This window comes from Flavisphingomonas formosensis (assembly GCF_009755815.1).
In the GTDB taxonomy this organism is placed as follows: domain Bacteria; phylum Pseudomonadota; class Alphaproteobacteria; order Sphingomonadales; family Sphingomonadaceae; genus Flavisphingomonas; species Flavisphingomonas formosensis.
In genome coordinates this window covers 452,174-682,859 of the sequence record NZ_WRPK01000002.1, presented here as the reverse complement: position 1 = coordinate 682,859, position 230,686 = coordinate 452,174, and the positions used below count along the sequence as shown (strand labels likewise).

189 protein-coding genes, 1 tRNA gene and 1 other RNA gene (1 of these 191 only partly in view) are annotated in these 230,686 nt (G+C 66.1%); 82 read left to right on the top strand and 109 right to left on the bottom strand.

Annotation, left to right across the window (positions count from 1 at the left end; translation table 11 throughout):
• The 9 genes from GQY20_RS09120 to GQY20_RS09080 form a co-directional block, all read right to left on the bottom strand.
• Window positions 1-192, bottom strand: partial view of an ATP12 family chaperone protein gene (locus GQY20_RS09120; protein WP_157216726.1) — the beginning only. The gene continues 495 nt to the left of window position 1, outside the view; only the first 192 of its 687 coding nucleotides appear in the window; its start codon is at window positions 190-192; the stop codon falls past the left edge of the window.
• Entirely contained in the window at window positions 189-422 is a 234-nt protein-coding gene (locus GQY20_RS09115; protein ID WP_157216725.1) for a hypothetical protein, read from the bottom strand. Before GQY20_RS09115 ends, GQY20_RS09120 begins: the two co-directional genes overlap by 4 nt.
• Window positions 419-1,078 (bottom strand): HAD-IA family hydrolase, encoded by a 660-nt coding sequence (locus GQY20_RS09110; protein WP_157216724.1) that lies wholly within the window; start codon window positions 1,076-1,078, stop codon window positions 419-421. Before GQY20_RS09110 ends, GQY20_RS09115 begins: the two co-directional genes overlap by 4 nt.
• A 16-nt stretch (window positions 1,079-1,094) precedes the next feature.
• Window positions 1,095-2,216, bottom strand: coding sequence for an RluA family pseudouridine synthase (locus tag GQY20_RS09105; protein WP_157216723.1), 1,122 nt, complete (start codon window positions 2,214-2,216; stop codon window positions 1,095-1,097).
• Window positions 2,213-2,590: a fluoride efflux transporter CrcB gene (crcB, locus tag GQY20_RS09100; RefSeq protein WP_157216722.1), complete on the bottom strand. Its 378-nt coding sequence runs from the start codon at window positions 2,588-2,590 to the stop codon at window positions 2,213-2,215. The genes GQY20_RS09105 and crcB overlap by 4 nt, the downstream gene beginning before the upstream one ends.
• A 328-nt stretch (window positions 2,591-2,918) precedes the next feature.
• Window positions 2,919-3,653 (bottom strand): hypothetical protein, encoded by a 735-nt coding sequence (locus GQY20_RS09095; protein WP_157216721.1) that lies wholly within the window; start codon window positions 3,651-3,653, stop codon window positions 2,919-2,921.
• Window positions 3,654-3,730: 77 nt separating this feature from the next.
• Window positions 3,731-4,126 carry an MAPEG family protein gene (locus GQY20_RS09090; RefSeq protein WP_157216720.1) on the bottom strand — a complete coding sequence of 132 codons (396 nt, stop codon included), beginning with the start codon at window positions 4,124-4,126 and terminating at the stop codon, window positions 3,731-3,733.
• A 3-nt stretch (window positions 4,127-4,129) separates the two neighbouring features.
• Entirely contained in the window at window positions 4,130-4,333 is a 204-nt protein-coding gene (locus tag GQY20_RS09085; protein ID WP_157216719.1) for a hypothetical protein, read from the bottom strand.
• 82 nt (window positions 4,334-4,415) lie between these two features.
• Window positions 4,416-4,919, bottom strand: a complete 504-nt coding sequence (locus GQY20_RS09080; protein WP_157216718.1) for a hypothetical protein — start codon at window positions 4,917-4,919, stop codon at window positions 4,416-4,418.
• A 96-nt stretch (window positions 4,920-5,015) separates the two neighbouring features.
• Between GQY20_RS09080 and GQY20_RS09075 the strand changes: the two genes are divergently transcribed.
• From GQY20_RS09075 to GQY20_RS09055, 5 genes are all read left to right on the top strand, one after another.
• Complete coding sequence (locus GQY20_RS09075; RefSeq protein WP_157216717.1) at window positions 5,016-5,237, top strand: hypothetical protein; 222 nt, start codon at window positions 5,016-5,018, stop codon at window positions 5,235-5,237.
• Between the two features lie 35 nt (window positions 5,238-5,272).
• The gene (locus GQY20_RS09070) at window positions 5,273-5,923 is read left to right on the top strand and encodes a hypothetical protein (RefSeq protein ID WP_157216716.1); all 651 of its coding nucleotides are present in this window, start codon (window positions 5,273-5,275) and stop codon (window positions 5,921-5,923) included.
• Window positions 5,924-6,081: 158 nt separating this feature from the next.
• Entirely contained in the window at window positions 6,082-6,543 is a 462-nt protein-coding gene (locus GQY20_RS09065; RefSeq protein ID WP_157216715.1) for a cupin domain-containing protein, read from the top strand.
• Entirely contained in the window at window positions 6,540-9,011 is a 2,472-nt protein-coding gene (gene hrpB, locus GQY20_RS09060; protein WP_157216714.1) for an ATP-dependent helicase HrpB, read from the top strand. The genes GQY20_RS09065 and hrpB overlap by 4 nt, the downstream gene beginning before the upstream one ends.
• A gap of 50 nt (window positions 9,012-9,061) precedes the next feature.
• Entirely contained in the window at window positions 9,062-9,343 is a 282-nt protein-coding gene (locus GQY20_RS09055) for an ETC complex I subunit (protein ID WP_157216713.1), read from the top strand.
• A gap of 39 nt (window positions 9,344-9,382) precedes the next feature.
• On the opposite strand, the gene GQY20_RS09050 is transcribed toward GQY20_RS09055, so the two are convergent.
• Genes GQY20_RS09050 through GQY20_RS09035 form a run of 4 tightly spaced genes read right to left on the bottom strand, consistent with a single transcriptional unit; the run spans window position 9,383 to window position 11,994 of the window.
• The gene (locus GQY20_RS09050; protein ID WP_157216835.1) at window positions 9,383-9,889 is read right to left on the bottom strand and encodes an NUDIX hydrolase; all 507 of its coding nucleotides are present in this window, start codon (window positions 9,887-9,889) and stop codon (window positions 9,383-9,385) included.
• A gap of 17 nt (window positions 9,890-9,906) precedes the next feature.
• The gene (locus tag GQY20_RS09045; RefSeq protein ID WP_157216712.1) at window positions 9,907-10,587 is read right to left on the bottom strand and encodes a TPM domain-containing protein; all 681 of its coding nucleotides are present in this window, start codon (window positions 10,585-10,587) and stop codon (window positions 9,907-9,909) included.
• A complete protein-coding gene (locus GQY20_RS09040; protein WP_157216711.1) occupies window positions 10,581-11,399 on the bottom strand; it encodes a TPM domain-containing protein in 819 nt (272 codons plus the stop codon). The genes GQY20_RS09045 and GQY20_RS09040 overlap by 7 nt, the downstream gene beginning before the upstream one ends.
• A gap of 10 nt (window positions 11,400-11,409) precedes the next feature.
• Complete coding sequence (locus GQY20_RS09035) at window positions 11,410-11,994, bottom strand: LemA family protein (protein WP_157216710.1); 585 nt, start codon at window positions 11,992-11,994, stop codon at window positions 11,410-11,412.
• A gap of 120 nt (window positions 11,995-12,114) precedes the next feature.
• Here GQY20_RS09035 and mscL point away from each other — a divergent pair, with 120 nt between their 5' ends.
• The gene (mscL, locus tag GQY20_RS09030; protein WP_157216709.1) at window positions 12,115-12,549 is read left to right on the top strand and encodes a large conductance mechanosensitive channel protein MscL; all 435 of its coding nucleotides are present in this window, start codon (window positions 12,115-12,117) and stop codon (window positions 12,547-12,549) included.
• Between the two features lie 46 nt (window positions 12,550-12,595).
• On the opposite strand, the gene GQY20_RS09025 is transcribed toward mscL, so the two are convergent.
• On the bottom strand, window positions 12,596-13,246 hold the full coding sequence (locus GQY20_RS09025) for a glutathione S-transferase family protein (protein WP_157216708.1): 651 nt from the start codon (window positions 13,244-13,246) through the stop codon (window positions 12,596-12,598).
• A 109-nt stretch (window positions 13,247-13,355) separates the two neighbouring features.
• Between GQY20_RS09025 and ssrA the strand changes: the two genes are divergently transcribed.
• Window positions 13,356-13,695, top strand: a transfer-messenger RNA (tmRNA) gene (gene ssrA, locus GQY20_RS09020).
• A gap of 344 nt (window positions 13,696-14,039) precedes the next feature.
• Window positions 14,040-14,291, top strand: coding sequence for a hypothetical protein (locus GQY20_RS09015; protein ID WP_157216707.1), 252 nt, complete (start codon window positions 14,040-14,042; stop codon window positions 14,289-14,291).
• A gap of 60 nt (window positions 14,292-14,351) precedes the next feature.
• Here the strand turns inward: GQY20_RS09015 and GQY20_RS09010 are convergent, their stop codons facing one another.
• From GQY20_RS09010 to GQY20_RS08910, 21 genes are all read right to left on the bottom strand, one after another.
• On the bottom strand, window positions 14,352-15,323 hold the full coding sequence (locus GQY20_RS09010) for a sensor histidine kinase (RefSeq protein ID WP_232475969.1): 972 nt from the start codon (window positions 15,321-15,323) through the stop codon (window positions 14,352-14,354).
• Between the two features lie 161 nt (window positions 15,324-15,484).
• A complete protein-coding gene (gene pnp / locus GQY20_RS09005; protein WP_157216705.1) occupies window positions 15,485-17,815 on the bottom strand; it encodes a polyribonucleotide nucleotidyltransferase in 2,331 nt (776 codons plus the stop codon).
• Window positions 17,816-17,971: 156 nt separating this feature from the next.
• Window positions 17,972-18,241 (bottom strand): 30S ribosomal protein S15, encoded by a 270-nt coding sequence (gene rpsO, locus GQY20_RS09000; protein WP_157216704.1) that lies wholly within the window; start codon window positions 18,239-18,241, stop codon window positions 17,972-17,974.
• Between the two features lie 17 nt (window positions 18,242-18,258).
• Window positions 18,259-19,152 carry a tRNA pseudouridine(55) synthase TruB gene (gene truB, locus GQY20_RS08995; protein ID WP_157216703.1) on the bottom strand — a complete coding sequence of 298 codons (894 nt, stop codon included), beginning with the start codon at window positions 19,150-19,152 and terminating at the stop codon, window positions 18,259-18,261.
• Between the two features lie 53 nt (window positions 19,153-19,205).
• Entirely contained in the window at window positions 19,206-19,586 is a 381-nt protein-coding gene (locus tag GQY20_RS08990) for a DUF6491 family protein (RefSeq protein ID WP_157216702.1), read from the bottom strand.
• A 47-nt stretch (window positions 19,587-19,633) separates the two neighbouring features.
• Window positions 19,634-20,158 carry a DUF2239 family protein gene (locus GQY20_RS08985; RefSeq protein ID WP_157216701.1) on the bottom strand — a complete coding sequence of 175 codons (525 nt, stop codon included), beginning with the start codon at window positions 20,156-20,158 and terminating at the stop codon, window positions 19,634-19,636.
• Window positions 20,159-20,226: 68 nt separating this feature from the next.
• Window positions 20,227-20,760 carry a GNAT family N-acetyltransferase gene (locus GQY20_RS08980; RefSeq protein ID WP_157216700.1) on the bottom strand — a complete coding sequence of 178 codons (534 nt, stop codon included), beginning with the start codon at window positions 20,758-20,760 and terminating at the stop codon, window positions 20,227-20,229.
• A 4-nt stretch (window positions 20,761-20,764) separates the two neighbouring features.
• Window positions 20,765-21,163 carry a 30S ribosome-binding factor RbfA gene (gene rbfA, locus GQY20_RS08975; RefSeq protein WP_157216699.1) on the bottom strand — a complete coding sequence of 133 codons (399 nt, stop codon included), beginning with the start codon at window positions 21,161-21,163 and terminating at the stop codon, window positions 20,765-20,767.
• 45 nt (window positions 21,164-21,208) lie between these two features.
• The gene (gene infB, locus GQY20_RS08970; protein ID WP_157216698.1) at window positions 21,209-23,863 is read right to left on the bottom strand and encodes a translation initiation factor IF-2; all 2,655 of its coding nucleotides are present in this window, start codon (window positions 23,861-23,863) and stop codon (window positions 21,209-21,211) included.
• Window positions 23,864-24,574 carry a DUF448 domain-containing protein gene (locus GQY20_RS08965; protein ID WP_232475968.1) on the bottom strand — a complete coding sequence of 237 codons (711 nt, stop codon included), beginning with the start codon at window positions 24,572-24,574 and terminating at the stop codon, window positions 23,864-23,866.
• 103 nt (window positions 24,575-24,677) lie between these two features.
• Window positions 24,678-24,908: a tautomerase family protein gene (locus tag GQY20_RS08960; RefSeq protein ID WP_157216696.1), complete on the bottom strand. Its 231-nt coding sequence runs from the start codon at window positions 24,906-24,908 to the stop codon at window positions 24,678-24,680.
• On the bottom strand, window positions 24,908-26,500 hold the full coding sequence (nusA, locus tag GQY20_RS08955) for a transcription termination factor NusA (protein WP_157216695.1): 1,593 nt from the start codon (window positions 26,498-26,500) through the stop codon (window positions 24,908-24,910). Before nusA ends, GQY20_RS08960 begins: the two co-directional genes overlap by 1 nt.
• 10 nt (window positions 26,501-26,510) lie before the next feature.
• A complete protein-coding gene (rimP, locus tag GQY20_RS08950) occupies window positions 26,511-27,035 on the bottom strand; it encodes a ribosome maturation protein RimP (RefSeq protein ID WP_157216694.1) in 525 nt (174 codons plus the stop codon).
• Between the two features lie 140 nt (window positions 27,036-27,175).
• Window positions 27,176-27,961, bottom strand: a complete 786-nt coding sequence (gene fdhD / locus GQY20_RS08945; protein WP_157216693.1) for a formate dehydrogenase accessory sulfurtransferase FdhD — start codon at window positions 27,959-27,961, stop codon at window positions 27,176-27,178.
• A gap of 186 nt (window positions 27,962-28,147) precedes the next feature.
• Window positions 28,148-28,354 carry a formate dehydrogenase subunit delta gene (locus tag GQY20_RS08940; protein WP_232475967.1) on the bottom strand — a complete coding sequence of 69 codons (207 nt, stop codon included), beginning with the start codon at window positions 28,352-28,354 and terminating at the stop codon, window positions 28,148-28,150.
• Window positions 28,351-31,212, bottom strand: coding sequence for a formate dehydrogenase subunit alpha (gene fdhF, locus GQY20_RS08935; RefSeq protein ID WP_157216692.1), 2,862 nt, complete (start codon window positions 31,210-31,212; stop codon window positions 28,351-28,353). The genes GQY20_RS08940 and fdhF overlap by 4 nt, the downstream gene beginning before the upstream one ends.
• Window positions 31,209-32,855: a formate dehydrogenase beta subunit gene (locus tag GQY20_RS08930; RefSeq protein WP_157216691.1), complete on the bottom strand. Its 1,647-nt coding sequence runs from the start codon at window positions 32,853-32,855 to the stop codon at window positions 31,209-31,211. Before GQY20_RS08930 ends, fdhF begins: the two co-directional genes overlap by 4 nt.
• Window positions 32,852-33,286 carry an NAD(P)H-dependent oxidoreductase subunit E gene (locus GQY20_RS08925; RefSeq protein WP_157216690.1) on the bottom strand — a complete coding sequence of 145 codons (435 nt, stop codon included), beginning with the start codon at window positions 33,284-33,286 and terminating at the stop codon, window positions 32,852-32,854. The genes GQY20_RS08930 and GQY20_RS08925 overlap by 4 nt, the downstream gene beginning before the upstream one ends.
• 71 nt (window positions 33,287-33,357) lie before the next feature.
• Window positions 33,358-34,248, bottom strand: a complete 891-nt coding sequence (locus GQY20_RS08920; protein WP_157216689.1) for a LysR family transcriptional regulator — start codon at window positions 34,246-34,248, stop codon at window positions 33,358-33,360.
• A gap of 5 nt (window positions 34,249-34,253) precedes the next feature.
• Window positions 34,254-35,345, bottom strand: coding sequence for a TIGR03032 family protein (locus GQY20_RS08915; RefSeq protein ID WP_157216688.1), 1,092 nt, complete (start codon window positions 35,343-35,345; stop codon window positions 34,254-34,256).
• An 84-nt stretch (window positions 35,346-35,429) separates the two neighbouring features.
• Window positions 35,430-39,704, bottom strand: coding sequence for an autotransporter outer membrane beta-barrel domain-containing protein (locus GQY20_RS08910; RefSeq protein ID WP_157216687.1), 4,275 nt, complete (start codon window positions 39,702-39,704; stop codon window positions 35,430-35,432).
• A gap of 409 nt (window positions 39,705-40,113) precedes the next feature.
• On the opposite strand from GQY20_RS08910, the gene hppD reads away from it, so the two are divergent.
• The 10 genes from hppD (at window position 40,114) to GQY20_RS08860 (ending at window position 51,444) form a co-directional block, all read left to right on the top strand.
• Window positions 40,114-41,187 carry a 4-hydroxyphenylpyruvate dioxygenase gene (hppD, locus tag GQY20_RS08905; protein WP_198350883.1) on the top strand — a complete coding sequence of 358 codons (1,074 nt, stop codon included), beginning with the start codon at window positions 40,114-40,116 and terminating at the stop codon, window positions 41,185-41,187.
• 123 nt (window positions 41,188-41,310) lie between these two features.
• Entirely contained in the window at window positions 41,311-42,324 is a 1,014-nt protein-coding gene (locus tag GQY20_RS08900; protein ID WP_157216686.1) for a fumarylacetoacetate hydrolase family protein, read from the top strand.
• A gap of 31 nt (window positions 42,325-42,355) precedes the next feature.
• A complete protein-coding gene (locus GQY20_RS08895) occupies window positions 42,356-44,593 on the top strand; it encodes a xanthine dehydrogenase family protein molybdopterin-binding subunit (RefSeq protein ID WP_157216685.1) in 2,238 nt (745 codons plus the stop codon).
• On the top strand, window positions 44,590-45,567 hold the full coding sequence (gene hemH, locus GQY20_RS08890) for a ferrochelatase (RefSeq protein WP_157216684.1): 978 nt from the start codon (window positions 44,590-44,592) through the stop codon (window positions 45,565-45,567). Before GQY20_RS08895 ends, hemH begins: the two co-directional genes overlap by 4 nt.
• Window positions 45,568-45,595: 28 nt before the next feature.
• Window positions 45,596-46,318, top strand: coding sequence for an acetoacetyl-CoA reductase (gene phbB, locus GQY20_RS08885; protein ID WP_157216683.1), 723 nt, complete (start codon window positions 45,596-45,598; stop codon window positions 46,316-46,318).
• Entirely contained in the window at window positions 46,260-46,577 is a 318-nt protein-coding gene (locus GQY20_RS08880; RefSeq protein WP_157216682.1) for a ribbon-helix-helix domain-containing protein, read from the top strand. The genes phbB and GQY20_RS08880 overlap by 59 nt, the downstream gene beginning before the upstream one ends.
• A 69-nt stretch (window positions 46,578-46,646) precedes the next feature.
• Entirely contained in the window at window positions 46,647-49,205 is a 2,559-nt protein-coding gene (locus tag GQY20_RS08875; protein WP_157216681.1) for a TonB-dependent receptor, read from the top strand.
• A gap of 2 nt (window positions 49,206-49,207) precedes the next feature.
• Window positions 49,208-49,975, top strand: coding sequence for a tetratricopeptide repeat protein (locus GQY20_RS08870; RefSeq protein ID WP_157216680.1), 768 nt, complete (start codon window positions 49,208-49,210; stop codon window positions 49,973-49,975).
• 57 nt (window positions 49,976-50,032) lie between these two features.
• Window positions 50,033-50,767 carry an energy transducer TonB gene (locus GQY20_RS08865; protein ID WP_157216679.1) on the top strand — a complete coding sequence of 245 codons (735 nt, stop codon included), beginning with the start codon at window positions 50,033-50,035 and terminating at the stop codon, window positions 50,765-50,767.
• The gene (locus tag GQY20_RS08860; protein WP_157216678.1) at window positions 50,764-51,444 is read left to right on the top strand and encodes a Fe2+-dependent dioxygenase; all 681 of its coding nucleotides are present in this window, start codon (window positions 50,764-50,766) and stop codon (window positions 51,442-51,444) included. The genes GQY20_RS08865 and GQY20_RS08860 overlap by 4 nt, the downstream gene beginning before the upstream one ends.
• Before the next feature lie 77 nt (window positions 51,445-51,521).
• Here GQY20_RS08860 and GQY20_RS08855 read toward each other — a convergent pair whose 3' ends face one another.
• Both GQY20_RS08855 and GQY20_RS08850 read right to left on the bottom strand, forming a co-directional pair.
• Window positions 51,522-56,174, bottom strand: a complete 4,653-nt coding sequence (locus tag GQY20_RS08855) for an NAD-glutamate dehydrogenase (protein WP_157216677.1) — start codon at window positions 56,172-56,174, stop codon at window positions 51,522-51,524.
• 247 nt (window positions 56,175-56,421) lie between these two features.
• Window positions 56,422-57,762: a PAS domain-containing protein gene (locus GQY20_RS08850; protein ID WP_157216676.1), complete on the bottom strand. Its 1,341-nt coding sequence runs from the start codon at window positions 57,760-57,762 to the stop codon at window positions 56,422-56,424.
• A gap of 178 nt (window positions 57,763-57,940) precedes the next feature.
• Here GQY20_RS08850 and GQY20_RS08845 point away from each other — a divergent pair.
• Window positions 57,941-58,016 (top strand) — tRNA-Thr (locus GQY20_RS08845).
• Between the two features lie 1,041 nt (window positions 58,017-59,057).
• Here the strand turns inward: GQY20_RS08845 and GQY20_RS08840 are convergent.
• Complete coding sequence (locus GQY20_RS08840) at window positions 59,058-59,537, bottom strand: hypothetical protein (RefSeq protein ID WP_157216675.1); 480 nt, start codon at window positions 59,535-59,537, stop codon at window positions 59,058-59,060.
• A gap of 96 nt (window positions 59,538-59,633) precedes the next feature.
• On the opposite strand from GQY20_RS08840, the gene GQY20_RS08835 reads away from it, so the two are divergent.
• Window positions 59,634-59,933 carry a hypothetical protein gene (locus GQY20_RS08835; RefSeq protein WP_157216674.1) on the top strand — a complete coding sequence of 100 codons (300 nt, stop codon included), beginning with the start codon at window positions 59,634-59,636 and terminating at the stop codon, window positions 59,931-59,933.
• Between the two features lie 489 nt (window positions 59,934-60,422).
• Here the strand turns inward: GQY20_RS08835 and GQY20_RS08830 are convergent, their stop codons facing one another.
• Window positions 60,423-61,382 carry an NAD-dependent epimerase/dehydratase family protein gene (locus GQY20_RS08830; RefSeq protein ID WP_157216673.1) on the bottom strand — a complete coding sequence of 320 codons (960 nt, stop codon included), beginning with the start codon at window positions 61,380-61,382 and terminating at the stop codon, window positions 60,423-60,425.
• Between the two features lie 67 nt (window positions 61,383-61,449).
• Here GQY20_RS08830 and GQY20_RS08825 point away from each other — a divergent pair, with 67 nt between their 5' ends.
• Window positions 61,450-62,379, top strand: coding sequence for a LysR family transcriptional regulator (locus tag GQY20_RS08825; protein WP_232475965.1), 930 nt, complete (start codon window positions 61,450-61,452; stop codon window positions 62,377-62,379).
• A 118-nt stretch (window positions 62,380-62,497) separates the two neighbouring features.
• Here GQY20_RS08825 and zwf read toward each other — a convergent pair whose 3' ends face one another.
• Genes zwf through GQY20_RS08805 form a run of 5 tightly spaced genes read right to left on the bottom strand, consistent with a single transcriptional unit; the run spans window position 62,498 to window position 68,514 of the window.
• Window positions 62,498-63,937 (bottom strand): glucose-6-phosphate dehydrogenase, encoded by a 1,440-nt coding sequence (gene zwf / locus GQY20_RS08820; protein WP_157216671.1) that lies wholly within the window; start codon window positions 63,935-63,937, stop codon window positions 62,498-62,500.
• A 24-nt stretch (window positions 63,938-63,961) separates the two neighbouring features.
• A complete protein-coding gene (locus GQY20_RS08815; RefSeq protein WP_332836084.1) occupies window positions 63,962-64,570 on the bottom strand; it encodes an ROK family protein in 609 nt (202 codons plus the stop codon).
• Window positions 64,483-64,887, bottom strand: coding sequence for a hypothetical protein (locus tag GQY20_RS32915; protein WP_332836083.1), 405 nt, complete (start codon window positions 64,885-64,887; stop codon window positions 64,483-64,485). The genes GQY20_RS08815 and GQY20_RS32915 overlap by 88 nt, the downstream gene beginning before the upstream one ends.
• Window positions 64,884-66,002 carry a glycoside hydrolase family 68 protein gene (locus tag GQY20_RS08810; protein ID WP_232475964.1) on the bottom strand — a complete coding sequence of 373 codons (1,119 nt, stop codon included), beginning with the start codon at window positions 66,000-66,002 and terminating at the stop codon, window positions 64,884-64,886. Before GQY20_RS08810 ends, GQY20_RS32915 begins: the two co-directional genes overlap by 4 nt.
• A 46-nt stretch (window positions 66,003-66,048) precedes the next feature.
• Window positions 66,049-68,514: a TonB-dependent receptor domain-containing protein gene (locus GQY20_RS08805; protein ID WP_157216669.1), complete on the bottom strand. Its 2,466-nt coding sequence runs from the start codon at window positions 68,512-68,514 to the stop codon at window positions 66,049-66,051.
• 211 nt (window positions 68,515-68,725) lie between these two features.
• On the opposite strand from GQY20_RS08805, the gene GQY20_RS08800 reads away from it, so the two are divergent.
• A complete protein-coding gene (locus GQY20_RS08800) occupies window positions 68,726-70,009 on the top strand; it encodes an MFS transporter (protein ID WP_157216832.1) in 1,284 nt (427 codons plus the stop codon).
• A 3-nt stretch (window positions 70,010-70,012) separates the two neighbouring features.
• Here GQY20_RS08800 and GQY20_RS08795 read toward each other — a convergent pair whose 3' ends face one another.
• Window positions 70,013-71,005, bottom strand: a complete 993-nt coding sequence (locus GQY20_RS08795; protein WP_232475963.1) for a LacI family DNA-binding transcriptional regulator — start codon at window positions 71,003-71,005, stop codon at window positions 70,013-70,015.
• A gap of 693 nt (window positions 71,006-71,698) precedes the next feature.
• Here GQY20_RS08795 and GQY20_RS08790 point away from each other — a divergent pair.
• Both GQY20_RS08790 and GQY20_RS08785 read left to right on the top strand, forming a co-directional pair.
• The gene (locus GQY20_RS08790) at window positions 71,699-72,562 is read left to right on the top strand and encodes a nucleoside/nucleotide kinase family protein (protein WP_198350882.1); all 864 of its coding nucleotides are present in this window, start codon (window positions 71,699-71,701) and stop codon (window positions 72,560-72,562) included.
• Window positions 72,563-72,677: 115 nt separating this feature from the next.
• Entirely contained in the window at window positions 72,678-74,507 is a 1,830-nt protein-coding gene (locus tag GQY20_RS08785) for a gamma-glutamyltransferase family protein (RefSeq protein WP_157216667.1), read from the top strand.
• 156 nt (window positions 74,508-74,663) lie between these two features.
• Here GQY20_RS08785 and GQY20_RS08780 read toward each other — a convergent pair whose 3' ends face one another.
• The 8 genes from GQY20_RS08780 to GQY20_RS08745 all read right to left on the bottom strand — a co-directional run bounded on the left by GQY20_RS08780 (window position 74,664) and on the right by GQY20_RS08745 (window position 86,577).
• The gene (locus GQY20_RS08780; protein ID WP_232475962.1) at window positions 74,664-75,353 is read right to left on the bottom strand and encodes a response regulator; all 690 of its coding nucleotides are present in this window, start codon (window positions 75,351-75,353) and stop codon (window positions 74,664-74,666) included.
• On the bottom strand, window positions 75,350-78,025 hold the full coding sequence (locus GQY20_RS08775) for a DUF4118 domain-containing protein (protein ID WP_408641066.1): 2,676 nt from the start codon (window positions 78,023-78,025) through the stop codon (window positions 75,350-75,352). Before GQY20_RS08775 ends, GQY20_RS08780 begins: the two co-directional genes overlap by 4 nt.
• 83 nt (window positions 78,026-78,108) lie before the next feature.
• Complete coding sequence (gyrB, locus tag GQY20_RS08770; RefSeq protein WP_157216829.1) at window positions 78,109-80,580, bottom strand: DNA topoisomerase (ATP-hydrolyzing) subunit B; 2,472 nt, start codon at window positions 80,578-80,580, stop codon at window positions 78,109-78,111.
• 185 nt (window positions 80,581-80,765) lie between these two features.
• A complete protein-coding gene (locus tag GQY20_RS08765) occupies window positions 80,766-81,305 on the bottom strand; it encodes a CHAP domain-containing protein (RefSeq protein WP_157216666.1) in 540 nt (179 codons plus the stop codon).
• Window positions 81,306-81,458: 153 nt separating this feature from the next.
• Complete coding sequence (gene recF / locus GQY20_RS08760; RefSeq protein WP_157216665.1) at window positions 81,459-82,550, bottom strand: DNA replication/repair protein RecF; 1,092 nt, start codon at window positions 82,548-82,550, stop codon at window positions 81,459-81,461.
• A gap of 205 nt (window positions 82,551-82,755) precedes the next feature.
• Window positions 82,756-84,462, bottom strand: coding sequence for a hypothetical protein (locus GQY20_RS08755; protein ID WP_157216664.1), 1,707 nt, complete (start codon window positions 84,460-84,462; stop codon window positions 82,756-82,758).
• Window positions 84,463-84,659: 197 nt separating this feature from the next.
• Entirely contained in the window at window positions 84,660-85,772 is a 1,113-nt protein-coding gene (gene dnaN / locus GQY20_RS08750) for a DNA polymerase III subunit beta (protein ID WP_157216663.1), read from the bottom strand.
• A 226-nt stretch (window positions 85,773-85,998) separates the two neighbouring features.
• On the bottom strand, window positions 85,999-86,577 hold the full coding sequence (locus GQY20_RS08745; protein ID WP_157216662.1) for an outer membrane protein: 579 nt from the start codon (window positions 86,575-86,577) through the stop codon (window positions 85,999-86,001).
• Window positions 86,578-86,722: 145 nt separating this feature from the next.
• On the opposite strand from GQY20_RS08745, the gene GQY20_RS08740 reads away from it, so the two are divergent.
• The 4 genes from GQY20_RS08740 to GQY20_RS08725 all read left to right on the top strand — a co-directional run bounded on the left by GQY20_RS08740 (window position 86,723) and on the right by GQY20_RS08725 (window position 90,524).
• Window positions 86,723-87,211, top strand: a complete 489-nt coding sequence (locus tag GQY20_RS08740; protein ID WP_157216661.1) for a hypothetical protein — start codon at window positions 86,723-86,725, stop codon at window positions 87,209-87,211.
• A gap of 73 nt (window positions 87,212-87,284) precedes the next feature.
• On the top strand, window positions 87,285-88,481 hold the full coding sequence (gene rlmN, locus GQY20_RS08735; RefSeq protein WP_232475961.1) for a 23S rRNA (adenine(2503)-C(2))-methyltransferase RlmN: 1,197 nt from the start codon (window positions 87,285-87,287) through the stop codon (window positions 88,479-88,481).
• A gap of 49 nt (window positions 88,482-88,530) precedes the next feature.
• Window positions 88,531-89,760, top strand: a complete 1,230-nt coding sequence (locus GQY20_RS08730; protein ID WP_157216660.1) for an SAM-dependent methyltransferase — start codon at window positions 88,531-88,533, stop codon at window positions 89,758-89,760.
• Window positions 89,757-90,524 (top strand): lysophospholipid acyltransferase family protein, encoded by a 768-nt coding sequence (locus GQY20_RS08725; RefSeq protein WP_157216659.1) that lies wholly within the window; start codon window positions 89,757-89,759, stop codon window positions 90,522-90,524. The genes GQY20_RS08730 and GQY20_RS08725 overlap by 4 nt, the downstream gene beginning before the upstream one ends.
• 31 nt (window positions 90,525-90,555) lie before the next feature.
• On the opposite strand, the gene GQY20_RS08720 is transcribed toward GQY20_RS08725, so the two are convergent.
• Entirely contained in the window at window positions 90,556-91,110 is a 555-nt protein-coding gene (locus GQY20_RS08720; protein ID WP_157216658.1) for an EF-hand domain-containing protein, read from the bottom strand.
• 133 nt (window positions 91,111-91,243) lie between these two features.
• Here GQY20_RS08720 and GQY20_RS08715 point away from each other — a divergent pair, with 133 nt between their 5' ends.
• Window positions 91,244-92,464: an argininosuccinate synthase gene (locus GQY20_RS08715; RefSeq protein ID WP_157216657.1), complete on the top strand. Its 1,221-nt coding sequence runs from the start codon at window positions 91,244-91,246 to the stop codon at window positions 92,462-92,464.
• A gap of 67 nt (window positions 92,465-92,531) precedes the next feature.
• Here GQY20_RS08715 and GQY20_RS08710 read toward each other — a convergent pair whose 3' ends face one another.
• Entirely contained in the window at window positions 92,532-94,160 is a 1,629-nt protein-coding gene (locus tag GQY20_RS08710; protein WP_232475960.1) for a glycosyltransferase family 39 protein, read from the bottom strand.
• A 187-nt stretch (window positions 94,161-94,347) separates the two neighbouring features.
• Between GQY20_RS08710 and GQY20_RS08705 the strand changes: the two genes are divergently transcribed.
• The 3 genes from GQY20_RS08705 to GQY20_RS08695 are packed head-to-tail and all read left to right on the top strand — an operon-like array spanning window position 94,348 to window position 98,047.
• Window positions 94,348-95,889 (top strand): NAD(P)/FAD-dependent oxidoreductase, encoded by a 1,542-nt coding sequence (locus GQY20_RS08705; protein WP_157216656.1) that lies wholly within the window; start codon window positions 94,348-94,350, stop codon window positions 95,887-95,889.
• Window positions 95,886-96,287, top strand: coding sequence for a GtrA family protein (locus GQY20_RS08700; protein WP_157216655.1), 402 nt, complete (start codon window positions 95,886-95,888; stop codon window positions 96,285-96,287). The genes GQY20_RS08705 and GQY20_RS08700 overlap by 4 nt, the downstream gene beginning before the upstream one ends.
• A 5-nt stretch (window positions 96,288-96,292) precedes the next feature.
• Window positions 96,293-98,047: a hypothetical protein gene (locus GQY20_RS08695; protein WP_157216654.1), complete on the top strand. Its 1,755-nt coding sequence runs from the start codon at window positions 96,293-96,295 to the stop codon at window positions 98,045-98,047.
• Window positions 98,048-98,086: 39 nt separating this feature from the next.
• On the opposite strand, the gene GQY20_RS08690 is transcribed toward GQY20_RS08695, so the two are convergent.
• Window positions 98,087-99,550 carry a hypothetical protein gene (locus tag GQY20_RS08690; RefSeq protein WP_157216653.1) on the bottom strand — a complete coding sequence of 488 codons (1,464 nt, stop codon included), beginning with the start codon at window positions 99,548-99,550 and terminating at the stop codon, window positions 98,087-98,089.
• Between the two features lie 119 nt (window positions 99,551-99,669).
• Here GQY20_RS08690 and GQY20_RS08685 point away from each other — a divergent pair, with 119 nt between their 5' ends.
• Window positions 99,670-101,289 (top strand): hypothetical protein, encoded by a 1,620-nt coding sequence (locus GQY20_RS08685; RefSeq protein WP_157216652.1) that lies wholly within the window; start codon window positions 99,670-99,672, stop codon window positions 101,287-101,289.
• Here GQY20_RS08685 and GQY20_RS08680 read toward each other — a convergent pair.
• Genes GQY20_RS08680 through GQY20_RS08670 form a run of 3 tightly spaced genes read right to left on the bottom strand, consistent with a single transcriptional unit; the run spans window position 101,205 to window position 103,385 of the window.
• The gene (locus tag GQY20_RS08680; protein WP_157216651.1) at window positions 101,205-101,951 is read right to left on the bottom strand and encodes a class I SAM-dependent methyltransferase; all 747 of its coding nucleotides are present in this window, start codon (window positions 101,949-101,951) and stop codon (window positions 101,205-101,207) included. The genes GQY20_RS08685 and GQY20_RS08680 overlap by 85 nt on opposite strands.
• Window positions 101,952-102,914, bottom strand: coding sequence for a glycosyltransferase family 2 protein (locus GQY20_RS08675; RefSeq protein WP_157216650.1), 963 nt, complete (start codon window positions 102,912-102,914; stop codon window positions 101,952-101,954). It lies immediately after the preceding gene.
• Window positions 102,915-102,968: 54 nt separating this feature from the next.
• On the bottom strand, window positions 102,969-103,385 hold the full coding sequence (locus GQY20_RS08670) for a GtrA family protein (RefSeq protein ID WP_157216649.1): 417 nt from the start codon (window positions 103,383-103,385) through the stop codon (window positions 102,969-102,971).
• A 96-nt stretch (window positions 103,386-103,481) separates the two neighbouring features.
• Between GQY20_RS08670 and GQY20_RS08665 the strand changes: the two genes are divergently transcribed.
• Complete coding sequence (locus GQY20_RS08665; RefSeq protein ID WP_232475959.1) at window positions 103,482-105,260, top strand: AcrB/AcrD/AcrF family protein; 1,779 nt, start codon at window positions 103,482-103,484, stop codon at window positions 105,258-105,260.
• A 31-nt stretch (window positions 105,261-105,291) separates the two neighbouring features.
• On the opposite strand, the gene GQY20_RS08660 is transcribed toward GQY20_RS08665, so the two are convergent.
• Entirely contained in the window at window positions 105,292-106,101 is an 810-nt protein-coding gene (locus GQY20_RS08660) for a sterol desaturase family protein (RefSeq protein ID WP_198350880.1), read from the bottom strand.
• 106 nt (window positions 106,102-106,207) lie between these two features.
• On the opposite strand from GQY20_RS08660, the gene GQY20_RS08655 reads away from it, so the two are divergent.
• The 7 genes from GQY20_RS08655 to GQY20_RS08625 all read left to right on the top strand — a co-directional run bounded on the left by GQY20_RS08655 (window position 106,208) and on the right by GQY20_RS08625 (window position 112,756).
• Window positions 106,208-107,188, top strand: a complete 981-nt coding sequence (locus tag GQY20_RS08655) for a LysR family transcriptional regulator (protein WP_198350879.1) — start codon at window positions 106,208-106,210, stop codon at window positions 107,186-107,188.
• 33 nt (window positions 107,189-107,221) lie between these two features.
• The gene (locus GQY20_RS08650) at window positions 107,222-108,406 is read left to right on the top strand and encodes a CaiB/BaiF CoA transferase family protein (RefSeq protein WP_157216646.1); all 1,185 of its coding nucleotides are present in this window, start codon (window positions 107,222-107,224) and stop codon (window positions 108,404-108,406) included.
• An 88-nt stretch (window positions 108,407-108,494) separates the two neighbouring features.
• Window positions 108,495-109,610 (top strand): DNA alkylation repair protein, encoded by a 1,116-nt coding sequence (locus GQY20_RS08645; protein WP_157216645.1) that lies wholly within the window; start codon window positions 108,495-108,497, stop codon window positions 109,608-109,610.
• A gap of 7 nt (window positions 109,611-109,617) precedes the next feature.
• On the top strand, window positions 109,618-109,878 hold the full coding sequence (locus GQY20_RS08640; protein ID WP_157216644.1) for a hypothetical protein: 261 nt from the start codon (window positions 109,618-109,620) through the stop codon (window positions 109,876-109,878).
• 129 nt (window positions 109,879-110,007) lie between these two features.
• Window positions 110,008-110,952, top strand: a complete 945-nt coding sequence (locus GQY20_RS08635) for an SPOR domain-containing protein (protein ID WP_232475958.1) — start codon at window positions 110,008-110,010, stop codon at window positions 110,950-110,952.
• A gap of 472 nt (window positions 110,953-111,424) precedes the next feature.
• Window positions 111,425-111,736: an I78 family peptidase inhibitor gene (locus tag GQY20_RS08630; protein ID WP_232475957.1), complete on the top strand. Its 312-nt coding sequence runs from the start codon at window positions 111,425-111,427 to the stop codon at window positions 111,734-111,736.
• 480 nt (window positions 111,737-112,216) lie between these two features.
• Window positions 112,217-112,756, top strand: a complete 540-nt coding sequence (locus tag GQY20_RS08625; protein ID WP_157216643.1) for a hypothetical protein — start codon at window positions 112,217-112,219, stop codon at window positions 112,754-112,756.
• Between the two features lie 268 nt (window positions 112,757-113,024).
• Here GQY20_RS08625 and GQY20_RS08620 read toward each other — a convergent pair whose 3' ends face one another.
• The 6 genes from GQY20_RS08620 to GQY20_RS08595 all read right to left on the bottom strand — a co-directional run bounded on the left by GQY20_RS08620 (window position 113,025) and on the right by GQY20_RS08595 (window position 123,417).
• On the bottom strand, window positions 113,025-116,189 hold the full coding sequence (locus GQY20_RS08620) for a P-loop NTPase fold protein (RefSeq protein WP_157216642.1): 3,165 nt from the start codon (window positions 116,187-116,189) through the stop codon (window positions 113,025-113,027).
• 1,224 nt (window positions 116,190-117,413) lie between these two features.
• Window positions 117,414-118,547 carry a pentapeptide repeat-containing protein gene (locus tag GQY20_RS08615; protein ID WP_157216641.1) on the bottom strand — a complete coding sequence of 378 codons (1,134 nt, stop codon included), beginning with the start codon at window positions 118,545-118,547 and terminating at the stop codon, window positions 117,414-117,416.
• The gene (locus GQY20_RS08610; RefSeq protein WP_157216640.1) at window positions 118,547-119,470 is read right to left on the bottom strand and encodes a hypothetical protein; all 924 of its coding nucleotides are present in this window, start codon (window positions 119,468-119,470) and stop codon (window positions 118,547-118,549) included. Before GQY20_RS08610 ends, GQY20_RS08615 begins: the two co-directional genes overlap by 1 nt.
• A 347-nt stretch (window positions 119,471-119,817) precedes the next feature.
• The gene (locus GQY20_RS08605; RefSeq protein WP_157216639.1) at window positions 119,818-121,968 is read right to left on the bottom strand and encodes a TonB-dependent siderophore receptor; all 2,151 of its coding nucleotides are present in this window, start codon (window positions 121,966-121,968) and stop codon (window positions 119,818-119,820) included.
• Between the two features lie 264 nt (window positions 121,969-122,232).
• Entirely contained in the window at window positions 122,233-122,838 is a 606-nt protein-coding gene (locus tag GQY20_RS08600; protein WP_232475956.1) for a DUF4142 domain-containing protein, read from the bottom strand.
• 75 nt (window positions 122,839-122,913) lie between these two features.
• Complete coding sequence (locus GQY20_RS08595) at window positions 122,914-123,417, bottom strand: RrF2 family transcriptional regulator (protein ID WP_157216638.1); 504 nt, start codon at window positions 123,415-123,417, stop codon at window positions 122,914-122,916.
• A gap of 210 nt (window positions 123,418-123,627) precedes the next feature.
• Here GQY20_RS08595 and GQY20_RS08590 point away from each other — a divergent pair, with 210 nt between their 5' ends.
• Together GQY20_RS08590 and GQY20_RS08585 are read left to right on the top strand one after the other, a co-directional pair.
• The gene (locus tag GQY20_RS08590) at window positions 123,628-125,508 is read left to right on the top strand and encodes an ABC-F family ATP-binding cassette domain-containing protein (RefSeq protein WP_157216822.1); all 1,881 of its coding nucleotides are present in this window, start codon (window positions 123,628-123,630) and stop codon (window positions 125,506-125,508) included.
• A 339-nt stretch (window positions 125,509-125,847) separates the two neighbouring features.
• Window positions 125,848-126,960 (top strand): MBL fold metallo-hydrolase, encoded by a 1,113-nt coding sequence (locus GQY20_RS08585; protein WP_232475955.1) that lies wholly within the window; start codon window positions 125,848-125,850, stop codon window positions 126,958-126,960.
• A 37-nt stretch (window positions 126,961-126,997) separates the two neighbouring features.
• Here the strand turns inward: GQY20_RS08585 and GQY20_RS08580 are convergent, their stop codons facing one another.
• Together GQY20_RS08580 and GQY20_RS08575 are read right to left on the bottom strand one after the other, a co-directional pair.
• Window positions 126,998-127,942 carry an NAD(P)-dependent oxidoreductase gene (locus GQY20_RS08580; protein ID WP_157216637.1) on the bottom strand — a complete coding sequence of 315 codons (945 nt, stop codon included), beginning with the start codon at window positions 127,940-127,942 and terminating at the stop codon, window positions 126,998-127,000.
• A gap of 117 nt (window positions 127,943-128,059) precedes the next feature.
• On the bottom strand, window positions 128,060-129,262 hold the full coding sequence (locus GQY20_RS08575; protein WP_198350878.1) for an MFS transporter: 1,203 nt from the start codon (window positions 129,260-129,262) through the stop codon (window positions 128,060-128,062).
• 212 nt (window positions 129,263-129,474) lie between these two features.
• Here GQY20_RS08575 and GQY20_RS08570 point away from each other — a divergent pair, with 212 nt between their 5' ends.
• Window positions 129,475-129,738, top strand: coding sequence for a hypothetical protein (locus GQY20_RS08570; protein ID WP_157216635.1), 264 nt, complete (start codon window positions 129,475-129,477; stop codon window positions 129,736-129,738).
• A gap of 15 nt (window positions 129,739-129,753) precedes the next feature.
• On the opposite strand, the gene GQY20_RS08565 is transcribed toward GQY20_RS08570, so the two are convergent.
• Together GQY20_RS08565 and GQY20_RS08560 are read right to left on the bottom strand one after the other, a co-directional pair.
• A complete protein-coding gene (locus GQY20_RS08565) occupies window positions 129,754-130,167 on the bottom strand; it encodes a nuclear transport factor 2 family protein (RefSeq protein WP_157216634.1) in 414 nt (137 codons plus the stop codon).
• Window positions 130,168-130,182: 15 nt separating this feature from the next.
• Window positions 130,183-131,916, bottom strand: a complete 1,734-nt coding sequence (locus GQY20_RS08560) for a UGSC family (seleno)protein (RefSeq protein WP_157216633.1) — start codon at window positions 131,914-131,916, stop codon at window positions 130,183-130,185.
• A gap of 213 nt (window positions 131,917-132,129) precedes the next feature.
• Between GQY20_RS08560 and GQY20_RS08555 the strand changes: the two genes are divergently transcribed.
• The 3 genes from GQY20_RS08555 to GQY20_RS08545 all read left to right on the top strand — a co-directional run bounded on the left by GQY20_RS08555 (window position 132,130) and on the right by GQY20_RS08545 (window position 134,547).
• Window positions 132,130-132,828, top strand: coding sequence for a TonB family protein (locus GQY20_RS08555; protein ID WP_157216632.1), 699 nt, complete (start codon window positions 132,130-132,132; stop codon window positions 132,826-132,828).
• 191 nt (window positions 132,829-133,019) lie between these two features.
• Entirely contained in the window at window positions 133,020-133,637 is a 618-nt protein-coding gene (locus tag GQY20_RS08550) for an outer membrane protein (RefSeq protein WP_157216631.1), read from the top strand.
• A gap of 133 nt (window positions 133,638-133,770) precedes the next feature.
• Window positions 133,771-134,547 carry an SOS response-associated peptidase family protein gene (locus GQY20_RS08545; protein ID WP_157216630.1) on the top strand — a complete coding sequence of 259 codons (777 nt, stop codon included), beginning with the start codon at window positions 133,771-133,773 and terminating at the stop codon, window positions 134,545-134,547.
• A 279-nt stretch (window positions 134,548-134,826) separates the two neighbouring features.
• On the opposite strand, the gene GQY20_RS08540 is transcribed toward GQY20_RS08545, so the two are convergent.
• The 4 genes from GQY20_RS08540 to GQY20_RS08525 form a co-directional block, all read right to left on the bottom strand.
• Entirely contained in the window at window positions 134,827-136,002 is a 1,176-nt protein-coding gene (locus GQY20_RS08540) for a sulfotransferase family protein (protein ID WP_157216629.1), read from the bottom strand.
• Complete coding sequence (locus GQY20_RS08535) at window positions 136,002-136,409, bottom strand: nuclear transport factor 2 family protein (RefSeq protein WP_157216628.1); 408 nt, start codon at window positions 136,407-136,409, stop codon at window positions 136,002-136,004. The genes GQY20_RS08540 and GQY20_RS08535 overlap by 1 nt, the downstream gene beginning before the upstream one ends.
• Before the next feature lie 111 nt (window positions 136,410-136,520).
• Window positions 136,521-137,390, bottom strand: a complete 870-nt coding sequence (locus tag GQY20_RS08530) for an LLM class F420-dependent oxidoreductase (RefSeq protein ID WP_157216627.1) — start codon at window positions 137,388-137,390, stop codon at window positions 136,521-136,523.
• Window positions 137,391-137,563: 173 nt separating this feature from the next.
• Window positions 137,564-137,902: a YnfA family protein gene (locus GQY20_RS08525; protein ID WP_157216626.1), complete on the bottom strand. Its 339-nt coding sequence runs from the start codon at window positions 137,900-137,902 to the stop codon at window positions 137,564-137,566.
• A gap of 107 nt (window positions 137,903-138,009) precedes the next feature.
• Here GQY20_RS08525 and GQY20_RS08520 point away from each other — a divergent pair, with 107 nt between their 5' ends.
• The 3 genes from GQY20_RS08520 (at window position 138,010) to GQY20_RS08510 (ending at window position 138,943) form a co-directional block, all read left to right on the top strand.
• Window positions 138,010-138,201, top strand: a complete 192-nt coding sequence (locus GQY20_RS08520) for a hypothetical protein (RefSeq protein WP_157216625.1) — start codon at window positions 138,010-138,012, stop codon at window positions 138,199-138,201.
• 95 nt (window positions 138,202-138,296) lie between these two features.
• Window positions 138,297-138,764 (top strand): GreA/GreB family elongation factor, encoded by a 468-nt coding sequence (locus GQY20_RS08515; RefSeq protein WP_157216624.1) that lies wholly within the window; start codon window positions 138,297-138,299, stop codon window positions 138,762-138,764.
• Complete coding sequence (locus GQY20_RS08510) at window positions 138,761-138,943, top strand: hypothetical protein (protein ID WP_157216623.1); 183 nt, start codon at window positions 138,761-138,763, stop codon at window positions 138,941-138,943. Before GQY20_RS08515 ends, GQY20_RS08510 begins: the two co-directional genes overlap by 4 nt.
• Window positions 138,944-138,952: 9 nt before the next feature.
• On the opposite strand, the gene dinB is transcribed toward GQY20_RS08510, so the two are convergent.
• The 5 genes from dinB to htpX form a co-directional block, all read right to left on the bottom strand.
• Window positions 138,953-140,041, bottom strand: a complete 1,089-nt coding sequence (gene dinB, locus GQY20_RS08505; protein ID WP_157216622.1) for a DNA polymerase IV — start codon at window positions 140,039-140,041, stop codon at window positions 138,953-138,955.
• A 134-nt stretch (window positions 140,042-140,175) separates the two neighbouring features.
• Entirely contained in the window at window positions 140,176-141,201 is a 1,026-nt protein-coding gene (locus GQY20_RS08500; protein ID WP_157216621.1) for a sulfotransferase, read from the bottom strand.
• A 99-nt stretch (window positions 141,202-141,300) separates the two neighbouring features.
• Entirely contained in the window at window positions 141,301-142,350 is a 1,050-nt protein-coding gene (locus GQY20_RS08495; protein WP_157216620.1) for an aldo/keto reductase, read from the bottom strand.
• A gap of 137 nt (window positions 142,351-142,487) precedes the next feature.
• Window positions 142,488-143,768 carry an RsmB/NOP family class I SAM-dependent RNA methyltransferase gene (locus GQY20_RS08490; RefSeq protein ID WP_157216619.1) on the bottom strand — a complete coding sequence of 427 codons (1,281 nt, stop codon included), beginning with the start codon at window positions 143,766-143,768 and terminating at the stop codon, window positions 142,488-142,490.
• 53 nt (window positions 143,769-143,821) lie between these two features.
• Complete coding sequence (gene htpX, locus GQY20_RS08485; protein ID WP_157216618.1) at window positions 143,822-144,745, bottom strand: zinc metalloprotease HtpX; 924 nt, start codon at window positions 144,743-144,745, stop codon at window positions 143,822-143,824.
• Window positions 144,746-144,816: 71 nt separating this feature from the next.
• Here htpX and GQY20_RS08480 point away from each other — a divergent pair, with 71 nt between their 5' ends.
• Complete coding sequence (locus tag GQY20_RS08480) at window positions 144,817-144,981, top strand: DUF1674 domain-containing protein (RefSeq protein ID WP_157216617.1); 165 nt, start codon at window positions 144,817-144,819, stop codon at window positions 144,979-144,981.
• 626 nt (window positions 144,982-145,607) lie between these two features.
• Here the strand turns inward: GQY20_RS08480 and GQY20_RS08475 are convergent.
• A complete protein-coding gene (locus GQY20_RS08475) occupies window positions 145,608-146,054 on the bottom strand; it encodes a nitroreductase family deazaflavin-dependent oxidoreductase (protein WP_157216616.1) in 447 nt (148 codons plus the stop codon).
• Window positions 146,055-146,129: 75 nt separating this feature from the next.
• Window positions 146,130-147,599: a MocR-like pyridoxine biosynthesis transcription factor PdxR gene (pdxR, locus tag GQY20_RS08470; protein ID WP_157216615.1), complete on the bottom strand. Its 1,470-nt coding sequence runs from the start codon at window positions 147,597-147,599 to the stop codon at window positions 146,130-146,132.
• Between the two features lie 168 nt (window positions 147,600-147,767).
• On the opposite strand from pdxR, the gene GQY20_RS08465 reads away from it, so the two are divergent.
• The 4 genes from GQY20_RS08465 to GQY20_RS08450 all read left to right on the top strand — a co-directional run bounded on the left by GQY20_RS08465 (window position 147,768) and on the right by GQY20_RS08450 (window position 150,826).
• A complete protein-coding gene (locus GQY20_RS08465; protein ID WP_232475954.1) occupies window positions 147,768-148,397 on the top strand; it encodes an FMN-binding negative transcriptional regulator in 630 nt (209 codons plus the stop codon).
• A gap of 124 nt (window positions 148,398-148,521) precedes the next feature.
• Window positions 148,522-149,079 (top strand): GbsR/MarR family transcriptional regulator, encoded by a 558-nt coding sequence (locus GQY20_RS08460; protein WP_198350877.1) that lies wholly within the window; start codon window positions 148,522-148,524, stop codon window positions 149,077-149,079.
• Between the two features lie 68 nt (window positions 149,080-149,147).
• Window positions 149,148-149,828 carry a DUF4166 domain-containing protein gene (locus GQY20_RS08455; RefSeq protein ID WP_157216612.1) on the top strand — a complete coding sequence of 227 codons (681 nt, stop codon included), beginning with the start codon at window positions 149,148-149,150 and terminating at the stop codon, window positions 149,826-149,828.
• A gap of 122 nt (window positions 149,829-149,950) precedes the next feature.
• Entirely contained in the window at window positions 149,951-150,826 is an 876-nt protein-coding gene (locus GQY20_RS08450) for an oxygenase MpaB family protein (RefSeq protein WP_232475953.1), read from the top strand.
• A gap of 6 nt (window positions 150,827-150,832) precedes the next feature.
• On the opposite strand, the gene GQY20_RS32805 is transcribed toward GQY20_RS08450, so the two are convergent.
• Together GQY20_RS32805 and GQY20_RS08440 are read right to left on the bottom strand one after the other, a co-directional pair.
• A complete protein-coding gene (locus GQY20_RS32805) occupies window positions 150,833-153,277 on the bottom strand; it encodes a calcium-binding protein (RefSeq protein ID WP_157216611.1) in 2,445 nt (814 codons plus the stop codon).
• Window positions 153,278-153,597: 320 nt separating this feature from the next.
• Window positions 153,598-153,810 (bottom strand): hypothetical protein, encoded by a 213-nt coding sequence (locus tag GQY20_RS08440; RefSeq protein ID WP_157216610.1) that lies wholly within the window; start codon window positions 153,808-153,810, stop codon window positions 153,598-153,600.
• 58 nt (window positions 153,811-153,868) lie between these two features.
• On the opposite strand from GQY20_RS08440, the gene GQY20_RS08435 reads away from it, so the two are divergent.
• The 4 genes from GQY20_RS08435 (at window position 153,869) to GQY20_RS08420 (ending at window position 157,313) form a co-directional block, all read left to right on the top strand.
• A complete protein-coding gene (locus GQY20_RS08435) occupies window positions 153,869-154,600 on the top strand; it encodes an energy transducer TonB (protein WP_232475952.1) in 732 nt (243 codons plus the stop codon).
• 151 nt (window positions 154,601-154,751) lie between these two features.
• Window positions 154,752-155,735, top strand: coding sequence for a cell wall hydrolase (locus GQY20_RS08430; RefSeq protein WP_232475951.1), 984 nt, complete (start codon window positions 154,752-154,754; stop codon window positions 155,733-155,735).
• Window positions 155,736-155,924: 189 nt separating this feature from the next.
• A complete protein-coding gene (locus tag GQY20_RS08425; protein WP_157216607.1) occupies window positions 155,925-156,626 on the top strand; it encodes a hypothetical protein in 702 nt (233 codons plus the stop codon).
• A gap of 78 nt (window positions 156,627-156,704) precedes the next feature.
• Complete coding sequence (locus GQY20_RS08420) at window positions 156,705-157,313, top strand: alpha-ketoglutarate-dependent dioxygenase AlkB (protein WP_157216606.1); 609 nt, start codon at window positions 156,705-156,707, stop codon at window positions 157,311-157,313.
• A 7-nt stretch (window positions 157,314-157,320) separates the two neighbouring features.
• Here the strand turns inward: GQY20_RS08420 and GQY20_RS08415 are convergent, their stop codons facing one another.
• From GQY20_RS08415 to GQY20_RS32475, 6 genes are all read right to left on the bottom strand, one after another.
• Window positions 157,321-158,778 (bottom strand): CYTH and CHAD domain-containing protein, encoded by a 1,458-nt coding sequence (locus GQY20_RS08415; RefSeq protein WP_157216605.1) that lies wholly within the window; start codon window positions 158,776-158,778, stop codon window positions 157,321-157,323.
• A gap of 134 nt (window positions 158,779-158,912) precedes the next feature.
• On the bottom strand, window positions 158,913-160,475 hold the full coding sequence (locus GQY20_RS08410) for an alkaline phosphatase D family protein (RefSeq protein WP_232475950.1): 1,563 nt from the start codon (window positions 160,473-160,475) through the stop codon (window positions 158,913-158,915).
• A 2-nt stretch (window positions 160,476-160,477) separates the two neighbouring features.
• Window positions 160,478-161,257: a hypothetical protein gene (locus tag GQY20_RS08405; RefSeq protein ID WP_157216603.1), complete on the bottom strand. Its 780-nt coding sequence runs from the start codon at window positions 161,255-161,257 to the stop codon at window positions 160,478-160,480.
• Entirely contained in the window at window positions 161,257-163,821 is a 2,565-nt protein-coding gene (locus GQY20_RS08400) for a TonB-dependent receptor (RefSeq protein WP_232475949.1), read from the bottom strand. The genes GQY20_RS08405 and GQY20_RS08400 overlap by 1 nt, the downstream gene beginning before the upstream one ends.
• Before the next feature lie 175 nt (window positions 163,822-163,996).
• The gene (locus GQY20_RS08395; protein ID WP_157216602.1) at window positions 163,997-168,196 is read right to left on the bottom strand and encodes a beta strand repeat-containing protein; all 4,200 of its coding nucleotides are present in this window, start codon (window positions 168,194-168,196) and stop codon (window positions 163,997-163,999) included.
• Window positions 168,197-168,614: 418 nt separating this feature from the next.
• Window positions 168,615-177,137, bottom strand: a complete 8,523-nt coding sequence (locus GQY20_RS32475) for a beta strand repeat-containing protein (protein ID WP_157216601.1) — start codon at window positions 177,135-177,137, stop codon at window positions 168,615-168,617.
• Between the two features lie 402 nt (window positions 177,138-177,539).
• Here GQY20_RS32475 and GQY20_RS08385 point away from each other — a divergent pair, with 402 nt between their 5' ends.
• The 4 genes from GQY20_RS08385 to GQY20_RS08370 all read left to right on the top strand — a co-directional run bounded on the left by GQY20_RS08385 (window position 177,540) and on the right by GQY20_RS08370 (window position 182,771).
• A complete protein-coding gene (locus GQY20_RS08385) occupies window positions 177,540-178,619 on the top strand; it encodes a helix-turn-helix transcriptional regulator (protein WP_157216600.1) in 1,080 nt (359 codons plus the stop codon).
• A 145-nt stretch (window positions 178,620-178,764) separates the two neighbouring features.
• Window positions 178,765-179,871 carry a 2OG-Fe(II) oxygenase gene (locus GQY20_RS08380; RefSeq protein WP_157216818.1) on the top strand — a complete coding sequence of 369 codons (1,107 nt, stop codon included), beginning with the start codon at window positions 178,765-178,767 and terminating at the stop codon, window positions 179,869-179,871.
• 174 nt (window positions 179,872-180,045) lie between these two features.
• On the top strand, window positions 180,046-181,842 hold the full coding sequence (locus tag GQY20_RS08375) for a flavin-containing monooxygenase (protein ID WP_157216599.1): 1,797 nt from the start codon (window positions 180,046-180,048) through the stop codon (window positions 181,840-181,842).
• A gap of 41 nt (window positions 181,843-181,883) precedes the next feature.
• On the top strand, window positions 181,884-182,771 hold the full coding sequence (locus tag GQY20_RS08370) for an SDR family NAD(P)-dependent oxidoreductase (protein ID WP_198350876.1): 888 nt from the start codon (window positions 181,884-181,886) through the stop codon (window positions 182,769-182,771).
• Window positions 182,772-182,789: 18 nt separating this feature from the next.
• On the opposite strand, the gene GQY20_RS08365 is transcribed toward GQY20_RS08370, so the two are convergent.
• Window positions 182,790-183,638, bottom strand: coding sequence for a hypothetical protein (locus GQY20_RS08365; protein ID WP_198350875.1), 849 nt, complete (start codon window positions 183,636-183,638; stop codon window positions 182,790-182,792).
• A 186-nt stretch (window positions 183,639-183,824) separates the two neighbouring features.
• On the opposite strand from GQY20_RS08365, the gene GQY20_RS08360 reads away from it, so the two are divergent.
• Window positions 183,825-185,249, top strand: a complete 1,425-nt coding sequence (locus GQY20_RS08360) for an MFS transporter (protein ID WP_157216597.1) — start codon at window positions 183,825-183,827, stop codon at window positions 185,247-185,249.
• Complete coding sequence (locus GQY20_RS08355) at window positions 185,246-185,713, top strand: NUDIX domain-containing protein (RefSeq protein ID WP_157216596.1); 468 nt, start codon at window positions 185,246-185,248, stop codon at window positions 185,711-185,713. The genes GQY20_RS08360 and GQY20_RS08355 overlap by 4 nt, the downstream gene beginning before the upstream one ends.
• Here GQY20_RS08355 and GQY20_RS08350 read toward each other — a convergent pair.
• A complete protein-coding gene (locus GQY20_RS08350; RefSeq protein ID WP_157216595.1) occupies window positions 185,680-186,273 on the bottom strand; it encodes a 3'-5' exonuclease family protein in 594 nt (197 codons plus the stop codon). The genes GQY20_RS08355 and GQY20_RS08350 overlap by 34 nt on opposite strands.
• A gap of 236 nt (window positions 186,274-186,509) precedes the next feature.
• Between GQY20_RS08350 and GQY20_RS08345 the strand changes: the two genes are divergently transcribed.
• The 4 genes from GQY20_RS08345 to prfH all read left to right on the top strand — a co-directional run bounded on the left by GQY20_RS08345 (window position 186,510) and on the right by prfH (window position 190,714).
• Window positions 186,510-188,060, top strand: a complete 1,551-nt coding sequence (locus GQY20_RS08345) for a vWA domain-containing protein (protein WP_157216594.1) — start codon at window positions 186,510-186,512, stop codon at window positions 188,058-188,060.
• A 442-nt stretch (window positions 188,061-188,502) separates the two neighbouring features.
• A complete protein-coding gene (locus tag GQY20_RS08340) occupies window positions 188,503-189,006 on the top strand; it encodes a hypothetical protein (RefSeq protein ID WP_232475948.1) in 504 nt (167 codons plus the stop codon).
• Window positions 189,003-190,100 carry an RNA ligase RtcB family protein gene (locus GQY20_RS08335; protein WP_157216592.1) on the top strand — a complete coding sequence of 366 codons (1,098 nt, stop codon included), beginning with the start codon at window positions 189,003-189,005 and terminating at the stop codon, window positions 190,098-190,100. The genes GQY20_RS08340 and GQY20_RS08335 overlap by 4 nt, the downstream gene beginning before the upstream one ends.
• On the top strand, window positions 190,097-190,714 hold the full coding sequence (gene prfH, locus GQY20_RS08330) for a peptide chain release factor H (protein ID WP_157216591.1): 618 nt from the start codon (window positions 190,097-190,099) through the stop codon (window positions 190,712-190,714). Before GQY20_RS08335 ends, prfH begins: the two co-directional genes overlap by 4 nt.
• A gap of 679 nt (window positions 190,715-191,393) precedes the next feature.
• On the opposite strand, the gene GQY20_RS08325 is transcribed toward prfH, so the two are convergent.
• Window positions 191,394-192,752 carry an AlbA family DNA-binding domain-containing protein gene (locus tag GQY20_RS08325; RefSeq protein WP_157216590.1) on the bottom strand — a complete coding sequence of 453 codons (1,359 nt, stop codon included), beginning with the start codon at window positions 192,750-192,752 and terminating at the stop codon, window positions 191,394-191,396.
• A 480-nt stretch (window positions 192,753-193,232) separates the two neighbouring features.
• On the opposite strand from GQY20_RS08325, the gene GQY20_RS08320 reads away from it, so the two are divergent.
• Window positions 193,233-196,757, top strand: coding sequence for an NACHT domain-containing protein (locus GQY20_RS08320; RefSeq protein ID WP_198350874.1), 3,525 nt, complete (start codon window positions 193,233-193,235; stop codon window positions 196,755-196,757).
• Between the two features lie 469 nt (window positions 196,758-197,226).
• Here the strand turns inward: GQY20_RS08320 and GQY20_RS08315 are convergent, their stop codons facing one another.
• From GQY20_RS08315 to GQY20_RS08300, 4 genes are all read right to left on the bottom strand, one after another.
• A complete protein-coding gene (locus tag GQY20_RS08315; RefSeq protein ID WP_232475947.1) occupies window positions 197,227-199,536 on the bottom strand; it encodes a TonB-dependent receptor in 2,310 nt (769 codons plus the stop codon).
• Between the two features lie 202 nt (window positions 199,537-199,738).
• Window positions 199,739-201,166: an efflux transporter outer membrane subunit gene (locus GQY20_RS08310; protein WP_157216588.1), complete on the bottom strand. Its 1,428-nt coding sequence runs from the start codon at window positions 201,164-201,166 to the stop codon at window positions 199,739-199,741.
• Complete coding sequence (locus tag GQY20_RS08305) at window positions 201,163-204,348, bottom strand: efflux RND transporter permease subunit (RefSeq protein ID WP_157216587.1); 3,186 nt, start codon at window positions 204,346-204,348, stop codon at window positions 201,163-201,165. Before GQY20_RS08305 ends, GQY20_RS08310 begins: the two co-directional genes overlap by 4 nt.
• Entirely contained in the window at window positions 204,345-205,607 is a 1,263-nt protein-coding gene (locus GQY20_RS08300; RefSeq protein ID WP_157216586.1) for an efflux RND transporter periplasmic adaptor subunit, read from the bottom strand. The genes GQY20_RS08305 and GQY20_RS08300 overlap by 4 nt, the downstream gene beginning before the upstream one ends.
• A gap of 294 nt (window positions 205,608-205,901) precedes the next feature.
• Between GQY20_RS08300 and GQY20_RS08295 the strand changes: the two genes are divergently transcribed.
• The 3 genes from GQY20_RS08295 (at window position 205,902) to GQY20_RS08285 (ending at window position 208,466) form a co-directional block, all read left to right on the top strand.
• On the top strand, window positions 205,902-207,062 hold the full coding sequence (locus GQY20_RS08295) for an LLM class flavin-dependent oxidoreductase (RefSeq protein ID WP_157216585.1): 1,161 nt from the start codon (window positions 205,902-205,904) through the stop codon (window positions 207,060-207,062).
• Window positions 207,063-207,099: 37 nt separating this feature from the next.
• The gene (locus GQY20_RS08290; protein WP_157216584.1) at window positions 207,100-207,885 is read left to right on the top strand and encodes an SDR family oxidoreductase; all 786 of its coding nucleotides are present in this window, start codon (window positions 207,100-207,102) and stop codon (window positions 207,883-207,885) included.
• A 140-nt stretch (window positions 207,886-208,025) separates the two neighbouring features.
• Complete coding sequence (locus GQY20_RS08285) at window positions 208,026-208,466, top strand: nuclear transport factor 2 family protein (RefSeq protein ID WP_157216583.1); 441 nt, start codon at window positions 208,026-208,028, stop codon at window positions 208,464-208,466.
• Between the two features lie 47 nt (window positions 208,467-208,513).
• On the opposite strand, the gene GQY20_RS08280 is transcribed toward GQY20_RS08285, so the two are convergent.
• The 4 genes from GQY20_RS08280 to GQY20_RS08265 are packed head-to-tail and all read right to left on the bottom strand — an operon-like array spanning window position 208,514 to window position 210,750.
• Window positions 208,514-208,990 (bottom strand): YbaK/EbsC family protein, encoded by a 477-nt coding sequence (locus GQY20_RS08280; protein WP_157216582.1) that lies wholly within the window; start codon window positions 208,988-208,990, stop codon window positions 208,514-208,516.
• Window positions 208,990-209,310: an HU family DNA-binding protein gene (locus tag GQY20_RS08275; protein ID WP_269769727.1), complete on the bottom strand. Its 321-nt coding sequence runs from the start codon at window positions 209,308-209,310 to the stop codon at window positions 208,990-208,992. The genes GQY20_RS08280 and GQY20_RS08275 overlap by 1 nt, the downstream gene beginning before the upstream one ends.
• Window positions 209,300-210,439 (bottom strand): LLM class flavin-dependent oxidoreductase, encoded by a 1,140-nt coding sequence (locus GQY20_RS08270; protein ID WP_157216580.1) that lies wholly within the window; start codon window positions 210,437-210,439, stop codon window positions 209,300-209,302. Before GQY20_RS08270 ends, GQY20_RS08275 begins: the two co-directional genes overlap by 11 nt.
• Entirely contained in the window at window positions 210,436-210,750 is a 315-nt protein-coding gene (locus GQY20_RS08265; protein ID WP_198350873.1) for a ribosomal protein L7/L12, read from the bottom strand. The genes GQY20_RS08270 and GQY20_RS08265 overlap by 4 nt, the downstream gene beginning before the upstream one ends.
• A gap of 181 nt (window positions 210,751-210,931) precedes the next feature.
• Here GQY20_RS08265 and GQY20_RS08260 point away from each other — a divergent pair, with 181 nt between their 5' ends.
• Genes GQY20_RS08260 through GQY20_RS08250 form a run of 3 tightly spaced genes read left to right on the top strand, consistent with a single transcriptional unit; the run spans window position 210,932 to window position 213,607 of the window.
• Window positions 210,932-211,957, top strand: a complete 1,026-nt coding sequence (locus tag GQY20_RS08260; protein ID WP_157216579.1) for an NAD(P)H-dependent amine dehydrogenase family protein — start codon at window positions 210,932-210,934, stop codon at window positions 211,955-211,957.
• Between the two features lie 58 nt (window positions 211,958-212,015).
• A complete protein-coding gene (locus GQY20_RS08255) occupies window positions 212,016-212,696 on the top strand; it encodes a class I SAM-dependent methyltransferase (protein ID WP_198350872.1) in 681 nt (226 codons plus the stop codon).
• Window positions 212,696-213,607, top strand: a complete 912-nt coding sequence (locus GQY20_RS08250) for a hypothetical protein (protein WP_157216577.1) — start codon at window positions 212,696-212,698, stop codon at window positions 213,605-213,607. Before GQY20_RS08255 ends, GQY20_RS08250 begins: the two co-directional genes overlap by 1 nt.
• A 22-nt stretch (window positions 213,608-213,629) precedes the next feature.
• Here the strand turns inward: GQY20_RS08250 and GQY20_RS08245 are convergent, their stop codons facing one another.
• The 3 genes from GQY20_RS08245 to GQY20_RS08235 form a co-directional block, all read right to left on the bottom strand.
• Window positions 213,630-214,346 carry a TetR/AcrR family transcriptional regulator gene (locus GQY20_RS08245; protein ID WP_157216576.1) on the bottom strand — a complete coding sequence of 239 codons (717 nt, stop codon included), beginning with the start codon at window positions 214,344-214,346 and terminating at the stop codon, window positions 213,630-213,632.
• Window positions 214,347-214,503: 157 nt separating this feature from the next.
• Window positions 214,504-216,258: an N-acyl-D-amino-acid deacylase family protein gene (locus GQY20_RS08240; RefSeq protein ID WP_157216575.1), complete on the bottom strand. Its 1,755-nt coding sequence runs from the start codon at window positions 216,256-216,258 to the stop codon at window positions 214,504-214,506.
• Window positions 216,259-216,402: 144 nt separating this feature from the next.
• Complete coding sequence (locus GQY20_RS08235) at window positions 216,403-218,325, bottom strand: hypothetical protein (RefSeq protein WP_157216574.1); 1,923 nt, start codon at window positions 218,323-218,325, stop codon at window positions 216,403-216,405.
• Between the two features lie 101 nt (window positions 218,326-218,426).
• Between GQY20_RS08235 and GQY20_RS08230 the strand changes: the two genes are divergently transcribed.
• Both GQY20_RS08230 and GQY20_RS08225 read left to right on the top strand, forming a co-directional pair.
• Window positions 218,427-219,437 (top strand): glycosyltransferase family 2 protein, encoded by a 1,011-nt coding sequence (locus tag GQY20_RS08230; RefSeq protein WP_332836082.1) that lies wholly within the window; start codon window positions 218,427-218,429, stop codon window positions 219,435-219,437.
• 177 nt (window positions 219,438-219,614) lie between these two features.
• Window positions 219,615-220,178 carry a DUF3617 domain-containing protein gene (locus GQY20_RS08225; protein ID WP_198350870.1) on the top strand — a complete coding sequence of 188 codons (564 nt, stop codon included), beginning with the start codon at window positions 219,615-219,617 and terminating at the stop codon, window positions 220,176-220,178.
• Between the two features lie 57 nt (window positions 220,179-220,235).
• Here the strand turns inward: GQY20_RS08225 and GQY20_RS08220 are convergent, their stop codons facing one another.
• Window positions 220,236-221,810 (bottom strand): FAD-binding protein, encoded by a 1,575-nt coding sequence (locus tag GQY20_RS08220; protein ID WP_232475946.1) that lies wholly within the window; start codon window positions 221,808-221,810, stop codon window positions 220,236-220,238.
• A 255-nt stretch (window positions 221,811-222,065) separates the two neighbouring features.
• On the opposite strand from GQY20_RS08220, the gene GQY20_RS08215 reads away from it, so the two are divergent.
• The 3 genes from GQY20_RS08215 (at window position 222,066) to GQY20_RS08205 (ending at window position 225,207) form a co-directional block, all read left to right on the top strand.
• Complete coding sequence (locus tag GQY20_RS08215) at window positions 222,066-224,357, top strand: TonB-dependent receptor (protein WP_198350869.1); 2,292 nt, start codon at window positions 222,066-222,068, stop codon at window positions 224,355-224,357.
• A 121-nt stretch (window positions 224,358-224,478) separates the two neighbouring features.
• Window positions 224,479-225,036, top strand: coding sequence for an OmpA family protein (locus tag GQY20_RS08210; RefSeq protein ID WP_157216570.1), 558 nt, complete (start codon window positions 224,479-224,481; stop codon window positions 225,034-225,036).
• A gap of 9 nt (window positions 225,037-225,045) precedes the next feature.
• Window positions 225,046-225,207: a hypothetical protein gene (locus GQY20_RS08205; protein ID WP_157216569.1), complete on the top strand. Its 162-nt coding sequence runs from the start codon at window positions 225,046-225,048 to the stop codon at window positions 225,205-225,207.
• A gap of 108 nt (window positions 225,208-225,315) precedes the next feature.
• Here the strand turns inward: GQY20_RS08205 and GQY20_RS08200 are convergent, their stop codons facing one another.
• The 5 genes from GQY20_RS08200 to GQY20_RS08180 form a co-directional block, all read right to left on the bottom strand.
• Window positions 225,316-225,771 carry a macro domain-containing protein gene (locus GQY20_RS08200; protein WP_157216568.1) on the bottom strand — a complete coding sequence of 152 codons (456 nt, stop codon included), beginning with the start codon at window positions 225,769-225,771 and terminating at the stop codon, window positions 225,316-225,318.
• A gap of 31 nt (window positions 225,772-225,802) precedes the next feature.
• Window positions 225,803-227,107, bottom strand: a complete 1,305-nt coding sequence (gene pncB / locus GQY20_RS08195) for a nicotinate phosphoribosyltransferase (RefSeq protein ID WP_157216567.1) — start codon at window positions 227,105-227,107, stop codon at window positions 225,803-225,805.
• Window positions 227,108-227,174: 67 nt separating this feature from the next.
• Window positions 227,175-228,071: an NAD(+)/NADH kinase gene (locus GQY20_RS08190; protein WP_157216566.1), complete on the bottom strand. Its 897-nt coding sequence runs from the start codon at window positions 228,069-228,071 to the stop codon at window positions 227,175-227,177.
• A 178-nt stretch (window positions 228,072-228,249) separates the two neighbouring features.
• Window positions 228,250-229,233: an SPFH domain-containing protein gene (locus tag GQY20_RS08185; RefSeq protein ID WP_157216565.1), complete on the bottom strand. Its 984-nt coding sequence runs from the start codon at window positions 229,231-229,233 to the stop codon at window positions 228,250-228,252.
• 17 nt (window positions 229,234-229,250) lie between these two features.
• Window positions 229,251-229,970: an NUDIX hydrolase gene (locus GQY20_RS08180; protein WP_157216564.1), complete on the bottom strand. Its 720-nt coding sequence runs from the start codon at window positions 229,968-229,970 to the stop codon at window positions 229,251-229,253.
• Between the two features lie 86 nt (window positions 229,971-230,056).
• Here GQY20_RS08180 and GQY20_RS08175 point away from each other — a divergent pair, with 86 nt between their 5' ends.
• Complete coding sequence (locus GQY20_RS08175; RefSeq protein WP_157216563.1) at window positions 230,057-230,650, top strand: cysteine hydrolase family protein; 594 nt, start codon at window positions 230,057-230,059, stop codon at window positions 230,648-230,650.
• The last annotated feature ends 36 nt before the right edge of the window (window positions 230,651-230,686 follow it).

Sequence of the window (230,686 nt, the reverse complement as noted above, 5' to 3'; positions counted from 1 at the left end):
GGCGAGGCCGGTGAGTGGCATCGTGCGCGGATCGATCGTCTCGCCTTGCGCACGCCATTCCTCCGCGACGGCCTCGGCCAGCGCCGCGCCGGGCAGCATCAGCGGCTGGCGGGCTGGGGTCTTAACGCTCCGCCCGTCGAGCAGGATGGACCGGTCATCGCCGATCGCGACTGTCTTGTAGAAACGTTTCATGGCGCAGGCGGGCTTCTCCAGCGGCGGGCCAGCAGGCGAGGCAGGCCGAATGTCGCGACGATGCCGGCGAGGAACAGAGCGATGCCGAGCTCCGGCCAGCCGCCGACTTGCAGCAGATCGCCGTACCAGACCACCAGCCCGAACAAGGCGAGGGCGGTGCCGGCTAGATGGCAGGCAACGATCAGCCGATAGCGCAGCCGGGCCGCGTGGCTCTCGTCCGATGGCGTCATCGCAGCGACTCCAGCAGGGGCGGCAGCTCGCGCGGGTCGCTCACCACATGGTCGGCGCCCTCGGCGAACAGCTCGGCAGGCTCGTGATAGCCCCAGGCGACGCCGATCGCGGTGACGCCGGCCTGCTTGGCCATGCCGATGTCGAAGGCGGTGTCGCCGATCATCACCGTCGTCGCCGGCTCTGCGCCGGCCTCCGCCATAGCCGCCTCCAGCATGGAGGGATGGGGTTTGGAAGGATGGCGGTCGGCCGTCTGCAGCGTCACGAAATGATGCGCGATTCGGTTGTGATCGAGGCAGAAGCCGAGGCCGCGATCGGACTTGCCGGTGGCGACGCCGAGCAGCCAGCCTGCGGTTTCGATCCGTGCGATCGCCTCGGCGATCCCGTCGAACAGCGGCTCGGCGACCAGCCCGCGGCTGCGCAGATCGTGGAAGGCCTGCTTATAATCCTCCGCCATTCCGACGTGACGATCGTGCGGGGCATCGGGGTGCAGCGTGCGGACCGCCTCGACCAGGCTGAGCCCTACGACCCGGCGGGTGAGGCGGCGCGGCGGCAGAGGCAGCTCCGCCTTCGCGAAGCAGGCTTCCATCGCCAGGCAGATGTTGGCTGCCGAATCGACCAGCGTGCCGTCGCAATCGAACACGGCGAGGCGATTCATTGCCCGGTCTCGTGCATCAGCCGCGTCCCCGCCCGCGCCGTTCGCCGCGGCGTTCCTTGCGGCGTGCCTTGGCGGCGGCGGTGACGGCGCGCCGCTTGCCTTCCGCGGTTTCGGAGAATTTCACCTCATCCAGCGGCAATGCATCGCCAAGCGCGACGTCGAAGCCGAGATGGCCGAGGCTTTCGGCGATATGGCCGGGCAGGTCGGCCGTCACGTCGATCGTGCCGCCATCGGGATGGTCGACGCGGATGCGCCGCGCATGCAGATGCATCTTGCGGCTTATCCCGCCGCTCAGAAACGCGTCCGGCCCGCCATATTTTCCGTCGCCGACGATCGGATGCCCGATTGCCGCCAGATGCACGCGCAGCTGATGGGTGCGGCCGGTATAGGGTTGCAGCTCAACCCAGGCTGCGCGATTGCCCGCGCGCTCGATCACGCGATAGCGGGTGCGCGCAGGCAGGCCCTCCTTTTCGTCGACATGCATCTTCTCGCCGCCGGTGCCCGGCTGCTTGGCAATCGGCAATTCGATCATGCCATCCTCGATCGAGGGTACGCCGGTGATCAGCGCCCAATAGACCTTGCGGGCCGTGCGGCTGGAGAATGCCTTGGCGAAATGGCCGGCGGCGCGGGCATTGCGCGCCAGCAGCAGCGCGCCCGACGTATCCTTGTCGAGTCGATGGACCAGCTTGGGCCGCCCTTCCGCTTCGAACTGCAAGGCGTCCAGCAGGCCGTCGAGATGCTTTTCGGTCTTGGTGCCGCCCTGGGTCGCAAGGCCAGGCGGCTTGTTGACCACCAGCGCCGCCTTGTCGCGATGGATGACCATGCTCTGTGCGAAATCGATCTCGTCGGCGCTGAGTGGCGGGCGTTCGCGCTTCGGCCGCGCGGTGGCAGGCGCGGGGGCCTCGGCCGGAGGCACGCGGATCTGCTGGCCGGCTTCGATCCGGTCGCCCGGGGTGGCGCGTTTGCCGTCCACGCGGAGCTGGCCGGTGCGCGCCCAGCGGGACACGACGTTGAAGCTGGTATCCGGCATGTGCCGCTTGAACCAGCGGTCCAGCCGGATGCCGTCGTCGTCCGCGCCGACGGTGAACTGGCGGACGTCGCCGGCGGGGGCGGAGGATTTGGCGGAAGTTTCGCTCATGCCAGGGCCCTTACCATATAGACGCCCCCGATCAGCATCAGCACCGATCCGGTGACCGAGGAGACCGCATAGGCGACGGCCATCACGGGCTCGCCGCGCTGGAGCATGTTGAACGTCTCCAGGCTGAAGGCGGAGAAGGTGGTGAAGCCGCCGAGCACGCCGACGCCGAGGAACAGGCGAAGCTGCTCGCCGCCTTCGCTGGAACGGGCCAGCACCCCGGCAAGCACGCCCATCAGGAAGCCGCCGAGCAGGTTGATGATCCACGTGCCCCAGGGAAAGCCCGGGCCCATGAAGCGCAGCGCCATGGTGCTGACATGATAGCGGAAGCCGGCGCCGATGGCGCCGCCCAGCATGACGAGGAGAAGTGGTGGCATATGCCGCCCTTAAAGGGCTTTGGTCGCCCACGGAACCGCCTCGATGCTTTTTGCGGCTCGGTATGGCAGAATGCGGGCGCCCGGGCGGTGGCGGCGGCGCGCCCGGCGCGTGGTCAGTGGCGCATCGCCCAGGCGATGAGGCGCAGCAGGCGTGGCATCGAGGCGCGGCGGTGGAAGGCAGGGGCCGGGATCATGGGCTTCCCTTGGCAGTCCCCGGTCACAACTCCGTGACGGCGCGGTTACAGCAATGTGACGCAGTGCCTGCCGGCTCCGAGCGGGAGCGGACGGATTTTCGCCCCAAATCGGCGGCGAGGGCCCCGCCCAGGGGTCAGTCGCCGATATTGGTGATCAGGTCGACGTCGCTGCCGCCATTCGCCCGGGGCGTGACGATCAGATAATAGGCGCTGCCGTCCAGGTCGCGCGTGCCCTCCAGGATATGGTCCTCCTGCTTCATCAGATGGCGTGCATCGAAGCCCGAGCGGACGGCCTTGGTGTAATAGAAATCAATCACCGTCTTGAGCGGCGCGCTCGTCGAGAAGCTGACGATGCGGACGCGGCAGCCGGGCGCGTCGTCGCCCGCCGCCTCGCTGACCACGGCATTGGGGAAGAGCGGTACGTCCAGCGGCAGGCGCTGTGCCCAGGCCTGGCTATATTCGAGATCCGGCGCACAGCCGCGTGTCGCGCCCTTCGGCGATTTCGACTGTTCCTCGGCCAGCGCGCCGAGCGTCATCGTCCCGCGGCCTCCGTCCGGGGCGAGTCGCGTGGGCGCGGGCGCCTGCAGCTTCTTGCCGCCGGCCGTGGGTTCGGGTGGGACGACGAGCGACGCGCTCGGCGGAATGGGCGCCTGCACCGGCCCGCCAGTCGATCGCGCGCTATGATCGTTGGATTGCTGCGTCAGTGACGGATCGACCATGATCTGGTCCTCCAGCGCGCTGGTCAGCGCGGGATCCGTCTGGTTGTCGCCCGCATTGCCGATCAGCTCATTGTCGAGCTGATCGGTATTGGCGCCTCCCTTGCCGTGGCAGGCGGCAAGCGCCAGCGCGCAGGCGCCGAGCGCGGCCAAGCCTAGTCGTGTTCGATTGTGCCCCATCCCGCTCACCCTATAAGGCCAAGTGGTTGAAGAAGCGTTAGGCCTGATGATCAGCCCGCCAACATCGCCCACACGATCAGCAGGAGGCCCGCGAGGCCGATCATGAAGATCAGCGAACGAAGCACCGGAATGCCGAACGCGTAGACGGGAAGATAGACGAGGCGTGACCAGAAATAGAGATGCGCGCCCAAGGCCGTCTTCCAGCCGAGATGCCCGGTTGCAGCCGCGCCGAGCAGCGCCCCGATGAACAGCGGCAAGGTTTCGTAGAAATTCGCCTGCGCGCGGGCGAGGCGCCCGGCGACGGGATCGAGCGGCGGCAGGCTCTCGTCGCGAGGGCCCATATTCCATCGGGTGCCATATTGGCGGGTCTTGGCGCCTGCCGCCGCGAATATGTGGACGAGCGCGAGCAGAAGCGTGGCGCCGAGCAGGATGAATTCGATCCGCACCGTTCAGCCCTCCGTTCCGGCGCAGGGCGTGACCTGCGTGGTGGCTCCGCCGCGATTGACGGCGAGATGGAAGCGGACGTTGTTCGTCACGCGCACCGTCATAAGCGTTTCGCCTCTCGTTTGCCAGACGACCAAGCTGCTCTTGCGATGTTCGCCGGTCGCAAGGGCAGCCAGCCCGGCCTTCAGCATAAGGTGCGATGCGTTCATCCCCATCCTCCCGTTGCGCGGCGACGCCGCCAGCGAACAGATGTAACCGCATCGGTGCGGCGCAGAACAGCGCCGGCGCGCATCATTCGCCGGTGAAGACGATCGTTCCCGACGATCCCGCGCCCTCCGGCTGCAGCGCGACGCGCACATCCTTGTGAGGCGGCTTGGCGGCCGCGAGTGCCATGTCGCCGCTGGACGCCACTGCGACGCTGTAGCCACGATCCGAGAAGGCCTTGCGATAATAGTCAAGCAGCCTTGCCGGCGCGTCCCCGCTGGAAAAGACGATGGTGACCTTGCCCCGGTCCTTCCTGTCGGGTTGTCTGTCATCGGCCAGCACGTTCATCCCGCTTACTCTCGTGCCCGGATAGAGCTTTACGCCGTCTACATCCATGTGGGCGGCGTCCATATCCATCTTCGGCATCTGGATGTTGGCCTTGAGATCCTTGGTGTCGAGCGAGAATTGGCCGTCCGTCGTGTTGATCGAGACGCTGCTCGTCCCATTGTCCTCATCGTTCGCGCTGATCTTCGCGTTGCAGCCGGACAGCAACAGGGCGGCGAGCGCCGCCGACAGGGGAAGGCTCCGCATTCTACTCTCCTTTTCCGACAGCTTAGCCATGCTGTATTATGGTGGCAACACAGTTTGAGCTTGCGAAGCTGGGGAGGGCGCCCCCATATTGGCGTCATGTTCAACCTCATCTCCCTCTTCATCGGCGCGGTGAGCCTGGTGCTCGCGCTGGTCGCGTTCATCCCGCTGCTCGGCTGGGCGAACTGGTTCATCATTCCGCTGGCCGTGATCGGCCTCGTCATTGGCCTGTTCTCGAGCCACACCAGCGGTCGCAACCTCAACATCGTCGTCGTCGCGATCGGCGTGCTGCGGCTGATGCTGGGCGGCGGGATATTATAGGGCGGCCGGACGTTGCCGCCGGCATGACCCATCGGATGATTCTTACCCCCATCGCGCTTGCGCTCGCTCTCGCCGCCTGCGGCAAGCCGGCCAGCAAGGATGAGAGCGGGCCGCCGCCGGTCGCGACGGTCGTCAATGCCGGTGACAGTCCGGCCAACGAGGCATCCGCGCTGTCCGGCAGACCCGATTCGGCCGTGCCGGACGCGACCCCGAGCGCGGCAGACACGGCGGCGGCAGCCGACGCGGCATCCGCGGTCGCCGCGCCCGATACGGCGGCTGCGTCGCTGCCCGAGATGCCGGCGAAACCCGATTCCGCTCAGGCGGCAGCTACCGTCGTCGAGACCTATTATGCGTTGCTCGAGCAGGGCAAATATCGGGAAGCCTGGGCGCTATGGGGGGACGGCGGCAAACGCAGCGGCAAGACGCAGATGCAGTTCGCTGCCGGTTTCGCCTCGACTGCAGAGACCCATGCCGAGGTCGGCGCGCCCGGTGATCCGGAGGGCGCGGCAGGATCGATCTTCGTGGAAGTGCCGGTGACGGTGAGGGCGACGCTCAAGGACGGCACCGCGCAGCGCTTCACCGGAAGCTACACGCTGCGTCGGGTGAACGACGTGCCGGGGTCGACCGCCGAGCAGCGCCGCTGGCATATCGATGCCGCCAAGCTGAAACCGGTGCCCGCAGCATAGGTGCGATCATTTCAGCCGTGAAATCGGCCCGCAACATGGCGGAGCCAAATGGTCGTCAGCCGCCCATCAGCCCCCTCTGGCGGCCCCAAATGCAGGGCGCGCATCTCCCTTGATGCGCGCCCTGTTTGTTTGTGCCGGCGCGCGATAGGATCGGCGGCATGCAAGACGATGCGCAGGCGATCATCGCGCGGCTTGGCCTCGCGCCTCATCCAGAAGGCGGATGGTATCGCGAGACGTGGCGCGCCGATGCGCCGGCTGGCGTGCGCGCCAGCGCGACGGCGATCCTCTTCCTGCTCGAATCCGGCCAAAAATCGCACTGGCACCGCGTCGATGCGGCGGAACTTTGGCTTTGGCATGCGGGCAGCCCGCTGCTCCTGAAGACGTGGGACGAAGCGGCTCCCCCGCATATGGTGCGGCTGGGCGGCGACGTACTGGCTGGCGAGACGCCGCAGCATCTCATCCATCCCGGCGAATGGCAGGCGGCGGTGGCGGATCGGGATTGGACGCTGGTATCCTGCATCGTCAGCCCAGGTTTCGAATTCGCTGGTTTCAGCCTGGCGCCGGAGGGGTGGCAGCCAGCTCGCGCAATAGGGGCAGACGTCGCTAAGGGAGGGCGGTGAGCGACCTTCCGATCCATGCCGTCCTTCCCGATCTGCTTGCCGCCCTGCGTGGCGGGAGCAATGCCGTTCTCGTGGCGCCTCCCGGCGCCGGCAAGACGACGGCGGTGGCGCCGGCCTTACTGGCCGAACCCTGGTGCGATGGGCAGATCCTGCTCCTGTCGCCGCGCCGGCTCGCAGCGCGGGCGGCGGCCGAGCGGATGGCAGCGCTGGCCGGCGAGCCGGTGGGCGGCCGGATCGGCTATGCCACGCGGCTCGACAGCCGCCAGTCGCGGGAGACCCGCATATTGGTGCTGACCGAGGGCATCTTCCGCAACCGGATCCAGGCCGATCCCGAGCTGCCGGGCGTTTCGGCCGTGCTGTTCGACGAGGTGCACGAGCGCAGTCTGGACAGCGATTTCGGTCTCGCCCTCGCGCTCGACGCAAAGGCCGCGCTACGTCCGGAGCTCCGCCTCGTCGCCATGTCCGCGACGCTCGACGGCGTACGTTTCGGCGCGCTGATGGGCGGCGCGCCGACGATCGAGAGCGAAGGACGCAGCCATCCGATCGACATCCGCTATCTCGGCCGATCGGCCGAGCAGCGCATCGAGGATGCAATGGCGGCGTCGATACGGCGGGCACTGGCCGAAGCCGATGGGGGGCTGCTCGCTTTCCTGCCCGGCGTCGCGGAGATCGAGCGAACGGCCGAGCGGCTGGCCGGATTGCCGGCCGACATCGCGCTTCACCGCCTGCACGGCACGCTGGATCCCGCCGAGCAGCGCGCCGCGATTGCGCCTGCCGCGGCGGGCATGCGCAAGATCGTGCTGGCGACGAGCATCGCCGAGACCAGTCTGACGCTCGACGGGGTGCGCATCGTCGTCGATTCGGGGCTCGCCCGCCGTCCGCGCTATGATCGTGCGGCGGGGATGACCCGGCTGGTCACGGAGCGGGTGAGCCAAGCTGCCGCCACGCAACGTGCCGGCCGTGCCGGCCGCCAGGCGCCCGGGACCGTGTACCGGTTGTGGGAGGAGGCCGCGACGGCAGGCTTGCCGCGCTTCGATCCGCCGGAGATCATGGAGGCGGATCTGTCCGCCCTGCTGCTCGACTGTGCGATCTGGGGCGTCGGCGATCCCGCGACGCTCGCCTGGCTCGATCCGCCGCCGCCGGCTGCGCTGGCCGAGGCACGGGCGCGCCTCGCGGCGCTCGGCGCGCTCGATGCAGATGGGCGGCCGACGGCGCATGGCCGCGCGATCGCCGGGTTGCCGCTGCCGCCCCGGCTGGGCCACATGATGCTCGCCGCAAGGGAGCGGGGCTGGCTGCGCGGCGCGGCGGAGGTCGCGGTGCTGCTGTCGGAGCGCGGGCTTGGCGGCAACGACGCGGACATCGAGCTTCGGCTGCGGCGCTGGCGGGGCGAACGCGGCAAGCGGGCGGAGGCTGCGCGCGGGCTCGCGCGGCGCTGGGAGCGCATGGCCGCCGGCCCGGTGGGCGAGCGGCCGCGGAACGAGGATGCAGCGATCGGTGCCTGCGTGGCGCTGGCTTTCCCCGATCGCATCTCGCGCCGCCGCGGCGCCTCGGGCGAGGACTGGCTGTCGGTCGGCGGGCGCGGTTTCCGGCTGGATCCGCTTTCGCCGCTTGCACGCGAGGACTGGCTGGCCGTTGCGGAGATCCAGGGCGCGGCATCCGGAGCCCGCATCCTTTCCGCCGCACCGATCGACCAGGCGGCGATCGAGCAGCTTTTCGCCGATCGCATCGAGACGCTGCGCAGCATCCGCTTCGATGCGGCAACCGGCGGCGTCGAGGCGCGGCGCGAACGGCGGCTCGGCTCTGTTCGGCTCGGCGGAGGGCCGGACGATCGGCCCGACCCGGCGGCGATCGCGGAGGCCCTGCTGGAGGGGGTGCGCAAACATGGCCTCGGGCTGCTGCCCTGGCCGGACTCGGCTGCGGCGCTACGCGCCCGCATGGCCTTTGCGGCGAGCCACGGCTTTGCCGGAGATTTTGGCGACGAGGCGCTGCTGGGCGATCTCGACGAGTGGCTGCCGCCGTTGCTGGAGGGCAAGCGACGGCTCGGCGACATCGCGCCGGGCGCGTTGATCGGTGCGCTGGATGCGCGGCTGGGCTGGGATGGCCGCCACACGCTCGATCGTATCGCGCCGGCCGAGTTCGCCTCGCCCTATGGCAGCCGCCATGCGATCGACTATGCGGCGGAGGGCGGCCCGGCGGTGGAACTGCGCGTGCAGGCGCTGTTCGGCCTCACCCGCCATCCGACGATCGCGGACGGGCGCGTGCCGCTCGTGCTGCGGCTGACTTCGCCCGCCGGCCGGCCGATCCAGACGACGCGCGATCTGCCCGGCTTCTGGGCTGGAAGCTGGGCGGCCGTGGCGAAGGAGATGCGCGGCCGCTATCCGCGTCACCCCTGGCCCGACGATCCCGCCGCCGCCGATCCGACGCTCCGCACCAAGAAAGCGGATGCCCGCATGGCCGGCAAGGCTTGACGAATCCCGAGCCGGCGCGCAATTCCGCACCTGCTAACAGCGAGGGTTTCATGACGGCGGCGCGCATCTACCAGCGGGTCAAGAACAGCATGCAGTCGGGCCGTGCCCGCACCGGCCAGTGGCTGCTCGAATATGAGCCCGCCGAGCCGAAGCAGCCCGATCCGCTGACCGGCTGGGCCGGCTCGGGCGACACGCTGGGCCAGGTCCGGCTGAGCTTTCCGACGCTGGATGCCGCCAGGGCCTATGCCACGCGCGAAGGCCTGGAGGCGACGGTGATCCCTGCGCCGCAGCGCACGCTGAAGCTCCAGGCTTACGCGGACAACTTCAAATAAGGCGGGCCTATCCTCCCCCGCAGGAGAGGATTTGGAAGGTCACGCCAGCAGCAGCGGACCGAGCAGCGTCAGCAATTTCACGTCCATCACCACGCCTTCGGTGCGCTTGGCGGCTATGAAATCGGCAATGCCGGAGACGGGCACGCGGTGGACGACGATATTCTCGCCATCGACGCCGCCGCCCTCGCTCACTTTCTCCAATTGGGTGGCCTTCATCAGCGTGAAGGTCTCGGATACCATGCCCGGTGACGAGGCGAAGGCGCCGATCACCTCGATCCGGCCGGCGCGATAGCCGGTTTCCTCCTCCAGCTCGCGTGCCGCGGCGAGCTCGGTATCCTCATTGTCGGTCTCGTCGCCGACGAGGCCCGCCGGCAGTTCCAGCGTGTGCGTCTTCAACGGCACCCGAAACTGCTCGACGAGGAGGACGTGCCGTCCGTCCGGCGCATCGTCGATCGCCAGCAGCACCGCCGCCTTTATGCCGCGCGCGCGCCCGACATATTCCCATTTGCCTTCCCGATAGGCCGCGATGAAGCGACCTTCCCACATCGTCTCGATCGTTTCGCTCACAGCACTATCAGCCTGTCTGGAAGTTCGTTGGTGTCGTCTGCCGATCTCGGCAGATGTTCGGCCAATACACGGCCTACGCGTTCGACTGCGGCTGCCATACCCTCACCCGGGCGACCGGCACGGATGCCCTCGATCAGCGCGGCCATCGCCTCGCCCCAGCTTTCCGGCGTGACCTTGCCGTGCAGCGCCGCGTCGGCGATGATCTCGGCCCGGTGCTCGGCAAGCGAGAGATAGAGGAGCACGCCCGTCCGGCCCACCGTGCGCCGTTCGGTGCCCACCTTGAAGCAGGCGACGGCGCGCTGGCGCACGCGATGCGCCTTCACCGCGCCGGGCGTCAGCGCGATGCGCAGCGGCATCCAGCCGAGGATCAGCCGGGCGACGAGGAATTTCAGCGCCAGCACGGCGAACAGCATCGCCAGCAGCTCGCGCGGCGTCCACACCGGATGCCAGCCTGGCCAGAGCCGGTCGACCAGGCCAAGATAGAAATCCGGCCAGCCTGCGATCACCGCCAGCGCCAGGAACATCACCAGCGTCGCCCAGAGCAGCGCGACGTCGCGATAGGCGTCCGATGAGGCGGTGATGATGGTGACGATCTCGCCGTCGGTATCGGCTTCCGCGCGCGTGACGGCTTCCGTCACGCGCTGGATCTCGCCTTCCGTGAACCGCACGCTCACCATCCGCCCGATGCGCCCCCGCCGCCGAAAGAGCCGCCACCGCCGGAGAAGCCACCGCCGTCGCCACCGCCCCAACCGCCGCCGCCGCCACTCCAGCCGCTGCCACCTCCCCAGCCGCCGCCGGAGCCCGGGCCCCAGAGGATGATCGGGCCGCCGCCATAGCGTTGGCCTCCCGCCCTGCGGCGCAGCATCGACAGGACGATCACTGCCAGCACGATGCCCCAGAAGATCAACGAAAAGGGGATATCGCCGCCGCGCTCCTGCTGTGCCTTGTCGACCATCGCCTTGGCGCGCGCTTGCGCCTGGTCGGGCGGCAGCTTGATAAGGCCGCTCAGCGCGTCGACCGCGGCGTTGATGCCGCCGGCCATGTCGCCGGCTTTGAACGCGGGCACGATCTGGCTGTTGATGATCACGCTGGAGAGGGCGTCGGTGACGACCGGTTCCAGCCCATAACCCACCTCGATCCGCACGCGCCGGTCCTTGGGCGCGACGATCAGGATCAGGCCGTCGTTGAGTCCCTTCTGGCCGATCGCCCAGCTGCGGCCGAGCCGATAGCCATAATCCTCGATCGGATAGCCCTGGAGATCAGCGATGGTCGCGACGACGAGCTGGTGTCCGCTCTGCTTCTCCTGCGCCTGCAGCCTGGCATCCAGCGCCGCGCGCTGCTCGGGCGTCAGGATATTGGCCTGGTCGACGACATGTCCGGTCAGCGGGGGGAAAGTCTGCGCCTGCGCCGGCAGCACGGCACAAAAGCAGAGGAGGAGCAGCAGCGGCCAGAAGAGGCCGGTGCGTGCATGCAGGCTGCCGAGCGGCATGGCCCTGGCCTCAGAAGCTCACCGTCGGCGCGGTCTGTGCGGCCGTCGAGGCCTGGAAGGTCGCCATCGGTTTTGCGCCGTAGAAGACCTTGGCGCCGATCGCATCGGGGAAGGTGCGGATGCGCGTGTTATAGGCCTGCACCGCCTCGTTATAGTCCTTGATCGAAATGTTGATCCGGTTCTCCGTTCCCTCGAGCTGGGACTGCAGCGCCAGGAAATTGGCGTTGGATTTCAGCTCCGGATAATTTTCCTGGACGACAAGCAGCCGGCCGAGCGCCTGGCTGAGCTCGCCCTGCGCGGCTCCGAATTGCTGCAGCTTGGACGGATCCTTGAGATCGTCGGCGGACACGTTGATCGAGGTCGCCTTTGCACGCGCCTCGGTCACACCGGTCAGCACCGATTTCTCCTGCGCGGCATACCCCTTCACGGTTGCCACCAAATTCGGGATCAGGTCGGCCCGGCGCTGATAGTCGGCCTGCACGTTTGCCCACTTCGCCTTGGCGGTTTCCTCCGCGGTCGGAACGCTGTTGAGGCCGCAGGCGCTGAGCGACAGCGCGGCGAGGGGGGCGAGGAGGAACGCGCGGCGGGCAGACATGAAGTCACTCCGAGTGGCTGTTGGTCGCGCAGAGATAGGCGAGGGCACAGCCTATCGCAATCGCCCCCCGAAATGGTTAAGCATGGATTTGCGGGGAGTGACGGCAGCGGAGAAACGCTTATGTTCAAGGAATTCAAGGCTTTCATCAATCGAGGCAACGTCCTCGATCTCGCCGTCGCGGTGATCATCGGCGCTGCTTTCGGCAAGATCGTGAGTTCCCTGACCGACGACATCATCATGCCGATCATCGGCAAGATCTTCGGCGGTCTCGATTTTTCCAGCTATTTCGTCGCGATGGGGCCCATTCCCGCCAATCTCGCAGGATCGACCGACTATGCGGCGCTCAAGAAGGCGGGCGTGCCGCTGTTCGGCTATGGCGAGTTCATCACCCAAGCCGTGAATTTCCTGATCATCGCCTTCATCATCTTCCTGCTCGTCCGCGCGGTGAATCGCGCGATACCCAAGGAAGAGCCGAAGCCTGCCCAGCCGGCGCCCGAGCCCGCCGATGTCGTGCTGCTGCGCGAGATTCGCGACGAGCTCAAGAAGCGGGGATAATTATGTCCCTCATCCCGGCCTCGTCGGGATGAGGGACGATTGAGGCTCACTCCGCCTTCGCCAGGCCGGGGCGAAGGCTGTCGAGATCGTGCGAACCGCCCTTCTCCAGCGCGCGTCGATAGGCGGGCCGCTGCTGCATCAGCGAAAGATAGCGCAGCAGCGCCGGCCGATCGCCGAGCAACCCCTGCAGCGAAGCGGATTCGACGATGAAGGTCGCCTGTATGTCCGCGCCGGTGAGGTCGTCTCCCACGACGAAGTCGCGTCCCGCCATCTCGCTTTCCATGAAGCCGAAATGCTTGTCGATCTCGCCGTGCACGCGGGGATGCAGCGGCTTCCCCGCTTCGCCCAGCATGCCGACATAGATGCCGAGGATGAAAGGCAGCGTCACCGATCCTTCGATCATGTGCATCCATTGCAGATAGCGGACCCAATCGTCGCTGCCGACCGGCGGGCGGAGCCTCCCGCTGCCATGCACCTCGATCACATATTCGATGATTGCGCCGGATTCTGCGATTACCCGGTCGCCGTCGGTGATGGTCGGCGATTTGCCCAGTCCGTGCAGCCGCTGATAGTCCGGTGGCGCGAACAGCCGCTCATGCCGCTCATAATGTTTCACTGCATAAGGCAGGCCCAGTTCCTCCATGAGCCAGAGGATGCGGTGCGAGCGCGAATTGTGCAGGTGGTGGATGGTGATCATGGCCGGGACCCCTCACATGGCTTGCCGAACGATAGGGAAGGGCAGGACCTATTGTCAGCGACGCGATGGTGCCAAGTTGACGGTTGGGGCCGCAAGCGGCGGCGCAGCGGCCCTTTCCATTCGCGCGACAGCCCCTATATTGGCCGGTGCCGGATTCGTCCGGCTATGGCGATAAATGATGCCGCGTTTCGACGCAGCGGACCCGGGGGCGGTACCCGGCGGCTCCACCAGAAACCCCCTTTCAGGGGGCTCCTGACGGGGCCGAACTAGGATCGACGTGTGGACGGGATCGGTATTTTTGCCCGGGCTGAGTAACCCGTTAAAGGCTCAAAACCACAAGTGCCAACGATAACGAGGCGCTCGCGATTGCCGCGTAACTGAGTCCTAACGGACGACGTTACTAGGCTTAAGCGCGGTTCGGGCCGCACCGGGCAACAGAAGCGGATTCCGGCGGTACGGGGAGCACCGAGCAACAGAAGCTCCCCACTTAGAGCGGTTCGCTATGCGATCTCATGGGATCGGCTGCTCTGCCCCCGTTCGATATCGCGCTAGTCGAGCCAGCGGTGATCCCGGCCGCTGTGAAATCGCTTTGCCATCGATTGGCGGAGCATGCCGTTATCCGGCTTCGGTCTCGCCGCGCCGCCGGATGCGCCATGCTGCGCACAAAAGCTGAGTTCGGTTCATCGCAAATTCTGGAACCTCAGCGGATTCGGGGGGTTACACGCTCCGGCTCTGCCCTGTTCCGGGGCCGAGGCGCTTTATCGCAATCAGGGGTTAGGTGATGAAAACATTGATGAAAGTTGCGGCAGTCGCCGGCTTCATTGCGCTCGCGGCTTGCGGCAAGAGCGATCAGACGCCCGGCGAGAATGTCGCTGATCAGTATAGCAACGTCGCTGATTCCTATGATGCGGCTGCGAGCAACACGACCAACGACAATGCGTCCGATGCGCTGTCGAACACGGCGGACGCGATCCGTTCGCAGGGTGAGAATGCCGGCGACGCGATCGACAACGGCTCGGTGCCGGCGCCCGCCAACTCCATGTAATCGCCTGAATCCCTTCGGGTCGAGTTGAAGGCCGCGCGCTTTTGGAAGCGCGCGGCCTTGTCATGCGGGCAGCAGGATGCGGGCTACCGTGCGTTGTTCGGCACGGCCGATCTCGAAGCTGCCGCCCAGCTGCCGGGCGAAGGTGGAGGCGATGCGCAGGCCCAGGCTGTTCGAGCTCGCAAGATCGAATCCCTCGGGCAGGCCGCGCCCGTCATCCTCCACGCAGAGCTCCACGTCGCCCTGAGCCGGCCGTCGCGCGAGGCGAATGTCGATCCGTCCATTCGCGCGGTCCGAAAGGCCATGCTCCAGCGCGTTGGCAACCGCCTCTGCAACGATGAGCGCCACCGGAATCGCCGCATCGGGATCGAGGGTGATATCCTCCTCCACCGCGACATGGCAGCGTATGCCCGGCTTTCCACCGACATCGATCAGATCCGCGCCGAGCTGGCTCAGGAAGGCTGCCATGCCGAGCCGTCCGCCATTGGGATCATGAAGCTGGCGATGCAGCTTGCCGATCAGTGTCAGTCGCCGCGCGGCCTCGTCCAGCGCGCCACGGGCGCGGTCATCGGTGACGTCGCGCTTCTGCAGCGCGAGCAATGCCGCCACGACCTGGAGATTGTTGGACACGCGATGCTGCAGCTCGCGGAACAGCAGCTCGCGCTGGTCGATCAGCTGACGGCTGCGTTCGCGTTCGTCGACCAGCCAGCGATTCGATCGCTGCATCCAATGGATGAGGGCGATGTCGATCGCGACCACGAAGGCGTAGAAGCAGAGCGACAGCAAAGTGCCGGGAGAGAGCGAAAAGCTGTAGAAGGGGGGAATGAACACGTACCAGGCGAGCAGTCCGCATAGCAGCCCCGCCAGGATGCCGGCGTGGCGACCGAACAGGAAAGTCGTGAAGATCACCGCGGGGAAGAAGCCGACATAGGGATAACCCTGCGGCAGCGAATGATCGACGACGAGTCTCAGCGCGAAGGCGATGACGGAAAATAGTACCGCAGCGACATAGCCGACCCAAGGCCGGTTCTGCATGAGCGGGAGCTTCTCGAAGAATCGCTGACTGCGCAGGTCCATGTCTCAAGCGTAACAAAGCTGATCGACAATGCGAGGCGCGGCATTGATCGAACGAGAAACGATAAAAGAAAAAGGGGCCGATTGGGCCCCTTTTCCGGTAAAGCGATTGATCCGACCGATCAGTCGTCGTCGCGCGTCAGGAAAGCCGGCGCGAAATCGGGCTCGGGGCCTTCATCCTTGCCCGCGTCCCGATTGCCTTCGCCCCGTTCACGGCGGGGGCCGCGGTCGCCGCGATCCCGGCGCGGACCTCGATCGCCATCGCGGCGGGGGCCGCGATCGCCACGGTCACCACGATCGCCGCGCGGGCCACGATCACCGCCCTCGCGCGGTTCGCGCGGTGGACGGGTGTCGGGCAGCTCCTCGCCGGTCTCCTGGTCGACGACGCGCATCGACAGGCGGACTTTGCCGCGATTGTCGATCTCGAGGACCTTGACCTTCACTTCCTGCCCTTCGGACACGACGTCCTTCGGGCTGGCGACGCGCTCATTCTTCATCTCGGAGACGTGGACGAGGCCGTCCTTGCCGCCCATGAAGTTCACGAAGGCGCCGAAATCGACGATGTTGACCACCTTGCCGGTGTAGATCTTGCCCACCTCGGCCTCGGCGACGATGCCGATGATCCAGTTCTTCGCGGCCTCGATCTTGTCGAGGTCGGACGAGCTGATCTTCACCGTGCCGTCGTCGTCGATATCGACCTTGGCGCCGGTGGTGGCGACGATCTCGCGGATCACCTTGCCGCCGGTGCCGATCACGTCGCGGATCTTCTCCTTGGGCACGCTCATCGTCTCGATGCGCGGCGCGTGCGCCGACAGCTCGGTACGGGTGTGATCCAGCGCCTTCGCCATCTCGCCGAGGATATGGGCACGGCCCTCATGCGCCTGGGTCAGCGCCACGCGCATGATCTCCTCGGTGATGCCGGCGATCTTGATGTCCATCTGAAGGCTGGTGATGCCCTCGCTGGTGCCGGCCACCTTGAAGTCCATGTCGCCGAGATGGTCCTCGTCGCCGAGGATGTCGGAGATCACGGCGAAATCCTTGCCTTCGAGGATCAGGCCCATCGCGATGCCCGACACCGGCCGCTTGATCGGCACGCCGGCGTCCATGAGGGCAAGGCTGCCGCCGCACACCGTGGCCATCGACGAGGAGCCGTTGGACTCGGTGATGTCGCTGGTCAGGCGGATCGTGTAGGGGAACTCTTCCTTGGTCGGCAGCACGCCATGCAGCGCACGCCACGCCAGCTTGCCATGACCCACCTCGCGGCGGCCCGGCGCGCCGAAGCGGCCCACTTCACCGACCGAATAGGGCGGGAAGTTGTAGTGCAGCATGAAATGCTCATAGTGGAGGCCGGTCAATCCGTCGATCATCTGCTCGGCGTCCTTGGTGCCGAGCGTGCAGGTCGCGATCGTCTGGGTCTCGCCGCGGGTGAACAGCGCCGAGCCATGGGCACGCGGCAGGAAGTGCGCCTCCGCCACGATCGGGCGTACGGTCTTCGTGTCGCGGCCGTCGATACGGCGGCCTTCCTTGAGGATCGCGGTGCGGACGATCTCGGCCTCGAGCTTCTTGACGAGCTTGATGGCGACCATCTGCTCCTGCGGGCTCTTCTCGGCCATCGCGGCCTTGGCCTTGGCCCGCGCTTCGTTGAGCGCGTTGGCGCGGTCCGACTTGTTGGTGAGCTTGTAGGCGGCGGCGATATCCTTGCCGACGAGCTTCTTCAGCTCGGCCTTCACCGCGCTGGTGTCCTCGCCCTGCTTCAGCTCCCACGGATCCTTGGCAGCCTTTTCGGCGAGCTTGATGATCGCGCCGATCACCTCCTGGCTCGCCTTGTGGGCAAACATGACGGCGCCGAGCATGACCTCTTCCGACAGCTCCTTGGCTTCGGATTCGACCATCATCACCGCGTCCTGGGTGGCGGCGACGACGAGATCGAGCTCGCCAGCATCCACTTCGGCGTCGGTCGGGTTGAGCTGATACTCGCCGTCCTTGTAGCCGACGCGGGCGGCGCCGATCGGGCCCATGAAAGGCACGCCGGAGATGGTGAGCGCGGCGGAGGCGGCGACCATCGCGAGGATGTCCGGCTCATTCTCGCCGTCATAGCTCAGCACCTGGGCGATGACGTTGATCTCGTTGTAGAAGCCCTCCGGGAAGAGCGGGCGGATCGGGCGGTCGATGAGGCGGGAGACCAGCGTCTCCTTCTCGGTCGCGCCGCGCTCGCGCTTGAAGAAGCCGCCCGGGATGCGGCCGGCGGCCGAATATTTCTCCTGATAGTGCACGGTCAGCGGGAAGAAGTCCTGGCCTTCCTTCACCGAGCGCGCGGCGGTCACCGCGCAGAGCACCACCGTCTCGCCGAGCGTCGCGAGCACCGCGCCGTCGGCCTGCCGGGCAACGCGGCCCGTTTCCAGCGTGAGCGTCTTGCCGCCCCACTGGATTTCCACTTTCTTCATGTCGAACATATCATTTCCTTTACCGGACGCCCTATGCGTCCGGGGCCTGTGTGAGGCGGCTCCCCGTGGAGCCGCCGGTGACGGGACCATCCGCCCGTCGTCCCGCCACGCGCCGGATTGCGCCTGGCCGGAAAAAGGAAACGGCCCCGCGCGGGGGCCGTCCCATTACTTGCGAAGCCCGAGCTTCGCGATGAGATCGCTGTAACGCGTCCCATCCTTCCGCTTGAGATAGTCGAGAAGGCTGCGACGCTTGTTGACCAGCATCAGGAGGCCGCGGCGCGAATGATTGTCCTTCGCATGGCTCTTGAAATGCTCGGTCAGGTTGTTGATGCGCTCGGTAAGCAGCGCGACCTGGACCTCGGGCGAACCCGTGTCGCCTTCGGCGCGGGCATGTTCCTTGATCAGCGCTTCCTTGCGCTCCAGCGTAATCGACATCGCGTCATTCCTTTCATCTACAGGTTGAAGCCGCGCACCACCCGGACTTCCGGTCCGGAGACCTCCACCAATGCGACGGGGACGGTGCCCTCGGTCGCTAGATGCAGGCCCTGATGCTTGGCGATCCCGATCAGCTTCCGCCCCTCGCGGAGCGCCCTTGCCTGATCGGGGGAGACGGTGAGAGCCGGGATGTCGTCCAGCCCCGCCGTCAGCGGCAAGAGTATGTCTTCAAGAGCGCGGCCCTTAGCGGCTTCGCCCAATTTGTCCAGCGAAATCGCGGATGCGACGGTGAAAGGGCCAGCCTTGGTGCGGCGGAGCATGGTCACATGGCCCACCGTACCGAGAGCCCGCGCGATGTCCCGCGCCAGGCTGCGGATATAGGTACCCTTCGAGACATGGGCGGTGAGGGTGATTTCCGAGAGACGCCCTTCATCCTCCCCGGATGAAATGGAGAGCGCATGGATCACCACGCTCCGCGTCTTGATCTCGAACGTCTCGCCTGCCCTTGCGCGGTCATAGGCGCGTTCGCCGTCGACCTTGATCGCCGAATAGGCCGGCGGGACCTGCTCGATCGGGCCGGTGAAGCGGGGTAGCACCGCCAGCACGTCCGCTTGCCTCGGCAGCACCTCCGACGTGGCGATCGCTTTGCCTTCCAGGTCGAGCGTATCCGTTTCGGTGCCGAAGCGGATGGTGAAATCATAAATCTTGTCGCTGTCGAGCATGTGACCGGCCAGCTTGGTCGCCTCGCCGATCGCGACCGGCAACACGCCGGTGGCGAGCGGATCGAGCGTGCCGCCATGACCGACCTTATAGCGCGCTTCCCCCGCTGTGCGCAGCGCGCGCTTCACCGCGGAGACGGCCTGGGTCGAACCGAGGCCGTGGGGTTTGTCGATTATGATCCAGCCGTGCATCGGCGCGCGCCTTTAGCGGCGTCGCGCCTATGATGCCACCCGTCGGCGCGCGTTTATTTGCCCTTGTGCGGCTTCTGGGGCGGGCCCGCGCTGGCGACCAGATCGGTCACCGGGCAGCGCTGGCCGCGCACGACCACGCTCGAAAATTTGTCGAACGTATCGATGCCGCGGGTCTCGAAGCCGATGCCTTCGGCATAGGGCAGATCCGTGCAGGGCGACATCAGCGAGGCATAATACCAGCGGTTGTGGACGTCCTGCACGTAAAGCCCATGGTCGCCGTCGGCCCGCCAGTCGCGGATGCCGCCATGGTTGACGAAGGGGATGCTGATGTCGGCGGGCGCCGCAGCGCGCGCCGGTGGGATCGAGACACCGATGACACCGCAAGCCAATGCGGCGGCGCCGATGATCGATGCGATGAGAGTCTTCTGGGTCATGAGGAGACCTTATATCGTCGGCCCTGAACCCAGGCTGAGCGACGCGGTCAGCCGGCGGCAATCTGGCCCCAGCCGAGCCCGATCGCATGGGCGCGGACCGCCGCGGGCCACGCCGCGCTCTCGGCCTCGAATCGGGCCCGGTCGTCCGCATAGAGAGCGCGGATCGCCTCCTCATAGCCGGGCCGGTCGCCGGCCATGACGGTGAGGAAACGATAGGCAGCGTCGCGGCCGGCGGCGGTGCCGTCATCGGCCTTGCGCGCCGCCTCGACCAGCCGGCGCAGTGCCGCGGAGGCGCCGCCCGGCTGCGCCGCGAGCCAATCCCAATGGCGGGGCAGCAGCGTCACCTCGCGCGCGGTAACGCCGAGGCTCGGGCGGCCGCGGGTGCGCGGCTGCTCCGCGGGCGGTTGGGGCGCGGCGCGCGGCAGATCGACCTGGCAGCCGTCGCCGTCGTCGAAGACGAGAAGATCGCTGGCGCGCGGCAGGGGCGGCAATGTGCTGAGCGCGGCGAGCACCTCCTCTTCCGAACCGGTGGCAAGCCACATGTCGTTGGCGAAGGCGGTATAGGTCGTCATGGCGTCACTCCGTGGAATGTGGCCATTTATACCCGGATATTATCTGAGTCAATAAGACCCGGGTGAAATTATCCCGGTTGCCATTCGTCGCGGAGCAGGCCGAAGATCACCGTGTCGCGCACATGGCCGGTCCAGGTGATCCGTTCCTGCCTGAGCACTCCTTCGCGCACTGCGCCGAGCTTGGCGACGGCGGCCTGGGATCGGGCGTTGCGCTGGTCCACCTTGAATTCGATGCGGCGAAAGCCTTCGGCGAAGGCATGATCGATCATCAGTCGCTTGATCCGCCGGTTGAGGCCGGTGCCGCGGGCACGTGGAACGATATAGCTGTTGCCGATCTCCAGCACGCCGCGCGGGGCATCGACGCCGAGATAGGCGGTCATGCCGATCACCTGACCGCCGAGCCGGATGGCGAAGGGCAGGCGTGCCGCGTTGGCAAGCAGCGCATCGAAGGTCGCGTCGAATCGGTCAGGGGCATAGGAGGTCGGGTAGATCTCCCAGATCGCATCGTCTTCGCGGCAGGCGGCGCGCAGCCCTTCGCGATGGGCCTCGGTCAGCGGAACGAGGTCGAGTTCGCCGTCGGCGAGCCCTTCGTGCAGCGCCATGCGCTCAATCCCCGGACGGATCGAGGTCGCGCGCTACCTTGGGATCGCGCAGCAGCATATCGATGCGGCTGCCCTCGTCGAAACTCTCGTCGGCCAGGAATTTGAGCTTCGCGGCATATTTGAGGTTCACCCGCCGCGCGACCTCGCGCTGCAGATAGGCGGTGTTGGTGCGCAGCGCCTTCACCACGGCTTCCTCCTCGTCGCCGAGCAGCGGCTTCACGAAGACGGTGGCATGGCGCAGGTCCGGCGACATGCGCACTTCGGTGATCGACACCATGTGGCGGGCGAGCACATCGTCATGCACCTCGCCGCGGGAGAGGATGTCGGAAAGCGCATGGCGCACCTGCTCGCCGACGCGCAGCGTGCGGATGGACTGGGTTTCGGGAGATTCGGTACGGGGCATGATCATTGTCCTGCTTCCCTCTCCCCGTGGGGAGAGGGAAAGGGATCACAGCGTGCGAGCGCGTTCCTCGACCTCGAACGTCTCGAGGAAGTCGCCCGGCTTGATGTCGGTCGAGCCCTCGAGGGTGACGCCGCACTCCAGGCCGGCGCGCACTTCCGGCACGTCGTCCTTGAAGCGGCGCAGCGACGCGATCGCACCATTGTAGATGATCACGTCGTCGCGCGTCAGGCGAGCCCGCAGCGCCTTGCGGATATAGCCCTCGGTGACGAGCAGGCCGGCGGCCTTGCCATGCTTGCCCGCCGAGAAGACCTCGCGGACTTCGGCGCGGCCGACCACGGTCTCGAAATATTCCGGACCGAGCTGGCCGGCCATGGCGGCGCGGATCTCGTCGAGCAGATCGTAGATCACGTCATAATATTTGAGCGCGACCTGATCGCGCGTCGCGATCTCGCGGGCCTTGGCATTGGCGCGCACGTTGAAGCCGATGATCGGCGCCTTCGAAGCGGCTGCCAGCGTGACGTCGCTCTCGGTGATGCCGCCGACGCCCGCGTGCAGGATGCGCACCTGGATATCGTCGGTCGAAATCTTGTTGAGCGAGCCGACGATGGCTTCCACCGAACCTTGCGTGTCGGCCTTCACCACCACCGGATATTGCTGGGCCTGCTTCTCGCGCAGCGCGGAGAACATCGATTCCAGCGAGGCCGGAGCCGCGGTCGTCCGCTTCTGGTGGATGACGCCGGCACGATAGGCCGCGACCTCACGGGCGCGCGCCTCGCTTTCGACCACCGACAGCGGATCGCCCGCGCCCGGCACGCCGGACAGGCCGAGCACCTCGACGGGTGTCGAAGGCAGAGCCTCCTTCACCTGCTGACCCTTGTCGTTGATCAGCGCGCGAACCTTGCCGCTTTCCGCACCGACGACGAAGATGTCGCCGACGCGCAGCGTGCCGCGGCCGACCAGGATCGTCGCGACCGCGCCGCGGCCCTTGTCGAGCTGCGCTTCCACGACGGTGCCTTCGGCGGCGCGATCGGGGTTGGCCTTGAGCTCCATCAGCTCGGCCTGCAGCTCGATCTTGTCGATCAGCTCGTCGAGGCCGGTTCTCTTGAGCGCCGAGACCTCGACCTCCTGCACGTCGCCGCCCATGCTTTCCACCTGGACGTCATATTGCAGCAGGGCCTCGCGCACGCGCTGCGGATTGCCGCCCGGCTTGTCGACCTTGTTGATCGCCACGATCATCGGCACGCCGGCCGCCTTGGTGTGGTTGATCGCCTCGATCGTCTGCGGGCGGATGCCGTCGTCGGCGGCCACCACGATCACCACGATATCGGTGATGTTGGCGCCGCGGGCGCGCATCTCGCTGAACGCCTCATGGCCCGGCGTGTCCAGGAAGGTGATCTTCTGGCCGGACTTCACCGTCACCTGATAGGCGCCGATATGCTGGGTGATGCCGCCGGCCTCGCCCGCCGCGACGTCGGTGCCGCGCAGCGCGTCGAGCAGGCTGGTCTTGCCGTGATCGACATGGCCCATGATCGTGACCACCGGCGGACGCGGCTTCAGCGTCTCGTCGGCATCCACGTCATGCTCGGTGACGAGATCCACGTCGCTGTCCGACACGCGGCGCATATTGTGGCCGAATTCGGTGACGAGCAGCTCGGCCGTGTCCTGGTCGATCGAGGCGTTGATCGTGACGGGCATGCCCATCTTGAACAGCGCCTTCACCAGGTCCGCGCCGCGCTCGGCCATGCGGTTGGCGAGCTCGCCGACCGTGATCGTCTCGGGCACGTTGACGTCGCGCACCTGCTTCGCCTGCATGGCGGAGCCCATGTGTGCGCGCTTGTCCTTCTCGCGGGCGCGTTTGAGCGCAGCAAGGCTGCGCGCACGCGCGCCGCCATCACCATCGTCGAGCGCCTTGGTGACCGTGAGCTTGCCGGACTGCCGCCGGTCGTCGCCCTTGCGGTCGCGAGTCGGTTTGGGCGGCGAGGGCCGGGGCGGCGGCGTGACCGGGGTGAAACGGCGGGGCGGCGGCGCGGCAGATGTGGTGCTGGCCGGGGCGGCGCCGGCAGGACGGCGCTCGCCAGCCTGCGCGGTGGCGGGAGCGGCAGAGGCCGCAGGCGCGGCCGGTGCCGTCTGGGACGTGGCAGCGGATGCCGTTTCGGACGTCGCAGGAGCCTCGGAAGCCTTGCGCGCCTCCTCTTCCGCGGCGACGCGAGCGTCCTCCTCGGCCTTGCGGGCCTCTTCCTCCGCACGGCGATTGTCTTCCGCGCGGCGCTTTTCTTCTTCGGTCGCTTCCTGGCGGGCGCGCTCCTCGCGTCGACGCGTCTCCTCGAGCGCGTTCATGCGCGCTTCCTCGGCCTCGCGGAGCAGCTTCGCCTGCAGTTCCTGACGGGAAAGCAGGTCGTTGGAGCTTGCCGGACGGATCGGCGGCGGCGTCTGCGGCGTCACCGGGCGCGGCGCAGGGGCCGCCGGCGCGGCCTGCGCCGGCTTCTGCTGGACCGGCGGCGGGGCGACGGGCTCGGGTGCCGATTCGGCCTGCGGCTCCGCTTCGCCGGGTTTGCCCAGGAAGCGACGGCGCTTCACCTCGACGACGACGGTGTTGGACCGGCCATGGCTGAAGCTCTGCTTCACCTTGCCCGTCTCCACCGTGCGCTTGAGGCCCAGCGGCGCGCGCATACCCAGTTTCGGCTTATCGTTATCGCTCATCTAGAAATCCGAACCCTTCACTTCTTCATGCGCCGATGGGCCTTGCGAGGTTGTTTCGCAAGGCTCACGCTCATCACCCAGGCCAATAAAGCTACGCCACCGCCCCAGCGCGTGCGACACACGCGCGGCAGCGGCGGGAGCTATCAACGCGATATGTACCACATTTTCGCGGCCTACCGCCATTGACAATATGGCGCGGCTGACCGGGATTACTACTCCCTCTTCGCCGCTGCCTTCGATTCCGAGACCCACGCGCAGCGCCTGATCCAGCTTGCGCGAACCGTCGACCGCCGCATCCTTCGCGTGGATCAGCATTTCGACTGTTCCCTTGCGGGCAGCGTCGCCGATCCGCTCCGCACCGGTCAGCAAAGTGCCGGCCCGTGCCTCGAGGCCGAGTCGGTCGAGCGCGGCGCGCTGCAGCGCGGCTTCGATCTGCTGCGGCAGATCATCGGGAATCACGATCTTCGCGGTTTTGAACGCGCGGGCCAGGGCGCCCTTCAGCTTGCCCTTGGCGATCGCTGCTTCCAGCGCGACGCGATCGACGCCGATCCAGGCACCGCGGCCCGGCGCCTTGGCGCGCACGTCGGGGGCGACGGTTCCGTCCGGGCCGAGCGCCAGCCGGATGAGATCCTGGCGCGGCGCCTTCTCGCCGGACAGCACGCATTTGCGCTCGGGTTCGTGTGGATCCTCCGCCCGGGATCCGGCGGGCACGACGTTTCCATCGGGCGCAAGGCCGCGTTTCGCGCCGCCGGCACGATGACGCGGGCTCCGGGGCGCGGAGCCGGCGGGGGTGGCGTCTAGGCCGTTGCGGTGTTCATCGTGTGCCATCCGCCGAAGCGACCTCCTGCTTGGGCGGAGCGGCAGGGTCGGCGATCAGGAGACCGCCGGATCCGTAATTCTCCGTGGAAAGCTCGGTAATGTTGACCTGCACGGCGCTCGCCGGCTTGCCGAGATGCTCGCCGAGCGCGCGCGTGACATCCGCGACGATCGCGGCCTTCTGCTCGCGGGTCGCGGAGCCGGCGATGCGGATGTCGACGAAGGGCATCAGGCGGCGCCCTCCCCGGTCACTTCAGGCTCGTCCGCGAACCAGTGCGCCCGCGCGGCCATGATGATCTCGTTGCCCTGCTCCTCGGAAAGGCCATATTCGGCGAGCACGCCGCCCTTCTCGCCCTCGCCGCCGCTGTTGCGGCGGCGCGGTTCGACCCGCTTCTTCTGGATCAGCTCGTCGGTGGCGAGGTCGGCGAGATCGTCGAGCGTCTTGATGCCCGCCTTGCCGAGCGTGACCAGCATCGCCTCGGTGAGATAGGGCAGCTCGGCCAGCGCATCCTCGACGCCCAGCGCGCGGCGCTCCTCGCGCGACGCGGCCTCGCGGCGCTCCAGCGCTTCCTGCGCGCGGCTCTGCAGCTCGCTGGCCAACTCCTCGTCGAAGCCCTCGATCGAGGCGAGCTCGTCGGTCTCGACATAGGCCACTTCCTCGAGCGCGCCGAAGCCTTCGGCGACCAGCAACTGGGCCAGCGTCTCGTCCACGTCCAGTTCGTTCTGGAACATCTCGGAGCGTTCGACGAATTCGCGCTGGCGCTTCTCGCTCGCGTCCGCCTCGGTGAGGATGTCGATGGCCGAACCGGTCAGCTGGCTCGCGAGCCGCACATTCTGGCCGCGCCGGCCGATGGCGAGGCTGAGCTGGTCGTCGGGCACGACCACCTCGATGCGCGATTCCTCCTCGTCGATCACGACCCGGCTGACATGCGCGGGCTGCAGCGCGTTGACGACGAAGGTCGCGGTGTCGGGCGACCAGGGGATGATGTCGATCTTCTCGCCCTGCATCTCCTGCACGACGGCCTGCACGCGGCTGCCCTTCATGCCGACGCAGGCGCCGACCGGATCGATCGAGCTGTCATGGCTGATCACGCCGATCTTGGCGCGGCTGCCTGGATCGCGCGCGGCGGCCTTGATCTCGATCACGCCGTCGTAGATCTCGGGCACTTCCTGCGCGAACAGCTTCTTCATGAAGTCGGGATGCGCGCGGCTCAGGAAGATCTGGGGCCCGCGATTCTCGCGCACCACGCGCAGGATCAGGCTGCGGATGCGGTCGCCGACGCGCACCACCTCGCGCGGGATCTGCGCGTCGCGGCGGATCACGCCCTCGGCGCGGCCCAGGTCGACGACGACATGGCCGAACTCGACGCGCTTGACGACGCCGGTGATGATCTCGCCCGCGCGGTCCTTGAACTCGTCATATTGGCGCTCGCGCTCCGCATCGCGGACCTTCTGGAAGATCACCTGCTTGGCGGCCTGCGCGGCGATGCGGCCGAACTCGATCGGCGGCAGCGGATCGACGATATAGTCGCCGACGACCGCGCCCTTCTGCAGCTTCTGCGCGTCCTTGACCGAGACCTGCTTGAAATAGTCGTCGACCTGCTCGACCACCTCGACGACGCGCCACAGCCGCATGTCGCCCGATTTCGGGTCGATCTTGGCGCGGATGTCGTTCTCGGCGCCGTAGCGGGCACGGGCCGCGCGCTGGATCGCATCCTCCATCGATTCGATCACGATCGCGCGATCGATCAGCTTCTCGCGCGCGACCGCGTCGGCGATGGCGAGCAGCTCGGCCTTGTTGGCGGAAATGGCGGTGGCCATGGCGAAAACCCTATCCTTCCGTTGAAATCCTGTCCGCGCCCTCGGTGGAGAGGGGCGCGGTGGCCTTGATGAGAGCGTCGGTCAGGATCAGCTTTGCGCTGGCGATAGCCTCCAGCGGCACGGCGATCTCACCGAGCTTGCTTACATGGAATCGCACATCGGCGCCATCGCGTCCTATGAGCTTTCCGTCGAATTGCTTGCGTCCCTCGATCGTCCGGGCGAGCTTCACCCGGGCGTCGAAGCCGGCCCAGTCGGCGAAGTCCTGCGGCCGGGTGAGCGGCCGGTCGATCCCGGGCGAGCTCACTTCCAGCCGATAGGCTTCCTCGATCGGATCGGCTTCGTCCAGCCGCTCCGAGATACGGCGACTCAGCGCCTCGCAATCGCTGAGGTCGAGCTGGCGCGTGTCCGGCCGCTCGGCCATCACCTGGAGCGTGGGATCGGACTTGCCGCCGAACATCGCGACGCGCACGAGCGACAGGCCGAGCGCTTGCGCTTCCGGCTCGATCAGCTTCGTCAATGCGGCGATGTCCGCCATACCACTCCTGTCAAAACGATATGCCTCTTCGGCGCCGGTCCCTTTCGGAGCCGGCCTCGGCAAAGTTACCAATGTCGAGAGAACGATGGCGATATAGGCGAAGTCGCACCGCGCAGCAAGGGGCCGGGATGACGAGGTTGTCAGGAGTGTGCCTCCATCATCAGCGCCGCATCGGGCCGCGCCAGCACCACCAAGGCCAATCCCGCAGCAACTGCCCGTTCGACCGCCAGTGATGTCGGTGCGGATATGGTCACCAGCGTCGAAGCGCCGGCCAGCACGGCCTTCTCGACGATCTCGTAGCTGCAGCGCGACGTGGTGAGCAGGAAGCCGTCCGCCGGATTACGGCCGGCCCGCGCCAGCGCGCCGATCAGCTTGTCGAGCGCATTGTGCCGGCCGACATCCTCCCGCACCAGCGCGACCCTGCCGTCGGCCTCGCAATAGGCGGCGGCGTGGACGGCGCCGGTCGCGGCGTTGAGCGGCTGGTGCTGCGAAAGCGCGCCGAGCGCGGCGAAGATCGCGCGTTGCTCGATCGCCGGCCGCGTGGGCAGATGCGGCAGCGGCCGCGCCACCTGCTCCAGATTGTCGAGCCCGCACAGGCCGCAGCTGCTTTCGGAGACGCGCGTGCGCACCCGCTCGATCACCGCCTCCATGCGATCGGCTGGGAGGGTGACGCGCACGATCCAGCCGGCGGGATGGGCGTGGACGTCGATCGCCTCGATCTGCGCGTGCGAATCGACCAGTCGCTCGGCGAGCGCGAAGCCGGTGACGAAATCCTCGAGGTCGCTCGGCGTCGCCATCATCACCGCATAGCCGATGCCGTTGAACTCGATCGACACCGGCGCCTCGACCGGCACCGCGCGGGTTGCGGCGTCGCGTGTGCCGTCTGGGCGCAGGACGGTGACGGCGTGGTCGGAATGTTCGGTCATGCTCTTCTCCTTATCCTCCCCATCGCAGATGGGGAGGGGGACCACCCGCAGGGTGGTGGAGGGGAAATCGACGCTCGATCGGAAAGCGGCGGTCCTGCCGCGAGGAGGGAGTTTCCCCTCCACCGCGCTACGCGCGGTCCCCCTCCCCAGCAAGGCTGGGGAGGATGAGGCTGGGGCGGCGGAGGCTCACTGCACCGTCCGCAGCCGCTCGACCGCCGCGCGCGCCACCGGCGTCAGCCCTTCGGGGGCCGCCAGAATCATCGCCTTCATCCTGGGATCCCAAAACGCCTTGATATGATCGGCGACGGCCACGATCGCCTGCGGCTCGGGCTGGGTCGCGACGTTGCGCGCGATCTGGTTGGCCATGTAGACCAGCCGTTCCTGGCTGTTCATTCGGCCGCCTCTGCCGTCTCGATCCGGCGCGCGCGTTCGGACAGCGCCTCATAATCCTCCTGCCAGTGGCTGGGGCCATTGGAGGGCGAGACCTGCACCGCCGTGACCTTGTACTCGGGGCAGTTGGTGGCCCAGTCCGAATAGTCGGTGGTCACCACATTGGCCTGGGTCTGGGGATGGTGGAAGGTGGTGTAGACCACGCCCGGCGCCACCCGGTCGGTGACCAGCGCGCGCAAGCTGGTCTCGCCGGCGCGCGAGGCGAGGCGCACCCAGTCGCCGTCCTTGAGGCCGCGATCCTCGGCATCGACCGGATGGATCTCCAGCCGGTCCTCGGGATGCCAGGCGGTGTTGGCGGTGCGCCGCGTCTGCGCTCCGACATTATAATGGCTGAGGATGCGGCCGGTGGTGAGCAGCAGCGGATAGCGCGGGCCGGTCTTCTCGTCGGTCGGCACATAGTCGGTGACGACGAACTTGCCCTTGCCGCGCACGAAGCCGTCGATGTGCATCACCGGCGTGCCGTCGGGCGCCTTGTCGTTGGCGGGCCACTGGATCGATCCCAGTTCGTCGAGCCGCGCGAAGCTCACGCCGGCGAAGCTGGGGGTGAGCCGGGCGATCTCGTCCATCACCTCGCTCGGATGACGGTAATTCCAGTCGAGCCCCAGCGCGCGGGCCAGCAATTGCGTCACCTCCCAGTCGGCATGGCCATTCAGCGGCTCCATCACCTTGCGCACCGGCTGGATGCGCCGCTCGGCATTGGTGAAGGTGCCGTCCTTCTCGAGGAAGGTCGAGCCGGGCAGGAAGATGTGCGCGTAATTCGCCGTCTCGTTCAGGAAGAGGTCCTGCACGATCACGCATTCCATCGCGGCGAGGCCGGCGGCGACGTGGCTCGTGTTGGGGTCGGACTGGAGGATGTCCTCGCCCTGCACGTAGAGCGCCTTGAACGCGCCGTCGACGGCGGCATCGAGCATGTTGGGGATGCGCAGGCCCGGCTCGGGATCGATCGCGACGCCCCAGTCCGCCTCGAACAGCGCGCGGGCGTCGGGATCGGAGACGTGGCGGTAGCCCGACAATTCGTGCGGGAAGCTGCCCATGTCGCAGGCGCCCTGGACATTGTTCTGGCCGCGCAGCGGATTCACGCCGACGCCCGGCCGGCCGATATTGCCCGTCGCCATGGCGAGGTTGGCGATCGCCATCACCGTCGAGCTACCCTGGCTGTGCTCGGTGACGCCGAGGCCATAATAGATCGCGGCATTGCCGCCGGTCGCGTAGAGCCGCGCCGCGCCGCGCAGCTCGGCGGGATCGACCAGGGTGACGGCCGCCAGCGTCTCCGGGCTGTTCTCCGGCCGGGAGACGAACTCGGCCCACTCCTGATACTCGTCCCAGTCGCAGCGTTCGCGGACGAAGGCTTCGTCGGCAAGGCCCTCGGTGACGATGGTGTGCGCCATGGCGGTAAGCACCGCGACATTGGTGCCGGGCCTGAGCGGCAGATGATGCGCCGCCTCGATATGGGGCGAGCGGACCAGATCGGTCCGGCGCGGATCGACGACGATCAGCCTGGCGCCGGGTTGTCCGTTTTTTGGGCGAAGACGCCGCTTCATCCGGCTGGCGAACACGGGATGGCCGTCGGTCGGATTGGCGCCGATCACCAGGATCACGTCGGCCTGCATCACGCTGTCGAAATCCTGCGTGCCGGCCGACGTGCCGAAGGTGGTCTTGAGCCCGTAGCCGGTCGGCGAGTGGCAGACGCGCGCGCAGGTATCGACATTATTGTTGCCGAAGCCCGCGCGGATCAGCTTCTGGACGAGGAAGGTCTCCTCATTGGTGCAGCGCGAGGAGGTGATGCCGCCCACCGAGCGGCGGCCATATTTCGCCTGGATGCGCTTCAGCTCCGATGCGGCATGTGCAAAGGCCTCGTCCCACGAGACCTCGCGCCACGGCTGGTCGATCGACGCGCGGATCATCGGCCGGGTGATGCGTTCCTTGTGTGTCGCATAGCCCCAGGCGAAGCGGCCCTTGACGCAGCTGTGGCCGCGATTGGCCTTGCCGTCCTTCCACGGCACCATGCGCACCAGCTGCTCGCCCCGCATCTCGGCGCGGAAGGTGCAGCCGACGCCGCAATAGGCGCAGGTGGTGACGACCGCGCGTTCCGGCGTACCGATCTCGATCAGCGATTTCTCGGAGAGCGTCGCGGTCGGGCAGGCCTGCACGCAGGCGCCGCAGGACACGCATTCGGAGCCGAGGAAATCGTCGCTGGCAAGGCCGGCCGAGACCTTCGATCCGAAGCCGCGGCCCTCGATGGTGAGCGCCAGCGTGCCCTGTACTTCGTCACATGCGCGCACGCAGCGCGAGCAGACGATGCACTTGGACGGATCGAAATCGAAATAGGGGTTGGACTGGTCCTTCGCCTGGCCGAGATGGGTCGCGCCCTCCTTGCCGTAGCGCACGTCGCGCAGGCCGACCGCGCCCGCCTGATCCTGCAGCTCGCAATCCCCGTTCGCGGCGCAGGTCAGGCAATCGAGCGGGTGGTCGGAGATATAGAGCTCCATCACGCCCTTGCGCAGCTTCTGCAGCCGCGGCGTCTGGGTATGCACCACCATGCCCTCGGCGACGGGCGTCGTGCAGGACGCGGGCGTGCCGCGCGCGCCATCGATCTCGACGAGGCACAGCCGGCAGGAGCCGAACTGCTTGAGGCTGTCGGTGGCGCAGAGTTTGGGGATCGCCGTCCCGATCTCGGCCGCAGCGCGCATCACGGTGGTTCCGGCGGGCACCGTCACCGGGCGGCCGTCGACGGTGAGCGTGACCGCCTTGTCCGAATGCGCTTCGGGCGTGCCGAAATCGGCCTGTCTGGAATAGGTCATGCCTCGCTCCCGGCGGGTGCGGTCTCGGCGGCGCCGCCGAAATCCTCGGGGAAATGGTGAAGCGCGCTCAGCACCGGATAGGGGGTGAAACCGCCGAGCGCGCAGAGCGATCCGAATTTCATCGTCTCGCACAGGTCTTCGATTAGGGTGAGGGCGGCGGTCAGCTCCGCTTGCCCCTTCTCCGTTTGCACTGAGCTTGTCGAAGTGCTCCCTTTCTTTTCGGCCGTCGAAAGAGAAGGGAGGGGTTGACCTGCGGTCGACTGCGTCCCGACAAGCTCAGCCCGAACGGGAGTAGGGGCGGCGGCTCTGGCAGCAATGATCCGATCGATCGTCTCCACCCCGCGCGTCGAGCCGAGCCGGCAGGGCGTGCACTTGCCGCAGCTTTCCGCCGCGCAGAACGCCATCGCGAAGCGCGCCTGCCGCGCCATGTCGACACTGTCGTCGAACACGGTGATGCCGCCATGGCCGATCAGCCCGTCGCGTGCCGCGAAGGCCTCGTAATCGAACGGCGTGTCGAACAGCGAAGGCGGGAAATAGGCGCCGAGCGGCCCGCCGACCTGCACCGCACGCACTGATCGGCCGCTCGCGGTGCCGCCGCCGATGTCGATCACCAGCTCGCCGAGCGTCGCGCCGAACGCGGTCTCGAACAGACCGCCCTGGCGGATGTTGCCGGCGAGCTGGATCGGCATCGTCCCGCGCGACCGGCCCATGCCGAACTCGGCATAGGCCTCCGGTCCCTCGGCGAGGATGAAGGGGATCGCCGCGAGGGTGAGGACGTTGTTGATCACCGTCGGCCGCCCGAACAGCCCTTCATGCGCGGGCAGCGGCGGCTTGGCGCGGACCTCGCCGCGCCTGCCCTCGATCGAGTTGAGCAGCGAGGTCTCCTCGCCGCAGACATAGGCGCCCGCGCCCTCGCGTATCTCGATCGCGAAGGGCGCGACGATCCCGGCAGACGCCTCGACAGCCGCGCGCATCTTGGCGATGGCGTGTGGATATTCGGAGCGGATGTAGACGAAGGCCTTGTTCGCGCCGGTGGCGAACCCGGCGATCGCCATGCCTTCGATCAGGCAATAGGGATCGCCCTCCATCAGCATGCGATCGGCGAAGGTGCCGCTGTCGCCCTCGTCCGCGTTGCAGACGATATATTTGACCGGGCCGGCCGCCTCGGCGACGGTCTTCCACTTGATCCCGGCGGGAAAGCCCGCGCCGCCGCGGCCGCGCAGGCCCGAGCGGGTGACGGCATCGAGCACCGCGGCGGGGCCGATTTCCCGCGCGCGCTCGAGACCCCGCCAGCCGCCGGTCGCGCGATAGTCGCCGAGATCGAGCGGGCGGGTGCGGCCTGCGCGGGCGAAGGTGAGGCGGGTCTGGGCGGCGATGAAGGGGTGCCCGTCGACCGGGCCGAGCGCGAGATGCTCGGCCTCGCCGGCGAGTATGGCGGGCACGTCGGCGGCGGTGACCGGGCCGTAGCCGGTCCGCACGCCACCCCGCTCCACCTCCAGCAGCGGCTCCAGCCAGTGCATGCCCCAGCTACTGGTGCGGCGGATCTCCGCGTCGGGCGCATGGGCGCGCAGCGCCGCGGCGACCCGCTCGGCGCCGCAGGCCAGCGCGAGGGCGTCGTCCGAGAGGAAGAAGACCAGGCTCATAGCGCTGCCACCAGCGCATCGATCGCCCCGGCGTCGAGCCGGGCGTGGAGATGATCGCGGCCGGTCAGCGCATTGGGGCCGACCGAGCAGAGGCCGAGGCAATAGACCGTCTCGATCGCGATGCGATCGCCGGCGACGGCCTCGGCGTGGACGGCCAGCGCATCGGCGCCGCGCGCCTGGCAGGATTCGGCGCGACAGAGCTTCAGCACCGGGCGCGGCTCGGGCGCGTCGCGGAAATCATGGTAGAAGCTCACCACGCCATGCACCTCGGCCCGGCTGAGGTTCAGCACATGGGCGACGAGGCGGACCGCCTCCTCCGGGATCCAGCCGAACTCGGCCTGGAGATCGTGGAGGATCGGCAGTAACGGCCCTTCGCGCGCCGCATGGCGCGCGATCAGCGCACGCGCGATATGTTCGTCGAAATCGACCATGATCCAGCCTTGTGCGCCGGGTGGCCCGCTCGATCCAATTGGCTGGTTTTATGAGCGATAGACGATGTCTATCAACTGCCGAACGCTCCGAGCCGCTGCACTGCTTCGAAAACGGCCGTTGCGAGCGGGGGGGCCGGCTGGCGATCGAGGATGATCAGCCCCACATTATTGGTAGGGGCGGGATCGACGAACTCTATCAGGCGCAAGGTTTCGTTACCGGCGACGAGGCCGCGGTGGCTGTCGGTGACGATGCTGCACAGGTCGCCCGCGATCACCATCGAGAGGAGCGCGACATAGCTGTCCGCGGTTGCCACCGGCGTGACGGCGAGGCCGAGCATGGCGAGATGTGCGTCGAGTATGCGGCGATTCTGCATACCCGCGTGCAGCAGGCAGAGCGGCGCGGCGGCAGCGTCACGCCAGGAGATTTCTGGCCGGTCATAGGCTGAGCCGGCGGCAGCGGCGAAGACGTAGCGCTCGGCGAAGAGCGGCGTCGCGCGTACCTGCGCGGGCGGCTCGTTGTCGAGGTAGGTGAGGCCGGCATCCAATTCATAATCGATGAGGCCGCGCTCGATCTCGCGCGAGGTCATCGAATGCAGGCGGACGGTGACGGCCGGATGCTCGGCATGGAGCGCACGCAATACCGCGCCGGTCAGCGGCATGGCTGCCGGTATGGCGCCGAGCCGCACCTCGCCGCGCATCGGGCCGCTGCGCACGCCGATTGCCTGGCGCAGCCCGTCCTGCTCCGCGAGGATGCGGCGGGCATGGTCCAATATGGCATGGCCCTCCGGCGTCAGATCCACGAAGCGATGGCTGCGCACCACCAGCCGCTTGCCGAGCAGCGATTCGAGCGCGGCGATACCCGCTGAGAGAGTCGGCTGGCTGACATGGCAGGCCTCGGCGGCGCGTGCGAAATGCTTTTCCCGGGCGAGGGCGACGAAATATTCGAGGAAGCGCGTCTGCACCGCCCTTATGCCTCTCCTGCGGGGTGCGATGAAAGGGGACGTACGTCCGAATCGAAGCTGATCGTGTTCTGGATTTCCAGCGTTCCCGGCCCCAGCGACATGGGGCAGGCGATGCCCGGCATTGCCGCCACGTCGAACAGTTCGCCGATATGTCCCTCCAGCCGGATCCATTCGACGATGTCGCCGGTGGAGAGATTGACGATCAGAACGCCGCACCAGGGATCGGCATCGCGCGCCTTAAGCGTGCCGTCGAGCGCGAGACCGCTGAAGGTGCCGTCACGCGGCTTGGAGACGGTGACGATTGCGTGGCCATTGTGCAGCGCCATGCCACGCAGGAATCCGGGGCAGAAGGCGATGTCCGCGCGCGCGCCGGTCTGCGGATCGATCCGGATGAGTTGGCCGCGTCCGCTGTCCAGCGCATAGACCTGGCCCCCATCGACACGCGGCGAATGCGGCATGGAAAGCTGGTCGGTGACGATGCGGCCGCTCTCCACCTCGATCAGCACGCCGCCCTCGTGGCGCCGCTCGCGCCAGCCGTTCAGCACGTCCGAGCGGCTGACCGCAGTGACGTATCGGGGCGCGCCGTCCGCCATCGCCATGCCGTTCAGATGGCAGCGATCCTCGGCGGCAAGCTTCGAGATGAAGGGCGGCTTCCAGATCGGGCGGAAGCTGTGGGTGAGATCCAGCGTGCAGAGGCAGGAATAGCGGGTGTTGACGAAAATGACCCGGCCGGCCCGGTCGACACCGACCTCATGGATATCGACGTCGCCGGTGGTTTGCGCATTGCGCGGCACCATCACCGCATCGAAGGCCTTGTTGCCGAGCTCGCCCGGCCGCAGCATGTTTTCGAGCCGCCAGAGCTGGAAGAGCGAACCGAGATAGAGCCGCCCCGGCTGCCAGCAGACGCCCATCGCGCGCGAGAAATTCTGCTGATTGAACGAGACGCTGCCACTGGGCAGCACGCCGACGAGGAAGAGCTGCCCGGTCTGGTAGGAGGTGAAAGCCAGGCTCACGGCGTTGGAGCGCAGCCAGCCCGCCATGCCGCGCGAAACCGAGATGTTGGTCTTTCCCTCGTCGGCGGCACCGGTTTCGGACATCGATTTCTCTCGTTCAGGAAAAGGCGAAGCCCCCTGCTGGTTTGCAGGGGGCCGAGGGTAGGTCAAGCGGCGTTGGGCGGGTTGTCAGAATTTGAGACTGAGGCCGACGCGGCCGCCACCGCCTTTATAATGTTTGGACGCATCGCCATTGGCTTCGATGAAGCCCGAGACGCCGCTGGGCATCGTCACAGTGACGCCGAGCGTTCCCTGAACATAGCCCTGGATGCGGCGATTGTCGAAATGCGGGGCATAGGCGCCGCTCAGGAAGGTTATGCCGTCCTTGCCTTCGAACTCACGGACATAGCTGGCGCCTGCGTAGAAGACGCCCTTGCTGGCGCCGATGGCGGCGCTGCCGCCGGCGCGCAGGCCGAGCTTGCCGCGCAGCCCGTCCATCTTGTCGAAATCGACCACGGCATTAGCGCCGGCCAGGTCGTCGAGATCGGTGCGTACGAAGGCCAGGCTGGCCACTGGTTCAGCGAAGAAGCGGTCCGATCCAAAGCGATATCCGATCTCGCCCTGCACGCCATATCCCTTGCCGTGCAGCTTGTCGAAATAGCCCGCTTCGGCTCCGGTAGAGCGGATCCGGTAGAAATCATATTTGGCAAGGCCGTTCAGGAACAGGCCGCCGGAGACATAGCTGGCGGTGAGGCCGAGGTTGAACGCCTCGTAGCTGGCGCGGTCGGGCGAGCCGGTGAAATTGAGCTTCGAGGAGATATAGCCTCCGGTCGCGCCGAAGACGAGGCCGCCCTTGTCGCCCAGCGTGCCGAAGTCGGCGCCAATCTGGCCGCCGAAATAATCCTGCCGATAGGAGACGTCGTAGCCGCCGAGCGCATCCTTGCGCGTGTCGACCGAGCCGAAGGCCTGGATCCACAGGCCGCGTGCGGTAGGCGTGCCGCCGCTCCAGATCGCATCGCGCAGGCCCGTGGCGTGGGCGGAGACCGCATCGGCCGATTTGTACCAGAGGCTCTGCGCACCCTCCAGGATCTTGATCGTGCGAAACACCGGCGCGCCGGCCTCGCCGATCAGATCATAGTCGGTGCCCCCGCCGGCTTTGGCGACAGGCACGATCTCATAATGGATGAATCCCTGATTCTGGGTCGCGGGCGCTGCGGTGAATGCGCCGGCGGAAGAGCCTGCGCCTGCCGTCGCCAGCGTCACCTTGTCTCCCGCGGCGAGCAGGACCGGTGCGGCCGTGCCGGCATTGTGCAGCAGGATGCCCGTGCTGCCGGTCGCGGCGCCGCCGATGACGAGCTGGTCATAGGCCGGGTGGCTGCTGCCGAGGGCGACGTCCAGCGCCAATGTGCCGCCCGCGCCGACGAAGTCGCCCGGCAGGATGAAGCGGTCGCCGAGCCGATTATTGGCCAGTGTGACGGCACCGCTGTTGCGGAAGGTCTCGAGGCCGAGGAAGGTCACGTCGGTGCCGGTGACCGTGAGCGTGCCGGCATTGACGAAGCTGTCGTCGCCGGCTCCGAAATCGCTGTCCTTGCTGGCGTTGAAGCGGCCGGTGGCGGTGTTGACGACGCTGTCGTCATTCTCGGTCAGCCGCAACGCGCCGTTGATCGTGCCGGAGTTGGTGACGGTGACGGGTGCCCCGACGGCATAGACCGCATAGCCGGTGCCGCCGGTGACGGTGCCGGCGTTGACGACGATCGACTGGCCGGAGACGGGCACGGCCAGCGCCGTCACCCGATCTTCCTCTCCGCCTCCGCCGCCCGACAGCGAAGGTGTCGAGATGACGATCGCATTGATGCCGCCCTTGACCGATCCCGCGGCCGTGACCTCGACCGCAGTGCCGGTATAGCCGTAGGCGACGACGGCATTGCCATGGGTCGACTCCGTCGCGCCGGTGACGGTCACCGAGACGCTGCCGTTATAGGCGCCGGCCAGGATCGCCGGCGCATCGACCGCCTTGGCGGCACCGGTGACCGAGACCGCGCCGAAATAGGATTCGGCATAGATGCCGCGGCTGCCCGAGCCGCTGACGTTCACCTGCCCGGCGCTCACCGTCACATCGCCCGCATGGCTATATGCCTCGATGCCGTCGCTTCCTGCACCAGACGTCGCGACGGAGCCCGCCGTTATCGATACGTCGCCGTCATTGCTGTACAGGGCATTGTGGGATGCCTTGATGCCGACGGATTGATCGCCGCTGGTCTTGACGCTGCCGACGTCGATGGTGACGGGGCCCGAGCGGCTCAACCCGACCACGCCATCCGATTGGAAGCCTGTCGTCTCGACGGAGCCCGCCGCAATGGACACCGGTCCATAAGGGCTGCGGCCGCCGATGCCGATAGAATAGTCGCCGGTTGTGCGGACGGAACCGTCGCCGCTGATCGAGACGCCTGCGGGTCCGAACGCATAGACGCCGATGCTGTCCTCGCCGGCAGTCCGGATCGAGCCGTTATTGACGACGGACGCCGTGCCCGTGTCGGATGTGACGACCACGCCTGCCGCGAAATCGCCCGCCGTCGTGACCGTGCCGTTGACCGTGGCGAGCGCATCTCCCGGTGCAAGCGCGAGCGTCTCTGCGCCGCCATAGGAAGATCCGCCGGATACATGGACGAATACCGCGGTGCTGTCATCGCCGAGAGTGGCGACGTCGTTCACGGTCGCCGAGGCGGAGCCTGTGTACCCGACCGCGAGCACACCATAGGAACGCTCCCCGGCGGTCGATATCGCGCCGCTGACCGTCACGCTGGTATCGATGCCGTTGGCATAGATGGCGTGGGCCTGATCGCCCTTGGTGGCGACCGTATTGGCGTTCACGGTGACGCTGCCCGTGTAGGAATAGGCGTAGATGCCGGTCGCGTTCGCGCCGGTGCCGGCCGGATTGGCCGCGGTCGGCGCGGTGCCGGTGGAGACGGTGCCGGTCGCCGTCACAGTGACGTTGCCGTCCTTCGAGACAGCGACGATCGCCGGGCTGTCGTCGCCCAATGTCGTGACGCTGCCTGCGGTGACGGTGACGTCACCATGGTTGCTGACCGCCTGGATGCCGGCGGAATTGGTGCCGGCGGTGCTGACCGTACCGACGGTGACGCTGACCGGCGCGGGCGTGCCGCCGAGGCCGAGAGCGAGTGCGTCGATGCCATCCGAGTCGTCGCCGCTGGTCGCGACGCTTCCCTGCGTGACCGAGACGCCGCCATAATAGCTCAGCGCTTCGATGCCGGTGGAGCTGCTGCCGCTTGTCGAGACCGAGCCGCTTCCGCTGACCGTGACGTCGCCATAGGAGGCCGCATAAATGCCTCTCGAATGGTCGCCCTGGGTGACGATCTCGCCTTTATTGACCACCGTCGCCGATGCGAGACCTACGGCATAGATGCCGTCAGAAGCATAGCCCTGGGTCGTCACGCCATTATTCACCGTAACGCTGGCGTCGCCGACGGCAACCGTGGTGATGCCGGTCGAATAGTCGCCCGCGACGGCCACTTCGCCAACCGTCACGGTGGCAGTGCCGCCATAGCTGTGGACGAACAGGCCGTCCGAATAGAAATCGCCCGAGGTGGAGACGTGGCCGGCGGTGATCTCGACCGACCCGCTGGTGTTCGTGGCCGAAATGCCGCGCGTATAATAGGCGCCGGTTGCCGTCACCGAATCCACGGTGATGCTCGTGTCGCCGGAATAATTGTCGGCGTTTATCCCATCGGAATAGGAGCCGGCGGTGCGGATATCGCCTGCCGTAATGCTGATCGTGCCGGAGCTGCTGTTCGCGGTGATGCCACGGGAGGCGTCGCCCGAAACGGTGAGAGTGCCCGCATGGATGGTGAGATCGCCGGTCGTGGTCGTTGCCAGGATGGCATCCGATCCGCGGCCGCTGGTGGTGACGGACGCGCCGTCGGCAACGTCGATCGAAACGTCCCCGCCGCCGAAATTGAAGCCGACGATGCCGGCCGCGCCCGCGCCCGAGGTGGAGACCGAGGCTCCGCCGGCAACTGTGGCCGAGACGGTGCCTTCGCCGAAACCGATCGCATCGATGCCGTCTGACGTGTCGCCCGAAGTCGTGATCGATCCGGTTGGCGAGACCGAGACCGACACGGCGCCGTCATTGGAAAAGGCGTAGACGCCAGGAGCGAAAGTGCCGGCGGTGTTCACCGCTCCATTGACGACGACGCCGGCGGCGGTCGTGCCGGAATTGACGCGGATGCCGGCGGTCGTGTCCGACGTGGTTTCCACCGTTGCGCCCTGCTGGAGCGTCACGGTGAGATCCTGCACCGGGGCGTAGGAAATGCCGTCCGGATAATTGCCCGGCTGGGGAGCGCAGGAGACTGTGCCGTTCACCGGCGCGCCGCATGCTTCGTTGGCCGCATGGGCCGGGCGGGGAGCCAGGGCGAGCAGGGCGGCGCCCGTCAGCGCCGTGCCCAAGCGTAGTGCAGTCCTGACGGTCGCGTGGCGACGGGCCGAACCAGCAGGAAAACTGCACGGAATCCGGGCGTCATTATAGTCAATCACCGGCTGTCGCTCCCCTTTTTGCCCGTACCCCGAAAGGGTGGGCGCAGCCGGACGCTATCGCTTCGTTCATCACGGAGCAAGGTGAAAAGATGAGTGTGAACAAGAACTTCCTCTACTCTGGCGGCATTCTGCCTGTTCTTCATCCAGTCTCGAAAGAATAGCGAAATGCTTTTGCGATTGCTCCGGAACCTTGTCCTGCAGAGCGCGTTGTCTCCCGCTTTGCCAGCCGCCTGCCAGGCCGCTCGGCCCGCACGATCGGTGAGGCCGATGTTGCGGAAACAAGTTTCATCTGTTACTAAATCGGCAAGGAGATGCTTCATCCATGACCGATCCGCACGATAATCCGCTGGGCCTCGACGGTTTCGAGTTCGTCGAGTTCACCGGACCCGACCCGCAGGCGCTCGCCGGCCTGTTCGAGGCCATGGGCTTCACCCATCTCGCCGATCATCGGTCGAAGAATGTCCGCCGCTATGCGCAGGGCGACATCAACTTCATCCTGAACATGGACGCCGCCGGCCAGGCCGCCGATTTCCGCAAGGCGCACGGGCCGTCGGCCAACGCCATGGCGTTTCGCGTCCATGATGCCGCCCAGGCCTTCGAGGAGGCGGTGCGTCGCGGCGCCAAGCCGGTGATCGGCCCGGTCGGCCCGATGGAGCTCAACATTCCGGCGATCGAGGGCATTGGCGGATCGAATCTCTACCTGGTCGATCGCTATGGCGCACAGGAAATCTACGACGTCGATTTCAAGCCGGTGCCGGGGGCGCTGCGCGATTCCCGTTCCGTGGGGCTGCATACGCTCGATCATCTGACCCACAATGTGAATCGCGGGCGGATGAATCACTGGGCGGAGTTTTATGAGCGCATCTTCAATTTCCGCGAGATCCGCTATTTCGACATAGAGGGCCAGTCCACCGGCCTGTTCAGCCGCGCGATGACCGCGCCCGACGACAAGATCCGCATCCCGCTCAACGAGAGCCAGGACGAGCACAGCCAGATCGAGGAGTTCCTGCGCGAATATAAGGGCGAGGGCATCCAGCATCTCGCGCTCGCGACCAGCGACATCTTCGCGACCGTGGATGCGCTGCGCGCCAACGGCATCCGCTTCCAGGATTCGCCCGAAACCTATTATGATCTCATCGACAAGCGGCTGCCGGGCCATGGCCACGACATTCAGGAAATGCGCTCACGCCGCATCCTGATCGACGGCGCGCCGGAAACCGGCGGCGGCCTGCTCCTGCAGATCTTCACCGAGAATATGGTCGGCCCGATCTTCTTCGAGATCATCCAGCGTAAAGGCAATGACGGCTTCGGCGAGGGCAATTTCAAGGCGCTGTTCGAATCGATCGAGCTCGACCAGATCCGTCGCGGCGTCGTTCCGGCCAAGACGGAGGCTTAGAGGAGGCGCGCGGTTCCTAAGCCTTCTCCCGCGAGTGAGAGAAGGCCTGATGACGTCCGTGCTTGCGCCGTCGCGAGAATCGCGGATGCTCGATCTCGACAATCACTGGACAAGGAGAGGCGCGTGAAGCTTGCATCGCTGAAGGGCGGCCGGGACGGCCGGCTCGTGGTCGTCAGCCGGGATCTCGCCTGGTGCGCGGATGCGGGGCACATCGCGCCGACCCTGCAATCGGCGCTCGACAATTGGGATCATTGCGCGCCGCTGCTCGAGGCGCTGGCGACCGACCTTGCCCATGAGGTGATCCCGATGATGCGCTTCCACGAGCGGCAGGCGGCCGCGCCGCTGCCGCGCGCCTATCAATGGGCGGACGGATCGGCCTATGTGAACCATGTCGCGCTGGTGAGGCAGGCGCGCGGCGCCGAGATGCCCGAGAGCTTCTGGACCGACCCGCTGATCTATCAGGGCGGCTCCGATGGCTTCCTGGCTCCGCGCGATCCGATCCCGCTCGCCGATCCCGCCTGGGGCTGCGATTTCGAGGCGGAAGTGGCGGTGGTCACCGGCGACGTGCCGCAGGGCGCTTCGCGCGAGGAGGGACTGGCGGCGATCCGCCTCGTCGGCCTCGTCAACGACGTGTCGCTGCGTGGCCTCATCCCGGCCGAGCTCGGCAAGGGCTTCGGCTTCTTCCAGTCCAAGCCCGCCTCGGCGCTGTCGCCGGTCTTCGTGACGCCGGATGAACTGGGCGAGGCGTGGCGCGAAGGCATGCTCCACCGCATAGTGTCGGTGGATCTCAATGGCCGGCCTTTCGGCCGCGCCAATGCAGGCGTCGACATGACCTTCGATTTCGGCACGCTGATCGCGCATGTCGCGAAGACCCGATCGATCGGTGCGGGCAGCCTGATCGGGTCGGGCACCGTGTCCAACCGGGGCGCGGACGGTGGACCGGGCCGCGCGATCGCCGACGGCGGCGTCGGCTATAGCTGTCTTGCCGAGATCCGCACGGTGGAGACGATCATCGGCGGCAAGCCGGTCACCGAATTCCTGAAGCATGGCGACATAGTGCGCATCTGGATGGACGACGATCGCGGCCACTCGATCTTCGGTGCGATCGAGCAGGAGGTGGCCGCAAGTACAGCATGACAGCGAGTCCCGGGCCGATTATCACCGGGCCATGGCCGGTTTGGGTGAGCGGGGCGTCAGCCGCAGGACATTGCTGATCGGCGGCGGTGCGGGCGTGGGCCTGCTCGTCGCCTGGGGCCTCTGGCCGCGCAGCTACGCACCGAATGTCGCAGCGGCGCCGGGCGAGAATCTCTTCAACGCCTTCCTCAAGATCGGCACGGATGGACATGTCTCCGTCGTCGTGCCACAGGCGGAAATGGGCCAGGGTGTCTGGACGTCGCTGCCGCAGATACTGGCGGAGGAACTGGGTGCGGACTGGCGCACCATCGCCGTCGAGCCGGCGCCGATCAGCCCGCTCTACGCCAATGATTTCCTGATCGCCGAAAGCGCCCGCCAGGCATTGCCCTCGCTGCTGCAGGATGCCGGTGCTTGGGTGGCGCGGCAGGTGGCGATTCGCTCCGCGCTGATGATCACCGGCGGCTCCAGCTCGATCCGCGGTTTCGAACAGCGTTTCCGGGAAGCGGGCGCGGCGGGCCGGGCTTTGCTCTGCATGGCGGCTGCCAAGCGGCTGGATGTCGACTGGCAGGCCTGCGATACGGAGGCCGGTTTCGTGGTGCGCGGCAATGATCGTCTGCGCTTCGGCGAGCTGGCCGCCGAGGCAGCGGGCTTCACGCCGCCGGCGATGCTGCCGCTGCGGGCGATCGGCACCGCCCAAATTTCCGGGCAGAGCGTGCCGCGGCTCGATCTGCCCGCCAAGGTGGACGGTTCGGCGCGATTCACCGCCGACGTGCGGCTTCCCGGCATGGTCTATGCCTCCGCGATGATGGGGCCGGCCGGGGATGCGACGCTGGACGCGATCGATGAGACGGCAGCCAGACGGCGTCCCGGCTTCGTCGGCGTGGTGCGCGAGCCGCGCTGGGTGGCGGCGGTCGGCCAGACCTGGTGGGCGGCGGATCAGGCGCTGAAGGCGCTGAAACCGCGCTTCACCATCCATGGCCCGGTGACGGACAGCGCTTCGATCGACAAGGCGCTTAAGACCGCGCTCGATGCGGGCGAGGCGACCACCATGGCGGCGCGCGGGGATCTTGCGGCTGCCTTCGGTGGGCAGGGCGTGCTCGGCGCGGACTATGCCGTGCCGCTGGCCGTGCATGCACCGATGGAGCCGCTGACCGCGACAGCGCGGCTGACGGGCGATCGGCTGGAGATCTGGGCGCCGACCCAGGCACCGGGGCTGGCGCGTGCCGCCGCCGCGAAGGCGATCGGCATCGCCGAGGCGCAGGTGACGGTCTATCCGATGCTCATCGGCGGCGGCTTCGGCCGCAAGGTGGAGGTCGAGGCGATCGGCCAGGCGGCGGTGATCGCGAAGCGGATCGGCCGGCCGGTGCAACTCCTCTGGTCGCGGGCGGAGGAGACGATGCAGGATCGGTTCCGTCCGCCCGCGATCGGCCGGATGCAAGCGAAGCTTGGCCCGGGCGGCCGCCTGCTCGGCTGGCGCGCGCGGATCGCGGCGCCCGTGACGATGGGCGGGATGATGCGGCGGATCGCGCCCGGCATTCCGTCACCGGGCCATGGCGCGGAGCCGTCGGCGGTGGAAGGCGCGGTGCCGCCCTATGACATTGGCGCGCTGGCGGTGGAGCATGTGCCGGTCGACATCGGCATCGGCACGGGCATCTGGCGATCGGTGGCGAACAGCTACACCGCCTTTTTCACCGAATGCTTCGTTGACGAGCTTGCGCATCGCGCGGGCATCGAGCCGCTGTCATTCCGCATGCAGATGCTGAACGGCAATGTGCGGCTCGCGCGGTGTCTGACGACGGTGACGGCGCTCGGCGGCTGGAACGGAGGCGAGCTGGGCGGCGGGCAGGGGCTGGCGGCGCATAGCTGCTTCGGCTCCCACGTCGCGATGATGGCGGAGGTGCATGTGGACGAGGGCCGGCAGCTCGTGGTCGATGCGATCACCGCGGTCGTCGATTGCGGTCGGATGATCAATCCCGAGATCGTGCGCCAGCAGGTGGAGGGGGGCATCCTCTGGGGGCTGGCGGCGACGTTGGGCGGCACCTCCGGCATCACCCGCGGTCGCCCCGATGCGCGCAATTTCGACGCACTCGACCTCCCCATTCTGGCCAACACGCCGGAAATCGCGATCGAGATCGTGCACAGCCGCGAGCATCCCGGCGGCGTCGGCGAGATCGCGGTGCCGCCGGTGGCGCCGGCCATCGCCAATGCGCTTTTCTCCGCGACCGGGCAGCGCGTGCGGCAGCTGCCGCTCAGGATCGGAGCGGCGGCATGAGCGGGCCGGTCGGCGTGCTGCTGATCAACCTCGGGACGCCCGACGCGCCGGATGCGGGTGCGGTGCGGCGCTACCTCGCCGAATTCCTGTCCGACCGGCGCGTCGTCGAGATTCCGCCCCTGGTGTGGCAGCCAATCCTGCGCGGACTGATCCTGCCGACCCGACCGGCCAAATCCGCCCATGCCTATTCCCAGGTGTGGGGACCAGACGGCTCGCCTCTCGCCGCGATCACGCGCGCCCAGGCCGAGGCGCTCGATGCGCGGCTGGGCGAGGGCGTGATCGTGGATCATGCGATGCGCTACGGCCGCCCGGCGATCGCCGATCGCATCGCGGCGCTGAAGGCGAAGGGCTGCGAACGCATTCTGCTGGCGCCGCTCTATCCGCAATATTGTGCCGCTACCACCGCGACCGCCAATGATCGCGCCTTCGCCGTGCTTGCCGGCATGCGCTGGCAGCCGGCGATCCGTACCCTCCCGCCTTATTATGCCGAGCCTGCCTATATTCGTGCGCTGAAGGTCTCGATCGAGGAGGGTCTGGCGGCGCTGGATTGGCAGCCCGAGCTGCTGCTCGCCAGCTTCCACGGCATGCCCGAGCGCACTCGCCAGCTCGGAGATCCTTATCATGACCAGTGCGTCGAAACGGCGCGGCTGCTCGCCGAGGCGCTGGGACGGGACGTCGCCGTCGCCTTTCAGTCCCGTTTCGGCCGGGCGAAATGGCTGGAACCGGCGACCGACACGGTCCTGGCCGGCCTCCCGGCAAAGGGCGTGCGTCGCTTGGCCGTGGTGGCGCCCGGCTTCTCTGCCGATTGCGTCGAAACGCTCGAGGAAATCGCGATCCGGGGCCGGGAAAGCTTTCTTGCCGCTGGCGGAGCCGAATTCGTCTATTTGCCTTGTCTCAATGTTAGCGAGGCGGGGATGGAGCTTTTGGCCGATTTGACGGCCAGGGAACTTGAAGGCTGGTGGGTGGCCTCCTAGCTGGCGGCCGAAGTTAAGGAGACTGGGTATGGCAAAAGTTGCGATCGTCACCGGCGGAACGCGCGGCATCGGCGAGGCGATCAGTGTCGCCTTGAAAGAGCATGGCATGACCGTTGCCGCCAATTATTGCGGCAATGACGATCGCGCGCGGGACTTCACCGAACGTACCGGAATTCCGGCCTATAAGTGGGACGTGGCCGATTTCGACGGCTGCCAGGAGGGTGCCGCGAAGGTCGCCGCCGATCTCGGCCCGGTCGACGTGCTCGTGAACAATGCCGGCATCACCCGCGATGGCGTGCTCATGAAGATGGACTACAAGGCCTGGAAAGAGGTGATCGACACCAATCTCGGCGGGTGCTTCAACATGGCCAAGGCCGTGTTCCCGGGCATGCGTGATCGCGGCTGGGGCCGGATCATCAACATCGGCTCGGTCAATGGCCAGGCGGGACAATATGGTCAGGTCAACTATGCCGCCGCCAAGTCGGGCATCCACGGCTTCACCAAGGCGCTGGCGCAGGAAGGCGCCAAGTTCGGCGTCACCGTGAACGCGATCGCGCCCGGCTACATCGATACCGACATGGTCGCCGCCGTGCCGGCTGACGTGCTGGCGAAGATCGTGGCGCGGGTGCCGGTCGGCCGGCTCGGCCAGGCGCACGAGATTGCCCGCGGCGTCGCGTTCCTCTGCTCGGAAGATGGCAGCTTCATCACCGGTTCCACGCTGTCGATCAACGGCGGCCAGCACATGTATTGAGGTTGGCGAGGTGGCGGGACCCGTGAAGCGATCCGTGTCGATCGCCGGTCACGCCACCTCGATCAGCCTCGAGCCGATTTTTTGGGATGCGCTGGCCGAGGCCGCGCGCGCCGAGACCCTGCCTCTCAATGCCCTGGTCGCGCGGATCGACGCTGCGCGCGTCGAGCAGCAGGAGCCGCCGAATCTGGCGAGTGCGATCCGCATCTGGCTGTTTCAGCGCCTGAAAGCTGAAAACGAGAATCGATCGCAAAATATTTGACACTGCGAACGACTCTCAATATCCGCCTCAGAGCAGTCGCGCCGCCGATTGCCGACAATAGGGGTGTCCATGTCCAATTCTGACCGCGACGACGCGCGCAGCGTCGCGCCCGCCTTTCTCGCGCTATCTTGCGTAGGCCTGCTCTCTTCGCCCGCCCTTGCCCAGGATGCGCCGACATCCGATCCACAGCAGGGGCCGCGTCTCGGCGGCGCCACGGTGACGGCGACGGCGATTGACGAGGAAGGCTATAAGGCCGAGCGGGTCGAGAGCCCAAAGGCGGTCGCCCCGCTGCTCGATACGCCGCGCTCGATCTTGGTGATCGACAAGCAGCTCATCCAGGATACCGGCGCCGCCACCCTGGCGGACGCGCTGCGCACCGTGCCGGGCATCACCTTCGGCGCGGCCGAGGGCGGCAACCCGATCGGCGACCGTCCGTTCATCCGCGGCTTCGATACGCAGGGCTCGACCTTTCTCGACGGCGTGCGCGACATCGGCGCGCAGACCCGCGAGGTGTTCGCGGTGGAGCAGGTGCAGGTGGTGCGCGGATCGGATTCGACGCTCGGCGGGCGCGGCTCGGCCGGCGGCTCGATCAACGTCATCTCCAAGCTGCCGCAGGCCGACACCTTCGCGCGGCTTGACGGCAGCTTCGGCAATGCCGACTATAAGCGCATCACCGGCGACGTGAACTATCGCCTGTCCGAGCAGGTGGCGGTGCGGCTCGCCGCGATGTGGCACGACCAGGACGTCGCCGAGCGCGACGCGATCTGGCAGAAGCGCTGGGGCGTCGCGCCGTCGATCACCATCGGCATGGGCGGCCCGACCCGGCTGACCGCTGCCTATTATCATCTCGACACGGACGAGCTGCCGGACAGCGGCATCCCGTTCCTCTACACCATCGCCAATGCGCCGGCGGGCAACACCGTCACCACCCCGGCGATGGGCGAGGTGACCACCGCCGGCGGCCAGACCGGCCGCGTCAAGCGCACTAACTTCTACGGCCTCAAGGATCGCGACTTTCGCGACAGCCACACCGACCAGTTCACCTTGCGCGCCCAGCACGACTTCGGCGGCGTCACCCTGCGCAACACCACGCGCTACAGCCACACCTGGCAGGCCTACAGCTTCCTGCTGCCCGACGACAGCCAGGGCAATGTCTTCGGCACCGCTTCCACCAATCCGACGACCGGCGCCGCTGCGGCGCGCGGCGACATATTGACCGGCGGCTATGTCTGGCGGCGCGCCAACACGCGCTACGGTTACACCAACTCGATCGTGAACCAGACCGATCTCTACGGCACGTTCGAGACCGGCTCGATCAAGCACAGCTTCGCGATCGGCGCCGAGATCTCGTGGGAGAAGGCGCGCCGCGGCGCCTTCGTGCTCGCCACCGGATCGACGATCAGCCCGCGCTGCAACACCGCGACGGTTGCACGCTATTATTGCACCAGCCTGTTCGATCCCAATCCGAACGATCCCTGGGTGAATTATGCGAGCGACACGTCGAACGTGCAGGTGCCGATCAGCAAGAACCTGCCGATCACCGAGACCCAGCAGGACGCCAATACGAAGGCGGTCTACGCATTCGACTCGATCACGATCACCGACCAGCTGATCCTGAACCTCGGCATTCGCTACGATCATTTCCAGTCGAAGGTGCAGCCCGGCCTCGCGGCCACCGCGCTGCCCACCGCGCGCTACACCGTGAGGCGCAGCGACGGCATCGTCGACTATCAGGCCGGCCTGATCTTCAAGCCCACCAAGGAGACGAGCCTCTACGTCTCCTATGCGACCGCCTCGACCCCGCCGAACAGCCTGATCGGCGAAGGCCGCGAGGATAATGCGCTGGGGAGTGTCGGCACGACGATCCCCAACTCGGCCGCCGCGCAGGCCTTCTCCGACGCCCTCAAGGTGCAGCGGACCAAGAGTTTTGAGGCCGGTGCCAAGGCCAATCTGTTCGGTGATGCATTGGCGCTGACCGGCGCGGTGTTCCAGACCGAAACCACTAACGCCCGCGTCACCAGCGACGCGAACACGGTGGAGTTCATCGGCAAGACCCGCATCCGCGGCTTCGAGGCGACCGCGAGCGGCAACATCACGGACAAGTGGAGCGTCTTCGGCGGCTATACCTATCTCGATGCCAAGGTACGCGACGGCGGTTACACCTCGCTGGCGGTAGCGGCGATAACGGACCCCGTGACGAAGGAGATCATCCAGCCGGCGACGTCCAAGGCCGTCGTCTCGGTCAACACCGGCAAGCAGCTGCCGCAGGTGGCCAAGCACAGCTTCACCATGTGGACCGAATATAAGGTGACGCCGGCCTTCACGCTGGGCGGGGGCGCCTTCTACACCAGCCGTATCTATGGCGGCTATGCGGACAATCGCAGCGCCTCGCAGGATGCGGCCGGCGTGATCACGGTGAAGCCGGCGACCAAGACGCTGGCGCGCGCCGTGCCCGGCTGGTGGCGGTTCGACGCCCGCGCGTCCTACACGATCAACGACCATTTCCAGCTCGCGGTCAACGCGCAGAACCTGTTCAACAAGCTCTATTACAACCAGGTTTATACCAGCCACTATGCGTCGATCGCGCCCGGCAGGACGGTGTTCGGCACGCTGACCGTGAAATATTGACCATGAGCGCGGCGTTCACGCTCGACGAGCTGAGCGCCATGCCGGCGGCCGAGCTCCAGGCGCGGCTTTCCGGCTCGCCGGAGGAGCGCGCGGTGCTCGTCGGCGCGGCCGCCGAGGCAGGTGTGGCCGAGGCGCAGGCCGTCTACGGGCAGATGTTGCTCGACGGCCATGGCGTTCCCAGCGACGCGCGAGCCGCGGTCGGCTGGTTTTCCAAGGCGGCGCAGCAGGGGCATGTCATGGCGATCAACATGATCGGCCGCTGCTACGATCTCGGCTGGGGCGTCGCGGTGGACAAGGCGCGCGCCGCCCAGTGGTATCGCGCGGCGGCCGACCGCGGCCTCGACTGGGGCATGTATAATCTCGCCACGCTGATGGCGCTCGGCCATGGCGTCGCCGAGGACAAGCCCGCCGCGCTGGCGCTGTTCCGCAAGGCGGCGGCGATGGGCAACGCCAAAGCGATCAACTTCGTCGGCAGCTTCTACGAAGATGGGTGGGTGGTCGAGAAGGATCTCGCCGAAGCCGCCCGCTGCTATGCGCGTGCTGCCGAGGGAGGCGATTTCCGCGGCCAGTTCAACCACGCCCGGATGCTGGCCGACGCCGGCCGGATCGACGAGGCGCTGGCCTGGCTGGCGCGCGTGCCCGAGACCGCCACCGTCGCGTTTCGCGAGAAGGCCGCGGCCTATCTCGCCGCCTCGCCGCTGCCCGAACTGCGCGCCGCCGCAGCCGCGATGCGGCCGGCGGATGCTCAGAATGAAATTGATTCGCATTAGGGGTTGCGCTACGCCGCCTGGGCGGCCGACGCCGCGCGCGAAAAAACGGGGCCCGAGGTGAACGCAGCTTTTCAGGCGCTGAGGATCGAAGAAGGGGCTGAGATCGTCGCGGATCGCGATATCGCCGCCGCGCTCGCCGCGCCGGTCGCACCTGTCCGCTATGGTGAGGGCCGGGGTCCGAACTGGGCCACGATCGGCGCCATCGTCGCCGGCCACGTCCTGCTCCTGTTCCTGCTCATCAAGTTCGATGTGGTGTCGATCCACAAACCAAAGAATCCGCCGCTCGTCGTCGAGCTGCTGCAGGACAAGCCACCGCCACCACCTTCTGCAGCGAAGCCGGAACCCGCCAAGCCGACGCCGGTCGCGATCGTAGTGCCCCAGCCGATCGTCCCGGTGGTCGCGCCCGCACCCCCGCCGGTTACGGTGACGGACACGCCGCCCCCGCCTAGGGCGGTGATCGTCGCTCCCGCCGCGCCGCCGCAGCCCGCGGTGCCGGCCGGACCGGTCGATGCGGGCGATCTCGCCTCCAAGATGATCGCCGGCGATCCGCCCCGCTATCCGATCGAATCGCGCCGCAAGCATGAGCAGGGCACGGTCTGGCTCACCGTGCTGGTCGGTCTCGACGGCCGCGTCTCCGACATCAGCGTCGCGCGCAGCAGCGGCTCCTCGCGCCTCGACGAAGCCGCGCTCGCTGCAGTGAAGCGCTGGCGCTGGTCGCCGACCATGCGCAATGGTGCTCCCGTGATGGTTCGTGGTACGGTCGATATTCCCTTCGTTCTGCAAAGCGCATGATTTCTATACCAGATGTGCTCGACGCGGCTTCTGTCGCGCGGCTTCGTTCGATCATTGATGCCGCTGAATGGATCGACGGCAATGTGACGTCGGGCCACCAGTCGGCGCTTGCCAAGCGCAACGAGCAGCTTCCCGAGGATTCGCAGGCGGCGCGCGAGGCCGGCAATCTCGTGCTCGATGCGCTCGGCCGCTCACCCACTTTCATTGCCGCCGCGCTGCCGCTGCGTGTCTTCCCGCCGCTGTTCAACCGCTATGGCGGCGGACAGGAATTCGGCACCCATGTCGACAACGCCATCCGCATCCGCCGCGGCAGCGATTTCCGTATCCGCAGCGATCTTTCGGCCACGCTCTTCCTCGCCGATCCGGACAGCTATGATGGCGGCGAACTGACTATCGACGGGCATTTCGGCAAGCAGACGGTGAAGCTGCCGGCGGGCCATCTGATCCTCTATCCGTCGACCAGCCTGCACTACGTCACGCCGGTCACACGCGGGCTGCGTGTCGCCAGCTTCTTCTGGATCCAGAGCATGGTCCGGGGCGCGGACCAGAGGAGCATCCTGTTCGATCTCGATCTTGCCATCCAGCGCATCGCCGCTGAACGCGGACAGGGCGATGCCGAGATCATCCGCCTGACCGGCGTCTACCACAATCTGCTGCGGCTCTGGTCCGAGACATAACTCTCGACCCTCATCGAGGGGGGGGGAGCCACGGCTTCGTGGTGGGCCGCCGCTCACCATGCTTGGAGCACGATACTCTAACGTGCCAGCAACAGCCGCGCCTGTGTGCCGATCTGAGCGAGCATCGCCGCCCCGACGGGAGCTGTGCGAGCGCGGGCGATGAGGCGGACGAACTGGTCGACCCGCGGAGCCTGCTCTTCCAGCCAGGCGTTCACGGCAGCGAGCGGATCGCCGTCGCCGATACGGGCAAGGAAATCGAGCCGCAACTGCTCGAAATCGCGTGCGAGACCTGCCGTCAGCAGCCGTTCCCACGGATCGCTCGACACGAAGCGCAGCGCCGACGCCTTGGCCCAATCCAGGCCCAGCGCCTCGCCGAGCCGGACATAGGCCTGCGTCACCTCGACTTCACCTACGCCGAGCTTGAGCGCGAGCAGCGCGGTACCGATCGCACCGTCCAGCTCCTTGAGGCGCACGATACGATCGATCAGTGTCTGGTCCGCTCCGCTCTCCGCGATCACCCCTCGTACGCCGCTCGCTTCCATCCTGGCCTCGTCGCGCAGCAACTCCTCGGCGGCCGCATCGAGCCGGCGGACCCCCGGACCGATCTGCGCGGCGAGCGCGCCGGGAAGAGCGTCGGGCGCGCCGGCGCGCAGCAGATCGGCGATGTGGAGGCGAGCCGCCTTGGCAGCCTCTATGAAGAGGGCAAAGCGGGCATTTTCGGAAACCGGGGCGCTCTCGATACGCTGCCACAGATCGTCGAGATCGAAGATCATCGCGACGGTGAGGAAGGCCGAGGCGACCTGCGCCATGCTGACGCCTTCCTCCTCTGCGAGTTCGAACGGAGCGACGAGGCCGAGCCGGTTGACCACCTTGTTCGCGACCTTGGTGGCGATGATCTCGCCGCGCAGGCGATGCGCGTCGATCGCATCGCGATGCCGGGCCAGCATCTCCGGCGGGAAGGCCGCGTGCAATATCGCCGCCAGCGCCGGATCGGCCGGCAGCGACGAGGCTTCGATCGCCGCCTGCAGCGCCAGCTTGGCGTGGCTCAGCAGCACCGCCAGCTCCGGCCGGGTCAGCCCCTGGCCGTCCTGCGCGCGGCGTAGCAGCGTTTCGTCGGGGGCGAGGCCGTCGACGGTGCGATCGATCCGCCCGGCCGCCTCCAGCGCTTCGATCACCCGCACCTGGCTCGGCAGTGCGGTCGCGCCGCCATATTCGGCGAGCGAGAGCGCAAGCGTCTGCAGCCGGTTGTCCTCCAGTACCAGCGCCGCGACGTCGTCGGTCATCGCGGTAAGCAGGGCGTTGCGATCCTCGAAGCTCAGCCGCTGCTCGCGCATCTCGCGGTTGAGCGGAATCTTGATGTTGACCTCATTGTCCGAGCAGTCGACGCCCGCCGAATTGTCGATGAAGTCTGTGTTGATCCGCCCGCCGCGCAGGGCGAACGCGATGCGGCCGGCCTGGGTGACGCCGAGATTGGCGCCTTCGCCGACCACGCGGGCGCGGAGCTGCTCGGCATTCACGCGATGCGGATCGTTGGTGGTGTCGCCCACCTCGACATGGCTCTCCGCCGCGGCCTTGATGTAGGTGCCGATGCCGCCGAACCAGATGAGGTCGACCGGGCTTTTCAGGATCGCGGAGATGAGGCTGGACGGGTCGAGCTCCGCGGCGTCGATGCCGAGCAGGGTGCGCACCTCGGGCGAGATCGGGATCGCCTTCTGGCTGCGCGGGAAGACGCCGCCCCCGGCCGAGATCAGCGTCGCGTCGTAATCGGCCCAGGACGAGCGCGGCAGATCGAACAGCCGCTTGCGCTCCGCCCAGCTCGCCGCCGGATCCGGATCGGGATCGAGGAAGATGTGGCGATGATCGAAAGCGGCCACGACCTTCAGCGATCGGGACAGCAGCATGCCGTTGCCGAACACGTCGCCCGACATGTCGCCGCAGCCGACGACACGCACCGGCTCCGATTGCACGTCGATACCCATTTCGGCGAAGTGGCGCTGCACCGAGATCCAGGCGCCGCGTGCGGTGATGCCCATCGCCTTGTGATCATAACCCTGCGACCCGCCCGACGCGAAGGCGTCGCCCAGCCAGAAGCCGCGATCCAGCGCGATCGCGTTGGCGACGTCGGAGAAACTCGCCGTGCCCTTGTCGGCGGCCACGACGAAATAGGGATCCTCGCCATCGTGGATCACCATCTTCACCGGATGAACCACCTTGTCCTCGACGATATTGTCGGTGAGGGACAGCAGCGCGCGGATGAAGATGCGATAGGCTTCGGTGCCTTCCTTCATCCAGGCGTCGCGATCGCCGGGCGGAGGCAGCTGCTTGGGATAGAAGCCGCCCTTCGCGCCGGTTGGCACGATCACCGCATTCTTCACCACCTGCGCCTTCATCAGGCCGAGGATCTCGGTGCGGAAATCGTCGCGCCGATCGGACCAGCGCAGGCCGCCGCGGGCGATCGGGCCGCCGCGCAGGTGGATGCCTTCGACGCGCGGGCTGTACACCCAGATTTCGCGCCATGGCACGGGGCGGGGCAGGTCGGGCACCGCTGCGCTGTCCAGCTTGAACGCCAGCGCCTCCTCGGCCCCCGGCGAGAAGGCGTTGGTACGCAGCGTTGCTGAGACCAGCGCGCGCAGCCGGCGCAGGATACGGTCGTCGTCGATCGCCGTGACCGCGATCAGCGCCTCGTCGATCGTGCGGGTCGGGCCTTCGATATCGCCCTTGCCCTTCTGCGCGGGATCGAGCCTCGCGCGGAACAGGGCGAGGATGCCGTGCGCCGCGTCGGGCGCCTTGCGCAGCGCCTGGACGACGGTGCCCAGCCCATAGGGCAGGCCGGTCTGGCGCAGGTAGCGGAACCAGGCGCGGAACAGCACCACCTCGTCCGGGGCGAGGCCGGTCTCGATCAGCAGCTGGTTGAATGCATCATTTTCTGCACGGCCTTCCAGCACTGCGGCGATCGTCGCTTCGGCCGTTTCGGCGCGCGCGATGATTCCAGCGGCATCGGCATCCGCCTCCACCAGGAAATCATGGATATAGCCGAGCCGGCCGCCGTCCAGCGCGGCCGGGATTTCCTCCAGCACGCGGAAACCGAAATTCTCCAGCACCGGCACGGCATCGGAAAGCGGAATGAGGTGATCGGTGCGATAGATTTTGAGGCGGAGCTGCCCGGCCGCATCGCCCTCATGCCGATACAGGCGCGCACCGCGCGCGTCCGGCCCGTCGAGCTGGTTGAGCCTGGCAATGTCGAGCGCGGCTTCCTCGGCGCTGTAGCGCGCGCGATAGCCGAGCGGAAAGGCGCCGGCGTGAGACAAAGCGAGACGGGTGGCCCGGCTGCCGCCGACCAGCGGCGCGAGCGCTTCCTCGACCGCAGGCGCCCAGCCGCGCACCATCGCGACGATCTGCCGGTCCAGCGCCTCGGCATCCGGCAGGCGGGGATTGCGCGGCAGGTCCAGCGTGTAGCGGATCAGCGCCAGATCGCCGTCGCCCAGCTCCATCGCCCAGCTCGACAGTTCGGCACCGGCCGCCTTCGCCAGCAGGTCGCCGATCATCACGCGGCGGCTGGTGTTCATCTCGTCTCGCGGCAGCCACACGAAGGCGAACAGATGGCGCTGCAGCGGGCTCGGCACCAGCAGCAGCTTGGGCCGTGGCCGATCGGCAAGCGACATGGCGGTGAGCGCCACCGTCTCGAGATCGGCGGGCGAGAAGGCGATCAGCAAGTCATGCGGCAGCGCGGACAGCGCGTGGCGCAGCGCCTTGCCGGCATGGCTGGCCGGATCGAATCCATTTTTTTCCTCCAGGGCGGCGAGCCGTGCGCGCAGCACCGGCACCTGGCTGGACGGCGCGCGCAGCGCCGCGCTGGTCCAGAGCCCGGCGTGGACGGACAGGCCGGCGATGTGGCCATTCTCGCGCACGGGCACGATCACCAGATCCAGCGGCGCGCGCCGGTGCACCGTGGCGACCCGGCTCGACTTGACGAGCAGGGGAGCGTCCTTGCCATTTTCGAACCAGGCCAGCGCCGCCTGGCGCGACGGTTCGGCGAGCGCTGGGGCATCGCCGCGCAGCACGCCCAGCCCCTCCTTCCGCGTACCGTCGCGATCGAGGCGCTGATGGCCGAGCAGGGTGAAATGACGATCGACGAACCAGCGGATCAGCGCCGCGCCCTCGCCGTCGGGCAGCGCGTCGGCGGCGGCGCGCATCGCGTCCTGCAACCGGCCCCAGTCGGATACGGCGGCGCGGACGTCCGCGAGCACCGCCTCCAGTTCCTCGGCGATCTCGCGGCGGATCTTCGCATCGGCGCGTTCCAGCTCGAGATAGATCATGGATTCCCGCCGCTCGCCGCTGGCGCCATTGGGCAGGATTTGGGAAAGCACGCCGTCCGCATCGCGACGGACGGCCAGGATCGGGTGCAGCACGCGGTGGATGTCGATGCCGCGCGCGGCCAGCGCGGCGCAGATCGAATCGACCAGGAAGGGCATGTCGTCATTGATCACGGCCAGCCGCATCAGCCTGTGCGCGCCGCTGCCGCCGCCGGATTCGAGCCGCACATTGGCCTTGCCGGCCGTCCGGCGCGCTGCCGCCGCGGCGACGAAGGTCGCGGCGGCAGCGCGGTCCTCGTCGTCGAAGCCGTCGGTTTCGCCGGGCAGGGCACCCTGCACCAGCGCCGCATCGATCGCCTGCCTGATCTGATCCCCTTCGTCTGTCCGGATTTCAGGGCGTTCTTCGGTAGCCTGCATAAGAATTCCGCTCCTCGCGTGGTCCGCTCTCTGCAGCCGCCACGTCTTCCGATGGGCCGCGATATGCGCCCGCGGGGTGGCGGGGACAAGCTTTGCCCCGATTGGGTGACGCTTTTGATATTATGCTGCGATCGTCCGAGGCTGCTGTGCGACGCGGCACATCGGCATTGCCCGAGCCGCGCAATTTTCGGTCGCAGGGCGGAGGCAGGTGCCCCACATGCGTTGATAGCGCACTGCCCGAGATCGCTCAGGACGTGATTCGGCGGACCGCACGATCCAGAAGCTGCGCATCCTCGGGGACCGGGGCGATCACCGCCAGGCTGCCGTCCGCCTCGCGCCGCGCGACGAGCAGCACGAACTCGCCCTCGCCCGCCGCCATGCGGATCACCGCCTGGGCATCCGCCTTGCGGAGCGCGGCACGGGCGATCTCGCTGCGGTCGCGCTGGGTGACCGGCCGTCGCGCCTTGCGCTCTTCCAGCACCACGCCCTTGAGCCCGCCCGGATGGCGCTCGATCATCGTCGCGAAGCCGCCCGGCTCGACGCCAAGCCGGCGGGCATAGGCGAGGGCGGCCGAGAAATCGGTGACCCGCACGCGATCGCAGCCTGTGCCGAAGATCAGCTTGACGAGCGCCGCCATCGGTGCACGCGGCAGCAGGCGGATGCCGGCATCTTCCAGCAGGTCGAGATATTCCTTCTCGCGATATTCGGTGGCCAGCGAGAAATCATAAGCGAGGCCGAGCGCGCGATAGAGGAAGTTGCGGTTGCGCCCTTCGGCGCTGTGCACCAGCTCCGCCGTCTCGCGCGCGGCGGCAAGCTGGTCGGCAAGGCCGTCGTCGAAGGCGAGCGCTTCTTCATTCAGCGCCGCGCCCTCATCATCGCCATTATCCCCGTCATCCTCCCCGTCCGGCTCGTCCTGGGCGCCGTAACCGCTGGGCACCGGACGGCTGAGGCCGCGCATCGCCGGTCCGGCATTGGGTCCGTCCGCCCACACCGGCCCGGCTGGCATCGGCCGTGGCGGGGTACTCTGCGGGGATGGCAGCGATGGCGGCGGGTCGTAAGCCGGCGCCGCCACATGTCCGGCTGGCGCCATCTGCTTCCAGTTGATCACGCCATAGATGAAATCGATGGTCGTCCCGTCGGAGGTGAAGGGCAGCAGGATGCCGCGATAGAGGGTGAGGATGCCATCGCCGTTGGTGAATTCGGCCTCGAATCCGATCGGCGCGCGGTTCGCGATGATCTGGAGGCGGTGGTCGGTGAGGCGGGAAAGCAGCGATCCGCGCGGAACGTCCGCGATCGTGCGGATCTCGCCGTCCGTGCCGCATTGCGCCCGCAGGTCCGCGCCCAGCCAGCCGACGCGCGGATCGTCCGGATCCTCGACGAAATCCAGCAGCACGCTGTGTGGCCCGAAATCGCCGGCTGCCGCGGGATCGAGATCGGCGATCGACGGCAACGGCCGTCCGCGCAGCAGGGAGACCCAGGCATTATAGGCGCGCACATGCATGCGCCGCTCGTCGGTGCTGATCGCGGTCATTGCCTCGGGCTGGGCGTCGCGATCGCTCCCTTCGTCAATGCCTTGAAGACTGTCCATAGCCGTTCCGCCCTGCCCGGGCGCCCCCGCGCCCGGCACGCTTGTGCGCTCCGCGTGGTTGCCGAAGCGTAAAGAGATATGGCGCGCAGTCCGTGCTTGTGTTGCCCCGGCGGCGCTGGTAAGGGGCGCGCCTCTGCCGACGGCCCCGCCCGGGGCCGGCGAAAGAGATCCGGGTTCAGCCGCTTTAGCTCAGCCGGTAGAGCATCGCATTCGTAATGCGAGGGTCGCGTGTTCGAGTCACGCAAGCGGCACCACCTTTTCTGAGGCCTTCTCGCTAGGGAAGAGGGCGCCCATCCGGCGGAAGGGGCTCAAAGCTGGGTGACCCTGCGGGTCCTGCTTGGGTCGCTTTTGGGTGGGACATTGGAGCGAGCGGGCTGAGGCACCGCTCAGAAGCTCAGCGGCGGCGGCCCTTCGCGAATCACCTTCTACGGCTTATCTTGATGGCCGATCGGACGATCACGCGACAAGCCAGTTTAACTTCACCGGACTTGGATTGGGGACCTTCATTCAGGTGGCCGCCGGACCCGCAAATCTCAGTTCCGGCGGAGTGATCCTGTTAATGTCCGACATTCGAGGTCCCGGTGCCTGCTCCGCTGTCAACACCCGACGTCGAATGACCTGCTCTTTCTCAACGGCGATTGCGTCACTTGCCGACGTCCCGGCCACCGATTCGTTGTCGCGCTCTTAGAAGAAGCGCACCGCAGGATCCAGACCGTCGAGCAACTTCACGAGACAGGATCTCGCGCTCAACATAGGTCTAGACGCTGCCGATGCGCCCGCGAAAATACCGAAGCTTGACAGATCTAGGTGGAACTGTCGTTCCGAAAATCGATACAAATCGGAACGACAGTTCTGCTGCCCGTGCGATATCCGAACCGCAACAAAGCGGGAAATCGACGATTGAACCGCTAGATTCACGGGTGGCTCCTGCTTCATCAGGCAGGTCGGCTTCAAGGAATGAGCGGCATGACTGACGGCATTGTCTTTATACTAGCGTGGGCTCTGGTGCAGGCGTTGCGCGCCGTTCCTGGGATCGTCTGGTCGATCCGCTGCCCGCCAGGTAGTAGTCGCTATTCCTATCCCTGCGATTCGTCCCGGCGACGAACAGCAGTAATTCCCAAGCGGCGTCACGAGTGAAGAGAACGACTGCGCGGACCCATTCGCGGACATTCATCCGACGTATGGGATTTTCCAAAGTGGATGTTCCTTCATGTTCCGGAATTTTGGCTTAAGTGCGCTGCCTGTACGAGGAGGTGTCGAGAATAATCTGGACCGTTGTCAACAGCCGCACCCGATCATGGCAGTAAATTCCTACCATCTTGAACGAGTTCTGCAATCGCATTGTCTAACAATCTGTACTGCCTATTGTAATCGTTATATTGGTCACCCGTGTACAGATTCTCGCGACCCTGTTCGAGTTTGTTCAAAATCTCGCTGGTGTCCGCCGGCAGCAGAAGCTGCACTAGCGGCATTGCTTCCTCAAGCTTCCGTGCCGCGGCACGATATCGATCTCGATGCTCGCGATCCGCTTCCTCACTGGCACTGCGATGAGTCTCAAGTTCATCGATCCAACGACCGTAGACCCGGCGCATTTCGGCCAGGGCCACGAGGATATCCACTTGGGCTGAGAGGCGGCGCTCCCAAAGCTTTTCCTGTTTAAAGCGACTCAATGCCCAGCGGACCGCAAGGCGTGCGACCATCAGGGCTGTTATCGCTTGCGCCGCCAACTTGATGGATTCCCATGCGAACATTTCCCAAGGCATTTTCTGCTCCATCTTGGCTCTGTCTTCGTTCACAGGATTTGACAGCAGTCAGAACTCGTCAAGAAATAGAATAATGCGAAAAGCCATGATGAAGGAGAAGTGGCGCAGATGACAATCCGAGATATGCAAAGCGGCGAAATCGTGAGTGGCGTTCTTGCCTCCGGAGAGCGCGGCCGAACCTACCAGCTGCTATGCTCGCGCCTCTCGCCCGTCGAACTGGACGATATTCGTAACGCTCTGGATGGGCGAATTAAGGGCAGTCGAATTGAGACCTCGAGCTGGATACCTGGTGCGGACTGGCAGGGCACGCCATACCAGGCGATCTACGAGAAGGGTGCACGTATGAACCCAGAACTCGCCGCGCTTATGTTCGGTTTGATCGTGTGGGAGGCGTTCGAGCGCCACTAGGAAAATTGGTATACCGAGCGTTTTAGTATGGGTGGTGAAGTGGATCGATTTCGGGTCTACTTTAAGCCCGACGGCTGAATCGAGCGGCCCAAGATGCGACGTTCAGGGCCGGACGCCCGTCTCTCGAGAGCGGACATCCGTTCGGACCGCACTGTGAGCCGAAGCGGTGACGATGTACGGAACTTGCTACGCGGGAGGGCGCGCGCGGCGATCGATAAGGAGCGGTGCGGGTCAATGCCATGGCGGATGCGAGCAGACGCTGACCGACGGCCGCGATAGAGGCAGCGCGCGAACCCGCCGCGCGGAAGAGCGTGCGGGGCAAGGTGAGGTGAAAGGGGTGAGCGTCGCCCTCGCATCGATCGCTGCGGGCGGCGGGCCGACGGATCGATCGCGGCTCAATAATCGACCCGTTCTTGAACGCTCGGCGCCCGCTTGCCGCATCCCGAGCCAGGGCTCTCCAGAGCATATCCGGGTCCCCCCCCGGGTTGGTCACGAGCGCCCCAGACCTTGCAGCGTTGTCCGCAAAGCTTCGTCCAGCGATGTGGCCGGCACCTGGCCTAGAAAACGCCGCAGCTTGCCGTCCAGCAGCCGCAGCGGCCGGCGCCAAAGATAGATCATCTCGCGCATCTCGCGCGCCGTTTCGTTGAACGGAGCAATGGCATGCACGATCGGCCATGGGAACGGGTAGATCGGCGCCGCCGGGCATCCCGCCGCCTGGCGTACCGCCTCGGCAAAGGCGCGATTGTCGTCCACCCAGGTGCCGCCGAATTGAAAGCAGTCGAAGTCCGTCAACTCGTCACGCCGTTCGAGCAAGCGCACCATCGTCTCTGCGAGATCGGGCAGATAGGCCCAGCCATGGCCCACGCCGGCGCGAGCGGGATTGAAGACCCTCTTCACGGGGCCGGCCGTCGGCACCATCCCCTGCGCCAGCCAGCTGTTGCCGCTGCGTGGGCCATAGAAATCGCCCGCGCGAACGATGAGCGCTTTCACGCCTTCATGGCTCGCCTTCTGCAACCGGCGTTCCATCTCGGCACGGATGGCGCCCTTCCGCGTGACGGGATTCTGCGGCGCGGTCTCGTCGACTGCTTCGCCCGCGTCGGGGCCATAATTATATACCGTGCCGGGAAGCAGCACATGCGCGCCGTTTGCCGCGGCGGCGGCGATCATGTTGTCGAGCATCGGCAGGACCAGACCGGCCCAGTTACGATAGCCGGGCGGGTTTGCACCGTGGACGATCACCGGAATGCCTTCGGCAGCGCGGGCGACCGATGTCCGGTCCATCGCGTCGCCTTTGATCCACTCCAGATCGGGGTTGCTCGCCCGGGCGCGTTCAGGGTCGCGGTGGAGCGCGCGCACCGCCCACCCTCGTGCGCGCAACACGCGTGCGACTTCGCCGCCAATGCCGCCGGTTGCGCCGATCACCAACGCCTTCTTTGCCTCATCCGCCATGGTTCATCTCCTTGCCACGGGACAGAGATGGACCGGGCGCGGCTAGACGAAAATTGCGGAGAGATGCATGGCTGCTATACATCGATGCATGGATATCGACCCTGGCTGGGATTTGTGGCGGACCTTCGACGCAGTGATGCGCAAGGGCAGCCTGTCGAGCGCAGCCCGTGCGCTCGGTCTCACGCAGCCGACTGCGGGCCGCCACATCGCGGAGTTGGAAGCGGCCCTGGGCACGGACGCCCTCTTCACGCGCTCGGCACGCGGGCTTCAGCCGACCGAGACCGCCCTGGCGCTGGCGCCTCATGCCGAGGCGATGGCCGCCGCGGCCGCGGCGTTGATCCGCAGCGCCTCGGCCCCGGCGGATGCGGCTGGCGGAGTCGTCCGGATCAGCGCAAGCGAGGTGATCGGCGCCGAGGTTCTGCCGCAAATCCTGGCTCCGCTGCATGCGGCTCATCCCAGGCTGACCTTGGAGCTGCTGCTCACCGACGCGCCATCCGACCTGCTGCGGCGCGATGCCGATCTGGCGATCCGAATGACAGAGCCGAAGCAGAAGGCCCTGCTCGTAAAGTCTGTCGGACGGATATGCCTTGGCCTCTACGCACATCGCGACTATCTGGCGCGGACGGCACCGATCGCGAGCGCGACCGACCTTCATCGCCATGCGATCATCGGTTTCGACCGCGACGCGGCCTCGCTCCGATCGATCAACGCGGTCTGGCCCGACATGCCGCAGTTCGCGCTGCGCACCGACAACCAACTCGCCCAGATTGCGATGGTGCGTGCCGGCATCGGCATCGGCGTGATGCAGGACCCGATCGCCCGCCGTGACCCCGCGCTGGTTCCGGTCCTGTCCGACACCTTCAGCGCCCATCTTCCCGTCTGGATCGCGATACATGAAGACCTGCGCTCGACCAGGCGCATGCGGATCGTCTTCGACGCGCTGGTACAGGGCATGACGGAGCATGTCAGGGCAGGTGCGGCAAGGGCGGGGTCGTAATCCGCGAGCCGATCCTATCCTTCGCAGGCCTGCGACAGATGCTCCCCGCGGCGCGCGTGACCGCAATCTGGGAGCGGACGCCGAAGTCTACCGCAAAAATCCTGCGTCGGTCGCTCGCTCATTCATGCCAACTCACCCCATCTCGCTCCGCCAACGCGATCGCCGCGGATGGCCCCCAGGTCCCTGCCGCATAGGGGCGCGGCGTCGTGACGCTCGTTGTCCAGCCCGCTCGGATCGCGTCGATCCAGGTCCATTGGGCCTCCACCTCATCCCGGCGCACGAACAGGGTAGGATCCCCTTCGATGAGATCCAGCAGAAGGCGCTCATAGGCGATACGGCGACGGGCGTCGGCAAAAGCGTCTGTCACTCCAAGGTCGAGCGGCACCTGGCGCAGGCGGATGCCGGACCGGTCCAGCCCGGGCTGCTTCGCCATCATTAGCAGGCGGATATTCTCGTCGGGCTGGAGCTCGATCACGAGCCTGTTCGCCTGGATCGGTGCATCCCCGAAGATTGAGTGGGGAATCTGCTTGAACTGGATCACGATCTCGGAGCGCCTGACGGGCAGTCGTTTGCCGGTCCGCAGATAGAAAGGCACACCCTTCCATCGCCAATTGTCGACATGCGCCTTGATGGCGACGAAGGTCTCCGTGTCTGAAGATTTGCCAAGTTCTTCGGCATAGCCAGCAACTGCCGCGCCTCCGATCGCGCCTGCGACATATTGCCCGGTCACGCTGTCGCGCGGCCCGACCTTGCGCAAGGCGCGCAGCACCTTGACCTTCTCATCGCGGACCGCCGTCGGTTCGAACCGCCCAGGCGGTTCCATCGCGACAAGCGCCAGCAGTTGAAGCATATGGTTCTGCACCATGTCGCGCAGCGATCCCATGCCGTCGAAATAGCCGGCCCGCCCCTCGAGCCCGACCGTCTCGGACACCGTGATCTGGACATGCTCGATCCCACGTGCATTCCAGAGCGGCTCGAAAAGGGCATTGGCGAAGCGCAGTGCGATCAGGTTCTGCACCGTCTCCTTCCCGAGATAATGATCGAGTCGAAATGTCCGCGCCTCGGAGAAAGCGTTGGCGACGACGTCGTTGATCGCGCAACTGGAGGCGAAATCGCTGCCGAGCGGCTTCTCGAGCGCAAGACGGCTGGACTCGCCCGCAAGACCGGCGTCGGCAAGGCCCATGATGGTCTGGCTGAACAGCGAGGGCGCGGTAGACAGGAAGATCGCGATCGGCTCATCCGTGCGACCCACCGATTCGGCGAGGGTCTCGAACTGTCGAGGGTCGCGCACGTCGAGTTGGACATAAGAGAGGCGCGAAAGAAAGCGCGCCATATCGTCGGAGCTGCTTCGCCCGATCTCCCCATGCTGCTCGAGCGCGTCCGTGACGGATCGACGAAAGCCTGCATCGTCGAGGGTCGTGTGCGCGGTGCCGATGATCCTCATTCGCTCGGGCAGGAGACCATCGCGATCGAGGCCGAACAGCGATGGCAACAGCATCCGCCGGGCTAGGTCGCCGGTCGCACCGAAGAGCAGCAAGCTCGATGATCGCGTTCGCATCAGGCGATCGGCCCTCGCCGGAAGTCAGGCCGCTGGCACGGCACGGACGCCGTGGCCGTCGAGAGCCGCAAGCGCGAGCGCGGCACCGCCCAGGGGCCCGGCGTCCGCTCCCAGTCCCGCAAAGCGGATGCGCTTCTGCAAGTCCGCCGCGCCGCACCCGTACAGATAGTCGTTCAGGCGCTGCGCTGTCGCGGCGTGGATCCGGGGCAGCAGCATGGGCCGCCCCAGCACAACGCCGCCCCCTATCAGGATGCGCTCAGCCGCCGTGGTCAGGAGCAGCATCGCCATCAGTTCGGCCAGGTCATGCGCGACATGATCCCAAAGCACCGCGTTCGCCGGCAGATCATGCGCCGGCCCGCTCGCGCGCTCGGCAAGCGCCGGCCCGCTGATCAGGCCTTCCAGGCAATCGCCGTGGAAAGGGCAGATGCCGTTGAAGTCGTCACCGGGAGAACGGCGAAGCCGAACATGTCCGGCTTCCGGGTGGAGCGAGCCATGGTGGATGCTGCCATCGATGACCAAACCCAGCCCGACGCCCGTCCCCACGGTCAGATAAGCGTGGGTGCCGCAACCGATCGAGGCGCCCCAAAGCCCTTCCGCCAGCGCCGCAGCGCCGACATCGGTATCGAACCCCAAAGGCAGGTCGAACCGCGCACGAACCGCGCCCAGGATGTCGGCCTGCGACAGCCGGGCTTGGGCGTCTTCAGGATCCGCCCGAAATCGGCGCGGTCCGGGTGCAGGCCGAGCGGACCGAAGCTCGCTATCCCGATCGCCGCGAACGGCGTGTCGGCATGCCAGCGGCCAAGGATATCGAGCAGCGCAGACAGCGTCCGTTCGGGTTGATCTCCGGTTGCGACCCGTTCCGTTCGGCGGATGTGCCGTCCCGACGCCAGCGAAGCGATACATTTCGTGCCGCCCAATTCGAGCGACGCGACGAGAGGCGGGGATTTCACGCGACGATCCGACTGACGTCGCCCTCGATCGCAAGCTGGATCACGGGCGCCGGCGTTCCGGCAAAAGCACGGCGAGCCTCGGCAAGATCGCGCGGAGCTTCGGCCAATCCCACGAGATCGGCGAAGCTCCAGACGGTGAGATCGTCGAGCACGAGCCAGCTATAGGCCTGAAACGGCGCCTCCATCGGATTGGCGAGCACGAGCCCCGTGGCGTTGAGCGGCCGCCAGGGTCCGAGGAGGTGATCGGAGACGAGGCCGTAAAGGCCGTTTGGTCCCTTGGGTGTCCCTTCGGCGAAGACCTTGGCCTGGGTCGACCAGAAGAGATAGAAGCGGCCGGCGTGACGAACGATGTGCGGACGCTCCAACTCATTGTTGACACCATCGGCATCGACCAGCGGAGGAAGGAGCGTGCATTTCCCTTCCGCGAGCCGGGCAACTCCGATCAGCCCGTTCCACTTGGAAGACGAGCCCGGTTTCGACGCTGCGAACAGGACATATTCCGTCCCGCTATCCCCATCGACGACGGGAAAGGGGTCGCGGAATGCCTTGATGGTGCCGACTATCCCGCCGCCTGCCATGTCCGCTTGGTAAAATTCGTCATCGGGCGTGGCGAGATCGATCGGCATGCTCCAGTCCTCGACCCGCGCACCGTCATCATCGATCGTCAGCGTGCCGCGCGTCAGCAGGAGCCGTTGCAGGAAGCTCGGCTCGCTCTCCCCGCGGACACCGGCCGAGGTGTAGTATAGCGACAATGTCCTGCCATCGGCCTCCAGCACGGCAGTTCCCGCCCATTCGCGGCTGCCGGGATCGAAGCCGTCGGGCAAGAGGTGCCCGAAGTCGCGCCAGCCATGCTCACCCTTCTGCATGAGTCTCAGCCGGGCGACGGCATGGCGCGCGTCGGGGTCGGGCAGAACCGGCGCCGAGAGCGCGATGACGAGCGGGCCACCGTCGAATTGCACCGTCCGCCCGTCCCGATCGATCACGGGCCAATGATCCCAGAGGTCGATGCCGGGCAGAACCGGATCGCAGGCCGCGATCGGCGGCACCCTTGCCCCGGCGGCATCGCCGATCGCGGCGACATGCGCCGGGGTCCAGCAAAAAGTCTCGATCTTCACGTTCGCTGGTCTCTCCACTGTCGCTGCCGCCGCGATGCTCATGTCTCTAGAAGCTCAGCCGTACCGCAGCCGACACGGTGCGGCCGTTGATCGAGCGGGCCCGCACGATGCCATTTGCCGGGATCGAGGCATCCTCCGCCTCGGTGAAGCCCTTCACGTTGAAGAGATTATTGGCATTGAGCGAGAGCTGGACACGCTCGATCGGCCTATATTGCAGGAAGGCGTTGACCGTCGTGTAGCCCGGCAGCTTCAGCTGGTTCGTATCCTGCGTGTAGCTGGAGGTGGTGCCGATGAAATTGACGCCGATCGTCGCCGGCCCGAAATCATATTGCGGCGTCGCCTGAAACACGAACTCGGCCTGACGGCGCGGCCGGTTGCCGACGACCGCAGGGTTGAGAACGTCGCTCACGATCTTCGCCTTCGTCCAGGTGCCGCCGGCGGTCAGGCTGAACCCGCCCATGCGATAGCTGCCCTCCAGCTCCAGGCCATAAGCCCGATATTTGCGGTTGAAGAAGGTCTGGGTGGTGGCCTCGAAATTCTGTTCCTCGGTGCGCGCCCAGAAGCCGGTGGCATAAAGCGCCAGTCCGCCCGAACGATATTTGATGCCGCCCTCGGCCTGGTCGACCATGTCGACCGCGGCATCGCTGCTCACGAGATGGCCATCGACCGTGCTGACCGCGGGACCGAACAGCAGCCGATCCGCATTGGCGCGCCCGCCGCGGCTGTATCGTGCGAAGATCGCCAAATACTCGGCGAGGCGGTAGTTCGCCCCGAATGAATAGGACCAGTAGTTGAAACTATATTTGACCGGTGCGGGGTTCGTCAGCGGAATGACGCCGACACGCGTCTCGGCATCCGAAATGACGCCATCTCCGTTAATGTCGTAGGAGATCGTGCCAACCCGGCCGCCGCCGAGATCGGACCCGGCAATCGTTCCCTGCGCATTGCCGAAATCGTAGCGCAGGCTGCCGTCGAGGGTCAGCCTGCCGGTTTCGTAACTCAGCGATGCGAAAGGCGCATTGGTGTTGTAATCGACATTGTAGCTGCGCCGACAGCAGCCGCCGAAATAGCTCGCCGCATAAGCATAGGCGCCGTCCTGGGTCACGAGCTGCCCCGCGGCGTTGCGGACATTGACCAGCGCCGCATTGCCGCCGCCGACCACGTCGGAGAGGAGCGAGGTCCACAACCAGTCGGTGTCGATCGTCTGGCGCGACTTGTAGAAGCCGGCGGTGAAACTGAGCTTGCCGCCGCCTATGGCGAAGTCGCGCGTAATTCGAATATCGTTGGTGATGTTGTCCAGGCTGTTGAGCTTGGTATCGAACACGACGATCTGGGCGAGCAGGCCGTTGCCGTTGAGGGTCGAGGGGTTGCTGATGATCTGGCCGGCTTTTGGCCCGTTGGCATAGCTCAGCGTCGCTCCGGCTCCCCCAAGCGCGGTTGCGATCGTCGAGGCGGAATCCACATTGCTCGGGAAGTTCGAGATGAACCGGCCGGAAATGTCCGAATAGCGGAAGCGTTCGGTGACCTGCCAGCCGCCGCCGAGCCCGAACTGGCTTTCCAGCCCGAAGGACTTCACGATCGGATGCTGGCCGTCGCGAATATCGTCGACAACGGGATTATTATTCCCATCGAGTGTGACATTGCGTGTGATGTAGCGCGAATGCAGCGTATCCTGGTTTATGCTGAAGCCTGGGATATTCTCGTAATGCGGGTTGCTGTTGGTGCCCGTTACCCGGACGGGATTGGGCAGATAGCCGATCGCGCGATCGTCGAGATACTTCCCGTACAGTCGGATATAACCGCCGGTGAACTCCTTGGTGATGTTGAACTTGAGCTGTCCGCCCTTGTTGCCGTCATAGCCGGCCTGACGCGGCCCTGTCCCTTGGCGATAGAAGCCGCCGATATGAAAGCGCAGGCTGTCGGTCAGATGCCCACCATAATCGAGGTCGAGCCGGTAATCGCTGTAGTCGAGTCCGGTCGAAGCTTGGATTGCGCCGCCCTCCTGCTCGCCCGTCTTCGAGATGAGATTGATCACGCCACCCGGCGAATTGGATGCAAAGGTCGACGCCGAGCCGCCGCGTATTGCCTCGACACGCGCCACGTTGAAGTCGGCGCGCAGGAAGATGTCGGCATTTCCGAAAGTGATGTCGCCATATTCGAGGACGGGCAGCCCATCCTCTTGCAACTGTAGAAACTTGGCGCCGCCCGATGCGACCGGCAGGCCGCGTACGGCGATGTTGGCATTGCCCTCGCCGCCCGAGGATTCGGACCGTATGCCGGGAATATTGCGAAAGACTTCGGCCACGGAGCGGGGGGCGGATGTCTGCAACTGCTCTGCGCTGAGCGAGCTCACGGAGATCGAACTGTCGAGTTTGTTCTGCCCGCGCGCGACGGCTGTTACGATGATGTCGCTCGTGTCGGTATTGGCGCTTGCCGCGTCCGTAGCTTGTGCATGCGCCGAAACAGGCAACGCGATCGCACTGGTCGCCAGAAGAATTGTCACGCCCTTCATCTCGTCCACTCCCTTAAAGGTCGGCTCCACCGACTCGATTGCTGATAGGCTTAGGGCGAAGACAAACGTTTGCCAAGAAGATTTGGCAAACGTTTGTCTAATGCGATATAGCTGGTCCTCAGACCGGGGAATCGAACAATCCGGCTAGGCCGGGAGGGGAACAGACGTGCCGACCATCAAGCCACGCCTCAGCGCGCGCCGCATTGCCGAGATGAACCTCGGCTTTTTCGGGCTCCAGTTCTCGTTCGGCCTGCAGCAGGCCAATATGGGGCCGATCTTCAGCTTTCTCGGTGCGAACGAAGCGACCATGCCGCTGTTGTGGCTGGCAGGGCCGGTAACCGGCCTGATCGTCCAACCGATCGTCGGGGCGCTCAGCGATCGCACCACCAGCCGCCTCGGCCGCCGCACACCCTATTTCCTCATCGGCGCGGTCCTCTGCAGTCTCGGCTTGCTGGCGATGCCCTACAGTCCGGCGCTCTGGGTCGCGGCTTCTTTGCTCTGGATCCTCGATGCTGCCAACAACATCACGATGGAGCCCTATCGGGCCTATGTCAGCGATCGTCTCGACGAAAGCCAGCGAACGGCCGGCTTCCTCACCCAGTCGGCATTTACGGGGCTGGCGCAGACCCTGTCCTATCTCGCGCCCTCGCTACTGGTCTGGGGCGGCATCAGCGTCGATCTCATCGACGCCAACGGCATACCGGAGATCACGCGGATCGCGTTCCTGACGGGCGCCATCCTGTCCATCTCCACCATATTCTGGTCGGTGCTACGGGTGCGGGAGCTTCCGCCCGATCCCGCCGAGCGGGCGCTGATGCGTGGCGAGAAACTCTCGGTCCGCGCCGCCTGGGCGGACTTCATCGATGCGGTTCGCGATATGCCGCAGGCGATGCGCCAGCTTGCGGTCGCCATGTTGTTCCAATGGTTCGCGATGTTCGCCTATTGGCAATATATCGTCTTCGCACTCGGACGGTCGCTATTCGATACCGCGGACCCCGCATCCTCTGCATTTCGTCAGGCGGCGCTCGTCACGGGTCAAGCCGGCGCGGCGTATAATTTCGTCGCCTTCCTCGCCGCTTTCACCATGGTTCCCATCGCGCGGCGATACGGGGCAAGGCCCGTCCACGCCGCGGCAATGCTGCTCGCCGGCGCAGCCATGGTGGCGCTGCCGTCGATCCAGCACCCCACGGGGCTCATCTTGCCGATGATCGGCATCGGCATCGGCTGGGCGAGCCTCATGGGCAATCCCTATGTCATGCTGGCAGGTGCGATCCCGCCCGAACGCACAGGTGTCTATATGGGCATCTTCAACATGTTCATCGTCGTGCCGATGATGATCGAGACGCTGGTGATGCCGCTCGTCTATGGGCCGCTTCTCGGCGGCGACCCCCGTCATGTGCTCATTCTATCCGGCCTGTTGCTGATCTGCGCCGCGGTCGCGACGCTGCGCGTGGTCGAAAACAGGTCCGGGAGGGCGGCCGCTGCAGCAGCGTAGCGCTCAGGCGGACCCCCGCAGGATCAGTTCTGGTGCCATTGCGATCGAGTCTGCCTCCTCTCCGGCGAGACGGCGCATCAACAGCTCGACCAGCAATTCGGCACCGCGGCGCATGTCCTGCCGGATCGTGGTGAGGGGCGGCGTCATGTGCGCCGCGACGCTGATATCGTCATAACCGACGACCGAGACATCTTGCGGTATGCGCAGTCCCTGGTCCGTGATCGCACGCATCGCGCTCATCGCGATCACGTCGGATGCGGCGAAAATGCCGTCGGGCGCGGGATGGGCTTCAAGGAAATGCGCCATATCCTCATAAGCATTCTGGTCGGTCAGATGCAGCGGAAGCACGATCTCTTCGATACCCTCGGCGACGATCGCGCGGTGGAAGCCTTCATAGCGGTCGGCGAACTCCGGCACGGCCGGATCTCCCAGAAAGGCAAGCCGCCGCCGTCCGATCGAGATCAGATGGCGTGCCGCGAGCGTGCCGCCGGCGATATTGTCGGTTCCCACCGTGATCTGTGCCAGGCCCGGCCTGCGGGCGCCCCAGACGACGAGCGGAGCGAATTGTCGTGCTACCCGTTCGATCACCTCGGTCTGATCCGATTGGCCGACCAGCACGATCCCGTCTGTGCGACCCGCGGCGATCACATCCTCGAGCCACCTTTCGTCCTGAGGAATGACCCGCGAGAGCAGCAGGTCGAAACCGTTGCGCGCCAGCGCATCGGCGAGCGGACCGAGCAGCCCCATGAAAAACGGATCGGAAAGCGTCTGGTCGATTTCGTGGCCGAGAGGGATGACGACGCCTATGGCTCCGGCGCGCCGTTTCCGAAGCGCACTCGCCGTCATGTTGAGGCGAAAGCCATTCTCAGCTGCAAGCGCCTTGATCCGGGCCTTGGTTGCCGCCGAGACACGGGGGCTGTCGTCGAGCGCGCGCGACACCGTCGATACCGCGACCCCCGCAATTTTGGCGAGCTCGACGAGGCCTATCGACTTCAACGATGCCTGCTCCTCTTGCTGCCAAGCACAGAACGGCCATAGCCCAATGTCCGAAACGAATGGAAGTGGCGGCCGAGCACCCTCAGGCGCGCCGGTGTTGGACGTGAGGCCGGGCGAAGTCGTCCATGCTGGCGCGTTCGACCTGAAGCGTGACAACCTCGCGCCGGTGCTGGATCTGCAGGTGGTCGGGGCCTGGATGCCGGTACGCGCGCGGCGTAGCGCGTGCGCCCGGTCGCCTATTTCAACGCTGAGCGCGGCGCCTGTGTCGGAACCAGGTCCGACTCTGTCCATGCCCAGGCAGGCATGCGGGCGCACCAATGCATCGTTGGATGCGCAGCGATCGTCAATCGAACGGTGCGCATGGGATCTACGGCGCCGATCGGGATTTCGACATGCTGATCGCCTCCGGCCATCCGCCCAAAGTCGTGGAATTCCGAAGAGGGCCGCGCCCGATCTTGCGCGCATCGTTCAGCGACTTGCAAGCCGAGGGGAGACAATTGCTCCGTTGCCGATCGTTGATTGTCTGCAACGCCGGTAGGAAATCGTGCCTCGGGTGCAGATGGCAGTCGGTTGCAGGTGGTTTCGGATTGATTGCGATTTCATTGCTATTACATGACAATCTGTCACGTCGAAGCGGGGTCAGCCATGTCGAAAGCCCTTATCGGGCCGATCGGGAAGCGGAAGGAGCGCACCATGCGGCGCTATGCGCTGCCGCTCGCGCTGGTGTTGGCCGGCATGGCCTGGCTGCTGGCGACCCATGGCTTCGCGCATGGCAGGAGTGAAGGCGGCCTCCTCGGCCTGATCGCGCTCGGCATCGCCGCGGCTGGCATCCTTCGGCCCGAAACGGCGATGGAGGTGGAAGCGCTTGCGCCGCTGATCGCCATCGTAGGCTGCGATGGTTCGGGCAAATCCACTCTCTCGGCGGACATGCTCGCCCGGCTCGGTGACAAGGGCCGCGTGGCGAGCTGCTATCTCGGCCTCGGCTCCGGCGATCTCGGGGAGCGGATCAAACGCTGGCCGCTGGTCGGCCGTGCGGTGGAGGCGCGGCTTGCGCGCAAGGCCGCGCAGGCGCGCAGTGCAGAGGCGCGTATCCCTGGCCTGCCGACCGCGCTCGTCATCTTCGGCTTCTCGCTGCTGCGCCGCCGCCGCTTCAAGAAGATGCTGGCGTTGCGGCGGCAGGGTGTGGCGGTGATCACCGATCGCTATCCGCAGATCGAGGTGCCGGGTTTCTACGACGGGCCGGGCCTTTCCGCGGCGAAGCCCGGCAATGCGTTCATCGCCTGGCTCGCCCGGCGCGAGCGGCGCATGTACGAATGGATGGCGAGCTTCCGTCCCGACGTGGTGATCCGCCTCAACATCGATCTGGAGACGGCGCATCTGCGCAAGCCCGATCACAAGCTCGCCTCGCTCGCCGCGAAGGTGGAGGTGACGCCGAAGCTCCGCTTCAACGGTGCGCCCATCGTCGATCTCGATTCGCGTCGCCCCTATGCCGAAATGCGCGATGCGGCCATGCGCGTCGCCAGCAGCGCGGCACCGCAAATGTCGGCCGCTGCCTGACGGGACAATCGCCGAGTCAGGTGATCGACGCGGCGGACATTCACGCCGGCGCGCGATAGGATAGGCCGATCATCACGGCCGCCACCCATGGACGCGCGGCCCGGGGGAGAAACCGATGCGCCGTCGCACCTTCCTGGCCAGCCTGCCCGCCACGGCCCTTGCCGTTCCGCTTGTTGCAGACCGCGCCGGCGCAGCACCCGCCGAGATGCCGGAGATGCCCGGCCTATGGGCGAGCGGGGCGGATCGCTTTCTGCGTGCCGACGTGCATGCCGGCGATCGTCCGGTCGGCGCGAGCTTCGCTTCCCGCACCGCCGCCTATGGTTTTTCGGGTGCGGCGGGGACCGCACATCCGATCGCGACACTGACCGGCATCGAGATATTGAAGCGCGGCGGATCCGCGGCGGACGCGGCGATCGCGATCAACGCCTGCCTCGGTTTCCTGGAGCCGACCTCCAGCGGCATCGGCGGCGATTGCTTCGTTTTGCTGTGGGATCCGAAGGCGGGCAAGGTGATGGGCCTCGCCGGCTCGGGCGCTTCGCCGCGCGCATTGAGCCTCGAAACGGTGCGCGCCCGCGCCAAAGGCGGCGCGCTGCCGCCGTTCGGGGCGGTCAGCGTCTCGGTGCCGGGCGCGGTCGATGCCTGGTGGATGCTGCATCGGCGCTATGGCCGGCTTCCCTGGGCGGACGTGCTGGCCCCGGCGATCGCTCTCGCCGAGCAAGGGGCGCCCGTCCCCGATCTCATCGCCGCGAGCATCCGGCGCAATCTCGCCGCCTTTCGCCGTGCCGGCGCCGCCATCGAGGAAAGTGCCAATGCGATGCACACCTACGCGCCATCCGGCGAGGCGCCGGCTGCCGGCGCCCCGTTCCGCAATCCCGACCTCGCCCGCACCTATCGCGCCATCGCCGCGGGCGGACGCGACGCTTTCTACAAGGGCGACATCGCCCGCACGATCGACGCCTATTTTCGGCGGATCGGCGGCTGGCTGCGCCAGGAGGATCTCGCCGCGCATCAAGGCGAGTGGGTCGAGCCGCACAGCACCGATTATCGCGGCATCGGCGTGCACGCGCTCGGCGCGAACACGCAGGGCATCGCGACATTGCAGATGCTCAACATCCTCGAGCATTTCGATCTCGCCGGCGCCGGCTTCCAGTCGGCCCGGTCGATCCATCTGCAGGTGGAGGCGAAGCGCCTCGCCTATGAGGACCGCGCGCGCTTCTATGCCGATCCGCATTTTTCGAAAGTGCCGGTGGAGTGGCTGATCTCGAAGGACTATGCGGCCGAGCGCGCGAAGCTGATCCGGCCGGACCGGATCCTGACGCCCGTCCATCCCGGTCAGGCGCCGAGCCATGGCGACACCACCTATTTCACCGCGGCGGATCGCGACGGGATGATGGTCTCGATGATCCAGTCCAATTTCCGCGGCATGGGATCGGGGCTGGTGGCGGACGGGCTCGGCTTCATGTTCCAGGATCGCGGCCAGCTGTTCAGCCTGACGGACGGCCATCCCAATCTCTTCGCGCCGGGCAAGCGCCCGTTCCAGACGATCATCCCGGGCTTCGCGACGCGGGGCGGCAGGCCGTGGATGAGCTTCGGCGTGATGGGCGGCGACATGCAGCCGCAGGGCCAGACGCAGATCATCGTCAACCGCCGCGATTATGGCCTCGAGATCCAGTCCGCCGGCGATTCCCCCCGCTGGCATCATGAGGGCTCGTCCCAGTCGATGGGCGAGGATGCTGCGGGGCTGCCGGCGAACGGGCTGCTCCGGCTGGAGAGCGGCGTGCCGGAGAAGACGCGCGCCGCGCTGGCGGCGATCGGCTGGACGATCGGCGAATCCGATGGCGGTTTCGGGCGGTACGAGTGCATCGAGAACCGGGACGACGGCGGGACGCGGGTCTATGCGGCGGCGAGCGAGATGCGCGCTGACGGCTGCGCTCTGGCATATTGAGCCGCTTTTCTCATCCTCCCCCAAAGGGGGAGGGGGACCGCGCGTAGCGCGGTGGAGGGGCGGTAGCTCAATTCAGGCGACGCGTTCGTAGTGAGCGCCAGCCCCTCCACCGCCTTGCAGGCGGTCCCCCTCCCCGTTCCGGGGAGGATGAAGCGGTCACACCTCGCCCATCAGCCGATATCCCACGCCCAGCTCGTTGACGATCAGCGTCGGCCGCGCCGGATCCTCCTCCAGTTTTTGGCGGATGTTGCGGACGACGACGCGGAGATATTCGATGTGCCGGTCATAATCATTGGGCCAGACGGCGTTGAGCAATTGCTGGTGGGTGATCGCGCGGCCGGGGAAGCGGGCGAGCTCGGCGACCACCGCGAACTCCTTCGGCGTCAGCCGCACCTCCTCGCCGCTGCGGGTGATGCGGTGGTTGACGAGATCGATGTGCACCGGCCCGGCGGTGACGCTGGCGCGCCCGCCGTCGGCGGTGAGGCTGGTGCGCAGCGCGGCGCGGATGCGGGCGAGCAGTTCTTCGGTATCGAACGGCTTGGTGACATAGTCGACCGCGCCGAGATCGAGCGCGGCAACCTTCTCCTCGGTCGTCTCGCGCGCCGAGATGACGACGATCGCTGCGCGGGAGCGCTTGCGGATCACCGGCACCAGCTCCAGTCCGTCGCGATCGGGCAGGCCGAGATCGAGCAGCACCACCTCCGGTTGCTCGTCCAGCGCGGCGAGCGCGTCGCGCGCGGTGCCCGCTTCCATGACGCGATAGCCCGCCCGCGTCAGCGCCCCGTTGAGCAGACGGCGGATATGGGGCTCGTCATCGACGATCAGGGTGGTGACGGCCGTGCTCACGCGGGCAATGCTCCTTCGCCGGTGCGCACCAGCAGCGTTTCTGGAAAGCGCAGGTTGAAGGCCGCGCCGCGCGGGTCGCTGCGCGAGGCGGCGTCGACGCCGGCGCCCATTGCCTCCGCAAATCCTTTTACGATGGCGAGGCCGAGGCCGGTGCCCGATTTCGAGCGGTCCGATCCCTCGATGCGGCGGAAGCTGTCGAAGATGCTCTGCTCGCTCCCCGCCGGCAGGCCCGGTCCTTCGTCGATCACGGACAGGATCAGCGCATCTGCCGGTCGCGTCGCGCGGATGGTGATCGGCGTGCCGGCGTCGGCATAGCGGCCCGCATTGTCGAGCAGGTTGATGAGGATGTGATGGAACAGGCGCGGATCGAGCCGCACCAGCGGCAGGTCCGGCGGCACTTCGAGCTGGATGGCATGGCCTTCCAGCATCGCGCGCGTGTCGTGCACGGCGGCGGCGACCGCGTCGGTCAGGTCGATCGGCTCGATCGAGAGGTTGATCGCGCCGGCCTCGACCCGCGCCATGTCGAGCAGGTTGGAGACGAAGCGGTTGAGCCGTCCTGCCTCGGACTGAATGGAGGAGATGAGCTCCGGCGTCGCCCCGTGCGAAAGCTGCTCGGAGGCGGCGAGCACCGTGGTGAGCGGCGTGCGCAGATCATGGCTGACCGAGGTCAGCAGCGCCGCGCGCAGCCGGTCGCGTTCCTTGAGCTGGGCGACGTCGCGCATCTCGGCTTCGAGCTGGACCCGCTCCAGCACCAGTGCCGCCTGGTCGAGCAGGCTCATCAGCAGGGGAATCTGGTCCGATCGCACCGGATCGCGGCCATCGTCGCGCGCGATGCCGAGCGCGCCGAGCGTGCGCGAGGCGGTGGAGAGCGGATAGAAGAGCCAGTCCGATGCGGTCAGCGTGTCCGATCCGCGGCCGGCCGGCTGATTCTTGTCGAGCGCCCAGTCCACCGCGGCACGCTCGATCGCATCGAGCCGGTCTTCCGGCGGCACTGCTGCGCGCAGCGCCGGACCGTCGGGCGAGCGGGTGAGCAGCACGGTGCGTACGTCGAGCAGGCGGGAGATCTCCGCGCAGATCGCCTGCATCAGCTCCTCCTCGTTCGCGGTGAGGTTGAGCTGGCGCAGGAAGCCGGCGAGCGCGGCATTCTGGCGGGCGCTGGAGGCAGCGAGATCCGCCTGGTTGCGCACCCGCGCGGCGAACTGGCTGGTGACGATGGCGACGCCGAGCAGCACCACGATCGTCACGACATTCTCGGGATTGCTGACGGTCAGCGTGCCGGTGGGCGGCAGGAAGAAGAAATTATAGGCGAGCGAGGAGGCGATGCCGGCGAACAGGCCGGCGCGGAGCGAGAAGAGGCTGGCCGCCGCCATCACCGGCAGCAAATAGAGCAGGGCGACGTTGCCGAGATTGAGGATGTGGAACAGGCCGGTGCCGATCGCCGTCACCGCAGCGACCATCAGCAAGGTCCAGCCATAATGGCTCGTCTGCCCCCATTCCTGGGGGCGACCGATGCTGCGCCGCGTAGGCGCGGCGCCGTTCAGCGGCAACACATGCACAGCGACGGCAGGCGTCGCGCGCACCAGCCGGTCGACCACCGATCCGTGGCGCAGTTCGAACAAGCGCGAACGGCTCGATTTGCCGACCACGATCTGGGTGGCGCGCGCGTCGGCCGCGGCGGAGATGATGCCGTCCAGCACCGATTCGGCGGGCACCGAGACCACCGCCGCGCCGAGCTGGCTCGCGAGATTGAGCGCGGCTGCAAGGCGCTTGCGATCCTCGTCGTCGAACAGCTTGTCGCGCGGCGTCTCGACATGCAGCGCCGTCCAGGGCGCGCGCAGCGCATCCGCCATGCGCTTGGCGGCGCGCACCAGCCCGTCTGCTCCCGGCTGCTCGCTCACGGCCACTATCACCCGCTCGCCGCCCGCCCAGGTGCCGGCAAGGGCGTGCTGGCGGACATAGTCCAGCATCTGCACGTCGATCGCCTGCGCCGCGCGGCGCAGCGCCAGTTCGCGCAGGGCGGAGAGGTTGGATTTGGAGAAGAAGTGGTTGAGCGCGCGGCTGGCCTCGTCGGGAATATAGACCTTGCCGTCCTTCAGCCGCTCGATCAGCTCGTCGGGCGGGATGTCGACCACCTCGATCTCGGCATCCTCGAGCACCCGGTCGGGCACCGTCTCGCGCACGCGCACGCGGGTGAAGGAAGCGACGACGTCGTTCAGGCTCTCGAGATGCTGGATGTTGACGGTGGAATAGACGTCGATGCCTGCGTCGAGCAGCTCCTGCACGTCCTGATAGCGTTTGGGATGGCGGCAGCCCGGTGCGTTGGTGTGCGCAAGCTCGTCGACCAGCACCAGCTGCGGGCGGCGTGCCAGGATCGCGTCGACATCCATCTCGCTGAGCGTGCGGCCCTGATAATCGACGTCGCGGCGGGGCACCACCTCATAGCCGCGGGTCAGCGCCTCGGTTTCGGCGCGGCCATGCGTCTCGACGATGCCGATGACGACATCGACGCCCGCCTTGCGGCGCGCCATGCCCTCGTTCAGCATCTCATAGGTCTTGCCGACGCCGGGCGCGGCGCCGAGGAACACCTTCAGCTTGCCGCGTCCCTCCTGCGCCGCGGCACGCAGGAAAGCCTCGGGCTGGGGGCGGTCCGGCACTGCATTCACGTCCCGCACGGGGTCACCTATGGCTCGACGGTTTCGCCCGCGATCCTATCGGCTCGCGGCGCGTGCGTCGATCAGGGGCGACGAGGCAGAAATCAAACGTCCAGATTGGCGACGCTCAGCGCATTCTCCTGGATGAACTCGCGCCGCGGCTCGACGACGTCGCCCATCAGGCGGGTGAAGATCTCGTCCGCGACGTCGGCCTGGTCGACCGTCACCTGCAGCAGCGAGCGGTTGGCCGGGTCCAGCGTCGTCTCCCAGAGCTGCTCGGCGTTCATCTCGCCGAGGCCCTTGTAGCGGGAGATGGAGAGGCCCTTGCGGCCGGCGGCGAGGATCGCGTCGAGCAGGTCGCTGGGCCGGGTGATCGCGGTGCCGCGCGTGTCCGCCGCCGGCGCCTCGCCCTCCTCTTCCTCGGCCGCGCGCTCGGCGGCCTTTACCGTCACGAGGCGGGAGGCGACGGCATAGGTCTCCGCCTGCTCGGCGGCGAGGGCGTGCAGCTTGCGCGCCTCGGCTGAGACCGCGAAGGCGCCATCGATGATATAATGGTCCGAGACGCCGCGCCACAGCCGGATCAGGTGGTAGCCGCCCTCCTCGGTCGCGGTGCCGGACCAGCTGGCCTCGGGATCGCCGCGGCCCTGCCATTCCGCGACGAACTGCGCCACCGCGCCGCGCTGCTCGGGCCGGAGCTCCGGATCGAGCGCGCCGAGCAGCGCCAGCGCCTCGACCAGGCGCGGCTCGTAGCGGCGCGGCACATAGCCCATCAGCGTGCGCACCCGGCGGGCATGATCGATCAGCCCGCGCAGATCCTCGCCCGAACGGGCGCCGGCCGGCGTCTCCAGCACCATCGAGCCGACGCCGGCATCGACCAGATAGTCGTCGAGCGCGGCATCGTTCTTGAGATAGACTTCGGAGCGGCCCTTCGCGACCTTGTAGAGCGGCGGCTGGGCGATGAAGAGATGTCCGTTCGCCACGATCTCCGGCATCTGCCGGTAGAAGAAGGTCAACAGCAGCGTGCGGATATGCGCGCCGTCCACGTCGGCGTCCGTCATGATGACGACCTTGTGGTAGCGCAGCTTCTCCAGGTTGAAGTCGTCGCGGCCGATGCCGGTGCCCATCGCCTGGATCAGCGTGCCGACCTCCTTGGAGGAGAGCATCCGATCGAAGCGCGCGCGCTCGACATTCAGGATCTTGCCCTTCAGCGGCAGGATCGCCTGATAATGGCGGTCGCGGCCCTGCTTGGCCGAGCCGCCGGCGGAGTCGCCTTCCACCAGGAACAGCTCGGACTTGGCGGGATCGCGCTCCTGGCAGTCGGCGAGCTTGCCGGGCAGCGAGGCGATGTCCATCACGCCCTTGCGCCGGGTGAGCTCGCGCGCCTTGCGGGCGGCCTCGCGCGCCGCGGCGGCGTCGATGATCTTCTGAACGATCGCGCGGCCGTGCGCCGGATTTTCCTCCAGCCATTCGGCCAGCTTGTCCGCCATCAGGCTTTCGAGCGGCTGGCGCACCTCGGAGGAGACCAGCTTGTCCTTGGTCTGCGACGAGAATTTCGGATCGGGCAGCTTCACCGAGACGATCGCGGTCAGCCCTTCGCGCATGTCGTCGCCGGTAAGGCTCACCTTCTCCTTCTTCAGCGCGCCCGACTTTTCCGCATAATTGTTGAGCGTGCGGGTCAGCGCCGCGCGGAAGGCCGCAAGGTGCGTGCCGCCGTCGCGCTGCGGGATGTTGTTGGTGAAGCAGAGGACCTGCTCATAATAGCTGTCGTTCCACTCCAGCGCGACGTCGATGCCGACATCGTCGCGCTGGCCGTTGATCGCGACCGGCTCGGGCATCAGCGGCGTCTTGGTGCGGTCGAGATATTTGACGAAGGCCGCGATGCCGCCCTCGTAGAACAGCTCGACCTCCTTCTTCTCGGCATGGCGCGCATCGATCAGGAACAGCCGCACGCCCGAATTGAGGAAGGCGAGCTCGCGGTAGCGGTGCTCCAGCTTCTCGAAATCGAACTCGGTGATCTTGAACGTCTCGGCGGACGGCATGAAGGTCACCCGCGTGCCCTTCTTGCCGCCGGACGGGCCGACCACCTTGAGCGGGGCGACCGCATCGCCGCGCTGGAAGCGCATATAATGCTCTTCGCCGTCCCGCCAGATGGTGAGATCGAGGAAGTCGCTGAGCGCGTTGACCACCGACACGCCCACGCCGTGCAGGCCGCCGGAGACCTTGTAGGCATTGCTGTCGTTGGTGTTGTCGAACTTTCCGCCCGCGTGCAGCTGGGTCATGATCACTTCGGCGGCGGACACGCCCTCCTCCGGGTGGATGCCGGTCGGGATGCCGCGGCCATTGTCCTCGACCGAAACCGAGCCGTCGGGATTGAGCGTGATGACGATGCGGTCGCAATGGCCGGCCAGGGCCTCGTCGATCGCATTGTCCGAAACCTCGAACACCATGTGGTGCAGGCCCGATCCGTCATCGGTGTCGCCGATATACATGCCGGGCCGTTTGCGTACCGCATCCAGGCCCTTCAGGACCTTGATCGAATCCGCGCCATATTCGTTCTGCTGGGGTGTCTCTGCCATACCCAGCATATAGGGACTCGCGCGGGCAAACTAAAGCAAAAGAGGAGGGTGGGAGCGCCCGTTTTAACAGGTCGGCGCAACTCCGAAGACGCGGCTTTGGTCAGGCTGAACTCGTTCCAGCGCGACAAGAAAGAACGAAGCTGCGGCAGGCTATGCGAATGCGAGCCTAAGTATCGGCGCGGCGCTCAGTTGGCGGTGATGACCCCTTTGGCAGCAGCCGGCGCGTCGCTGTCGCCGGCCGAGGCCTTGGCCTTGCCGCCGTAGATGAAGCCGTAGACCGGATAGGCGGTCTGGCCGATGTCCTTCAGCGAGGCGTACCAGACCTTCACGCGGCTCCAGTCGTTGTTCGGCGAGGCGTCGACCACCGTCACGTCCCGCTCGATCTGGCCGCGGTGGCCGTGGATGATCGACCAGTTGGCATGGGTGACCTTGATGATCCGCTCGCTGATCACCTGGCTGACGGTGGCGACATGGCCGGAGCGCATCGAACCGATCGCCTTGAAGACCAGCACCGCGCCGGGCTTCGGGGTCGCGCCCTGGGCATATTTGCCGATCGCCTGGTTCCACCAGCTCGCGGCGGCGCCGAACAGCTGGATGCCGGAGAACATGCGGGCGAAGGGCGCGCACTGCCAATATTGGGTGGACTGGGCGTTGGCCGCGGTCGCGCCGAGCGAAAGGCTGACGAGCATCATCGAGCACGTCAGTGCCCGGATCCAGTTCCGCATGCCGTAAAAGTCCCCGACCCGCTTTTCGTTGCCCGCACGCTAGGCAGGGGAGAGGGCTGAGGGAAAGGGGCGCGCGACGGAATCCGTTCGCAGTTGCGGTAAAATGAGCCGATAAAGCGTTGGAGCGTCCCGCGGCCTTGGAACGTTCCGCGATCAGCTCCGTTCCACCCGTCCATCCGTCACCGAAAACCAGCTCGTCGTCGAGTCGAGTCCCTCGAACAGGGCGGCTTCGGTTCCCGTCATCCAAACCTGACCGCCGCCGGTCGCCAGCCGTTCGAACAGCGCCGCGCGCCGCACCGGATCGAGATGCGCCGCGACCTCGTCGAGCAGCAATATCGGGCGCATGCCCACCCGCTCGGCGACGAGATCGGCATGGGCGAGGACGATGCCGAGCAGCAGTGCCTTCTGCTCGCCGGTCGAGCAGCGCTGCGCGGGCTGGCACTTGGCGATATGGGTGACGGACAGGTCGCTGCGATGCGGGCCGGCCAGGGTGCGCCCGGCCGCCGCCTCGCGCCCGCGCCCGGCGCGCAGTTCCGCCGCCAGCGCCTCGCGCGCATTGCCGGCGGCGGGCTGCCAGCCCTCGAGGGTCAGCCCGGCGCGGGCGAACGGGCCTTCCGGCGTCTCGACGATGCGGGCGCTGAGCGCCTCGATCGTCCGGGCGCGCGCTTCCGCGATCGCGGCGCCATGTTCGGCCAGTCCGCTTTCGAGCGCGCCGAGCCAGGCGGGGTCCGCCGTCTCCGGCTCGGCCAGCAGGCGATTGCGCGCGCGCATCGCGGCATCGTAGCGGGAGGCATGCATGGCATGGCCCGGCTCCAGGGCGAGGGTCAGCCGGTCCAGGAAGCGCCGCCGCCCGCTGGCGCTGTCGGTGAACAGCCGATCCATCGCGGGCGTCAGCCAGAGGATGGCGAGCCGTTCCGACAGGGCGTTGGCGGAGGCGCTTGCCCCGTTGATCCGCACCTGCCGCCGTTCCGGCGCGGCTGCGCTCGTGCCGGTGCCGATTTCCGCGCCGGCAGGGCCATCGCTGTGCGCGGCGACCGCGAAGCCGCCGGGTCCGTCGCTGCGCGCCATTTCCGAGAGCGTCGCCTGCCGCAGCCCGCGCCCGGGCGCGAGCAGCGACACGCCTTCCAATATGTTGGTCTTGCCCGCGCCATTCTCTCCGGTCAGCACGACGAAACCGGTCCCCGGCGCGAGCAGCGCATCCGAATAGCAGCGAAAGTCGGTGAGCGAGAGGCGGGTGATGGCCATCGCTCCCGCCCCTAGAGCCTGATCCTCGCCAGTGGAAGCGCCGCGCGGCAACAAAGCGCCGGGCGCCAAAATCGATGAGCCTGCCGGCCGTCCGCTAGCCCGCGCGGCTGGCGACCGCGGACGAGCCTGTGGCGGAAAGGAAGGTGCATCCTCTCCGCCACCGGAATAAGAGGCGTCCAGACGCTAGGCTGAACTGCCCCTCCGTTCATTCATTGCCGCGGCGTTGGTCCGGCGGCCCACGGCGGGCTTCCTGCTGGCGCTGCTGCGCTTGGGCGCGGGCCTCCTGCTGGCGCTGCTGCGCCTGGGCGCGCGCCTCCTGCTGGCGTTGCTGTGCCTGGGCACGGGCCTCCTGCTGACGCTGCTGGGCTTGGGCGCGGGCCTGATCCTGGCGGTCGCGGGCGGCAGCCTGCTGGCGTTCGCGCATGGCGTCGGCGCGTGCCTGGGATTGCTCGCGCTGGCGATCGGCCTGCTGGCGTGCCGCCTCCTGCCGGCGCTGATCGGCAACGGCGCGTGCGCGGTCGGCGGCCTGCTGGCGCGCAGCGTCCTGCCGCTGGCGGACGGCATCCGCCCTCGCATCGCGCTGGCGCTGCTCGGCCTGCTGCTGCTGCTGATCGCGGCGTGCCTGTTCCGCCCGCTGGCGGCGCTGGTCCGCGGCACGCTGTTGCTGCTCGCGCACCGCCTGCTGCCGCTGTTGCTGGGCATCGATACGATCCTGGCGCTGGCTGTTGGCCCTGGCATCGGCTGCTGCCTTGGCGCGGTCGATCTGCTGCTGACGGGCCGCCTGCTGGCGATCGCGCAGCGCCTGGTCGCGTTGACGTTGCTGGTCGGCCTGAGCCTGCCGGCGGGCCGCATCGGCGCGGTCGCGCTGTTGCTCGGCGAGCATCTGGTTGCGGGCGTCACGCTGCTGGTTGAGCGCGTCGCGCTGGCGGTTCGCCTCGTCCGCGCGCCGTTGACGGTCCGCATCGGCGATCGCGGCCTGGCGCTGCTGTTGCATGCGGATTGCCTCGGCGCGCCGGCGCTGCGCTTCGGCATCGCTGCGCACCGGATCCGGGCCGCGGAAGCCCTCCCGCTGCCAGCCGGCGAAGCGCTGCGCCTCGTCGTTGCGGCGATCGCGTTCGGCGCGCCAATAGTCCGCCTGCCGTTGATCGTGGACCCGGCTATAGTCGCGCCAGCCGGCCTCGCGCTGTCGCTGATCCTGCCAGCGCTGGCGCGCCTGCTCGATCGCCGCGCGCCGCGCCGCCCAATTCTCGGCATTGATCCGCCGCCGTCGTTCGCTGAACGCCGCCTGGCGCAGCTGTCGCGCGCGGGCAAGATAGCGGCCGGCATAATCGGCCCGGCGATAGGCGTCGCGCTGATCCAGCACGCGGCCATAATCATCGTAGACCACGGCAAGGCGCCCGCCGGAATAGCCGTAGGAGTAGCTCGGATCACGGATCAGATAGGGATAGTCCGCGCCCGGCTCATAATAATAATAGCGATAGCCGCCGTCGATCGGTTCGGCGAATTGCAGCGAATCGTCCGCCGCCTGCCACGCCCAGGGGCTCACCCCGTCATAGTCGAACGCATAGTCCGGCGGCGCGTCGCCATAGGCTTCGGTCTGTCCGTAAGCCCGGTCGAGATAGGCGTAATCCTGCCCCGGGTCGGCCACGCGCGCGATCGGTGCAGGCCGGGCGGCGGGCAGCGCCGCGGCGCTCGGCGCCAGCTTCGGCGCGGTCGCGGGGCCGCTTTCCAGCGGAAGCGCCTCGGGCAGCGCCGGCAGAGCGTCCGCGCTGTTGCCCAGCGCAGCATTGCCCATCAGCGGGTCAGCACTATTCTGTTCGGCCGGCTTGTTGCAGCCGGCCAGCGTCGTAAGCCCCAAAATCGCGGCCAGGGTGATCGCGGCCGAAGGGGCGCGTCGAACGAAAGGGTTCATGTCGCCAGTCCTTGTCCGATGTTCAGTGTCGGCAAGATGCGCCGATTCGCCTGAACATCCGACGATCAGAACAGACAGCAGCGATTAAGTATCCTGCCGTCGGCGGGTCCGTTCCCGCCGGCTGAACGGAAGCCGTGATTGCGATTTCGTCGCGCCGATTCGTGTCGGCGCGACGCACCGTCGCGATCGGCGCGGGGTCAGACCCGCATCGGCATCAGCACGTAGAGCGCCGGTGCCGTGTCATTTTCGCGAATCAGCGTAGGTGCCGCCGCATCGGCGAGATGCACTTCCACCGTATCGCCCTCGATCTGGCCGAGTATGTCGAGCAGGTAGCGGGCGTTGAAACCGATCTCGAAACCGTCCGAATCATAATCCCCCGGCACTTCCTCGGCCGCGGTGCCATTCTCCGGGCTGGTGACGGACAGTGTGATCTTGTCGCGTTCCAGCGCCATTTTCACGGCACGAGTCTTCTCGCTCGCGATGGTCGCGACGCGGTCGACGCCTTCCATGAAGCTCTTCGGATCGATCTTGAGCAGCTTGTCGTTCGCGATCGGGATGACGCGCGAATAATCCGGAAAGGTCCCGTCGATCAGCTTGGAGGTCAGGATCGCCGAACCCAGGCCGAAGCGCACCTTGGTCGCCGACAGCGACACCTCGACCGAACCGTCCACCTCGTCGAGCAGCTTGCGCAGCTCGCCCACGCATTTGCGGGGTACGATCACGTCCGGCATCCCGGCGGCGCCGTCCGGCCGCGGCACGGTGACGCGGGCGAGGCGGTGGCCGTCGGTCGCAGCTGCCTTCAGCACCGGCTGCGCCTCGTCCGAAACGTGCAGGAAGATGCCGTTGAGATAATAGCGCGTCTCCTCGGTGGAGATGGCGAAGCGCGTCTTGTCGATGATCTGCCGCAGGATGGCGGCGGACAGCTCGAACTTGGTCGGCAGCTCGCCCTCGGCGATCACCGGAAAATCGTCGCGCGGCAGCGTCTGCAGGTTGAACCGGGCGCGCCCGGCGATCACCTGCATCTTGCCTTCGGCCGCGCTCAGCGAGACCTGGCTGCCCTCGGGCAACTTGCGGGCAATGTCGAACAGCGTGTGGGCAGACACGGTGGTGGCGCCCGCCGTCTCGACCTGCGCCTCGACGGTCTCGACGATCTGCAGGTCCAGGTCGGTCGCCATCAGCTTCAGCGTGCCGTCCGCGGCCGCCTCGATCAGCACATTGGACAGAATCGGGATGGTATTGCGCCGTTCGACCACGGATTGCACGTGGCTCAGGCTCTTCAGCAGCGTTGCCCGTTCGATCGTCGCCTTCATTGCTACCCCTGGCTATCCCCCGGACTTGGGTGGGTCGGACCTTATACCGTGCGTTTCGAAGGCCGCTAGAGCCATTTCGGCGACAAGCGCCTCTCTCGCCCGGTTCATGTGGATGAAACGAAAAATGGCCGGGGGTACCCCCGGCCACAGGATCGGCCTTGCCCGGCCGGAGGGTGCGGACCGCGCAAACGTGTGCGCGGCCCGCCTTCGCCACCCTTGCGGGATATCAGAAGCGGAAGCCGAAGCCGCCGACCACTTGGTTGCGGCTCACGCCGGATTCATAGTTCGAATAGCGATACTCGGCTTTCACATAGCTGTTCGGGCCGACCGCATATTCGGTGCCGATGCCGACGCGCACGCCGTCCAGGTCGCGGCGGGCGAGCGTGTAGCGGTCGGAACCGTCATCCTCGGTGAACTTCGCGCGGGCGTTCGTATAGCCGGCCTTCGCGTAGAGCAGGGTGCGCGGCGTCACGAGCGTACCGACGCGGGCACCGACATAGATGTCTCGGCCAGTGCGAAGGCAGTCGCGCGGATCGAGCGCCGTGGCGCTGCCATAGCACTGCTTGGTGCTGGAATCGCTGAGCTCGACCTCGCCGCCGACGATCATGTTGCGGCCGGCCGCGAAATCATATCCCGCGGCAACACCATAATCCACGCCGTCCTTATGCCCGCCGTCGGCCTGAATGCGGTCCCAGCCGATCTGGCCCTCGACACGCGCGCCGGTGAACGGGTTGGGCCCGTCCTGCGCGAGGGCCGGGGTCGCGGCGGTCGCCACCAGCAGGGCGGCAAAAGCAATGCTACGCATATAATCACTCCGTAATCATGGACCCCTGTCAGGGCCGAGGCGTCCATTGCACAGGAGGGCAGAGGGTTGCATGAACCTCACATAAACAAGACTTTCTGTTGCATTTTCGCCACAAATTGCGCAACGCCATGCCATGCAAAGGGGGATGTTACCGTTCGGATGTGCGGCGTTGCTGGCGTTTTCGCCCGCCCCGGCACCCGCGCGCGACACGCTCGGCGTGTTTGAAGGCTGGGGGGCGTTCCGCGATGCCGTGCCGGCGCGCTGCTATGCCATAGCCGAGCCGGCGGCGCGGTCGCGCGGATCGGCCTGGCGGGCGTTCGCTGCCGTTTCCACCTGGCCCGGCAGGCGCGTTCGCGGTCAGCTCCATATCCGGCTCAGCCGCGCTCAGGCGCCCGGCCAGCCGATCATGCTGAGCCTCGGCGATCGCAGCTTTCCACTTATCGCCGGGGGCGCCGATGCCTGGGCGCCGGATCGTCGGGCGGATGCCGCGATCGTGGCGGCAATGCGCAGCGCCTCCAGCATGAGCGTTGAGGGGCATGGGCTCGGCGGAGCGCCGTTCGTCGATGCCTATCGCTTGCGCGGCGCGGCGACGGCCATCGATGCCGCGGCGCTGGGATGCGCTCGGATCGGCTGAGTCCGGCGCCGCGCTGCGGTCACTTTCCCACGCACTGGCAATCAGGCGCGATTTCGCCTACATGGCGCGCATCATGAACGCTCTGATGTCGATCCCCGGCGCCGTCGATCCGGTGCCCGTCCCCCGCGCCGTTGCCGTGCGCGCCGATGGCCGCATCGATCTGATCGGCCTCACCCGCGATCAGCTGCGCGAGGCGCTGGCCGATGCGGGGATGGAGCCTAAGCAGGCCAAGCTGCGCGCCAAGCAGCTCTGGCACTGGATGTACAATCGCGGCGTCACCGATTTCACGCTGATGACGGATATCGCCAAGGCGATGCATCCGTGGCTGGCCGAGCGGTTCGTCGTCGGGCGGCCGGACGTCGTCACCGCCCAGGTCTCGACCGACGGCACCCGCAAATGGCTGCTGCGTGCGCATGACGGCGAAGAATATGAGATGGTGTTCATCCCGGACGCGGACCGCGGCACGCTGTGCGTCTCCAGCCAGGTCGGCTGCACGCTCAACTGCCGTTTCTGCCATACCGGCACGATGCGCCTCGTGCGCAATCTCGGCCCCGCCGAGATCGTCGGGCAGGTGATGCTGGCGCGCGACGCGCTCGGCGAATGGCCGAGCCAGCCCGAGGGCCGCATGCTCACCAACATCGTGATGATGGGCATGGGCGAGCCGCTCTATAATTTCGAGAATGTGCGCGACGCCTTGAAGCTCGTCATGGACGGCGACGGCCTCGGCCTCTCTCGCCGCCGTATCACCCTCTCCACCTCGGGCGTGGTGCCGATGATGGCGCGCGCGGGCGAGGAGATCGGCGTCAACCTCGCCGTCTCGCTGCACGCGGTCACCAAGGAGATCCGCGACGAGATCGTGCCGCTCAACCGCAAATATGGCATCGAGGAACTGCTCGCCGCCTGCGCCGCCTATCCCGGCGCGAACAATGCCCGGCGCATCACATTCGAATATGTCATGCTGAAGGACAAGAATGACAGCGACGAGGACGCTCACGAGCTCGTCCGCCTGATCCGCAAATACCGGCTGCCGGCCAAGGTGAACCTGATCCCGTTCAATCCCTGGCCGGGTGTCGCCTATGAATGCTCGGACCCGGAGCGGATCCGCCGCTTCTCCGACATCGTGTTCAAGGCGGGTATCTCCGCGCCGGTCCGCACGCCGCGCGGCCGGGACATCATGGCGGCCTGCGGCCAGCTCAAGTCGGCCAGCGAGAAGAAGAGCCGCGCCGAGCTCGATCGCCTGGCGGAGGAGAAGCAGGCCGCGCTCGGCTGAAGCCCGGCGGCGGTTGAGCCGCCGGGACGGCCACGCTAAAGGCTCGTTCATGTGGCTTCTCGATCGCATGCTGCGGCGCATCATCCGCCGTGGCATTCTCACCGTCATCGATGCGCGTGGCACCACGCGAACCTATGGCAAGGCGGAACCCGGCTGGCGCGAGATCACGATCCGCTTCACCGATCGGAGCGCGCCGGGCTATATCGCGCGCCATCCCCGGCTCGGCGTCGCCGAAGCGTTCATGGACGGCCGGGTGGTAATCGATCAGGGCGACATATTCGGCCTGATCGATCTGGTCCGTGCCAATGCCCCCTGGGAAAAGGGCGGCAGCGGGATCGAGGCGAAGGGCGGCACCGGCCTCAAGCAGAAGCTGTCGGCCCGGCTCGACGGTTATAATTGGAAGCGCCGCTCCAAGCGCAACGTCGCGCATCATTACGATCTCGACGACCGGCTCTACGATCTCTTCCTCGATGCGGACCGGCAATATAGCTGCGCCTATTTCACCGACACCGCGAACAGCCTGGAGCAGGCTCAGCTCGACAAGAAGGCGCACATCGCCGCGAAGCTGGACCTGAAGCCGGGGCAGAAGGTGCTGGACATCGGCTGCGGCTGGGGTGGCATGGCCCTGTATCTGAACCGCGTCGCCGATGTCGACGTGCTCGGCGTCACCCTGTCCGAGGAACAGCTCAAGGTCGCGCGGCGTCGGGCGCAGGAGGCCGGTGTCGCCGATCGCGTCCGCTTCGAGCTGATCGACTATCGCGACGTCCAGGGGCCGTTCGACCGGATCGTCTCGGTCGGCATGTTCGAGCATGTCGGCCCGCCGCAATATGACGTCTTCTTCGCCAAGTGCCGCTCGCTGCTGGCCGAGGACGGCGTGATGCTGCTCCACACCATCGGGCGGATGGGCAAGCCAGGCTCCACCGATGCGTTCACGCAGAAATATATCTTCCCCGGCGGCTATATACCGGCGCTGTCCGAGGTGATCGCCGCCAGCGAGCGCGCCAAGATGATCGCGTCCGACGTGGAGACACTGCGGCTGCATTATTATTACACGCTGGAAGAATGGTATCGCCGCACCGTGGCGGTGAAGGAGCAGATCGTCGCGCTCTATGACGAGCGCTTCTACCGGCTCTGGACCTTCTACCTGGCGGGAGCGGCCGCCGCCTTCAAGAGCGGCGGGCTGTGCAACCACCAGATCCAGTATATCCGCCGCCGCGACGCTCTCCCGCTTACCCGGGACTATATGGCCGAAGCCGAGGCGGGATACCGCGCCCGGTGAGGCGGTTCGGCCGCGTCCGGGCGGCGGCCGGGCTGCTTTCGGGCCTGTCGCTCGCGCCCGCGTGGCTCTTGATGCGCCCGCGCTCGCCGCGTGCCCGGCTCCGCGAACGGCGTTTCTTCGCGCGCATTCTCAAGGGCTTCGGCGTCTCCGTCCGCCTCGGCGGCGCCGCGCCGGCCGGGCCGGGCACGCTCTACATCGCCAATCATATGAGCTGGCTCGACATCCCGGTGCTCGGCATCGCACTGGACGGCGATTTCGTGTCGCGCGCCGACCTGCATGACTGGCCGGTCCTCGGCCGGCTGGCACGGCATCGCGGCACCTTGTTCGTAGCGCGCGAGCAGCGTCACGGGGTGCGCGATCAAGCCGATTCACTGGAGGCGCGGCTGGCGGCCGGCGGCAGCGTGATCCTCTTCCCGGAGGGCACCACCTCAAACGGCCATGCCGTTCTGCCGTTCCGTACCAGCCTGTTCGTCGTGGCGCAGGCGGCGCGCGCGGTGCAGCCGCTGGCGATCGTCTATCGCGATGCGAAGGGGCGGCCGCTGGATCCCGCGTTGCTCGATCGCATCGCCTGGCACGGCGAACAGCCGCTGCCAGACAATGCCGCGCTGCTCGCCGCGCATGGCCTGCAGGTGAGCGTGACCCTGCTTCCGTCCCTGCCGCCGAGCGGCAGCCGCAAGCAGATCGCAGAATATTGCCGCAACGCGATCGTCGCCGAATATGCGAGGCAGCGGAACGCCGCGCCCGTTTCGGGGACGGCGGCCTGACGCGAGGGCGCACGCCAGGCCGTTCGTCGGCTTATTCGCCGCGCTTGCCCTTCCACTTTTCGCGCATCGCTTCCCAGGCCGCCTTGCGCTCCTCGGGCGTCACCGTGCCGTCATGGTTGGTGTCGGCGCGGTCGAACATCTCGAGCGGTTTCGCCTCGAACTCGGCGAGCGTCACCTTGCCGTCATGATCGGCGTCGAGCCGGTCGAACATCTCGCCGCCCATGGCCATTTCCATGCCGTGATGATGGTGCCCGCCGCCTGCGTCCGCACCTGGCGGCGGGCCGCGGTCCGGACGCGGGCCATCCCATTCGCTGCGGGAGATGGATCCATCCTTGTTGGCATCGATCCGGTCGAATGCCTTGTCCTTGCGCTCGGCGCGCTTGGCGGCACGGGCCGCGTCCCATTCCGCGCGGGTGATCACGCCGTCCTTGTCGGTATCGGCCTCGGCGAATTTCGCGTCGAGCTTCGCCTTCAGCTCGGTGCGCGTCACCGGTCCGGCGTCCGGGCCTCCCGGGCCCATGTGCGCGGATGCGGGCAAGGCGAGCAACGCGGCAACGCCGACGCCCGCCAGACACAGCAATTTCATGGAGCACTCCTGGTCAGATGCTCCCCCTCCGGTCGCGCCGGTGCCACGAAGAAGCTGTATCGCGCTTGAACGGTGGCACGCTCGGTGGCATGGCGCAGCCGCCCGGCGGACGGGCTTTCATCGGAGGATCGGAATGACGCAGGATATCAAGCGGGTTGTGCTGGCCTTCTCGGGCGGGCTCGACACCAGCGTGATCCTGAAGTGGCTGCAGCAGACCTATAATTGCGAGGTCGTCACTTTCACGGCCGATCTCGGTCAGGGCGAGGAGCTCGAGCCCGCCCGCGCCAAGGCCGAATTGATGGGCGTGAAGCCCGAGCACATCTTCATCGACGACCTCAAGGAAGAGTTCGTCCGCGACTATGTGTTCCCGATGATGCGCGCCAATGCCCTCTACGAGGGGCTCTATCTGCTCGGCACTTCGATCGCGCGCCCGCTGATCGCCAAGCGCCAGATCGAGATCGCCCGCCAGCTCGGCGCCGATGCGGTCAGCCATGGCGCCACCGGCAAGGGTAATGACCAGGTCCGTTTCGAGCTCGGCTATTATGGCCTGGCGCCGGACATCAAGGTGATCGCACCCTGGCGCGAATGGGATCTCACCAGCCGCACCAAGCTGATCGAATTCGCCGAGGCCCACCAGATCCCGGTGTCGAAGGACAAGCGCGGCGAGGCACCCTTCTCGACCGACGCAAACCTCCTGCATACCTCGTCCGAGGGCAAGGTGCTCGAGGATCCGTGGACCGAGGTGCCCGACTATGTCTTCTCGCGCACCGTCAGCCCCGAGCAGGCGCCGGATACGCCGCAATATATCACCGTCGATTTCGAGAAGGGCGATGCCGTCGCCGTCGATGGCGAGCCGCTCTCGCCTGCCAAGCTGCTGGCGAAGCTCAACGAACTGGGCCGCACCCACGGCATCGGCCGCCTCGACCTGGTCGAGAACCGCTTCGTCGGCATGAAGTCGCGCGGCATGTACGAAACGCCGGGCGGCACCATCCTGCACGTCGCCCACCGCGCGATCGAACAGCTGACGCTCGATCGCGGCGCCGCGCATCTCAAGGATGAGCTCGGTCCGCGCTATGCCGAGCTGGTCTATAACGGCTTCTGGTTCTCGCCCGAGCGCGAGATGCTGCAGGCCGCGATCGATCATTCGCAGACGCGGGTGAACGGCACCGTCCGCCTGAAGCTCTACAAGGGCACGCCCTGGGTGGTCGGCCGCAAGTCGCCCGACAGCCTCTATTCGGAGAAGGTCGTCACCTTCGAGGACGATGCCGGCGCCTACGATCAGCGCGACGCGGAAGGCTTCATCAAGCTCAACGCGCTGCGCCTGCGCCTGCTCGGCCGCCGCGACGGCCGCTGACGAAGAGCCGCTCCGGAACGGGTGTCAAAAAGGGCACCCGGCTCGTGGTCGAGGGTGATCCCAGCTTTCACGGGGATGACGCGTCGGAGGGTTTGGGATTCTTCGGCACGGCCGGCGGCACCGTCGGCAACGTCACGTCGCGGCGCCTGAGCCCGATGATGTCGATCGGCCCGCTTGTCCAGCGCGACACCATCTGGCGTCGGGCGAGCAGCTCGTTGAGCAGCACGTCGCCCGGGTCATAGGTCCCGGCACCGAGGCGCAGCAGCCAGATCGTCGGCACCGCCTCCGCCTGTGGCGTGGTGGCGATGGCGTGCAGCTTCGCCCGCGGCAGGGAGACGACGCCGCGGCTGCCGGTCGGATGCCAGGCGCCCTCGATCGGGACCAGCGTCGGCACTACTGTCGGCACCGATCGTGGTACGACCTTGAAGCCGAGATCGCGCGCGGCATAGCCGAAGGGCAAGGCGCCCTCGTTCGGATAGGCCCAGAGCTCGTCGCCCGCGTGCCATTGCGGCTGCAGCCAGCGAATCGTGCCGTACCAATTCTGGTCGGGCGGGCGGCGAAGCTGATCGACGTCGTAGATGAGCTGCTGCATCGCCATCGCCGCGACGAGCGCCGCTGCCGTCCAGAACCAGCGCCGGATCGCGAAACCGGCCGCGAAGATCAGGATCGCCGGAACGGCGGCCGGCGTCATCGTGCGCACGATGAAGACCGGCGAGACGGTGAGGGTGATCGCCAGCGAAAGGATGGTCGGCAGCAGCGCCGCGATCAGCAATCCGGCCGCAAGCCGCACGCCGGAAGGCGCCCTGGCGAGCGCGACGCAGCCCCCCAGGCCGAGGCCGATGGCGAACAGCGCCCCGATCGGGCTGCCGGCATGGTAGAGATAGCAGATCTGCCATGGCAGCGCCGAGGGTTCGAGCCGCAGCCACGTCGAATGGATCCAGGTCGGTGCCTGGTCGACCAGGATCAGGAAGCCCGGCAGGTAGACGAGCCCGGTGACGATCTGCGCCGCGATCGTGCGGAGCCAGTCCCGGCGGCCGATCGGCTGGCCGAGCAGCTGGACGAGCAGCGCGAGGCTGAGGCTGAAGCCGTAGAGCGGCCCCAGATTGTGCAGCCAGAGCATCAGTGCCTCGCCGCCGAAGAAGAGCGTGAGCGAGGATGTCCTGAGCGGCCCGCCGTCGCGCGCCTCGCGTGCGAGCCGGATCAGGCCCCAGATCGATATGGCATAGACCAGGATCATCACCGGATAGGGCCGCACCTCGCGCGACATCGCGATCAGCGGCGGCGAGAGCGCCGCGATCAGCAGGGCGACGGTGACGATCCGCCAACCCCGCTGGCGATCGACGTTGAGATAGCGGACCAGCTCCCGGGCGGCGCAGGCCAGCGCCGGCAGCGTCATGAGCCCGCAAAAGGCGCTCATCGCGCGCGACGCGAGCAGCGAATTGCCCCAGACGAGGTTCCAGGCGTGCAGCAGCGAATAATAGAAGGGCGGGTGCGTCTCGTAGCGCGGCACGACCGACCACAGAAAGGCCCAGCCATGGTCCGCCGCATAGGCGCTATAGGCTTCGTCGAGCCAATAGGGCTTGTGCAGCGTGCCGAGGAGCCGGAACAGGCCGGCAGCGAGGAACAGGAGCGCGATCGCCCCGGGAAGGGCGCGGCGCTCGCGGATGCGCGACTCGGTGATAGGTCGGTACTCCACGGCGATGCCCGGCGCCGGAGGGTCGGGCGTTTGGCGCGGCGTTATCTAATGCACGCTGCGAATTCACCCCCTTTTCGCGCAGAGCGCCCTGCGCCCGCGCCCGGATCATGTGTTACCAACACAGTTAACCACTCTTTAGCCGCTCTCACCGCATTGCGGCGCCATGGATGCCGAAAGGAACGAAGCTATGGCGCGTGGCGGCAATGCGGTCGACGTTGCGATCATCGGTGCCGGTCCGGCGGGGCTCACCGCCGCCTATCAGCTCACCAAAAAGGGTTATAGCGTCACGGTGATCGAGAAGGATCCCGTCTATGTCGGCGGGATCAGCCGGACGGTCGAATATGGGGGGTTCCGCTTCGACATCGGCGGCCACCGTTTTTTCTCCAAATCCCAGGAGGTCGTGGATCTCTGGGACGAGATCCTGCCGGACGATTTCATCCAGCGCCCGCGGATGAGCCGCATCTATTATGAGGGGAAGTTCTACAGCTATCCGCTGCGCGCGTTCGAGGCGCTGTGGAATCTCGGCCTGATGCGCTCCGCCCATTGCATGGCCTCCTATTTCCGCTGGAAGCTCTTCCCCCACAAGGACCCGCGCAGCTTCGAGCAGTGGGTGGTCAACCAGTTCGGCCACAAGCTCTTCTCGATCTTCTTCAAGACCTATACCGAAAAGGTGTGGGGCATGCCGTGCGACGAGATGTCGGCCGACTGGGCGGCACAGCGCATCAAGGGGCTCAGCCTCGGCGCCGCCGTGCTCGATGGGCTCAAGCGCTCCTTCGGGCTCAACAAGAAGCCCAATGACGGGATGCAGACCAAGACCCTGCTCGAAACCTTCCGCTATCCGCGCAAGGGCCCGGGCATGATGTGGGAAGCCGCGCGCGACCGGGTCGTGGAAGGCGGCAACCGCGTGCTGATGGGCCATGCGCTGCAGCAGCTTTCGCACGACGAAGCGCTCGGCCGCTGGCGCGTCGCCGCGACCGGCCCGGCAGGCGAGACGGTGACGATCAGCGCGCGCCATGTGATTTCCTCCGCCCCGATGCGCGAGCTGGCGGGCCGTATCCATCCGCTGCCGGCGACGATGCCGGAAGCGATCGACCTCAAATATCGCGATTTCCTGACCGTCGCGCTGATGGTGCGTTCGGAGGACCTGTTTCCGGACAATTGGATCTACATCCATGATCCGCGCGTGAAGGTCGGCCGCGTGCAGAATTTCCGCAGCTGGTCGCCCGAGATGGTGCCGGATCCGGATCTGGCCTGCGTCGGGCTCGAATATTTCTGCTTCGAAGGCGATGGTCTCTGGTCCTCCTCGGACGAGGATCTCGTCGCGCTGGCGACGCGCGAGCTGGCGACGCTCGGCCTGTGCGATCCGGCGACCGTGGTCGGTGGCCGCGTCGTGCGGCAGGAAAAGGCCTATCCGGTCTATGACGACCGGTATCGCAGCAATGTCGCGATGATGCGCGCCGAGTTGGAGGACCGTTACCCGACGCTCCACTTGGTCGGCCGCAACGGCATGCATCGCTACAACAACCAGGATCATGCGATGATGACGGCGATGCTCACCGTCCGCAACATCGAGGCCGGCCATCGCAAATATGATGTGTGGCAGGTCAATGAGGACGCCGAATATCACGAAGCCGGTGAGGAAGGGCAGGATCACGGCACGGTGAGCGCGGATGCGCGCGCGGCGCTCGGTTCGGAACGTGCCGTTCCGCTGCGGCTCGACGCCGCATGATCGCTCGGCTGCGGGGCGTGCGCGCGCCGCGCTACATGCGCTACGTGCTGGCGAGCGGAGGCGCGCTCGCACTTGATTTCGTGCTGCTCAGCGGTTTGATCGCGCTCGGCGTCGGCGCAGTCCCGGCGTCGGCCATCGGTTATGCCGCCGGTATCCTGGCGCATTGGGCGCTTTCGAGCCGGACGGTCTTCGCAGATGCCGTTGCCCGGCACGGCCCCGCACGCCGGCGGCAGCAGGCGATGTTTGTGCTTTCGGCCCTCGTCGGGCTGCTCATTACCACTGCGATCGTCGGGTCGGGTGCGGCCTTCGGGCTTGATCCGCGCGTCGCCAAGATCGTGGCGATCGCGATCAGCTTCCAGGCGACCTGGCTCATTCGCCGCCACATCGTCTTCGTGTGACGGGGATGCGCGCCCGCCGCTTCGTTACGGCCCTGCTGGCCGCGTGGCTTCTGGCCTGTGCGATCATGCTGGTCGTCGGTTGGCAGTCGATCCAGCATGCGGTCTATCCGGATCCGGACGATGTGCTGCGCCTGCAGGAAGTACGCGATTTCGTCGGCGGGCAGAGTTGGTTCGACGTCACCCAATATCGCATGAACCCGCCGGGCGGCGCGCCGATGCACTGGTCGCGTCTCGTGGATCTGCCGATCGCGGCGGTGATCCTGCTGGCAAGGCCGCTGCTCGGCGCGGCGCAGGCGGAGATGGTTGCCGCGGTGATCGTGCCGCTCCTCACGCTCGGCGTGGTGATGCTGCTCGTCGCGCTCATCGTGCGGCGTTTGATCGGCGCGGAAGCGGGGTTGCTGGCCGCGTTGCTGGTGCCGACCGCGCCCACGGTGCTGATGCAGATCCGTCCGCTGCGCGTCGATCATCATGGCTGGCAGATCGCTCTGGCGCTTGCCGCCGTGCTGGCGACTTTCGATGACCGGCCCCGCCGTTCGGGCCTGGCGGGCGGACTGCTGCTCGCGCTGTGGCTGCAGATATCGCTCGAAGGATTGCCGTTCTCGGTCGCCGTCGCAGGCCTCTTTGCGGCGCGCTGGCTTTTCGACCCGGCTGCCGAAACCGAGCGGTTCCGGTGCTTCATCCTCGCCTTCGCCGGCGCCAGTCTGCTGCTGTTCGCCGCCACCCACGAGCTGCCGGCATGGCAGGCGGTGCATTGCGATGCAATTTCTCCGGCGCAGCTTGCCGTCTTCGCCGTGGCGGCGATCGGCTGCGTGCTCGCCACCTTGCCTCTCGCCGCGCGCCGCTTCGCTTCGCGGATCGCCGCGCTTGGCCTCGCGGCGATCGCCGCTGCCGCGGTCTATCGTCTGGCCGCGCCGCGATGCGGGCTCGACGCCTTCGGCGAACTCGATCCCCTGGTCCGCACGCTCTGGTACGATCATGTGCTCGAAGGTTTGCCGCTCTGGCGTCAGGCACCGGATCTCATCGTATCCGGTATCGGCTTTCCGCTGATTGCGATGGCAGGAAGCTGGTTCGGCTGGCGAAACGCGACGCCCGAGACGCGTCCGCTCTGGATCAACTATGGCGCGCTGCTGGTCGCGGCAGCGATCGTCACCCTGCTCGTCCAGCGTGCCGGGGCGGTCGCCAATGCCCTCTCCGTCGTCGGCGCGACGGCGCTGCTGATGCCGCTGCTCGTGCGGGCACAGTCGGCCAGCTCCGCGCTGGTGCGCGTTTTCGGATCGGTGCTGGCCCTTCTGGCGCTCGCGCCGCCGACATTGGCACTCGCCTATGTCGGCGTGTTCGGCGCCGTCGCAAGGCCTCAGGATAAGGCGCCGCGAGGGGAGGGCTGCTCGACGATGGAGCATATCCGCCTGCTGAACTCTCTGCCGCCGTCGGCGCTGCTCACCGATATCGACATTGCTCCCGGGGTATTGCACGAGACGCCCCACAGCGTCGTCGCCAGCGGCCACCATCGCAACCAGGCCGGCATCAGGGACGTCCTTCAGACCTTCACCGGCGGCGACGAGGAGGCGCACGCCATCCTGTTGCGCCACCGCATCGACTATATCGTCGTGTGTCCGGATCTCGCGGAGATGGATGTCTACGCGCGCTATGCGCCCGACGGCCTCTGGTCGCACCTGCGGGCCGGCCGCACGCCGGCGTGGCTGGAGCCGGTGCGAATTGCCGGCGATTCGAAATTCGCGATCTGGAAGCTGCGGCGTTGAACGATGCGCCCGTAAAGGCGTCGAGCAAAGCTGCGCGCTTCACATGTCGCCCAGCTTGCTCTCCCGTTCGTATAACTGCCAGTTCACGCCCGACAGGCCGATGGAATGGCCGCTCGCGAGCCGCCGGTAGGGAGTGCCGCAGCGGATCGGGCGTGGCGGGAAGGGGACGACGTCGTCCATTTCCTTGAACAGGAAGCGCGGGCGCGCGCATTCCCGCTGCGACACGGCAAGGGGGTAGCGCAGCCGCGCGGCCGCGGCGGCGAGCACGGCTTCGTCGCGCGAATCGTCGATCAGCACGCTGCCGCCCTGGGGCGCCCGCGCGGCCATCGCCGCGATCGCGCGGTCGGGATCGCCGCGGCGGCCGGCGATGATCCGCGCGTCCAGGGCGATGCTGGTCAGCGTGAAGCCCGCCAGCGCCGCGGCCGCGATCGTGCGGCGCCAGCCGCCGGCGCGCCATGCGGCGGCGAGCAGCTCGCCGGCCAGCAGCAGCAGCGCCACGGAAACGATGAGATAATAGCGCGGGATACCGCTGTTGCCGAGCCTTAGGAACAGGGCCGCCAGCGGCAGCGCATAGATGGCGAGGATCAGGAAGGGCGCGCGATCGCGTATCGCCGGCACACGCCACAGGGCCAGCGGCAACGCGATCGCCGCTGCGACGAGCAGCAGCGTGTCCGGCACGAAGCCGAGGCCGAAGCTGAAGGCGATCATCTGCTCCAGCCCGTCCAGCAGCTTGGGCAGGTAGAAGGGCTGGTAGCTGCCGATCCGATAGCCGGCCGGGCTCGCGCGGGCCGCTAGGATCATGACCGCCAGCAGGCCGATCGCCGCGGCCAGGGCGCCCTGCATCAGCCGCAGCGCCCCTGCGATCGCCGCCGGCAGCGGCAGGCGTTGGTTCAGCCGGGCAACCAGCGCCCAGGCGGTCAGCGCGAGCAGCCCGGGAAGCATGGCGAGATGGGCGAGCATGCCGAAGAGGCCGGCATAACCCAGCATGCGCCCGGCGCCGGGCAGTGGGCGGCCGGAGACGTCCCGGTCGACCACGCCGATCGCGATCAGCAGCGCCAGCAGCATCGGGCCATAACCGCGCGCTTCCGCGCCGTAGGTGAGCATGATCGGGCTGATCGCGAACAGCAGCGCGAGGATGATCGCCTGATGCGGGCTGCGCCGCGCGCCGATCCATGCGGCGGCCGCGACGCTTGCCGTGCCGCAGGCGATCGCGAGCGCGCGGGCCAGCAGCGGCGGGCTGTCCCAGCCGACCAGCTGGAGCCATAGCGTGTTGAGATAATGGTTGTTGTCGTGGTTGATCGAGAAGAACACGGCGGCCGGCGTGCGCGCATCATGCGCGAAACGGGCTGACCAGGCTTCGTCCAGCCACAGCCCGCCGCGGGCCGCCGCGATCCGCAGCGCCAACGCCACCAGCAGGAGCGTGCCGACGATGATCCTCGCCGAGGGTTGCCACGCGTCATCGGCCGTCGCTTCGCGACGTCTCGCCAGACTGCCTTGCGTCATTGCCCCCCGATCTCCTTTGCGGCGAGGATAGGAATAATCGCCGCCGCTGTGAACCGGCATCGCCTTCCCCGCATCGCATGCCCCTTGCCGGAGGCCGCTTCCCCGGAATAAGGGGCGCGATGCTTCGCAAGGCCCCGTTTCCGCAGACTGCGCCATCCGGATGGTGGACCACGCGGGGGTTCGCGATCGGCCTCGTGCTGCTGTCGCTGGTGCCGCTGCTGCTGCCCACCATGCCGCCGCTGATCGATCTGCCGGGTCATATCGGCCGCTATCGCGTCCAGCTCGATCTCGGCACGTCCGACCATCTCTGGCACTATTTCGATTTCCGCTGGGCGGTGATGGGCAATCTCGGCGTCGACCTGCTGGTCGAGGCGCTGGCCCCGCTGCTCGGGCTGGAACCGGCGGTGAAGCTGGTGGTGCTCTCGATCCCGGCCACCACCGTCTTCGGCCTGCTGCTGATCGCGCGCGAAGTGCATGGCCGCGTGCCGCCCACCGCGATCTTCGCGCTGCCGCTGGCTTATTGCTTCCCGGTCCAGTTCGGCTTCGTCAACTTCGCCTTGTCCATGGCGTGGGCGCTCGCCGCTTTCGGCCTATGGCTGCGGCTGGCCCGGCTCGGCCGGCTGCGGCTGCGCGCGATGCTGTTCGTGCCGCTCGGCGGCGCGATCTGGCTGGCGCATGGCTTCGGCTGGGGCGTGCTCGGCCTGCTCGCCTTTTCGGCAGAGATCGTGCGCGCCCGCGCGGCTGGCCGCAAGATCGTCCCCGCGGTCTTCCACGCCGGCATCCAGTGCCTGCCGCTGGCGCCGCCGGTGCTGCTGATGGTCGTCTGGCGCAGCGACGGATCGGGGGGCACCGGAGACTGGATGAACTGGCAGGCCAAGCTGCTCTGGCTCGGCAGCATCCTGCGCGAACGCTGGATGGCCTATGACCTGATCAGCGCCTCTATTCTGTTCCTCCTGATCATCGCGGCCGCGGCGGGCTATCGCATCGGCATCAACATGACACTGGGCGTCGCCTCGCTGATCCTGTTCGCCGCCTATTGGGCGCTGCCGCGGGTGCTGTTCGGATCGGCCTATGCCGACATGCGTCTCGCACCCTATGTCGTCGCGATCGCGCTCGTCGCGCTGACCCCGGGAGAATTGAAGCGACGCGGGCTCAACCTGCTGGCCGCGGCCGGGACCACCTTCTTCCTGCTGCGTATCCTCACCGGCACGATCAGCGCCCATGACTATGGCCGCGATGTCGATCGCCAGCTCGAGGCGCTCGATCATATTCCGCGCGGTTCGCGGGTGCTGGCGCTGATCGAGAAGACCTGCGGCATGCCTTGGGCCCTCTCGCGCATGGATCATCTCGGCGGCTATGCGCTCGCCCGGCGCGAAGCGTTCGTGAACGATCAGTGGGAGATGCCGGGCGCCCAGCTGCTGCGCGTGATCTATCGCGAAGGCGGCCGCAATTTCACCAGCGATCCGACCGAGCTGGTCCGCGCGCCCGGTTGCCGCTTCCGCGGGCGACTGTCGCTGGACGAGGCGCTGAACGAGTTTCCCCGCAACGCCTTCGATTATGTCTGGATGATGGACCTGCCCTATTGGCGCTGGCCGGACGATCCCGCCGACATGGTGAAGGTGTGGGACGGCGGCCCCACCGGCAACGGCGCGCTCTACCGGGTCGTGCCCGGCAAGCCCGGTTCCGCCACCACGGCCAGCGACACGCCGAACGGCAGCGATCCCCGCCCGACCCAGTGACGCTCGGCGCCGAACAGGCCGGATAGGATCGCATTTACGGGGCGTGGCGGCATGGCATCGTCGCCGCCCTCGCGCCCGGTGAGCCTGCCCACCGCGCGCGCCGCCGCGATCAGCGGGAACAGCACGGTGTTGAAGTGGCTGCGGTAGCGGATGCGGAAGCCCGCCTGCTCGAACACCGCCTTGAGCCCGGCGAAGGTGTAGCGGCGCTGATGGTGATGCGCGGCATCGTGCGCGCTCCACAGCCAGGGCATGGCCGGCACGGTGACGAGCAGTCGCCCGCCCGGCGCCAGCTTGGCGCGCAGAGCGGCCAGCGCCTCGCGGTCGCCGGGAATATGCTCCAGCACGTCCAGCAGCACGATCAGGTCGTAGGCGCCGTCCTCCAACTCCACGCCGTCGGGCAGCAGCCCGCCCTTCACCGCGACGCCGGTGCGCCGCGACGCCAGCGCGCGCGCCGCATCGTCCGGTTCGATCGCGTCGACCCGGCCGAAACGCTGCAGCAGCGCGATGTTCGATCCGGTGCCCGCACCCACTTCGAGGATGCGCGCGCCCGGCTTCAGCGGTGCCTGCCGCTGGATAAGATTGGCGATGATCTCCCGCCGCGCGGTGAACCACCAATGCTCACCGTCGATCTCCGCCATCCGGTCATAGACCGCCCGATCCATCTATTCTTCCACTCCGATCCGTTCGCGCACGACATAGATGGGCCTGTGCTTCACCTCGACGAGGATGCGCCCGACATATTCGCCGAGCACGCCGAGCGAGAGCAGCTGCAGGCCGCCGAAAAACAGGATGGCGACCATCATCGAAGCATAGCCCGCGACCTCGATGCCGTAGAAGATGGTACGCAGCGCGATGAACGCCGCATAAGCGAGGCCGAGCAGTGCGATGCAGCCACCGATATAGCTCCACACCCGCAAGGGAACGGTGGAGGCCGAGGTGATGCCGTCGATCGCCAGCGTCCACAGCTTCCAATAGTTGAACTTGGTCTCGCCCACCTCGCGCTCGACCCGGTCATATTCCACCGCCGCCTGGCGGAAGCCGGACCAGGCGAACAGCCCCTTCATGAAGCGGTTGCGCTCCGGCATCAGCTTGATGACGTCGACCACCTTGCGGTCGAGCAGGCGGAAGTCGCCGGCATGCTCCGGGATCTTGTCTGCCGAAAGCCAATTGTGCGCGCGGTAATAGAGGTCCGCCGTCATCCGCTTGGGAAGGCTGTCCGACATGCGGTTGCGGCGCACGCCGTAGACGACGTCATAGCCCTCGCGCCACTGGTCCAGCATTTCACCGATCACCTCGGGCGGATCCTGCAGATCGACGTCGATCGGTACCACCGCCTGTCCGGCGGCATGATCGATTCCGGCCGAAAGCGCCGCCTCCTTGCCGAAGTTGCGCGAGAGGGAGAGGGCGCGAATGCGCGGATCTGCGCGATGCGCGGCATGGATCGCCGCCAGCGTCGAATCCTGGCTGCCGTCGTCGATGAAGAGGATCTCCCAGGCCGCGCGGGACCGTCCGTCGCGCAGCTCGTCCAGCACCTTCGTCACGCGCGCGACGAAAGGGGCGATGGCGGCTTCCTCGTCCTTGACGGGAACGATCACCGACAGCAGTGGACGGTTTTTATCCGGCATATCTCTCTTTCCGGGATAGCCTATCGCGCTGCATGATTAACATCCTGCTCACGCTCAGTCGAAAACCCATTGGCGATTCAGCCAGAAAACCGCGAGCGGCGTGACGCCGAGCACCAGCGGATAGGGCGACCAGGTCGGCCAGTGCATCGCCTTGACGAGCAGCCAGACCCACAGGCTGTTGAGCGCGAAGCTCACCAGCGAGACGACGAAGAAGCGCCCGCCGGTGCGCACCAGATTGCCGCGCCGGCCATGGCCGCGAAAGCTCCAGTGGCTGTGCACGACATAGCCGACCAGCACCGCCCCGAGAAATCCCAGCGTCCAGGCCAGGTTGGGATCCAGCCGATAATGGCTCGCGCCGACCTGATAGACCGCGATGTTGACGATCGTCGCCAGCCCGCCGGTCAATCCGTAGCGGACGAGTTGCCCGAAGAGTGCGCGCCGCGCCGCCCAGGCCTCGGTCATCTCCGCCATATGATCCTTTGTCTGTCCCGGTGTTTCACTTGCCCTTTACCGCGGGCGCAGTAATGCCCGGCGGACGATAAGGGAATAGTGCGTGGGCGGTAACCGTTGAACGAACCAGCTGAGGGGAAGCCCGCGCACGATTCGTGGAAGCTCTGGATGCTGGCGCTGTGGCTGCTCGGCTGCGCCTTCCTGGTCTATTACAAGTGGAACGGCATCGTCTGGTTCGCGCTCGGCGACACGGACGACAATATCCGCTTCGCCCAGGTGCAGGCCTGGCTGAACGGCCAGGGCTGGTATGATTTGCGCCAGTATCGGCTGGATCCGCCGTTGGGCGCGAGCATCCACTGGTCGCGCCTCGTCGATCTGCCGATCGCCGGGCTGATCCTGCTGCTGAAGCCGTTCGTGGGCACGTTCGCGGCGGACAAGGCCGCCGTCGCGATCGCCCCGCTGCTCTCGCTCGGCGGTGCGATGTTCGGGCTTGCGGTGGCGGTCCGCCGGCTCGTCGATCGCGAATCCTATGTCCTCGCCATGGCGATCCTCGCCTGCGCGCAGGCGGCGCTGCTGATGTGGATGCCGCTCCGGATCGATCATCATGGCTGGCAGCTCGCGACGCTGATCTTCACTCTTGCGGGCCTTGCCGATGAGAAGCCGGTCCGCGGCGCGCTGACGGTGGCGCTGGCGACTAGCTTTTCGCTCGTCATCGGGCTCGAATTCCTCCCTTATGCCGCTCTGGCCGCCGGCGTGCTGGCGCTGCGCTGGGTGTGGAACGCCGGGGACGAGGCGGTGCGGCTGCGCGTCTACGGCGCCAGCCTCGCCATCGGCTGCGCTGTCGGCTTCGCGCTATTCGCCAGCTACGACAATCGCGCGCCGCGTTGCGATGCGCTGACGCCGGTCTGGCTTTCGGTCGCGCTGGGCGGCGGCGGCCTGCTCGTGCTGCTCTCCTCGCTGACGATCGCCGATCGGCGGCTGCGCTTTGCGGCCGCCTTCGCCGCCGGCGCGCTGTTGTCCGCCGGTTTTGCGCTCGCCTGGCCGGATTGCCTCGGCCGGCCCGAGCATATGTCGCCCGAGCTCCAAAAGCTCTGGTTCTCCAATATCCGCGAGGCCAAGCCGCTGTATCTGCACGGCTGGCGAACGGCGCTGCCGATCATCGCGCTGCCCGCGGTGGGCGTGGCGGGCAGCCTGCTCGCGCTCTGGCGCGCGAGGAATACGGAGCGGTTCGCCGCCTGGGCGGCGGCCGCGCTCTTCTCGATCTTCTCCTGCGGCATGCTGCTCTGGCAGACCCGCGCCGGGCCGAGCGCGCAGCTCCTTGCCGTGCCCGGTGCCACCGCGCTCGGCTGGATGCTGCTGCCCCGGCTGCTCGATCACCGGCTGATGATCGTCCGGCTGTTCGGAACTGTGGCGGCCTTCCTGCTGGTCTCCGGCCTGTTCATGTTCTTCACCCTGAAACTCGTCCCGCAACCACCGGTCAGCGAGGGGCGACGCGTGGTGAACCGGGCGAACGGACGCTGTCCGACGCTCGCCGCGCTTCGGCCGATCGCCGCGCTGCCCCCGGCGACCATCTTCACCTTCGTCGATTTCGGCCCGCGGCTGATCGCGACGACTCACCACAGCGCGATTGCCGGCCCCTATCACCGCAACGGCGATGCGATCCTCGACGTGCAGCACGCTTTTCGCGGCGATGCCGAGACGGCACATCGCATCATGCTGAAGCACCATGCGACGCTGCTGCTGCTCTGCCCCGGCATGTCCGAATCCACCATCTACGCCGCGCAGGCGAAGAACGGCTTCTATGTGCAGCTGATGCGGGACGAGGTGCCGGCCTGGCTGCAGCCTATGCCCCTGCCGCCCAACTCGCCCTTCAGGCTCTGGCGGATCACGGGCTGAGCGATCTTCCGGATCCGCCTTAAACAGCCTCTCAGCGCCGGCTGCTGCGCACCAGCGGGTAGAAGATCTCCTCGGTCCAGGGCGCATTCGGCCCTGGCAGGCCGTAGCGGGCCGGGCGGCCATCGGGGATGTGCAGCGTCCCGAACAGCGTGTCGAACGCCGAGAACATCACGGCATAGTTGCGATAGCTGGCGCCGTCCCGGCCATAGCCGTGATGCGTGTGATGGAGGCCGGGGGACACCAGCACATGCTCGGCCAGGCGGAACAGCCTGCCGACGCGTGGATGGCGGCGGATCGCATCGTCCCAGCGGAAATTGCCGTGGGTCAGCACGTTCCACGCCAGCAGCACGCCGGCGGTCAGCCCGGCGGCGGCGCCGAGTCCCAGATGGATGGCAAGGCCGTAGATCCATGCCTGCGGCTGAATGAAGGTCCACGCCAGGTTGTGACGGAAATTGGTCATCACCGTCAGATGCTTGCCCGAATGATGGGTGCGGTGGAGCTTCCACAGCCAGCCGAGCCGGGGATATTTCCCCGCGCCCTCGTGCGACAGCCGGTGCACCCAGTAAAAGGCGAATTCCGACGTCAGCGCGATCAGCAGAAAGGCCGGGATCAGCGGCATGCCTGCCCACGCGCCGCGCCAGTGCGGCATCGCGGCAGCGAACAGCGTCGCGACCAGCACGCCCGCCAGCGGTCGCGTCACGCCCATCGTAAGGATGAGCGAGGAAAGCATCACCTTCCATTCGTGGGGCGTATAGATGCCGCGATGCCGGCCCGCGACCAGCTCGGCCGCCAGCATGAAGGCCCAGAATATCAGCGCGAACACAAACATCTGGTGCAGCATCGATCTCTCTCCCGTCGGTCGTCCTCGCCTGCTCCAGGGGGTACCGCACGCAAATCATGGGGTAAAATGCATTGACGTGCTTCGATCCATAACTTTCAATCATGTGATGGATCTGCGGGCCCTTCGTCATTTCGCCACGCTCGCCCGGCGGCAGAGCTTCGTCGCGGCTGCGGAGGAGCTCAACCTCACCCAGCCGGCGCTGAGCCGCAGCATCCGCACGCTCGAGGAAGAACTCGGGCTGCGCCTGGTCGAGCGGCATCGCAGCGGCTGCAGCCTGACGGCGGCCGGCGCGCTGCTGATGCGGGATGCCACGGCGATTCTCGCCCAGGCCGCTGCCTTGCGGCACAATATGCAGGCCCATGCGCGCGGCGATCTCGGCCATATCCGTTTCGGCGCGGCCCCGCTTCCGGCCGCGTTGCTGTTGCCCGATCTGCTCGCGGCTGCGGCGCGCGAACTGCCGGGGCTGACGCTTGCCGCGATGGTACGCGGCGCCGTCGATCTCGCCGCCCAGCTTCGGCGCGACGCCATCGAATTCTTCTTCTGCGCCGAAGTGCAAGCGCCACGGGATCCGATGCTGGAACGCGACGCATTGGGCGAGGCCCCGCTCGCCTGGCTGGTGCGGGCCGATCATCCGCTCGCCGGTCGCGGCCCTGTCGCGCTTGACGATCTGCGCGCCTTTCCGCTCGCCAGCGTCGGCGCGGATTTCGGTGTGGCGCAGGAAGGCGCACCCGACATGCTGCTCGGCATGCCAGTCACCATCCGGTGCGACGATTATGCCGTGCTGATCGCCACCATCGCGCGCTGCGACGCGGTGTGCCTCTCGTCGCCCGCGCTGATCGGGCCGGGCGATAGGGTTCGATCTCTGCAGGTGTTCGACGATGGCCTGCCGGCAACCACGCCGTTCGTCCTCGTCCGCCGCGTCGGCCGCTCCCTCTCGCGGCCCGCCCAAAGCCTGCTCGACCATGCCCGCACGATTTCGGCTGCGATGGGCGCGCGCCTGAATGTCGCGGGCGATACGACCGGACGAGAGACGCCAAGCCACCACTCCGCACAATCACGCCCGATACGAAACGCCCATCCCCTCTGATATCCGGTTGAAGGCAGAGGGGAGAGGCGGCGCTTGGATCAGGTTCTCGGTGGAATCAGGGTGCTCGATTTCGGGCGGTTCATCGCGGCGCCCTGGTGCAGCGCGATCCTCGGCGACATGGGCGCCGACGTCATCCGCGTCGAGAAGCGCGAGGGCGGAGAGGATCGCTGGGTGCAGCCGGTCGCCGCCAGCGGGGAGGGCGCGACCTTCCTCCAGTGCAACCGCAACAAGAAGTCGGTGACGCTCGATTCGACCACGCCCGAGGGTCTCGACGTGATGCGCCGGCTGGTCGCCACCGCCGATGTGGTGATCGCCAACATGCCGGATGCGGCGATGAAGGCGAACGGGCTCGACTATGAGGATCTGAGGGCGATCAAGCCCGACATCATCCTCGCCCGCGCCACCGCCTTCGGCAGCGGCGGGCCGTACAGCGATCGGGTGGGGTTCGACGGCATCGGTCAGGTGATGTCGGGCGGCGTCTATCGTTCCGGCCTGCCGGGGCAGCCGATGCGATCGGTGGTGCCCTATGTCGATTTCGCGACCGCGATGAACCTCGCCATCGGCACGATGATGGCGCTCTATCACAAGCGTGACACGGGGCGCGGCCAGCTCGTCGAATCCGGCCTGCTGCCCAATGCGCTGGTGATGACCAATGCGATGATCATCGATCAGGCGCTGCTCAACTCGAACCGCACCGCGGTCGGCAATCGCGGCTCGGCGGCCGGCCCCTGCGATCTCTATCGCGTCGAGGATGGCTGGCTGCTGATGCAGGTCGCTGGGCAGCCGATGTTCAAGCGCTGGTGCCGGATGGTGGGCGAGGAGGGCTGGTTCGCCGATCCGCGCTTCGCCAATGACGATCTGCGCGCCGCCAATGGCGATGTCCTCAACGATCGCATGCAGGCCTGGTGCGACGGCAGGACGCTGGCCGAGGTGATGGCCGCGCTCGACGCCGCCCGCGTGCCGGCCGCGCCGCTCTATTCGCCCCAGGACGTGCTGGAGGATCCGCACGTCCAGGCGATGGGTTTCTTGAAGCCGATGGATTTTCCCGGCACCGCGCGGCCCGCGCCGGTGATCGAGACGCCGTTCCGCCTCTCCGAGACACCGGGCACGATCCGCACGCGCGCGCCGCTGCTCGGCGAGCATACCGACCAGATATTGGGCGAGCTCGGCTATGATCCCGCCGCCATCGCCGGCCTGCGCCAACGGCAAATCGTGTGATCGGCGCCGATCGCTGCGGCGGCATTGCCCGGCGGTCCCCGCTGTCGTAACCGCGTTTGGGCAGGCCGATCGCGAGGGACCGTAGCGTATGACCGATCAAGCAAGCCAGCCTGCCCTGCTCAAGGACATATTGGGTTCGCAGGCGTTGACCACCATCGCCGATGCCGGGATCCACGCTTCGCCCCGCTTCGATCGCATCGCCTTCGTCAATGCGGCGTCGGATGGCCTGGATGCGCTGTCGATCATGGAGCGGGTCCGCCACATCGCCGACGCGCTCCATCTGGCCCTTCCCGCCGATTATGGCTATGCGCTCGATATCCTGCGCGCCATGGCGCCGCGGCTCACCCATGGTTTCCAGGCGGTCGCGCTCACCGAATATGTCGCCCGGCACGGGCTCGGCGATTTCGATCGGTCGATGGCGGCGCTGGCCGATCTCACCCGCTTCGGCTCGGCCGAATTCGCGATCCGCCCTTTCCTCGCGGCGGACTGCGAGCGCACGCTCGCCGTCATGGCGGGCTGGACGGGCAGCGCGGACGAGCATGTCCGCCGCCTCGCCAGCGAGGGCAGCCGGCCGCGCCTGCCCTGGGCGGCGCGGGTGCCGGCGATCAAGGCGGATCCCACCCTGGCCGCGCCGATCCTGGAGGCGCTGAACCGCGATCCGAGCGCCTATGTGCGCAAGTCGGTCGCCAATCACCTCAACGACATCGCCAAGGATCGGCCGGATTGGCTGCTGGACCGGCTGGCCGCCTGGCCGCAGGACGATGCCGGCACGCGCTGGATCGTCCGTCACGCGCTGCGCACCCTCATCAAGCAGGGCGAGCCCCGCGCGCTGGCGCTGATCGGCGTGGGCGAGGGGGCGGCGGTCGATCTGCTCGGCTTCTCGGTCGCGCCGCGCGCGGTGCGGCTCGGCGAGACGATCGCGCTGGCCGCCGAACTGCGCTCGACCGCGCCGGAAACGCAGCGCCTCGTCGTCGATTATCGCATCCACTATGCCCGCGCGGGCGGCAAGACGGCGGGCAAGGTGTTCAAGCTGCGCACCTTCGATCTCGCCGCCGGCGCGGCCGCCTCGCTCGCCATCCGCCAGACGATCCGCGATTTCACCACGCGCCGCCATCATCCGGGCCGCCACGCGGTGGAGCTGATCGTCAACGGCCGGACGATCGCGCGCGATGCCTTCGATCTGCTGGACGAAGCCGCTGGCTGAGCCCGCCATGGCGAAGAAGAAATATTTCCTCACCGCGACGCTGCCCGATGGCTATGTGAAGACGATCGGCCCCACCGCCACCGCCTTCACCCATTACTGGCGCATCGTCGCCCTGCTCGCCAACGGCAGGACCGAGGTCTTCTGGGGCCATGTCAAGTCGCTCGCCGAGGCGAAGAAGAAGCGCGCCGCCGCGGAGGACGCGGCCCGCACCCGCGGCTGGAAGAGCTACGCCTTCGAGATCGTGGAGCTGGAGCGGAGCGGCGGCTAGCCGCGCTGCCCGCCCCGCCGTGCCGTGAGCCGCCCCGTTTCTCCGGCGGGCCGGGAACCGGATGCCCGCCGGGCGATTCCCCCTTGCACGAAAGGGCTTTAACCAGAGCGAGCAAGAGGGGGGACGTGTATGCGTAAGGAAACGGTGTCGGGCATCGCCCGCTGGGCGGCGATCGCGCTGCTGGCGCTGGCCGCGGGCTGCCACAAGCGGCCGAAGCCGCACGAGCCCGCCCCGCCGCCCGCGCCCCCGCCCGCCGCGCAGGAGCCGGTGCCGCCCTATGGCGCCGCGCGCGGCCTGCCGATTCCGCAGCCTGGCGCCGACGGCAGCTTCACGACGATCAACAGCGGCATCTCCGCGCAGGAGGAGGTCTGGCATATCCGCGCCGCGCTCAACGTCGCCGCGCTCAGCTGCCGCGACGACGGCGCGCTCACCCGTGACTACAATCGCTTCCTCAAGGATCACAAGCCCCTGCTGGGCGCCGCCTATGCGGCCGAGACCGCCCATTTCAAGGCGGCCGGCCTGCCCGCGCTCGATCGCCACATGACGCAGCTCTACAATTTCTTCGCCCAGCCGCCGGCCCAGCCCGGCTTTTGCGAGGCGGCGAAGGCCGAGATGCCGCGCGCCGTTTCCACCTCCGCGGCCGACTATCCGGCCTATGCCCCCCAGGCGCTCGATCGGCTGGAGGCGCCGATCCTCGCCTTCTACGCCGGCTATGATCGCTATCGCCACGATCTCGCCGCCTGGCAGGCCAATCCGCACCGCACCGAGACGCTACGCGTCGCGGCCAGGGCGGCGCCGGAGCCCGCGGCGGACGATCGCGCGATCGGCGGCAACTGGCGGATCCAGATCGGCGCCTTCACCGGCGAGAAGGCCGCCCACGCCGCCTGGGACCAGGCCCGCGCCCGCATCCCCAGCCTCGCCGACTATACGCCCCATTATGAGCCCGTGCCCGGCCGCCCCGGCCTGATCCGCGTCCAGCTCGGCTCCGCCACCGATCGCGCCGGCGCCATCCGCCTCTGCGCCACCGCGGCGGTCGGCGGCTTCGACTGCCTCCCCGTCGTGCCGAAGAAATAGCCTCCCCCTTCATCCTCCCCCGCAGGGGGAGGGGGACCAGCCGAAGGCTGGTGGAGGGGCCCCGCTCACCTCAAAGGCGCCGCGCACCATTGCACGCAAACCCCTCCACCCCCTTCGGCTGTCCCACCTCACGCCCTTTCGCTTCCCACATCGCGTCGGTCGCGTTCTCCCGCGTCATGCCAGCGAAAGCTGGCATCGCCCTCAACTGGCAGCCGGTATGACTGCGGAGCGCGACCCCAGCGTGCGCTGGGGTGACGAAGAAGAAGTGCTCCAAACACATCGCGTTGGTCGCGCTTGTCCGCGTCATGCCAGCGAAAGCTGGCATCTCTCTCAACTGGCAGCTGAGTGACGGTGAAGAGCGACCCCAGCATCCGCCGGGACAACGAAGAAGAAACGCTCCAAATCGACGATGTCTGAATGCCCTTGGCCTCCCGCCCCGCCCGAATTCTGCTATCAAACGCCACGCCCAACCATGCGGAGCCCGCTCATGCGCCCGATCCTGACCGCAGCCCTGCTCCTCCCGCTCGCGGCCTGCGCCCACGCGCCCGGCCAGCCCCCGGCCCCGCCGCCCGCGGCCGAGGGCGCCTGCAGCAATGACGGCCTCGAACGCTTCATTGGCCAGCAGGCGAGCAGCGAGACCGGCGCCGCGCTCCTCCAGGCATCGCACGCCCGCACCCTGCGCTGGGGCCCGCCGGACAGCGCGATGACCATGGATTTCCGCCCCGATCGCCTGACCGTCAGCTACGATCGCACGATGACGATCACCTCCGCCCGCTGCGGCTGAGCGGTGCCTTGGCGATGCGCCCGTCCGCGCATTTCCAGGCGCCCTCTCGCCCCTATCCTGGCCCTGTAGGCTGCGACGGGATCGCCCAGATCCGCGCAGAAGAATATCGCCAACAGGATCGCCCCGCTCCCCCCTCCGTCCTGCCGAACGTCATGCCAGCGAAAGCTGGCATCACTCTCCACCGGCAACCGGATGATCGTTGAGAGCCACCCCAGCTTCCGCTCCACTATATCCACGCATCGCTTCGGCCGCCCCGGCGAAATCCAGCCCCACCGCCTCCGCGTGCCCCTCGATCGCTCGACGGCCATGTCGCGCAACCCCCGCCATGCCGATGTTGACCGACGATCCGATGTCACGGATCCGGCCTCATTCTTCCTCCGTCCCTGCCCGCCGCGCGCGGCTCGCCCTATAAGGCCGGGGCGCGATGAGGCGGGCTCATCGGGCCGGGAGATCAGCCCGCGCGATGGAGAGATGAGGCCGATGGACTGCGAAACGGATGTGCGCGTCTTCTGGAATGCGCCGGAGGATATGATCTCCTTCTTCCACGGCGGCGCCGTGAGCATGAGCATGGTCCCGCCGGGCATCCAGTCGCTCGCCGGCACGCCGATCGCCAATCAGCTCGTCATGGTGGTCAAGGTCCGCGACGCGGATGGCCAGGTGATCGGCCTTCTCACCGAAATGGAGATATTCTCCGATGGCGACGCATTCGAAGTCTATTCGATGCTCGTCCTGTCCGGCCGCGGCACCATCGTCACCCGCCAGACCAAGAATCGCCGCACGCTGATGAAGCCGTTCGAACGCGTCTTCGAGAGCGGCGAGGATTGGTCGGGCGAGATGGATGTGGAGATGAGCTGCGGCCCCCTGCCCGAAGGCTGGGGCGAGATCATCGCCGCCACCGACGAATTCGCCGGCATCACCGGCCGCCACCGCCAGACCATGCGCTTCCGAAAGATCACCGCCTCCGGCTCGGAAGGCACGGCGGAGGAGCTGTTCCGGCTGTCGGGTGGCGGTGCGGATTGAGCGGTGTGCGAGTCTTGCTGTTTGGTGGTTTTCGTCTTCGTTGTCCGGCGTAGCGTTCGAGCGATTCCCAAGCAGGTGGAATTAACCGCGGACTCGTAAATCGTACTTGGAAAACAGGGCGGTTGATCCGATGCGATCCGATGAACCGCTCTGATCGCCGCCATACCGCGCAAATGGGCCGCCCTGACAGCCGGGTTTGGGGCTTATCCGCCGTCCCTGACGACGGCGGCGAACGACAGCTTCCAGCGGGAGCGGACCCGACGGAGGATCAGCCGGATTGTGGGTTTGCCGACTGTTCCGCGGACAGCAGCCGGAACGAATATTGTCGAACGTCCGCAAAAGCGCGGATGAACTGCCACTGGCTCGGAAGCGTCCGTGCCTGAGCCTTGATGGCCCGGAGCGACGTCTCGAAGATGTCGAGGAGACCCTCGACATCGAGTCGCTGCAGCAGAGGATTTTGACGCCCCAACGTGAGGGCAACATCGTTGCGGAGGACCGCCTCGATCATGGCTTCCCAATGCGCGCCTTCCATGGACTGCGTCGCGTCGGCCACAAAATCCGCGAGCCGGCGCGGAAGCCCGACCTCACAGGCAAGCGCAAAGAGAATGGTCGCAAAATTCGCGCCGCGGGTCGAGCGTTCGGGTGACAGAAACTCAGCAAGGTTAGACAGCGGAATTCGCACCCGGATGAGACGGTACAGATTGACCATCCGTTTGACCGACCGCGGCGATTTCGCCGCGAGAGGCGCGAGTGCGGCCATGAGGTCGATTTCGATTGGTTCCAGACGCAAAGCTCTTCGAGACTCGATGAACGTCACATCGGCCGACCGCGGTTCCAAAGCCGAAAATCCGGGATTGCCGTGGTTGTGGACAATCTCGCCAACGACGTCGGAATTCGCGTCGTCGTCGGCATCATCAGCTAGCTCGACAGCGTCATGTTCGTCTTCCGCAGGCCGTCCGAGCAGGCGCCTGATATAGAGTTGCAGGCGCTCCCACCCGGCTGAGTCGCCTGGAGTTGCCCGGATCGGTCTGATCCAGAATGGTATCTGGAATATCTTCTCCAGATAATCGGACGCATTGGGACCGGAGGCATTGCCGGACAGATTATGCTGCCCCTCGAGCGATCGGGCGAGCCATTGGGCGTCGACGGCGACGACGACCACGAAGCTGGGATAGGCCAGCAGCAGGTGAACGGCCTCCAGAACCTCCACAACCTGCTTTTCGCTGCACCGGTCGAGATCGTCTATGTAGATGACAATCCGCTCGATCGCGTCCTCGTCCCCGGCTTCCCGCATGGACTGAACCACAGCGTTCAACTGGTCGAAGCATTTGCGTACCACGCTAAGAATGCCGAGCTTCGAACGGATGGTGGCGACGTCGGCAGACTCCTGGAGCAGATACTCAAGCATCAGTACGGGCGCTGCCGCGGCCCCCTCGCGAACGGCGCCGTATCGCTGGATGAAGGCTTCACTGCTTGCCTGCGTCTCCCTGGCCTTGTCCCGCGCAGATTCGGACTGGCGAAGGCGTTCTTCGGCGTCCCCCAGCTTTTTGCGCGCCGCTTCCTTACGGGTGCGCACATTCGCCCGGAAACTTGCGATCACTCGCCAGGACGGCAGGAGAACGCTAACTGCGCTGACGATCCAGCTCGTCACGATCGGTAGTAGGATGACGAGCCGGGTGGGAATGCCCGGAATGTACCAGGAAACTTTGCCACTCAGGGCAAAAATGCCGGCGATTGTCGCGATTATTGAGAGACCGACAAAAAGCTTCACCCAGATGGATGCACCTCCACGCATGTAATCCCATGCGGCATAGGCCAGCTGGACCATTGTAGACCCACTTCCGGCATACACGCGAAGCCTTGCCTCGGCATCCGTCCCATCGCCGGCGTAGATAGCCTTTCGGATAACATCCTGGGCTGACTTTGTATCGTGGCTCGCCGCCTTGCCGCTCTCTTCATCTTTCTTCTTCTCGGGGCCGAGCAGATCGAGAGCGGTTTGCGCCGCCGCTTGTGCGCCGGACATGGCCTGGTCTCGCTTTGCCGCGTCGATATCCTCGCTTGCGTCCCTGATAGCGCGCTCATGGCTGAGCAACTCTCCGCTTGCCGCCCTGATCAGCTCGGTCTCCTTCGCGGTCCTAGCAGCGACTTCGCTGACCAGCTTCGCGCCTGGAGCAAAGGCAAGGCGGTCATGTCCACCCGACGCAATCTGATCGAACAGCTCCGAGGTCATCGACGCCCAGAGGTTTTCGCTGTCAGCGAATGTCCACGCATTGAACTCGAGTTGCATGACATTGCTGACGCGTGCGACGTCGTCACCGGCCGCGAGCGACGTTCCATTTGCCTTCTCCTCGTGCGCCTGCCTCCCAATCTCCGCCTTGAGCTCCGCCAGCAAGGTGCTCTTCCCTGAACCCCACGGCCCAAAGATACCGATCGCAAGCGGAGGCTCCGCTGACCGCAGGAGCACGATATCAGCGAGTGCCCGGGCGTCGGTGACGGCCCCGAACGCGTCTCGGCCTGCCAGGACCGTATCGGTGGAATATCCCGCCCGCGGGCGTATCGGGACCGAGGGCGGTGCGAACCGCTGCAACTCGACGGCGGCCTCGGCCCACGCATGAGGATTTGAGTTCGCCGGCGTTGCAGGATCGTTGAAGATGCCGATAGTCAGCGATTGCAGGAATTCGAAGGCGGAGCGACCATCGGGGATCGGGTCGAGGTGCGCTAGGGCGGCAGGCGTCCGGACCAAACCCCAGAGAAAGTGATTGATCTGCAGTTCGGATGGACGGCGCTTGATACGATTTCGTAGGACTGCGCCAACCGCAAGCGCCTGCACGACGTCCCAGTGCAGCAGTCCCCAAGATATTCCTGCGAGTTCGGTATCGTCAGCCGACGGGGGCAGCTCGACTGCAGGCGAAATCTCGGCCGCGACTAGTCCCGCGCTCCGAAAGTGTCGCCGGATGATCTGCAGCGGCCGCTTCGGCTTCGAACCGGTATAGGCGCTGATCGCATCAAGCATCGTTTGGGCATTGATAATGGGCGTGCCATCGGCCGTGGATGCCCGTGCGACCGCAGGCGCTTGGCGCAGCACCGATCGGAAATCGCGTGCCAGGTAGCGGATCTTGGTGTTTGGCCACATCCAGTCGTACAGTTCTCGCGCGGCGACCGAATGCCCGATGACCGGGAGAATGGGATCGTTAGGATCGGCGCCGGTGTCCGCCGCGAGCGCCCTGGATCTCAGGCCAAGGCGATGGGCCTGCCCGATTACCGCGTTACGGCTGACCCCACCGATCTGGTTGGAGATCTGTGTCGCTGTAAGTCCATCGTTCCAGAGACTGGTGAGTTGCTGGGATCGCTCGGACGTCCAAGGTGGCGGCGGCAAGGCATCTGCTGCTGCCAGTTCGTCCGGCCCTGCGGCATCGACATTCCGGTGGTCCAACTTACCCTCCCAACATTTGTCAACGACCAACGGATCGAAATCCTGCTTACAGATTTGGCGAGCTTGGCCCAAGTATCTGATACGGAATTAGTCCAAACAAGTAATGGGGTCAGGCTCGCGGACCGCTGGGAGGAACTCAATTCGCTTCCATCGCCGGATCGAACGCGCGACGGGTTTTCCAGATGATGACCAAACCCGACATTATGGCAGTCGTGACCTAAACCTCCGAAGACCTTGGGACGTCAATTACCAAGGGTGATGGCTCGGATTTGCAGCGAGGGTGAGATTTGAACTGACTTGGGCATCAAGCGCGCTGCCGCCAGGGCGCCAAGCGGCAGGCGAATGGCGGATCCTGTCCGGAGCGGACGTTTGTGCCGCTGCTCCCAAATGACCGACATTGGTCGCGTGCGGCCGGAAGCGGAACGCCGCGTCATGGGACATTCCTACTCTGCCGCTTTTGTGACGGGGCGCGGTATAGTTGCCGGTCCTAATCCGGCCAGCCAACTCGCCCCCCAATTGTGGCCGCTCAACAGGGCTTTGAAGCGCCTTGAGACCAGACGATCCGATCATGGCGTGCCGAAGGGGAGCGCGATAAGAAGGGTGAATGCTCGAAAAGCCCACATTTGTTCAGCGGTCAAAATGCTTACGCCTTATATTCAAGCGCGGCGACCGCTGACCGGCCCTACGATTCAAATGGGCCACCGGCTCCAATCGCAGCGGTGAGCGTTTGAAGACGTTGACCGACAAGATGAGGCAGATGCACCCCTTGTCCATGTCTTTCACCCCCCCGCCATCGCAGCAAGACACTCGGTTGTTGCCGTTTCGATGCGGGTCAATGCGTCGAGGCAGCGCCCCCTCCATTCGTTGACCCGAGCCGTGCCTTCCGAGAAAGCCTGAAGAGGAAGGCCGGAGTTGGGAGATATAGCCGTCTGCATCGACGCAGTATAACGCGCACGGGTTGATGATCTATTCCCAAGGCCGGCGGCAAAAGAGACCGTTTCCGTACCATCGCTGTGCGAGGGCGGAGCTAAGCAGTGACTGTTTGACGAGGCTGTTGAGACGAGCCATGAGCCTTGGGTTTAGCTGTGCAGGCAGCGCCAAGCTGACGGGACTACAATTCCGATCGATCGCCTGCTCAGACGATAGCCCACCACATCTCTGATATTCGATAATCACAATCAGGGCCGTATCACTACGCGCAATGTTGCGATTATATCGCTCTTCTCAAGGCTTCCAGAAATAAGTAAGGTCGCTCAAAGCTTCTTCAGCAACCTTGTTAATGCTCCGACCGTTCCAGAATTCGGCCATTAACTTCGACGCTATATCACGAAATAGGTTCCGGAAGGCCGGGAGATCAGCATGGATGGAAGCCAAATAAAATACCCAGACAGCATCGCCTCCAGCATTACGTTTCTTGTATTGAGGAAGGGCTGATATTACGGACTTGACGATGCTCAGTACATCTATGGAAGGATCGGCAAAGGCGTTTACGGCTGCGCCGAGCATGCGAAACTGAGCCCATCTCCATTCTAAGTTCCGGCCTGCGCATGACGTCAAATTGGCATCAATGCGCTCGTTCGCTTCTTCGTGACGCCCAGAGACAATGAGGGAGTCGATGGCGAACCGCTCGATATGAAGCTTCTCCCTCCAGAAGAAAGGTGGTAGATAGAGATGCCTGTCATCGATTTCCTCTTTTGTGTAGACCTGCGCAACGCTTAGTTTGTTTTCGAGAACCCATATCATTCCTTCCTTGATGTTTGACGGTAAGTGATCTGATTTTTTTATTCTGTCTAAAAATTCTTTATCAGGTGTCTCATCCCATTTAACTGGTTTATTTAACACGTACTCTGCTAATAAATATAAGCTTGGATCCATGTCCTCAGCCACGGTGTCGAGCAACACCGCTAAATTATAAATATATTCATCAGAATCGACATATCCTTCATAATCATCCTGAGATTCATTGGATAGGTTGTAAGCGTTTCTGATATTCCTTGATGTTTTCTGATTGACTGCAAATCTTTTGTCGCCCGAAAGTTGCGCAATAAATTCCACAGGTAGTATCGCAGAATCGACGAAGAGGGCATTCCCGGCCAAGTCTGCTAAAGATAATTTAGCGAATTCGAGATCTGTTAGAAAAATAGAAGAATTTTTGAGCAGGGCACCTTCGAGGTTTGCTCTCGAAAAATCAAATCCATCGAGTGATCGATTGGTTAAATCTACGTGTGAAAGATTTGACCTAAATAGCGAGTATGAAGGATCTATACCGCCTACTTCACAAATCTCAAAAATATCTTCTGACTCGATATTAAATATATCAAGCAATCTCTGCGAATCTTGGTTTGAGCGTTTACTCATCAGTCTAACACTGCTGGCTCGGCCGCAGCGACAACGAAAAGCAGGTCGCCATCCAAATGCTCTGGAGACTCTCGCGATATTCGTTTCGCAATAATATTACGCAGTGCCGCTCGCGCCACTTCGCGCTTCTCTCTAAATCCAAGTCGCTCTAGCTTTTCTTGCCACCATGGATTATCCTGGTCGTCTAAGATGTCGATGTTAACATCCCTGATCTTAGCTGATATTCCGAGCAGAATACACCAATCCTGAGAACCAGTCTCGTTAGAAGATAATTCTTTATATTTAAACAGTGAGCCTCGCCCAAAATCAATGACCGGGCCGGAAATCATCTTTTGGCGAGACGATTCACCGTTCCTAAACGATTCCGCTATGTCAAACTGTGGCAGGATATGCCAAACTGGACCGCGATCGTCAAACCCTGCCTCAATCTGCTCAAACGCGTTTGATGACTCCATATGCGTCTTTATGGCATTTTTCTCGTTAGTCTCAAGCCCAAGTCCTGCAATAATCTGTATAATATCTAAAGGGTTCTTAACCCCCTGCGTGGCAGCTTTTATTCTAGAGACGCTGTCTTGAGATACCGTGTTGGTTTGATCTAGGCTAGAGACAATTTTCACAGCATCCGGTCTATTTCTTGCTCCCATCACAGATAGATCATTTATTTTAAGCCCCTCAATGGCTATAGTTCTTAGTTTCGCCTTTGATATGCTTAAATTAAATGAAAACTGCTTTTGCCCCAAATGCGCTGTAAGAGTCTGAGTGCCAAAGCGAAGATGGGCTAGAACTTCCTTAGATAATCCATTTTCACTTGGCTGCGTTACAATTTTAAGGCTGACGCAATCAGGAAAAGGGGTGGCTGGATTATTATTTCCGAACGATTCGGGGATAGCAGCGAGCACTCCAGTGTCGATCACATAGTCCATCCCGGACCTCCGCCCTTGTTGCGTTGAGCATACCTCGATCCCTCCCGTCTACAAGGGCCTAGTGGCCTTACGGAGACGGTTCTGACTGCATATGAACAGGACGTTCTTCATTGGCGGGGTCGTTTAACTTCAACGGCGAGTATCGTACGCTCAATGACCGCTCTCGGGAACCGTCGATCCGCGTCTGAATGGCCGACAGTGCTCCGGAAACAGCCGTTTATCGCGTCGTCAAGCGAGCGTCCGCTTCCGGCCTTCTGCCTCCAAAGCAGCCAAGCAGCTTACGGTCAATGGAGGGCGTTGAAGGATAGGTCCCTGCGACACAACCGGCGACCCGTCATCCCTTATCCCTAATAACTAAACGTCACCGATCCCAGCACCGTCCTCGGCTCCGCATAAAAGGCCTGCCCCCAGGCGAGGCTGTTCAGATATTTCCTGTTGGTCACGTTGCGCAGGTTGATCGTCGCGCGCACCCGGTCGATCAGCTTCACGCCCGCCATCAGGTCCAGCACGGCATAATGGCGCTGGCGGATCACCGCGTCGTTGCCGGCGGCGTCCTGCACATTGCTGTCGGTCGTATAGGTCGAATCCTGCCAGCGCAGATTGGCGCCGATCTTCAGGTCGTTCAGCGCCGGGAAGGCATAGGTGGTGGAAAGCTTCAGTGTCCGGTTGGGGATGTAGGGGAAGGCGCGGTCGCCCGCCGGCGTCTTCAGCGAGAAGCCGGTATAGCCGCCGCTGATCGTCCAGTCGGGCGTGATCCTGCCCGCCACCTCGATCTCGAAGCCCTTGGAAAGGGTGGTCTGCCCCACATAGTAAGTGCCGCCCACCGGCCCGGCGTCGCCCGGCTCGAACGAACCGGCGGCCTCCGCCAGATTCTTCTGCCTGGCGCGGAACAGCGAGGCGGTGGCGTAGAGCCTGCCGCCCAGCCACTGGCCCTTCACCCCCGCCTCGATGCTGTTCCCGGTCGCCGGGGCGAGGCGGGAATTGGCGCTGTTCACCTGGCTCTGTGGATTGAAGATGCCGGTATAGCTGGCATAGAGCTTGATGGCCGGCGTGATGTCGTACAGCGCGCCGAGATAGGGCGTCACCTTGCTATTCTTGCGATCCGCGCCCACGCCATAGCTGTAGCCGGTCGATTTCAGCGAGGTCGCGGCAAAGCCGGTGATCGCGGTCAGCCGGTCGGTCAGGCGCCAGTGCACGGCGCCATAGGCGCGCGTCAGCCGGTCGATCAGCCGGGTCTGCAGCACCGGATCGGGATAATGCGCCGGGGGCAGGTCCACCGTGCCGAGCTGCGAGACCGCGGGATAGGCATAGTCCGCGTCCGACCAGCCTTCATATTCCCGCCCGCTCGATCGGCCGGTGGATACGCCGAACGCCACGTCATGCGTCCGCCCGAACAGCGTCACGGGCCCGGATGCATAGGCATCGAATATGTCCTGCTTATAGTCGGTCGGGTAGAGGCCGGTCGATCCGGCGATGCCCAGCCCGGTCTCCGGATCCGGATAGCCATAGGCGTAGAGCAGCTTCGCTTCATATTGGATGCGGTTGAACGTATAGACGCCCTTCACCGACCAGCCATGGCCGATCTGATAGTGCAGCTCGGCAAAGGCGCTCTGGCTGCGGGTGTTCCAATAGGTCCAGGGCGCCGCGGTGGAGGCGGATCGGCGATAGCGGATCTGGCTGCCGTCGGCATAGGTAAGCGGCAGCGCACCCCACAGCACGCCGTCCGCATCGTTCTGCTGCCGGCTGTAGCCCGCCGTCGCCCTCAGCCTCGGCGTCACGTCCCAGGAGACGATCGCGCCGATCACGGTGCGGTTCACATGATAATAATCGAGATAGGAATCGCTGTCCTCATGCGCGCCCACCAGCCGCGCCTGCACCGTGCCGGCGGCGTTCAGCGGCCCCGACACGTCGCCCTCGATCCGCCGGTCGGAATAGGAGCCGAGGGAAGCGGAGAGGCTGGCCTGGAAGGTCGCGGTCGGCCGCTTGCGCACATAGTTGATCGTGGCGGAGGGATTGCCGACGCCGGTCATCATCCCGTTGGCGCCGCGCACCGCCTCCACGCGATCCCACAGGATCGTGTCGAGGCTGCCGAACTGGATGCCGTCGGAAAGCAGCGGCAGGCCGATGCCGTCCACCTGGAAATTGGTGATGCCGAAGCCGCGCGAATCATATTCCGTGCGGTCGGTCTCCGCGCGCTCCACATTCACGCCCACCACCTGGTCCAGCAGGTCGTTGACGTTGGTCAGCGCGAAATCGCGGATCTGCTGCTGGTCGACGATGGTGATCGCCTGCGGCGTATCGATCAGCTTCAGCGGCAGGCCGGTGGCCGACACGCTCTCCTGCGCCGCGGCGCCGGTGACGACGATATCCTCGCTGCCCCGCGCCGGCGCGGCCGCATCCGCCGCATCCGCGCCGCTTCCCGCATCGGCCGCCTGCGCCGGCACGCAGAGCGCACCCATCGCGACGCCCGTTCCCAGCGCGAGCAAAACCCCCTTCATCGCAACACTCCCTCACCATCACTGCCCCGCGGGCGGCACGGGAGGGGTCTGCTCTATGAAACTGTTGTTGCGAGTCAATATCAAAATATTGCGGGATGTTGCGTGCGCGGTATTTCTTCTCTTCGTCATCCCGGACTTGATCCGGGATCCATCAGCCGCAGCGGCGCCGACAAGACGATACGCTGCGGCCGAATGGATCCCGACTTCCGCTGGAATGACCAGCCGACGTGCCTCCACGCGCACGCGGAGGCCTGCATCCGCCGTTTACTTGTCCAGCGTCTTCACCATGTCGAGATGCTTCTGCACCACCGGCGCGATCTCGCCCGCGGCGGTCTTCAGCGAGGGGACGTCGCCATTCTTGGCATAGTCCTGCATCAGCGACAGCGCATCCTCATGCGCGTCCTTCTGCTCGTCGACATATTCCTTGTCGAAGTCCGCGCCCTTCAGCTTGCCGAGCGAGTCGAGCTTGTCCTGCTGGTCGCTGGTCAGGGTCGCATCCGGCGTGATCGCGGGGCTCGCCTCGCTGGCGGCCTTCTTGATCTTGGCGGTGGATTCGGTGTGCGCCTTCAGCATCGTCGCGGCGAATTCCTTGACGCCCGCCGCGGCGGCATTCGTCGCCGCCAGCTTGGCGGCCGCGATCTCGAACGCGTCGCTCTTCGCCGCCTTGTCCGCGAATTCCTGGCCGCTGGGGGTCGGGGTCAGCGCGTCCTTGGTGGCGTCGACCGCGTTGGAGGCCATGTTGCCCGCGGCTTCGAGCGTGTTGCTTGCGCCATTGGCGGCGGAATCGGCGGTCTGCTCGGCCTTCGGGCCGCACGCGGCGAGGGCCAGCGCCAGCGACGTGACCGTCGCGATGCTTATTGTCTTGTTCAAGGCTTCCTCCTCTTTCGGTGGCGCTACAACGCCGCATGCCCTGCGACGTTCCTGCCGGCCGCGTGGAGGAGGGGGTCAGGCCAGGGTTTCGGCGGCGTCCTTTGCATCCGCCGCGTCCGCTCCATCCGCTCCATCCCCGGCGTGCGGCGCGCGTTCGCCCGCGCCGACGCGGATCGCGTCGGCCAGCGAGGTCTGGTCCAATATGCCGCTCACCGTGTCGCGCACCCCGGCCATCACATGGCGGATCGCGCAGGTCGCCTCGTCCACGCAATCGTCGCAGCGCCGGTAGAAGAGCTTGCTGACGCACGGGACGAGCGCCAGCGGGCCGTCCGTCGCGCGGATGATGTCGCCGAACATGATCTCCTCGGCCGGGCGCGCCAGGCGATAGCCGCCGGCTTGGCCGCGCACGCTCTCCACCAGCCGGGCGCGCTTGAGGTCGACCAGTATCGCCTCCAGGAACTTGCGCGGGATCTGCTCCTCGGCCGCGATCGCGCCGATCTGGCGCGGCCGCTCGCTCCCTTCGGTCTGGGCCAGGTAGATCAGCGCCTTCAGCGCATAGCGTCCGCGTTGGGTCAGCAAATTCTGTCGGCTCCGGAAAAGGAGTGGGGATCGATCCCCTTAGCGCGGAAAAGCCTTTATTGCGACAGGCCAAGCCGAACGGGGATTGACGAATTCTATTCTAGTAAATCCGTAGACTTAATTGCCTCATCAGCGCGCGGCCCTCCCCGGGGTGAAGCGAAATTGCGTCCCGGGATGACGGCCGCGGCGACCCATGCTATCGGCCCGCCCATGCTCAACCTGAACGGCATCACGGTGCGCCTCGGCGGGCGCGTCATCATCGATCGCGCGACGGCCGCCCTGCCGCCGCGCTCGCGCGTCGGCCTGATCGGCCGCAACGGCGCGGGCAAGTCCACGCTGATGCGCGTGATGATCGGCCAGCTCGATCCCGACGAAGGCGGCGTCGACATGCCGCGCGGCACCCGCGTCGGCTATATCGCGCAGGAGGCCCCGGCAGGCAGCGCGACCCCGTTCGAAACGGTGCTCGCCGCCGACACCGAGCGCGCGGCGCTGCTCGATGAGAGCGAGACCTGCCACGATCCCGACCGGCTCGGCGAGATCCACGAGCGGCTGAACGCGATCGACGCCTATACCGCGCCGGCCCGCGCCGCCCGCATCCTCGTCGGCCTGGGCTTCGACGAGGAGATGCAGGGCCGCCCGCTCGACAGCTATTCGGGCGGCTGGAAGATGCGCGTCGCCCTCGCCGCGCTGCTCTTCTCCGAGCCCGACCTGCTGCTGCTCGACGAGCCGTCGAACCACCTCGATCTCGAAGCGACCCTGTGGCTCGAGAATTTCCTGAAGAACTACCGCGCGACGATCGTGGTGATCAGCCACGAGCGCGACCTGCTCAACAATGTCGTCGACCATATCCTGCACCTCGAGCGCGGGCAGGTGATGCTCTATCCGGGCGGCTATGACGCGTTCGAGCGGCAGCGGGCCGAGCGGCTGGCGCAGCAGAGCGCCGCGCGCGAGAAGCAGCTCGCCCAGCGCGAGAAGCTGCAGGCCTTCGTGGATCGCTGGCGCGCCAAGGCGACCAAGGCCAAGCAGGCGCAGAGCCGGCTGAAGGCGCTGCAGAAGATGACGCCGATCGCGGCGGTGATGGAGGATCCCAGCCTATCCTTCGCCTTCCCCGATCCGCCCGAAATGCGCCCGCCGCTGATCACGCTCGACATGGCGTCGGTCGGCTATGGCGACACGCCGATCCTGCAGCGGCTGAACCTGCGGATCGATCCGGACGATCGCATCGCGCTGCTCGGCCGCAACGGCAACGGCAAGACGACGCTCGCCCGCCTGCTCGCGGCGCAGCTCAAGCCGATGGACGGCGCGATGACCGCGTCGGCCAAGATGACGGTCGGCTATTTCACCCAATATCAGGTGGAGGAGCTGGACGTGGACGACACGCCGCTCGACCATATGACCCGCCAGATGAAGGGCAGCACGCCGGCCGCGGTGCGCGCGCAGCTCGGCCGCTTCGGCTTTTCGGGAGACAAGGCGACGCAGAAGGTGGGCAGCCTGTCGGGCGGCGAGCGGGCACGCCTCGCGCTCGCGCTGATCACCCGCAACGCGCCGAACCTGCTGATCCTCGACGAGCCGACCAACCATCTCGACGTCGATTCGCGCGAGGCGCTGGTGCAGGCGCTGAACGATTATTCGGGCGCGGTGGTGGTGGTCAGCCACGATCGCCACATGATCGAGCTGGTTGCCGACCGGCTGGTGCTGGTCGCCGACGGCGCGGCGCGCGAATATGGCGGCACGCTGCAGGACTATACCGACATGGTGCTCGGCAAGACCGACGGCGCGTCCCCGGCCGGCGGCAATGGCGATGCGGGCAAGGGCGACCGCAAGGCCGCCCGCCGCGCCTCGGCCCAGGCGCGCGAGCAGAACAAGGCGCTGCGCGACACGATCGCCGCCGCCGAGCGCGAGATGGCCGCGCTGACCGCGCACCGCACCCGCATCGACCGCGCCATGTTCGACCCCGCTTCCGCCGGGCCGGAAGAAAAGGGCGCGACGATGACCGAGCTGATGAAGCGCCGCGCCGACGTCGAGGCGAAGCTGGAAGCGGCCGAGCTGCGCTGGCTCGAAGCCTCGCAGGCGATGGAGCAAGCGGCCTGACGCAGCGGCGCAGGCGCTCGTGGTTAACGACGTCGCGCTGCCCGTTACCGTATTCGGATCGGGGCGCGGCCGGTTGGCCGATCGGGTAAACTCCGAGTCACCGGCCCATATTTGCCCCCCGCCAGGGGTAATCGCCGGCACCTGGGCCCAGCGCGTTGCTGGGCCCTTTGTTTGTCGGTGCGCACGGCACGCTCCCCTTAGTCCCTAGGATGGGTTGTGCATGCGTTTGGCAAGAAACGGGTAATCGAACATGGCGGCCGTTCACGGGGCGACCATGCCGACCGCTTGAAATATCGGCGCAAGGCTTGCCCTTCCGCGGGGATCGCGCTTCATGGAGCGATGAACCGCGCCGCGATGCTCGCCCCTTCCCGTTTCTCTTCTTTCTTCCGAGCCGCATTCGCCGCTTCCGGCGCGCTGCTGGCGGCGGCCTGCGGCCGTGAGGCGCCGGTCTATTATACCGGGCCGGCGTCGGGGCATTTCGACGGCAAGCGCTTCTTCAATCCCGACGGAGAATCCGGCACGGGCGGTGCACAGCGCGATGGCGCGATCGCGTTCATCGAAATCGGGCTCGGCCGTGCGGGCCATCATGGCTGGCCGTCATCGGTGCCGATTCGTCCCAGCGTGCCGCCACGCCGTGTCGACGGGCAGGATATGCGCGTCACCTGGATCGGCCACGCTACCACGCTGGTGCAGACGGAAGGGCTCAACATCCTGATCGATCCAGTCTGGGCGACGCGGGACTCCCCCGTGCAGTTTGCCGGGCCCAAGCGGGTGCGCGCGCCGGGCGTCGCGCTTTCCGATCTGCCGCCGATCGACATCATCCTGATCAGCCACAATCACTACGACCATCTCGATATTCCGACGCTGCAGTTCCTGGCGCAGCGCGACAAGCCGGCGATCCTCGCCGGCCTCGGCAACGATACGCTGCTCGCCGATTACGGCCTCACAGCGATCGCGCGGGACTGGGGCCAGACGGTCATGCTGCGCGGTATACCCATTCGGCTCACCCGAGCCCATCATTGGAGCGCGCACTGGCTGAACGATCGCGATCGAGCGCTCTGGACCGGCTTTCGCCTGACCTTGCCCGGCGGCGACCTCTTCTATGCCGGCGACACGGGGGCGGGTGACATGCATTGGCCGGTCGAGGCGCGGGGACAGGCGCCGATCCGTTTCGCCATTTTGCCGATCGCGCCCTACAAGCTGCTCGGCCCGCCGACTGGAAACCATATCGATCCCGAGCAGGCGGTGGCGGCTTTCTCGATGCTCGGCGCCGCCTATGCGCTCGGCGTGCATTGGGGGACGTTCCAACTCGGTCCCGAGCCGATCGACGGGCCGCCCAATCGGCTGCGCGCCAGCCTGGCCGCCCACCACATCGATGCGGTGCGTTTCCGGACGATGGAAGCGGGCGAAAGCTGGATGATCCCGCGCCTGCCGGTGGCGGCGAAGGAATGACGATCCCGTCCGGATCCAGAGCCCTGTCGCGGGTCGCCTACGCCGCCTGACCGATCGTCACGGCCTTTGCCGCCTCCACCGCGCGGCGGCAGAGCGCCAGGAAGGATTCGCGCGTGTCGCCGGCGCTGTGCGGCGTCAGGATGGTGTTGGGCACGTCCCGCCAGCGGCTGCCGTCCTCCGGCTCATGCGCGAAGACGTCCAGCGCGGCCTGGCCGAGGCGGCCGTCCTTCAGTGCGGCGATCATCGCCTCCTCGTCGATGACGAAACCGCGTGCGACGTTGACGAGGCATCCGTCCGGCCCCAGCGCCTCGATGACCGCGCGCGAGATGAGGCCGCGCGTGCTGTCATGGGCGTAGATGGCGACGGCCAGCACCTCGCTTTCGGCCGCCAGTTGCTCGAGCGATTCAACGCGCGGCCATGGCACGCCGGGCTTGTCGCCGCGTCCCCACCAGCGCGTATCGCAACCGAAGGCGTCGAGCCGCTCGGCGATGGCGCGGCCGATATTGCCGAGGCCCACGATGCCGACGCGGGCGCCCTTCATCGATCGGCTGGGGGCGATGCGGCTCTCCATCCAGCGCCCTTCGCGCACCCAGCGATCGCCCTCCAGCAAGCGGCGGCGCGCGGCGAGGATCAGGCCGACGGCATGATCGGCGACATCGCCCGCATGCGTGGCCCCCGCCGCGTTGATGCGGATGCCGCGCGCTGTGGCATGGGCGGTATCGACGCCCTCATGGCCGGCCCCGAACACGATGATCTCCTCGAGGTCGGGCAGGCGATCGAGCAGCGTGCGGTCGAACGGATCGGCGCCGGCGGTGATCGCCGCGCGAATGCCGCGGCCGTTGCCCGCGTCCAGCCAGGCATCCCAGCCCTGGTCCGCCATCCAGGGGCCGACGATCACGAAAGCGCCGTCAGCCATGGCGGCAAGCGGCTTCGAGAGCCCTTCGTGGAGCATGATCACGCGAGGGGCGGGCGAAGCGGTCATCGGACACATCCTTTCCGGTCGGGTCATAGCCCCGATCGTGCCTTTAGCATCGCCTGCACCGTGCCTGTCCAAGGCCAGGCTTGCTTTTTCCGGACCAAAAGGGCGGGCGCCAGGTGTTCAAGCAGCGGCGATGCGGTCCGGCCTGGCGACTAGGAGCAGCGCCGCGATGATCAGTCCGAAGGAGCCGAGCGCGATCAGCGCGCCGCCCGCCTGCATCAGCCGGGCTACCGGCTCGAGCCCGAGCTGCGCGATGAAGGGCGCCCCGTAGAAAGCGGATTTCGCATAGCCGGTGTTGCGGGCGCGGTCTTCCGGCCGACCGGTGATGGCGACCAGCGCGTAGAGGCAGGGGGAGAGCAGGCCGATGCCGAAGCCTGCCACGATCTGCGCCGCCATCACGCCGGCGAGGCTGGCTGCCATGCCGATGCCGATCACGCCCGCTCCGGCGAGGGCGAAGGCGGCGCAATAGAGGCTCCGGTTCGATGCATGCTCGCGCAGCATGCCGAATGCAAAGGCGGTCACGGCGCCAGCCAGCGTGCCGATCAGCAGACCGAGGCTGATCTTGTTGGTGTCGGTGACGCCGATGTCCGCCAGATGGAAGGAAACGAAGGAGGAGTGGCCCCCGGCGACGATGCCGGTGACGAGTGCGATCAGCACCAGCATCGCGGGAAAGCCGGCGCCGGCCGCTGCGCGTCGGTTCGCGGCGCGGTCGGTCGGGCGCGTGGCGCGCGGTGAATCCGGCACTCCGGCGAGGATCAGCAGCAGCTGTGGAACCGCGATCAGGTGCATCGCAAAAGGCAGGCGCCAGTCGATCGAGCCGAGCGCGCCGGCGATGGGAAAGGTCGCCACCGCGCAGAGCGTGCCGACCATCGAGAAGATGCCGATCCAGCGGTTCCGGCGGCTTTCGTCGAAAGCGGTGAGCAGCAGCGTGATGTGCAGCGTGGAATTGATGGCGGTGACGAGGCCGAGCACCAGCCGCGTGCCGATCAGGATCCAGATATTGTCGACCAGCGCGCCCGCCATGCCGGCGATGCCGTAGAGGATCGCGGCCCCGATCAGCACGCGCCGGCGCCCATATCGCTCGGTCAGGAGCGTGGCGAGCGGTGCGCCGAAGATCATCGCGAGGCTGACCGCATTGAACAGGAAGCGCACCAGTGCCGGCGCATCGGGCACGTCGGCGAAATGCGCGGCGATCTTGGGTAGAACCACGGCGAGGCCGACGATCGCATAGACGGAGAGCAGCGACGAAAAGAGCAGCGAGGCCTTTCCCATCGCGCCGAGCGGGGCCGTCTCGCCCGTCCCGGCACTCTGGCCGTCGTCCATGCCGAGCCTCCTCATCCCATCGTTCGTTCTCGCCCATCACGATAGCGCCCGCATTTCGGCACAAGCGCTGCTATCTTTTGTCCCAGAGCTGCTTTGGCGAGTGCCGCTGCGACGCGCGGTCGCTTGTGGCGCAAGGTCATGCTGTCGAATCCGGGCCGCAATCGAGACGCCATATCCTACGCGCCTTGGTCCTGGCGGCCCGGCCGCGTTAAATGGCACGTATGCAAGACAGTCTCACCGTCGCCCAATCCCTCGTCTCCCGCTTCGAGCGTATGGTCCGCCGGGACGGCAGCCGGATCCGCCTGATCGGCGTCGACGAGAGCCTCGTGCGCATCGGCTATGTGCCGGGTGTCGATCCGGATTGCGCCGATGGCGTGTGCGTGCTGCCGGAGGTGGAGCTGCAGGCGATGATGGCCGAGGTGCTCGCTGCCCAGGCTCCCGCGCTCAGCGTCAAGGTCGAGCGCGAAGCGGCCTGAGCCGGTCCGCATAGTTTAAGGCCGTACCCGCTCCCAGAGATCGTCGAGCGCTTTGCCGTCGAAGAAAGCGGTAACCCGTATCAGCCGTCCGTTCCGCATCGCCATGATCCAGGCATAGCTGTTGCGATAGGTCCAGCCGTCGTTGGTGATGCCCGCGCCGTCGAACCAGGCGACGACGCTGTCACCGTCGGCATAGATGCCGTGAATGGTGCGCGGGCGGAAGCGATCCGGCGATCGCGCGAAACGCCCGCCAAACGGGCCGAGTATCTGCGCGAGGATGCGGGGCTTGCTCTCCACCGTGCCGGCCAGCACCGAGCTGCCCGCGATCGTCCAGCGCGCGTCGTCGGCGAGCAGCGCGGGCAGGGCGTCGAAATCACCGCCCTGCCATGCCGTCAGCATCGCCTCGATCGCCATGCGGTTCGCGTTCACCGCGCGTTTTCCCGATCAGCCGGCCGCCTTCACCGGCTTGGTCACCGAATGGGTGCCGCCGAAGCAATATTGGCTGCGGCCGGCCGATGCGCCCACCACGAAGAATTCCCAGCTGTCGACGCCGGGCATCACGTTGACCAGCGTCTCGGGCGCATCCTCCAGCCAGGCAAGCTCGGGGTGGGATGTGCGGAAGCTGTCATATTCCTGGTTGAGCATCAGGTCGGCGAAGCTGAGCTTGGTGCGGCGGTGGATCGCCTCCGCTATGTCCTGCGGCCCCCAACCGCCGCGCGCGAACACGTCGGCATGGTCGGGCGCCAGCAGCATCAGGTTCGAGACCTTGCCGTGGAAGGGATAGCCGGCGGAGAGCGGCGCATCCTTCTTGATCAGCCACTCGCCCATCGAGGGCGATCCGCAGGTGTTGGCGGTCAGCGTCGCCAGCGTATCGACCAAGCCTTCGCAGGTCGTGTTCTTGAAATCGAAGAATTCGGTCATGCCATAGGGCACGTTCACCGTGACGGTGCTCTCGTCCTTGGAAAAGCCCATCTGCTCGCGCCACGAGGCCCAGGGCGTGCGATCCTCATTCTCGGCCACGCAGGCGGAGAATTTCATCGAGGAGCCGATCGTGTCCATGTCCGATATGCCGGGGTAGGAGAGACCGACATTCATCACGATCAGCCGGAGCGCACGGCCGATCACGACGTTCACCTCGCTGATCGAGCCCGGCCCGAGCGCACAGATGCCGCGATTCATGCCGATCTCGTCGGCGATCGGGCCGGAGACGCAGATCAGCGGCGCTTGCGGCCCGGTCGACATCGCCCAGGTGCGCAGGCCGAGCGACGGATCGAGCACGCAATCGACCGTGGCCATGATCACCGGCATCATCTCCGGCCGGCATCCCGCCATCACCGCATTGGCCGCGATCTTGCGTACCGTGCCGACGCCGAAGCCGGGCGCGAACAGGCCGACCACCTCGGATCCGTCGCGGCCCGATGCGGCGATCATCGCCTCCACCTTGGCATGGGTCGGCGGCATCAGCGGCAGCCCGTCCGACCAGCCGTTGCGCACGAAGCGGCGCTGCATCGTCTCGAACGCGTCCATCAGGTCCTCGCCGTGGAAGACCAGCTCGGGCGCATTGTCGAGGACGAGGCTGTCGAACTGCGGCGGCGCCTCCATGATCGTGCGATCGACGGTCAGCGCGTCGACCAGCCGGTCGAACACGCCGTCCACCATCTCGCCGATCTCAGCGGTGGACTTGTTCGAGAAGCAGTGCGGCACGATCAGCGGCACCGCCTCAGGCACGCCGAAGGTCTTGCAGGAGAAGCGCGAATCCTCGTCGAAGATCACCGCGGTGAAGCCGACCGCGGGCACGCCGCGTTTTTCCAGCTCGCAGAGGTCGCGCATCAGCCAGCTCGTACAGCTGCCGCAATCCGCGGTGGTGCAGACGGCGGCATCGGCTTCGGCGGCGACATGGTCGAGCTGCTCGGGCGACATGTAGCGCAGCACCCCGCCCATTTCGCCGGTCAGCTCGATGAAGCGCACGTCCCTGAACCGCTCGGACAGGCGAAGCTTGGCCTGGGCCAGCGCGTCGAGCCCGTTCTGCTTGCCGTTCCAGTAGAGCGCCACCGTCTTGCCGTCGAGCGTGGCGGGCCGCGGCGCGGGCTTGAAGCGGGTCGTCGGATCGACGTCGGTCTGCGCCTCCGCGACGGGATTGACGATGGTAAGGCTGGCCTGCGTCACCGTGCCGTGCATTGGGTCATCCTCTCGCTATGCTTTGCCGGTTCATATCGGCGCTTCTCGTTCCGAACATATCATGGCGCTCGTGGGCGCGTCGCCACGAAGCGCCGTTTCCGCAGGGCGTCGATAGTGAAATGAGGCCAGAAGATCGGGCCGTGCCGACGATGACGGTCGCGCATCGCCTCGCTATGCTGCGCCTTCGATGACCCTGGTCGGAGATGGTGCGTGATGGTGCCGGGCCTCCTGATGTTCGTCTTGGCTGCCGCTGCGCCGGATACTGCCACGGGCGCCGTTGCCGAGACGGCGGCCATGGCGGCTGCGCGGGCGAACCGCGCGGCGATGAAGGCACCGCCCGTCTTCAAGTCCGGCCCGGAAGCGGAATTCCCGGAGGGTGCGCGGGAGGCGGGCGAGTTCGGCAAGGCGATCGTTTCCGGCATCGTCGGCGCGGACGGGCGCATGACGGAGGCCAGCATAGCGCTGAGCACCCGCTCCGCGCGGCTCGACGCCGCCGCGCTCGCCGCCGCGCAGGCGAGCCTGTTCGATCCGGCGCGGGATGCGGCGGGGACCGCGATCGCGGTACCGGTTCGCATGCCGTTCGAATTCAGCAATGCCAAGGGGCCGGGCAAGGGCGGCGGTGTGCTGCGTTATCGCTGCGATCAGGTGGTGCGCGACTATGACTGGTGGTACGCCACCTGGCCCGCCGATGCGCATGACGATTTCTATCTGATGACGCTCGGTTTCTCGATGATCGCCAAGAGCCGCACGGCAAAGGGCGAACTGGATCCCTCCGCGATGGGCAAGGTCAATCGCGATTTCGACGAGCGCTGGCGCGCCGCGGTAGAGACATGTCGCAAGACGCCGGAGAGGCTGTTCATCGACGTGCTGAAACCCGAAGGGGAGCTGCTCCGGCACCTTGGCGGCGGATAGGTGCGGTTTTCCGCAAAACGCCGAAAAATGGGGCTGCTGAGCGGGTAAGCTATTGTGCGAAAGCCCTTTCGTATCCGTTATGGCATATTACCGGGTTGCAATGATGCGCCGCGGCATCTAAGGGCCCCGCTCGGGGCGCGCAGGTCAATAATGGCCGCTAATATATTGTGATTCAGGGGAAGTTTTTCGACATGATGAAATTTGCTATTGCGTCTGCCGCGGCGCTGTTCGTGGCTGCGCCGGCTTTTGCCGACACCTTCGACGGCTTCCGCGTCGAGGTCAACGGTGGCTGGGATCGCATTGGTGCGAAGATCAGCGACGGCTATGACTCGTTGAAGGGTCATAAGACGGGCTTCAACTACGGTGTCGAAGCAGGCTGGGACTATCAGAGCGGCGGCTTCGTATTCGGGCCTTACGCCGGCGTCGATTTCTCGACGGCCAAGGAATGCACCGAAGTCTATGGCGACGACCGGGCTTGCCTCAAGGCTGGCCGCAATTTCGAGGCCGGCGTGCGCGCTGGTGCGGTCGTCAGCAAGGTTGCGCTGGTCTACGCAAAGGTCGCTTATGCGAATGGCCGCGCGAAGCTGACCTATAAGGACTATCTGTATCCGTCCAACAACTTCTCCGAGGGTGCGAACCGCGGCGGCATCCGGGTTGGTGTCGGCACGCAATATGCGCTCAGCAGCAATGTCTATCTGAAGGCGGAATATCGCTATACGCATTACAAGACGGTTCGCGACGACTACACGGATCTCAGTCTGCATCTGAACCGTAATCAGGTTGTCGGCGGCATCGGCTACCGCTTCTGATTACGTACCGGGAGCGCTCATAGGGCGCTCCCGCCTCCACGGCCGCGTCAATCGGCGGCCTTGCGATACGGCCCGAAGGCTTGCGCAGCCCCGCGCAGTTGACACGCCGCCGCCGCAGCCATGACATCGCGTCATGTGCAATCTCTATCGTCTGCCGACAAAGGGCTGGGAACTGCCCGACTATTACAAGGCGGAGGACGTCTGGCGGCAGCATCTCGCCCTCGACAAGGTCTATGCCTCACCAGGCAAGCCTGCGCCGGTGCTCGTCCGCGAGGACGGACGGCTGGTGCTGAAGCGCATGGTCTGGGGCTTTCCGGAAGGAAAAAGGCCGCGCAAGACCAAGGCGAAGGAAGGCCAGTCTCCCTGGGTCTGGGACAAATATTACACCAATGCGCGTAATCTCACCCTCGGCCTTTGGAAACCGTGGGTTTCCGATCCCGCCCATCATTGCCTGGTGCCCTTCACTACCTTCGCCGAGCCGAAGGCAGCCGCCGCGCGCGGAGGGACCGATGATCTGAACTGGTGGTTTCTCCAGCCCGGTCGGGCCGTCGCCTGTTTCGCGGGCATCTGGAAGCCCGATGCCGATCATGGCCCGGTCTATTCCTTCCTCACCTGCGATCCCAATCCGCTGGTCGCGCCGCTCCATCCCAAGGCGATGCCCGTAATCCTGCAGCCGGAGGATTATGACCGCTGGCTCTCCGCAGGTTTCGACGGGGCGATCACACTGCAGGCGCCCTTTCCCTCCCAGCTGATGGCGCTCGGCCCCAATCCCGATCATGCCGATCTGGAAGCGCGCTTTCCCGATATGACGGACGAGGATCTGCGCGGCGCCTATCGCGCGGCCAAGCCGGGTTCGATTGCGCGCGAGCGCATCCTGGCCGAGGCGCGACGGCGCGGGCTCGGGCAATGATCGCAGCCACGCGGATCAGCTCTCCGCCATGACCTGCCGAATGCCGGCGCCGGTGGGCGTTGTCTCCTAATGGCTGAAACATCGTGAGCCGCAGCACTTTCCGCTGGGACGATGCCGTCCGCCGCAGCGCCAGGGGCCGGATCCTATGTTCTCACTCGCCGGGCATCCGCCACACCCATAATGGCTATGGCCGGGATGACGCCAGCTACCATGATTATGCGGTCGTGGAGCGAGGCGGTCTTCTTCCGGTCGTGCGGCGTTCCACCCGCCGAGCCTGCCTCATTTCTCCGGCCACATGCGTTTCCGGTAGAAGCCGAAGGTCTCCTTCAATCCGTCTTCGGTCAGGCCGAACTGTTCCAGCGCATATTCGTGCGCCGGCCGGTTGTCCCGGGCATTGCCGTTCATCCACGCGACCATCGTGGCTTCGTCCTCCGCGGTCATCGTCTTGCCGATGCGCGCATAGACCTTGGCGATCTGCTCCATCGGCGCTTTGACGATGTCGTCATAGCGCAGGTCGAGGAAGCGGGCGTCGACGGCCGGATCGGCGTCGCGCAGCGCGAAGAGCTGGCGCAGCGCCGAGGACCAGCGATGCTGCCAGTGCCGGCCGATCGCCTGCAGGTCGACATGGTCCGAACTCATCCGGTAGAGCGAGGAGACCATGCTGCAATAGGACGGGATGGCGCGCACCGGATCGCGGTGCGTCATGATGAAGGTCGCGTCCGGGAACGCCTTCAGCGCGGCCGCCGTCGCCGCGATATGGTTGGGCGTCTTCAGCATCCACACCGCGCCCTCGCGCGCCGGATCCTGCCATTGCAGATAGCGCAGCCACAGCACCAGCTCGTCATAGGCGGGCTGATGATCGGCGGTTTCCAGCCATTTGGCGTAGGTCGGGATCCACAGGAAGCTTTCAGGCGTGGTGCTCATGAAGCTCTGGTCGAGCACCGTGATCTCCTCGTCGACATAGTCCACCGACATCGGGTGGATCGACATGAGGTCCGGGATCGTCGCCAGCATATGATCGAACAGCGCCTGGGCCTGGGCGCGCCTGCCGGTCGGCTGGCCCTGCACCTCGTCCTCAAGCGTAGCCGGATGGTGCGTTTCCCACCATTTCATCGCGGTGATGCTCGGCACGCTGTTGAGCAGCCGGTGCATCATCGTCGTGCCCGAGCGCGAGAGGCCGAGCAGCACGCCGGCGACCTTGATCGGCTGGGTCGCGATCTCGGGATGCCTGCGGATCGCCTCGAACAGCCGGAGGCGATTGGCGAGCGCGCCGACCAGCCGGCTGCGCTGCACCACCGCGCCGGATTCATTGAGCCGCGCCTCGGCGTTGATCGAATCCACCTCGATGCCGAGCGGGGTCAGGAACCAGTCGCTCGGGCCGAAATCGGAAAGGCCGGTCAGATTGGAAGCCTCGGCCATCAGCTCGGCCGGGGCGGGAATCGGATGGTCGGTCATCAGCCTGCCTGAAAGGGTTCGATGAGGGTGCGGAAGGAATAGAGGGTGTCGGTCTGCTCGAGCACATGGGTGATGCGCCCGTCCTTGATGGTGAAGATGAAGACGTAGAAATTATTGTAGGTCGTGCCGTTCTTGATCTTGCCGTGGCTCTCGATCTGGACGGCGACGCGGTCGCCCTCGGCGATCATGTCGTGGAAGGTGAAGCTCAGCGGGCCGTCGAACGGCAGCTCGCCGGTCAGCATCGCCTCGACCTGCGCCTTCGTCTGTGTGCCGGCAAGCTCGGACTTGCCGGGAACCGACCAGGTCGCGTCCTCGGTCAGCAGCGCGAGCGCCGCCTTCGGATCGCCGCCCGCATAGAGGTCGAAATAGCGGCGGGCGAGCGCCTTGTTGGCTTCGAGATCGGCCATGTTTTCCTCTCCTTGTCTATCGTCATCCCAGCGCGAGCTGGGATCATTCTCCACCGCGAGCCGTTCGCCTGCTTCGAGCGATCCCAGCTTGCGCTGGGATGACGTTGCTTTTCAGCTCAGCTTCGCGATCACGTCGTCCGCATAGCGCTTGATGTCGTCGACCATCACGCCCACGTCCTGCGTGCCGGGATGATAGACCATCCAGGGCTGCATCAGAATGTGGGTCACGCCCTCATCCTCGAGCCGCCGGTAGCCGTCGACATCGAACACGTCCATCGGCGAGGCGAGCACCTCGAGCGGCGCGTCCTCTCGGCCATAATCCTTGCGCAGCTCCCGGATCCGCTTGATCGAGGCGACGATGTCGGCGGCCGGCTGCAGGTCCGACAGCCAACCCTCGGTCACCCGCGCGACGCGCTTCAGCGCCGCTTCGGAGATGCCGCCCGACCAGATCGGGATATGACCCGCGGGCTTGGGGTTCATCTCCACCGGCGGGAAATCGTAGTGCTTGCCATGATATTCGACATAATCGCCGGTCCACAGCAGGCGCATGATCTCGATCATCTCGTCGGTGCGCTTGCCGCGCGTCGAGAAATCCTCGCCGAGAATCTCGAACTCGTCGCGCGACCAGCCGACGCCGACGGTCAGCACGGCGCGGTTGTTCGACAGCACCGAGACGGTCGAGAGCGCCTTGGCGACCAGATAGGGGCTGCGCATCGGCAGCACGAAGGCGTTGGTGGTGAACTGGATCTGCTTGGTGATGGTGGCGAGCGCGCCCATCGTCACCAGCTGGTCCGGCCAGTCGGTCTTCTCGGGCCAGCGGCGCGACCCGTCGGCCGTGTAGGGATAGGGGGTCTTCAGCTCCTTGGGATTCACGACGTGGTCGGACGTCGTGATCATCGCCCAGCCGGCCTCGTCGGCGGCAATGGCGATGCGCGGCAGCGCGGTGACGGCCGTGAACGCTGCCGAAAGCGTGAACTTCATGGTCTCTCCTCTGCTTGCCCAATCCCATCCCCGGGCTGGCCGCGACTATCATTCTTTTCCCGCAACCGAGCATGCCGGGAGGCCGCCGTCCACCGATTCCGGCCGCGTGCGCAAATCGTGGCCGTTTTCATGATCTCCTCAGCTTTCACGCAGGAAAGAGGCGGAGAGGCGCCCTAACTCCGGTGCGGCGCGAGGAGGATGACGGCAGCGCCCATCAGGCACAGTGCGGCGCCTGCCAGATCCCAGCGATCCGGCCGGACGCCTTCCGCAACCCATAACCAGAGCAGCGCGGAGCAGATGTAGATGCCTCCATAGGCGGCATAGGCGCGGCCTGCCTGGTCGCTGTCGACCAGGGTGAGCAGCCAGGCGAAGAGCGCCAGCGAGGCGCCGCCGGGGATCAGCCACAGGGCCGATTTGCCGAGCCGCAGCCACGCCCAGAAAGCGAAGCAGCCGGCGATCTCGGCCAGGGCGGCGCTGACATAGATGGTCGCGGAGTGGAGCAGCATGGGCATCGGGCAGCGCTAGCAGCGCACCACCGGCCTGTCGTGGCCCGCCGGCAGGCCTCCCGCGAACTTTCCGCTCCGTCCGGGCGTTGATGCGGCCGAAGGGAGAGAATGCGATGCCAAGCGAGACGGCCAAGCCCCATCATCCGCTGCCCAAGGACAGGAGGGCGCGTCACGATCGCCTCCCCGAGAGCATCGAGGACGTTCGCGACCTGGGCGATGACGATCCCGAGGCGGAGGCGGCCAGCGCAGACACTCCGCCGGCGGAGATTTATCGCGATCCCGACGGCCGGCCTTATCCGTCCTGATCGTCAGGGCGGCTTGCCGCCGCCTCCACTCCACGCCAGTAGGGACGTTTCGGCGGGCTCCCGGCCCGTGCAGCAGCGGATGAAGAAGACCGAGGATGAGCGTAGCCTTCCGTCGCGAGAGCGACGACGAACATAAGGAACCGAAGTTCGAAATCCCCATTCCGCCAGGACCCAACCTCGTCACCGAGCGCGGCCTGACCCTGCTGCAGCAGCGGGTGGCGGCGCTGGAGAGCGAGATCGCCGCCGAAACGAAGGATGAGGCGCGCGACTCCCTGAAACGGGACCTGCGCTATTGGATCACCCGGCTTGCGACGGCGCAGATCGCACCGGCGCCGGCCGAGGGGGAGGTGGGCATCGGTTCGCACGTGCGCATCCGGCTCGGCGGCGCGGTGCGCGAGGTGTCGATCGTCGGCGGAGACGAAGCCGATCCCGCCACCAGCCGCATTGCCTTCTCGGCGCCGCTCGCCCGCGCGCTGATGGGTGCGGCTGAGGGCGATCGAGTCGATTTCAACGGCACCAGCGAAGCGATCGAGGTTCTGAACGTGGAGAATGAACTGCTATGAGTGGCGATCGTTTCGAACGCCACCGCCAGCCCTGGCGGCCGGATGAGATCCAGAAGCTCCACACGCTGGCCAAGAAGGGCATGGCGCTGAAGGCTATCGCCAAGGCGCTTACCCGCAGCGAGGAATCGGTGAAGGAGCGCGCGAAGCTGGATGGGTTGTCCATAGCGAAATTGCGTTAGAGCCGGCCGCTATAAGGGAAGCGTCGGTTGCAGCATGTCCGCTTCGCGCTCGTCCGCGATGCCGGAAAGGGTGAGGCCGAGCAGCCTGATCCCGTGGGTCAATGGGAAGAGCGCTTTCAGCAGATCCCGCCCCGCGCCGAGAAAGGCCGCATAGTCCGCATAGCCGCCCGCGGTGGATCGCGCGCGGGTGATCGTCCGGAAATCGGAGAAGCGGACCTTGAGCGTCGCGGTGCGCCCGCGGGCGTCATAGCGCTGGATCCGCGTCCACGCCGCCTCGGCGACGCGATCGAGCGCGGCGAACAGCGCCTCAGGCTCGATCAGATCGGTGTCGAAGGTCCGTTCGGCGCCGACCGACTTGAGCGGACGATCGGGCCGCACGGGCCGGTCATCCTCGCCGCGCGCCGCACCATGGAGATAGGCGGCATGGCTGCCGAAATGCTCCTGAAGGAAGGCGAGCGAGCGATCACGCAGGTCCGCTCCGGTGACTATGCCGAGCTTCTCCATGCGTGCCGCCGTCACCGGGCCCACGCCATGAAAACGCCGCACCGGCAGTGCCGCGACGAAATCGGGGCCGCGCGATGGCGGAATGACACAGAGGCCGTCGGGTTTGTTCTGGTCCGACGCCAGCTTGGCGATGAACTTGTTGTAGGACACGCCTGCCGAAGCGGTCAGGCCCGTGTCGGCGCGGATGCGCGCGCGTATCTCTACGGCGATCGCGCGCGCCGAGCCGAGCCCGCGTACATCCTCGGTCACGTCGAGATAGGCCTCGTCGAGCGAAAGCGGTTCGATCAGCGGGGTATAATCGGCGAAGATGCGATGGATTTCACCCGATACCGCGCGATAGACGTCGAAGCGCGGCGGCACGAAGACGAGATCGGGGCAACGCCTCAGCGCCGTCGTCGATGGCATCGCCGATCGCACCCCGAAGGCGCGCGCCTCATAGCTTGCCGCTGCCACCACGCCTCGTGCCTGGCCGTAGCCGACGGCCAGCGGCCGCCCACGCAGCGCCGGATCGTCGCGCTGCTCGACCGACGCGTAAAAGGCATCCATGTCGATATGGATGATCTTGCGGAGCGGCGGGGCGGGTTCTTCGGGCATGCTGCGGGCGGCTTGTCGCCCGATCCTAGAGCATCGTGCGGCCAAGTGGGAACCGGTTTTCCACGCAAAGGCTTAGAGCAAGCCCGGCTTTACACGGGTTCTTGCCGCGGCCGTGCGGCTTGGCACCGTCGCCTTCAGTTGCGCATCGCGCGCAGCATCGCCGGCCGCGCAGGCCGGGCTGCCGGTTCGGCATCCAGCGCATAGCCGAGATCGACGAGATCGAGGCCCATCCGATCGGCCAGCCAGCGGTTCATCGGTGCGAAGCGGCCGCGAATCCAGGCCGTGGTCTGTGGCCCGAGCAGAGCTTCGGCTTCCGGCCGGGCGCCCATCAGCGGCAGCGCGTCGAGCCCTCGCAGCAGCCTTTTGCGAAGCCCGTACCAATAGGGAATGTGGAGCAGCACTCGCTTGTCGGCCACCGACCGCTCGGTGAACAGGTTCAGCACCCGCGCCAGGGCCAGCGTGCCCCGGCGATGGGATGCGTTCACCGCATAGTCACCGTCGGACGCGGGCTCCGCCTCCATGCCCAGCCGCTCGCAATAATCAGCCAGGAAGCCGGCCGGATCGCGGGCGAATGCCTCATAGGCGAAGACGTGCACCCGATCCCGCCCGAACAGCGAGTCGTAGCGCTGGATGAGCCCGGCATAGTCCATCTGCGCGAAATCGAAGCGCGGCGTCTTGAATGGCCGTACCTTGGCGAGATGGCGATGCTGGTCGGGGAAGAGATAGCGACTGATCGATGCGGTGCCGCCCTCGCGAACATATTGATGGTAGCAGGCGGCTGCCATCGCCGTCTGTTCGCGCACGAACAGCACGATCGCGGCTTCGGGGATGACGGCGTACAGCCGGTCGGCGAGCGCGCTTGCGAGGAAAGTGGTCAGCAGGCCGCCATTGTGGAGCACGCCCGACAGATCTTCGTCGCACAGGATCGCCGGACCGGCATCTATGTCGAGACGCGCGCGCGCTTCGGCCGGATCGAAATGATAGGCGTCGCCCGCCAGCATCGCGCCGCGCACGGCCACCCGGTCGATCAGCCTATGGGTGCTGACGCGGGGATAGAAGATGCGCTGGAACCAACTCGTCGCGGTCTTGTGGAAGCCGACATGCGCGATCACGGGCGCACGCGCGCACCGCCGGGCGATCGCTGCGGAACGGCTCGTCATCAAAAATCCTGCCGGCGCTGTTCTGTTCGTTCGGGCAACGCACTCGGCGGCGTTTCGTTTCCGGCACGACAGCAGATTTCAAATTGCGCGGTCGCGATGCTACTGCCGTCCCAGCCGGCGCGCGCGATGATTGTCGAGCTTTTGCCGATTGCCCGTGCCGAAAGCGAGATCGATCATGAAGGGATGATCGATGGTGGTGTAGGGGAAGCCCATCTCCACCGGGGTCTTCCCGTCGATGGCCTTGAGCTGGTCGGCATCCAGACGGAATTCGATACAGCCGAGATTGTCCTTGAGCTGTGCCGCGGTGCGCCCGCCGATAATGGGTATCACGCCCGCCTCGGGCCGCAGCTGCATCAGGGCTGCCAGCGCGACCTGAGAGGGGCTGCGGCCGATCTGCCGTCCGATGTCGGCCACCAGCTCCGCGACTTCCAGGCTATGCTGCGGAATGTCGGCCCGGGTCCGCCGGGCCGGCCCCGTCTCACTGCTTCCCAGATATTTACCGGAAAGTATGCCCCCGGCCAGCGGCGACCAGGCGGTCACCCCCATGTCCAGCTCCTCGGCCATCGGAATCAGCTCGCGCTCCGCGGTTCGCTGCAAGAGGCTATATTCGATCTGCATGCCGATGAACGGCGCCCAGCCGCGCAGATCGGCCAGCATGTTGGCGCGTGAAATCTGCCAGGCCGCCACGTCGGAGACGGCGATATAGGTCACCTTGCCGGCGGAGACGAGATCATCCAGCCCGCGCATGATCTCCTCGATCGGCGTCGTGCCGTCCCAATAGTGCAGCAGATACAAGTCGATATGATCCGTGCCGAGGCGGGTGAGCGATTCCTCGACGCAGCGGCGCATCACCTTGCGGCTGTTGCCGGATTTTGAGATGTCGGGCCCCGCATCGGGCGTATATTTCGTCGCCACGACGAAATGTTCGCGATCGGCCCGGATGAAATCCCCAACCAGCCTTTCGCTCTCGCCGTTCATATACATGTGGGCGGTGTCGATGAAGGTGCCGCCCGCTTCCGCAAAGACATCGAACATCGCCCGGCTTTCGGCCGCGTCTGCGCTCCAGCTCGCACCCTCGCCGAACGTCATGGTGCCGAGGCACAGCTCCGATACGCGCAGCCCCGATCGCCCGTGCAGCCTGTAGCGCATTTCTCTCTCCCTCGTCTTCGCGCGCCGCGCAAGGCCGACGCCAGGGCTCGATAAGTCGATCCCATCGGGAGCTGGCATGACGCCCCCAGCGCGAATCCGCCAGCGTCGAGGACTGTGAAGTTCGGCCTCGGGCGCGCTCAGCCCTTGCGCCGGAAGCGGGCGACGAAAAAGCCGTCGGCGCCCCCTTGATCGGCCAACATGCCCGGCAGCACGCGCACCCGGCCCGACCGGTCGGGCGTGAGGCCGTCCGGCAGTTCCGCATTCTCGACCGGCAGCAGCGCATAGTCGGGCCGCGCCTCGATCAGCGCATCGGCAACGGCCTCGCCTTCGCGCGGCTCCAGCGAGCACACCGCATAGACCAGCGTGCCGCCGGGCTTCACCCAATCGGCCGCACGCAGCAGCATGGCGCGTTGCTGCTCGGCAAGCTCGCCGATCGCCCGCTCGCGGACGCGGTGAAGCACGTCGGGATGGCGGCGGAAGATGCCGGTGGCGGAGCAGGGCGCATCGAGCAGCACCGCGTCGGCCGCCTCTTCCGGCGCCCAAAGGGTGAGGTCGGCCGCGATCGTTTCGGCGGAAAGCCCGGTGCGCGCCAGATTCTCCTGCAAACGGACAAGCCGTGGTTCGGACAGATCGAGCGCCGTCACCCGCCAGCCGGCCGCGGCTAGGCGCAGTGTCTTGCCGCCGGGTGCGGCGCACAGATCGAGCAGGTGCCGCCCCTCACCCTCGCCGAGCAGCCGGGCCGGCAGCGAGGCGGCGATATCCTGCACCCACCAGTCGCCTTCGGCAAAGCCGGGCAGCGTGCTGATCCCGGCCGATCGGGCGATCCGCACATGGCCGGGGGCAAGGCTGATGCCGCCCAGCCGTTCGGCCCATTCGGCAGTGGCCTCGACCTTTTTGAGCGCGAGATCGATCGGCGGAGGCGCGGCGATGAGCGCGCGCGCCGCTTCGGCCGTGGCGAGGCCCCAATTGCCGCGCCAGCGCGCGGCGACCGGCTTGGGGAGAGTGGGCAGGGCAGGCAGGGTCGCCTGCTTGCGCATCAGCGCGCCGAACACGCCGTGCACGAGCTTGCGCGGGCCGCCGTCGACCAGCGGCAGCACCGTGGCGATCGCGGCATGGGCGGGCGTCTCGAGTGCCAGTGCCTGGCTCAGCGCGATGCGGAGCGCGAAGCGTGCCTTGGCATCATATGGCAGCGGTTTCTGCGTGGCGGAATCGATCAACGCATCGAGATCGGGCAGGCGGCGCAGCGTCTCGGCGGCGATGGCATGCGCAAAGGCGCGGTCGTCCGCCCGGTCGAGCTCGCGTGTCGCGCCGTCCAGCGCCGCTTCCAGCGGCAGTCCCTTGCGCAATACCGCATCGAGCAGGCGCAGCGCGGCGCGGCGGCTGGCCGTGCCGTGCGGTTCGGTTTTATCCTTGGTCACGCCGGAGCGCTTGGACCGGAACGGCCCGACGGTTCAAGCCGCGAAATGCGCGCTCAGCCGCGGCCAAGCGGATCGAGCGCGCTGCGCCGCTTGCGCGAAACTGGCACGGAGGCGCTGCCGGGCATGGCCGGCTGGCCGCCCATCCGCACGGCCATCTCCTCCAGCGCGGCGATGCGGTTGCCGGTATCGGGATGGGTCGAGAACAGGCTGTCGCCGCCCCGCCCGCTCAGCGCGGGCACGATGTAGAGCGCCGCCGCAGCGGGATTGGCCTCGGCCACCGGATTGGGCACGCGTTCGGCTCCTTGCGCCAGCTTGGCCAGCGCGGAAGCGAGCGCGCGCGGCTTGCCCGAAATCTCCGCACCGGCACGGTCGGCGCCATATTCGCGCGTACGGCTGATCGCGAGCTGCACGATCATCGCGGCGAAGGGCGCGATCAGCATGGCCGCGATCGTCGCCAGCATGTTGCCGCCGCGTTCGCGGTCATGGCCGAAGAACATACCGAAGTTGGCGAGCATCGAGATGGCGCCCGCGATCGTCGCCGTCATCGTCATCACCAGCGTGTCGCGGTTGCGCACATGGCCAAGCTCGTGCGCCATCACGCCTGCGATCTCGTCCCGGTTCAGCATGGCGAGCAGGCCGGTGGTCGCCGCGACGGCCGCGTTCTGCGGATTGCGACCTGTCGCGAAGGCGTTGGGATGGGGGCTGTCGATGATGTAGACCCGCGGCATGGGCAGGCCGGCACGCATCGCGAGCTGGCGGACGAGGCCGACGAAATCCGGCGCGCTCTGCTCATCCACCTCGCGGGCGCCGTGCATCGACAGCACGATCTTGTCCGCATTCCAGTAGGTGAACAGGTTCATGCCGGCCGCGACGACCAACGCGATCATCGCGCCGCCCGATCCGCCCAGCGTATAGCCCAGCCCCATGAACAGCGCCGTCAGCGCCGCCAGCAGCATGGTAGTCCGAAAACCGCTCATCTTGCCTTTGCTCCTTGCAGCGACAATGTGGAGATACGCCCTTTCATCTTCAATCCGAATGAGACGATCCGATGGCCAAGCGTCCTGCCCATGTGAAGCCGCCCGCCCACCTCTCCAAGAGCCCTCCGGTACCGGAGCCGCGGGAGGCCGAGCATAATCCGAACGGCGATCCGAACGGCCTCGATCCCACCCGCTACGGCGATTGGGAGCTCAAGGGAATCGCCGTGGATTTCTGATATTCTTGGTGAGTTTGAAAAATGACCCCGCCGGAGCAAGCTCAACGGCGGGGCCGAGGTTCAGGGGTCGGCCCAAGGGGGGAAGGGCCGATGAGCAGCGCATTAGGCGTGGCTGGCTGAACGCCAAATTGACGAAGTCGCTACGGTGTCGTCCGCCGCGTTTTCATCAAATTTTACAAGCCAGCCACATATTGAGAGACGCGGGCGGATTGTTGCCGCGATGTGCCGGGCGGTCGGGTTCGGGCAGGCTGCCGCAGCTCTTTTCGCAGTGCGTGGGCATAGCCCAGGCCCATGATCGCCCCGCTGCGGCGATCTCGAGATACGACCGGCGGCGCGGCAGCGGCGTCAGTGACTTCGTCCCTACGACATGGTCGCGGTTCCCGTCGGGCTACCCTCTGCGCGGTGCTGTAAGTGCCTGGAAAAAAGGCCCCGTCGGAGCAAGCTCAACGACGGGGCCGAGGTTCAGGGGGTCGGCCAAAGGGGGGGAAGGCCGACGGCGAGCCGAATAGCCCCGGCAATCTGAACGGCAAATTGACGGGATCGGAAAAATCCGAGGCGCGGCTTTGCGACCTGCGATTTCATGCCGATGCCGCTTTCCGAAACGGGGCCTTCGGCCCGGCAGCGGGTCAGGCGTTTGCCGGTTCCAATATGACCACCGGTATCTCGCGATGCCCGGCGGCGAGCTTCGCATAATCGTCATAGGGCGGGAAAATGTCGGCCATCAGCGCCCAGAGCCGCTTGCGCTCCTCGCCTTCGGCGTCGCGCGCGTGGACGGCGTGGTGCGCCGTCGCCACCTGGATCTCGGCATCCGGATGCGCCCGCAAATTCTTGTACCAGCCGGGGTGATCCGGCGCGCCGCCCATCGAGGCGACGATGATGAAGCGATTGCCATCCTTGCCGTAGATCAGCGGCAGATCATGCTTCTCGCCCGATTTGCGGCCGGTCGTCGTCAGCAGCAGCGAGGGCTTGGGATCGCCCTGGCCCGCGGGAGCAAAGTCGTGTGCCTTGATCGGATCGCGCTTGTAGAGTTCGATATGCTCGCGGATCCAGGGTGCTTTGTCCAAGATGCTCATGTTCGGTTCCTTGCTTGCGCGCTGAATATGCGGCTCGGTCTATGGTCGTGCAAGATCGGCAGGCCGGTGCGAAGGTCAGCCCGCCGCCTGCGCCAGCAAGCGCAGTGCGCCACGCGCCTCCGCCTCGCGCAGGCTGGCGAAGCCGATGCGCAGGCCGCGCGGCGCTGTGGGTCTGGTGGCGAACGAGCGTGAATCGGCGATGCTCAGCCCCAGTTCCGGTGCCCGCGTCTCGATCCGGTCCAGCCGGCCGGCATCCGGGAATGTCAGCCAGAAGGCCAGGCCGCCCTCCGGCATGCGATGATCGACGATGCCGCGCAGTTCCTCGTCGAGCGCCGCCGCGAAGGCGAGTCGCCGGGTGGCATAGACTTGGTTGGCCTTGCGCGCGTGCCGGCGCAGTTCGCCATTCTCGATCAGCTCGGCAGCGGCATCCTCGGTCAGCGTGTTGCCCATGCCATCGGTAAGCGAGACGCCGTGCGCCACCGCGTCGATGAAAGCGGGCGGGGCGGCGATATAGCCGATGCGTAGCGCTGGCAGCAGCAGCTTGGAAAGCGAGCCGACATAGATCACGCGCGACGGCGCGTAGCTCGCCATCGGCAGCAGCGGCTGTGAATGGAAATGGAATTCATGGTCGTAATCGTCCTCGATGATCGCGAAACCGAATTGGCGCGCGAGCTCGAGCAGGCGGAGCCGCCGCTCGGGGCGCAGCGCGACGGTGGTCGGAAACTGATGATGCGGCGTCAGGAAGATCGCCTTCACCCGGTGCGCCCGGCATTGCTGCTCGACATGGTCGACGTCCGCGCCCTGCTCGTCGAGTCCCACCGGTACGGGCTTTGCGCCGCAGGCGTTGATCGCGGCGACGGCGGGTTCGTAGGTCAGCTCCTCCATCAGCACCGTGTCGCCCGGCGAGAGGAGCGCACGCGCGGCGAGAAAGATGCCGTGCTGGCTGCCGCGGGTGATGCAGATATTCTCCGCGGTCACCGGCAGGCCGCGCTCCGATTTCAGCATTTCCGCAATCTTCTCTCGCAGCAGCGGCGATCCGCGCGGATCGCGGTAGAGCAGGCGGTTGGCCCGCGAGGCCCGGTTGATCGCGGTACGATAGGCGCGCGTCAGCATCTCGGCGGGGAACAGCCGTCCGTCGGGCGAGCCTTCGTCCAGCTTCAGCCATTTGCCGGCAGGCAGCGCCAGCGGTCGCGCGGGCGGCGCGTGGAAGCGATAGTCGGGCATGGCGGCCGCATCCGGCGCCCGGCCGGGATCGCCGGACGGCGTTCGCCGGGGATCGGGCAGCGACTGGGAGACCATCGTGCCGCGGGTGCCGGACGACATGAGCCAGCCCTGTGCGATCAGATCCTCATAGGCGAGGACCACCGTCTTGCGATTGACGCCCAGCGCAGCAGCGAGATCGCGGCTGCTCGGCAGGAAATCGCCTGAGCCGAGACGACCGCGCTCGATCTCGTGGATCAGCGCATGGGCGATCTGTAGATAGAGCGGGGTCGAACGCGACGGATCGATGCGTTCGCCGAGCACCACTTTCCAGGGCCGCAGCATTGGCCCCTCTCCCCTGGCTAAAAATCGAAAAACGAGGGCCCAGCCTAGCCATGCCGCGCCCGGAGGCAAGGTTGCATCTTGGTCCCCCGCATTTATCCCGCTTGGCGCTTGTCGGGGGCCGGCGGTGCGCCGATGGTCGATGGGTTCCTGAAGGTGGCGAGGGCTAGGGTGACCGAGACGCGTGCAGCCGGCGATGCTCCATCGCCCTTCGATCGGTTCGCGGCGAGTGACGTCGTCGATCTGATCGGCGAATATCCGATGGCCTGGATCACCCCGCGCATTGCCGATGCGGGGCTGCCCTCGCTTCTCCCGCTGCTTGCCGAAACCGATGGCGAGGGCCGGCTGGTCGCGTTGGTCGGCCATATGGCGCGGCGCAATCCGCTTCATGCCGCGCTCGCCGCCGATCCGCGCGCGCTGATCCTGTTCACCGGCCCCCATGGCTATGTCTCGCCCGCGCGCGTGTCCGATCCCGATTGGGGGCCGACCTGGAACTATGCGCAGCTTCGCATCGAAGCCGATGTACGCTTCGTCGAGAACGGCGGTGATGCCGCGCTCGCCCAGCTTCTCGCTGCCATGGAGAGGAGCGAACCGACCGGCTGGACGACGGAGTCGCTCGGCGCCCGCTATCGCCCGATGGAGCGCGCGATCATCGCTTTCCGCGCCGAAGCGATGCGGATCGAGGGCCGCTTCAAGCTCGGCCAGGACGAACGGCCGGAAATGCTGCGGGACATCCTCGATCGCCATCCCGATGCGGCGCTGACCCGTTGGATGCGCCGTTTCAACGCGGACCGCGTCTAGGACGTCGGGCATAGGATCGGATCCATCGTGCAAGCTTGCGCTCGGATGGCGCAGGCAGCTTGACCCCGTTTCGTGATTGTCATATATTTCTGTCATGACAGAAATAACAGTAGATAAGCAGCGCATGGCACCCGCGGTCGAGCAGTTCGTCCTCCGGTGGGGCGATCTGGGCGGGCAGTGGGGCGTGAACCGTTCCGTCGCGCAGATCCATGCGCTGCTCTATCTCGCCGAGCGGCCGATTACCGCGGAGGATATTGCCGATGCGCTCGGCATGGCGCGGTCCAACGTGTCGAACAGCATTCGCGAGCTTCTGGGCTGGAAGCTGATCCGGCGCGTGCCCGTGCTCGGCGACCGGCGGGATCATTATGAGGCGGAAACCGATCTGTGGCAGATGGCCACGCGCATCGCGCAGGGCCGCAAGCAGCGCGAGATCGATCCCGCCGTCGCTGCGCTCCGCCACGTCGTCGATGCGGCGGAGGACGATCCCCGCGTCAGCCGGGTGGCGCGCGATCGGCTGCGCGCCATGCAAGGCTTCGTCGCCACGCTCGACGATTGGTACGATCAGATGCTGGCGGTGCCGCCGAACAAGATCATGGCGCTCATCAAGCTCGGTTCGCGCGTCGTCAACCTGCTCAGCTTCGGCCGCGGCAAGAAGGGCGCGGACAAAGACGGAAAAGACTGACGCTTTTTGTGCAGTGATTTCTCTTTCTGCAGAAATAACTGGATATACCAAAGACAGGGGACAGGCACATGGCACAGCCAATCGAAAGCATCGCTGCCGGGGAAGGCCGGGCCGGCGAGGCCGCGCTCGTCGATCTGCGCTTCCGCACACTGCTCGGCGCCGGGGCATGGGCCGTATTGCCGGCAGCAGTGCGTGCCCGTTTCAGCAAGCGGCTGGCTGGCGGCGCGGCCGTGACCTATGTCGGAGAAGTGGCGGAATGCCGCATGAGCCGGCTCGGGTGGCTGCTCGCCCAGTTCGGCCGGCTGATCGGAGCGCCGCTGCCGCTCGGTTGCGACATCGGCGTGCCGGCGGTGGTGAGCGTCACCGAGGATGCGGCGCGCGGCGGCCAGTTCTGGACGCGGCTCTACGGGCGCATCCGCGGTTTCCCGCAGGTGATCCACAGCAGCAAGCGCTTCGCCGGGTGCACCGGCCTCGAGGAATATCTCGGTTTCGGCTGCGGCATCGCTTTGCGGGTGAGCGCGGACGAAAGCGCGCTGCATTTCCATAGCGATCATTATTTCGTAGGCGCGGGGAGGCTGCGTCTGCGCATCCCCGCCTGGCTCGGCCCAGGCAGGCTGACGATCAGTCATGAGGATCGCGGCGACGGCCGCTTCGCCTTCCGGCTGCTGCTCTGCCATCCGCTGTTCGGCGAACTCATCCGCCAGACCTGCCTGTTCCGCGACCAGCCTCTTCAACCTGGCGGGAGATGAAGCCATGACGGACATTCCCGAAATCTCGGTCGCAGGCGGGCATCCGGATGGTGCAGTCGCAACGGTGCCCCTTGGAACGCAGCCACGGCAAGGGCGTAGGTAGGACCATGAGCGAGACGAGCATGACCGAACGCCTGGGACGCATGATGCCGTCGCTGCCGCAATTGGGCGTCGCCCGGGCCATCAAGCATCGGCTGGTCGAGGAGGTGCGCGACACGTTCAACGATCGCGCGCGGGGAGAAAGGCCGGTCGTCCGGCGCGAGGACGGCCTGTTCGGGTCGTCTTCGGTGATCTGGCGCGTGCATGGCGACGTCGCGACCATGATGATCGGCGGCGTCGCGGCCCTGCTCCTGCAGATGCTGCATCCCGCGGTGCTGGCCGGTGTCTGGGATCATAGCCGGTTCCGGCACGACATGCTCGGCCGGCTGCGCCGCACCGCCCGTTTCATCGCGCTCACCACCTATGGCGGGCGCGAGGAGGCGGAGGCGGCAATCGCGCAGGTGCGGGCGATCCATGAGCATGTGCGCGGCACGCTGCCGGACGGGCGAGCCTATGCGGCAAACGATCCGCGCCTGCTTGCCTGGGTGCACGTCACCGAAGCGGTGAGCTTCCTCGATGGCTGGATCCGCTATGGCGAACCGGCCATGCCGGCCGCCGACCAGGATCGCTATTTCGCGGAGATTGCGGTGATCGCCCACGCGCTCGGCGCCGATCCGGTGCCGCGGAGCCGCGCCGAGGCGGAAGCCTTGATGACATCGATGCGGGGCGAACTGGTCAGCGACGCGCGCACGCAGGAGGTGGTTCAGCTTCTGCTCGGCACGCCGGCACGCAAGCTTTCCGCCGAGCCGGCGCAGCGCATCCTCTTTCGGGCTGCCGTGGATCTGCTGCCACGCTGGGCGCGGGAGATGCATGGCCTGCCCGATCTGACGCTCGGCCGCCCGATCGTGCGCAGCGCAGCGTCGGGGCTCGCCCGAACGCTGCGCTGGGCCTTCAGCTGATCCCGGTCAGAGCACCCAGCTTCCCGTCAACGCGGTCACGTTGCCGGTGAAGAGGATGGCCATGTCCGCATTGGCGTCGCCGTTGGTATCGAACAGCGCCGTCGTGGTGTTCGTGCCGGCATCGTAGCTGACCGTGAATTCGCCGGCGGCATGGGTGAAGGCCGAAGCCTGCACGAAGGCCTGGTTGCCGCCGATCTTGGTGTTGGCATCGATCGCGCCGAGGTCGAGAATGTCGCCCGCGGCGAAATCGGTGATCCGGTCGGCCGTGGCAGGCGCGCTGTCGCCCACCGCGAGGTAGACGAAGGTGTCGGCCTGGGTTCCTCCGGTCAGCGTATCCGCGCCGGCACCGCCCGTGATGGTGTCGCTGCCGACGCCGCCGATCAGGACGTCGTCACCGCCCGCGCCCTTGATCACGTCATTGCCATAGCCGCCGTCGACCGTATCGTTGGAGGAGCCGGCATCGATGATGTCGTTGCCGTTGCCGCCATAGATGCTGTTCGCCTGGGCGGATCCGGTCAGCACGTCGCCATAGGCCGATCCGGTCACATTCTCGATCGAGATCAGCGTGTCGTTGCCGCCACCGCCGGTCGCCTGCGCGCCGGCGAGCGACAGGTTCACGGTTACAGCCGTTGCCGCCGACGCGTAGCTCGCCATGTCGAGGCCCGCGCCGCCGTTCAGCGTATCGTCGCCGAGCCCGCCGACGAGCGTGTCGTTGCCGGCGTTGCCGGTGAGGACGTTGTTGTTGGCATCGCCGGTCAGCTGGTCGTCATAGGCGCCGCCGGTCAGATTCTCGATGCCGTGCAGCGTGTCCGTGCCCGCGGAGATCGTGGATTGGGCGGTCGCAATCGCCAGGCTGACCCGAACAGCGCCCGTCGCCGTCGCATAGCTGGCCGTGTCGATGCCCAGCCCGCCGTCGAGCGTGTCGTTGCCCAGGCCGCCGTTGAGAATGTCGTTGCCGTCGCCGCCATAGAGGGCGTTGGCGAACTCGTTGCCGGTCAGCGTGTCGTCATAGGCGGAGCCGATCACATTCTCGATGCTGACGAGTTGGTCGTTGCCGGCGCCCACCGTATTCTGCACCGAATGGTTGAGCAGGTTCACCGTGACGGCCGATGCCGTGGCCGAATAATCGGCGGTGTCGACCCCGGTACCGCCATCCAGCTTGTCATTGCCCGCGCCGCCGACCAGCGTATCGTTCCCGTTGCCGCCGGTCAGCGTGTTGTCATTGCCGTCGCCGGTCAGCACGTCATTATAGTTGGATCCCGTGACGTTCTGGAAAAGCCAGAGATAGTCGTTTCCGGAGCCGCCCGTATTCTGCGTCGTGCCGAGCTGGTTGAGATCGACCGTCACGGCGCTGGTCGCGGAGCCATAGCTGACCGTGTTGATACCATTGCCGCCATAGAGGACGTCGTCGCCGAGGCCGCCGTCGATCAGGTCATTGCCATCCCGGCCGTCGATGAGATTGTTCCCGCCGTCGCCATTCAGCGTGTCGTTGAAGGCAGAGCCGGTGAGATTTTCGAAGCCGGACAAAGTATCCGTGCCCGCGCCCCCGGTATTCTGCGCGGTGTTGACCCCCAGGTTGACGCTGACCTTCGCGGCCGCATAGGCATAGCTCGCGGTGTCGGTACCGGCATTGCCCTGCATCAGATCGTTGCCCGCGCCGCCTTCGACGATGTCGTTGCCGTCGCCGCCATAGAGGGTATCGTCGCCCGATCCGCCATTCAGCGTATCGTTGCCGAGGTCGCCGGAGACATAGTCGTTGCCCGCCACGCCGAACAGGCTGTCGTCACCGTCGCCGCCATAGATGGTGTCGGCGCCGACCGGCGCGGCGCTAAAGGTCGAATGATTGGTCACCGACGTGTTGAGAACGAAGGTCTCTCCGCCCGCGAAGGTCGAGCCGCCAAAGGGGCGGACGTTGATGTAATAGGTCCCGGACGTCGGCGCGACGAAGGTCAGGTAGGAATCCAGGCCGGAAGCGGATCCCGCCCCGCCGAGATCGACCGAGCTGTCGTCGCTCGAAGCGAGTATCGTGCCGGAGCCGTCCCGGATCTCGACGATCGTATCGACATTGGTGCCGATCGCGGATCCGGAGCCGAAATCGATATCTACCGTCAGCGTCTGGCCGGCGCCCACCGCGACCGAGAAATATTCGCTTTCGCCGGCCGTCGCTTCGACCATCGCTGTCGCATGCGGGATGCTGGAGTTCGCAACCAGGGGATTCTCGTCCGTAGACCAGATGCTCGCTATCTCCAGGCTGATCGCCGTGGCGATCGAGGCGTTCGAGGTCGACGAAGTCAGTTCGTAATGAAAGCCGATATCGCCCATGACCAGATCGTCGCCGCCATAGGCATAGATGCTGTTCGGCCCGCCATTATACTGACCGATATCGGCGAGTACGTCGTCATTTGCCGAGCCTGTCAGGGGGCTGCCTGAGAAGAAGTAGTTGATAGCCATCACATATCTCCCATCGGAAATGTTCGGATACGGTGATTGATTATCTTTTCTGGCGACCGAACTTGGTCATGCTGGCCGGTTGATCCGCACCCCTTCTGTGGGTTCCCCCGGATTCCGTCGGATGGTCCGAATATGGTGCGTTGTAGTGCGAAATATTGTTCATATTTTGGCATGAATTGTTCAGAATATCTTCTAAGTGATCGGCTGAGGCCAAGCCGAAAACCGGGGATTGGATCGGTTGCGTATCGAATGCCGATCGAAAATGCGTCTCCGGCTTTTGAATAAGCCATTCCATGAGCTTCGATGACAGGCCATTCGATCTATGCCGATCTTTCCGGATTCGGAACTTGACCGAGAATATAGTCGCACGCGAGCCCGGCCAATGTGAGCGCCATCACAGTCTTGCCTGCAGTGGTAGCGCCGTTGGCGACGAACAGCGCGGTGGTGGTGCTGCCTGCATCATGAGCGAGGGTGAACTCGCCCGCCCTCGCATCGGGCCGATGCACCCATATCTGGCGGGCAAGCGTTCGCATGCCTATCTCGGCCCTGAGGCATGTGGTCATGGCATTGGATCGGACGACAGGCGAAAAGATGACGGGTGCGGTGGGCGCGGCCCTGCTGCAGGGGCTGCTCGGCTATGCGCTGCTCGTCGGGCTGACGGTCGGCATGCCGGTCAAGCATGAGGATGCGTTGAAGCTGTTCGACATCCTGCCGGATCGGCCACCGCCGCCGCCGCCACCTACGGTCCCGCGCAAGACCGAAAGCCACAAGCCCAGGGGCGCCGCCGCGCCGCCCAATCGAAAATCCCGTGCCACGGAGATCGTCGCAAAGCCACCGGTCGTGCCGCTGCCTGCGCCGCCGCCGGTGATTGCCGCCCCGGTCGCAGGCCGCGGCAGTGACCCCTCTGCCGGTGCCGCGCTCCGCCCGGGCCCCGGCACCGGGGCGGGCGGGCAGGGGACGGGCACTGGCGCCGGCGGTTCGGGAGATGGCGAGGGCGGGGACGATACCCCGCCGCGTCAGATCAAAGGCCGGATCAAGGATTCGGATTATCCCCGCGGCGCGGCGCTTGCCGGTGCCGGTGGCACGGTGATGGTGCGCTTCAGCGTGGAGACGGACGGTCGCGTCGGCGAATGCGTCGTCACCGGTTCCAGTGGAAATGCCGATCTCGATCAGACCACCTGCCGCCTGATCCGCGAGCGTTTCCGCTACCGCCCGAGCCTGGATGCCTCGGGCCGCCCGGTGCGATCCTACGTGATCGAGGACCATAGCTGGGCGGTCGAGAGGGGGTTCGCACCGTCCTCCGATTCCTCGCGGGATCCTTAGGGCATCGTGCGGATGAGGAGTGGTTGCCTGCATAACGACGCGATCACAAAGGCTTGTTCCAGTAACTCGCTTGGGATTTTTCCAAATCGAACCGGGGCGTAGTTAAGCCCTTCATAACCTCTCGCGGTTAATTCCCGCTGCCATGGGGCGGATGGGTATCCTGAAGAGGCGACATGGGCTGGGCGTTGCGGCGCTGCTGCTGACCGCATCGTGCGTGGCGCCGGATCGCGCCGCGCTGACCAAAGGCGCGGATCCCGTCTTGCAGGCCGCACCGTTGCTCAAGAAGCTTGAGCTCGACGTGCCGAAGGATGTGGCCGCCGCAGTTGCCGCGGCCGAGGAGCCGGAAAGCAAGCTCGCCGCGCTGACCGGCGCCGCGCCGCCCTTCGTCAACAATGCGCAGACCAGCGACGACGCCGATCGCGCGCTCCATTGCCTGGCAGAGGCGGTCTATTACGAAGCCCGTTCGGAGCCGATCGAAGGGCAGCGCGCCGTCGCCCAGGTGGTGCTCAACCGGGTGCGCGATCGTGCCTTCCCCCACAGCGTTTGCGGCGTGGTCTATCAAGGGTCGCAGCGCGCGACCGGATGCCAGTTCAGCTTCACCTGCGATGGATCGCGCACTTATGCGCCTATCGGCATCGCCTGGCGCCGTGCCCTGGCCGTCGCACAAGCCGCGCTCGACGGCAGCGTCTATGAGCCGGTCGGTTCGGCGACCTTCTATCACACGACTGCGGTCTCACCCTGGTGGGCGCCCAGCCTGACACGCATCGTCACGGTCGGCGCGCATATCTTCTATCGCTGGAGCGGCAGGCTGGAGCGCGCGCTCGCCTTCCGTCAGGATTATTCCGGCAGCGAGCCGGGCAAGGATCCGGCCCTGGCGTCCGTCGGCGCGGATGCGTCCGGTGCGACGAGCATGTCGATCGAAAACGGCGTTCGGGTGTTCCGCGATGGCGCGGACTCCGCCAGGCATATCAGCATTGCCGACGCGACCGACCCCGCGGCTGTTCCCGCACCGGATGGGCCGCCTGCGCCGAAGCGGACGATGGTCTCGGCCAGCGTGCGCATCCACTATGGCGCCACCGCCGATCCGGCTCCGGAGGCGGGCGTCGCAACGCACATCGCCGCCGATCCGAGCTGAGCAGCCCTGCCGGCTGTGCCGCCGGGACAGGGCATCTCCCTTGTACCGCCGCCGCGAGGCGGTGCGCCAAGTGCCTCGAATAGCTTCAATTTGGATCATTCGGTTTGCCGCAACATCGCTTGCGTCGATCCCGGAAATAGGCTTGGAGCTATGCTGTCGCTTTCAGCGACATCTTACAGGGGGTCTTTCATGAAAATTTGCAAGGCAGCGGCGCTCGGCGCCGCGCTGATGAGCACTGCCGTGCTCCAAGCACAGCCGGTTCAACCCGTTGATGCGCCCGTGGCCGTGGCGCCATCGACCGTCGCGCCCGTAGTGGCGGTGCCGCGCCCGTCGATCGAAAACAGCGTCGGCCTTCCGGCCAACACGGAAGTCTGGCTGAGCCCCAACGCCGAGGTGAATTCCAAGCGCGTCAAACAGGGCGAGAAGTTTGAGATGACCGTCGCGCGCGACGTGATGCTCGGGGATTATATCGTGATCCCGCGCGGCACCAAAGGCTATGGCCAGATCAGCTATCGCACCGGCAAGGGCGCGTTCGGCAAGTCGGCGAAGATGGAGTTCGACGTCGTCGGCATCGAGCTCAACGGCCGCACCATCCCCGTGACCGGCCATTACCGCATCGAGGGGCAGGGCAATACCGGTGCGACGGTGGGAGCCGTGGTCGCGGTAGGGGTCTTCGGCGCGTTCGTTACCGGCCGCAGTGCGGTGGTCGCACAGGGCACCGAATATAAGGCGTTCACCACCAACATGCTGCCGGTGGCGCTCGGTTCCGCCCCGGCGGTGCCTGGCGCCCCCGCGGCTGCCGCTCCTGCGGTGCTGACGGCCCCGGTCGCGCCCGCGGCTCCCGCGCCGGCCGTCATCAAGACGAGCAGCGAGCAAACGCCCAAGACCTGACAGCGACGCTTCCTCCTTGCGCTTGTGCGGAAGGAGGGGCGCCTGGCGCTCGGGCGGCATGGTTCCCATATGGCGGCCATGTCGCTCGCGTCCCCCGATCCCACTCTTTTTCCATTCGATTTCCTCGCTCCACCGCCAGCCGTCCCCGGCCTCGTACAACGGGATGCGCTCATCGCGCCGGAAGAGGAGAACGCCCTGATCGCCGCGATCGACGCGGCCGGCCTTGCGCCTTTCCGTTTCCAGGGTTGGCTCGGCAAGCGGCTCACCGCCTCCTTCGGCTGGTCCTATGACTTCGATCGCGGCCGGTTCGAGGCTGCCGAGCCGATTCCCGACTGGCTGGAGCCGATCCGGCTGCGCGCCGCGGCTTTTGCGGGGCTGGCGCCCGATGCGCTCGTTCAGGCCCTGCTGATCCGCTACGATCCGGGCGCGGGCATCGGCTGGCATCGCGACCGGCCGGTTTTCGACCGCGTCGTCGGCATCTCGCTCGGTCATCCGGCGACGCTGCGGTTGAGGCGGCGGACGGCAGCCGGGTTCGATCGTGCCGCGGCGCTTCTCGTGCCGCGCGCCGCCTATCTGCTTTCCGGCGAAGTGCGTCGCGATTGGGAGCACAGCATCGCCCCCCTCGCCGAGCCGCGCTGGTCGATCACCTTCCGCAGCCTGGCCGATCATGGCTTGGCCAGGCGATAGGAGTTGATCAGCGCCAGAAGCGCTTGCAATCCAGCAGCGCGTCATGCGCGTCCGCCGCGGTGTCGAGCAGCTTGCGCTTGTGCCTGGTGCCGATCAGCGGCGCCGCGCCCGGCGCGTCGGCGAGGCCGAGCCGATCGAGCAGTTCGGGGGCTGTCGCCATGTCGTTCAGCGCGCCGAGCCGGTCCTGCAGCTCCTCCAGCGTGGAGATGAACCGCTTGTAGCGTCGCTTCGCACGCTTGCCGTCGAACAGCGCATGGAAGAATTCCGATGCGTAGCGCAGCTTCTTCGCGGCCTTGCGCAATTCGTGGCGGGCTTCGTCGTCCAGCCCCGCCAGGTCCTTGCCCGATTTCTTCACCTTGCCGCGGAAGCGGTCGAGCGCGGCCGCCGCGAAGAGGGGGGCCGGCTGCTCGCGCATTTCCTTGAACAGGGGCTGCCGCAGCCAGTCCCCGAGCGCGATCCACTCGACCAGATCGAGCATCAGCGTGCGGGCGCGTTCCGAATGCAGCGCGGTCTCGGCGGCATGATAAGCCTGATCGCGTGCGGCGAGCAGGCGGGTGCTCAGCTCCGGATCCTCATTCTGTTCGATGAGCACGTCGATGCTGCGTGCGTCGGCCAGCGCGAGTGCCAGCCAGCGCGTCTCCTCGCGCAACCGGCCAAAGCGGAGGTCGCCGAGCATTTCCTTGTGGATGGTGAAGGCCGAGCGTAGCCGGCGCAGCGCCACCCGTGCCTGGTGCAGCGCGTTCGGATCGTGCTGTTCGAACAGCAGCGCTTCGTTCAGGCGAAATTGGCGGAGACAGGATTGCGCGATGTGCTGGAAGGCGTGCGCTGCATCCAGGTCGGGCTTCAACGCGACCGGGCCGGTCTTCACCGCTGCCTTGGCCGACTTCAGCAGGCGAAAGCCGCGTTCCGATTTGGTGAGCACGCCGAGATGCACCGGCAGGTGCGCATCGATATGGCGGGCGAGCGCGAACAGGGCGTCGGGCTTGCCATGTTTCTGCTCCAGCTCGAGCTCGCAGATGGGCGAACTGCGCTCCCCGGCGTTCGCTTCGCCGCGGTCGAGCACCAGCTCGATCTTCGCGCCCTCGCGTTCGACGATCCAGGTCCGCCGTTCCACAGACACTTCGAACAGCGGCACGATCGTGTCCGCCGCCGCGCCGAACAGCGCGCGGATCGGCGTCCGCTCGTCCAGGACGGGCGTATCGCTTTTGACGCCGAACTCCCACTCCGGCCGGGCAAAGAGGCCCGCCGCGCTGCCGCCTTCCGCTTTCACCGTCTGGACGCGCTTGCGCCCGACATGGCGGATGCGCAGCGTCATGCCTTCTTCCGACAGCGCATGATCGGGCGTATCGAAATAGACCGACCTTTGCCGAACGATCTGCGGCATGCCCGGCAGCAGGCCGGACCGTTCGAGCGCGTCCGCCGCTGCCGGCGTCAGCTCCAGCTTCAGTTCCACTTCCTGCGCCACGCTTTTCCGCTTCCTCCCTTTGTCGGCATAGGACTAGGGTCGTTCACGCTTGAAACCACCGGCTGTTCATAACGGAGCGGAGTCTCCTGCGCCACGTGGGTCATGCTGTCCGCAGGATCATTGCAATAGCGTTATCAAGCCGCAACCATGCCGGGCCGGCCGGCTTCCACGACGAAGGAAGCGATCGTCGAGATGGCGGAGTTCACGTCGCGGGCATCGGCGAGCCCGCGGAATGCCACATCGCAGCGGCCGGGCGTCAGGTCGATGCGGCCATAGCCCTTTATCTCATTCTCCGCGAAACGGAATCCGGGGTTCAGCAAGGTGCTGCGCTTGAACGTCGCGTCATGGAACAGGGAGGTGATCGATCCCCCGACGAATTCGGAGGCGAGGATGCGCTTGTCGTCGTCGGGATCGGCCATGTCGGAGGCGGCGAAGGCGTGGATGTCGCCGCTCAGCACCAGCGGGTTGGGCGTGTGCGCATCGCGCCAGCGGCGCAGGATGCGTTCGCGCGCAGCCGGATAGCCGCCCCATGTGTCCGCCGAATAGAGCCTGGCGCCCTCGTCCGGATGATCCGCATCCAGCCGCGCATAGGACGTCATCAGCGTCTGCTGGGACAGCAGATTCCACTGCGCCCGGCTGCTGCCCAGCGCCCGGTGCAGCCAGTCTTCCTGGGTACTGCCGAGGATGGTGCGGCGGGGATCGTGGCGTTCGGCGCAGTCGGGCACCAGCGGCAGATATTTCTTGTGGGCGGGCAGCAGGTCGGCAGGCTGGCAGGGATGGCCGGAGCGGAATTGTCGATCGTCGATGATCTGGAACTGCGCGAGCCTGCCCCAGTCGAGCGTGCGATAAAGCTGCATCGCCGCGCCATGGGGACGCGACCGGCGCCGCAGCGGCATATGCTCCCAATAGGCCTGGTAGGCGGCGGCGCGGCGCAGCAGGAAAGGCGCGCGCTCGCCATTATTCTCGTCGAGGTCGTTGGCGTAATCGTTGGCGACCTCATGATCGTCCCACGTCACGGCCCAGGGGGCCGTGGCGTGCGCGGCCTGCAACAAGGCATCGAGCTTGTAGGTCGCGTAGCGGACGCGGTAGCCCGCCAGATCCATCGGCTCGGGGTTGAGATGCATGCGCACGCCGCCGGGGGAGGGGGCGCCTTCGTAGATATAGTCGCCGAGGAACAGGATCAGGTCCGGATCCTCCTCCACCGCGTGGCGCCAGGCGGCATAATAGCCGACCTCATATTTCTGGCAGGATCCGTAGCAGATGCGCAGGCGGTCGACGGCTGCGCCCGGCGCCGGCGCGGTGCGCGTGCGGCCGACCGGGCTGGCGATGCCCTGCGCGATGAATCGGTAATAATAAGGACGGCCGGGCGCGAGACCGGTCACTTCGACATGCACTGAATGGCCCCAACGCGCCTCGGCTCGCGCGTCGCCGAAGCGCACCAGCCGGGCGAAGCGCTCGTCCTCTGCCACTTCCCAGCGCACCGGCACCTCGTGCGGCGGCATGCCGCCATCGCCTTCCAGCGGCCTGGGCGCGAGCCGCGTCCACAACACGATCCCGTCCGGCTCGGGATCGCCCGAGGCGACGCCGAGCGTGAAGGGGCCTTCCGCCGATGCCGAACCCGCCCTCGCGCCGATGCTGAGCAGGGTCGGCGCGGCGATCGCGCCGGCAAGCCACTGGCGTCGGCTGAAGAGCGGCATCGTCATCGTCCTTCGATTGGGGGAATGCGGCTGGCGACCAGCTCCCTGGTCTTGCGCTCGATCGACCAGAGCAGTCGCGCGTCGCGCGCGTCCCAGGCGATCGCCTGGCCCTCGGTCGGAATGGCGACGATCGCGACCAGCTCCAGCGTGCCGCCGCCGGGCGGCGCGCGCAGCACATAAAGCTCGGGTCGGTCATGTCCGGTCACGTAGAGGAGGCCGTCCTCGCCCCAGACGCCGCCGGAGGCGCTCTTCGGCGCCATGCGATCCAGCACGGTGTCGGGAAAACGCCACTGTGCCTGCTCGCGCCAATCCTCGTCGTAGCGGACGAGGGTGGTGAAGCGGTGATCGCGTCCCGGCTCTCCGCCGCGATTGTCGTAATTGGCAAAGCAGGCCCACCAGCTTCCGTCATGGCGCATCGCCCAGGTGAGGGATCCATGGCCATGGCCGAGATGCTGGGTGGAAAGATGGGTGAGCCGCCGCGCGTCGAACCGTTCGATGCGGCTCTGCATCGGCACGTCGGGATAGTTGGACGCGGCGCAGATCAGCGTGCCCGCCTCGGCGGTGCAGCTGTTCATATGCTTGAAATGCGCCGCATCGCCCTCCCAGCGCGCGACCTGCCTGCCGCTTTTGGCATCGAGCTTGGCGATCACGCGATTGGAGACGGCATAGAGATAGCGCCCGTCGGATGCGACACCCTGCTCTGCATCCGGTGCCGGCAGCCGGCGCACCTCGCTCGCCTGGAGCGAGAGGATGGCGGCTGCGGCGGTGAGGAGCGCGATCATCAGAACTTTGCCGAGACGCCGCCGTAGAAGGTACGGCCATAGCGTTCGGTCTGGATGATCCAGTTGGTGTTGCCGCCCTGATATTGGCGGGTCGGCTCGTCGGTCAGGTTCTGCGCCTCGAAGAACACGCGCATATCCTTCCACACCGCCACGCTGGCCTTGGCGTCGAGCCGGCGCAGGTCGTTGTTGTACTGGTCGTTATACCAGACGTCGCCCACTGCGAGCAGTGCCTTGCCGGTATTGTGATAGGCGATCGAGGCTTCGAACGGGCCCTTCTGGTAGAAGAGCTCGGCGCCGTAGAGATATTTGGACTGGCTGGGGAAGGTCGAGGTCCGTCCGTCCGTCAGCTTCAGGGTCGAATTGGTCAGCGTGCCGGTCAGCGAGATGCCGAAGCCGGAAAGCAGGCCGGGCAGGAAGGTGAACTGCTGCTGATATTGGGCCTCGATGCCGACGATGTCGCCCTTCTTCGCGTTGAATGGCTGGGTCACTTCCAGCGTGTCGAAATGCTCGCCATTATAATTCGTGTCGGTCAGGATCGTCGTCCGGCTGAAGATCGGGTTCTTGATGAACTTGGCGAACACGCCGACGCTCAGCAGGCCGCCCTTCGCGAAATACCATTCGGCTGTCGCGTCGAGATTGTCCGAGATATAGGGCTTGAGCCCAGGATTGCCGAGCGACAGCGTGTCGTCGGCGGTGCTCAGCGATCCGCCCGGCGAAAGGTCGCTATATTCGGGCCGGCCGAGGCTGCGCGTATAGGCGAGCCGGAAGATGGTGTCGTCGGAGGGCGCGATCTTGACGATCAGGCTCGGGAGCACATTGCCATAATGGGTGCGGCTGCGCACGGGCACGATCATGGTGCCGTCCTGCAGCTGGAAGCCCTGTACGTTGAGCCGGGTATATTCGTAGCGCAGGCCCGCCGTCAGCGAAACCGCGCCGAAATCCAGGTTCGCCTCGCCATAGGCGGCGCTCACCTTCTCGTGCAGGTCGAAGTCGCTGAGCGTGTCGTTGGCGAGGCTGGTCGCGACATTCTTCTTGAAATAGGCGCTGTTCAGATATTGCTGCGTGAAGGCCTGGATCGCCGCGGGATCGATCGTCGGGCCGTTGAGATAGCGGCTGCCGTCGCTCGGGGAGACGATATAATCCTTCCCTTGCAGGCCGAACTGATCCAGCGTCAGCGCGCTCGATCCCGCGCCCCACACGTCATTGTCCTGATCGAAGCGGCGGCCACTGTCGCGATATTTCGCGCCGAAGCGCAGCACGCTGTCGGTGCCGATACCATTGAGCTTCCAGGTCGCGTCGATCCGGCCCTGCCAGATATTCTCCGTGCCGCGCTGGTTGAAATAGCTGTACTGGTTGAACTTCACCTTGCTCGCCGTACAGGGCGTCCGGGGCGTCGCGGTGTAGAGCGTATTGCTAAAGTCGAAGTCGACGGTTCCCGGATTGCAGCGGAACTGCCATAGCGGATATTCGTCGGTCACGCGGTTGTGCACGCGCGCGGCGCCATAATCCAGCGTCAGATCGCCGAAGCGGCTCTTGCCGCCCGCCATCGCCATCAGCGTCGATTTGCTCTTGTCGTCCAGGCGCAGGTCGAAACGATTCTGCGTGCCGGTCGACGTGCCGGTCAGCCCGTCATTGTTGAGCGTGAGATTGCCCGCGTTGACGATAGCGTCGGTCGCGAAGTCGAGCCGGTAGCGCGGCCGGATCTCATGCTCTGTGAACTTGCTGTAGATGCCGCGCACATAGAATTGGTGCCGGTCGTTCGGCCGCCAGTCGAACGATCCCGAGGCGCCGATGCGTTCGCGCTCGAGCGTGTAGTTGGTATATTTGATGTTTGTCGGCGCGCCGCCGCGGGCGAAGCCGGGCAGCGGGCGCCAATCGTCGGGATAGAAGCCGTAGCTCGTATAGGTGCGGTCCGAATAGCTGCCGCCGAGCACGATGCCGAACTGCTCGTCCGCACCGAAGCGCTTGGCGATCGAGACGTCGCCGCGGATCGGCACCTTGTTCTGCTTGAGGTCCTGATAGCCGGCCTGTGCGTTGACGGTGAGCGCGAAGGGCTGCTTGAAGTCGAAGGCGGTCTGGGTGACGAGGTTGATCGTCCCGCCGATGCCTTGCCCATCCTGGTCCGCGGTCTTCACCTTGGCGACCTCGACGCGGTTGAGCAGCTGGCCGGAGATGATGTCGAGCGGCACCGAGCGGGTCTGCCCGTCCGGCGCGCCCAGCTCGAAGCCGTTGATGGTGTAGCCGTTGAGCGTGGAGGGCACGCCGCGGATCGCGACATAGCGGCCCTCGCCCTGATCGTAGGTCACGCCGACGCCGGGCAGGCGCTCTACCACTTCGGCGACGTTGCGATCGGGCAGGCGGCCGATCTCGTCGGCGGCAGAGACGTCGAGCACGCCGATCGCGACGCGCTTGGCCTCGATCGAACGCTCCTGTTGCGCGCGCTGTCCGGTGACGACGATGGTGTCGTCGCCCGCCGCCGCGTCTTCGGCGAAGGCAGGCGCTGCCGCCATGCCGCCGCCGAGCACGAGCAGCATGGCAAGCGTCGGATAAGACGAAATATTCATGAAATTTCCCCTGAAGTCGCCGCGGGATAGGAGCCCGCGATGACATCAGGGTGACGCCGGCGTTTCGCTTCTCTGGCAGTTTCACGACAATCGGGAAACACATGGAGGCAGGCGGGAAGCGGCATGCCGGCCGCTTCTCGCCCTCATTGGCGTCTCACCCAAAAGGCATCTGCGATCAGAGAAGCCAGGTGCTCGTCAGCGCAGTAACGTTGCCGGTGAACAGGATCGCCATGTCGGCATTGGAGTCGCCATTGGTGTCGAACAGGGCGGTGGTGGTGTTGGTGCCTGCGTCATAGGCGAGCGTATATTCGCCCCCGCTGTTGGAGAAGGCGCCGACGAGGTGGAAGGCCTGGTCGCCAGCCACCTTCGTGTTGGCATCGATTGCGGAGACATTCAGGATATCGCCTTTGGCGAAATCGGTGATCCGATCGCTCGCAGCGAGGGTGCTGTCGCCGGCCGCGAGATAGACGAACATGTCGTTCTGTGTGCCGCCGGTCAGGCTGTCGGCGCCCGCCCCTCCATAGAGCGTGTCGGTGCCGACATTACCGATGAGGATGTCGTCGCCAGCCGCGCCCTTGAGGATATCGTTGCCATAGCCGCCGTCCACCGTGTCGTTGGAGGAGCCGGCGTCGATCGTGTCGTTGCCGTTGCCGCCATAGAGCACGTTGGTCTGCGCCGATCCGGTGATGACATCGTCATAGGCCGATCCGGTGACATTCTCGATCGACACGAATGTATCGAAACCCGCGCCGTGGGTGTCCTGCGCACCGGAGAGAAGCAGGCTGATCGTTACGCCCGCCCCGGCGCTGGCGTAGCTTGCCGTATCCGTTCCGGCGCCCCCATAGAGCCCGTCGTCGCCCGCGCCGCCGACCAGCGTGTCGTTGCCGGCGTTGCCGGTGAGGATGTTGTTGCCGCCGTCACCGGTAAGCTGGTCGTCATAAGCGCCGCCGGTGAGGTTCTCGATACCGGAGAGCGTGTCGCTGCCTGCCGAGATGGTCGACTGCGCCGTCGCAATCGCCAGGCTGACCCGCACCGCGCCGGTAGCGGCGGCATAGCTTGCCGTGTCGATGCCGTCGCCGCCATAGAGAAAGTCGTTGCCGAGGCCGCCGTTGAGCATGTCGTCGCCAGTGCCGCCGTACAAGCTGTTGGCAAAATCATTGCCAGCCAGACTATCGTTGTAGGCGGAGCCGATCACATTCTCGACGTTGCGGATCGAGTCGCTGCCGGCGCCCCCGCTATTCTGGTAGCTCGTGCTGATGAGGCTCAGCGTAATTCCGCCGCTCGCGTCGGCGTAGCTCACCGTATCGACGCCGCCGCCTCCGTCGAGGATGTCGTTGCCGTCCCCACCGACAAGCAGATCGTTGCCGAGACCGCCATAAAGAGTATTTGCGCCGCCGTCGCCGGTCAGCGTGTCCGAATAGGCCGAGCCGATGACCGTTTCGACATTCGCGAGGGTGTCATTGCCATAGCCGATAGCCGTGCCGTCTGCGAGGTTGACCGTAACGGCCCCGGTAGCGGCAGCGTAGGTCACGGTATCGATGCCCGCCCCGCCATCGAACATATCATCGCCGGCGCTGCCGACGAGGCTGTCATTGCCGTCCCCGCCGTCGAACATGTCGTTGCCCGTGCCCCCGAACAGGCTGTCATTGCCGCTGCCGCCGTAGAGGATGTCGTCGCTCAGGCCGCCGTAGAGCGTGTCGTTTCCGTTTTCGCCGGAAAGCGCGTCGCGTTCGGTGCCGCCGGTGACTATGTCGTTGCCGTCGCCGGCGTTGACATAAAGAATGCTGCTCGTGGCGAGCGATGCCGCGGTGAGCGCGGAAAAGTTTATGGTGTCGCCGGCCGCAGAACCTTTGAGAACGTTGTTCGCACTGTCGATCAGCTCGAAGCCGGTGAAGACTGCATTCGTTGCGGTCGCATTATAGAAGGCAAGCGTGTCGCCGGTGCCGTCGCCGCCCTTGATCGTGCCGCTGACGATCGCGTTAGAGTCGAAGAGGACATAATCGTCACCGGCCCCACCATCGATTAGGTCACTCACGCCATTGCTGTAGATCTGGTCGTTGCCGTCGCCGCCGTAGAGGGTGTTGGTGCCGATCCCGCCATAGAGACTGTCGTCGCTGAGACCTCCATAAAGTGTGTCGCTGCCGTTCTCGCCGTAGAGAATGTCGACCTCGGTGCCACCGGTGACTTTATCATTCCCATCGCCGGTATAGACATAGAGCGCATTGCTGGTGGCGAGCGAGGCGTCGATCATGCCGGAAAGATCGAGGCTGTTATTGCCCGCTGTCCCGTCGATCACATTGTCCCCAGCGTCGATTGCTTCGAAGCCGCCGATCGACGCCGTGCCGAAGCCGGCATGGTAGATATGCAGCGTGTCGGTGCCGTCGCCGCCCTGGATGGAGGTGGCGAGCGTGGCCGCATCGTTCAGATAGACGGTGTCGTCGCCAGCCCCGCCGTCGATCGTGTCGCCGGCTCCGTCACTGGAGATGATATCATCGCTGGCGCCGCCGTAGAGCGCGTTGGTGCCAGTTCCGCCATAGAGGGTATCAACCTCGCTGCCGCCCTTGATCATATCGTTGCCTGCGCCGCCATAGACGTAGAGCACGCCGCTGGAAGCGAGCGATGTGGCGGTGAGTGCGGACAGATCGATGCTGTTGGCTGCTGCGGTTCCGTTCAGCACATTGTTCGTGGCGTCGATCAGTTCGAAGCCGGTGAAGACGGCATTGGTCGCGGTCGCGTTATAGAAGGCAAGCGTGTCGCCGGTGCCATCGCCGCCCTTGATCGTGCCGCTGACGATCGCATTATAGTCGAAGAGGACATAGTCGTCGCCGGCTCCTCCATCTACGATGTCGTTTGTGCCGTTACTGAAGATCTGGTCGTCGCCGTCGCCGCCATAGAGGCTGTTGGTCCCGACGCCGCCATAGAGACTGTCGCCGCTGAGGCCCCCATAAAGCGTATCGTTGCCGGTCTCGCCGTAGAGCATGTCGATCTCGGTGCCACCGGTGACCGTATCGTTTCCGTCGCCGGTATAGACATAGAGCGCATTGCTGGTGGCGAGCGAGGCGGCGACCATGCCGGAAAGGTCGAGGCTATTATTGCCCGCTGTCCCGTCGATCACATTGTCCCCAGCATCGATTGCTTCGAAGCCGCCGATCGACGCGGTGCCGAAGCCGGCATGGTAGATATGCAGAGTATCAGTGCCGTCACCGCCCTGGATGGAGGTGGCGAGCGTGGCCGCATCGTTCAGATAGACGGTGTCATCGCCAGCCCCGCCGTCGATCGTGTCGCCGCTTCCGTCGCTGGAGATGATATCATCGCTGGCGCCGCCGTAGAGCGTATTGGTGCCGGTTCCGCCATAGAGGAAGTCGGACTCTGTACCGCCCTTGAGAATATCGTTGCCGCCGGCGCCGTAAACAAAGAGTGCTCCGCTCGTGCTAAGTGAAGGCGCAGTGAGCGCGGAGAAGTCGAGACTGTTGGCGGCGGCGGTTCCGTTCAGCACATTATACCCGCCATCGATCAGTTCGAAGCCGGTAAAGACGGCGTTGGTCGCGGTCGCGTTAGAGAAGGCGAGCATGTCGCCGGTGCCGTCGCCGCCCTTGATCGTGCCGCTGACGATCGCGCCATAGTCGAAATAGACATAATCGTCGCCGGCTCCGGCATCGATTACATCGCTCACGCCATTGCTATAGATCTGGTCATCGCCGTCTCCGCCATAGAGACCGTTGGTACCGGTACCACCACGGAGCAGATCATTGCTTAGGCCGCCATAGAGCGTATCATTGCCGGTCTCACCTTCGAGAACATCCATTTCGGTCCCGCCGGTGACGCTGTCATCGCCGTCGCCGGTATAGACATAGAGCGCATTGCTGGTGGCGAGCGAGGTGGCGATCATGCCGGAGAGGTCGAGGCTGTTATTGCCCGCCGTCCCGTCGATCACATTTTCCACAGAGTCGATTGCCTCGAAGCCGCCGATCGAAGCGGTGCCGAAGCCGGCATGATAGATATGCAGCGTATCAGTGCCGTCACCGCCCTGGATTGTGGCGCCGATCTGCGCTCCATAGTTCAGGGAGACGGTGTCGTCGCCAGCCCCGCCGTCGATCGTGTCGCCGCTTCCGTCGCTGGAGATGGAATCGTTTCCGGCCCCGCCGTAGAGCGTGTTGGTGCCTATGCCGCCATAGAGGGTGTCGTTGTTTGCTTCGCCGTAGAGCGTGTCGTTTCCATCGGCCCCGTAGAGCACGTCATTTCCATCGCCGCCGTGCAGAATGTCGTTTCCGGCGACCCCGTTGAGCGTGTCATCGCCGCCCAGGCCGTTGATCGTGTCTCCGGCGGCGCTGCCGTCCAGCGTCTCGCCCGCTTCTGTTCCGTTGATTGGCGCCATCGCATACACTCCCAGACAGACAGTCGCGCTGCGACGACAGGCGAACTATCGCTACCTATTTCGACTGATTCGAAAGAAGTATATAAAGAAATATTTTGTATGTCTGGGTTAGAATCAATAAAATTACACTAAAATGGCAGTTTTGAGTTTTCCATAACATGTACAGATACTTATGTATATTCCGGCAAAACGTTGGGACTTTAGCAAAAAAAGCTTCGGAATTACCGGCGTTCCATATTCATAAAAACTTATGACTGCGAGGGGCGAGGTTTATCGTCGCTCCACTCCTCTTTGACTGCCTCTCGGCGAGTTGAAGGGCGAAGCGACGATCATGGTTCGATCTGACGTCGCACGGCTATGCCTGCTTCTACGGCCATGATTTCCGCGCCAACAGCTGGGCCCTGCTCAGAAGCCGCACCTAGAGAAGCCAGGTGCTCGTCAGCGCAGTAACGTTGCCGGTGAACAGGATCGCCATGTCGGCATTGGCATCGCCATTGGTGTCGAACAGGGCGGTGGTGGTGTTGGTGCCCGCGTCATAGGCGAGCGTATATTCGCCCCCGCTGTTGGAGAAGGCGCCGACGAGGTGGAAGGCCTGGTCGCCGGCCACCTTCGTGTTGGCATCGATTGCGGAGACATCGAGAATGTCGCCGCTGGCGAAGTCGGTGATGCGATCGGTGGCGGCCAGCGTGCTGTCGCCGACGGCGCTGTAGACGAATTTGTCCGCCTGCGTGCCGCCGGTCAGCGTGTCGGCACCGGCACCGCCGGTCAGCGTGTCCGTGCCCGCGCCGCCGGTGAGAATGTCGTCGCCGGCCGCGCCCTTGAGGATGTCGTTGCCATTGCCGCCGTCGACAGTGTCGTTGGACGAGCCGGCATCGATCGTATCATTGCCGTTGCCGCCGGAGATCACGTTCACCTGCGCCGTGCCGGTGATGACGTCGTCATAGGCCGAGCCGGTGACATTCTCGATCGACACGAAGGTGTCGAGGCCTGCGCCATGCGTATCCTGCGCCGTCGTCAGCGCCAGGTTGATCGTCACCGCAGAGCTGGCGGTCGCATAGCTTGCCGTGTCGATGCCGGCGCCGCCGTTCAACGTGTCGTTGCCGAGGCCGCCGACGAGCGTGTCGTTGCCGGCATTGCCGGTGAGGACATTGTTGCCCGCATCGCCGGTGAGCTGGTCGTCATAGGCGCCGCCGGTCAGATTCTCGATGCCCGCCAGCGTGTCCGAACCGGCGGAGAGGGTGGACTGCGCCGTCGCGATCGCCAGGCTGACCCGCACCGCGCCGGTAGCGGTGGCGTAGCTCGCCGTATCGATACCGTCGCCGCCATAGAGGAAGTCGTTGCCGAGCCCGCCATTGAGCGTGTCGTCGCCCAACGATCCGGTCAGCGTGTTGGAGAAGTCATTGCCGGTGAAGATATCGTTATAGTCTGAGCCATAGAGGTTCTCGACATTCTGGATGATATCGGTGCCGGCTCCGCCCGTATTCTGGGAGGAGGTGCTGGCGAGGTTTACCGTCACGCCGGCCAGCGCATGGTTGAAATAGACGGTGTCGCTCCCGGCGCCGCCGTCGATGAAGTCGTTGCCGCCGAAACCGTCGATCACGTCGTTGCCGGCCCCGCCATAAAGGCTGTTGTTGCCGCCATCGCCGCCGAGATAATCCGCGAAGTCGGTGCCGATCAGCCCCTCGATGCTGGTCATGGTGACGTTGCCGGCCCCGCCCGTCGCATGGACCACGCCGGTTCCCGCCTCCACGGTGACGCTCACTGCGGCGAGCAGGCCAGCGAAGGAAGCGATGTCGGTGCCTGCACCGCCGTCCAGCGTCGCGCCGCCGGTGGAGATCGTGTTCAGCGTATCGTCGCCCGCGCCGCCGTAGAGCGTGTCCGCTCCCGCGCCGCCTTTGATGAGGTCGTTGCCCGCGCCGCCGGTGATGATGTTGGCGTTGCCGTCGCCGGTGAGCGTGTCGGCAAAGCCGGATCCGATCAGGTTCTCGAAGCCGGAGATGGTGTCGTTGCCCGCGCCGCCCGTGGCCTGCGAGGTCGTCACCGCCAGGCTGACGATCACCTTGGCGGTGGTGTTGGCATAGCTCAGCGTATCGATGCCGTTGCCGCCGGAGAGCGTGTCCGCGCCCGATCCGGTGCCGCCGTCGACCAGATCATTGCCATCGCCGCCGGAGATGACGTTGTTGCCGACGCTTCCCGTCAGCACGTCGTCATAGGCGGAGCCGGTGAGGTTCTCGATGCCGGTCAGCGTATCGGTGCCCGCGCCGATCGTGTTCTGCGCGGTGGTCAGCGCCAGGCTGACCGTCACGCCCGCGCCCGCGCTGGCATAGCTCGCCGTATCGACGCCGTCGCCGCCGGCGAGCGTGTCGTTGCCGGCATTGCCGTCGAGCGTGTCGTTGCCGCTGCCGCCGGTGAGGACGTTGTCGCCGGCATCGCCGGTCAATATGTCGTTGTAATTGGTGCCGATCAGCTTCTCGATCCCGATCAGCGTGTCGGTGCCGCCGCCGCCCGTCGCCGTGCCGGTGAGCAGGCTCGCCGTCACCGCCGAGGTGATCGCCGCATAGCTGGCCGTGTCGCTGCCCGCTCCGCCGTCGAGCACATCGTCGCCGAGGCCGCCGATCAGCAGGTCGTCGCCCGCCCCGCCGCTGAGCGTGTTGGCGCCGGTCGTGCCGGTCAGCGTGTCATTATAGGCCGAGCCGATGAGGTTCTCGAAATTGGCGAGGGTATCCGTGCCCGCGCCGCCGGTCGCCTGCGCCGTCGCCAAAGCGAGGCTCACCGTCACGCCGGCCGCCGCCGAGGCATAGGAGGCGGTATCGATGCCGGCACCGCCGTTCATCACGTCGTTGCCCGCCCCGCCGTCGATCACATTGGCGTTGCCATCGCCGGTCAGCACGTCGTTGTAGGAGGAGCCGGCGAGATTCTCGATCCCGCTCAGCGTGTCCGATCCGGCGCCGCCGGTGGCCGTGCCGGCCAGCAGGCTCGCCGTCACCGCCGCCGTGGCACCCGCAAAGGATGCCGTGTCGATCCCGTTGCCGCCGTAGAGCGTGTCGTTGCCCGCACCGCCATTCAGCACGTCGTCGCCGTCGCCGCCGGTCAGCACATTGGCGTTGCCATCGCCCGTCAGCGCGTCCGCGAAGGCGCTGCCGATCAGATTCTCGATGCCGGTGAGGGTGTCCGTGTCGCCGCCGCTGCTTGCGGTGCCGGCCGCCAGGCTGGCGATCACCCCCGCGCCGCCCAGCGCATAGGTCAGCGTATCGGTGCCCGCGCCGCCGTCGATCGTGTCGCTGCCCGCGCCCCCGTCCAGCGTATCGTCGCCCGCGCCGCCCGAGAGGCTGTCCGTGCCCGTGCCGCCGCTCAGCACGTCGTTGCCGTCGCCGCCGGCAAGCGTGTCGTTTCCGTCTGCCCCCGCAATGGTGTCGGCGCCGGTGCCGCCGGTGACGATATCGCTGCCCGCGCCGCCATTCACGGTCACGCCATTGGCGACACCGGTCAGCGTCAGCGTATTGCCGCCGGCATTGAGCGTAAACACCGTGCCGGCCGCCACCGTGGCGCCGGTCAGGTCTGCGGCACCGGCCGTTGCCAGGCTGATCGTCCCGCCGGCGGAGATGTCGCTCAGCGTGTCGAGCTGCGCGGCGTTGATCACCACCGCACCGAGCGCGGCAAGCCGCTCCACATCGGCGTCGATCGTGGCACCGGTCAGGTTCAGGATCGCGTTGGTCTGGCCCTGCAGCGTATCGGTGCCCGCGCCGCCGGTGAAGCGATCACCCGTGTCCACCGTCCCGTCGACGTAGAAAATATCGTCGCCGGCTTCGCCGTTCATCGTGTCCGCGCCGGCCCCGCCATAGATCAGGTCGTTGCCGTCTCCCGCATTGATCACGTCGTTACCGGCGCCGCCATAAAGGGTGTCGGTTCCCGCGCCGCCGTTCAGCGTGTCGTTGGCGCCTTCGCCGCTGAGTATATCGTTGCCGTCGCCGCCGTTGGCGACGTCCGCGCCGTCACCGGCAGTGATCGTGTCGTTGCCTGCACCACCCTGGAGCACGTTGTTGCTGGCATTGCCGGTCAGCGTGTCGTCGAACGCCGAACCGATCAGATTCTCCATGTTGGTCAGCGTATCGAGCCCGGCCCCGAGCGTGTTCTGCTGGGCCGTGATCGCAAGGCTCACCGTCACCGCGCTCGCCGCGCCGGCATAGCTCGCCGTATCGCTGCCCGCCTGGCCGTTGATCGTGTCGTTGCCCGCGCCGCCTTCGATGACATTGTCGTTGGCGTCGCCGCTCAGCGTGTCGTTGCCGCTGCCGCCGATGATATTCTCGATGCCGGACAGGGTGTCGCCGCCCTGATTGCCGCTCGCCGTGCCCGCGGTCAGATTAACGACCACCGCTCCTGCTGCCGAAGCGTAGCTGGCGGTGTCGCTGCCGGCGTCGCCATAGAGAGTGTCGTTGCCGAGGCCGCCCTGCAGCACGTCGTCGCCGTCGCCGCCATAGAGTGTATCGGTGCCGGCCGCGCCGTTGAGCACGTCATTGCCGCCGCCGCCGTACAGCGCGTCGCTGCCGCTTGAGCCGGTGATGACGTCGTTGCCGGCCGCGCCGTTGACCGTGTAGCCACTCTGGCCGAGCACGCCGGTCAGATCGAAGGTGTTACCGGCGGCGGCAAGGTTGAAGCCGCTGCTGGCCGCGACGGTGACGCCGCTCATCGCGACGGAGCCGCCGGTCGTCAGCGTGAAGGAGGAGCCATAGAGATAGGTGAGCGAGTCGAGCTGCGCCGCCGTCAGCGCCACGTCGTAATAATAATAATTCTGCTGGAGGCCTTCGATGCCGGTCAGGCTGGTCGCCGACAGATCGCTGTTCGCCTGGAAGTTCAGGTAGAGCGTGTCATTGCCGGTGCCGCCATCATATTGCTCGCCCGCGACGATGTCGGCCGCGCTATCCACCGTGATGGCGTCATCGCCCGCGCCGCCTTTCAATATGTCTGCGCCGGCGCCGCCATAGATGGTGTCATTGTCGGCGCCGCCGTCGATCGTGTCGATGCCGTCGCCGCCATAGAGCAGGTCGCCGCCACTGCCCCCGTACAGCGTATCGCTATTGCCACCGCCATAGAGGGTATCGCCGCCGGTCGAGCCGGTGATGATGTCGATGCCGGCCGCGCCGTTGACCGTGTAACCGCTCTGGCCGAGCACGCCGGTCAGATCGAACGTATTGCCTGCGGCGGCAAGGTTGAAGCCGCTGCTGGCTGCGACGGTGACGCCGCTCATCGAAACGGAACCGGCGGTGGTCAGCGTGAAGGAAGCGCCGTAGAGATAGGTGAGCGCGTCCAGCTGCGCGGCGGTCAGCGCCACGTCGTAATAATAATAATTCTGCTGGAGGCCTTCAATACCGGTCAGGCTGGTTGCCGACAGATCGCTGTTCGCCTGGAAGTTCAGATAGAGTGTGTCGGTGCCGGTGCCGCCATCATATTGCTCGCCCGCGACGATGTCGGCCGCGCTATCCACCGTAATGGTGTCATCGCCCGCGCCGCCTTTCAATATGTCCGCGCCGGCTCCGCCATAGATGGTGTCATTGTCGGCGCCGCCGTCGATCGTGTCGATGCCGTCGCCGCCATAGAGGACGTCGCCGCCATCGCCGCCGTTCAGCGTGTCGCCATTGCCGCCGCCATAGAGTGTGTCGCCGCCGGTCGAACCGGTGATGATGTCGACGCCGGCCGCGCCGTTGACCGTGTAGCCGCTCTGGCCGAGCACGCCGGTCAGATCGAACGTGTTGCCGGCGGCGGCGAGGGTGAAGCTGCCATTGGACGCGACAGTGACGCCGCTCATCGAAACGGAACCGGCGGTGGTCAGCGTGAAGGAGAAGCCCTGGAGATAGGTGAGCGCATCGAGCTGTGCGGCGGTCATCGCCACGTCGTAATAATAATAATTCTGCTGCACGCCTTCGATGCCGGTCAGGCTGGTCGCCGACAGATCGCTGTTCGCCTGGAAGTTCAGGTAGAGCGTATCGTTGCCGGTGCCGCCGTCATATTGCTCGCCCGACACGATATCGGCGGCATTGTCGACGGTGATGGCATCGTCGCCCGCGCCGCCTTTCAATATGTCTGCGCCGGCCCCGCCATAGATGGTGTCGTTGCCGCCGCCGCCGTCGATCGTGTCGATGCCGGCATTGCCATAGATGACGTCGCTGTTCTCGCCGCCCGTGATCGTGTCCGCCGCGGCTCCGCCGTTGATGGTGTAGCTGTTGGTCGTCACGCCGGTCATGATCAGTGTGTTGCCGGCTGCATTCAGATTGATCGTGCTGGCATAGACTGCGGCGCCGGTCAGATCGGCCGTGCCGCTCGTCGTGAGATTGATCGCGGCATAGCCGATCGAGACGGTGGAAAAGTTGCCGAGCTGCGTGGAGGTCAGGCTGAGATCATAGCCATAGGTATCGATCTCCTCGACCGACGCGTCGATCGTCAGCGCGCTGATGTTGCTTGCCGCATTGAATTCCAGCGACAGCCGGTCATAGTCGGCGCCGCCGCTCACGCTTTCGCCGGCGGCCAGCGGATTGGAGGCGTCATAATGGATGACGTCGTCGCCGGCGCCGCCGTCATAGCTGTCGACGCCCGCGCCGCCGTAGAGATTGTCGTTGCCGGCCCCGCCGCTCAGCGTGTCGTTGTCGTTGCCGCCATAGACATAGTCATCGCCATTGCCGCCGTTCAGCGCGTCCGCGCCGGCGAGGCCGTAGATGCTGTCGCTGCCTTCGGATCCGGTCACGGTGTCGACCGCTGCACCGCCATTCACGGTGTAGCCGTAAGGCGTCACGCCCGTCAGGATCAGCGTGTTGCCCCCGGCATTGAGGTTGATGGTGGTGGCATTGATGGTAGCGCCGGTGAAGTTGGCCGTTCCCGTCGTCGTCAGGGTGATGCTGGAGCCGATATTATAATAGGAGAAGGCGGATGCCTGCGCTGCTGCGAGGCTGAGCGCCTGGCCAGCCGTATAAATCTCCTCGATCCCGCCGCCGATCGTCACCGAGCTGATGTTGACCGCAGCGCCAGTACTGATGTTGAGCTGGTCATAGCCGGCGCCGCCCGAGAAACTCTCGCCGGCCACCAGCGGACTGTTCGTATCGACATAGATGATGTCGTCGCCGTCGCCGCCGTTGACGCTGTCCACTCCGGCGCCGCCATAGAGATAGTCGTTGCCTGCGCCGCCGTTCAGCGTGTCGTTGCCGGCCTCGCCATAGATAGTGTCGCTTTCGCTGCCGCCGGTGATCGTGTCGTTGCCCGAACCGCCCGAGATGCTGAGCGTCGATGTTGCGAGTGAAGCGGCGTTGAGACCGCTCAGATCGATTACGTCGTTGCCGGTCGTGCCGACGATCGTACCGCCGACCGTCTCGAAGCCCGAGAAGGTGGCGCTGCCTGCAGTCGCATCGAACGTCGCGCCATAAAAGTTGAGCGAATCGGTGCCGTCGCCACCTTGGATGGCGCCGCCGATGATCGATCCGCTTTCCAGATAGACGGCGTCGTCACCGGCGCCGCCATAGAGGCTGTCGTCGGTGCCGGTGCTGTCGAGCACGTCGTTGCCGTCACCGCCGCTCAGGCTGTTCGTGCCGGTGCCGCCATACAGGCTGTCATTCTCCGCGCCGCCGGTGATCGTGTCATTGCCCGCATTGCCGTTGATCGTCAGCGACGAGCCGGACAGTGCCGGGTCGGTAAGCCCGCTGAGATTGACGACATCGTTGCCTGAGGTGCCGACCAGATTGCCGCTGACCGATTCGAATCCCGTGAAAGTCGCGCTGCCTGACGTCGCATTGAAGATGCTATTGTTGAAAATGAGGGCATCGCCCGCACCGATGCCGCCGAGGATCGAGCCGCCGACGATCGCGGTGCCCGACAGGGAAACCGTGTCGTCGCCGGCTCCGCCGTCTGCGCTGTCGCCCGTGCCGTCCAGATAGAGATAGTCGTTGCCGTCGCCGCCGTTCAGGCTGTTCGTGCCTGCGCCGCCATACAGCGTGTCGCCGCTGCCGCCGCCGTTGAGCGTGTCGTTGCCCGCCTCTCCCGAGAGGGTGTCGCTCTCGCTGCCGCCGGTGATCGTATCGGCGCCGTTGCCGCCCGAGATTGACAGCGAGGAGGAGGCGAGGGCCGGATCGCTGAGGCCGCTGAGGTCGATCACGTCGTTGCCGGTGGTGCCGATCAGGCTGCCGCTCACGGATTCGAAGCCCGAAAAGCTTGCTGAACCGGATGTGGCGTCGAATAGGGTGCTGCTGAAAGATAGGCTGTCGGCGCCTGTGCCGCCCTGAATTGCGCCTCCGACGACAGCAGTGCTTGAAAAGGACACGGTGTCGTCGCCGGCTCCGCCGTCAGCGCTGTCGTCGATGCCGTCGAGATAGAGGCCGTCGCTGCCGTCGCCGCCGCTCAGGCTGTTCGTGCCGGTGCCGCCATAGAGCGAATCGTTGCCGGCTCCGCCGTTCAGCGTGTCGTTGCCGGCCTCGCCATAGATGGCGTCGTTCTCGCTGCCGCCGGTGATCGTGTCGTTGCCGCCGCCGCCGGAGACGGAAAGCGAGGAGGCGGCCAGTGCGGGATCTGTAAGCCCGGAGAGATTCAGCACGTCGTTGCCTGTCGTGCCGACGAGGCTGCCGCTCACCGATTCCACGCCCGCGAAGGTCGCTGCGCCCGAAGTCGCGTCGAATATCGCGTTGCTGAAGCTGATCGTGTCGGTGCCCGTTCCGCCCTGAATGGCGCCGCCGATGATCGCGCCGTTGTTGAAGAGGATGTTGTCGTCGCCCGCGCCGCCGTCGATGCTGTCGTCGGTGCCGTCGCTGTACAGGCTGTCGTTGCCGTCGCCGCCGTTCAGGCTGTTGGTGCCCGCGCCGCCATAGAGCGTATCGTTGCCGCCCAGGCCGTTGATCGTGTCCGCCGCGGCACCCGCCTGATCGCCGAAGATCGTGTCGTCGCCCGACGTGCCATTATAGGTCGGCATGATCCTATCCCCCCAAGATGAACGAAGCTGCACGCATATGCGCGCGATCACCGGTTTTTGGCCTCGATCCGTCAGAAGAACGGGCGGCCCCTCACTCAAAGCTCACAACAGATTCTGAATTTAAGGCGCGTGCGCGCTCCGGATCCACGAAATTTCGAAGTAAGCCGGACTATTAGTGCGGCATATGCCCGTCGAAGGAGGTATGGGCAGCTCGACAGATGCCAATGACGTGGCCTTCCCCGCCAAATCATCCGCGGATTTCGAGAAACGTCGAATCGCAAGATCGCGCACGCCAGAACTCCCCCTCGCTGTTTGGATTAGAAAGGAAAATCCTGTCTGTCGTCTTCCCCCGAACGGGTGAAACGCGTAGGAAGCGGTTAACCGAATTACAGTGGGGGCTGTATGGGGGATGTTGAGCAGCTTTACGCAGCGATCGAGGATGACCGCGCCTTTTATGGGCTTTCGGAGTCTGTCGCCGCCTTTTGTGGAACCCGTTCGGCGGTCGTCACCCATCTCGATTCGAACGGAGCCTTGCGCTTCGGGCAGATGAATTATTGGCCGGCCGAGGCATTCGGTCGTTACTATAGCGAATATTTGGGAAGCGATCCGTGGCGGCAGGCCGCAGTGACGGCGGGGCGCATGGGAACGCCGATCATCCTCGACAAGCTGCTGCCGCCGAGCGCCTTCCTGCGGACGCCGATGTACAATGAGCTGATGAAGCCGCTCGGCGACGATACCGCCAGCTGTCTCGGCATGTTCTCACCTCCGGGTGGCGACACGTTGATCGTCTCCGTGCATCGCCCCTACGGTGCTGCCGAATTCGACGAGGGCGATGCCGAGCGCCTTCGTGCGCTGCATGGTCATGTCGATCGCATCCTCCGCCTGCGCCGTCTGGTCGAGCGGGAACGGTCCGAGGCGCGGGGGCTGCGCCATATGGTGGACGCCAGCGGCCGCGCGATTCTGCGCGTCGACCGGCAGCTGCGCATCCATCAGGCGTCGGCGGCCGCCGTGGCGGTGCTGGATGCGGCTGACGGCCTGGCTGTGCGTGGCGGCTGTTTCGCGGTCGAGGATGGTGTCGCCGCGCAGGGGCTCCGCCTCGCCGTTCAAGACGTCATCGATCGCGGACCGGCCACGCGTACCGCCTTTCTCTGTCGCCGGCCGTCGTTCAGGCGCTCCTACCGCGTGCTCGTCCTGCCTGGCGGCACCGACCCGCTGGACGGTGCGCTGCTGCTGATCGATGATCCCGAAGAGACTCGGGACGTACAGCGCCGCGGTAGCCGGTTGCGCCAGGCCTATGGCTTCACCCAGGCCGAGACCGTGCTTGCCGAAGGGCTGCTCGCCGGCCTTACCCTGGAAGAGATCGCGGCGGAACGGCAGGTCGGGCGCGAGACCATCCGAACCCAGCTTCGCTCGCTCTTCCAGCGGACCGACACGCGCCGACAGAGCGATCTGATCGCGTTGCTTGCCGGCATGCCTGGATGAACGGCGGCGGGCGATTGCACCGCAATGGAAGATAATCGCTTTCTGCGGCGTATCTGCTTGCGGTAGCGTCGCGGCGGGGCGTGTCGCGCGTCCGAGGGTGAGGGGGTGTTGCATCGTGTCTGGCGTCGAGCCGAGGAAGTTTCCGTTGCTGGTCGGCGATTTCGCGCCTTCCTTCCGCGCACCGGCGCTGCAAGGCAATCCCAACTACGTCTTCGATACCGCGGCCGGCCGTCCCGTGATGATGCTGTTCTTCGGCAGCGCCGCCAATGGCCAGTGCCGCGCCGCGCTCGATCTCGTGGCCGCGCATCGTCCCCTGTTCGACGATGTGGCGGCCTGCTTCTTCGGTGTCACCATCGATCCGCAGGATTCCGCCCAGGGCCGGATCGTGCCGCAAGTCCCGGGCCTGCGTTTCCTGCTCGACCATGATCGCCAGGTCAGCCTGTCCTATGGCGCGGTGCCAGATCCGGACTCCGCCGGCAGCTATCGCCCGCACTGGCTGGTGCTGGATCATGCGCTGCAGGTGGCCGGCATCTATCCGCTGGGCGAGGGGCTGGAGGCGATCGCCCATCTCGAGCGTCTGATCGCCGGGCCGCGCGACCAGCTCTGGGCGCCGGTGCTGCAGGTGCCGCGGATCTTCGAACCCGAGCTGTGTCGCAAGCTGATCGAGCTTTACGATACCAATGGCGGCGCCGAATCCGGCTTCATGCGCGAGGTGGACGGCAGGACGGTCTATATGACCGACGCAAACCACAAGCGGCGCAGCGACTATAATATCGAGGATGAGCTGCTGCGCCGCGCGCTGATCGGCCGGATCAACGTGCGCCTGGTGCCGCGCCTGCGGCACGCCTTCCAATATAATGCCACGCGCATCGAACGGCATATCGTCGCCTGCTATGACGGCGGCAGCGGCGGCTATTTCCGTCCGCATCGCGACAATACGACCAAGGGCACCGCGCATCGCCGCTTCGCGGTGACGATCAATCTCAATGCCGACGACTATGAAGGCGGCGAGCTCCGTTTCCCGGAATATGGCCCGCGTGCCTATCGCGCGCCGACCGGCGGAGCGATCGTTTTCTCCTGCTCCATGCTGCACGAGGCGCTGCCCGTGCGCAGCGGCCGTCGCTACGCCTATCTGCCCTTCCTCTACGACGATGCCGGCGCGCGCCTGCGCGAAGAAAATAGCGTCTTTCTGGGTGATGGCATCCAGCCTTATCGGGCCGGCTTTCCTGTCGCCGGCGACGCCGTCGCCTGACAGAAGGCAGTTGGGCTAGTAACGGATAAGTATCGTCTCATTGACCAATTCGGGTAGTCTGGCGAGCCAATTGTGAATAGCGCCGCTCCGCCCCGCCGCAAAAGCCTTTAGAACGGGTCAAAATGGGTCTGCCTATTCGTCGCAGGCAGGCTTCGTTGCGAAGGAGGGGATTGCGTGGGCGAAGCTGTGGATGGCGTGCGGAATGAGATCGACCCGATCGCGCTGAAGGCCAAATATCTGGCCGAGCGGGACAAGCGCCTGCGCGAGGATGGCGTCGAGCAATATATCCCGGTATCCGGCCGCTTCGCCCATTTTTCGGCCGACCCCTATGCCGAGCGTATCGAGCGGGCGCCGCTGTTCGACGAGGCGGAGGTGGTGATCGTCGGCGGCGGCTTCGGTGGCTTGCTGACGGCGGCGCGTCTGCGCGAGGCCGGCGTGGAAGATATTCGCATCGTCGAGAAGGGCAGCGATTTCGGCGGCACCTGGTATTGGAACCGCTATCCCGGCGCCGCCTGCGACATTGAATCCTACATATATATTCCGCTGCTCGAAGAGGTCGGCACCATGCCGACCGAGAAATATGCCAAGGCGCCGGAGATTCTCGCTCACGCCCAGGCGGTCGCGCGCAAATATGATCTCTACCGCCAGGCGCTGCTGCAGACCGAAGTGCGCGAACTGCGCTGGGACGAGGCGATCGCCCGCTGGATCGTCGCCACCGATCGCGGAGACAGGGTGAAGGCCCGGTTCGTCGTGCTCGGCGCCGGCTTCCTGCAGCAGCCCAAGCTGCCCGGCATTCCCGGCATCGAAAACTTCAAGGGCCACGCCTTCCACACCAGCCGATGGGACTATGGCTATACGGGCGGCCACTCGAAAGGCGAGCTGACCGGCCTTGCCGACAAGGCTGTCGGCATCATCGGCACGGGCGCGACGGGCGTGCAGTGCATTCCGCATCTCGGCGCATGGGCGAAGCAGCTTTTCGTGTTCCAGCGTACCCCCTCGATGGTGGGCTACCGCGGCAACCGCCCGACCGATCCCGAATGGGTGAAGACGCTGACGCCGGGCTGGCAGAAGCGGCGGATGGACAATTTCAACATATTGGTGAGCGGCGGTACGCAGGACGAGGATCTGGTCGGCGACGGCTGGATCGACGTGTTCCGTAACCTGCCCGGCGTGCTGGTCGACAATATGCCCGCCGAGATCGCCGAGCCTGCGCAGATGGCGGATTACCGGAAGATGGAAGAGATACGCGCGCGCATCGATTCCATCGTCACCGACAAGGCGACGGCGGAGGCGCTGAAACCCTGGTATAATCAGTTCTGCAAGCGGCCCTGCTTCCACGACGAATATCTGCCGACATTCAATCGGCCGAACGTGACCCTGGTCGATACCCAGGGCAGGGGTGTCGAGCGCATCACCGAGACGGGGGCCGTCGTCGATGGAAAAGAATATCCGCTCGATTGCCTGATCTTCGCGACCGGCTTCGAAGTCGGCACCAGCTACAAGCGGCAGACGGCGATGGACATTATCGGCCGCGGCGGCATCACGCTGACCGACAAATGGCGGGACGGCATCACCACCCTGCACGGCATGCACGTGCACGGCTTTCCCAACGCCTTCCTGATCTCGGCCACGGCCCATGTCGGCGGCACGCCGAACGTCCTCCACATCGTCGGGGAGATCACCGCGCATATCGCCCACATCATCGCCGAGACGCGGGCGCGCGGCGCGCATGTCGTCGAGGTGACGCAGGATGCGGAGCAGGCGTGGTGCGACACCATCGTGCGCATGGCCGTCCCCGCCGCGCGCTTCAATGAGGAATGCACCCCCAGCTATCGCAACAACGAAGGCAAGATGACCGAGGCCGATCTGCGCAGCAGCTTTTACGGGGGCGGTTCGGTCGGCTACTCCGCGCTGCTGGAGCAGTGGCGCGACGCCGGCACGCTGGAAGGGCTGGCCCTGCGCAAGGGGTGATCGGGGCAGCCGGAAGAACAAGCACAGGGCGGGAGAAGATGATGACGGCGAAGGAAGCGTTCGAGGGCGGCGTTGCCGTGATCACCGGATCGGGCAGCGGCATCGGCGAAGGGATTGCACGTCACGCGGCGGCGCTGGGCATGAGGGTGGTGCTCGCCGACATAGCCGAGGACCGCATCGCCCGCGTCGCCGCGGACATAGAAGCGGACGGCGGCACGGCGATGCCGGTGCCGACCGACGTCACCGATGCCGCTGCGCTCAATCGGCTCGCGGCGATCGTCCAGGATCGCTGGGGTGATGTGCGTCTGCTGATCAACAACGCCGGCATCGAGACCATGGGCTATAGCTGGGAGGTGTCGGCGGAGACCTGGGACCGTATCATCGCGATCAACATCGCCGGTGTCGTCCACGGGGTTCGCGCCTTTCTTCCGCGCATGCTGGCGAGCGGCAAGCGCGGCTATGTCGCCAATGTCTCCTCGGTCGGCGGGCTCGGCATGATGCCCACGCAGACCGCCTATATTCTGACCAAGCACGCCGTCCTCTCCTTCTGCGAATGCCTTTCGCTGGAGATGCAGGCGGTGGATGCGCCTATCCACGTTTCGGCGATCCTGCCCGGCCCGGTCGCGACCCGCATCTTCCGGGATTCGCCCGTGGGCGGCGCCCGCGATTTCGTGGAGGCGCAGCGCGCTTATATGGAGAATATGGTGCAGGGCGGCCTTACCGGGCTGGAGGCCGGCAGGATCATCCTGGATGGCATCGCCGCCAGGCAATTCTGGATATCGACCCATCCCGAGGTGATGGCGGCGATGGCCAGGGATCGCGGCGCCCACCTCAGCGAACTTCAGACGCCGACCCTGCCCGACGGTGTCCGCGCCTTCCTCAACCAGCAATATTCGGAGGCTGGCGGCCTCAAGGGCTATCGGCAGTAGCGGTCGGGCCGGTCCCGCTTACCGCAGGTCCGGCGTCACCTGTTCTGCCGCCGCGCCGCGCGCCTTGCGTTTCAGCAGCGTCGCCGGCCGTCGTTCCTCGGCCACCTTGAACAGCGAATAGGTGCGGTCGACATAGTTGGCGACGCCGCGAATGCCTTCCAGATATTCCTTGAGGTCCGGCGTCAGCTCCGCTTCGAACATGCGCACCGGCCGCGAAGGATCATGCGTCTCGAAGCGGACGTGGAACCAGGGTTCGCCCCGCCGCAGCACCAGCGGCTTGCCGGGCTCATACCATTCGAACGCCCACATCATCCGCCGCGGCCAGATATGGATCGGCAGCCGCCCCGCGATGAGCTGGCCCGGCCACGGATCCGGCCGATAGTGCGTCATCGGCGGAAGCTGCGTCATGTAGACCGGCTCGTCCGACAGGAAGATATAAGGCGTGATGAGCTGCAGGATCGGCCGCTCGGGATGCCGCCATTCCTTCTGGCCGACCAGCGAGACCATCGAATTGAGCGTCTTGTTGCGGATCGAGGACTGGTCGCCGTCGAGATTGACGAGCGTCGCCTTGCCCTCCTTGTCCTTGCGGAAGCCGAGCTTGAGGTCGATCGGGCAGGGTATGTCGAACATCCGCCCTTCATGGTCGACGACCGCCGGGCAGTAGCTCACCGCCTTCGCATGGGCGGGCGGAGGATCGCTGCGCACGATCCGGCGCGGCTCCCCCCAGACGAAGCGTGCCTGATCGGTCTCGAGCAGCCAGCCCACGTCGACCATCCGGTTGCTCGACGGCTTCGCCCAGGCCGGCCAGGTGGAGGGATCGCGCGATGCGGAGGCCGGGGCGTCCGCAACCGGATGCTCATTGTCCATGCCTGATCCCCTGTCCCTTCTCGCGTGCCCCCGGTGCCTACACCGATTCAGGGCGCCAGGCCGAGAAGTTTTGTATCCGGGGGTTGCGCGGGGAACTGCCGGGCGCATCATGCGGTTAGCGACGGCGGATGGACGGAGAGCCATGAGTCGAACGACGGCCGGAAGCCTGGGACGGAAAGGGCGCGCATGAGCACCAGCCTCGCCGCGCCCTGCGACGAGGCCGCCGCGCAGGCGGCGGAAGCCGGAACGGTTGCCCGTCCCGGCTGGACGCTTGCCGCCACCATGTGCGCGTCGAGCCTGGCCTTCATCGACGGGTCGGTGATGAACGTCGCCCTGCCGGCGATCGAAAGCAGCTTCCACGCCACTCCCGCCAATCTGCAATGGACGATCAACGCCTATCTGCTGCCGCTGTCCGCCTTGCTGCTGCTCGGCGGCGCGGCCGGGGATCATTATGGCCGCCGCCGGCTGCTCGTCATGGGTGTCGCCCTGTTCGCGCTCGCCTCGGTGCTGTGCGCGCTGGCGCCGAACCTGCCCGTGCTGCTCGCCGCGCGCAGTCTCCAGGGCGTCGGCGCGGCGATGCTGATGCCGAACAGCCTCGCCATCCTCGGCAATGCGTTTTCCGGCGAAGCGCGCGGGCGGGCGATCGGCACCTGGGCTGCAGCCGGCGCGATCGCCAGCGCGGTGGGGCCGCCGCTGGGCGGCTGGCTGGTCGACGGGGTCGGCTGGCGTGCCATCTTCTTCCTGAACCTGCCCGTCGCGGCTGCGGCGATCCTCATCGCCCGGCGCTTCGTCGCCGAAAGCGCGGCGGGCACGCAGCCGCTCGACTGGGCCGGCGCGCTGCTCGCTACGGGTGCGCTCGGCGCGCTCACCTGGGGGCTCACCCTCTGGTCCAGCCACCATATGCTCTCGCCCGCCGTGCTCGCCGGCGTCGGTGCGGGCCTGCTGATGCTGCTGCTCTTCGTGCTCGCCGAGCATCGCCGCGGCGAGGATGCGATGATGCCGCTCGCCCTGTTCGGATCGCGGCCGTTCGTCGGCCTGACGGTGCTGACCTTCCTGCTCTACGGCGCGCTCGGCGGCCTGCTGGTGCTGCTTCCCTATGTGCTGATCGTCGGCGGCGGCTATTCTCCGCTCGCGGCCGGCACGGCGCTGCTTCCCTTTTCGATCGTGATCGGCCTTGCCTCGCGATTGATGGGGCGGCTCACCGAAAGGCTCGGGCCGCGCTGGCCGCTTTCGATCGGGCCGATCGTCACCGGCCTCGGCTTCCTGCTGATGACGCGGCTCGATCCGCTCGCATCCTATTGGAACGGGGTGATGCCCGGCATGATCGTCGTCGCCCTCGGCATGGCCGGCGCGGTCGCGCCGCTCACCACCGCCGTCCTCTCCTCGGTCGATGCCCGCCATACCGGCACCGCTTCCGGCTTCAACAGCGCGATCGCGCGTACCGGCGGGCTGATCGCGACCGCGCTCGCCGGTGCCGTGATCGCCAGCGGAGGGGCGGCGCTGATCGCGGCCTTCCACGGCGCAGCCCTGGTCTGCGCGCTGCTCGCCATGGCCTCCGGTGTCGTCGCCTGGCTGACGCTCGATGCGCGCCCGCGGGGCGGCACGGCATGAACCCGCGCAGCGCCGGCGTGCTGCTCTATCGCCGCCGCGATGGCCGTCTTGAGGTGCTGCTCGTCCATCCCGGCGGCCCCTATTGGCGCAGCAAGGATATGGGCGCCTGGCAGATCCCTAAGGGCGCGATCGAGCCGGACGAGGCGGACGATGCCGCCGCCCGGCGCGAGGTGGAGGAGGAACTCGGCATCGCCCTCGCCGGCGACCTCCAGCCGCTGATGGAGATCCGCCAGGCGGGCGGCAAGCGCGTCCAGGCCTTTCTGCTGGAGCAGGATGTCGATGCCGATGCGATCCGCAGCATGACCTTCGAGATCGAATGGCCGCCCCGCAGCGGCCGCATGCAGACCTTTCCGGAGGTGGATGCCGCCCGCTGGTTCGGGCTGGCCGATGCGCGCGCGATGATGTTGCCGAGCCAGCAGCCGCTGCTCGATCAGCTCGAGCTGGTGCTGGCCGGCGCGGCCTGAGCCTCGGCGCGCTCGGCGGCGGCGCGCTCCAGCGCCACGTCCCGCACGCACATCCACGAATCGCGCTCCCGTTGCGCGTCGGCGAGCGCCCGGTGCAGGGGCGGCGTGCGCCCGCCGCGCAATTCCGCCAGCACCAGCGTTTCCTTGACCGCGCGGCTCAGCGCCGCCGGCGGAACGGCCGGTTTCAGCACCTCGATCGCCGCTTCGATCCGCGCCGCCTCCGTCGCGCGCAGCCGCAAGGAGTGTCGCGGCAGTCCGGCCGCGCGCAGCAGCGTGCTCAGCCATTTCCCGTCCCAGGACGGCGCGCTGGCGAACAGCGCGTGGCCGGTCAGCGCCTCCACCATCCGCTGCGCGACCGCCTGGTGCGACTCGCCTTCGGCAAGCAGCGTCGCGCGCTCGATATGGTGGATCTCGGCCGATCGCGGATCCCAATCGTCCCAGTCCGGCGCCGGCCGGATCAGATGCGTTTCGGACACACCGTCCTCGAACACCCACGCAACCTCGATCGGATAACTCTGCTTGGCGAGCGAGGATGCTTCGAAATCGAGGAAGGCGCGCATGGTCAGCGAATATACCAGGCGGGCCGGTGTTTGCGACGGGCTGGAACAGGGTGTCGCGGCTGGCTTGCAAACGGGCCTGGATCGAGTCGAATCATCACAGGCCCACCGTAGCGACCACGCCCAAAACGGCGTGCTATTTTGGCAACATCACCCATTTTATCGGCAAACCGTTTCAATATTGCGCCAGAATGTTGTCGTCGATACGCTCAGGGGCGATCAACGAAGGAGAGTGCCTCATGAAGCTGCGTTCCGCGATCCTGCTCGGTCTCCTGGTCTCCACCGCCGCCTGCAAGCCTGCCGAGACGAGCACCGGCCCGACGATGAGCTACGCGTCCGGGGAGCAGGATGGGCTCGCCCCGCCATCGGGCGAGCGCTACGACGGCAAGCCGGTGGCTCCCGTGCGGGCCGTCGCCGACGCCCCGGTCTCGACCTTCGCCGTGGATGTCGACACGGGCAGCTATGCCAATGTGCGCCGCTTCCTGAACAAGGGCTCTCCGCCGCCGCCCGACGCCGTCCGTACCGAGGAGATGCTGAACTATTTCCGCTACGATTACCCCCGTCCTGCGGACCGCGGCCGTCCCTTCACCGTCTCGACCGACCTGGCGACGACGCCCTGGAATCCCGAGACGCGGCTGCTGCGCATCGGCATCCGCGGTTATGATCTGCCGCGCAGCCAGCGGCCGGCCGCCAATCTGGTCTTCCTGCTGGACGTGTCGGGATCGATGGACGAACCGGACAAGCTGCCGCTGGTCAAGAGCGCGCTCGCCCTGCTCGCCGATCAGTTGACGCCGCGCGATCGGGTTTCGATCGTCGTCTATGCCGGCGCCGCTGGCGTCGTGCTGGATCCGACCAGCGATCCCGCCACGATCAAGGCGGCGCTCGACCAGTTGCAGGCGGGCGGATCGACCGCCGGCGGCGAGGGCATCGAGCTCGCTTATGCATTGGCGCGGCAGAACCGCATCGCCGATGGCGTCAACCGCGTGATCCTGGCGACCGACGGCGATTTCAACGTCGGCTTGACCGACACGGACGCGCTCGAAGCGTTGGTGAAGAGCAATCGCGACGACGGCATCACCCTCACCACACTCGGCTTCGGCGAGGGCAATTACAACGAAGCGATGATGGAGCGCATCGCCGATGTCGGCAACGGCAACTATGCCTATATCGACAGCGCGATGGAAGCCCGCAAGGTATTGGACGAGGAGCTCCAATCCACGCTGTTCACCATTGCCAAGGACGTCAAGGTCCAGGTCGAGTTCAATCCCGCTATCGTCTCCCAATATCGTCTGATCGGCTATGAGAACCGCGCGCTCGCCGAGCAGCAATTCGATGACGACAAGGTGGATGCCGGCGATATCGGCGCCGGTCATCAGGTGACGGCCATCTATGAGATCGTGCCCGCAGGCGGCAAGGGCTGGTCGACCGAGCGGCACTTCGCCGCCAATCGCACGGCCGATGCCGCGCCGCACGGTTCCGGCGAACTCGCCTGGCTGAAGCTGCGCTACAAGCTGCCCGATGGCGACCGATCCGCGCTGATCGAGCAGCCGATCGGCGCCGACCTGATCCGCACTGCCGCCGCCCCGCACGGCGACATGGCCTTCGCCGCCGCCGTCGCGGCCTTCGGCCAGCGCCTGCGCGGAGACACTTATCTCGGCGACTTCAGCTTCGCCGACATGCGCCGCCTTGCCGGCCCGCAGCAGGATTATTGGCGGCAGGAATTCCTGAAGCTGACCGAACTCGCCGAATCCCGGCGCGGCGAGGACGGGCGCCGGAGCGAAAGCTTCTGATCGATGATCGGGAGGGGAGGGGGTATCCCCTCCCGCAGGCCCCAACGTTCCAAGCTTGTCCGCTGGCGGCGCGGTGCACGGCCACAGCTGCCGGTCAACAGTCGCCTGGATATCGCCACGCCCGGCAACGATCTCTCGGCGCCTTCTGACCACCATCGCCATTCTCCGGCGGTCGCAGGGATGCGTCGAGCCATTGATTGTCGTGGTGACTTGGCATAATACGCGCACCACTGTTTCTCGAACGAAGGAAAGGAGTGAGCACATGCGAGCCGCAACCGCACCCGTCATCACTCCCGTTTTCCAAGTTCAGGAACATAGCACATGGGCAATTCCTGTGCGGGTGACTTTGGTCGCCTGACCCATTTTCGCGGCCATGGTGCCGCATCCATTTCTCCTGTTTCACGTCCGCCGATCGGTATCTCCGCTTTTGGGGAGGGCCGCGATGCGCGCTGACATGTTCAAGGTCATTGTCGAGTGTCCCCGCTGGGGCTCGCGTCATGCACCTCCGGTAAAGCTCAAGAAGGACAACAACGACTTCAAGCACATCGGTTTGAAAAGGCACGTCCGCGAACGCGCCGACCATAGCAAATCGCTCAACGAGAATCTCGCGCCGCTCGTCCGCTTCCTTCAGCGGCGGGTGGGACGTCGCTGGGATGACGTGTTCAGCGAAATCTGTGCGCAGCTCGACACCGGCAGCACGGTGAAGATGCATGTCCGCCAGCACCTGCGCGATTTCGTGATCTTCGGCATCTCGCAGGGGCGGCGTGGCGAGCTGTTGCACGATGGCCATATCCTTCGCCCGGACCTGCGCAACTGCCGTGGCCGGGAACTTTATGTCGATCCGCGCGACGGCGTGCTGAAGGATCGCGTGTGGTTCTGGCGCGATCAGGGGCATGTCGTCCCGCCCGGCAGGCGCCACCCCGGAGGGAAGGATGCGGCCCGATGACCGGCGCAACCATCCATATCGTGGCATCGCCCGAAAGCTGGATCGAGCAGACGGCGGTGGACCAGCTCCACAACACCGCGCGGCTCGATGGTATCGATCGCATCGTCGGATTGCCCGATCTGCATGCCGGACGCGGCATTGCGGTCGGCGCGGCCTTCTGGTCACGCAGCCATGTCTACCCCCACCTGGTCGGCAGCGACATCGGCTGCGGGATGGGCTTGTGGCGCTCCGCCTTGCCGCTCCGCAAGTTCCGGCTGGACGCCGCCGAGCGCAAGCTGGGAGGACTGGACGCCCCCTGGTCGGGCGATGGTGCCGTGCGCCTGGCCGAGGCGGGGCTGGCGTCCGATCTTGCCGGCGAAGCGCTGGGCACGATCGGCGGCGGCAACCATTTTGCCGAACTGCTGCGGGTCGAGACGGTGCATGGGGATGGGGACGCGGCGGTTGATCCCGCCGCTCTCTATCTGATGGTGCACAGCGGATCGCGGGGACTGGGCCAGGCGATCCTGGACGGGCATCTGGCACGGCATAATGTCGGTGGATTGCTTGCCAGCGATCCAGCCTGTGCGGCCTATCTGGCCGCGCACGACAATGCCAGGCATTGGGCCGCGCTCAACCGCGAACTGATCGCCGAGCGGTTCCTCGACCGCCTCGGCACCAGTGGCGAGCGACTGCTCGATATCTGCCACAACAGCGTGACGCCGCATCAGGGCGGCTGGCTGCACCGGAAAGGCGCGGCGCCGGCGGACAAGGGAATGGTCGTCATTCCCGGATCGCGCGGCGACATGACCTATCTGATCCGGCCCCGGCTGGAACAGGCGGACACGGCGCTGCATTCGCTGGCGCATGGTGCCGGCCGCAAATGGAGCCGCAGCGAGGCGAAGGACAAGCTCGTCCGCCGGTTCAGCATCGCCGATCTCGAGCGGACGAAACTGGGCAGTCGGGTGATCTGCGAAGATCGTGACCTGATCTATGAGGAGGCGCCTCAGGCGTACAAGGACATCCATCAGGTCGTGCGCGATCTCGAAACGGCGGGGCTAGTCGATCTGATCGCGACACTGCGCCCGCTTCTCACCTACAAGACGAGGCGCGCATGACGGAGATCATCCTGCACCTGTCCTCCGGTCAGGGTCCGAAGGAATGCGAATGGGTCGTGGCCGAGCTGGCCAAGGCCCTATGCCGCGAAGGGAACGCGGCAGGCCTCGCCTGCGAACCGATCGAGCCGATCGACGGGCCGGTCGCGACGGCATTGCTGCGCCTGTCGGGCGAAGGGGCGGAAGCCTTTGCCACATCGTGCATCGGGACGATCCGCTGGATCGGAACCAGCCCGTTCCGCCCTCTCCACAAGCGGCGCAACTGGTTCGTAGGCGTCCAGCCGGTCCGAACCGGCAAGCAGTCACCGGACCTGCATGATGAGGACATTCGCTATGAAACCTTCCGCGCCTCCGGTCCGGGTGGGCAGCATGTCAACAAGACCGATAGTGCCGTTCGTGCCACGCATTTGCCGACGGGCCTTGTCGCGTCGTCCCAGGATCAACGCTCGCAATTCGCCAACAAGAAGATCGCCCGGCTCAAGCTGGCGATGCTGCTCGACGATCGACGACGCGCGGAAAAAGCCGGAGGCAAGCGGGCACTGTGGGATCAGAACCGCGAACTCGAACGTGGCAATGCAGTCCGCACCTACGAGAGCGAGCGGTTCCGGCGGCGCTAGTCGACAACGCCAGTCAGCGGTGGCCGTTTCGCTCTTGGTCCAATATCCGCCAAGGCGAAGTCAGCATCCGTGGCGGACGCTTGTGTCTATTCCGACTGAGAGCCGTCTTTCAGTGCTTGGTCCGGAACGAAGGTTTCGCGTCAAGCGACGTGAAGTCGGCTCCTCGCGGAAGGGAGGAGCCGATTGGTCGGATCTCTATGTTCTCGGCGAGCGCAAGTGCGTCTTCCACGTCGATCTCGAAGCGAAAGCTTTTGATCAAGATCGCGCGGGAGGGAAACCCCCCGTCCCGCAGGTGCTGACGCAGTGGGTTCGCCGACTGGCGGCGCGGCCCCGTGGTCACAGCTGCCGGTCGATAGTCGTCCAGATATCGGCATGCGCTGTTATCGGTCTCCTGGCGGCTTCCGACCAATGCCAGTCGTTTTCTACGTCTGCGCTGAACGTCCGATCCTAACGGAAGCTGCCGTTCGCGCTGGTCAAAGCGGACAGTCGCTGACACGGGTCCGTTCGGTCACGGGATGTCGGACATTGGTAGGCCATTGGCCGAACGTGGATGGCATCCGCTGCCTGAGATTCCGACCAGCCGCGAAGACACCGGCGCTAGTCCCAGCGCCTTCCCAGCGGTGATGCCTGAAAATTCACAGCCGCGGCGGCACCCCAACGGCGCGTAGCGCGAATGTAGTCAGCCATATCGACCCTGTCGCACCAGGGTCGAGACATTCGCGACCAATTCCGCCGGCAACTCGAAAAAATTGAAGGTTGCGTAGAGCGGTTCGAGAAGCGGACGAATGATCTCGGCGAGGTTGGCGTCGATCGCCGCGACGTCGAAGGCGGCGTCCGAGCGGATCTCGCCCTGCTGACTGAGCCGATGAGAGATCACTCGCCGCCCACTGATGCTCGCGAGCATCCGTCCGGCAAGGCCAGTGTGCCCACAAGCGAGCCGGACCGTGACATCGCCCTCCATCAGCTGTCGCGACAGGCTCCCGATATAAAGAAGAACCTCGGCCGTGTGGGCGACTGGCCATTCGATGTCGAGTTCACTTCCCGGTTTGCCCGGCCCTCCTCTCCGATCCGCAATGTCGTCCTCGCGATAGCCGCGCAGGAGAAAGCCAAACCCTTCTGGTGACACCCGCCAGAAGTCGGAGTGTCCAGCGCCATGGTCGCCGACGACCGGAGCCGTGTCGCCACCGATCCAACATTCAACCATCCTTTCGAAAGGATAGGGCTGGATCTCCTTCCTCGTTGGATACCAGAAGGGCGGCCAGCCCGAGAGGTCGACCTCGGCTGCGCGCACCGCCGTGTTGAATGCCCCAGGCGAAAGCGCGCGGCGTCGGCCTTCGAGCGCGAAGGCGAACCACATATAGCCGTGCGGACAACGGGAGGCCGAGTTGGAAGGAAGCTTCGCTATCAGCGTCGTCCAACGTTCGATCGAGCGCTCGATCCATTGATCGAGCGCATCAGGCTCCGGTGACGCCGGCGGCACCGGAACGGCCCCGGTGATCAGTGCCCGAATCTGATCGAACATCTCGTCGCGACGGTTGGAGAGGCAGCGGCCCAAGAGCGCATCCCAATCCTGTGAAGACTGCGGGGTCTCGCTCCGCGGTCCGGGACGGCGGATGTAGATGCTGTTGTCCTTGACGATCTGACCGTTGGGGCCACCGCGCTTCGCACGGATTGGTGCGCGATGGCCGCCGGGGATTACAACGATCGGGTACTCGGCACCATCCGGACCCGCCCGGAGATGGACCGCACAGTGAAACGGCGGATCGGCGTAATAGTGAATGATCCCGTTGACGAGATCCTGGCCGTAGCCCGCCATGCTTGCAGGCCGCCCTTCAGCCTGCACCATGCCTTCCGACGTCTCGGTCATACCAAAAATCACCACGCCGCCGCCGTGATTAGCAAGGGCCAGCGCAGCCTTCGCAAATGTAGCCTTTCCGTCCGGGTCGTCGAGGTCAATCCAGTTCTTGACCTCGACATCGAGGCCTTCGCTCACCGCCACGAGCAGGTCGGACAGTCGATCGGGAATGGAATTAGCCATGACGATCTCATGGCACAGGGTCCACCGGGAGGCCACCTTCAACGAGACCGCCCCCTGCAGCAGCGCGTCCAGAATCGACCAGGGTCAGCCGTTCAGATCAGCCACCGTGAATGTCTGCTCCTGATAGAAGCTGCCGGTGGGCTGCTTCGCAGCGGACCGTCAGGAAGGCGCCCCACTTGCGGTCGTTCCTGGCCAGTTCAGCCGATCCTTGAAGCTGCCGTTCGCCCAGCAGCGAACGGGTATCCCGGGATTAAGGACACGGCCGACTAGCAGATTTCGGTTGAGCTGACGTGGAGAGCCGCTGCTCGCGACGTCCCGTCTTTTTCGAGAGGTTCGCAAATGAGGCGCGGCAGCCGAGCCGAGGAAGTGCGTTTACCACAGGCGACGGCGTAAACTCAGGCCGAGGGGATGGTGACGGCATATCGCAGTTGGCATAACTTGATAAACGATCCCTCGCGCGTTCCAAAACGAGAGCAGATGATGACCGAAGCTGGCGGCCCGACTACCCAGGCTGGAATATTCTATCAGAATAGCGTGGCGGCGATTGCATTGGCCGACCTTCTTGAACTTCGTCCTCAATCGCCGAAGGAGCGCGTTGTCGAAGTGCGGGTCGAGGCACCCGAGAATGTTGACGACATTGTCATTCGCTATGCTGACGGCCATCACCTCTTTCAGAGCGTCAAGCTCAACGTTCAACCGGGCTCCGACCCTTGGAAGCGGCTTTGGCAAAGCCTCGAAGCCCAGCGGTTGCGTGGCCGGACTGAGGATCGGTTCGCTGTCGTTTTTGGCGAGTCCAACGCAACAGCCGATGGGCTGATCGAATTATGCGAGCGTGCCAAATCCTCCGTCGATGATGCGGAATGGAAAGAGCGCCTGACGCAATCACAAACCAAACTCCTCGAAGCGGTTGAAGCTGCACTTGGCGCGACGAATGTGCTGGAGCTTCTGCGCAAGGTCGACGTGACGGTGATGACACACCGACAGATCGAGAGCGATTTTGACCGCCGTCGTTTGGCAGATGCGTTTGCACTTCCCGCCAACCTTCTCGGCAGCCTTCGGGATATCGCCGGCGGGGGCGGGCGCACCAGGGCGGTATTCCTTGCCACGCCGCTGCGGCGAAGGCTGCAAGAGGAATACGGAATTGAAGTCGGTGAACCATCGGAGTGGGGCCTGCCCGCCTACAGATCGGCCATCGCCCGGCTCGCGCGCATCGACATCCCGGGAACCGGAATGTCCGGCCCGACAACCGAACTTTTTGTATGGCCTACCGCGCGTAGCTATGATCGCGCCAGAATTGCCGATTTTGAGGACGAGGAACTTTCTTGGCGCGAAGCGGCGGACGATAGCGTCATCGATCTTCGGGCATTTCCTTCGCCTTCGATGGACCGCTGTATCGTTGTCGCTGGCCCCGGCTATGGCAAGTCTGCCTTGATGTGGGCGGTGGCCGAGCGCCTAGCTTTAGCCCCGCAGGTACCGGTCATCATTCCGCTCGCCTCTTTGGCCGCAAGCGATCTCGCAATTCTGGATTTCCTCTCCACGCACATCAACAGCGAGATGAGCGTCCGCCCGGATTGGCAGAGGCTGGCGGAGCAAGGGCTTCTTACTCTGCTCTTGGATGGGCTTGACGAAATCCCAGCCGCTATGCGGCCGACAGTCCTGCATCGCCTTGCCACTTTCTCTGCGCGCTTCCCTCTCGTTCCGTGGATGCTCAGTGTGCGCGACCCCTCGGTCCTCACAAGCGCGATCGACGGCGAACTCATCGAACTCACGCCCCTCTCCAACGACGACATTCTCCGCTTTGCGGAAACGATGAAGAAACGCCTACCCAAGCTGGATCAATGGGATTTCCTCGAGCGGCTTCGCGCCTACCCGGACCTTGAACGCTTAGCGCGCATCCCCCTGTTCCTGGCGATGCTCCTCGCCATCTCCCAACAACCGGGCAGCATTCCCACCACTCGTGCTGATTTGATCGAGAGGTATCTAAAGACGCTCTTTGCCCCGCACGAACATAAGGCGGTGGGACATGCGGATCAAAGCGTGTCGGCTCTGCGCGCTATCGCCGAGCAACTCGCCTTCGAGCGGTTGGAGCGACAGGAGATTGGCGCAAGCGAGCGGGAAGTCCTTGACGTGATCCGCCGGTCTGCGCCAGCCCTTGACGCTGATCAAATCCTCAGTCGCCTTCGGGCCAATGGCATTCTGCGGCCACAGAGTTCGATCAGGCTCCAATTCCCGTTTCCAATTGTTCAGGAATATCTCGCTGCCTGCCATCTGGTCCGTGAATGGCCGGATACGCTTGCCAGTCGCATCGACGACGCGATCCAGCGTCCTTGGGCGCAAGTGATCCAATTTGCATTGGAGTTGCATCCGGCACCAACGCCGGTGATCCGGGGAATGCTTGATCGTCCGGATGACGCCTTTGCGACGGGGCTGCGACTGGTGGGTCGATGCATCGTCAACGGGGCGGTGGTCGATGAGGAAGTGCGCCAGGAAGTGGAGAGACGCCTGGTTGCTTTCTGGGTCGGGGCACCAACAGATGCGCGGAAAAAAGTTGGGCGACTTCTAACCGACGGGTTTACTGAGCCCCTTAGCCCAGACCTCGCAGCCGCGCTCCACAATGTTTGGCTGATGCATGACGGAGCCGGAGACATTCTTTCGGCGCTAAAGAACAAGGAGCTCACGCTAAGCTTAGTGCGCTACCTGATTGAGCGCGGACCGAAACGACACTCATTCTACTTCGATCTGAAGGGAGCGATCAGTGCGGCAGGAGACGATGCATTCCACCTGATATTGGCGCGTGTGCGGAAACTCAGATTGAGCGCTGATGCTCGTGAGGGTTGCGGCGACCTGCTGGCCCATTTCACGCCGGGGAGCGTTTCGCGTGATTTGGCGCTGACGGTTGCCTTGGATGAAAAGCTGCCGGACAAGATACGCGTCGAAGCCGCGTGTATCGCGGCTATACCGCTCGATGACCGTCTCATCCCCCTCCTCGAAAAAGTACTCCGTGGCAAACCAGGGAGCAGTCACTATGCAGCCCACAAGGCCTTGGCCTTCTACCCGGATCGGGCGAAGTTCCTTCTAAGCCTGCTACGCGATCCAAAACTCGACAAGAAGAGAAAGCAGGACCTCGCCGGGGCTATCGTGACCATTTTTCCCGACGAAACCGAGCGCGCCGCCTTTATCGCGCAATGCAGGAAGGATCCGTCGCTCGATGCTGAAATTCGATGGGTGATGCAGATTTTCGCAGCGCGCTATGGCAACAGGGCGGCGTTTGCTGACCTCATCCAGCAATTTCAAATTATGCCAGAGATGTTTGTCGGACAGGTCATTTCCCTGTTCGGCCATTTTCCGGGGCGCGAATTGGCCTTGGCGGCTGTGGAGCAACTGCGCAAGCGCCTCTGGAGTGGAAAGGACGTGACGCGCATTGCGAATGCCGCAACCACTGGCATGTTCTACATATATGAGATGGACTTTATGTTTGGCGGGGCGCTCAAGACGGCACCGCCCCACGCCGGTGTTTCGGATTTCATGGGTTTTGTTGCGGAAGCGGCGAGCCGGAATGACCTCACCGAAAGCCAAAGGCTCTCTCTCCTAGCCGCAGCTTCGAGCTTGGGCTCAGAAGCTTCGATGACCCAGCTTGAGCAGAAGGTGATGGCCGTCAATCCCGACGATCCGATCTACGACGATGATGACATGGGCTATTCTGTTAACGCGGCGATCCGGGCGGTCCGTAAACGCAAGGTGATGATACCGCTCGCCACCGCTGCGCGCTTCGTTCGCGCGAAGCTTCCCAACGTTCCGATGTCGGGCATTTCTGCCATTGAGGCACACGCTGACCGGGAGGCGCTCGACCTGCTCGTTGATTTGCATCGGGAACTCGACGGCTGGCACGAGCGCGACATGCTCGCCAACGCGATTGAACGGTTGGCAGCGAGACTCTCAGTGACAATTCTGAAGGGGGATAACCGCTTCACGGTAGTGGAGAGGGCACCTCGAATTTCTCCCTAAATATATCTTGCGCTCCTAATGGGAAATCGCCGTGAGAAGGTAACCGTGCACGTGAGGGTTTTTCGCCGCGTGGGGTCCGTGCGCCTAGGTCTGCTTCGCGCCAAAGTGCACTAGAAACTTGCCAGTCTGCACCCGGCCCAGCTTTTGTCGCTCTGCGATGCCACTGGGACAAACGCCGAATGTCTGCTCCAGGCAAGAGCTGACGTTCCGCCCGCCGCTTTTGAACGGCAGGAAGGTCCCATTTGAAGGCGTCAGAAGCAACCGCTCCGAACCATCGCTTTGCACCGATGCCGCCTGTAGCGGCGCCCGTCCTACGTGCTGCTTAAGTGAGCCGAGTCCGCGTCTGACCGAACCCCGCTATCCTTCGTCGAGATGGTTCGAACGGGGGGTCTCTCGCCTCACAGACCGCCTCCTACCGTCCACCCGAGGGTCAGCACCTATGGGCACCCCTCCCTTCCTTTTTCTAATTTCAGAACTTGCGCCGCACATTCACCCCGATCGTTCGGGGCGTCGCGCTGGTCACCGCATAGCTGTTGATGAAGGCCGATCGTGTCGCCCGGTTGATCGCCACCGAATTGAACAGGTTGGCGGCATAGACATAGACGCCCCACACGCCGTCCGGTGCTTCCACGCCCAGCCTGGCATTGGCCAGCGCATAGTCCGCGATGCGCACCCGATAGGGATTGGTCGGCCGGAACTCGGAATAGGAGGTGCCGAAATAATTGGCGTCGATCCGCGCGTAGAGGTCGGTGCCGCGGGTCAGGGGGTGGCGATATTCGGCGCCCGCGCTTGCCGTCCAATGCGGGATGAAGGGCAGGCGGTCGCCCTTGCGTCCCGCCGCGACGACGAAATCGTTGATCTGGTCCTCGGTCAGCTTGGCGTCGAGATAGGTGGCCGTGGCGAACAGGTTCAGCCCCTCCGCCGGCCGGCCGCTCAGTTCCAGTTCCGCGCCGCGCACGCGCGAGGCGCCGACATTGGTGATGTAGGAATAGAAGCCGTTGGGCGTCGTGCCGCTCACCTGCATGTTCTTCCAGTCGATCTGGAAGATCGCGGTATTGATGGTCACGTGCCGGTCGAAAAAGGCAGTCTTGGCGCCGAGTTCATAGTTCCACAGCTTGTCGGATTTATAGGCGATCAGCGAATCCGGCAGCCCGATCGTCTGATTGGCCCCGCCCGGCCGCGTGCCCTGCGCGGCCAGTGCATAGACCATGATGTCGCGGGTCACGCGATATTCGCCGTTGAACTTGAACAGCCAGCCATTCTGGTCGGTCTTCACCTTGTAGGGCGGCCGATAGACGGCGCCCAGCACGTTCCACGGCACGTCGGTGCCGCCGGTGATGGTGCGGTCATAGTGGAAATAGCGTACGCCGGCGGTCAGCGTCACCTTGGCCAGCGGTTTCACCGAAACCTCGCCGAAGCCCGCCACCTGCCGATAATGGTCGTTCACGTAGCGATGATAATAGACGGTATCGCCCGTCACCGCGCCGCTGTCGGGATCGGCCGACAGGTCCTCGCTGTCGACATGGTTCTTGCGATCCTCGAGGAACGCGCCGGCCGTCCAGTTGAGCCAATGATCCCCGTTCGAGCTGAAGCGCAGCTCGTGCGTGCGGTCCTTCGTCCAGCCCGGCGTCTGGAAAGCGACCGGGATGAAGCCGTCCAGATAGGCGTAGAAGGCGGGGAGCTGCGCATCGCTGCAGGCCGCGCCGCCGTTCACGATCCGCGCGCAGCCCGCCGGCGTGCGCTGGGTGAGCACGGTGAAGCTGTCGTCGCCCGACGTGTAGGTGAAGCGGCGATGCTGGTAGGAGGTGACGGCAGTCGCCGTCAGCGGCCCGAGGTCCCAATGCGCGGTGAGATTGTAGATCTGGCTGCGATCCCGATAGGGCAGCTCTATATAGTTCTGGATCTTGTAGCGGCCGACATCGGGATTCCAGGTGTAGGAATAGGCGTCGGTATTCTCGATCAGTGCGCTGCCGTCGATTGTCAGGTTGCTGGCCGGCGTGAAGCGCAGCATCAATCGTCCGCCATTGGCCGCGGAGCTGTTCACATTGTTCCGCCCCAGCCGGATATTGTCGATATAGCCGTCCGAAAAGCGGCGGTAGACCACCGCGCGCACCGCGAGCAGCCCGGGGGCCAGCGGCGCGTTGACCATGCCGTTGAGCGTATAGCTCAGCCCGCCGTCCTTGACGGTGCCTGCGGTGACGTCGGCCGCGCCTTCATACTCCTCGCTCGGCTTGTTGAGGATGATGCGGACCGCCCCGCTCATCGCGCTGGCGCCGTAGAGCGTGCCCTGCGGCCCGCGCAGCACCTCGACGCGCTGCACGTCGAACAGCGAGAAGTCCGGCGTGCGGCCGCCGGCGTCGCTGCCCGTGCCGACATTGCCGGCGATCGGGGTCTCGTCATAATAGAAGCCGACCGTCGGCTCGCCGGCCGACAGGATGCCGCGCAGGCTCAGCCGCCGCTGGCCCGGGCCGTTGTCCTGGATGCGCAGCCCCGGCGTCATCCGTGCCAGGTCGGCGACGTTGGTGGTGCCGGTGTTGGCCAGCGTATCGCTGCTGATCGCGGTGATCGCCAGCGGCGTCTCCTGCACCGTCGTCGCGCGGCGCAGCGCGGTGACCACGATCGATCCATCGTCGCCGGCGGCATCCGCGGACGCGCTCTTGCCTTCCTGTGCTGCCGCAGGATTGGGCAGGACCGCTATAGTCGTCAGTAAGAGAGCATATCGTAGTGCGTGATGTCGGATGAATTTCGTCGAATGAATCCGGTCGATAGCGAATGTCATGATCTATCCCCCTGCCGAACATATTCAGGCAAGGTCTCATGCGAGTGGCCGATCGTCTTGAGACGCTATCCTCTCCCCATCGCAACGATAGACGGATGGCGCTGTGCGGCGTCATAAAAAAGTTCACACAACGCTATAAGCTTTGGGCGTGGAGGCACCTCGCCGTCGCGCATTCTCCCCGCCACGCCGGGGTGAAAGAAAATTACCGCTGCGGCGCGACTCCGCCGCCCACCGCCTGGAACAGCGCCACCGTATCGGTCAGCCGGGCGGCCTTCGCCTGGACGAGCTGGGCATTGGCCTGGGCGTCGCTGGCGCTGGCGTTGAGCAGCGCCAGCGTGCCGACGCTGCCGAGCTCGAGCTGGCGGCGCGTGAAGCCCAGATTGCGGTCCGCCGCGTCGCTGGCCCGCGCCGCCGCGTCGAGCGCCTGGGCGTCGGTGCGCAGCCCGGTCAGCGCATCGCTCACGTCGGCAAAGGCCTGCAGCACGGCGGCGCGGTACTGCGCCTTGGCCGCCTCCAATGCGGCCTCCGCCGCCTTCTGCTGGTGCAGCAGGGCACCGCCATGGAAGATCGGCTGGGTCACGCCGCCGATCAGCGCCCAGAAGGGATTGCCGGTCGCGAACATGTCGGCGAAGCGGGTCGCTTCACCGCCGATATTCGCACTCAGCTGTATGCTGGGCAGCCGCGCCGCGATCGCCGCGCCGACGTCCGCGCCGGCACCGCGCATCTGCGCCTCGGCTGCGCGCACGTCGGGCCGGTTGGCGACGATCTGCGCGGGCAGCGCCACCGGCAGCGTATCGGGCAGGGTCAGGTCGGCAAGCGCCGGCAGCTTGGGCAGCGGCGATCCCGGCGCAATGCCGATCAGCATCGCGATCACCGCGCGCTGATGCTCGAGCTGGCGGGTGAGCGGCGGCAGCGCGGCCTCGGCATTGGCGAGCGCGGTCTCCTGCGCCGCCACGTCCGCCGCGCCGATCTCGCCCACCGCCTGGCGCACCTTCATCATGTGCAATATGTCGCGATTGTTGTGGATCGCATCGGTGGCCGCCTCCATCTGGGCCGCCAGCGCGCCCTGCTGGATCACGGCGGTCACGAGATTGGCGATCACCGTCGTGTGCGCGGCGGTCAGGCGATGCTGCGCGACCTCGGCCGCCGCGCGGGCAGAGAGGAGCTTGCTGCGTTGGGCGCCGAACAGGTCCAGCGGATAGGCAACCGAAAGCTGGGCGCTGTGCAGCGTGTAGAGATATTGGTCCGGATCGGGCAGCGGGTTGGAAAGCGTGCGTGACGTCCTGATCCGCTGCGCCTGATAGCCGGCGTCGATCTGCGGCAGCGAGGCTCCGGCCGTCGCCGCGGCCTGCTGGCGTGCCTGGCGCAGATTGGCTTCCGCGGTGGCGAGATCGTTGTTCGCGGCCAGCGCGCGATCCACCAGCGCATCGAGCAGCGGCGCATCGAACAAGCGCCACCAGTCGGCGCGTACCGCGGCGCCTGGCACCACCTGCTGGGCCGGGCCGGCAGCCGAAGGGATGGTGGCGGCGTTCGCCGGGGGAGGCAGCGAGATGGCGGTGGTGGGCGATTTCGGCCCCAGCGCGCAGGCCGAGGTCGCCAGCGCCAGCAGCGGGATCGCAGCGCGCTTCATGGCCGTCCTCCCGCCGGCCGGTGGCTAGGATCGTGCCCGACGAAGCGGCCGTGCGCGCCGCGTTCGTTCGGCCCGACATGGCGCGAGAAGCGGGCGATCAGCGTCGGCAGCACAAGCAGGATCAATGCCGGCGCCAGCGCCATGCCGCCGACCACGACGAGCGCGAGCGGTTTCTGGACCTGGCTGCCGATGCCCGTGGAAAGCGCCGCCGGCAGCAGGCCGATCGCCGCGGCGAGGCAGGTCATCACCACCGGGCGCAGGCACTGGCGCACCGTGGCCGCGATCGCCTCGCCGCGTGCCGCGCCATTGTCGATCGCATGATTGAACGTCGTCACCATCAGGATGCCGTCCATCGCGGCGATGCCGAACAACGCGACGAAGCCGATCGCCGCCGAGATCGAAAAGGCGGTGCCGGTCAACGCCAGCGCCAGCACGCCGCCGACGATCGCCATCGGAACCGCGCTGAACGCGAGCAACGTGTCCACCACCGAGGTGAAGTTGGCATAGAGCAGGATCAGGATCAGCAGCAGGCTGATCGGCACCACGATTTCCAGACGCGCCGTAGCGCTGGCGAGATTGCCGAGCTCGCCCGCCCATTCGAGATGATAGCCGGGCGGCAGATGGATGCCGCGCGCGATCCGCGCCTGCGCCTCGCCTACTGCGCCGCCCAGATCCCGGTCGCGCACGCTGAACTTGATCGGGACGTAGCGTTCCTGATGCTCGCGATAGATGAACGACGCGCCCGAGGTCAGCCTTACGTTCGCGACTTCGGACAGCGGCACCTGCACGAAACCCTGGCCGGTGGGCGAGGGCGCGCCGACGGTGATCCGCCGGATCGCTTCCAGGCTGTCGCGTTGCGCAGCCGAAAGGCGAACCACGATCGGGAAGTGCCGGTCGGTGCCATGTTCGTAGAGGTCGCCCGCGCTCTGCCCGCCGATCGCCGCGGCGATGGTGGTGTTGATGTCGTCCGGCGTCAGGCCGTAGCGCGCCGCAGCCGCCCGATCGATCTCGATCTGCACCGTCGGCTGGCCGAGCGAGTTGGAGATGCCGAGGTCGGCGATGCCGCGCACCTTCGCCATCTCGTCGCGTATCTGGTCGGCGAGGCGGGTCAGGGTCGCAAGGTCGGGGCCGAAGACCTTCACCGAATTGGCGCCCTTCACGCCCGAAGACGCCTCGTCGACATTGTCTTCGATATATTGCGAGAAATCGAGCTCGATGCCCGGATAGCGGGCGCTGAGCCTGGCCTGGAGATCCGCGGTCAGCTTTTCCTTGGTCATGCCGCTCGGCCATTCGTCGAACGGCTTCAGCGGCGTATAATATTCCGCGTTGAAGAAGCCGGAGGCGTCCGTGCCGTCGTCGGGCCGCCCGTGGGTCGAGACGACGGTCTGCACCTCGGGATAGCTGGCGATGATCTTGCGGATGGCGTTCACCGTCGGCTGCCCGGCCTCCAGCGAGATGGAGGGCGGCAGCGAGGCGCGGATGTAGAGATTGCCTTCCTCGAGGTGCGGCAGAAACTCGATGCCGAGCGAGCGCACCCCGATCACCGCGGCGGCCATCAGCAGCAGCGCGCCGCCGATCGTGAGCAGCCGATTGTTCAGCGTGAAGGCGGCAAGCGGATCGTACCAGCGGCGCAGCGTCCGCACGACCCGCGTCTCCACCTCGCTCACCTTGTCCGGCAGCAGCAGCGCGGAGAGCACGGGCGAGATGGTGAAGGTCGCGATCAGGCCGCCGCCGATGGCATAGGCGTAGGTCTTCGCCATCGGCCCGAAGATATGGCCTTCCACGCCGGTCAAGGTGAACAGGGGCAGGAAGCTCGCGATGATGATCGCGGCGGCGAAGAAGATGCCGCGGCTCACCTCGCTGGAGGCGTGGAGGATCGCGGAGAATCGGCTGGCCTGCGTCGCATGGCCGTGGCCCGCGGCGATGTTGGCGGATCGCTCCGCCATGTGCCGGTAGATATTCTCCACCATGATCACGCTCGCATCGACGACGAGGCCGAAATCGAGCGCGCCCACCGACAGCAGATTGGCGGACTCCCCCTGCGCGGTCAGGATCAGCACTGCAAAGGCGAGCGCGAAGGGGATGGTCGTCGCGACGATGATCGCGCTACGCAGATCGCCGAGGAACAGCCACTGCAGGATGAAGATCAACAGCACGCCCTCGATCAGGTTGTGCATGACGGTATGGGTGGTGAGATTGATCAGGTCGGACCGGTCGTAGATCCGCTCCAGCTTCACGCCCGGCGGCAGCACGCCGGAGCTGTTGATCGTCTCCACCTCCTGCTTCACCGCCTTGATCGTCGGCATCGATTGCGCGCCGCGCTGCATCAGCACGATGCCCATCACGATATCGTTGTCGCCATCCTGCCCGGCGATGCCGAGCCGCGGCTGATTGCCGATGTTCAGCGAGGCGACGTCCTTGAGGAAGACGGGCGTGCCATTGTCGCTCGTCACCAGCACATTCTCGATCTGCTGGGTCGACTGAATCAGGCCGACGCCGCGCACGATCGCGGCCTGCGGGCCGAAATTCACCGTCTGGCCGCCGACATTGCCGTCGCTCTTGCCGATCGCCGCGATCACCTGCCCGATCGTCGCGCCGTGGGCGATCAGCCGGTCATTGTCGACCACCACCTCATAGGTGCGCAGCTTGCCGCCCCAGCCGGTCACGTCGATCACGCCCGGTATCCGCTTGAAGCGGCGCTGCAGCACCCAGTCCTGCAGCGTCTTGAGGTCCATCACCGAATAGCCGGGCGGGGCGGTGATGCGATAGCGGTAAATCTCTCCGATCGGGCTGGTCGGCGAGATTTGCGGCTGCACGCCGCCGGGAAGCGCGCCGAGCTGGCTGAGCCGGCCGAGGACGAGCTGCTCCGCCTCCTGGAAGGTCACGTCGTAGCTGAACTGGATCTTCACGTCCGAGAGACCGAACAGCGAGATGGATCGCACCGCCGTGATATGCGGGAGGCCGGTGATCTGCACCTCGATCGGCGTGGTGATATTGCGTTCCACCTCCTCGGCGGAGATCCCGTTGCTCTGCGTCACCACCTCGACCATCGGCGGCACAGGGTCCGGATAGGCTTCGATGTTGAGATTGGCGAAGGCGAAGCCGCCGGCAGCGATCAGCGTCGCCAGCAGCATCAGGATGAGGATGCGCTGGCGGAGCGCGAACTCGACGACGCGGTTCATTCGCCGATGCCTGCCTCGTTCACGAACAGCGCGCCTGCGGTCACGATCCGCTCGCCCGGCTTGAGGCCTGCGCTGATCGTCTCATAGCCGCTGGCGCTGTCAGTGACGGTCACCGGCCGCGCATAGAGCAGGCCGTCCCGCCCGAGCACCCAGACGCGCGCGGTATCGCCCTCGTGGATCACCGCGCTGGCCGGCACCAGCACCGCCGATCCGCTGGCGGGCCGGCGGATGGCGAAGCTTGCGAACATCTGTGGCTTCAGCGCCTCGCCGGGATTGGTGACGGTGGCGCGCACCGGCAGGCGATGCGTCGCCGGATCGAGGCCTGCACCGATATTGTCGATCACCGCGTGGAAGACGCGGCCGGGATAGGCGGGGGTGGTCACGTCCACGCCATCGCCCAGGCGGACATTGGGGATGTCGCTTTCGGAAATCTGCGCGATCAGCCACACGGTCGAAAGATCGGTGATCGTCATCACCGGCTTGTCGCCGCCGGCGGTGACATATTGTCCTGGGGCGACGTCGCGCGTGGCGATCGTGCCGTTCACAGGCGCATGATAGGTGGTGCGCGCATAGATGCCGGCCACCTCGCCGGCAGCCTCCAGCCGCTTCACCTCGTCCGGAGTCTTGCCGAGCAGGGCGAGCTTGTCGCGCGACGCTCCCAGCGCGGCATCGGCGCTGCGCATCGTCGAACGGGCGGCTATCAGGTCGCTCTCCGCCTGGCGATAATCCTTCAGCGCGCCGCCCGCTGTCTGGAAGATCGCCTGCTGCCGTTTCGCATTATCCTCCGCCATCTTGAGCTGCGCGGCGGCGGTCGCCCGCTGTGCGGCGGCGGAGAACAGCGTGTTGCGCGCATCGACGAAGTCGGACGAGGCGATCTTGAGCAGCGGCTGGCCGCGCGTCACGCGCTGGCCGGCCTGGACGAACACGTCGGTCACCTGACCCGAATAGGGCAGCACGACCGGCGTCGAATGATCTTCGTCCACCGAGATGACACCGGTCGCATCCACCATGCCGGCGTTGGAACCGATGCGCACCGTCTGGATCTTGAGCTCGCCGAGCTGCTCCTGCGTCGGGCGGAACGACCCGGGCGGCAATGCCGGCGGGGTGACTTCGGCGGGTTTGAGCAGCAGGTGAACGAGCGATGCGATCACCACGATCGCGACCAGAACCGCCGCACCTATCGCAAGCAGGCGGATCTGCTCGGTTTTGCCGAGCGTGCGGGCGGGCGGCAGGTCACCCGCCGGTTCTGTGTTCAACATGGAAGTCGCTGTACTCCGGGCGATCAGCGCAGGATCGCGCACGAGCATAGTTCCATCGACTTACCGCAGCCTTACGGGCGCATTACAGCATGGTACGAAAACCGCGGAAATCGGCCACCGCGGCGGCGTTCGCCCGGAAATCCCGCCGGCTCGCAAATCGGGCCATCGATGCGTCTTCCGGCGCACGCGAGATATGGCCATGTCGTAGGCCAGCTGTTAGCGATGGTCGCAAACCGACGGGCCGGGGCGCATTGGGTGTCGAAATGCGTCATTTCGATAAGCGGGGAGAAGGATATGCGGAAAGTCAGGCTTCGGGCGGGCATGTTTCTGGCGCCCTTCCATCCACTCGACGAATCGCCGACGCTCACCTTCGAGCGAGATCTGGAGCTTGCCCGCTATGCGGACGAACTCGGCTTCGATGAATTCTGGTACGGCGAGCACCATACCGGCGCCTATGAGAACAGCCCCTCGCCGGAGCTCATGATCGCTGCCGCGGCGCAGCGCACCAAGCGGATCAAGCTTGGCACGGGGGTCATCTCGCTGCCCTATCATAACCCGCTGATGACGGCGAACCGCATCGCCCAGCTCGATCACCTTACCTTCGGCCGGCTGATCTTCGGCGCCGGCCCGGGCCTGCTCGTCAGCGACGCGCACATGCTCGGCCTCGACGCGCGCGAATCCCGCGACAAGCTGGATCGTGGCCTCTCCGTCATTACGCGGCTGCTGCGCGGTGACTGGGTCACGGAGAAATATGACGGCTGGTACGATCTGCGCGACGCGCACACCCAGACGCTGCCGATGAACCCGGAGATGGAGATATGCGTCGCCAGCTCCTTCTCGCCCAATGGCGGCGTGCTCGCGGCGAAATATGGCGCCGGCATGCTCTGTCTCGCCTCCACCAGCATCGGCGGTTTCGACGCGCTTACCACCAACTGGCAGATCGCCTGCCAGAAGGCCGCCGAGGATGGACGCGTGATGTCGCCGGCCAGCATGCGCTGCGCCACCGACATGCATATCGCGGAGACCCGCGACAAGGCGATGGATCAGGTCCGTGCCGGCTATGAGAAGTGGCTGCTCTACATCAAGAACCAATCCGAGCAGTTGCCGGATTCGCCCGCCCACTTGACGCTGGAGGACCTGATCGAGCGCAATGAGATCGTCGTGGGCACGCCCGACGACGCCATCGCCCAGATCCATCGGCTGGAGCAGAAGGTGCCTGATTTCGGTTGCCTGCTGCTGCTCGACAAGAATTGGTCGAGCATGGAGCATAAGAAGAATTCGATGGAGATGTTGGCGCGCTACGTGCTGCCGGCGATCAACGGCGACAATCGCAACCGCCAGAAATCCTTCGATTGGGCGCGCGAGAACCGCGACGGCTTCATCGAAACGATCATGAGCGCCAATCAGCGCGCGTTCGAGAAACACGCGGCGGAGAACCGCCAGTCGGCGGCCTGATCGGCCGCCCCCAAATTTTTAAGACAGAGGACAGACGATGCTTTTGAAGGACAAGGTCATCATCATCACCGGCGTCGGCCCGGGCATGGGCCAAGCGATGGCGAAGATCGCGGCGGCGGAAGGCGCGAAGGTCGCGATGGGCGCGCGCCGCCAAGCGTATCTCGATCAGGTGAAGGCCGAGATCGAGGCCGCGGGCGGCCAGGCGATCGCGGTGGCGACCGACGTGTCCGACCGCGCCCAATGCGATGCCCTCGTCGCCGCGACAGTGGCGGCGTTCGGCCGCGTCGATGGTCTCGTCAACAGCGCCTATGCCGCCGGCGAGAACGGCACGTTCGAAAATGCCGACATCGAAAGCTGGGCGAACACGATCGATGTCGCCGCGCTCGGTGCCGCGCGCATGGCGCAGGCGGTGGCGCCGCACATGAAGAAGCAGGGCGGCGGAGCGATCGTCAATGTCGCCACCATGCAGTCGCTGAAGCCGCTCCCCGGCGGCTCGCTGTCCTATGCCATCGCCAAGGGCGCGATGGTCACCGCCTCGCGCCAGCTCGCGGCCGAGCTCGGTCCCGACAATATCCGCGTCAATGCGCTGCGCATGGGTTGGCTGTGGGGCGAGCCGGTGAAAAACGCGCTGAAGGGCATGGCCGAGCATAGCGGCGCCAGCGTCGACGACATCGTCAAGGGCGTCGCCACCAACATCCCGCTGAGGGTGATCCCGCCGGAGGAGGAGTGCGGCAAGACCGTGCTCATGTTCGTGTCGGATTACACGAAGATGGTGACGGGCGCCGTCCTCGACGTGAACGGCGGCGAGTGGATGGCACCGTAAATGACGAGTTCGCGCATTTCGTCATCCCGGACTTGATCCGGGATCCATTCGCCACAGCGTTGCCGATGAGACGCGACGCTGCGGCGAATGGATCCTGACTTCCGTCAGGACGACGAAGGGCAAGTCAAACGGAGGGGATCATGAGCGACGACGGCATTGCGATCACCAACCTGCTCTATCGTTATGCGGAGCTGATCGATGCGGGCGATTTCGCCGGGGTCGCCGATCTGTTCGAGCATGCCGCCGTCTCCGTCGGCGGCGAGATACTGCATGGCGCCGGGCCGATGCTGCGGCTGTGGAATGCCCACACCAAGCTGCATACCGACGGCACGCCGCGCACCAAGCATGTCGTCACCAACCCGATCGTCGAATTCTCCGACGATCGCTTGAAGGCGACGGCGCGATCCTATTACACGGTGCTGCAGGCGACCGACATCGTCCCGCTCCAGGTCATTGCCGCAGGCCGCTATCATGACAGCTTCGACAAGGTCGACGGCACATGGCGCTTCGCCACCCGCGACTATTCGATGCTCGACCTCAAGGGCGATCTGCGCGACCATCTGCTGATACTGCCGCAATAGGGCGCTTTTCCGTCATGCCGAACGCGTTTTCGGCATGACGGCAATGTTCAAGCCGGCTCTTCGACGGCCTGGCAGATGTCGATCCACTGGGCGCCGGTCAGCGCCGCGAGGCGGTCGGGCGCGAGGCAGACGGAAGCGGTACGCGATCCGGCTGCGGGATAGACGCGGTCGAATGCCTTCAGCGAAACGTCGCAATAGATGGGAAGCGGTGTGGCGAGGCCGAAGGGGCAGACGCCGCCCACGGGGTGGCCCGTGATCGCCTCCACTTCGTCGGCACCGAGCATGCGGGGACGATCGCCCAGCGCAGCCTTGGTCTTGCGGTTGTCGATGCGGGCGTCGCCGCGCGTGACGACCAGGACGACCCGGTCCTTCACGCGCAGCGACAAGGTCTTCGCGATCCTCCCCGGCTCGACGCCCAGCGTCGCGGCCGCCTCGGCGACGGTCGCGGTGCTGGCCGCCTGCTGGATGATCGCGACGTCAGGCGCCTCCTTCGCGAAGAAGGCGCTGACAGAGGCCAGGCTCATCAGCCGTTGAGCTTGTCCTTGATCGCCTTCGCCGGGGTAAAGCCGAGCTTCTTGGCGGCCGCGATCTGGATGGTGGCGCCGGTCGCCGGGTTGCGGCCCTCACGGGCGGCGGTGGCCTTCACCTTGAACTTGCCGAAGCCCGGGATCGAAACTTCGTCGCCCGCAACGACGGCGTCGGCGATGGCGGCGAAGGCGGTGTCGACGAGCTTCTTCGCGTCGGTCTTGGTAAGGCCGTTGGCGGTGGCGATCTTGTCCGCGAGGTCAGCAGCGTTCATTTTTTCGTCCTCCTTGTTGTGTTCAGCGCGCCGCTTAGCGGCCAATTGCGGGCAAGGTCCAGCACTTGCAGCGTGAAAACCCGTGAAAAGGCCCGTTTTCGGTCGGATTTCGCGCCAAAGCGCGGCTCCGGACACGAATTCTGATGGGTCTTGCCGGATAATTGGCGGCTCCGGACAGGTCGAACGCCTCCGCAAGAAGCCGCCATGATCGTCGCCGTGCGTCGCCCGGAACGATCATGTCCTGCACCATGATCTCTTCGACGCCGGTTTCCCCGGCCATCGCGAGCAGCCGAGCCCGAACCTCATCCGGATCGCCGATCACGAAGCGCGGCCAGGGTTCCTGCTCGGCCGGCGGCACGCTGCCCAGCGCTCCGATCGCGGTCTCGATGCTGGCCAGCCGCTTTCCGATCCGGCCCTGGGCGAGGCTGGCATACATGTGCCGCACCGGCATCGCCAGCCGCTCGGCCTCGGCCCGCGTTTCCGCGCAGATCACATGGACGGCCAGGATCGCCTCCGGTGATCGCACGCCGGCGGGTGAGCGGGCGGCCTCGAAATGCTGGCGATAGCTGCGCATCGCGCTCACGGCCCGCTCGGGGGCGATGAAACCAGCGAATACGTAGCGCAGGCCGAGCAGCCCTGCGAGGCGCGGGCTCGCATCGCTGGACCCGAGCAGCCACAGCATCGGCATCTCGGCCATGTCGGGCATCACCTGAACGGTGGCGAAGGGATGGTCCTTCGGCATGTCCTGCGCCACCCAGGCCGCCAGTTCCACCATCTGTTCCCGGTGGTCATCCACCCGCCGCTGGGTGCGGTGGCGCATCAGCGCGACGTCCGCCACGGGCCCGGCGAAGGCGCGTCCTGTGCCGAGGTCGATCCGTCCAGGAAACAGCGCCGCCAATGTGCGAAACTGCTCCGCGACCTTCAGCGGACTATAATGGTTGAGCAGCACCGCGCCGGATCCGACCCGGATGCGCTGCGTCTCGCCCGCGATCACCGGGATCAGCACCTCCGGCGCCTGGCTGCCGACGCTGCCCGCGCCATGATGTTCGGCCAGCCAGTAGCGCGTGAAACCGAGCGCTTCGGCCTCCTGTGCGAAGCCGATCGCGTCCCGCACCGCCTGCTGTGGCGTGCGGCCTTCCATCACTGGGCAGACGTCGACGATCGAAAGCCTCATTCGAGACTTTCCACATAATCCTTGGCCTGCTTGAGGCCCATGCCGGTTTCGTCTCGCACCAGCTTGATCGCGTTGATCTTCTGTCCCCGGGCGAGCAGCGGCATCACCCGGGCGCGCAAATCCTCGGCCACCGCTGATGTGGAAGGAGGCGTGGGCGGGATCGGCGCGGCGGGTGCGAGCGGCATCCGCGGTTGTTCCGCGCCGCGCGCGCCCATCAGCGGATCCCGCGGCGTCTGCCGCCGGAACGCGGCCAGCGCCAGCAGCAGGAAGACGATCGCCAGTGCGATCAGGATCGGCATCGGTACGTACAAGCGGCCTCTCCCATCGTGGGCCGGGGAGGATATCGGCGCACTGCCGCACAGGGAAGCAGCTTCGACCGCGGCGATGACCGGAAGCATCGGCCGGATGCCGGCTGCCACAAGGCGCCGCGCCGGACAGGCCGACTCCACCCGGCTATCGATCCCGGGGATCGCGCAGAGCAAGGAGCCGCCCATGATCACGGTCGCCCTTTGGACATTGGGTCTTGTCGGCCGCGCCGCCATTCCCGCCATCCATTCCCACCCCCGCATGCGCCTGGTGGGTGCCTGGACGCATTCGGCGGAGAAGGATGGCGCGGATATCGGCACGCTCGCCGGGATCGATCCGATCGGCATCGCGGCCGGCCGCGATATCGACGCGTTGATCGCGCTCCGGCCCGATTGCGTCCTCTATGTGCCGCAATTTCCCGACGCCGATCATATGGCGCGGCTGCTGGAGGCCGGCATCAACATCGTCTCCACGTCCTATTTCATGAACGGCCGTGCTTTCGGCCCGGAAGGCCATGCCCGCATCGCCGCGGCTGCGATGCGCGGCCGCGCATCGATCTATGGCACGGGCATCAATCCCGGCTTCGCCAACATATTGGGCCTCGTCGCGACGCAGGGCTGCCGCCGCGTCGACCGTGTCACCGTGCTGGAATCGGTGGATTGCACCAACTACGCCTCGGTCGGCACCTGGGAGGCGATGGGCATCGACCGGCCGATCGGCGATCCCACCGTCGCCGCCTTCATGAAGCAGTCGACGCCCTCCTTCCATGAGGCGGTGGAGATGATGGCCGATGCCCTCGACGTCCGGCTCGATGGCGAGGTGCGCTTCGACGTCGAGTTCGCCGCAGCGACCGAGACGATGGACCTCGGCTTCATGACCATCCGGGAGGGCCATATCTCGGCTCTGCGCGGCACCTGGTCGGGCTGGGTGGGTGGCAAGCCCTTCATCGCGCTCAAGGTCGCCTGGAAGCTCGGCTACAAGCATACGCCCGACTGGCCGATCGAGCATGGCTATCTGGTCGAGATCGAAGGCGATCCCAATATCCGCTGCCGCTACGAGCCGGTCGGCGCCACCATGTTCGATCCCGCGCTGATCACTGCGATGCCCGCCGTCCATGCGATCCCCGCGGTCTGCGCCGCCGCGCCCGGCATCGTCACCGCGGCGGATCTGCCGCTGATCGTGGCGCGCGATTGCGGTCCGGCACGCGCCTGACCGTCCGCCGCTGCGCGGCCGGAACAAGTCGTTAACCAAGCTGCGCTATGTCCGCTTCATGGGCAGCGCACGCGCGGACATGCTGAAACGAACCTATATCCGCCTCGCGCAGGCGGCACCGGGCTGGCTGGCGCCGGGGGGCGTCTTTTCGTCCGCGGCGCGTGCTCCGCATGGCTGGCGGCGATGGGCGGCCAGCCTTGGCGCCATCTATCATATCGACCGCATGATCGCGCTCGACATTCCCTGGTGGAACGTCGCCGCGACGGTGGAGATCGAACGCTTTCTCGCGGCGCGGCCCGGTGCCAGCGTATTCGAATATGGCAGCGGCGCCAGCACGCTCTGGCTGGCGCGCCGCGCCGCCCGGATCGTCTCGGTCGAGCATGATGCCGCCTGGGCCGAAAAGCTGTCCGTGCGCCTGGCCGGCAAAAACCATGTGACGCTTCTGTCCGCGGGCTTTGACCATATGGGCGATCCCGCGCTCCAGCCCTATGTCCGGGCGATCGCGCCGACCGGTCAGCATGATCTCATCGTCGTCGATGGCCGGCTGCGCACGGCCTGTCTCGACGCCGCCATCCCCCATCTCAAGACCGATGGGCTGCTGCTGTTCGACGATAGCGGGCGCAGCCGCTATCGTGCCGCCATAGGGGCTTGCGGTTTGGCCGAGCGTCGGCTGCACGGCCTCTCCTATTGCGTGCCCTATCCGGACAGTACCAGCCTGATGACGCATCGGCGCGGCTGATGGGGGCGGGGGAGAGGCTGCACGCGGCGCTCGGTTCGCTCCATCGCCGGCCAAGGCTGCGGCGCGCACTGGCGATTCTGCTGCTCGCGCTGGCCGCCCTGTTCCTGATCCGCAGCGTCCGCGTGGCCAGTGCGCCGATCCTGCTCGCGGCGCTCGATCCCACCCATTTTGCCCTGCTCGGCGGTATCGCGCTGGTTTATGCGGGCCTGCTTGGACTGTTGGCGAGGGCCTGGTCGCTGGTACCGGCTTCGAGAGGACGGGCAATCGGCTGGCGCGAGGCGGTGGCGGTCTATGGCGTTTCGATCCTGCCCAAATATCTGCCGGGATCGGTGCTGCAATATGGCTCGCGCCAGTTGCTCGGGCAGTCGCGCGGCTGGGATGGGCCGGGAATGGGCCGGGCCTCGCTCCTCGAGGTTACGCTTCATCTGCTTTGTTGCTCCGCCGTCGCGCTGCCGCTGCTGCTCGCTGCAGGGGCGCCACGGCATGGCCTTGCCGTGATGGCGGGTGCCATCCTGCTTGCGGCGCTGCTGCTCGTCCGCCTGGTTCGCGGGGCGCTCGCCGGGCGCCTTATAGTGCGCTGTGCCGCGTTGCAGCTCGGCTTCTTCGCAGGTGTCGCTGCCTTGGCCGCGGTCGCGGCGCTGAGCCTAGCCGTTCCGCCTGCTGGTCTCTGCGCTGCCGGCGGCCTCTTTCTCCTCGCCTGGCTGGCCGGCTTCGTCGTGCCGCTCGCTCCGGGCGGACTCGGCGTTCGCGAGGCGGCGGGCATCGCGCTGCTGGCGCCAGTGATGGGCATGGAGGCGGCGCTGCTGCTCCTCGCTTCGATGCGCCTCGCCATGCTTGCCGGAGATGCGCTGATCGCCCTCGTCGCGCTGCGCCTGCTCGGCCTGCGTTCCGATGCCCCGGTTCCGGCTTGATCCTCGCAAGCCGCAGAAGGCTTCAGGATCCAGTATCCATCGGCAGCAGTGCCTCCACGCCGCGTATGATATTCTCTCGTCCGAACATGTCCAACGCTCCGCTCCATTGCGCGTCGGGCTCGGCGGACATGCGCAGCAGCAGCGCCTTGTCCTGCGCGCCGAGCGTGTCGTCGCCAATGGCAAGGGCGTGGAGCGATGCCGCCTCGCCCTTGGCGGAGATCCGCACCATCAGCAGCGCCATCGACACGCGGCCCACCCAGTTGGCAGCGATCAGCAGGGGCGTTCCGGACAGCCCCGCCCGATCCAGGATGCGCACCAGAGGCATCCACACCTTGAGCCAGCTCGGCGTCACCGCCCCATCCCATTTGATCAGCCGCAGGCCGATCGGGTAGCGCATGAACATCGCATAAAGCCGGTCCACCCAGGCGAGCAGCGCGTCGCGCCAGGGCAGCGTCTCGGCGGGCGGATCGAAGCTGCTGAAGATCTTGCCCGCGGCCGCGTCGAGCAGCGCCTCGCGGCTCGGGAAATAGGTGTAGAGTGTCATCGCCGACGCGCCGAGCCGCTGCGCGAGCTTGCCCATGGAGAAGGCAGCGGTGCCTTGTTCCTCCAGCATCGCCAGCGCCGTCGACAAGATCTGTTCGCAGTCGAGCAGCTTGGGCCGCCCGCGCTGCCTGCGGCCGCGCGGTGCCGGTGGCGCGGCGGGGTCGGGCGGGAAGGTCCGGTCTGCGGCGCTGCTCATCACGCCATCTAAGGCGAAACCGGGCTGTAAAGAAACATCCGTCCGCACCTTCCTTCAGCCGCGCAGCAGATGGTCCTGCGCCTGCCGAGATCGCCCCGGCCCGAGCTTCGACAGGCTCAGGCCACCAGGGGAAGGTTCGTATCTCCGCTCTGCAGCTTCATTCGGCGGCCTCGGCATAGACGGTCCCGCCCGGTGGCTGCGGTGCGATATGCTCGCCTGGAAAGCGCCCGGTAAATTCGCCACGAGCGAAGGTCGCGACGCCGTTGACGAGCGTCAAGCGCACCGGCGCCGGCGCGCGGCTGTAGCGATAGGTGCAGCCGCCTGCGCCGTCTGGCACGTCATAGGATTTGAACTCCGGCCGACGGTCGATCTCGTCGAGCCGGAAGACGGTGATGTCCGCCTTCTTGCCCGATGCGAGCGTGCCGCGTTCCGGCAGGAAGCCGAAATGATCGGCGATCTGGCCGGTGAGCAGATGGACTGCCTGTTCGATCGTCAGTCGCTGCGTATCCCGAACGTACCGGGTGAGCAGCAGCACATTGTCGCCGATCCCGCAGAACATCTTCCCGTGCGCACCGGCGTCGGAAATGTTGCCGATCGATTTGGAGTCGTGGAGCAGATACTCCATGGCCTCCTCGTTCTTCGCCGCTTCTTCCATCCGCAGGTTGGAATAGACGCCGTTGTCGATCACCCAGTCCGCCAGCGCATCGGACGGGTGGGCGTAGCCGCGCTCCTCCATGAACTGGTGCAGTGTGATGCCGGTCGGCCCGGCATTGGTCTCGCTGTCGAACAGCTCGAAAGCGTCCGGACTCTTGGCGCGGGACACGTCGCGAATGCTGTCCCAGGACATGCGGGCGCGGGCGCGCCATGCGGGATCGGCGAGCAGCGCCAGCTTGGCATCTTCGGTCGGCGCCTCGACGATCTCGTTCCAGACATAATTGTTGGTCTGTGCCCAGACGAGCGAGTTGATGAAGCCCACGAGCACGGTCGGGGCGACGTGATGATAGCCCGTCCAGATGTCGAAGCCGGCGGCCTTGCGCTTCTCGTGCAGCGCCTTGGCGCCCTCGAACAGGCGGGACTGATAGCCGAGATTGGGCACTGCACCCGCAAACTGGGCGCGGATCGGGCGACCTTCCAGCAGCCGCTCGATGCGGGCCATTGTATCGGCCGCATCGACGCGCATAATATAGTCGACGATCACCTGGAGCTGGCGGCCGGGATGACGCTCCAGCACGTCGAGCAGCGCGGTCCATTCGGCATCGTCGGCGCGCTTGCTCGGCACCGGCCGATCGCGATTGTCATTGTCGAGCAGGTTGGAGGAGAGGCCGATAGCGCCCGCGGCGAGCGCATCGTCGAGCAGCTCGCACATGCGGCCTATCTCGGCCGGGGTCGCCGCCCGCTCCCAGGCCTCCAGCCCCATTACCGCGAGCCGGATCGCGATGTGGCCGACATAGGAGGCGAAGTTCACCGGCAGCTTGACGTTGCGCTTCAGCGAGCTGCGATATTCACCCCATGTCCGCCAGTCCCAAGGCAGGCGGTTGAGGAAGGGTTCCTTGGGAATATCCTCGAAGAAGGAGAAAATGCTTACCATCTCCTCGCGCACCCGCGCGTCGTCATGCACCGGCGCGGCGGTAAAACCGCAATTGCCGTTGACGGAGGTCGTGACGCCATAGCCCGGCATCGGCTCCATCGACGGCAGCCACCACATCGGTCCGTCGAAATGGTTGTGCGTCTCCATGAAGCCCGGGGTGACGTAGCACCCCGATGCATCGACGACCTGCTCGGCGCCCTGGCGCTCCAGATCGGGGCCGATTTCCGCGATCCTGTCGCCAGTCACGCGCACGTCCGCCCGAAATGCAGGCGCACCGGTGCCGTCGACGACCGTTCCGCCCTTGATGAGGAATCCGCGATTCATCGCTCTCTCCTTCGTGCTGGAGGACGCCGAAGCTGTGCCAGCGCCGCCGAATCGTTATTTATATGCCTTACGAATATTCCGGAGGACCCGGCTGTCAAGCGCCCGAAGGCGGATACGCCTCCGGCGTCGATCTTGGCTTCGATTCTAAGCCGCCAGGCCTTCTCGCTTCCACAAGCACGCATTGCGTCCGCATCGTACGGCACGCCATCCGCCTGCCGCCGTCAGGCGGCGGTTCAGCAGATCGTAGCTTTGCGGCTCCAGCGTGCGGCTTAGATAAATATAGTCATATTGTCCGCGCGGCAGCGGCCCCTTGCCCGAGAAATAGCGGGTTGCCTGCTCCATACGCTGCGTCTCCGACTGGAAATGGGTCGCACGCGGCGACGCATAAACCGATCGGTTGCCCAGTATCGCCGCCCAGGTGTCGACGCCGTGCTTGACGAAAGGCAGGGCGGGATATTGCAGCACGATGGCGTCGGTGGGCGTGTCGTTGCGGAGATAGCTGAGCACGGAAAGATCGTCAGCGGGGATGCGAACTTGCCAAGACTCAGTGGAATGGACGAGCCAGATACTGTCGAGCACCGGCGTCGCGAGACCGAGCGCGAGGAACGGCGTAGCGGCGGTCGCCCATTGACGGGGGAAACGCTGCTTGCCGTCCGTTTCGTCGAGTAGCCATGCCAGGCCGATGGTCATGCCAAGATACGGCAGCAGCGCGTCGCGGAGCTGGAATTCCATCACGAGACGCGGGTTGTCGATCAACGACACACCGATGAGTGTCACGAGACCACTTGCCACCAATGTCGTGGCGAAACGCAGCATTTGCAGCTGTGCTCCCGCTGCGATCTGCCGTTTCCAGCCTCGCCCAATCCCGGCCAGACCGATCAGGCTGACGCCATAGAGCAGCGGCAATGCGATTGCTGCCAGCAGGAGGCGCTGCCAAGCCGGCAGAACATATGCAGGGAACTCGAAGATCGGGCTGGCGAGCCCGCTTTGCCCCGCCCCTGGCCCAACGATATGGAAAATCAGCGGCACGCTCAGTGCCAGTAGCCCCATCGCGGCAATCTCGCCGGCGCGGCGCGCGAGCGGGATGCGATCATCGAGCAACCGCATGATCGCATAGGCGCACAAGCAGCCAAGCCCGAACAGCGTCGAGACCGCACCTGCACTGACCAAGGGGGCCAGCGCGAGCAGATGGAGTGCTTTGGCGTCGCGCTCCGTCTGCGCCTGGATGAGGCCCCAGCTCAGCAGTCCCGCCAGCATCCATTGGTGATGCGGAGTGTAAAGTGAGAGGCGGAATGGCAACGAGCCGCTCAGAAGTCTGGCGTACATGGTGGTTATGTCCATTTCGGTCGCCACCGCCCAGATGTCGCCATGTCTGGCCAGCAGCGCCGCAAACCCCGCAGGCGACGGCGACAACCAGCAGAGCAGGGCGAACAGCGCTGTCCAGCCTGCGCTGGTCCCGGCCGTGCGCAGCAGCCCGTAGACCAGCAGCCAGAAGGCGAAGGTCTGGACAAGGCCGCTCGCGATCAGCGCGCCGGGCGTATCTCCGTGCAGCTTCGCGCCGATCGCCGGGATGGTATGGAAGAACCAATAATAAGCGAGCGGCCCACCTCCGGCGAAGATATCCTGCGCCGGCAGGCCGTAATTCGCTATCCCGTTGACATGGCCAAGATGCTTGAAGCCGTCGGCATTGAACCAGGCGTGGACGATCAGACCGTCCGGACGCTGATCGATCGCGCCCCGGGTCAGCGCTGCCGCGGCGATCGTGATCAGCGCCGGCACGACGATCGACCAGGGTTCGATCCGCTCGGGCCACGCCAGCGATGCGCTGCCGCGCAGCAGCCATGCCGCCACGGCCAGCACGAGTGTCACTGCCATCGTCCAGCGCACGTCCATCCCGCCGGGCACCATCAGCGCGATCAGCGCGCCGAGCAGCACGACCAGGAACTGACTGGCGAAACCGGCCGCCGCATAGCTCCAGATCGGCCGTTTCCGATCCGCTGCGAGGATCCATCCAGGAAGGCTCAGGAAGGCGAACACCGCGATCGCGGTGGCAAGGGGCATCAGCATCCGGTCCCGGATCCTTCATCGAGGTGCAGGGCCGCTTAGCGTTAACACTTGTTATACGGCAACGCCGTTAAGAACCGGAAGGGATCATTCCGGGGACATCGATGACCTTCCAGCCAGCTCTAGACGCTTTCACGGGCATGCGACCGACAGTGTCCGTCGTCGTTCCTTTTCTGAACGAAGTTGACACATTGGCAGCGTTGTACGGACAGATTGCCGCGGTGCTGGAGGGCGAATGCGTTTCCTACGAGGTCGTCTTCGTCAACGACGGCAGCACGGATGGCAGCGAGGCGGTGTGCCGAGCGCTCGCCACCGAGCATGCTGAAGTGGTGTTGATCAACTTCCGTCGCAATTTCGGCAAATCTGCCGCGCTATCCGCTGGTTTCCGCGAGGCGCGGGGCGAGATCATAGTCACGATGGATGCCGATCTGCAGGATGATCCGGCGGAGCTGCCACGTTTCCTGGCCGCCATCCGCGATGGTGCGGACGTCGTCTGCGGCTGGAAGAAGATACGCAACGATCCGCCGCTAAAGGTTTGGCCGTCGCGGCTGTTCAACGCGGTCGTCAATCGCAGCTTCGGCTTGGAGCTCAGCGACCATAATTGCGGATTCAAGGCCTATCGCGCAGAGGCGCTGGCCAATCTCAACCTCTATGGCGAGCTGCATCGTTTCGTGCCCGCGCTGCTGCAGTCGCGCGGCTTTCGAATCCGGGAGCTCGCCGTGCAGCATCATCCGCGCCGTTTCGGCAACTCAAAATTCGGCACCGGCCGCCTCGTGAAGGGCGCGCTCGATCTCCTGACGGTCATGCTCACCACCCGCTTCGCGACCCGGCCACTGCACATTTTCGGCACGGTCGGCCTGCTCATGTTGACGGCGGGCATGTTGAGCCTGTCCTATCTCGTCCTGCTCTGGTTGATGGGCATGGGGCCGATCGGCAATCGGCCACTGCTGTTCTTCGGCATCCTGCTGATGCTGTTCGGCGGGCAGCTCATCAGCACCGGGCTGATCGCCGAGCTGGTGCTTGCCCGATCGATCGACGAGAAGGCGAAATATGACATTCGCGATCGGGTTCGCCGCATTGATGGTCCGATCGAGAAAATACGCATTGCCGCCTGATCTTGGCGCCATTTTTCTGCTGTCGTCCAATAATTCCCGACTGACGTCGGAGACGATGGGCGTTGTCCTGCCCGAATTCGCCCGGTAGGATCCATCGTGTCGGCGGATCCGGGCCGGATGTGGACGGATCTTCTGGCGAATAGTCAGTCGAGACCTGAAACAGGCAGGGGATTTGTAATGCGTAAGACGGTAACATTTGCGTGCGTGGCGGCTTCTGTTTTGCTGCTCGGTGCCTGCTCCGGCAACAAATCGGACAGCGGCAGTGTGGAGGGCAACGGGGCCGCTTCTGCGGATGCCAGTTCCGCCGCGTCTCCATCCGCACCGTCGGCCGATGCCGGTGCGCCTGCGTCGCCCAAGCAGGGCCTCTGGGAAATGAAGATCACCGCGGCTTCGGCGCCGCAGCCCCAACTCATGACCGTGTGCGTAGGCGCGCCCGCCCCGGGTACAAACGGCTTTGCGCCACCGCCTTCCGCGGGCCAGACCTGCACCAAGAATGCCGTCACCAAGACAGCGACGGGCTATGACATCGAATCCGAATGCACGTCGAACGGCATGACGATGGCCAGCAAGGGCACCGTCTCCGGCGACTTTTCGAGCGATTATAAGATCGACATGAGTTCGAAGATCAGCGGTGCCAACATTCCCCCCGCTGCGCAGCAGGAAATGAAGACCAGCATCGAGGCGCATTATAAGGGCGCCTGCCCGGCAGACATGAAGCCGGGTCAGGTCAAGCGCGGCTGACACGGACAGGAGGAAGGCGGGCCGCCTTCCTCCGCTTCGCGTGCCGGCGCGGCCGCGTCAGGCCGCCGCAGAGGCCGCCGGGATCTCTGCCGCCATATCCGCCATGTCGAGCACCGCCAGATAAGCGAAGACCATGCTCGACCCGATCGGATTTCCTCCACCCGGATAGGCCGTGCCGCTGACCGCGGCCATCGAATTGCCCGCCGCATAGAGGCCGTGGATCACGCGGCCCTCGGTATCCAACACGCGTGCCTTCTCGTCGGTTTTGAGGCCGCCCTTGGTGCCGAGATCAGACAGGCCGAATGCCGCAGCGTGGAAGGGCGCCTTCACGATCGGCGCCAGCGGCGGCCGATCGTTGGTGAAGAGCCGGTCGAACGCTTCCACACCTCGCTCGAACTCCGGATCCTCGCCCTGGTCGGCATGACCGTTGAAGCGCGCGACCGTCTCGGCCAGCGCGTCGCCCGGCACGCCGATCGTCTCGGCCAGATCGGCCAGGGTCGGCGCGTCGACCCACAAACCCTTGGCGCGATAATCGGCCGGATCGGCGAAGGGCAGGTTGGGGAACTGGATCGGCGGCATGCCCCCGTCGCGATCGTCATAGACCAGCCAGAAGGGCAGGGTGAGCCGCCCGTCGGCCATCTGGTCGATGATCTCCCGGCCGGCCCGATCATAGGGCAGCGATTCGTTGAGGAAGCGCCGCCCGTGCTGGTTGACGAAGATGCCCCCGTCGAAGCCGAGCGTGAAGCTCGCCGTCCCATCCGGCTGCATGAGCCCGGGGGACCACCATCCCTGGTCCATCAGGTCCACGTCGGCGCCGACTGCGATGCCGGCGAGGATCGGCAGGCCGGTGTTGCTTGGTGGCCCCATCGCGCCGGAGATATTGCCCGGCACGCCATAGCGCGCGCGCATGTCGCGATTATGCTCGAACCCTCCGGCGGCGACCACGACGCCGCGCCGCGTGCGGATGCGTCGCGATCCCTCTGCCGTGTGCACCACGGCGCCCGTCACCCGATCGCCCTCGCGCACGAACTCGACGAGCTCGCTGTTCAGCCGCAGCTCGGCATTGGCCTTTTCCTGAAGCGCCAGCAGGAAGCGTCCGATCAGCGCCTGGCCGCCCCACAATTCCTCCGGGGCCGGCTGGCCGCGCCGCTCCTCGCCCAGGCCTGGGCGCAGCACCGCCTTGAGCGGCCCGAGCGCCGCTGCCGGCAGCAGCATCGGCGCGATGTGCCGTCCGCCCGCCCGTGCCTTGGGCATGCGCCCGAAATAGTCGGGCCAGGGATAGATTACGAACTGCAGCAGCGGATCCTGCTCGAGATAGTCGATCAGCGGCGCGCCGGTATCGAGATAGGCATCCTGAAGCGCGCGCGGCGTGCGTGTGCCGACGCAGGCGCGATAATATTCGCGCGCATCCTCCATGGTATCGTCGTCGCCGGCCCGACGTAGTGCGGCATTGCAGGGAAACCACATCCCCCCGCCCGAATAGGCGGTGGTGCCGCCGAACTTGTCGCTGTTCTCGACAAGGATGACATGCAGCCCCTCACGCGCCGCGACATAGGCGCCGGTCATCCCGCCCGCGCCAGAGCCGACGACCAGAATGTCGCATTCCTCGTCCCACGCCATCGTCGTGGCCATCCTTTCCTCTCCTTCGCGAATGCCCGAGTGGGAGCATGTCCGCGCTGCGAAATCCAGCCTCATGCCGCGCAATCTTGCCGGATCGCGAAACGAACATGGCCAGATGCATATTGTTCGCGCCTCAGCGGAGCGAATTGCGTTGCCTTTCTGCAGTCCGTCCCGAGGGCTGAACAAATCGATTCGAATCCGCTATCCGCATGTTCGCAAAAGACAAGTTCGGTGGGGGCCGAAGCCGTGCGGGGCAGGTGGAGCAAGTTGTGCAAGGCATGTGCGCCGGCCCTCGTGGCATGGCTGCCCTTCCTTGCGAACGCTCAGGCTGTAGCGCCCGATCCGGACGCCATCATCGTCACCGCAACCCGGCATAAGGAAATGCTGAACGACGTGCCGCTCGCCGTCGCGGCCGTGCCGGGAGAGGCGCTTGTGCGGCATGGTATCGCCCGGCTGGATCAGCTCGCCGCGGCGGTGCCCGGCTTCACCTATCAGAGCACCTCCTTCGATACGCCGGTGTTCGCGATCCGCGGCATCGGCTTTTACGATTATTCGATCGGATCCACCCCTACGGTGGGCCTGTATCTGGACGAAGCGCCCATTCCCTATGCGCAGGAAGCGCGCGGGCTGCTGCTCGATCTCGATCGGCTGGAAGTGCTGAAGGGGCCGCAGGGCAGCCTGTTCGGTCAGGGCACCACCGGCGGCGTCGTGAACGCCATCCCCGCCCGGCCCACCGATACGCCCGCCGCGGGCGCGCGGATCGGCTTCGGCCGGTTCGCGGCGATCGAGGCCGAGGCCTTCCTCAGCGGTCCGATCGCGCCGGGACTGAAGGCGCGCGTCGCCGTCCGACGCGAATATCGCGGCGATTGGCAGCATCCCTGGCTTCCCAACGACGCCCGTTTCGGACAGCAGTCCGGTGCCGGCACCGGTGCCCGCCGCTTCACCACCGCGCGCGCCGTGATCGATTGGCGGCCCGTCGATCGCCTGGCGGTGACGGCCACCCTTCACGGATGGCGGGATGGATCGGATCTGCCGGCCTTCCACTATGCCGCCTTCGCGCCCAATACGGCCGAAAACGCCCTCAACACGCGCACCTATGCCGCTCTGGCGACGCTTGCGCCGATGCCGCACGATGCGCGTCTCGCCGGCTGGGATGCCGGTGCCGATCTCGCCCGCCACGATCGCTTCGCCCTGGCCTCCCTGCGAGCCACATTGACACTGACCAAGGATGTCGAGCTCATCGCGATCGGCGCCGTGTCCCGCTATCGCGAGCGCAGCCGCACCGATCTGGACGGCACCGCCTACGCCGATCTGTTCAGCAGCCGCATCGGCCATATCGACAGCCTCTCGCAAGAGCTGCGCCTGTCCGGCGGCACCGGCCCGCTCCGCTGGACGCTGGGCGGGCTTTACGCGCGGGATCGCACGCGCGAGGAACAGCACAATCTCAGCGGCGGCGGCACCAGCAACGCGGTCGGACCTTTCCTCGTCTCCGGCGTCGTCCAGCGCAGCCGGCAGACGATCTCGACCCGTGCCGCCTTCGCGTCGGCCGATCTACCCCTCCTCGCGGCCGTCGCGCTGCACGGTTCGCTGCGCTACACCCGGCAGGATCGCGACTTCGCCGGCTGCCTCGCCGACGATGGCGACGGCAGCCTTGCCACCGCCATCGCCGCCGTGTTCGGCGTCGCCGCTACACCCGGCGGCTGCGTGACGCAGACCTCGCCCGGCGTCCTGCCGCCGATCGTGGATGGCCGCCTCGATCAGCATAATCTGTCTTTCCGGACGAGCGTCGATTGGAAGCCGCGTCCCGACGCGTTGCTTTATGTGGCTGTCGCCAAGGGTTATAAGCCGGGCAGCTTTGCGGTTGTGCCGGCGCTGTTCGCCGCGCAGTTCGATCCGGTAACGCAGGAATCGGTGCTGGCGGCGGAAGGGGGCGCCCGGTTCGGCCTGTTTGGTCGCCGCCTTCGGCTGGATCTCTCCGCCTTCCACTATGCCTATCGCAACAAGCAGCTGATGGGCACGGTGCTGCTGCCGCCATTCGGTCCGCTGCCGCAGCTGGTGAACATTCCCCGGTCCACCGTCGATGGTGCGGAGGCGAGCCTCGTCCTGCGTCCCGGCTCCCGCTTCACCCTTTCGGGCGGCATCACCTATGTCGCTTCCCGCGTCGATCGGGATCCGCCGATGCCGGTCGATGCCTATGGCGTGCCGACCAGCTTCATTGGCGATTCGTTCCCGAACACCCCGCGCTGGCAGGGCGTGGCGGAGGCGCTGTGGCGCCGCCCGCTTGGCCGCGTGGCGCTCGTCCTGGCGGCGGACGTCACCGCGCGCAGCGGCACTTATGGCATCTTCGGGGCCAATCCGGAGCTGCGCATGCCGGGTTATGCGCTTCTCGATCTGCGTGCTGCGCTGGAAGCGCCGGACGGCCGCTGGCGCGCCGAGCTCTGGGGACGCAATGTCGCCAATCGTTTCTATTATCTCAGCCTTGCCCATAATGGCGACGCGATCGTCGGTCAGCCTGGCATGCCCGCCACCTGGGGCATCACCCTGGAATGGCGCCGTTGATCCCGCGCCGGATGAGAGGCCGGGTTTCGGATGTGGCGCGATGACTTTGCCGGCGGGGGGTGACGGCTCTCCAAAAATGCACGATGCTGCAGGTGCGACGGGGGCGGGAGTGGGGCAGGCAATGCGCAGGACGAAACATATCCGTATCGGCATGCCAGCTCTCCTCGCGCTGGCGGTGGTATCCGCCTGTCACCGCCCGTCGCCGGTGCAGACCAAGCCGGAGGGCAAGCCCGGTCCGGCCGAGCTCATCGAGCTGCCGAACGGCACCATCGCCGCCCGTCCGGGCTCGGCGGTCGAACGCATGGCCCATTATCTCGCCTCGCAGGAGCCCGCTCCGCGTACCTTCCGGTTCGAGGAAGCGGAATTCGCGCCCTGGTCGGCCCATCCCAATCGCGAGACGCTGGGTACGCTTGCCTCGATCGGCGTGGTGCTGCGCCAATATCCGCAAACCCGCATCCGGCTGACCGGCTACACCGACAATGTCGGCGACGCCGGGCGCAATCTCACTTTGTCTACGCAGCGCGTCACGACCTTGAAAGCGCTGCTCATCGCCCAAGGCGTCCCGGAAGACCACATCGAAACCCAGGGCATGGGAATGGCCGATCCGATCGCTGACAATGGCACCGAAGCCGGCCGCGCCCGCAACCGCCGCGTGGAAATCACCATCACGCAGAAATAGCGGCCTCGGATGGATGCATCGATCTGGCAGACCCTCGGTATCCCTGCCACCGAGGATCAGACGGCGATCCGCCGTGCCTATAGCGCGCGGCTGAAGGCGATCGACGTCGAGGCCGATCCGGAGGCGTTCGTGTTTTTGCGTACGCCTTCGAACGAGCGCGGTATTATGTGAACAGCGAACCCATTTTGCCCGATCCGGTGGAGCTCGAGGCGGCAAACGCGTCTGGCGGACGGGGTTCTCGGTAAGCTGGACCGGGATTCCGCGCGGCGCTCCGATGTGTCAGCCCGAAAACTCGACGAGGATGTGGTCGAGGCCATCCAATTCCTCGTCGATGATATCACTGATCCTTGCCCAATCGCCGCCGGCCAGTCCGGCACCGATCTTCGGATATCCGATGCGGTAACCGGCGAAATGCAACGCGATGCCACGCATGACGCTGCGGATGGCATCATAATCGGCTTTCATGCCCGCGCCTCGCCAGTCGAATTGCGTGTAGGCGTTGACGATGACGATGGAGCGACCCTGCCTTTCGACCGTCGCCGAGGAGAAGCTGCCCAGCTTGGCGCGGCTTCCCTTCTCCGTTGCGCGATCGGCCGCATAGGCTTCGGGAAAATGCTGCTTGATCGCCAATGCGATGCCCTTCCCCATCGCACCTTGGCAGTTGCAGCCATGGACGATCACATCGAACTCCCCAGCCAATGCCAATGTTATCAGGTCGCCCTTGACGCTGCGCATGCCAATCACTCCTTGCCGACTTGCCGCCAGCTCATACCAAGACCTTGCTCTCCACCATTCCCTCGCCGCCGAAGATTCGCAGATAGCGGGCGATCTCCTCCGGTTTGCCGGTGGCCTTGGCCGGATTGTCGGAAAGCTTCACCGCCGGGCGCCCATTGGCCTCCACCACCTTGCAGACCAGCGAGATCGGATCGAGACCGGCGGTCTCGAACGGCGCGCAGCCGCGGAAGTCGTTGGTGAGGTTGGTGCCCCAGCCGAAGCTCATCCGCACCCGGCCGTGGAAGTGGCGATAGGTCTGCTCGATCGTGTCCACGTCCATCCCGTCGGAGAAGATCAGCAGCTTCTCGCGCGGATCGCGGCCCTTGTCCTGCCACCAGCGGATGATCTGCTCACCCCCTTCGATCGGCGGCGCGCTGTCCGGGCGGAAGCCGGTCCAGTCGGCCAGCCAGTCGGGCGCATGGGCGAGGAAGCTGGTGGTGCCGAAGGCGTCGGGCAGGGCGATCAGCAGATTGCCGCCATAATGATCGCGCCAGTCCTCCAGCACGCGATAGGGCGCTGCCGCGACGCCGGCATCGTCGGGCGCAAGCGCCGCCAGCACCATCGGCAGCTCATGCGCATTGGTGCCGATCGCCTCCAGGTCTGCATCCATCGCCAGGAGGACGTTGGACGTGCCGATGAAGCGATCGCCCAAGCCCTCCTTGAGCGCATCGACACACCAGCGCTGCCACAGGAAGCCGTGCCGACGCCGCGTCCCGAAATCGGAGATGACCAGATCGGGAAGGGTGCGCAGCCGCTCCACCTTCTCCCACAGCTTGGCCTTGGCGCGGGCATAGAGCACGTCGAGCGCGAAGCGGCCGCGCGCTTTCATCGCCGCGCGCGATCTCAGCTCGTTGATGATGGCGAGCGCTGGTATCTCCCACATGCTGGTGTGCGTCCAGGGGCCGTGGAAGCGCAGCTCATATTGGCCGTCGACCGTCTTGAGCTCATAGTCCGGCAGCCGGAAGTCGGCGAGCCAGGCGATGAAGTCGGGGCTGAACATCTGCTGCTTGCCGTAGAAGCTGTTGCCCGCGAGCCAGATCAGCTCCTTCTTGGAAAAGCGCAGCGTTCGGACATGATCGAGCTGCGCGCGCAGTTCCGCTTCGTCGATCATGTCGGCGATGCGCACCGCTTTGCTGCGGTTGATCACCGCGAAGGTTGCCTCGACATCGTGATAGAGATGCCGGATCATCTGCAGCATCAGCAGCTTGTAGAAATCGGTATCGAGCAGGCTGCGCACGATCGGATCGAGCCGCCAGTTGTGGTTGTAGGTGCGCGTCGCGATGTCGGTCAGGGCCATGACGGCGTTTCCCTTGTTGGCTTGGCTGTTTCTTCGTCAGCATGACGGGGAATGATGGGCATCATCATCATCCCTCCACCACCAGATTGAGCGTCCTGTCCGCCGGCGCCACGATCAGGCGGCGGCCCCAGTCGAAGGCGATATGGTCCTGCTCCATGCCGTCGGCGAAGATGGTGCCGCCCTCGTTCATCCGCGACGTGATGGCAAGCCCCGCGCCGGTCAGCTTGCCGGCGGCGATCGCGGTGCCGGTGGCGATGCTCGGAAAGGGCTCCCGCACGAAGAAGGCGACGGCCTTCTCCTCGGGGGCGAGCGCGATGCTCTGCCCGGTAGCCTGCATGATCGACCGGGCCCAGCCGGTGGCACCCGTGCCGGATGCGACGATCAGCCCGCTAGAGCTCTGGTCTTCCGTGCTGCCGTCGATCGCGATGCGATAGCGCGCGGACTGGTGGCTGCGGTGGCCGACGAAGATCTCGTTGAGCGCCAGCAGCCGTTCGCCGCCGTCCAGCACCGCCTCCACCATCGTGCGCCGCTCGATTGCCGTATCGCCGTGGAGACAGGCGGGCAGCATCCGGCCCAGCCGATCGGGCGCGATGCGGACGAGCACACCGTCATAGAGATCCGGCGCGGGATTGACGCCCAGCACCGGCTGGCCTGCAAGATATTTGGCGACATTGGCCACCAGCCCGTCTTGGCCCAGCGCAACGATCACATCCTCCGGTGCGAACAGGAAGCGGTCGAAATCCGCACGCCGGACCAGCGCCTGCCGCCATTCGGGCGGCACGGCGGCGCGGGCCGTGCGCAGCATCTCGCCGAAGTGCGCATGCCGCGCCTCGACCGCTTCGATCGTCTGGCCGCGCGTCTCGAGGAAGAAACGCGCCTGATCCCGCGTCGCGTGGCGCGCGATCAGCAGCTCATAGTCGGTTTCGCGCGTGACGAAGACGGCACGGGGCGGGTTGGTGGGCATGATGCATTTCCTTCCTTCGCCTTCTTCATCCTCCCCCAGAGGAGGAGGGGGACCGCGCGTAGCGCGGTGGAGGGGCTCCGGCCCGCCCCAAGCAAGCGGCATCACGGTCCGCACCCGGCTCGCCCCTCCACCATGCTGCGCATGGTCCCCCTCCCCGTTCCGGAGAGGATGAGAAAGGTTACCGCGCCGTCAGCGCCGGGGCCGCTTTGCGGAACTCGCCCATCAGGCTGGCGAGCAGGTCGGGCGTCACGTTGACGTGCTCGATCGTGTCGAGCTTGCCGGCCAGATCGCGGGCGGCGAGGCCGAGCAGCACGGCGGGCGGCAGGTCGCGATAAACGGCGATGTGCGCCAGCTCGGCCTCGGCTTTCGCAGCCTCCACCGTGCGGATGCGCGCCGCCTCCGCCTCGGCTTCCACCTGCCTGGCCTCGGCGAGGCCGGTCGCGCGGCTGCGGGCATTTTCCGCTTCCTGCGCGATCAGCAGCGTCTCGCGTCGGGCGAGCTCGGTCTTGTTGGCCAGCTCATTCTCCGCGATCGCGCGCTCCTTCTCCACCGCCAGGGCGCGGCGTTCGAAAGTGGCCTCGTCGGCTTTCTGCTGCAGCGCCTCGAAGGTCGGCGTCTGCAGCGCCCGTTCCAGCTCGCTGCTCGGCGCGATGCTGGTGATGCGTACCGCCACCACTGCGATGCCGATCTCCGCTAGGCTCTGTGCATTGGCCAGCGCCGTCTCGATCCGCCGGCGGAGGGGCTCGATACCTGCGTCCAGCAGCGCACGTACCGGCGCCGCGGCGAGATATTCCAGCGCGGCCTGGTTCACGAGCCCCGCGAGCCGCGTCTCGATCCGGTCGATCGGTTCGCCCTGCGGCTTGCCGGTGCCCAGCGCGATGCTGAAATCGACGCGGCTGGCAAGCAGCTCGGGATCGGTCACATGCCAGGTGAGCATGCCCTGCACCGCCACCGCCTGGAAATCCTGGCTGCGGCCCTTGATAAACAGGGTGGTCTCGCGGTCGTCCATCGGCAGCTCGGCGATGCTCGCCGTCTCCGGCCGGAACCAGAAGACGAGCCCACGCCCGCTCTGCCGCACGCGGCCGTTGCGATAGCGGATGACATGGCTGCTCGCGTCGCTCCGGAGCTGGGCGAGGAAGCCGAGATTGCGGATCTGTGCCATGATGATCCTCCTTGGGATTAAATTGCGGGTTTGAATCGGTAGAGCTCTGCTGGCCGGAACGAGGCGCCGGTTTCCCGTTCGCCGGTCGGCTCCAGCCAGCCCTTGTCGAGCATGCGTCGGCGGAAGGCCGGCTTGTTGAGAGACATGCCCGATATCGCCTCGTGCACGTCCTGCAGCTGGCGCAGGGTGAACAGGTCGGGCAGCAGCGCGAAGCCGACCGGCGAATAGTCCAGCTTGCCGCGCAGCCGCCGGACGGCGAGGCTGAGTATCTCCGCATGGTCGAAGGCGAGCGCCAGGGGGCCGTCCGCGTCCGTCGCAGTTGCGGGGCCGTCCGCTCCCGGCGCGGCGATGCGGGCGAGGGTGAGGCCGGGGCCGGCCCTTAGTGCCGCGGCGAAGCGCTCCGCCGGCAGCAGCGCGAAATAGGCCACGGTGATGATCCGCATCCGGGGGTCGCGGCCGACCGCGCCGAAGCTGTAGAGCTGCTCCATATAGGCGCCGTCCATCCGAGCCTTCTCGGAAAGGACGCGGCGCGCGGCATCGTCGAGGGATTCGTCGATGCGGACGAAGCCGCCGGGCAATGCCCACAGGCCCAGGTCCGGATGCTCGTCGCGGCGGATCAGCAGTGCCGCAGGTGCGCCGTCCGCGATCGTCATCAGCACGAGATCCACCGTCACGGCCGGACGTTCATAGTGCCGGGGGTCATAGCCTGCCAGGAATTCGACTTCGTCGTCGCGCATCGCAGCACCTTATATGCAAGATGCACTTTACTTATTTTCGATTCGAACATATGTCAAGCGGCGGAGACAGGATAAGGAGTTTTCCCATGCGCAATTTGGTCATCGTCGTGGACATGCAGCGGGATTTCGTGCTGCCGGATCATGCCTTGCCGGTCCCGGAAGCGGCGGGGCTGATCGCGTCGATGCGGGACTGGCTGGCCGCGCTCGATGCGCGTGTGATCGAAGGCGTGCTCTTCACCTTCGACACGCACGAGCCGGAGCGCTACGCCGCCTCGCCGGAGGGCGCGCAGTTCCCGATCCACTGCGTGCGCGGCACGCCCGGCTGGGACCTCGTCGTCGATCCCGCGGACGTGCCGGCGGCCATCCCGGTGTGGCGCCTGGAGAAAGGCGTGTTCGACATGTGGGCCGAGCCGGACGCCGCGATCCGCAACGCCCGCGATGACACGGCCCCGCCGCAGGATCGCGAAGCCTTCTTCGCGGCCCTGAAGGCGCGCGGTGTCGATCATGTGACGGTCATCGGCGTCGCTGCCGATTTCTGCGTCCGCTGGGCGATCGAGGGCCTTGCCGCCCGCGGCTTCGTGGTCACCGTGCCCGCGGCTCTCACGCGCGGTATCGAGCGGCCGATCGACGCGGTTGCCGAGGCGCATTTCGGGGGCATGGCGGTCAGCGTGACGGAATAACGGTCCAGAGCTGCTGCGGACGTTGATCGTCGGTGA

Bases quoted from the DNA above. Each gene is read 5' to 3' on its own strand.
- GQY20_RS09115 (WP_157216725.1), bottom strand. From the start codon at position 422: ATGACGCCATCGGACGAGAGCCACGCGGCCCGGCTGCGCTATCGGCTG.
- GQY20_RS09110 (WP_157216724.1), bottom strand. From the start codon at position 1,078: ATGAATCGCCTCGCCGTGTTCGATTGCGACGGCACGCTGGTCGATTCG.
- GQY20_RS09105 (WP_157216723.1), bottom strand. From the start codon at position 2,216: ATGAGCGAAACTTCCGCCAAATCCTCCGCCCCCGCCGGCGACGTCCGC.
- crcB (WP_157216722.1), bottom strand. From the start codon at position 2,590: ATGCCACCACTTCTCCTCGTCATGCTGGGCGGCGCCATCGGCGCCGGC.
- GQY20_RS09085 (WP_157216719.1), bottom strand. From the start codon at position 4,333: ATGAACGCATCGCACCTTATGCTGAAGGCCGGGCTGGCTGCCCTTGCG.
- GQY20_RS09080 (WP_157216718.1), bottom strand. From the start codon at position 4,919: ATGCGGAGCCTTCCCCTGTCGGCGGCGCTCGCCGCCCTGTTGCTGTCC.
- GQY20_RS09075 (WP_157216717.1), top strand. From the start codon at position 5,016: ATGTTCAACCTCATCTCCCTCTTCATCGGCGCGGTGAGCCTGGTGCTC.
- GQY20_RS09070 (WP_157216716.1), top strand. From the start codon at position 5,273: ATGATTCTTACCCCCATCGCGCTTGCGCTCGCTCTCGCCGCCTGCGGC.
- GQY20_RS09065 (WP_157216715.1), top strand. From the start codon at position 6,082: ATGCAAGACGATGCGCAGGCGATCATCGCGCGGCTTGGCCTCGCGCCT.
- GQY20_RS09055 (WP_157216713.1), top strand. From the start codon at position 9,062: ATGACGGCGGCGCGCATCTACCAGCGGGTCAAGAACAGCATGCAGTCG.
- GQY20_RS09050 (WP_157216835.1), bottom strand. From the start codon at position 9,889: ATGTGGGAAGGTCGCTTCATCGCGGCCTATCGGGAAGGCAAATGGGAA.
- GQY20_RS09045 (WP_157216712.1), bottom strand. From the start codon at position 10,587: ATGGTGAGCGTGCGGTTCACGGAAGGCGAGATCCAGCGCGTGACGGAA.
- GQY20_RS09040 (WP_157216711.1), bottom strand. From the start codon at position 11,399: ATGCCGCTCGGCAGCCTGCATGCACGCACCGGCCTCTTCTGGCCGCTG.
- GQY20_RS09035 (WP_157216710.1), bottom strand. From the start codon at position 11,994: ATGTCTGCCCGCCGCGCGTTCCTCCTCGCCCCCCTCGCCGCGCTGTCG.
- mscL (WP_157216709.1), top strand. From the start codon at position 12,115: ATGTTCAAGGAATTCAAGGCTTTCATCAATCGAGGCAACGTCCTCGAT.
- GQY20_RS09025 (WP_157216708.1), bottom strand. From the start codon at position 13,246: ATGATCACCATCCACCACCTGCACAATTCGCGCTCGCACCGCATCCTC.
- GQY20_RS09015 (WP_157216707.1), top strand. From the start codon at position 14,040: ATGAAAGTTGCGGCAGTCGCCGGCTTCATTGCGCTCGCGGCTTGCGGC.
- GQY20_RS09010 (WP_232475969.1), bottom strand. From the start codon at position 15,323: ATGCAGAACCGGCCTTGGGTCGGCTATGTCGCTGCGGTACTATTTTCC.
- pnp (WP_157216705.1), bottom strand. From the start codon at position 17,815: ATGTTCGACATGAAGAAAGTGGAAATCCAGTGGGGCGGCAAGACGCTC.
- rpsO (WP_157216704.1), bottom strand. From the start codon at position 18,241: ATGTCGATTACGCTGGAGCGCAAGGAAGCGCTGATCAAGGAACATGCC.
- truB (WP_157216703.1), bottom strand. From the start codon at position 19,152: ATGCACGGCTGGATCATAATCGACAAACCCCACGGCCTCGGTTCGACC.
- GQY20_RS08990 (WP_157216702.1), bottom strand. From the start codon at position 19,586: ATGACCCAGAAGACTCTCATCGCATCGATCATCGGCGCCGCCGCATTG.
- GQY20_RS08985 (WP_157216701.1), bottom strand. From the start codon at position 20,158: ATGACGACCTATACCGCCTTCGCCAACGACATGTGGCTTGCCACCGGT.
- GQY20_RS08980 (WP_157216700.1), bottom strand. From the start codon at position 20,760: ATGGCGCTGCACGAAGGGCTCGCCGACGGCGAACTCGACCTCGTTCCG.
- rbfA (WP_157216699.1), bottom strand. From the start codon at position 21,163: ATGCCCCGTACCGAATCTCCCGAAACCCAGTCCATCCGCACGCTGCGC.
- infB (WP_157216698.1), bottom strand. From the start codon at position 23,863: ATGAGCGATAACGATAAGCCGAAACTGGGTATGCGCGCGCCGCTGGGC.
- GQY20_RS08960 (WP_157216696.1), bottom strand. From the start codon at position 24,908: ATGCCCTTCGTCGACATCCGCATCGCCGGCTCCGCGACCCGCGAGCAG.
- nusA (WP_157216695.1), bottom strand. From the start codon at position 26,500: ATGGCCACCGCCATTTCCGCCAACAAGGCCGAGCTGCTCGCCATCGCC.
- rimP (WP_157216694.1), bottom strand. From the start codon at position 27,035: ATGGCGGACATCGCCGCATTGACGAAGCTGATCGAGCCGGAAGCGCAA.
- fdhD (WP_157216693.1), bottom strand. From the start codon at position 27,961: ATGACCGAACATTCCGACCACGCCGTCACCGTCCTGCGCCCAGACGGC.
- GQY20_RS08940 (WP_232475967.1), bottom strand. From the start codon at position 28,354: ATGAACAGCCAGGAACGGCTGGTCTACATGGCCAACCAGATCGCGCGC.
- fdhF (WP_157216692.1), bottom strand. From the start codon at position 31,212: ATGACCTATTCCAGACAGGCCGATTTCGGCACGCCCGAAGCGCATTCG.
- GQY20_RS08930 (WP_157216691.1), bottom strand. From the start codon at position 32,855: ATGAGCCTGGTCTTCTTCCTCTCGGACGACGCCCTCGCGCTGGCCTGC.
- GQY20_RS08925 (WP_157216690.1), bottom strand. From the start codon at position 33,286: ATGGTCGATTTCGACGAACATATCGCGCGTGCGCTGATCGCGCGCCAT.
- GQY20_RS08915 (WP_157216688.1), bottom strand. From the start codon at position 35,345: ATGTCCGAAACCGGTGCCGCCGACGAGGGAAAGACCAACATCTCGGTT.
- hppD (WP_198350883.1), top strand. From the start codon at position 40,114: ATGACCGATCCGCACGATAATCCGCTGGGCCTCGACGGTTTCGAGTTC.
- GQY20_RS08895 (WP_157216685.1), top strand. From the start codon at position 42,356: ATGGCCGGTTTGGGTGAGCGGGGCGTCAGCCGCAGGACATTGCTGATC.
- hemH (WP_157216684.1), top strand. From the start codon at position 44,590: ATGAGCGGGCCGGTCGGCGTGCTGCTGATCAACCTCGGGACGCCCGAC.
- phbB (WP_157216683.1), top strand. From the start codon at position 45,596: ATGGCAAAAGTTGCGATCGTCACCGGCGGAACGCGCGGCATCGGCGAG.
- GQY20_RS08880 (WP_157216682.1), top strand. From the start codon at position 46,260: ATGGCAGCTTCATCACCGGTTCCACGCTGTCGATCAACGGCGGCCAGC.
- GQY20_RS08875 (WP_157216681.1), top strand. From the start codon at position 46,647: ATGTCCAATTCTGACCGCGACGACGCGCGCAGCGTCGCGCCCGCCTTT.
- GQY20_RS08870 (WP_157216680.1), top strand. From the start codon at position 49,208: ATGAGCGCGGCGTTCACGCTCGACGAGCTGAGCGCCATGCCGGCGGCC.
- GQY20_RS08860 (WP_157216678.1), top strand. From the start codon at position 50,764: ATGATTTCTATACCAGATGTGCTCGACGCGGCTTCTGTCGCGCGGCTT.
- GQY20_RS08855 (WP_157216677.1), bottom strand. From the start codon at position 56,174: ATGCAGGCTACCGAAGAACGCCCTGAAATCCGGACAGACGAAGGGGAT.
- GQY20_RS08850 (WP_157216676.1), bottom strand. From the start codon at position 57,762: ATGGACAGTCTTCAAGGCATTGACGAAGGGAGCGATCGCGACGCCCAG.
- GQY20_RS08840 (WP_157216675.1), bottom strand. From the start codon at position 59,537: ATGGAGCAGAAAATGCCTTGGGAAATGTTCGCATGGGAATCCATCAAG.
- GQY20_RS08835 (WP_157216674.1), top strand. From the start codon at position 59,634: ATGACAATCCGAGATATGCAAAGCGGCGAAATCGTGAGTGGCGTTCTT.
- GQY20_RS08830 (WP_157216673.1), bottom strand. From the start codon at position 61,382: ATGGCGGATGAGGCAAAGAAGGCGTTGGTGATCGGCGCAACCGGCGGC.
- GQY20_RS08825 (WP_232475965.1), top strand. From the start codon at position 61,450: ATGGCTGCTATACATCGATGCATGGATATCGACCCTGGCTGGGATTTG.
- zwf (WP_157216671.1), bottom strand. From the start codon at position 63,937: ATGCGAACGCGATCATCGAGCTTGCTGCTCTTCGGTGCGACCGGCGAC.
- GQY20_RS08805 (WP_157216669.1), bottom strand. From the start codon at position 68,514: ATGAAGGGCGTGACAATTCTTCTGGCGACCAGTGCGATCGCGTTGCCT.
- GQY20_RS08800 (WP_157216832.1), top strand. From the start codon at position 68,726: ATGAACCTCGGCTTTTTCGGGCTCCAGTTCTCGTTCGGCCTGCAGCAG.
- GQY20_RS08790 (WP_198350882.1), top strand. From the start codon at position 71,699: ATGCGGCGCTATGCGCTGCCGCTCGCGCTGGTGTTGGCCGGCATGGCC.
- GQY20_RS08785 (WP_157216667.1), top strand. From the start codon at position 72,678: ATGCGCCGTCGCACCTTCCTGGCCAGCCTGCCCGCCACGGCCCTTGCC.
- gyrB (WP_157216829.1), bottom strand. From the start codon at position 80,580: ATGGCAGAGACACCCCAGCAGAACGAATATGGCGCGGATTCGATCAAG.
- GQY20_RS08765 (WP_157216666.1), bottom strand. From the start codon at position 81,305: ATGCGGAACTGGATCCGGGCACTGACGTGCTCGATGATGCTCGTCAGC.
- recF (WP_157216665.1), bottom strand. From the start codon at position 82,550: ATGGCCATCACCCGCCTCTCGCTCACCGACTTTCGCTGCTATTCGGAT.
- GQY20_RS08755 (WP_157216664.1), bottom strand. From the start codon at position 84,462: ATGAACCCTTTCGTTCGACGCGCCCCTTCGGCCGCGATCACCCTGGCC.
- dnaN (WP_157216663.1), bottom strand. From the start codon at position 85,772: ATGAAGGCGACGATCGAACGGGCAACGCTGCTGAAGAGCCTGAGCCAC.
- GQY20_RS08745 (WP_157216662.1), bottom strand. From the start codon at position 86,577: ATGCGTAGCATTGCTTTTGCCGCCCTGCTGGTGGCGACCGCCGCGACC.
- GQY20_RS08740 (WP_157216661.1), top strand. From the start codon at position 86,723: ATGTTACCGTTCGGATGTGCGGCGTTGCTGGCGTTTTCGCCCGCCCCG.
- rlmN (WP_232475961.1), top strand. From the start codon at position 87,285: ATGAACGCTCTGATGTCGATCCCCGGCGCCGTCGATCCGGTGCCCGTC.
- GQY20_RS08730 (WP_157216660.1), top strand. From the start codon at position 88,531: ATGTGGCTTCTCGATCGCATGCTGCGGCGCATCATCCGCCGTGGCATT.
- GQY20_RS08720 (WP_157216658.1), bottom strand. From the start codon at position 91,110: ATGAAATTGCTGTGTCTGGCGGGCGTCGGCGTTGCCGCGTTGCTCGCC.
- GQY20_RS08715 (WP_157216657.1), top strand. From the start codon at position 91,244: ATGACGCAGGATATCAAGCGGGTTGTGCTGGCCTTCTCGGGCGGGCTC.
- GQY20_RS08705 (WP_157216656.1), top strand. From the start codon at position 94,348: ATGGCGCGTGGCGGCAATGCGGTCGACGTTGCGATCATCGGTGCCGGT.
- GQY20_RS08700 (WP_157216655.1), top strand. From the start codon at position 95,886: ATGATCGCTCGGCTGCGGGGCGTGCGCGCGCCGCGCTACATGCGCTAC.
- GQY20_RS08695 (WP_157216654.1), top strand. From the start codon at position 96,293: ATGCGCGCCCGCCGCTTCGTTACGGCCCTGCTGGCCGCGTGGCTTCTG.
- GQY20_RS08690 (WP_157216653.1), bottom strand. From the start codon at position 99,550: ATGACGCAAGGCAGTCTGGCGAGACGTCGCGAAGCGACGGCCGATGAC.
- GQY20_RS08685 (WP_157216652.1), top strand. From the start codon at position 99,670: ATGCTTCGCAAGGCCCCGTTTCCGCAGACTGCGCCATCCGGATGGTGG.
- GQY20_RS08680 (WP_157216651.1), bottom strand. From the start codon at position 101,951: ATGGATCGGGCGGTCTATGACCGGATGGCGGAGATCGACGGTGAGCAT.
- GQY20_RS08675 (WP_157216650.1), bottom strand. From the start codon at position 102,914: ATGCCGGATAAAAACCGTCCACTGCTGTCGGTGATCGTTCCCGTCAAG.
- GQY20_RS08670 (WP_157216649.1), bottom strand. From the start codon at position 103,385: ATGGCGGAGATGACCGAGGCCTGGGCGGCGCGGCGCGCACTCTTCGGG.
- GQY20_RS08660 (WP_198350880.1), bottom strand. From the start codon at position 106,101: ATGCTGCACCAGATGTTTGTGTTCGCGCTGATATTCTGGGCCTTCATG.
- GQY20_RS08655 (WP_198350879.1), top strand. From the start codon at position 106,208: ATGGATCTGCGGGCCCTTCGTCATTTCGCCACGCTCGCCCGGCGGCAG.
- GQY20_RS08645 (WP_157216645.1), top strand. From the start codon at position 108,495: ATGACCGATCAAGCAAGCCAGCCTGCCCTGCTCAAGGACATATTGGGT.
- GQY20_RS08640 (WP_157216644.1), top strand. From the start codon at position 109,618: ATGGCGAAGAAGAAATATTTCCTCACCGCGACGCTGCCCGATGGCTAT.
- GQY20_RS08635 (WP_232475958.1), top strand. From the start codon at position 110,008: ATGCGTAAGGAAACGGTGTCGGGCATCGCCCGCTGGGCGGCGATCGCG.
- GQY20_RS08630 (WP_232475957.1), top strand. From the start codon at position 111,425: ATGCGGAGCCCGCTCATGCGCCCGATCCTGACCGCAGCCCTGCTCCTC.
- GQY20_RS08625 (WP_157216643.1), top strand. From the start codon at position 112,217: ATGGACTGCGAAACGGATGTGCGCGTCTTCTGGAATGCGCCGGAGGAT.
- GQY20_RS08615 (WP_157216641.1), bottom strand. From the start codon at position 118,547: ATGAGTAAACGCTCAAACCAAGATTCGCAGAGATTGCTTGATATATTT.
- GQY20_RS08610 (WP_157216640.1), bottom strand. From the start codon at position 119,470: ATGGACTATGTGATCGACACTGGAGTGCTCGCTGCTATCCCCGAATCG.
- GQY20_RS08605 (WP_157216639.1), bottom strand. From the start codon at position 121,968: ATGAAGGGGGTTTTGCTCGCGCTGGGAACGGGCGTCGCGATGGGTGCG.
- GQY20_RS08590 (WP_157216822.1), top strand. From the start codon at position 123,628: ATGCTCAACCTGAACGGCATCACGGTGCGCCTCGGCGGGCGCGTCATC.
- GQY20_RS08585 (WP_232475955.1), top strand. From the start codon at position 125,848: ATGAACCGCGCCGCGATGCTCGCCCCTTCCCGTTTCTCTTCTTTCTTC.
- GQY20_RS08580 (WP_157216637.1), bottom strand. From the start codon at position 127,942: ATGACCGCTTCGCCCGCCCCTCGCGTGATCATGCTCCACGAAGGGCTC.
- GQY20_RS08575 (WP_198350878.1), bottom strand. From the start codon at position 129,262: ATGGACGACGGCCAGAGTGCCGGGACGGGCGAGACGGCCCCGCTCGGC.
- GQY20_RS08570 (WP_157216635.1), top strand. From the start codon at position 129,475: ATGGCACGTATGCAAGACAGTCTCACCGTCGCCCAATCCCTCGTCTCC.
- GQY20_RS08560 (WP_157216633.1), bottom strand. From the start codon at position 131,916: ATGCACGGCACGGTGACGCAGGCCAGCCTTACCATCGTCAATCCCGTC.
- GQY20_RS08555 (WP_157216632.1), top strand. From the start codon at position 132,130: ATGGTGCCGGGCCTCCTGATGTTCGTCTTGGCTGCCGCTGCGCCGGAT.
- GQY20_RS08550 (WP_157216631.1), top strand. From the start codon at position 133,020: ATGATGAAATTTGCTATTGCGTCTGCCGCGGCGCTGTTCGTGGCTGCG.
- GQY20_RS08545 (WP_157216630.1), top strand. From the start codon at position 133,771: ATGTGCAATCTCTATCGTCTGCCGACAAAGGGCTGGGAACTGCCCGAC.
- GQY20_RS08540 (WP_157216629.1), bottom strand. From the start codon at position 136,002: ATGACCGACCATCCGATTCCCGCCCCGGCCGAGCTGATGGCCGAGGCT.
- GQY20_RS08535 (WP_157216628.1), bottom strand. From the start codon at position 136,409: ATGGCCGATCTCGAAGCCAACAAGGCGCTCGCCCGCCGCTATTTCGAC.
- GQY20_RS08530 (WP_157216627.1), bottom strand. From the start codon at position 137,390: ATGAAGTTCACGCTTTCGGCAGCGTTCACGGCCGTCACCGCGCTGCCG.
- GQY20_RS08525 (WP_157216626.1), bottom strand. From the start codon at position 137,902: ATGCCCATGCTGCTCCACTCCGCGACCATCTATGTCAGCGCCGCCCTG.
- GQY20_RS08520 (WP_157216625.1), top strand. From the start codon at position 138,010: ATGCCAAGCGAGACGGCCAAGCCCCATCATCCGCTGCCCAAGGACAGG.
- GQY20_RS08515 (WP_157216624.1), top strand. From the start codon at position 138,297: ATGAGCGTAGCCTTCCGTCGCGAGAGCGACGACGAACATAAGGAACCG.
- GQY20_RS08510 (WP_157216623.1), top strand. From the start codon at position 138,761: ATGAGTGGCGATCGTTTCGAACGCCACCGCCAGCCCTGGCGGCCGGAT.
- dinB (WP_157216622.1), bottom strand. From the start codon at position 140,041: ATGCCCGAAGAACCCGCCCCGCCGCTCCGCAAGATCATCCATATCGAC.
- GQY20_RS08500 (WP_157216621.1), bottom strand. From the start codon at position 141,201: ATGACGAGCCGTTCCGCAGCGATCGCCCGGCGGTGCGCGCGTGCGCCC.
- GQY20_RS08495 (WP_157216620.1), bottom strand. From the start codon at position 142,350: ATGCGCTACAGGCTGCACGGGCGATCGGGGCTGCGCGTATCGGAGCTG.
- htpX (WP_157216618.1), bottom strand. From the start codon at position 144,745: ATGAGCGGTTTTCGGACTACCATGCTGCTGGCGGCGCTGACGGCGCTG.
- GQY20_RS08480 (WP_157216617.1), top strand. From the start codon at position 144,817: ATGGCCAAGCGTCCTGCCCATGTGAAGCCGCCCGCCCACCTCTCCAAG.
- GQY20_RS08475 (WP_157216616.1), bottom strand. From the start codon at position 146,054: ATGAGCATCTTGGACAAAGCACCCTGGATCCGCGAGCATATCGAACTC.
- pdxR (WP_157216615.1), bottom strand. From the start codon at position 147,599: ATGCTGCGGCCCTGGAAAGTGGTGCTCGGCGAACGCATCGATCCGTCG.
- GQY20_RS08460 (WP_198350877.1), top strand. From the start codon at position 148,522: ATGGCACCCGCGGTCGAGCAGTTCGTCCTCCGGTGGGGCGATCTGGGC.
- GQY20_RS08455 (WP_157216612.1), top strand. From the start codon at position 149,148: ATGGCACAGCCAATCGAAAGCATCGCTGCCGGGGAAGGCCGGGCCGGC.
- GQY20_RS08450 (WP_232475953.1), top strand. From the start codon at position 149,951: ATGACCGAACGCCTGGGACGCATGATGCCGTCGCTGCCGCAATTGGGC.
- GQY20_RS32805 (WP_157216611.1), bottom strand. From the start codon at position 153,277: ATGGCTATCAACTACTTCTTCTCAGGCAGCCCCCTGACAGGCTCGGCA.
- GQY20_RS08440 (WP_157216610.1), bottom strand. From the start codon at position 153,810: ATGCGAACGCTTGCCCGCCAGATATGGGTGCATCGGCCCGATGCGAGG.
- GQY20_RS08435 (WP_232475952.1), top strand. From the start codon at position 153,869: ATGACGGGTGCGGTGGGCGCGGCCCTGCTGCAGGGGCTGCTCGGCTAT.
- GQY20_RS08430 (WP_232475951.1), top strand. From the start codon at position 154,752: ATGGGTATCCTGAAGAGGCGACATGGGCTGGGCGTTGCGGCGCTGCTG.
- GQY20_RS08425 (WP_157216607.1), top strand. From the start codon at position 155,925: ATGAAAATTTGCAAGGCAGCGGCGCTCGGCGCCGCGCTGATGAGCACT.
- GQY20_RS08420 (WP_157216606.1), top strand. From the start codon at position 156,705: ATGTCGCTCGCGTCCCCCGATCCCACTCTTTTTCCATTCGATTTCCTC.
- GQY20_RS08410 (WP_232475950.1), bottom strand. From the start codon at position 160,475: ATGCCGCTCTTCAGCCGACGCCAGTGGCTTGCCGGCGCGATCGCCGCG.
- GQY20_RS08405 (WP_157216603.1), bottom strand. From the start codon at position 161,257: ATGATCGCGCTCCTCACCGCCGCAGCCGCCATCCTCTCGCTCCAGGCG.
- GQY20_RS08400 (WP_232475949.1), bottom strand. From the start codon at position 163,821: ATGAATATTTCGTCTTATCCGACGCTTGCCATGCTGCTCGTGCTCGGC.
- GQY20_RS08395 (WP_157216602.1), bottom strand. From the start codon at position 168,196: ATGGCGCCAATCAACGGAACAGAAGCGGGCGAGACGCTGGACGGCAGC.
- GQY20_RS32475 (WP_157216601.1), bottom strand. From the start codon at position 177,137: ATGCCGACCTATAATGGCACGTCGGGCGACGACACGATCTTCGGCGAT.
- GQY20_RS08385 (WP_157216600.1), top strand. From the start codon at position 177,540: ATGGGGGATGTTGAGCAGCTTTACGCAGCGATCGAGGATGACCGCGCC.
- GQY20_RS08370 (WP_198350876.1), top strand. From the start codon at position 181,884: ATGACGGCGAAGGAAGCGTTCGAGGGCGGCGTTGCCGTGATCACCGGA.
- GQY20_RS08365 (WP_198350875.1), bottom strand. From the start codon at position 183,638: ATGGACAATGAGCATCCGGTTGCGGACGCCCCGGCCTCCGCATCGCGC.
- GQY20_RS08360 (WP_157216597.1), top strand. From the start codon at position 183,825: ATGAGCACCAGCCTCGCCGCGCCCTGCGACGAGGCCGCCGCGCAGGCG.
- GQY20_RS08355 (WP_157216596.1), top strand. From the start codon at position 185,246: ATGAACCCGCGCAGCGCCGGCGTGCTGCTCTATCGCCGCCGCGATGGC.
- GQY20_RS08350 (WP_157216595.1), bottom strand. From the start codon at position 186,273: ATGCGCGCCTTCCTCGATTTCGAAGCATCCTCGCTCGCCAAGCAGAGT.
- GQY20_RS08345 (WP_157216594.1), top strand. From the start codon at position 186,510: ATGAAGCTGCGTTCCGCGATCCTGCTCGGTCTCCTGGTCTCCACCGCC.
- GQY20_RS08340 (WP_232475948.1), top strand. From the start codon at position 188,503: ATGCGCGCTGACATGTTCAAGGTCATTGTCGAGTGTCCCCGCTGGGGC.
- GQY20_RS08335 (WP_157216592.1), top strand. From the start codon at position 189,003: ATGACCGGCGCAACCATCCATATCGTGGCATCGCCCGAAAGCTGGATC.
- prfH (WP_157216591.1), top strand. From the start codon at position 190,097: ATGACGGAGATCATCCTGCACCTGTCCTCCGGTCAGGGTCCGAAGGAA.
- GQY20_RS08325 (WP_157216590.1), bottom strand. From the start codon at position 192,752: ATGGCTAATTCCATTCCCGATCGACTGTCCGACCTGCTCGTGGCGGTG.
- GQY20_RS08320 (WP_198350874.1), top strand. From the start codon at position 193,233: ATGACCGAAGCTGGCGGCCCGACTACCCAGGCTGGAATATTCTATCAG.
- GQY20_RS08315 (WP_232475947.1), bottom strand. From the start codon at position 199,536: ATGACATTCGCTATCGACCGGATTCATTCGACGAAATTCATCCGACAT.
- GQY20_RS08310 (WP_157216588.1), bottom strand. From the start codon at position 201,166: ATGAAGCGCGCTGCGATCCCGCTGCTGGCGCTGGCGACCTCGGCCTGC.
- GQY20_RS08305 (WP_157216587.1), bottom strand. From the start codon at position 204,348: ATGAACCGCGTCGTCGAGTTCGCGCTCCGCCAGCGCATCCTCATCCTG.
- GQY20_RS08300 (WP_157216586.1), bottom strand. From the start codon at position 205,607: ATGTTGAACACAGAACCGGCGGGTGACCTGCCGCCCGCCCGCACGCTC.
- GQY20_RS08295 (WP_157216585.1), top strand. From the start codon at position 205,902: ATGCGGAAAGTCAGGCTTCGGGCGGGCATGTTTCTGGCGCCCTTCCAT.
- GQY20_RS08290 (WP_157216584.1), top strand. From the start codon at position 207,100: ATGCTTTTGAAGGACAAGGTCATCATCATCACCGGCGTCGGCCCGGGC.
- GQY20_RS08285 (WP_157216583.1), top strand. From the start codon at position 208,026: ATGAGCGACGACGGCATTGCGATCACCAACCTGCTCTATCGTTATGCG.
- GQY20_RS08280 (WP_157216582.1), bottom strand. From the start codon at position 208,990: ATGAGCCTGGCCTCTGTCAGCGCCTTCTTCGCGAAGGAGGCGCCTGAC.
- GQY20_RS08270 (WP_157216580.1), bottom strand. From the start codon at position 210,439: ATGAGGCTTTCGATCGTCGACGTCTGCCCAGTGATGGAAGGCCGCACG.
- GQY20_RS08260 (WP_157216579.1), top strand. From the start codon at position 210,932: ATGATCACGGTCGCCCTTTGGACATTGGGTCTTGTCGGCCGCGCCGCC.
- GQY20_RS08255 (WP_198350872.1), top strand. From the start codon at position 212,016: ATGGGCAGCGCACGCGCGGACATGCTGAAACGAACCTATATCCGCCTC.
- GQY20_RS08250 (WP_157216577.1), top strand. From the start codon at position 212,696: ATGGGGGCGGGGGAGAGGCTGCACGCGGCGCTCGGTTCGCTCCATCGC.
- GQY20_RS08245 (WP_157216576.1), bottom strand. From the start codon at position 214,346: ATGAGCAGCGCCGCAGACCGGACCTTCCCGCCCGACCCCGCCGCGCCA.
- GQY20_RS08240 (WP_157216575.1), bottom strand. From the start codon at position 216,258: ATGAATCGCGGATTCCTCATCAAGGGCGGAACGGTCGTCGACGGCACC.
- GQY20_RS08235 (WP_157216574.1), bottom strand. From the start codon at position 218,325: ATGCTGATGCCCCTTGCCACCGCGATCGCGGTGTTCGCCTTCCTGAGC.
- GQY20_RS08230 (WP_332836082.1), top strand. From the start codon at position 218,427: ATGACCTTCCAGCCAGCTCTAGACGCTTTCACGGGCATGCGACCGACA.
- GQY20_RS08225 (WP_198350870.1), top strand. From the start codon at position 219,615: ATGCGTAAGACGGTAACATTTGCGTGCGTGGCGGCTTCTGTTTTGCTG.
- GQY20_RS08220 (WP_232475946.1), bottom strand. From the start codon at position 221,810: ATGGCCACGACGATGGCGTGGGACGAGGAATGCGACATTCTGGTCGTC.
- GQY20_RS08210 (WP_157216570.1), top strand. From the start codon at position 224,479: ATGCGCAGGACGAAACATATCCGTATCGGCATGCCAGCTCTCCTCGCG.
- GQY20_RS08205 (WP_157216569.1), top strand. From the start codon at position 225,046: ATGGATGCATCGATCTGGCAGACCCTCGGTATCCCTGCCACCGAGGAT.
- GQY20_RS08200 (WP_157216568.1), bottom strand. From the start codon at position 225,771: ATGCGCAGCGTCAAGGGCGACCTGATAACATTGGCATTGGCTGGGGAG.
- pncB (WP_157216567.1), bottom strand. From the start codon at position 227,107: ATGGCCCTGACCGACATCGCGACGCGCACCTACAACCACAACTGGCGG.
- GQY20_RS08190 (WP_157216566.1), bottom strand. From the start codon at position 228,071: ATGCCCACCAACCCGCCCCGTGCCGTCTTCGTCACGCGCGAAACCGAC.
- GQY20_RS08185 (WP_157216565.1), bottom strand. From the start codon at position 229,233: ATGGCACAGATCCGCAATCTCGGCTTCCTCGCCCAGCTCCGGAGCGAC.
- GQY20_RS08180 (WP_157216564.1), bottom strand. From the start codon at position 229,970: ATGCGCGACGACGAAGTCGAATTCCTGGCAGGCTATGACCCCCGGCAC.
- GQY20_RS08175 (WP_157216563.1), top strand. From the start codon at position 230,057: ATGCGCAATTTGGTCATCGTCGTGGACATGCAGCGGGATTTCGTGCTG.